The organism is Evansella cellulosilytica DSM 2522 (assembly GCF_000177235.2).
Taxonomy (GTDB): domain Bacteria; phylum Bacillota; class Bacilli; order Bacillales; family Salisediminibacteriaceae; genus Evansella; species Evansella cellulosilytica.
This window is the reverse complement of sequence record NC_014829.1, coordinates 2,768,236-2,998,921: the sequence shown is the minus strand read 5'-3', so window position 1 is coordinate 2,998,921 and position 230,686 is coordinate 2,768,236. Positions and strand designations below refer to the sequence as shown.

Here is a 230,686-nt window from a genome sequence, read left to right as displayed (position 1 = left end):
TACAGTCATATTAGCAGCTGGCCCTATTCCAGGTAACGAGCGGAATGTTACACGTATCGTCGATAACTTGTTTACGATAGGGGCCAACGTGATATATGGTTCAGGAAGTAGTTCAGGTATGCATGTTTCTGGTCACGGATATCAGGAAGATTTAAAGCTCATGCTTACGCTCATGAAACCTAAATATTTTATCCCGATACACGGAGAAATGAGAATGCTTCAAAAGCATCGACTATTAGCAGAGTCTATTGGTGTAGAAGAAGGAAACACTTTTATTATTAATAACGGCGATGTCGTTGATATCAAATCAGGCATAGCGAGGCATACACGGAAAGTGACTGCTGGTAATACGTATGTAGATGGTGTCGGGGTTGGAGATGTTGGAGATATCGTATTAAGAGACAGAAAACAACTCTCCGAGGACGGAATGCTAATCGTCGTTTTAACGATGAGTAAATCAGAGAAAAAACTCGTAACTAGTCCTGATACAATTTCTAGAGGGTTTGTGTATATGCGTGAATCAGAGGAACTGTTAAAGGACGTGAATAAGCTAATAGAAAAAACGGTCAATGAAGTTCCAGAATCAAATAAAAATGAGTGGGGAGTTATTAAACAGCACGTAAAAAAATCTATTGGTCAATATTTATTTTCGCATACGAGAAAGAAGCCGATGATTCTTCCAATTATCATTGAGATTTAATAATCAAGTACAAGTAGGGTGATGTAAAGGGGGATACTTTATGTCACCTTTTTGATTCCAGCTAACTTAAGTAAATAAAACTGAACGAGGTAATGTTGACATGATAGTAGAATGGGGCTTTATATTTATCATCATTTTAATCGGAGGATTTGTACAGGGGGCTAGTGGCTTTGGCTTTGGACTAGTAGCAATGGGCTTTTTGCCACTTATTCTTACGTTAAAGGATAGTACTTTAATAGTGATTACTCTCCTATTAATTTCTGCGTTAAGTATTATTTTTAAAATATATCAATATATTGATGGAAAAGGTTTACTCGTTATTTTGATACCGGCTATTTTCGGAAGAATCGCCGCTTTTTTTGTTTTAAGTACATATGGGGAAATGGATATATTAAAAACATATTTAGGGTTGTTTCTAATTGGAATGGTTTTTTATTTACTATTAAATAGCCGAAAAGCGGCACCTACTACTCCAATGAAGCCGTATGTTCCGGTAGTTTTAGGGTTGCTCGGTGGATTTATTGGAGGCGTTTTTGCTGTAGGAGGTCCTTTCTTTGTTTTTTATTTTTTACTACGCTATAAAGAAAAACACAAATATAATGCCAATATGCAAGCAACTGTCGTTGTAACGAGCCTTTTAACATTAGTATTACATGGCATGAATGGTGACTTTCATTCAGCGATGGCAATATACTTTTTTATTGGGACTATCGCAGTTTACATCGGTACAATGGTTGGGCTTAGGTGGTTCGAAAAACTTCCTAGCAGCTTAATTAAAAGATTTGCGATAGTGCTCGTCGCGATTGCGGCTATTAATTTGATTTTTTCTAGCTAATCTTACGAACATGATGAAAACTGGCAGAGGAAGTGATGCCACGCGTAGTAGCGAGAAGAGCAGAGGGTACTGAAAAAGTGAAAAACTTGCTGTTTCGTTGCATTAATATTCAATATACCTCATTATAGGGAAAGTTGATGAGACCGGAGCAAGCGAGGTTACTGTCTCTTCCTCTACGAGCATATGCTACGGAGCGTATCCGTCGAGACAACTCGAAGCATTAGCGAAGAAGAGTCGCTCGTTCCTGTGGGATCGAAGGCAGGGGTGAGACACCGCAGACCACAGGTCAAGGAGGCTCACCAGCCGCCCACGGAAAGCGAGTTTGCACAGGTCTCATCAACTTCTATATTCAAACAACCTTATATTTATTAGTCCACCCTTTGAATTTAAGTACTTTTTCAGCGGCCTCGTGTTCCTTCACTTTTTCAGTCCCTCGAAGCAATGAGCGTAGTCGTTGCAATCTTTTGAAACTCTACTATGAGTGGGTTTCTCATAGTAGTCGCGCAACGAACGAAGCTATTGCCAATACTTTCTACAATTTATGGGGACATGTGGCATCACTTCTTTACCGCTTCTAAGAAAACCTAAAAACGAGCTTCACTAAGCTCGTTTTTAGTCTATTCATAAGAAGTGCTAAAAAGGCGGTGGAAGTGATGCCACGCGTAGTAGAGAGAAGAGCACTCACTACTACTTTAAAGACATGTGGCACCACTTCTTCACCGCTTCTAAGAAAACCTAAAAACGAGCTTCACTAAGCTCGTTTTTAGTCTATTCATAAGAAGTGCTAAAAAGGCGGTGGAAGTGATGCCACGCGTAGTAGAGAGAAGAGCACTCACTACTACTTTAAAGACATGTGGCATCACTTCTTTACCGCTTCTAAGAAAACCTAAAAAGGAGCTTCACTAAGCTCGTTTTTAGTCTATTCATAAGAAGTGCTAAAAAGGCGGTGGAAGTGATGCCACGCGTAGTAGAGAGAAGAGCACTCACTACTACTTTAAAGACATGTGGCATCACTTCTTCACCGCTTCTAAGAAAACCTAAAAACGAGCTTCACTAAGCTCGTTTTTAGTCTATTCATAAGAAGTGCTAAAAAGGCGGTGGAAGTGATGCCACGCGTAGTAGAGAGAAGAGCACTCACTACTACTTTAAAGACATGTGGCATCACTTCTTCACCGCTTCTAAGAAAACCTAAAAACGAGCTTCACTAAGCTCGTTTTTAGGTTTTCTTATTTTAGTTTTAATTTTGCTAATGCATCTGCCAGTGCGGGGTTAAACGGCTCATCATCTTGTTGCTTATTTTGTTTCTTCATAAAGTTATTTACTTCTCGTTTTGATAGCTTCGTATTTTTTTCTTTTTTCTTCCGTTCATTAAATGTAGCAAGCTTTTCTTTATGACCACATTTACAAGCAAATACTTGCCCTTCCCCTTGACCACGAAGCTCTAATTTTTTCTTACATTTCGGACAACGGGCATTTGTCACTTTAGATATGTTTTTACGGTGACCACACTCACGGTCTTGACAGATGTGCATTTTTCCTTTTTTACTGTTCACCTCAAGCATATTCTTTCCGCACTCAGGACATTTCGTACCAGTCATGTTATTATGCTTGAACTTTTTATCACTATTTTTTATTTCATGAACTACAGTTTTAGCGTATTCTTTCATGTCATTAATAAAGTCGTTCTTTTTTAGATTACCTTTTGCAATGGCTTCTAGCTTTTGTTCCCATTCCCCTGTTAATGCAGGTGATTTCAAATCAGATGGCACTAAATCAAGCAATTGTTTCCCTTTAGAAGTGAGGTGGATATCTTTCTCTTTTTTTTCTATAAGAAAGCTATTAAACAGCTTTTCGATAATATCAGCACGTGTGGCTACTGTACCTAATCCTCCTGTTTTTTCTAACGTTTTTGCTAGTTCCTTCGTTTCACCAACGATATATTTCGCAGGATTTTCCATTGCTGAAAGCAAAGTTGCTTCATTAAAGCGGGCAGGTGGTTTCGTTTCGCCCTCTGTTTGGGAGACTTTTGTAATCGTAAGTGTATCGCCCTTTACAATCTGAGGTATCACCTGTTCTTTTACATCATCACTTTCCTCATCTTCAATCACATTTCCGTAAACTTCTTTCCAACCGAGTGAATTTACTTTTTTACCGCGGGCAATAAATGTTTCACTAGCAATTTCAGCAACTATCGTTGTTTGCTCGTACTCAAACGGAGGAGAGAGAACAGCTAAAAAGCGTTTCACAACTAAATCGTAAATTTTTCTTTCTTTATCTGAAAACATCGCGATGTTCGCGACTTCTTCAGTAGGGATAATCGCATGGTGATCGGATACTTTCGTGTTATCAACAAAAGACTTGTTCGCTTGCAATGGCTTTTGAACGATTTTATTTGCTAACTTTGAGTATTCACTATAGCTCTTGCCACAAGCAATTACTCTGTCTTTCAATGTGTCAACAATATCATCAGATATATATCGTGAATCGGTTCGTGGATATGTTAGCACCTTATGCTGCTCGTACAGCCTTTGCATAATCGATAACGTTTCCTTTGCAGAATAATGAAATGCTTTATTTGCATCGCGTTGTAATTCAGTAAGATCATATAGTTGCGGTGCGAAGTTTTTCTTATTTTTTTTCGATACTTCCACTACTGTTGCATTATTTCCCTTTATATTTGATAGTATGTTAGTGATATTGTCCTTTGAAAAAGAACGGAAGTCTTTCGAACGTTTATCTTGCCAAGAGAGACTTAAGTTTTCTTCAGTTTTTGCTGTTATTCCATAAAAAGCTTTTGGCCGAAAGCTTCTAATCTCCTCTTCACGTTGAGAAATTATGGCTAAAGTTGGTGTTTGAACACGTCCACTAGATAGCTGAGCATTATACTTACACGTCAATGCTCTCGTTGCATTCAATCCGATATACCAATCTGCCTCGGAACGAGCAACGGCAGATTCGTAAAGGTTTTCGTACGCCTTCGCATTTTTCAATTGTTGAAATCCTTCTTTAATCGCTTTATCTGTTACCGACGAAATCCAAAGACGTTTTGTCGGCTTACTAATCTTTGCCTTTTCGATAATCCATCTAGCAACTAACTCACCTTCACGCCCAGCGTCTGTAGCAATAATGATGTCACCAACATCTGAGCGGTGCAATTGACTCTTTACTGCATGGAATTGTTTGCTCGTTTTTTTTATAACGACTAGCTTTAAATGGTTCGGAATCATCGGTAAGTCTTCAATCTTCCATGACTTGTATTTTTGATCATACGCCTCTGGATCAGCTAATGTTACTAAATGTCCGAGTGCCCAAGTAATAATATATTTATCTCCTTCTATAAAACCATTTCCTTTTTTATTACACTTCAATACGCGTGCGATATCACGAGCAACAGAAGGCTTTTCAGCAATCACTACACTTTTTTTCATTAAAAAACATCCTTTCAGAACACAATTATATTAAATATATCATAATTGCTGTTAAACATCATTTAGGGCATGATAGTGAAATGAAAAATACGAACAAGTACTATGCTCGTACAGTTATCATTCGTTATAAGGCAAAGCAGGATAATTCATAAGTAATAAAAAATACTGAAGGGTGATTCCAAAGGTTGGAAGCAACCTTTAAAATCACCCTCATTTTTCTTTAATAAACTTTATCACCATTAAAGATAGAGTTTTTAACTATAACATAATCGACATTACGAATTGCATCTAATTTTCTTCCACCTGCATAAGAGATAGAGGATTGTAGGTCTTGCTTCATTTCTTCTAACGTATCTTTTAGTGAGCCTTTATGCTCAACATACATTTTTTTACCTTCTACATTTTTCTTCTCGCCTTTTTGAAACTCAGAGGCTGAGCCGAAATATTCTTTACAAAGCTTACCGTCTTTTTCGACGGTTTCACCTGGTGATTCTTCGTGACCAGCAAATAGAGAGCCAATCATAACCATCGATGCACCAAAACGAACGGACTTTGCAATATCACCGTGAGTACGAATACCGCCGTCAGCAATAATTGGCTTACTAGCAGCTTTTGCACACCAACGAAGGGCAGCTAATTGCCAGCCACCTGTTCCGAAACCAGTTTTAATTTTCGTAATACATACTTTACCTGGTCCAATTCCAACTTTAGTAGCATCAGCTCCAGCATTTTCTAATTCTCTTACAGCTTCTGGTGTACCGACGTTCCCAGCAATGACAAAGCTTTTAGGAATATGTTTTTTTATATGCTGAATCATCTCGATTACTGCATTAGAATGTCCGTGAGCAATATCAATAGTGATGAATTCAGGGATTAAATTTTCTGATGCTAATTGCGCAATGAAATCATATTCTTCTTCTTTTACTCCAACACTAATTGAAGCGATAAGGCCACGTTCTTTCATATCCTTAATAAAGGAAACACGTTTCTCAGGTTGAAAACGGTGCATGATATAAAAATAACCGTTTTCAGCAAGGTAAATTGCAATTTTTTCATCTATAATTGTCTGCATATTAGCAGGCACAACAGGCAATTGGAAAGTATGCCCTCCAAAAGTGACCGTTGTATCACACTCTGATCTACTATTTACAACACTTTTAGCAGGAATTAATTGAATATCTTCGTAATCGAACACGTTGTCCATAAATAACACTCCTAAATACGAATATTAAAGTTAATTGTGACGAATAACATTCGCCCTTGTGTATTGTACACTATTTTCATTAGTATGTTAAACATTTTTTAAATAATGTTCTTTTCTTGAAGTTTCGTAGAAAAAAGTTAAGTCAGCAGTAATCGAAGTTACATGTTCCACATCATCTACAAAGTTAACATAAAAGAAAAGTCTATAATATTAATTGCATTATTTACAGCTTAGATAAATACTGATAAAATTTGTTATAACAACAGACAAATTGTTATATTATTTTTATTACAAATATCTGTGTAGAAGGAGAAGAGTAATGATGTATGTAATGGGGATTGATGGTGGAGGCACGAAAACGTACGCGGTAATCACTGACCAATCTGGTACCTTCATAGCAGAAGGCATAGCTGGAGGTGGTAATCATCAAAGTGTTGGAATGGATAAAGCTTTAACAGAAATAAGAAAAGCTATTGAAATGGCCTTAAATAATGCAAAGCTTAAATACAGTGATATTACATTTGTCCAGTATGGATTATCTGGTGCTGATCGACAAAAGGATTTTGACATTATTCTCCCGGCTTTAAAGCGTCTTCCTTTTAAAGAGTGGGATGTTGTTTGTGACACGATGGAGGGACTTCGTATAGGAAGTGACGACTACACAGGTGTCGTTTTAGTATGTGGAACGGGGACAAATGCTGCAGGGAGAAATAAGAAGGGTGAGACTATTCAAACTGGAGGGTTTGGCTATTTTTTCGGAGACTTCTCTGGTGGTGGGCAAATTGCAACAGAAGCATTTAGAAGAACAATTCGTTCTTGGGAGCTTCGAGAGCAACCATCTGTGCTAACTAATAAAGTACCGCAATACTTGGGCTTTGAATCAGTGGAAGAGTTGTTTCACAGCTATTTAGACGATGACATATATCATGTCCCTGCTGGACTTGCAAAAATTGTCCATGAAGTTGCCGAAGAAGGAGACGCATTGGCAAATGATATTTTAGCCGAATCAGGAAAAGAATTAGGAATTGCCGCATTATCCGTAATAAAGCGATTACAAATGGTTAAAGAAAATGGTAATATCCCGATCGTGCTTGTAGGAAGTATTGTTCAAAAAGGGAGGAACAACACGCTATTACGTTCATTAAAAGAAACGTTAGAAACAGAACTTACTAATTACAATATTGTTATACCAAACATTGAGCCTGTATATGGAGCGATTATGCTTGCGATGGATCATTTACGTATTCCTGTTACTGAAGAAATGAAACAGAAATTTGAAAAATATGGGGGATATTCACATGAAGGGAAATAGTTTAAAGATTGCCGTTATAGGAGGAGGTTCTTCTTATACACCAGAGTTAATCGAAGGGTTTATAAAGAACTATAATGAGCTACCAGTGAAAGAATTGTACTTAGTAGACATTCCCGAAGGAGAAGAGAAATTAAACATCGTCGGCAGTTTAGCTAAAAGAATGCTGGAGGAAGCAGACGTACCGATTGAACTCCATTTAACTACAGATCGTAAAAAGGCAATAAAAGGTGCAGACTTCGTAACCACACAAATTCGTGTCGGTATGTTAGATGCTAGAGCACGTGATGAACAAATACCTTTAAAATACAACCGTATAGGACAAGAAACAACTGGTGCTGGTGGCTTCGCTAAAGCAATTAGAACGATTCCAGTAATATTAGACATTTGCAAGGAAATCGAGGAATTAGCACCTGATGCATTTTTGCTAAACTTTACGAATCCGGCTGGCATTGTTACGGAGGCAGTGTTAAAACACTCTAACGTAAAAACGATAGGGCTTTGCAACTTACCTATTGGCACTCAAATGCAAGTAGCAAGCTGGTTCGATGTAAAGCCATCAGACGTGTCATTAGAAATGGTAGGAATCAATCATCTAAATTGGACGACAAAGGTAGAAGTGAATGGTGTCAATGTCACGCATGATGTACTGACAAGAGCGAATAATAGTGGCCTTCATGTAAAGAATATTCCTGATTTAGGGTGGGAACCACAATTATTAAAGTCTATAAACGCTTTACCTTGTGCCTATCACCGCTATTATTACATGCCAGAGCAAATGTTAAAGGAGCAAATAGAAAAATCTAAAACAGAGGGCACGAGAGCAGACGTTGTAAAAGAGGTCGAGAATGATTTATTTGAAAAATATAAAGATCCAAATTTAAAAGTGAAACCAAAGGAATTGGAGAAACGAGGCGGAGCATATTACTCTGAGGCAGCAGTTCAGCTTATTTGCTCTATTTACAATAATAAAAAAGATACTCAAATAGTTAATGTTCGAAATAATGGATTGATCAAACAGTTGCCAGATGATGTTTCCATTGAAGTGAATTGTGTGATAGATCGTAACGGAGCACATCCTATCCAAATTGAAACCGAATTATCTCCGCATATACGAGGCTTATTACAAGTTGTGAAGGCTTATGAGGAATTAACGGTTACTGCTGCAGTTAAAGGAGATTATGGCATTGCCTTACAAGCTTTAATAACACACCCATTAGTAGCAGATTCAGACGTTGCTAAAAAAATACTAGATGACATTCTTCGTGAAAACCGTCATTATTTACCTCAATTTGTATAATAGCGTTATGGCGATGATAGGCTGAAATGTGGGCTTACCGGTCATGGGTAGTAAGGGGGCAGATGGCGAGTAGCCATTTGCCCTTGAGCAAAAGAAATAGCGTGTGAAGTACGTCTACTAGCACAATTTTAAAGAAATAAAAAAGTATCCAAATAGACAAACATAAAACTACTTTATCCCTTTTCAAAACCACTATTTAATTTTCGTTGTATAATCTCTCTATAACAAACTTTGAACGGTCCCCACGAAAGTATGCCTTAGAATATTCGATTACTTGCTGTTTCGTATTATATGTAGTTGTTTCTAATGAAAAAATTGGTGAACCCTCTTTAATATTTAAGTAGTTACTGATTTCTTTGTTGCTTAAAATTGGTTCTATTGCTTCTACAGTTCGTTCAATTTTTACATCGTATTTTTTTTCTAATAATTGAAAAAGGGAATTTTCGCATTCCTTTTTATCATGACTTAAACCAGGAGCTACCCCCCAAGGAATATAGGCTATTTCATATTGTAACGGATCTTCGTTAGCATAACGAATTCTTACAAGTTTTGTCACTGGATCGTTTTCTTTTATTTGTAGCGGACCTGCTACTGTTTCATCTGCAGGAATGACATCAAGTACAAGTACTTTAGTGCTTGGTTCGTATCCTTGCTCGATCATTTGTTTAGTAAATCCTTTTTTCGCAGTAGTAAGCGATTGATGTATTTTTGAGCTTGATACAAAAGTACCTTTTCCTTGAATTTTATAAATGCGACCTTCAGCTACTAATTGCTGTAAAGCAATCCTTACTGTTGTTCGACTAACATTATATTCGTTACACAGTTGCATTTCAGTAGGTAGTTTGTCCTCAGATTTATATGTTCCATTTTGGATGTTTTGAATGATTTGTTTCTTTAGTTTGTGATGTAAAGATTCCAACTTTTCTTTAGCCATTGTCCATCACCTCATTTGGATAGCGTTGAGAGATATTTCGTTGTAATTAATTAGAAGTTTACTAAAATACAATATAAAAGAAAAGCTAATTTGGTGAAAGTGCTTAATCGTTGTTATAACAAATATCAAACTGCTACTGATAAATTTGTAAAAGGATTGATACTTAGAAGAGCAAAGTTTATCATTATATTAAGTATTTAGAAAATTTCTATTTTATTATACGGAGGTATTAATATGGCGTTAAGACCTTGTCCTGAATGCGGACATAACGTTTCAACAAGAGCAGGAAGTTGTCCGAATTGTGGTTTTCCATTTGAAAGGTTAATCCAAGAACAACCACAACAAGGAGGGAATGGCTTATCTTTTTGGGGAGTAGTCGGTGCAATTATTGTAGCAGTACTTATTTTGTCTCTATTTTAAACGTAACGATTATTATTCTATGTGCTCTTATTTATGCTTTTAATACATATTATATTAAAAAGATGACAGATCACTTTTTCATCCATTCGTACTTTAATGATATCTTTGGCGGTGTAATGATAGTTGCTATTGCAAATACAATCATACTTATTGGAAAACAAAATCATTTATACATAAATAGCTTCTTAAAGGTGTCGTCGTTTACGTTCGTTGTAGGAATTTTTTGGGAGTACGTGACACCGATGTATCTATCTAATAGTGTCACTGACCCTTGGGATATCGTCGCTTATATGTTTGGTGGCTGCATTTATTGGTTAACTACTACCATATTAACGAAAAAGAAAAAGGAACTTCTAGAAGCGCTGAACTACTGAAAGGGTGACTCAAAATCACCCTTTGAATCACCCTTTTCTTATAATATTAAAATTTAGTTTGATAGTTTTCTAGTTCCCAACCATGAACAGTAGTACGGAAGCTATCTAGCTCTTCACGTTTTAAATCTATATATTCACTAAATACGTGGTCACCAAATGTTTTTCTACCAATTTCACCTTTTTCAAATTCAGCTACAGCAAATTCTAAGCTAGTTGGTAAATTGTCAATCTCTTGAAGGAATAACTCTTCTGCACTCATACTGAAAATATCTTCATCAAATGAGTCTGGAGCTTCTAATCCTTTTTCTACACCGTCTAATCCAGCGGATGCAATAATAGCAAATGCTAAATATGGATTAGCAGTAGGGTCTGGGCAACGAATTTCTACTCTCGTTGCAGGTCCACGCATAGCAGGGATACGAATAAGAGCTGAACGATTAGAAGCAGACCAAGCGATATAACAAGGTGCCTCGTATCCAGGAACTAAACGCTTATAAGAATTAACTAGGGGATTTGTTACAGCTGCAAATCCTTTCACGTTAGTTAATAATCCGGCAATAAATTGATAAGCTGTTGCTGAAAGCTCCTTTTCGTCATTCGTATCATAAAAGGCATTTTCCCCTTTTTTAATATCGAATAATGAAATGTTCGTATGCATCCCACTCCCATTTTCCCCTGCAATTGGTTTTGGCATAAATGTTGCGTGTAGTCCGAACTTTTTCGCAACTGTTTTTACTACCCATTTGTATGTGATTGCGTTATCTGCAGTAGTTAGCGCATCAGAGTATTTAAAGTTTATTTCGTGCTGGCCACGAGCTACCTCATGGTGAGAAGCTTCAATTGTAAAGCCCATTGCCTTTAATGCACGGTAAATCTCAAGTCTAACTTTTTCACCGTTATCGTGTGGTGATGGCTCGAAATAACCCGCGAAATCTTGTGTTTGCTGTGTTGGACGACCTGTTTCATCTGTTTCGAATAAGAAAAATTCAAGTTCAGGTCCGACATTAATGGCATAACCCTGTTCTTCGGCTCTTTCCACTGTTCTTTTCAGTACGTTACGAGGGTCACCATCAAAGTCCGTTCCGTCTGGATTTTTTACGCTACATATGAACCTAGCTTCAGAATAACCTTCTTCGACCGACCAAGGTAGTACCGCAAAGCTTCTTAAATCTGGCTGTAAATATAAATCAGATTTATTGATTGGTGAGAAGCCTTGAATAGAAGATCCGTCAAACATGATTTTACCATCTACAACGGAATCTAGCTGCTCAGCTGTTACAGTTACATGTTTTAAAATTCCCTCAATATCTACAAATTGTAAGTGTAAAAGCTCAACATTTTTCTCCTTAATTACTTCCTCAATCTCCGCGACACGATTAGCTTTTGTTAAAGAATTACCTGTTGCTACTGTCATTTTAAAAACATCCCCTTCTGTGTGAACGTAGTTAACATCCTTTGTTATGTTTATACTTTAAAATAACTTTGAAGGTTTGTAATGATATTCGTTAGAAAATCTAACATATTATTTTGAAAAGTTTGAATTTTGTATTTGAAAGCAAACTTTTATAACCAAATATTAGTACCTAGTGACAAATGTCAATTGTAAACGTATACCCCAATTGCTACGATATGTTTGGGTAGTTTTTCAAGTACAATATTAATGAAATGAGGGAGGAACGTAATGCGTATTCCACAATTAACAATCGGGCATATGAAGCCAAAGTTTCCGATCATTCAGGGGGGAATGGGAGTAGGTATATCTTTAAGTGGATTAGCCTCTGCCGTTGCGAATGCAGGAGGAATTGGTATCATTTCAGGAACTGGAATTTCTATTGCAGAATTAAGAGATCATATTAAAAAAGCGAGACAATTAACGAATGGAGCAGGGTATATTGGTGTCAACGTATTATATGCGATGACAGACTTTGCAGAAAAGATAAAGGTCGCTATGGAAGAAAAGGTTGATTTTATCATATCAGGTGCTGGTATTTCGAGAGATATGTATGCGTGGGGGAAGCAATACAACATACCAGTTATATCTATTGTTTCGTCAAGCAAGTTGGCAAAAATGTCGCAAAGGCTAGGAGCAGCAGCCGTTGTTGTTGAGGGGTGTGAAGCTGGCGGACATCTTGGAACTGATCGACCTTTATTTGATATATTACCGGAAGTCATCGAAGCAGTAGAGATTCCCGTCATTGCTGCTGGAGGTATAGTGAATGGGGAAGACGTGAGAAAGGCACTTGATATGGGAGCGGCAGCTGTCCAAATGGGGTCAAGGTTTGTTGCAAGTGTTGAATGTGATGCGCCTCTGTCGTTTAAGGAAAAATATATTAAAAGTCAAGACACTACGATTATTCAATCTGTAGTCGGATTACCGGGAAGAGCAATCAAAAATAATTTTACTGAAAAAATTAGTGACGATAAAAAAGTGAAAATTGAGAAGTGTGTATCTTGCTTAAAGAAATGCTCACATAGATTTTGTATTTATGATTCTCTTTTAAAGGCGAAAGACGGTGATGCGGAAGAAGGACTTGTTTTTAGTGGTTCTCGCGTTCATGAAATCAATGATATTTTACCAGTGAAGCAGATTATTGATCGTATTGTTCGTGAGTTACTTGAGACACAAATCGTTAATAGTTAAAGATAAATGATGTATGAGAGGGTGACGCAAAGTCATTCTCTTTTTTACTCATCGAACTTGATAAATAAGGGCACTTTAGGTGATATTAAGGTAAATAGAATGAACAACAAGGGGAGACTTTCTTTTGAATGTGAGGATAGAAGTTACATATAAAACTGTAAAAGGTCAAATAACAACATTTTCATCAGAAAACATGAATGTCGAACAAGCTATATTAATAGCAGAAGACTTACAAAACACAGGTAGGATAAAAAATTTACTTTTTATAGACAATGAAGAAAATTCATGGACGTTAAAAGAAGTAAAAAAGTATACGAAGGAAATTGAGACTGAACCACACAATGTAACCATTTACTTCGATGGTGGCTTTAATTTGGAAGAGAAGATTTCTGGGTTAGGATGTGCGATTTATTATGAAAAGAATAAAAAGACTTACCGACTAAGAAAAAATGAATTAGTAGATGTACTTGATTCAAATAATGAAGCTGAATATGCAGCACTTTACTTTTCTATCCAGCAGTTAGAAGAGTTAGGTGTTCATCACCTGCCAGTGACAATCATTGGAGATTCCCAAGTCGTCATTAATCAACTGATTGGGGAGTGGCCGTGTATGGAGGATGTATTAAATAATTGGGCCGACCGAATCGAAAGCAAGTTAAAGCAATTAGGTATTAGACCAACATTTACACTCGTTTCAAGAAAAGAGAACAAGGAAGCAGATCACCTCGCCACGCAGGCTTTAAGTGAAATAGAAATTGAGAGTACGATGGAGATCACTTGACGAGGGGCCACTAAAAGTGACTGTGGAGGCAACTCGTGTTGCTTAAATGATGACACAAAAGGAAAATAGTAACCTTTTGTGTCAACCGACTTTCTTAGATAAACAACATGATCTGATTGGTAACTATAATATATTGATAACCGTTCCACCAATTGCCCCAGCGAGCACGACGATCCAAGGCGGTAACTTCCAAAATACAAGCATACTAAACAGCACTGCTGCTAAAGCAAAATCAATAGGGGAGAGTATGGAACTCGTCCATATTGGATGATATAAAGCTGCAATTAAAATCCCGACTACAGCTGCATTTACACCAAAAAGTGCACCTTGAATTTTAGGATTATTTCTTAACATACCCCAAAATGGCAGCGTTCCTAAAATAAGCAGGAATGCAGGTAGAAAAATCGCTATAGTAGCAATGAACGCGCCAAACCAGCCGTCCATGATTGCTCCTAAATAAGCAGCAAATGTAAATAATGGGCCCGGAACAGCTTGGGTAGCACCATATCCAGCTAAAAATGCCTCCTCTGTTATCCAACCGACTGGGACTAGCTCTCGCTCAATAAGAGGTAAAACAACGTGACCACCACCAAACACGAGTGAACCGGCACGATAAAAGCTATCAAACATTGCAATCCAATGAATGGAAGTAATCTCTCTCAAAAAAGGGAGTAATATGAGAAGACCAAAAAATATAATTAAACATGAAGTTGCAAACTTTTTACTAATAGGAACTTCAAAACGTGATGTCGATGGAGCCTTTTGCTCTCGATAAAGCCAATAACCAATCAATGCTGCAACAACGATAATAACCACTTGTGTGACTACCGTTTGCCATAAAAGGGTGACAATAACAGCAAAGAGAGCAATTGTACGTCTTTTGACATCAGGAGTCAGCTTTTGTGCCATTCCAAGTATTGCATGAGCAACGACAGCGACAGCGACAATCTTTAGGCCTTGAATCCAACCTGCATTACTGATATCAAAGCCTTGTACAAATAATGCAAAGATGACGAGTGCAATGACTGATGGAAGTGTAAATCCAATAAAAGCCATCAGTCCACCTAATAACCCTTTTCTCATTACTCCTATGCCGATACCTACTTGGCTACTAGCAGGACCAGGTAAGAATTGACAGAGTGCAACTAAGTCAGCATACCCTTGCTCGTCTAACCATTTTCTACGACGAACATACTCATTATGAAAATATCCTAAGTGAGCGATAGGTCCTCCAAAGGAAGTTAAGCCTAAACGCAACGACACCCATAACACTTCTAATAAGGATGCTTTTTTATATCCTTTTTTTGTTTCCATTTATTTCACTCCAGTATCCTTTATTTGATTTCTTTGAATAACTCATACGCCTTTTCTCTTGCTTCTTGCAATATTTCATTACCTTTGACAGTGGTATGATAATACTTCCTAATTTTACCATCTACTAGTTTTTCTTCTTTTTCAAGTAATTGATCCTCTTCCATCTTGTGAAGAATGGGATATAAGCTCCCTGGGCTTAATTTATAGCCGTGTTCACGCAATTCTTCTAGCATCCATGAACCATAAATCGACTCTTGCTTTGCATGGTGTAAAATATGAATATGTATAAAACCGAGGAATAATTTACGCAGTATTTTATTATCCATCTTTTTCACCTCATCTTTCTTATTCTAATAAAAGAAAAGAGTTATTTTATTAATTTTATATTAAATGATATTAAATTTTTTTTTAAGATAAGAAAGATAAAACTTGGCAATGGAATTTTTCGCGGTACGTACTATCGTGAATCCCCCTCACTAGTAAATAAAGAGAAACATCGAAATTCCACCGCTTTAAAGAAAAGACGTTAATAACATTAAAGCTATTATTTTGTTATTCTTATTTCAAAAGAAATTGTGCTTTATTAGGAAAAAAAGTTTGATAACCTATTGAACAAACATGATTACAGTCAATGAAACTAGCATAATAGCAATTAAAATCATCTTCCGATATCGATTTTCGATATTAATGATAATATAAGCTACTTTAAAAAACAACGAATCACAGTATAATAAATCGTCAAATTTTTGTAACAAGTGAAAAATATAAAAGTAGAAAAATGTGGTAATATTTGCAGTATGATATTGAAAATCATTATCATTTGGGAGGGTTTACTTTGCAGCTTTACCAATGTAAAGGAAGTACAAAGTGTATTATAAAAAAGCTACCTAAAGCATGTATACTTCAGTCTCTTGGTATATGTGAAGGATTGAACATATCTGTTTACTCGAAGGCGCCATTTGGTGGACCAGTTCTTATACAAGCTGGTAGACGAAAGGTGGCTTTAGGGAAAGAAGTAGCGAATAATATTATGGTAGAGGTGGTTTAAGTTGGAGTGCTGTCATGAAGAATCATCACAGCATATTTGTCGTGATGAAAAAACTATTTTACTGATGGGGAACCCTAATGTAGGAAAAAGTGTTATTTTTTCTAAACTAACTGGAAGGCAAGTGCTTACGGCTAACTACGCGGGAACGACTGTATCGTTTACAAAAGGTGACTTAATTGAGACAAAAGAGAAAGTGAGTTTGATTGATGTTCCAGGAACGTATTCCCTAAATGCCACATCTGAGGCAGAAAATGTAGCGATTCAATTATTAAATGAACATGTTGATGCCATTATATGTGTGCTAGATGCTACAAATTTGGAACGGAATTTATTACTTTCTCTTGACTTGTTAAAAAAAGAAACTCCGATTATTTTCGCTTTAAACTTAATGGATGTAGCAGAGCGTCAAGGGATAACGATCGATGTACAACTACTTGAAGAAAAATTAGGTGCCCGAGTTATCCCAACGGTAGCAGTCCGTAATATCGGTTTATATAAGTTGATCGCTGCTTGTAAAGCGGAGATAAGTAATCCAACGTACGAAGGTTATAGGTTTATAGTGACGGAAGATAGTCACCAGCAGATCGCGCAGGATATTACGATGAAGGTTGAAAAGATAGAGAATAGAAAGCCAACTATGCTTGAAAAGCTTGGTGATTGGACGATGGTCCCTTTTCCAGGTATTCCAATAGCTTTATTAGTATTAATACTTTCTTTAGCAATCGTCGTAGGGGGAGGGAAAGCGTTAAGAGCAACGATCTTTTTACCATTTTTAAATGAAATTTATATTCCCATAATGGAATGGATCGTACAGAGATTTGTTTCAGAAGGAATTATATATAGCCTATTAGTTGGAGAATTTGGTGTGTTAATTAAAGCTTTTGAGTGGCCTATCGCACTCATTTTACCATACGTCTTCCTTTTCTATATTATTTTATCCACTTTAGAGGATAGCGGCTATTTACCGAGACTTGGCGTACTTATGGACGGATTGCTAAGAAAGATAGGTGTTCAAGGTGGCACAATTATTCCATTTATCATGGGGTATGGCTGTGCAGTCCCAGCAATTATCAGTACAAGGGCAGCTACAACGAAAAAGGAAAGATTAGTTGTTGCTACTCTAGTAACTTTAGCTATACCTTGTACAGCTCAGACGGGCGCTTTTATTGCTTTACTAGGAGACCACTCTATGATCCTACTATTACTAGTGTTCTTCGTTTCTTTCTTTGTCATTATAGTAGGAGGTTTTATCTTAAATAAGTGCATAAAAGGGCAAGTAGATCCACTTTTAATAGAAGTGCCAAATATACTTATTCCTAATGGTAAGTCATTATTTCGAAAAATTAGCTTAAGGACAAAGCATTTCATGATGGAAGCTGAGATACCAATGATTATCGGTATTGTTATTGCGGCTGTTGTTATTGAAACGGGATTGTTGAATGCTACAGGTGAATATGTAAAACCAATTGTCGTTGATTGGCTAGGGTTACCAGAAGAAGCAAGCATTGCACTCGTGCTTGGTATTATTCGTCGTGAATTAGGTGTTTTGCCTCTATTAGAGCTTGATTTAACTCTACTTCAAATGTTTGTTGGATCCGTAGTTGCCCTTCTCTACTTACCTTGTCTTTCCGTATTTGCAGTTCTCATGAAGGAGTTTAAAACGAAAGTGGCAATACTTGTCACGCTATCAACAATCTTTTTTGCCTTTATCATTGGTGGCCTTATTAATCAAGCAGCAAAAATGTTTGCTAGTTTACTATAGTGGAGAGTGAAATGAATGAAATTTATTCCATTGGTCACACGAATTTTCGAAAAAACGGTCACCTATTGCTTGCCGTTAGCTAAACTGTTAAGTCTATATTATAAGCCAATTGTTAAACGAGAGATAAGGCTAGGAAAGATAGAACAACACGACCGGGTTCTTTTTATAGGAGGAGGCGCACTTCCTTTTACAGCAATAGAAATTTATAAACAGACTGGTGCGAGTGTTCATGTGATTGACTGCGATATCAACGCTGTTTGGTTAGCAAAAAAAACTCTGAAATTATTACATATAGAAAAGAACGTTACAGTAAGTCATGCAGATGGCGTGAATACAACTCTTAAAAACTTTACTGTTGTTCATATTGCCCAGCAAGCATTTCCTAAAGAGAAAATACTTCGTCACTTAACTAACCATGGGCGATCAAATTTGCGAATACTTGTAAGATGTCCTAAAAAACTGCTTACATGTTTTTATAGTGCTAGCTGTTCCATAAACGATGAGTGCTTTTATCGTTCGTCACAAACATGCCGAACGGCAAACAAAACGTTACTTTACGTTAATCCACATAAAGAAAAAGCTGGTGAAATAATGTGAAAAGGCTAGTGCTCTATAGTATAGGTTTTCTTATTATAACGGTACTAGTATTAAAAAGTGATACGTCAATGATGTATGAAAGCTTTCTATTATTAGGGGCCAAACACTTTGTTTTCCTCATTATTTTACAGATTTTCACTATTTTGTTGATAAATTATCAATGGGTGGAATTGGCGAAGCGAGTTTTCCCTACAATTCGTTTTAAAGAAATGTTAACGATTCAAATGATCGGGACGTTTGCTGAAAGTATAACGCCAGCAGCCAAAACTGGCGGAGAAGCGGTGAAAGTGATATTACTTAGAAAGACATTTCGAAGTAATTATGGAGAGGCGATTGCTCTAGTATCAGTTCAAAAACTGATAAGTATGTTGGCGTTTTTCCCAATTGCAACAATCTCATTCATATTCATGTGGCGCAACATGAGCATAGCAACGATTAGTGTAAATCAGTTCCAATTTTATATTATTATCATTGTTACTACTAGCCTATTCATGTATATCGTATATAAGTTAAAAGATAGAGTAGCGAAAATAAAAGAACTAATGAGCGGTTTTAAAGAGCAAGTGAAGAAAATAACCAATCATAGAAGAAATTGTGCAAAACAGCTATTGCTTTCATTGATAGTATGGGCTTTATTTCCAGTGAAGGCCTATTTTATTAGCATGGCTTTGCAAATGAATGTGAATTTATTAACAATATCAGCAGTTACATTTGTAGCCTATTTAATTGCTTTATTGCCATTAACACCTGGGGGGATAGGGACGTTTGAAGGGGCAGTCATTGTACTGTTGCAAGAATTTCATATTGGAATAGAAGAGGCGCTTATTTTTGCTGTTATCTTAAGGTTTATTACTTATTGGTTTGTTATATTGATCAGCTTTATATATAGTTATCAACGAATCATCAATATGTTTAAACAACGTAAGCAATTTTTCATTTACGAACGAGTATGAAAATATCACTCTAGACGCAGTAATAATTATGGTATGTATCATTGAAAAAATAGTAGATCTATAAAAAATCTGAGAAAATAGTATAAACCTCTATGAAACTGGTAATTGCTTATGATTAAGCGATTACCTTTTGTGCGCTTGGCAGCGCATCGAACTAATGGGTGGAAGTCCCTAACACGCCGAAGTGGCGGAAGTGTATAGCTGACAGGTAGTGCATGTCCGCGAGGAAATGTGTGGAGGACCTGAAGGCGAATCTCGGAACAGACGACTAACCACCATGTTGGCTGACAGAATCGGATAACCTTGCGAAAGATGGGGAAGTCCAGTGCCACAAGAGGGTTCTGTAAGTTATGAGGACTGGGTTCGAGGGAAAGTTTGATGACGTGACCCAAGGAGATCTCATCATCTCCGCTATGCAGTGGTAACTCTCAAACAAGTCCGTGAGGGGCGAGTTGGGATTATGGGTGGTGAGAAGTCAGAGCAGGGGATATTAGTGAATAAGCTCGTCGGAAAAGTCGTAATGGCGAGTGACTTAGCATGGCGTTGCTAAGGCGAGCCCTTACCCAAAAGGAAGGGACTTGATGCGAAGCCCGTCTGTCCATGGAAGAAAAGCAATTCAATTTAGAAAGCCGTCATGTGCCAAGCAGAAGCCAGTGAGGTGGAGCCTAAGAACTGGGGTCGAATAGTAAGTAGACCGTTTGGGACGGAGTACTTTAGGTAAAACTCGGAAAATGCCGTGTGCTAGTCATCCGAGAGAGCCAAGGGAAGGATACGAACATGAGCGAGAGATTAAATCAGAAGAGTTTTCGTGATGGAGTAAAGTCTACACAAAAGAGAAAATGGTATAGCTTAATGGATAAGGTATGGGCTATGTCCAACATGGAGGAAGCATTCAAAGAGGTAAAACGAAATCGAGGGTCTGCAGGAGTAGATGGAGTTTCTATCCGTACTTTTGAACACGGGGTGGAGGACAATGTACAAGTTCTTCAACGTGAATTAAAAGAAAAGGCCTATAGACCGAGACCCGTGAAGCGTGTATTTATTCCAAAAACGGATGGGACGAAAAGACCTTTAGGAATTCCTACTGTGAGAGACCGTGTTGTTCAAGCGGCTGTACGTCGCATTATAGAGCCAATTTTCGAAGACAAATTTTTGGATTGTAGTTTCGGATTCAGACCGAATAAAAGTGCACATATGGCATTAGAGAAAATCCGAAAGGATTTAATGGATGGGTATGTGTACGTAATTGACGCTGATCTAAAAGCCTACTTTGATACAATCCCACAGGATAAACTCATTCAAGCTGTAAGGGAAGAAGTAGTAGACGGTAGTGTTATTCGGTTGATTCAGAGTTTTTTACAAGCAGGGGTTATGGATGGAGGAAGCTTCCACCTTACTGAAAAAGGAACACCTCAAGGTGGGGTTATTAGTCCATTACTTGCAAATATCTATTTACACCCACTCGATGAACTGATGACAAAACGGGGGCATCGAATCACAAGGTACGCTGATGACTTTGTTATATGTTGTAAATCACAAAAAGGGGCTGAAAGAGTCCTTAAATCAGTAACTCGCTTCTTAAACGAGGAACTAGGTTTAACGGTTCACCCTGAAAAGACTAAGGTTGTTAATAACCTAGAAGAACCATTTCTATTTTTGGGTCACGAATTCAAGGGTGGTTATTATGTTTCTGCATCTCCTAAAGCTTTAAAGAAATTTAAAGAAAAGGTTAAGGAGATCACTAGGCGAAACCAAACCGTAAACATCGAGACATTGATTAAAGAAAAACTTAATCCATACCTAAGAGGTTGGGGTAACTACTTTGGTCACTTTTATGGGAAGACTATATTCACTATATTTGATGGATGGATACGTAGAAGATTAAGATCAGTTCAATTAAGAAGTTGGAGAAATATTAGGAAATTGCACAGGGAACTGAGGAAAAGAAAATGGAAAGGAGATCTCCCTAGATTGCGTATGAATAGATGGAGAAGCTCTTTGTCTACCCCAGTACATACTGCTTTACCTAAAGAATGGTTCGTAGAAATCGGTCTTGTCTCACTTGTAAAACTTTACAATGATCATCATCCCCAACGGGGATAATCATGGAGGAGCCGTATGCGATGACCCGCACGTACGGATCTGTGAGAGGCGCATGAATAATTTCATGCGCCTACTCTATTTAAAATTTGCAGGTAGTTGCAAAGGAGGAATAAAAATGAGGATGAAAAGTATAGGGATTATTCTTTCATCTTTATTTATGATTGTAAGCATCATCATTATTATTAGTGTTGAGTTTAAGAAGATGAAAGATAGCATTGATTTGGCAGAAGCAGAAAATAGACTAATGAAAACAGAAAATGAAACGTTGCTGTCGCTGACAGAAGATTTAAATAGGAAGCGTGATACAGAGAAGGAGAAGTTTGAAGAAGCACTCCAACTAGAACGAATCATTGCATACGTTGAAAGTGAAGAAGGAAGTGAGTACGATGATGTTGCTCATTATATTTCTTGGGAAATGGCAAACGAATTTGCAGACTACTTTTATGAAGATAGTGGTGGCCTCTTTAAAAAAGATTGGGGAAAGTTTTTAGCACTTGCGGCATCAGAAAAGGATATTGATCCACTTATTATATACGAGCTCCTTCGGGTCGAGACTGGCGGTACGTTTAATCCAGAAACTATTGGACCACAAACGCGATATGGTAGGGCACATGGATTAGCACAGTTTATGAAAAATACAAGTCCATGGATAGCAGATATGGCTAACTTACCGTACAATCACGATATGCTATATGACCCATTATATTCAATTGAATTAGCAGTTACTTATTTAGATTTTCTATATAGCCAATATGGCGATTGGGATCATGCGCTCACTGCGTATCATAGAGGAATAGGAGGCATGCAAAATTATATTGAGCGAAATGGGCATGCTAGGAGCTGGTATGCTGTTGAGATCCAAGAGGCGGCAGCAGAAAGTAAAGCCGTTGCAATGAATATTGAATAATTTGAGGGAGACTTAAAAGGTTGATTTTTTACCTATTGAGTCTCCCTTAACAATATTTTTATAAAAAAAGAAACCACTGATTATAAGGGCACTGAAAAAGTCCTTAGATTGAAAGGGGTGGCTAATAAAGATAAGGTCACTTGAATATAGAAGTTGATGAGACCTGCGCAAACTCGCTTTCCATGGAGAGTCGGCAAGCCACTTTTAGCCTTGCTCTGCAGTGTCTCACCGTGACTTATTTTTCCACAGGAACGAGCGACGTTTCTTTGATGAAGCATCGAGTTGTCTCGACGCTGTTCTATCAGCACTTTTTCTCTTTTGGAATCTCTCTATATGCTCACGAAAACGCTCCAAAACATATGCTCGTAGCGGAAGAGAAAGTTACCTCGCTTGCTCCGGTCTCATCAACTTTTTCTATAATTAGGTATATTGAATATTAATGCAGCAAAATAGCAAGTTTTTCACTTTTTCACCTTCAAATTATGCGTCTCTCATTCGGTTCATTTCATCGATTAGTTGACGAGATCGTTTCGCATTTCCTTCTGCGAATTCGCGTAATCGTAGCTTGAGATCATCATTTCTATGGATTCGTTCCGCCTCAATTAAATATGTACGCATCATTTCTTCTTCATGGTCAATAGATGCTTGTAAAAACTGTTGTAAATCCTCTTCATTTTCCATAATATTCACCTCACATATACATTTACCAATTTAACAGCATTCCATTCATGTAATGTTAGTGATTAGCATCACAACGATTATTACATGAATTCGTTACAATGAAATAAATTTGAGAAATGAGGAGGCAATATACATGTTTGCAAATTCACCTTGTGCAAGTAACTTTGGAGATCCAAGAGATATTAATTTTTGTGCACCCTTAAAACAGTTGTTTGATGAGCATCCGTCGCTACTAGAAAAAATGGATGAGTTTAATAAAATGGTCATTTCCTTTGAAAATGGAGATACAAAAACGAATTGGGGAGAAGCAATCACGCTCCTGCATGAGAAGCTTACAGTTTTTGTTGCAGAACTAGAACCCCATTCTGATAGGGAAGAGGATATACTGTTCGAAATGATGGTGAAACATATTGGTAGAGAAGGCGGACCGATAGCAGTCATGGAGTATGAGCATGATACAGCAAAGAAAAATTTAAAGGAATTTTTTACAAAAGTCGTAAAAATAACGCAAGATCACGAATTAGTAACGAAGGAGAAGGCATTTGAGCTTTTTAATCATGCCAAAATAGTGTACACAACGTTAACGGATCATTTCATGAAGGAAGAGCAAATTTTGTTTCCAATGGCTGAGAAAATGCTTTCTAATGAAGAAAAGAAAGAATTGGCAGAGAAGTTTAGGCAAATGGCGTAAGTAAGAGAAATAGTAGAGGTTGACTAAAATATATGGAGTCAACCTCAAGCAATGTGCGGAATTTACCTACTAATATATTTTTTATAGTGTTTCTCGCGACAAATAGAGCACGAACACTGTTCTATTTAGCTGCTTTCTTTAATGGAGGATAGTCTAACAATAATCCTTCATAAACTAGTTTTGTTTTATCTGATCGTCTAAAATCATCTGGTGTTACGAGAGCTGGTATTTTATTCCACAGCTTTATTCCTGCACGCTCCAAAAGCTCAGACACAAATTGTGAACAAAAGTATGACCCCCTCGGCTCTAAAGGCTCTCTCAATGCTACTCCAATGACCCCAAAAATGTTATAAATCATTTGATCTTTTTTTCTCTCAAATAACCCTATCATTCTCTTCATTTTTTCAATTTGTCTATCAGTTACAATTATCTCGTATACAGAACATGTCGTTTGAGGATATAATTTATATGTGCCATTCAAAATATCTTCTTTAATAAAACCAGCATACAAAGGGTTCCGAGGGTTTTTTCTACCAAAGCTATATAACTCTAGTAGATGTTCATCAAAAGCTATTGAGGAGTGATTGTAAGGTGCCTTTGTATATTGTTTTATCGTTTTTGTAAAAACAGTACCGGTATCGGTTAATAAAATATATACTTTTTTATCCATTGACTACTTCTCCTTATCAAAATGTCTAAATCTACTAAAATAGTTGGGAGTATAACTAATGAGTCAAATTTATACATATTTATATATTATTTTTATCGTACTTATGGCAATAAGTATAGTAGTTTTGTTAATAAATTATTTTAAAAAGAAAAATGATTATGATGAGCTTGTGGTAAGAACCCGTTTATGGTGGGGTATGGCAATTATATTTAGTATATCATTAATTTTTAGCCCGACGGTTTCTTTAGTGTCATTAGCCTTCCTTTGTTTTTTAGCATTAAAAGAATACTTTTCAATGATAAAAACACGAAAACAAGATCGTAGAGTGTATAAATGGGCATATTTGGCGATACCATTACACTTTTATTGGATATACATTGGCTGGTATGGCATGTTTCTTATTTTTATTCCAATATATGTATTTTTGTTTTTGCCTGTTATTAGAATTGTAAAAAGCGGAAGCATTGGCTTTCTCAATTCAGTTGCCTCTACGCAATGGGGATTGATGCTGATGGTTTTTGGAATAAGTCATCTCGCTTTATTCCCAAAGCTAATTGTTATTACCGAAACTGAATATGAATTAGCGGTACAGTATGGTGGTTGGCTTGTTTTGTATTTAGTCGTCTTAACACAAGGAAATGATGTCATTCAATATTTAGTTTCAAAGAAACTAGGGAAAAGAAAAATAATACCGCATGCTAATCCTAACTTAACATGGGAAGGTTTGACTACGGGAATCATTCTAATTACATTATTATCTATTTTCCTTGCACGTTATTTAACACCAATGGATTTCATTCATTCTATATTTGCTGGTATTATAATTAGTGTAGGTGGATTTTTTGGAACAGCTGTTGTATCTGTGGTAAAGAGAAACTTAGTGATGAGCCAAGAAGTGCTATCGGAGATTAAACAAGATAGATATATTAATAAAATAGACAGTTTAACGTATACAGCTCCTCTCTTTTTCCATTATGTATATTATTTATATTATTAAATGCAGGTGACATATGTCATCTGCATTTTTTCAGTTAGAGTTAAAAGTTTTCCTACATAAAGAGCTCCAAGATAACAGTTTACTGATGGCATTACTTTTTTGTAAACGAATCTAAGAAGTGGCCCTATAGAATTAAAGAAAATCTATTACGGAAGTCAACGTCTACATTTAGGGTTTTAATATTTAGAAAATTTAAAATGTTGTGAGGAAAGCTAACATAAAAAGACAACTGAATGAATGTTTGATATATGATGGATATTGTCTTGTATTAATTGTAGTAACTATGGGGGATTTACTGCGTTTCTACAGTATGAAAGATAGTACAAGGCATTTGGTTAGGAAAGGGGTAGCATAATGTATAAAGACACAATTGACACATTAAGTGATGCAGCCAAATCGAAAGTTGAATTTTTGAACAACAGTCTTGGAAAATATTTAGTTTCAGCTAGTTTAGCGGGGGCATATATAGGGTTAGCTGTTGTACTAAGCTTTTCATTAGGAGCATCCTTTGCCGATGTTTCTTCTCCATTAGCTTCACTATTAGTTGGACTCTCCTTTGGGATTGCTTTAGTACTCATCATTTTTGCAGGTGCTGAATTGTTTACTGGGAACAATCTATTTTTTACGATGAGTAGTTTATCAGGTGCTACAAGTTGGGGAGATGCTGCTAAAAATTGGTTTTGGTGCTATATCGGAAACTTCATAGGAGCATCACTTTTCTGTGTCCTAATTTTATTTTCAGGAATATTTTCAAACATTTCTGGGGATCACTTTTTGATGCAAGTGGCAGCAAATAAGATGGGATTGAGTACATCGGAGCTTTTTTTTAGAGGAATATTATGTAACTGGTTAGTATGTCTCGCGATTTGGTGTACACTAAGGACAAAAAATGATGCAGCAAAGATATTAATGATTACATGGATTTTACTTACTTTTATTATATCAGGATATGAGCATAGTATAGCCAATATGGCGATTTTAGGATTAGCCCTCATTCATCCTAGTCCTGATACCATTACTTTAACTGGCTATTTTGCAAATTTGATTCCAGTTACGTTAGGAAATATAGTAGGCGGAACACTGTTTGTCGGGGGCTTGTACTGGATTATAAGTCCAGTACGCGAAAAAAAGGAAATAGCAGAAGAAAAATTGCTCGTAAGAAAATCAGTAACTTCTATAAAATAAACAAGAAGTTTACCATAAACGACTTTTTCGTGATAATCAACATTAGCCTTTAACAGAGCCAAAAAAATAAAGAAACGTAAATCATGATGATCATGGTTTGCGTTTTTTATCATATCCGACAGAAGACTCCCTCTTCAAGCCTGAAGTTTTTTATGTTCAAGGTAGTTATTTACTTGCTAGAATAAAATAAAAAAACTAGTTTTCATGTACAAGATAATGATCAACCATCTAGCTATGATAAAATGAGGAGAGATCGTTCTGAGGAGGCTGTTTTATATGTTTAATCGTTCGTTTAGTGTTAAGAGGAAAGCAAAAAAATATAGGTATTGGTTAGAAAAAGTATCTGTATATCCTTATCCCTTTGAGGTGTCTGGCCGTAATTACTATTTAGTTGACTATATTAAAATGCATCGACCAGTAGGGACAGCTGTATTTTCTGATGAAGAGGAAGTTGTCTCGGATGCTAAAAAAGCGCATCGTCAATTATTTTTGTTTTATCGACTATATGAAAAAATAAGAGATGAAGGAAAAATGAGAGCACAGGTGAACTTAGATTTCTTTAGAGTACCAATTGCTAAAATGGATGAACATCAGAACAAAAAATGGGGAGAAGGGTACTCATTTATTAAGAAACTATTAGGTTACCAGTTAACATATAAAAAGGCCTATGAAGATTTCTGGGCTAATATGAGAAAAATAAAGGATGAGAGTTCTTCCCTAAAAGAAGACGATCTCGAATTAGCAATAAATACTGCAGCAACTCTTGCAACAGTACAGCTACACGTAGTCCACGAATTGGTTCGTAACATGGATGTTTTAAAGAACTGGAAGAAAGCAATGGATAGTGCTGGTATTTGGACTCAATTAAAAAGGGAGCAACAAGTCTTTTATATTGAACTAATGAAAAAAAATGAATTAATGGAGGAAGAAGCAAAAAAAATAAAAAGTGAAAATTTTGATCGTGCGCTTAAGCTAAATAAAGAGGAAATGGCAAACTATATGAAGAAAGAGCAGAAATCGGATGAAGGAGTATTACGTTATCCATAAAATCTAATCAATAATTATTGGTACTGCCTCGAGGTTGTATCACAAGCTATATATAGTTGTTACAATGGCTCCAATTACCGAAAGCCCACTTTTAAGGTCGACTTAAAGTGGGCTTTTAATTGGCTATGCCTTAATTCCATTCCTTACAGATTGACTTAAAAGGTAAATATCAACGTTTTAACTCAACCGCTTCGAGTGATAAAATCAGAAAGTTTTACATAATAGGTTTTCACGAACCACCCCTGAAAGTATCATAAATAATAAAAAAATGTGATAAAAAATAACATACTATGTAATCCGTTACATATGTTTGAAATATATATTTAATTAAAATCGATGGAAAAAGGAGGTATAACTTATTTAAAATTTATAGTTGACAGAATTTTTAAAATTTTCTATACTTATTTTTGTAATCGATTACATAATACGTTACGATATTAAATCTTGCATTGAAAGAAGGATGTATCTTGGCAAATATACAAGAAGTTGCTGATAAAGCAGGTGTATCTGTTGCAACTGTTTCACGTGTATTAAATAAAAAATCTTCTGTCTCTCCTAAAACAAGGGTAAAGGTGGAAGCGGCGATTAAAGAACTTAATTATGAGCCTAGTATGCTAGGGCGAAACTTGCGAAACTCTGAAAGTAGAATCCTACTCGTATTAATACCTAGTATATCGAACCCATTTTATACGGAAATCATTAACGGAATTGAAGATACTGCTCTTAATAGTAACTACCATATTCTCCTATGCGATACTGATTCTAACCCTCTCCGAGAAAACATCTATTTGAACATGATTAAAAACAAACTAGCGGATGGTGTTATTTCAATGGATCCAGCCGTAAATAAGAAAAGACTGAATGATTTAGCAAAAAAATACCCGATTATTCAATGTAGTGAATATGACGATGCAGGCCATATTCCGCATGTCACGATAAATAATGAACTTGCTGCATATAGAGCCGTGAAGCATTTAATAATGCTTGGGCACAAGAGTATCGCGTTGATTAATTGTGATGAAAAGTTTCTGTATGCAAGACAGCGCCGTCAAGGGTATGAAAGGGCGTTAAATGAGTTTGACATTCCAGTAAGAAAAGAATGGATTTACAATACAGATGAGTTATTGTTCGAAAATGGAATTAGAGCGATGAGAAAATTACTCCAATTAGAAACAACTCCCACTGCTGTATTTGCAGTGTCTGATACGTTAGCTATCGGAGCATTAAAGGAAATAAACGAAAATGGGTTAAAAGTACCAGAACACATAGCGGTTGTAGGCTTTGACAAGATAAGTTTCTCTAATATGACTAACCCCACTTTAACAACGGTATCGCAGCCGATGTATCAAATGGGCTGTGTAGCAGTACAGATGCTCATCAACAAAATTAAAGGGGAAGATGTTGAAAGTATTATTTTAGATCATGAATTAATCATCCGAGAGTCGACAATGGGGTAATATCACCAAAGTTCCGTTTATTTTGAAAGCGTTTACTTTTGGTGAATTATAATACTATAAGGGGGATTTTTAGTATGAAGAAAGTGTTATTTTTGTTAGTCGCATCAATACTGTTGATTGTTGGTTGTTCGGAGGATACTTCAGGTGATGGAGAAACAGTCTTAGGTTTAGCAATGCCTTCAGCTACACATGGTTGGATGGGAGCACTTATTCAAAATGCAGAGGATCAGGCAAAAGCTCTTGTGGAAGATGGAACTATTGACGATTATATTTTTACTACTGCTGATAACCCTTCTGCACAAGTGAACAACGTTGAGGACTTAATAGCCCAAGGAGTAGATGCAATCGTCATGCTACCAATCGAATCAGATGCATTGTCTCCAATTGCATTACAAGTAGAAGAGGCCGGCATACCACTTGTTATTGTTGACCGCGAATTAACAAATGATGCAGCAACTGTAGTCGTTAAAGGCGATAATTACGGTGCAGGTGTCAACGCTGGAGAGTACTTTATGGAACAGCTTGGGGGCAATGGAAAGGTTGTTGAAATTGCCGGACCATCTAACTCTGTAACACAGCAACGAAGTGATGGTTTTCGCGAAGCTATAGAAGGATCAGACATTGAAATTGTTGCTTCTCAATCAGGAGAGTTTTCAACAGAAACGTCCTTACAAGTAATGGAAAACATATTAACGTCACAACCTGAAATAGATGCAGTTTACACACAAGATGACGGTATGGCATTAGGTGTTCTTCAAGCAATTAACGAAGCTAATCGTACCGATATTCAATTTATTACAGGGGTAGCTGGAAGTAAAGATGTATATGAAATAATTATGGATGATGGATTAATTACAGCTACATTCTTATACTCTCCTTTAATGGTGAAGGAAGGTGTCATTATTGGTGCTGATTTAGCAAACGGAGAAGATCCAGATAGCGCGGAAGTAGTCGTGCCAGCTACACCAGTTACAAAGGATAACGTAGATGATCACTATGATCCAGAAGCTGCATTCTAAAAGCTTTAGCCGATAAAAATAAGAAATACGATAGGTGCTACGCATTTATCGTATTTCCCATTTATCTTATGCGCTTATAATCCTAAAGGAGGATTCTTTCGTAATGGTAGAAGAGAGCTCTGTATTAGAAATGACTGGTATTTCAAAGTCGTTTAATCAAAATAAAGTGTTGCATGACGTTGATTTTATGCTTCATAAAGGTGAAATTCATGCATTATTAGGAGAGAATGGAGCTGGAAAGTCAACACTGATGAATATTCTTGGCGGAGTACACCAGTTAGATGAAGGCGAAATTAAGGTAAATAATCGCAGTGTAACAATGGATAATCCGCGAAAATCACAAGAACTTGGAGTTAGCTTTATCCACCAAGAATTAAATGTCGTTTCAGATTTAACTGTTTATGAAAACATGTTTCTTGGAAAAGAAATAAAAAATAATTGGGGATTACTAGATATAAAGAGAATGTGTGAGGAAACGACAGCTGTATTAAGTAAACTAGGGGTAAGCATTAATCCTAAATCTTATGTTAGAGATTTAGAAACCTCCTATAAACAGTTAATTGAAATAGCGAAAGCATTACTTAGTGATGCAAAAATTATAATTATGGATGAGCCAACAACTTCTCTAACAGATAATGAGGTTAATAAGCTTTTTGAGATGATGAAGCAATTAAAAAAATCGGGAGTAGCGATCATATATATTTCTCACAAATTAAAGGAAATTCAGGCGATATGTGATAGATACACAGTATTGCGTGACGGGCACCTTGTGGGCAGTGGGGAGATAAAGGATACGACACTGGAAGCTATCACAAAGCTAATGGTTGGAAAAGCAGTATCAACAGATGCTTATTACCATGATGTAAATAGCGCAGAGGAAGTATTAACTGTCAATAATTTATCAAGTAAGGGCCAATTTGAAAACATTAGTTTCTCAGTAAAAAAAGGGGAGATAGTAGGATTTACAGGGTTAGCAGGAGACGGAAGAACGGAATTATTTGAAAGTATATTCGGCTTTAGAAAAAAATATACAGGAGTAATCAAAGTACATGGTAAACAGGTAACAATTAAACACCCTAAAAAGGCACTACAAGTAGGGATTGGACTTGTGCCAAAAAATAGAAAGGAAAATGCAATTGTTAAGGATTTAAGTGTCATAGAAAATATGAGTTTATCTTCTATAGGAAACTTTGAGAAGGCTGGATTTATACAATTCAGTAGAGAAAAAGAGAAGTTCCAATATTACAAAGAAAAGTTAAATATTAAAGTTCATAATCCAAACGTAACGATAGATTCCTTGAGCGGAGGGAACCAACAAAAAGTAGTCATTGCAAAGTGGCTTGAGGTTGGAGGAGAAATTATCATTTTTGATAATCCAACACAAGGAATAGACGTTGGAGCTAAAAACGAAATCTATGAACATATTATAGGCTTGGCAGAACAAGGAAAAGCAATCATTATTTTGTCTTCTGAGGCGCCGGAAATACTAAGAATCTGTGACAGGGTTAACGTGATGTTCCAAGGAGAAATCACAGGGAGGTTTCTTCGTGATGAATTGACAGAGGAAATTGTGATGGAATTTGCAACAGGGGCAAAAAGGGAGGCGGAATAAATGGCTAACATCCAAATAAACAATAATGAACGATTTTCTAGATTGAATTGGATATGGAATGATTATAGTGTTGTCATTGCCTTTGTTGTCATCTATATTTTGGCAGCGATTATGAACGACAGATTTTTACTCATACAAAATCAACTGAATATTTTAATGCAAGTGTCCGTTATTGGTATTATCGCTTTAGGAATGACTCTTGTTATGCTATCAGGTGGTATCGACCTTTCTGTAGGATCGGTACTTGCAATGGTTGGTGTATTTACAGTGATAACTTTAAATGCATCTGAAAGTATTTTAATTGCTATTTTGGTTGCTTTAGCTGTAGGCTCATTAGCAGGCTTTTTAAATGGACTATTAGTCTCGAAGGCTAGAATAGCTGCATTTATTGCCACCCTTGGTATGATGGCAGGAGCTAGGTCAATTGCTTTGTATAGTGCTAACGGTGGAAGTATAGCGAGTCAAGTAGATGGCTTTACAAAAATAGCTAATACAAAGATTGGCATGATTTCTTTACCCATTATCTTTTTTCTTTTCATTACTCTCGTAGTGTATATGATCATGCAGAAAACAAGATTTGGCCGCTACGTTTATGCTTTAGGTAGTAATGAAAAGGCGGCGCTATTATCAGGTATTCGCGTTGATAGAATAAAGATTTTGGTGTATACGCTTTGCGGATTGTTAGTTAGTGTAGCTGCATTGATAGAAACATCCCGTCTTAATTCAATCTCTTCATCAAGCTCAGGTAATTTATATGAACTTGATGCCATTGCAGCCGTAATCATCGGGGGTACGAGAATGACAGGTGGGAAAGGAAAGGTAATTGGTACATTATTTGGCGTTTTATTACTAGGTGTTTTAAACAATATGATGAATTTAATGAATATATCTCCACATTTACAAGGGCTTGTCAAAGGATTGATTATCATTGTAGCTGTCATTTTTCAAAGAAGGGTATAAGGAGGGCGTGACGTGAAACAAATAAATGTTGGCATTATTGGTTGTGGATCAATTACTAGATTTCGCCATGCACCAGAATACAGAGCAAATCCTTACGTAAATGACATCTTTTTTTATGATAATAATACTTCACGAGCGACTGCACTAGCACAACAGTTTAACGGTAGAGTTGTAGACAAAGTGGAAGAGTTGTTTAATAATCCGAATATAGTAGCTATCAGTGATTGTTCATCAAATGAATCGCATCATATTAATTCTACAAAAGCATTATTACATGGAAAGCATGTACTTTGTGAAAAACCAATGGCAACAAGTGTTGAGAAAGCAAGGGTTATACTAGAAGCCCAGAAAAAGTCAGGGAAAAAGTTAATGATTGATCATAATCAACGGTTAACGAAAGTGCATCAGAGAGCGAAAAGTATCATTGAAAATAAGGAGTTAGGAAAAGCATTAACATTCAAAACGACTTTTGGGCACCAAGGTCCAGAAAAATGGAGTGTTGATGGTACGAATGCTACTTGGTTTTTTAAGAAAGAACGATCTCATTCTGGTGTAGCGGGAGACTTAGGGATTCATAAAATAGATTTAATTCATTACTTATTAGATGACGAAATTGATATTGTGCATAGTTTTACGGGCGCGTTAGATAAAGTAGATGAAAGTGGCACCCCCATTGAAGTATGTGATAATGTCGTGTGTGCGATGAAGACGAAGCGAGGGAGATTAGGAACTGCATCCTTTTCATGGACTTATTACGGTTCAGAAGATAATTCGACAACGATTTATTTTGAAAAAGGAATGATGAAAATATATCATCATGATCAATACCCTTTAATAATTGAAATGAAGGATGGATCAGTAGTTAAACATGAGCTTGAGCCGATGCAAACGAATGATAATCAAACAAATTCAGGTGTTATCGATGCGTTTGTTGATTGTATAATAAATGATAAAGTACCGTTAATTACTGGAGAAGATGCGTTAGCATCATTAATAGTAATTGAAAAAATATTAAATGATAAGTAAAAATGGTTGACTCAAAAGGTTAAAATTTACCGATTGAGTCAACCACTTATACTAGAATAGGAAGTCCGATGAAACACCCAATAGCATTGCTTTAAGTGTTTTCTTTTTCTCACTCGTAAGTAAGAAACAGACATTATATGCTTACTGTAAATGTTTAGGCGGCGTCACATTATGAGACTCTGAATCAACCTCTTCGAATATATTTTGATCTTCAACGTTTGCACTTTTCCCTAATTGAGCTTTTAAATCGGTGATCTCCTTTGATAATTTTTCAAGTGTTAAATTCTCTTGTGATTCATTATATCCCTTTAGTTGCTCAGCATCGGAAGGAGAAGGCTGTTTTAATAGTTCTTTTAGCTGAGTAAGTTCCTTTGCAATCTTATTCACATCCTGTTTTGTTGCAGGGCTAATGTCATCTTTTAGAACATATGCGATTTGTCCATTTGGTTCAATTGTTGCCCATTTTACATCTTTAATTTTCATTATATTATTAAGTCTCAATTGTGTTTCAAGCTGATCAACCGTAAGTCGGACACTTCTTAAATTGTGAAGCTTTAAATGCCCATCCTTTATTAACACTTTTGAATTTCCAGTAACGAGCTGCTCTATGAAATCAAACTTCAATTGTCCATATTCGACGATGATTAATGTGAGCACTAGTAAGAAACCAACATATAGTGTCGACCAAATGTTTTCCCCTGCTAATGGTTGTATAAGAAGGGAACCAATTCCAATCATAATTACGGTTTGAGCCAATGTCATTTGTGAAATAGACTTTCTTCCAGCTAGTCTTAGTAAAATAATACCGCCAATCACAATGAGTGCAGACTTCCAAATCCACTCGACTCCTACAAAATCCATCATAACCGCCACCAATTACAAAAATATTATTGATATCATATGTGCTTTATTCGAGGCTTTGACCATTTGAACCATTGTAAAAAAAGGATGAATATAATAGTAGCATCTATTATATCTCCACCGTAATACATGATTTGAGCACCAGCTTCTGCTTGTGCTTGTAATACACCATGTGGTGGTGAAGAGTATATCACTTTAGATAAGATGCCGTGAGCAGCTAAAGCAATGACTAACACGACCGAACGATATAAAAAGCTTACTTTGCTAATCATTACGCTTTTATCAATCATTGCAGCAGTAAATAAATAGCCGGCTATAAAAACGTGTAAATGAACGAGCATATATATAAGGGTGTTTTGATGCATCGCTACATAGAGATTAGTCTTATACAATATCCATAACCCACCTAAGTTTAAAATAGTTGCGACTGTCGGATCAAAATAAACTCTCACTACATTACCATGAATGACCTTTATTAGAGATAGTGAAATTGACCTATTTATTGAACGTAGAAAGAGTACCATCGGTGAACTAAGTACAATGAGTAATGGAGATAGCATCCCTAAAAATAAGTGCCCAATCATATGATACTTAAAATCATGATGCGCTTTTTCTGCTAATGGCCCCCACAGAGATATTACAGCAAAGGTGACCCCTAGAAAAAAGAATAACGTACGCTTTATAGGCCACTTGCTGTAATGACGATTTGATGAAAGAACACACATTACGTAAATAACGAGTGAAACGATAAAGGGAGAAGCAAGTAGGAACTGTGACATTACCCCAACTATATGATGGTGATGAATAGTATGTTGACTAATGTCCACTTGTAGCACCCTTTGATAGATTATCTTTTCTTCTAGATTTGGTATAAAGTATCAATCCAATTATGATCATTGCAACAGCTACAATGTTCCAGGTGAGGTCATATACAATGACATTTTCAACGTAGCGGATTTGGTGAATACGCATAAGCTTATGTTGGATTATACCATCGTATAATTGAAAAAAACCTGCTCCTATAAAAACGCCGCTCCACCATTTCAACATTTGAAATGCATTTCTTCTCCGCAAGTCAGCAAATAGAAATAAACCGCCAATAGTAGCAAACCAACTAAATGCATGAAAAAGACCATCTGAAATTAAGCCTAAGTCAGTTGTGCTTTGATCATAGAAATGATGCCAACGTAATAACTGGTGAAAGACGACTTCATCAAAGAAAGCGATTAATCCTAGTCCAAACAGAACGCCTGACCAAATATTACGAGTAGTATAGTTTTTCGTCATCGCCATGAATGTACCGTACCTACCTTTACTATATTTGCATATATTTTTTACTAAAAAGTAGTATATATGCAATATAAAGGGAATCCTCTCAAATCTATTTATGAGCAACGTTTTGGTGATGGTATAAATATTTAGCATAGCCTAGAAGATTTGAATATGATTGATCAATCGTATGCTTGTCATACGCATTCATAAATGAAACTTTCGCAGACTGAGAATTTGACTCGATATACCAAAGTTTTCCCGTTTTATCTAATGCCAAATCAATCCCCAACTCACCAATGGGGCCATACTTATCTTCTAGACATACATATATATTTTTCACGAGCTGCTCTATTCTATATTTAAGTTGAACAATTTGTTTATCAGAGTAATGAAGAAAATCTGTCATAAATTGCTCGAAAGGATAACTTTCAGCATGTGTTGTGATGGGAGAGTGAATGAGTGATTTCCGTACAGGAATGGCAATTAACTCTATCTTCCCTGTGTAGCTTCGTTGAACCTCTACCCTCAAATCAATGATTGATTGACCGATTTTATATAAAGGGATTGCCTCTTGTACAATAACGATCTTTTTTGCAAAAAATTCCTTTAATACTTTATATAAATGAGTGAGTCCCCTCACTTTATTTGTATACATTTGACGATAAAAGTAACTGTATTCAAATAAGCCATTTCTTAGTTTAGTTACTCGAATAACGTGCTTACCTTGACCACTTCTAGTCGCTTTTACATATACTGTTTTTGTTTTCTTAAACATTCTTTTTAATGTTTTTTCCGATCGTAATAACCTTGTAGCTGGTAAATGCTTTTTTACTTTCTCACACTTTTGCAAATGCTTATGATTTTCCCATTTATCAAAACCATTAGGGTAATTTAAATACAGACATTTTTTTTGTTTTAATTGTTCGAAAAAATGTTTGTTTGTTTCTTTTGTCGTTCCTCCACCGCGGTTATAAATAATAGTTGGATAAGAAATTATTTTCTCTTTATACTTCTTTATTGTTTTGTCAAAATGTAAGGCTGTTATTACTTTTTTCTTTAAGTCTATTTCTTCCGTAGAAAAAAAATAGAGTTCTATTTGCTTATCTTGGCTTGCTTCAGTAAGAGAAGCAAGTTTTTCATTTGGTTGTTGGTTGTACAATCTTTGTATATTTCTATTAGATACAAGAACACCGATGGCTATTTTTGAGTGTTTAGTTCTCATTTTTACACCTCGAATTTTTAAAGTCTCTATAATATATGTCTTTCATGAGCAGATGGAAGGGCACTATACCTGTCTCTCTGTGTAAATGTGAACACCTTAACTAATAAACAATTCATAAAGGACCATAATATTTCGACTTTCTAAACAAATAATGTGTTAAAATATTTATGAATATTCAAAAAAATAGCGAGGTAATAAATAATGAAAATACTAACTAAACAATTCTTTATTCTTTTAATCTATTTATTATTATTTATTTCGATCATCCTTCTAGCACTTCTACCACGTGGGGTGTATTTTGATGTGTTTGAGTACCACATAGAAAGAAGTTATTATATGGATTGGACCATATACTTTGATAATATAAAGACTTTCTTTTCTGGGGTGTTACACGGAGATTTAGGAACAACTTTATATGGCACATCTGTCGTTCATGACGTTTCCATCTATTTTTTTCAGAGGAGTCTTCCGATTATGTTAGGTGCTTTTTTACTGGCGCTTATTATCGGTGTATTACTCGGCGTAATTCTTTATTTCACACAAAACAAGCGCACTAAATACATAGCGTATCCCATCGTTTGGGGGATTCAATCATTACCAGATTTCTTTATTTACATCGTTATACAAGTAGGGTTATTTCATTTATTTCAGTGGGGATTACCTACATTCTCTGTCTATAGTTTTGATCATTGGTACAGTATTCCATTAGCTGTCTTCATTGTAGCCTTATATCCAAGTGCCTATTTAGCAATGATCGTTGTGACGTCACTAGACAGTGAGGCGAAAAAGAAATATGTGGATACAGCAAGAAGTAAGGGGGTTTCTCCTATAATCATTTTACTTAAGCACCAAGGGATGAATATCGCGAATAAGGTGTCTCAACATATTCATTCTATTATGATCATGATTATGGGTAACCTTCTATTGTTTGAGTATTTATTTTATATGCGAGGCGCTGCATATAGACTGTATTTAGCAATGGGATTTCATAATGCAGATATACGGGGGAGTTATCGGTCGATGGTATCGGACCATATGTTTGAACCAGAGTTAATCATTTCTCTCCTAGGGTGCTTTATACTAGTGAGCTATATTGTACATTGTTTACAGTCCCTCATTACGAGCTATTTAGACAGGAGGGGAATATAATGAAGAAGCTATATGTCACTACTGCAGTTTTAATAAGTATAGTGTTTACTTTTTGCTTCATATTACCGTTTTTTATGAGTGGGGTGATTGAAGAAGTAGTATTCGATTACGACCAAAATGGATCTCGCATTTTTCCACCATTTTCACCTTCCTCAAACTATTGGCTTGGTACAGATGAATTAGGACAAGATATTTTTCAACAGCTAGTCTTATATGGAAAAAATACGATATTCCTTGTAGTTCTAATTACTTTTTTACGCTTTTGCTTTGCTTTACCTTTAGGTTATCTTGCTAAAAAGAAAAAAGGATTCTATTATTCCACTCTAGAAAAATGCCATCACTATTTATCGGCATTGCCAGTATTGTTTCTAGTTATTTTATTCATAAACTTACCTATTATAGAGGCTGCATCATGGAGAACGATTTTAGTAGTTTTATTTATCGTCATCATGGAAGTAGGAAGACTAGCTTTTGTAATTAGTAATGAAGTAAATAGTTTTCACCGCGAGGCTTTTTATGAAGCTAGTACGATGACGGGGTCAAGCGTATTATATAAACTTAGAAAATATGATTTACGACACATAGGCCCAACGATAGCCGTTTTATTTATGCTAGAGCTTTCAAAGGTGATGCTCTTGCTAGGACAAATTGGCTTTTTGTCAATGTTTATATCTCAACAATGGTTTACAACTGATGGAGGTCCAATTGTTATTCAAAATCAATTTGGAACGTGGGCTTCAATGCTAGCTGATTCACGGGATCATTTACGCAATAGCTTTTGGATCCCATTAATGCCCGCACTAGCAATAACGATTACAATGGTGAGCTTTCAATTATGTGCCGAATCTCTTAAACGGTATTTTTCTAAAGATGTGTATTAAATTACGATGATAAGGAGAGAGTGCGTTTTATATATGAACAAAATAAAAAGAGAGCATGCTAGAAATTTTAATGTAGGTGAAAAAACAATTTAATAGTTGTCCCTAGAAAAAATGATAACTAGTATCGTAAGGAGGATGACTCAAAAGGTCGAATTTTCACCTTTTGAGTCATCCTCTAAACAATGTACGGAGCGGCCGCAATCTCTTATAAAGCCCATTGTAAGTGGGTTTCTTGTAGTTGGTGCGCGGCGAGTGGAGTCATTGCCAGAAATTTTATTTGCTTTTGGGACAGCCTCTTATCTTATAAATGTATTTGTCACTAAAATGTTAAAAAACTATTTTGTTACACGATTGCAATATTCCTTTTACATTTTTGTGATGTTTGTCTGATATTGTTGTTGAAGACGAGTTTTCGTAAATCGTAGTCTAAATTAGACACTAATCACTCTTAGGGGGAAGACGGTGTGCTAAAAAAAATAGTAGTACTGTTGATGATGATCATCGTTGCTCCTAGCTTTGTACAAGCTACAGAGGCACTTGAGAATGATCAGAATCGAATACAGCAAGAGCGTGAAGAAGTTCAAGAAGAACTTTCTTATGCTGAAAGTGAGCTTGTTCAATTAGCCCAAGAGCTAGAACAATTAAATCAAACGCTCACAGATCTTAATAATACAATAGAAGAAAATGAAAAATTGATAGAAGAGATTGAAGAAAAAATAGCAAAAAATGAAGCCGAGATTCAAGAACTCGATTTAGATGTCGAACTTCTACAAAATGATATAGATCAACGCGTTGATCTATTAAAAGAGCGTGCGAGATCGTACCAAAGACACGGAAATCAAAACATCTCTTATCTAGAGGTAGTTTTAGGAGCAGAGAGCTTCGGTGACTTTGTTAATCGTCTATTGTCTATAACAAAAATTGCACAAGCAGATAATCATTTTATTGACCAGCTTGAAAGTAATCAGCAGGAGCTTTTCGAGGTACAAGAGGAGTATGAGGAAACTTTATTTCAACTAGTCAATCAAGTGGTAGAATTAGAGCTTATCCACGAAGATATAGAACAACAAAAAGAGGAAACATTACAACTGAGAGACGAAATGAAAGCTAATGAAAGAGAACAAGAGGAATTAATTGCTCAATTAGTTACAGATGAACAACAACTTGCATCACAGGAGCAAGAAATTCGTGATCGCATAGAAGAAGAGGCACGTCGTCAAGAAGAAGCGCGTCTCGAAGAGGAAAGACAAAAGGAAATAGAAGCCCGTGCTCAAGCTGAAAGAGAAGCAGCAAATAATACTGTTAGTAGGTCTAACTCAAGTAATGAAGAAAGTTCAAATACTACCTCTAATGATGCAAATTGGAGAACATTTGAAGCTACAGCTTATACTGCTAACTGTGTAGGTTGCTCTGGGGTCACGAGTACTGGAATTGACTTAAGGGCAAATCCTAATGCAAAGGTTATTGCTGTTGACCCTAGCGTTATACCACTTGGTTCTAGAGTAGAGGTAAGAGGCTATGGGACTTTCTTAGCTGCTGACATCGGTGGCGCGATTGTAGGTAATAAAATTGATATCTTTATGCCAAATCGTTCTGATGCATTAAGATTTGGAAGACAAACAGTACAAATTAGGGTGCTAGATTAATGATGAAAGAAGGGGCAGAAAACTTGTCCCTCTTTTAATTTATTTTACTAAATCCGAAAATATGAATGATTTAATTAATCACGAAAAAAATAATATTGGTACATAACATAAATTACTTTATGAAAGGGAGTGTACACATGCACATTATACATGCACATATACATGTTAAAGAGGAAAAACGTGATGCTTTTCTAGAAGAAGTGAAACCATTAATAACAGGATCTCAGGCGGAAGAAGGAAACATTACTTACCGTTTATATGAGGATACAGAAGCACCAAATCAATTTGTCATGTTAGAAGAGTGGGTCGACCAAAAAGCGATAGATATTCATAATGAAACAGAACATTTTAAAAACTTCGGAAAAAAGGCGAAAGACTACTTTAAACAAGCACCAGAAGTAAAAGTGTTTGCAGTGACAGAACAATAGAGAGTACCGATCGATAAAAATACTTGCCAATCATTTGAAATGTGGCAGGTATTTTTTTTGGTGATAGTAAGCCCAGTAAAGTGTGATCGGAAGCGGTGAGTGCGAACCATTGATTGTAAATAATTTTAGGGCAGATAGCAAGGCTTGGAGTGTGAGTCATCTGCCCCAAAGCAGTTAAATTAAATACTGAAGGTAAGATTGGAAGCTACGCAATCTTAATTCATAAAATATGTGTAAACTAGGCATGATAATTTCTTAATAGGCTATGTATGTTTTGTCGAATGATAATGCTAAAAAACATGAAGTCCTTTTAAGGAGGTCTGTATGAAAAAATTAATGGTTATCATCCTGCTCATTTTATCTTCATGCCAAGTGAATCCTAACTATCAAGGTTTTGAGGAAGAAACGAAAAGTGATTTTCAAGATAAAAAAGTAGTGATGATCATCGTTGATACTATGATGGGATCTTTAATAAATAGTAGTGCAGAAAAAAATAATATTCCTGCACTTGAGTTTTTAATGAATGAGGGACAATATTATAACGATTTAGTTGCACCATTCCCAACGATGTCTGTAACGATTGAAAGCACATTACTGACTGGTGAAATGGCAGATGAGCACCATATTCCTGGATTATCTTGGTACAGTCAATCGGAAGACAGGATTATCAATTATGGAACATCTGTTCCAACACTGTTACGGTTAGGTCTATCGGAAAGTGTTTATGATGCACTGTATCATTTAAATAACACCCACTTAAATCCAAGTAGTAAAACAATTTTTGAGGAGTTAGATGAAGAAAACTTAACTTCTGGAGCAATCAATACGATTGTATATCGAGGGAACCATTTACGAGAGTTGGAACTCCCCTTTATTACAGATGATGTGCTAGGATTACCAGAAACGATCGAAACAAGAGCACCAGAAACATTTGCATTCGGAAAATTATCCATCCCTAATAGCATAGATGAAGGAAATTTTACAGATGATATTTTTCATCGTTACGGATTAAACGATGAGTTTTCTATGGAAATAATGAAAAAGCTTATAAAACAAGGAGATCAGCCTGATTTCACACTCATTTTTTTCCCTGACTTCGATAAAACTGCTCATAAGCACAGTCCACATTATCGAGTTGGATTCGAGGAAGTTGATAAGTATTTGCAAGGGATATTAAACGCATACGATAGCTGGGAAGATGCCCTAGAAGAGAATATATTTATCGTGCTAGGTGATCATGGTCAAGATAAACTATTAGAAGATGAAGAAAGTTTAACAATCAATTTACCTGAACTATACGGAAATTATGAAACAGTACCACTTGGTGAAGAAATGTCTCAAGGAGAGATTGCATTTGGAATAAATCAGCGTATGACCTATGTATATGATATTCATAATAATGGAATATTACGTGAGCTAGCTGAGCAAGCAGTTATGGATGAACGTATCGCTATGGCAGCATGGTTAGATGATGAAAATGACGATTGGGTATCTGTTAGTTCGTCTAATGATGGAAATGTTCTTTCCTTTAAACGTGGTGGTGAATGGTCCGATAGGTATGACCAGACATGGTCAATAATAGGTGACCCAGACGTAGTTTCAATAAATATGAATCATGAAAAAAACGAAATATCTTATATTAATTATCCTGATGTTTTTAACCAGCTTTACACATCACTAAAAAGTCATGAAACACCGAAGTTAATATTAGCTGCCGAACCAGGCTATTCATTTTGGGAAGAGGGTATTCCGACACACCCAGATGGTGGCGAGCATGGCGGTATCCATAAAAATGATACTTTAGCAGCGTTAATAATAGCAGGTACCGATAAAAAGCCTGAAAAATTTAGAATGATGGACTTAAAAAATTATGTACTAAACCTCCTTATTGAAGATCCGGAAAAAAAATCATTAAAAGGTACAGCCGTTAAACAAGGGGTGACGGATGAGCAAACTCATGACGAAGTACTTCGGCTTGTTGATTCAATAGAAGGTGTTACAGAGTCTGTAGCAATAGTTGTAGACGAGTATATTTATACTGCATTTAAAGTGAAACATTTTGATCGTCTTTGGTTAAAGGATCGTCGTCAACAAGCTCAAGAGTTGTTGGACAATAACTTTAACAATTACAACGTAAAAGTTTCTACAGACAGCAAAATATTTACTGAATTAGCTAATCTTGCTGAGAAGAGAAAAGACAATGGATTAACTAATGAAGATGTTAAAAAGGAAGTAAAAGAGATAGAAGCTAATATGTAGTTAAATACATGTTTAATGATCCTACTGACTATATCAGAAAAAGATATCTTGACTATTCACGTGGTTCCCTATTTTCTGGGGAGTCTTGCTAATAAACTACACTCAGGGGGAGACTCAATAGGTTGATTTTTACCTGTTGAGTCTCCCTCCTTATGTGCCCTCCACTTCTCAAGTGGAGGGCACTGTGGCGACCAGAAAATAGGAAATAGAAAATATAGAGGATTTAAGGTAAATAAGTGGAATATTTAGAGTATAGAAATAAATGATATAGAAAGAAGTGAGGTTCTTAATGGGGAAATTAAACTGGATTTCAAGTTTTGAAGATTTTGCGAATGGCATTTTTAGTAAATACAAAGTACCTGGAGCTGCAGTTGGTGTCGCTAAAGATGGAGAATTGATTTATGAACGTGGCTTCGGTCACCGAAACGTAGAAAAAAGTAAGGAAGTAACAAATGACACAATTTTTGGTATTGCTTCTATAACAAAGTCATTTACTGGAGTAGCGATTATGCAATTACAAGAGGCAGGAAAACTGGCGGTAGATGATAAAGTCATTACATACCTACCTAACCTCATTCTCGGTAATGAAAAGCATACAAGACAAATTACGATTCATCATCTTCTTACCCATACAGCAGGACTCCCACCGTTGCCAACGCTTTATCATGCAATGAGACGAACGATGGAGGAAGATTCATCTGTTTCAGAAAAACAACGTGACAGATTGTTACAGCATGATCCGATTGATAATAATGATCAATTGATTAAGTTTCTTTCTGAATTACAGATTGACTTGCTAGGAGATCCCGGGACACAATTTAGTTATTCCAATGATTCTTATGCATTATTGGGTGCTATTATTGAGCAAGTAAGTGGGCAACGTTATGACGAATACGTGACCGAAAATATTTTAAAACCAGTAGGAATGAAGAACAGTACATTCGACCTTAATATAGTGTTATCATCACCGAAAGCAACGACCATTTATGCAACTACTGACAGTGATGGAGAAAAAGAAGTATACGCTTCAGACACATGGTGGGATTCAAAGGCAATGTACGCAGGAGGATTTCTTCGATCTACTCTCGATGATATGATGCGCTACACGGAAATTTTCCGTAATAGTGGCCAGGTTGGTGATATACAAATTTTAAAAGCAGAAAGTGTAAAAACAATGATTCATCCACATGTACAGTTTCAAGAAAACAAATTTTATGGTTACGGTCTAATGATTACCCCAAATTACAATGGTGGTACCCTCGTTGAGCATGGTGGAAGTCTAAAAGGTGTATCTTCTAATTTTGGTGTCATCCCTGAAAAGGGCTTGGCAAGTGTTGTATTAACCAATTTAGTAGGAGTACCGGCATTTAAGTTAATGGTTGCTGCTTTTAATGCTATACAAGAGCTTGCCCCAGAGACTCCCCTTTCTACTTATGACGATTATGAATTGAGCAGTGAAGATTATAAAAAGTATGTTGCTAGCTTTGAGTCTGGTGAAGGTGCAGAAATGTCCGTAGTAAAAGAAGATCATCAACTCTATTTTCAAAGCGAAGGAAAATCGTATCAAATGCGTCCTGTTGGAGAGCACTTGTTTACAATAAACATGAATGAATCAGAAACCCCCATTCGCTTTTTATTTAACAATGAAGGTGATCTATCTGGATTGTTTTTAGGAGTGCGACAAATATTAAAGCAGAAATGATATCGTTTAATAATAATGCATGATGCACAATCAAGCATTAAATTTTATACTAATGAAAATACATCTTATAATAGACTAAGTTAAAAGGTTACCTTGATTATTGCGGAAGGTGCGATCCAGGTAGGCTTGAGTGTTGCCTATGGAAGGCGAGTGACCTGAAGTTAAAAATGAACAATGAATTATATTTATTTAGACATATGTGAGTACATAGTCACAACAAATGGGTAATGAAGGGAGATTATTATGAAAAATAAAAACTATCAGGAACTGCTTAAAGAGCGCATTTACATTGGTGGAGCTGACGATGTGGAAGAAATGCTAGAAAACGAAAAGGTGGACGTCGTTTATGATTTAAGAGCCGAATCTCTAGATAGTGACTCTCAATATAATCGCGTCCATTGTCCAATTGTCGATGATGCGGAAAATCAAGATGAGGCAATTAAAAAGTCAGTCGATAATATTGTAAAATCGTACCATGAAGGAAAAAATGTTTATGTCCATTGTCAAGGGGGAAGTAACCGCACTGGTTCCGTTGCAGTAGGTACACTTTTAGCATTAGGTAAGGCGAAAACAATTGAAGAAGCGGAAAAAATGGCAAAGGATGCAAGACCAAAAATAAACATTAAACCAGAAATGAAGGAAGCGTTAAAACGAGTATATAAAGATTAGTAAGGATAAGAGAGGGGGTACTCAAAAGGTGATTTTAGGGACCTCTGAATAAGGTAACTATTGAAGGGCTCTGAAAAAGTGGCGTTCTTTGAGGCCACTGAAAAAGTACAAAACAACTTTTTCAGTGCCTTTTATTTGTATTGCAATGGTTACGCTCGTCGCGCGCCTGATAGGATAAACCCACTCCTATCAGGCTTTTAAACGATTGTGACGGCTACGCACATTGCTTAGGGACACTGGAAAAGTGAAATAATGGATTTTTGGACTGGTGCAGAAGATCTACCAATCTCTGGATTTTTAATACGTGCTACGATTGTTTATGTTAATATTTTTATACTCATAAAAAAGATTTTTGTGAATGGGAAGTAATTTTAGTCGTATCATATTATAGTGAAATGTAGCAGCCATCGAGGACAATTAAAGTCATAGCAAGCAGAAATGAGGTGATTACAGGAGTCATCTCATTTTTATTTGAGATTCTAGTCAACAGGTGTGAATAATCGGTTAGAGTTAGGGGCATTTTCTGAAGACATTACAGTAAAAATAAATTTTAAAATCTACTAATTCTCAATATTATGGTAATATTTAACTATTTTATTATATTTTTACTAGTTAATAAGATATATTTTATTTGTTCTCTATTGTAAACGATTACATTTAGAGTTAACTTTTTAATATAAACTTTATTTCCGGTGACATGGAATGAATAGTATTAATACGTGGAATCAGCAAATCTAAAAATGATACTACTGTACTAACTGTTAACTTTACAAACTAGAATTACAAAGGAGGGTCACGTTAGTAGTGAGTATTTATGTTTTTTTTCAAGTATTCTTAATAGTTATATTTATTATTTCAGGTATTTCTAAGCTAATCTCTATAAGTAATTTTATAGATACAATCAAAGAGTTAGGTTTCTCAAAAAAATTTTCATCTGTAATTGCAATAATGTTATCGTTATTAGAAGTGGTTGTTGGAGTATCTTTGTTGTTTCCAGCTATATTTTTGTTATCATTTATCGGAATATTCACACTAATTATTTGCTTTTCGATTGCAACGTGGAAATCATTTCATATTGTAGATAAAGTCAATTGTAACTGTTTTGGAACATTAGCCGATGAATCGTTAGGCTTAGGAAGTGTTCTAAAAATATTAATATTATTTTTTATTACGGTGTGGTTGTTAATAAACTATAATCACATATCCATTTGGAGTCACTCTTCTCTTGAGATTATTACTTCTGTCATGATAACTATCTCAACTATTATTATATATAGCTTTTTACTCTTATTAAAAAAATTTAATAAAAACATGAAAGGTGAATACTTATGATAGATATATTTATAATCTCGCATTTCGTATTATGGACATTGTTGATTGTTGTTTCGATAGCTTTGATCATTTTATTTAAGACTGTGCAAAATCTTAAAATGGCGGAAAAAAGAAATCTTGTAAATGAAGAAGAGTTTCTACCACGAAGAGATTCTGGTTTACCAGTTGGTGATTTATTCCCAAAATTAGAAATACAAACTTTAGAAAATAAAACGATTAATATTAACCAGAAAGGAGTTTTGGGGTCTATTGTCATTTTTAGCTCAACAACATGTAGTGTATGTGATGAAGTGTACCCAGATTTGACATCGTTTTCAAAAATGAATCCAGAATTACCAGTTTTTCTCTTTTCGGAAGGTGAAAAAAATGAGCTTGATAAAAAAATAAAAGATTTTGAAATAGATGTTCCTATTCACTTAATAACGAACGATGACCTGATTAAAACTAAAACGAATGTGTTTCCATTTGCCTATTTTTTATCACCAGAGGGATACGTGTTATCAAAGGGTGTTATTAATAACGCACAAGGTGATTTGAATATCTTAATTAAAATGGCAGATGGAAATGAGGGTTTAGCAGTATAAAAGTTAGATTTTTGAAAGGAGGTGAGAATTATGTGCACACGTAGCAATTATTGCACTCGGGATATCTGTAACCCAGTAAGAGGAATTAAAATTCGCATTATAACTGAAAGATGTCCAGGTGAAAGATATGAGAGAATTATTCGAAGAGAATGTAATTGCTAATATTTATCAACCAAGGATATACAATTTTGTATATCCTTGGTAGTCTTATAGAAGGAGATAAAGATGGGTGATACTACTTTAAGTGGAAAAAGTAATAGTAGATTAGTATTTCAATATATACTAAAAATGATACCTATATTAATGAAAATTTCCCCCTCACTACTCCTATTAACAATTTGCTTAAGAGTGTTACAAATTGGAGTGCCATTGATTCAAGTATATTTAACAACAATATTAGTTGAGCAAGTAACTTTAGTAACACAATTTGGCGTAGGAGAAATGAGAAGGGCAATTATAATTTTACTAATACAATTTTTGTTTCTTTTTATTTCTACCTTACTAAAATCTTTTAATAGATATCTTATGTCAAAATTAAATTATAAAACCAAATATTATTTTGACCGTTTAGTAGCAGAAAAAGCTTCTAGACTTCCATTGGTGCTATATGAAAACGCTGATTACTATAATCAACTGGAGAGAGCCAGTGGTCAATCTGAGAGAGCAATGTCATTTGTTGACAACTGTTTTTCAATTATTCAGAACGCTGTTACTATAACTGGATTTTTGGTTATTTTATTTTCTTTTCATTGGGGACTAGCTCTTAGTCTCATAACAATTATTTTTCCTTCATTAATTGTAAATATTAAAACTGGAAAATGGAGATTTCAACAAATGCTCCAGCAAACCCCAGCGGAACGAAAATCTATGTATTTACTGGATTTATTAAGTACAAGGCAAGCTGCAAAGGAAATAAGAATTTTTGGATTGAAGGATTTTTTAACTACTCGTTGGAGTTATATATACTGGAAGAATGCTAGAGAAAAACTAAGTTTAGATAAAAAAACTGAAATTTATATCTCGTTTGTAGATCTTAGTGGAATAGTTGTTAATACTCTTGCTGCAGCATTTTTAATTTGGCTAGGTGCACTAGGGAGAGTGACGATCGGGCATTATGTAGCATTAACACAAGCACTAATACAAGTTCATACTATGTTGGATGAGATTGCACATAAAGTTGCTAATGTTTATGAGGATGCTCTTTATACTAGTACGTTATTTTCTTTTCTGTCTCTTCCAACAGAGAACTCCGAGGAAAAAAATAGTCTACCATTTCCTAATATTATCAATGCCATTTCGGTAAATGGTGTATCATTTTCTTATCCATCACATGAGAAAAACGTATTAGACAATGTATCATTTAGTATTAACCCTGGAGAAAAAATTGCTATTGTAGGTGAAAATGGCTCAGGTAAAACTACGTTGGCAAAATGTCTACTAGGTTTGTATAAACCGTTAAGAGGAGAAATTTTAATTAACGAATTAGACCTAGCAGATATAAATAAAGAAGAGCTAAGAAAATACATGACAGCAGTATTTCAAGACTTTGTTCAATACCAGTTTACGGCTAAAGATAATATAGCTGTAGGTAAACCTGAATTAGTTAATAACGTAGAAAGAATTAAAAGCGCTGCTCAGATATCAGGTGCGCATAAATTTATTACTCAACTGGACAAAGGCTATGATACAGAATTAGGACCTTATTTTTTTGGTGGCCAAGAAATATCTCTGGGCCAATGGCAAAAGGTTGCTATTAGTAGAGCATTTTTGAGGAATGCGGAAATTATTGTGTTAGATGAGCCAACAGCTTCTTTAGATCCTATTTCTGAGGCAGAAATTTTCAATGATTTTATGAGGCTATCTCAAGGTAAAACGGCCATTTTCATTACCCATCGCCTCGGAAGCTGTAAACTAGCAGATCGTATACTAGTATTAAAAGAGGGGAGATTAATAGAGGAAGGAAAACACGAGGAACTTATTGCAGTGAATGGAGAGTATCATAAAATGTTTTAAAAACAAGCAAAGTGGTACGAAGAGGATGAAATAGCTATGAGTAAATTGTAATTTAAGGAGCGATTAACATGAACTTTATTCGTAGAGCAATACAAAGTGTCATTGTAAGAAAGGGTAAAAACTTGTTATTGTTCCTTATTCTTTTCTTTATTTATAATCTTGTTTTAACTAGTTTAGCCATTCAATCTAGTGTTCAGCAAATAAATATGGATACGAGAGAAAGTATAGGGAATGAAGTCATTCTAGAGTTTAACAACGCAGCTAACACCGATGTTAATGAAGCACCGGTTAATGTGGAAGAGGCTACATCATTAAAAACAAACGACTTGGTCACTGCATACAACTATAAATCAGCCGTACCAAGTATTGCAGAAGGTTTCTCCCCCGTAAGTCATACAGAAAGTACGGAAAATGATGGGGATAGTATAGAGGAACATTTTGAACAACCTAATATATACATAGAAGCTCTATTATTTTCTGAATATGCACAAGGGTTTGAGAGGGAGCTGGAAACATTAATAGATGGGCGCCATATTACAGATGAAGATGAGAAAAATAATGTAGTGGTTATAGAAAAAAACCTTGCTATACATAATGATCTAGAAGTAGGAGATACACTATCATTAAAGCCACTTCATGAAAATACGAGTCATCCATTTGAGATTGTTGGAATTTATGAAACGAAACAAAGGCCGGACCCGAATCATCCTTTTTTTTCATTGGATATGTCAAGCCCTTATAATAAAATCTATATCCCTTATACAGAGGCTCGTTATTTTGATGATAGATTAACAGAAGGACTAGTGTGGGAGGTCGTTTTCTATTTAAAAAGTGGCAAATATATTGACCAATTTATTGAAGATGCTAGAGCTGAGAGTCCAGTAGATTTTGGTCTTTTTCATATGTATGCCAGTGATGATCTTTTTTCTTACATAACAGGTGCTATAGGGAATGTTGCCTCCTTCTCGACTATTATGTTGTATATTGTTACTGGTGCGGGAGCAATGATCATTTGCTTGATTATCATGATTTCTTTAAAAGAGAGAACAAAGGAGATTGGCATTTTATTTTCGTTAGGTGAAAGTCGATTGAAGATCATCGGTCAAATCCTCTCTGAAGTAATAATTATTGCTATTATCGCATTTAGCTTGTCGGTTGTTTCAGGTCAAGCAATATCCCAATCAATAGCCAACTATTTGCTTGATCGGGAGTTAACAGTAGAAGAGGAAGTACCATTAATGGAGCAAAACATGTTAATAACGGAATCGATTGAGAGGCACGATGAACTGAATGTTCAATTATCACTACCTATCATTATTACGTATGCATTCTCAAGTCTATTTATTATTTGCATCGCGATTATTATTCCAGCATTCATGCTATTAAGATATGAACCAAGATCAATACTAATAAAACATGATTGATAGGGGGAGAAGTGATGAACTTTTTTATGAGGGCTATTTGGAGCTTGTGGGGAAATAAAAGAAGAAGTCTCATACTTTTAATCACTTTATTTGTTCTTGGAAATCTCATTCTCGCAGGACTTTCTATACAAGCAGCGACGAAACAATCTAGTGAATGGGCGAAAGAAAAATTGGGGACAAACGTGACATTAAAATATGATTATGTAAAAGCCGTTCAATCTGCAGGGATGAACGATGCAATACCATATGAGCTCATTCCTATGGAAGAAATAGAATTATTAGGAAGCATAGATTACGTTACAGAATATCACTTTTTCGATACGATAGAATATGTCGCCAGTAATTTTGAACCAGTGGAAACAGAATCTGACCTAGACCAGTATGATTATCAACGAGCAGAAAATATTGGAGTGCAATTCGTAAATAAGACACAATTATCGCCTGAATTTTATAATGGAACAAATGTGCTGTTGGAAGGTAGACACTTATCAGAGGATGATATAGGAAAGAATCTGGCGTTGATAGAAAACACGATCGCAAACGAAAATGACATCAATATAGGAGATTCAATAGAATTAGCAAATAAATTTTTAGATGATTTATCTTTAGAAGTCGTCGGTATTTATGAAACCTCGGTAGTATTGGATAGCTCGGTTACCTATGTTCAGCATCGATTGCCGTGGAATCAAGTATATACACCATTCACAGAACCACTTACGAATGATAGCTTAATGGTGGAGGCAGTGTTTTATTTTGACAGCGTTTCGAATATGGCACCGTTCATCGAGAAGGCGAAACAAACAAGCTCATTGGACTTCGATCATTTCTCTCTTATGACGAGTACAGATTACTACGAAGAAATGGCGGGACCACTCGAAATGGTGAGTGATTTATCTAATACTATGGTGAATATTGTACTACTATCAAGTTTCGTCATATTAATATTATTGATGATGCTATTTGTGAAGGGACGTATTCATGAAATTGGCGTTCTCATTTCATTAGGAGAAAGTAAAAGGAAAATTTTGGGGCAGCTTTGGGTTGAAGTGGCATTCCTTGTAGCTATAGCTTTTGCTTTATCAAGTATTTCAGGAAGCTTAATAGGCGAATATGTTGGAACGCATTTACTTGAACAAGAAGTTAGCTTAGTAAGAGAACCAGTAGGAACAGAGGAAGACTTTTTAAGAACACTAGGAATAGGTGGAGCTGAACATATCGAAATCATTAGTGATATCGATATAAGTATATCAGGAAGTGTTCTTTTATTATTAGGCGGAATTGGAGTATTACTCTCCATCATTTCCACTACAATACCAGCATTTTTTGTACTTAGACTAAATCCTAGAGACATAATCATTAAAAATGATTAGGAGGATAAAGATGAACACTATATTGGAATTCAATAACGTATCTTATTTTTATAAAGATGGAGAAGAGATCATTCACATATTAAAGGACGCAAACTGTTACTTTGAAAAAGGTAAACTATATGCGATGTTAGGTCCTTCTGGATCTGGGAAAACAACAGCAATTGCCTTAGCAGGAGGGCTTGATAAACCTAAAACAGGTAGTGTCTTATATAATGATAAAAGTATTCGTGACATTGGATATACAAAGTATAGACGGGCTAACAGAGCTATCGTATTTCAATCCTATAATCTCATACCATATTTAACTGCATTACAAAATGTCATTACAGGTATGGAAATTTCAGGGTCTAAAGACATAGATAAGAAAAAAACAGCGATGGACTTTTTAAATAAAGTAGGGTTAACGAGTGATGAAGCAAATCGTAATGTATTAAAGCTATCCGGAGGTCAGCAGCAACGCGTGGCGATAGCTAGAGCTTTAGCTTGTGATGTAGAATTAATTCTAGCTGATGAGCCAACTGGAAACTTAGATCAAGAGACAGCAGAAGGAATCATAAAAATATTTAAGGACTTGGCTCATAATGAGGGGAAATGTGTCATTATCGTTACACATGCACAAAACGTTGCGGAATCAGCTGACGAAGTGATCCGACTTAATAAAGGCCAATTTTATAGGGATTAGAGTTTAGAGAATGAAATAATTTTAAATAATGGACTATTTGTTTATAATGATATGATGACCATATATTTCAGTCATAAAGTAACCTGAGGTGATTTCGTTGGGGATTGTTGTTGTTGAAGTATGTTCGAGTAATTTCATTCATTCCATAGATATTGAAGGTATAATTGAAAGTGAATACCCAGAAGTAGCAGTTATAGAAAACACCTGTCTTTCGTTTTGTGGCATGTGTGCAAAAAGTCCCTTTGCTATCGTAAATGGAAAAAGAATCTTTGCGAAAACACCCGAAGAATGCTTAGAAAAAATAAAAAAGCAGATTGAGGCAGAGCTTGAAGCCTATTCATTATAAGAATAGAGTAACAAACGATTTAAAACTATTTTATATAAATTCCTCCAATAATTAAATTGAGGGAGTTTGTTATATTCTACTTGATTTGCCTTTAGTTAATTTAAACCTCGCTTAACGGTCACAAAATGATCGGTTGAGTGAGGTTTATTTTTATATATATTATTTTCAGACTAGGACTAATTTTTTACCATTTGAGGATAGATATTTTATTTAAGACAAATACTACATTTTAGATTACATAACGGAGGTGTCGCCGCTAACAAATAGGGATGTGGAGAGTTTCGTAATAAAAACTAAATTTTATGTAAAAAAAAGGAGGATTTAAAAATGAAAAAGGGTTATGTTGTTTTTTTACTTGTTTTCATGATGGCGTTACCGTTTGTCACCGGAGCATTAGCCGAGGAAAATACAGAAACTAGAAAGGATATTGTAGATACAGCTGTTGAAGCTGGAAACTTTAAGACGTTAGCGGCTGCACTAGAAAAAGCAGATTTAGTAGATGCATTAAAAGGGGACGGACCATATACAGTCTTTGCGCCAACGGATGAAGCATTTGAAAAACTACTAAAGGAATTAAATATCACACCGGAAGAACTTCTAGCTCGAAAGGATTTAAAAGATATCCTGCAATATCATGTTGTTGCTGATAAAGTGATGGCAAAGGATTTAAAGGATAAAATGAAGGTGAAAACATTATCAAAGAAAAAACTAACCATTACGTTGGATCCAGTTCGTGTCAATAATGCAAATGTTGTAAAAGCCGACGTTGAAACATCAAATGGTGTAATCCATGTTATTGATACAGTGTTAATACCGTAAGTACTAAATTAGTACATATGTTTTTAGTATCAATTTTTTAGCATGAATAGTAGCTGCTCCTAAGAAGGAGTGGCTTTTTTCATTGGGATGATTCTATTTGTCTTTTAACCTAGTAACTAAAGTGACAATTCACATTAATAATGTGAAATACCTACTCCTAGCGATGAACGATTTATCTATAAATTAAATGTATAACTAAATCTACTTTTCCTAGTACAACTACCGTTTCTTACAATAACTCCCTTGAATAGATTGAAAGAGACTAACTGAAAAGGAGATGTTTTTTAATGGCTCCGTTACAACAATTGGTAGTTTGCTTTAAGCCTAGGACTAAAAGGTCAAGTTGTTTAAAAATGCATAAAGAAATGAAAGCAAAGCTAGTGAAGGAAATGAAAGAAATTGGGATGCATGTTGTTCGCGTTCCGAATAATGAGGCTTCATCGTGTCTAACGAAATATGCCTCTTCTCCATCTGTGAGGTTTGTGGAAGAAGACCAATTTATACAAGTGGAACCAATATCGACAAGTAGTGATCTAGCTTCTATTAATAATAATACGAGCACGACAACAAATGATCCTTTACTTCAAAAGCAATGGGGATTAGAAAATGTAAACGCACAAGAAGCATGGGAGCTAGCAAATGTTTCTCCTATTTCATCAACGATTGCCATCCTTGATACAGGTGTAAGTCGTCATCATGAAGACTTGAGAGGTAAGGTAATCCACCAAGCAATTTTTTCAAACTCGTCGACGGTGGATGATGTACACGGTCATGGCACTCATGTTGCGGGAATAGCGGCTGCAATCACAAACAACGGAAACGGTATTGCAGGGATTAGCTATAATTCCGCAGGTATTATGAATATAAAAGTGATGGGTGACACTGGTGGTGGCACGATGAGTAATGTAGCAGAAGGGATAATCTACGCTACAAATCAGGGAGCGGATGTCATTAACTTGAGCTTAGGCTCCACAATGATCAGCGAAACGTTAAGGAGTGCCGTTAACTACGCGCATAACAATGGAGTTTTACTCGTTGGTGCAGCTGGAAACAATGCAACGAATATGGAACATTATCCTGCTGCTTACAATCAAGTACTTGCAGTTGCCGCGACGAACGAAACCAATGAGCTTACCTCGTTCTCCAATTATGGAACATGGGTTGAAATAGCTGCACCAGGACAAGAGATTGTTTCAACTTATATAAATGAAGAATCAGGAAATTCTCTATCGGAGTATAGTGCTGCATCAGGAACGTCACAAGCGGCACCATTCATTAGTGGTCTCGCTGCTTTAATAAAATCAACAACCCCCACGCTAAATAACAGAGAAATGAGAGTAATCCTTCAGCGAGCTGCAAATCAGTCTGTTTCAGGAGGACCTATTCGTTTTGGCAGAATTGATGCAAGGAGAGCAATACAGCTTGCTCTGAACATAGCAAATAATAATCCCCAGCAAAGAACTAATATCCCAGGATTGTGGTTGAATCTTTAACTGATATAAAACGACAGGTTGTTGGTCCTACCATCGTTCTATGTTCAAAATATAAGAAAAGCCCTTGTTTATCAAGGGCTTTTTGGTAGGTTTATGTATGGTGACCCGTACTGGGTTCGAACCAGTGACCTCCACCCTGTCAAAGTGGAGGGTGCATTTCTATTGTAACAGGTTGAGTCTATAAAGTGTTGTTATTTAAGGGTTTGTTTGTTACTGGTTATATCCATTCTATTTAATTGGGGGCGGTTTTATGGAATCTGCCCCCAATCCGCCCCCAAGCTTGTCCAAAAAAAAAGCTATTTAGCATTTGTATTACCAAAAATCGAATTCAATTTATTAGCTGCCTTTTCATCGGCCTCTCTAAGATAATGACCATAAATATTCATTGTTGTTTTTATATCAGCATGACCTAAGCGAGCGCTGATTGTTTTTGCATGTTCACCTTCGTTTATTAAAAGTGTTGCAGCTGTATGGCGAAGATCATGGAAGCGTATGTATTTGAATCCTTTACGCTTGAGAAACCTTCTCCACCAAGTTCCTACGGCTGTTGGGTAGAAAGGTTTGCCATTCCAACTGGAGAAGACATAGAAGTACTTACCACCTTCCCATAATTCTGCAGCTTGAATTCGTTCTTTACTCTTCGTGCGTTTGTATTTTTTAAATTCTTCTACTAAATACATTGGAATTGATACTTTCCTTATGGATGAATTGTTTTTTGGAGGACCTAAAACATATCCTTTTTCTTTTGTATACTGAAGAGAATGGTTTATGCTTATTGTACCTGCATCTAAATCGATATCATCCCACTGTAGCCCTAATATCTCTCCACGCCTTAAACCGGCCATCAATGCAGCTGTTACCATCAACTTTTGATGAATAGGCTCGTTCTTAAGTAATTCTAATAACTCAATTACTTCATCTTTTGTATAAACAGATGTTTTTTCTTGAGTAACTTTAGGTGGTTTAACACTTTCAACAGGATTATTTTTTATTATTATCCACTCTTTAGCCCTACTAAAAATATTTCTTAAAACACGATAGTGATACTTTATTGAAGATGATGAAAGTCCACCTTCTTTACCATCCTTACGTGCATTATCTTCTCCCAAGCAATCAAGATAATTGATTATATTAATTGGTTTGAATTCATCTAATTTTTTGTTCCCGAAAGTGGGGATTAAGTAATTATTAATAATCGATTTGTAGGTTTCGAGTGTTTTAGCACCTAGATGTTTCATCCCGTACTTAGTCTCCCATTCTTTCACGAAATCTTTAAATTTCATTTTAGATGGGTCAATATATTCACCCGCTTCAATTTCGGTTACAAATTCAGCAAGACGTTTCTTCGCTTCTGTTTTATTTTTTGCAGTAATGGTTTTCCGCTTTTTGATTCGTTTGCCGTCCTGATCCACACCAAGAGAAACTTCTAACCTCCATCTGTTATTTCCTCGATTTTCGACGTTACCAGCCAATAATCCCACCTCCTACATTATTTATTGTTCTTCTTGAAATAAAGCATCTAAGTAGGCAATTAAGAGTTTTCGCCGTTGATCGTTAAAAGTATGTTTTTTGTAAGTTGTGTTTTCGAGCCCGATAATTTCATCTAAGTCATATGAAACTGAACTTAATAAATTGTGCTTCATTGCAACTTCTTCCAGTTTTTTAAGTATCTGTTCCTTGTATTCTTCACTTGCATATTTTATAAGATTAGTCTTAACAGACTTAACACTGAAATACTTATTAAACTCATCTAAAGCATCGTAATTAAAGTCTGGATCATTTGCCTTTTCTTCGAGGAAATAATCAAAGGTTTTATTAAAATTATCATGTTCTCTACCAGTAAAGAAATCATCATTAAAAATAGGAATTAGGTCTTCAATTAACACATAATAAAACTCTCCATTAGTAGATAAATCATCAAGAACATTTTCTAATTTAGTATCAAGCTCCTCAATTCTTGCCTCGTAATCATTAATCGAAGTATATTCATCTTCACTGAAATGCCCGGCTTTAATCATTAACTTCTGATAACGAACAGACAGAGGTTCCGCCAATTTCCTTAATATATCAGGTGATGGAATTCCTTTTTGACCACTCTCCATTTTCGAAATATAAGAATGAGATACACCGGATCTTTTATCAAGTTCTCTCATAGTCAAATTCTTCTCTATTCTTAATGATTTTAGGTATAATCCAAACTCTTTAGGTTCCAATAGTAACGCCTCCTTTCACTTTATTATACATACCAAAGTATACAATTGATATAAAATAAATTCAAAAAATGCTTGAAAAAGTTAAAATAATGTTTTAGAATGGTTCCATAAGGGATTGCACTATAAGGGACAGAAGGTAGGTGAAATATGGTGAAAATCAACGTAAAAAAACCGGAGCTTAAAGAATTAATGATAAAAAAAGGTTTTAATCAAGCGAAATTAGGGAGGGAAATTGGTATAACAAAGTCTTACGTATCACAACTTGTAAATGGTAATACTAATCCTAGTCCTGTTCTAGCAAAGAAAATAACTGATAAATTAAATGTCAATTTTGATGATATTTTTTTTATCGAAAGTGGTTCCTTTAGTGTTAACACAAAAAGAAACTAAAACTAAGTTTTATATTTAAATAAACAACCCAATAAGGAGGTTGCCAATTATGGGGAAATCGACATCTAATCAATTGCCTATTCAAAGAACAACTTTAACAGCTCAGGAAGTAGCAGAATATCTCGGCCTAAGCATTCAATTTGTATATGTATTAGTTCAAGAAAAAAAATTACCTTGCATTCGAATTGGTAGAAGAGTTCTTTTTAAAAGAGATAGTATACAGCGATGGTTAAATGAGCAGGAGCATGGTGGGAGTATCTCCTAAGAAATATGTGAGGAGCGGGTGTCTAATGAATCCAATACCAAAATTCACACATGAGGATATAGAAAAACGGTACCTTCAATTTGTTAAAGAAGAATTTTTGTCAGATGAAGAAGGGGTTAAGCGTACAGAATTATTGCCGCAGTTTTGGGTTGTTACAGTTCCTACAAAAGATTTTAAAGTGGCCATCACCTGTGAGTGCAATAATCATTTTCATGGCATAGAAAAATGGTGTGCTGTTGTTGAGGAACCGAATGGAGAAAAGTCTAATTTCATGTTGTTTGAGGAGGAAATTGAAGCCTGGGCACAACGCGAAAGAGAATTAAGGGGGATTGAGTAAAGTGGCAGAAGTACTTACAAGGGAAGAGTTGCAGGAAGTTTTTAATAATGAATCACCTAAGAAAATTGAACAGTTAATACCTATTGAAAACATAACTTTAATTGATTTACTGAACTGTAACGCCTTTAATGCTTTAGCACAGCAAGCATGGAAAGGGAATGGACCAGACCGTGCCTTCTTAGCCGGTAATTTTGTATGGTTTGCTAAAAGATTTTTAGGTGTCCAGTACAAACATTACTTAGCTTGGGAAAGTGAAGTGAGAAAAGAGCAACATTCTTTAGATAACATTCATTCGGTTAAATGGGTGAATGAGGAAAAATGTTTTCATGTTCATTACAAGAAAACAAAGCATTTTAACAAAGAGTGGTATCACTATGATCCTGCTGATGAAACATGGTGGTAAACGTGTTATAAAGTACTAATTAACAACAGAGATAGAGTGACTTCACAAAAGTTTCTTAATCCTACGCCGTTAGTGGATTTTAAGAGGATAATTTCATGGATAATGTATCGATAATAATTATCCATCTATTATCCAAGGTTTTATCCATAAGCTAGTCAAAATTACAACTAGTTAAAATTGTGGTTTTTGCTGAACAACGTCCCCAATTATTGATAAACATTAATAACAAATTAAAGGGAGTGTGGTAAATGGCTTTAGAATATACTCAAGTTCAAAGGATAGCTAAGCAAGGTGAGTTGGTTCAATGTAAGGAGACTGGAGATATATGGAGTGTTGCCTTAACGTTCGATAATGGAGCGTTAATAGTTGGTGACACCTACGATGTAGCAGGGGATTATGATGGGATAACTATGGCACCTCATAGTTATTGGGTACTGAAGAAAATAGATCGTGGAACAAGAAATATAAACATAGGAAAATGATAATGCAGTCTAAACTCCTTGTCTTCTTAAATTAAATAATGGACAAGTTATACAACTAAAAGGAGGTCTATTTTATGAATAAAGAAAAGATAATTCTTATGTTGATTACATTCTATGTAACTGCACATAAACAACAAATGAATTATGAGGGAGACCTACCTAAACACATGGATCCAGGGGATAATCCTTACTTTTTTCCGATTTATAATCTGGTAGAGAAAGAGATAAGAAAAATATGTGCTATGCCTAGTATTGAAGAAGAAATGATTGGAGAGTTTGAATTCGATATCTTCATGGATAAGCTTCATGATTGTGCGTATGGAGATTGCACAGAACAAGAAGTGTTAGAACTATTCTTAGCATATAACCCAGGAGGAAATCACATAAAAGAACGGGTGATGTAAATGGCAAGGCCCACGAAAGAAGGTTTAGATTATTTTCCACTTAATGTAGATATTGAACAGGATGAAAAAGTCGCATTGGTAGAAGCGGAACATGGATCACTAGGGTTTACAGTAATTATAAAACTTCTAATGAGGATTTATAAAAACAGTTACTTCTTTGAATGGGGAGAAAAGGAACAATTACTTTTCACAAAGGTAGTTAATGTTGACATTAACTCTGTTAATGCAATCATCAATGATTGTATAAAGTGGGGTTTTTTTAACAAAGAGTTGTATGCTGAGTATAAAATCCTTACTTCTCATGGTATTCAAATAAGGTATTTAGAAGCAACTCGTAGACGTAGCCAAGTAAAAGTGTTTAAAGAATATAACCTATTAAGTGAAAAAGAGGTTAATGATTACAATAACATAGTTTTTGTCGACATTAATTCAGATAATGCCAACAATAATCCCCAAAGTAAAGGAAAGGAAAGTAAAGGAAATAAGAGTAAAGAAAATGATAGTAAAGAAGCTAAAACAAGTGAGCTTATAACTGAAATTTTTAATTACTACTTTTCCAAAAATATTATTAAGCATTCAAAGCTAACTAACCAAATGAAATCGGCAATTACAGCAAGATTGAAGGATTATAGTTTTGAAGAATTGACTAAGGCTATCGATAATTACGCTTTTGTATTATCTAGTGCGAATCATTACTTTACTCACAGGTATCCATTAGCTGATTTCATGAGGGACAAAGATATTCGTAAGTTTGTTGATGAAGCGGATCCACTAAATAATTTTCTAGATAAAAAGTCTATTCCAAAAGGGGGAATAACAAATGCAGAAGGTCAGTCAAGTTATGAAGGATATGACTTCGAAAATCGAGAACCAGACTTCTAATGACCTGTTTTCAACTGTTGTTTTTGAAACGGATGTTTGTGAATGTGGAAACCCATACAACGCAGCTTATCTCCAGAAGTTTAGAGATTATAAAGCTCGAGGGTTTCTAGCATACAGATGTGAGGTGTGTCAGAAAAAAGTGAATGAGGAGGAGTGGAGAAAAAAGGTTGCTGAAGAAGAGAATGCTATAGCCCTTGAGAATTGCAGGAAGTTTTTTTTTGAAGAATCCATCCTTGATAAAAAGTTGAAGCTAGCTACCTTTGATAATTATCATCCTCGAAATGACGAGCAAAAAAAAGGAAAGGAAATCGCCATAAGATATGTTAATTCATTCGATCATGACAACCCGAGAGGACTATTATTGTTTGGGAATTATGGAACAGGCAAAAGTCATTTAAGTGTGTCGATCGCGAAGAAAATTGTAGATAAACGTAATTTTGTAGTTTTTTTACCGGTACCCGACTATCTTGCAAATCTAAAGGCTACTTATGGAAATAACAGCGATACGGAATTGAGAATTATAAATAAAATCGCTCGTGTTCCACTACTGATACTTGATGATATCGGAAGAGTCGATCCTTCTGGTTGGGTGGAAGAAAAACTCTTTCAAATTATTAACCGTCGTATTGGGATGCACACAATCTACACTTCAAACTTTGGTCCATCAGAATTACCACATCGCATTGGTGGTAGAAATTTTTCTAGAATGATGGAAGATGTTCATCCTTTACGTATTACTGGTGACGATCATAGGCTTAAACATTTTAAATAAAGTGGGGTTATTATGCGGAAATATACGGAAATTCCAAATGAAGTGTTAGATAAGCTGTTAATAACGAAAGTAAACGGTACTCAAAGAAAGATAATAGATTGCGTTATGCGCCATACGTATGGTGTGGAACGAAGTTATAACGAGATGTCTGATTCTTTTATTGCCAGTGAAATATTAACAGATCGGCACCATGTTAATGTAGAGCTTAATCGATTGATTAACAGAAACATAATAACAGTAGTGCATGCTCCTATTGGAAAAACAAGAACAATATGTGTCAATAAAAATGTTCATGAATGGAAACAACCTAAATAAGGTTATGAAACTTCGAATATTGACTTTGAAAAACGTTTAGTTGCTGGACAGACTTCACATTGTATTAGACAAATTAGTCTAAAAAGAGGGTAAAATACGAAGGGAGTGCATTTTAAATGTCAAAAATAAATATTACAACATGGCTACAGGTAATGGAAATACAAACTTCTGTTTTAAATTCTATCGATCTTTTAGTGGGAGACCCTGTAATGTCTAGGGAAGATATTGCTTTAAGGTTGTTAGACACTATGGAACATATTGAATCTATAAATGAAGTAGTAAGGGATGAGGTATTTAGTACGGAAGTTCCTAATTTGAGATCTCAAGTTGGGGGGAAATTGGATGATAATAAGGGATAGATAAGGTAATATTGTCGGGAAATTATGAATCAAATATGTGCCAATGACAAATATGAATGATAAAGTAGTATTATCGGGAGTTGATTGAGTGTGGAGACACTCGGTTGGTTCTGGTATCTGATTAAGTAACCTTTTCCTTGGACGGGCTGGTTACTTTTTTCTTTTGCAATCATCGATATTTGATACACTGTCCCTGGTTGCATGGTTTCCGCATACGCAACTATGTAGCTCATAACCTTCCTCCTGGGGAGCGTTGACCGCAGGCGTGCAAGGGATGGATCGCGGAGGCTTTCTTCCAGCCTTAGTAATGGGAGATAGAGATAGTAACTATCCTTTCATACGTTTGATGATTACTACATTGATTGTGGTAATCCGCTCAACTTTATGCGGGCGAATGTTCCAAGGCTGGCGAATTGGTCTCCAAAACCGATTGGATAGGTTCGATCCCTATCGCCCGTGCCACTTAAAAAGGAATTGTCTCTTTTCTGTCGAATATATTCGATATGAGAGGAGGGCATATTAATGAATTATTCACTATTAGAAAATGGAGCAGACTCTTTAAAAGGAGCACATGATAGTTTGCGTTCTTTTGATAATCAAATCGATGGTACAGATCATAATTTAAAAGATGCTGTAATTTTTTTGAACCATGGTATAGAGATACTATTTAAATTAATCTTAAAAGAACATAGTCCTGCCTTAATGTTTTCAAATTTGAAGGAATATCAAAACGCAAAGGTAAAAATGAAAAAGGGAGGAGAATCTGATGTTTTTGACGTTAATTCATCATTGAGAACTGTTTCTCTAGAAGAAGCTGTAAAAAGGGTTGAATTGCTTTGTGATATCGAAATAACTGATCAATTAAAAAGTTATATTTTATATATAAATAAAATTAGAAATAAAATAATGCATTATAGCATTTCACTAAGTGAACAACAGTTACATGAGTTAACTTCTAAATTGAAATTGTGTTATGAAGAATCGATAAAATTTCTTGAAATACATATTGATGGTTTGAAAGAAAAGATTGAAGACTCAAGATTTGAGATGACTTACGATGAATATCTAACAGAACAAGCTGAAATCATGGCTGAAATGCTTTATGAAGATGCAAGAATTGAAGAAATGGAAAGACAACAAGAGCTAATGCAAGAGGCAGAACAAGATAGTCTAGGAGATATGATGGACCAAATGGAAGATGAAACGAATCATTGATTAACTTCTCATATAGTTCAGCGCCTTAACGGGTGCTTTTTTTATGCCTAAATATCTTTCTGGGGAAGTTCCTGAATATAGGAGGACCATGTACACGGAGAGGATGGCGAGAGGTGCACGAAGTTTGTTTGAATTGTGATCCTAACAAATGCGCAGTTAGGGTTAAATTCTAGATATACAAGGAGAGCAGACTAAAACCCATAAGGCGATTTGTGGTTGAACCTAATAAATAAAAAACGCTGTAGTCATGCCACAACATGACTTAAACAATGGACCTAGCGAAGGGTCAGAAGGTCTTGTTTGTAATTTCTGGTCAGCACCATAGAAGACAGAATTTTATTGGTGAAAGGTGGTGTAACCACCTCCTATAGGTAGTAAAACGATGTCAAAGTGTTAGAAGTGTCCTTAAGTGCCGACTTGTTTCAAAAGAAAAATATTCTATGGTGCTGTGCAGAGACAACAAAATACATCAATAAAGAAGGTCAGAAATATGGATGAATGGAGAGAATTAGCTAAAAAAAACGGAATAAAATATAAAACATATTTTGCTAGAATCAACCAATATGGTTGGGACCCTAGACGTGCGGCAACTGAGCCAATTAGTAAAATTAAACTAAGAGCTGATTATGATTGGATTAAATTAGCAGAGAGTAATGGGATTTCTAGAAAAACTTATAAAGATAGAGTAATTAAATTAGGTTGGGATCCAGAAAAAGCATCAATAACACCAACTAAGACAATTAAACCGCGCAATGATAGATATTGGATAAATATCGCTAAACAAAATGGAATTGCTTATGACACATACTTGCGCCGTGTTCATGATAATTTTTGGGATCCAGAAGAAGCCGCAACGACACCACCTATGAGTCATAAAGAAATAGTGAAGCTTGCTCATGAACAAATTTCAACATATGCGAAAATAAACCAAGAGAAGATTAACAATAATCCAGATAATTTATTCAAATTAACTCCAAAACATATTGAAACAGCGGCAAATAACGGTATATGTAAAAGTACAGTTCATGGGCGGGTTTATAACAATGGTTGGACTGTACAAGAAGCAATCACTAAACCTGTACAAAAAGGATTTGATAAGCCATCAGGATATTATGAATACTTGAAGGTTGCTAAAAAAAATAAAATTAACACTGCAACATTTATGAGTAGAGTCAAAAGAGGTTGGTCTCTTGAAGAAGCCGCTACTCTTAAACCTATAAAACCAACAAGACGAAGAAGAAAAGATAATAAATGGATAGAGAAAGCGATTGAAAATGGTATAAGATATAAAACTTACTTAGGTCGGACTAGAAACGGGTGGACTCCGGAGGAAGCAACTACAACTCCATTGCTTGAAAAAGGCAAGGAGTTTTTAAATGAAGAAAGACAAGGTAAAGCCCGTAATGCATTTAAAGAATTCCGAAAAATCCGAAAGAGGTGATAGCTCTTATGCTCACAGATGAGGAGAAACATGACCTTGTTTTAAGATACCAATATATTGTTTATGACATTGCCTATCATTATCGATTCCTTGATAGGGATATTGAGGATATTAGAGGTTGGGGGTATGTTGGATTAGTTAATGCTATTAATGACTTCGAGAAGTGTTCTGATATAGATCTTAAAGTAATGGCATATCCTCGAATTAAACGTGAAATTCTTAAACAATACAGCAAAAGACCTTCGGAAAAAGAGATAAGCATACAAAAAGAAGTGTTTACTGGGAAAAATGGCTCAAGTAAAACACTAGAGGAATATTTAACTGATGAACACCAATCATATTATAACGAATCAGACATTTATTCTATGCTTGAACAGGCATTAATTACTGAAGAAGAGTTATTAAAGAAGGTTACCTTAGATTATTTACTTAGAGAAAAAGACATTGCTTCGCTTTCTAGTATATATGAAATACCAAAACAAAAAGTAACCCGATATTGTCGCAGAGGCAAAACGATTATCAAACAATTTTTGATTAACAATGGCATTATTAGATATCAAGCAAGAGAAATGAATGAAAATAAAATAAAAGAGAAAAAACAGAGAAGTTTAAAAAATATTAATAATTCGGATTACGGAAAGATTAAATACCTTCGTAAGTATTTTCCATACTTAAATTTCGATGACATAGCTTCATTAATTGGGACTTCATCATTTTGTGTAAGTGAAATAATCGATTACCCAACTGCCACTTATTTAAGAGCTACATTGGATGGGACTATAAAGGATCAGGCCTTGGAATATTGCAAAAAAAAATATCCAAATAGAATTCCTGGGGATGTGACAGTTTTTAAAGTAAGTATGTCTAACAACATAACTTGATTATTAAAGATGTTCCAAAAATAGGAGCGTCTTTTAATTATATACAAAACAAATAGGAGTTGATGATCATGGCTGACTATACTAAGTCGAGCGAAGGTAAGGTAACAACATTAGAATGTTTTGAATGTGGATTTAGAGAAGTATTTACTGAACGTCAAATCAAAACTACCGATGGAATGAAATGTTATGTGTGTAATGGTATTGTTACACCAACAATTACTAGATCAGGAGAAAAGATTAGAAATAGGAGAATGTTGAAAGGAGCACGTCCTCATACAGCGTTATTTGATGAAATGCATCAGCAAAACCTTAAACAAAGTATAGGGAAATTAACTGTTGATATAGATTGCTCTGATGCATTGAAAGGATTAAAAGCAATTCAACGTGAAGCAAAGAAGGCAACAGCTGCTTTAAAAGAATTAGAGGAACAACAAAAGAAATCTGCAAACATAAATGCTCAAATTGTACCATCGATTGATTTACCGAAAATTCCACATATAATTGATGATGTTCCTGATCACGTTAAGAATTATGGGAAATCAAAAACCTATGAACATAAAGGGCTTTCTGCAACAGCTTGGTTTAAGGGGAGTGATTCTAATGGTTGAGGTAGGCATTTTCTTGACGATGTTTGTTACGATCCCGATTGTTCTTTTCACTATCATTTTACTCTTAGGTAATAAACTTTCTAAGTTTACTAAGCGAAGAGTTGCAGAGGGTAAAGATATATTAGTTATTGGTGGGAACCTAAAACAAGCAAAGAACTACTGGAAAGATAATAAGCATAGATACGCTGGATATAACAATGTTTACTTTCCAAATGAAATTAGTTTAAAGGGATTTGACGGAAGAAGATTGGTAATTATTCTTTGTGGTAATTATCATGAAAATAAAATTACTGATAGTCCTGTTTTAAGTATATATAAACAATTCGGAGCGGTAGTGATCAAAGAATGAAGCGACCATTAAAACCATGCCATAATCCCAAATGTAGAGAGCTGACTAGGGAACGTTATTGTGAAAAACATAAGGCTGCATATGAAGAGAAACAAAAGCAAATACAAAAAGATTATGATAAGCAACGCGGATCTTCTACTGAAAGAGGTTATGATTACAGATGGCAAAAAGCTAGTCGTTCTTTTTTAAAGAGAAATCCTCTCTGTGTTTGTGAAGAATGCAAAAAGAAAATAGTACCGCTTCCTGCGAATGTAGTTGACCATATTACACCACATAAAGGAAATATGAAATTGTTTTGGGATAAAAATAACTGGCAATCTATGAACAAAAGGTGTCACGATAAGAAGACAGCTAAAGAGGACGGAGGATTTGGTCGTGATAGTAAAAGATGAAAGAGAACTCTGCTTCCTTTGCGATAACTTATCACGGAAGGGCTTATTATTATGCGCGAAATGTTATGAAAAACATAATAAAAACGATATTAGTATAACAAATAAAATTTCGAAAAAGGGGTAGGGGGGGTATATCCCTATCAGGAGCGCGCTCTAGACCTATCCGGCAGTTAAACGTGCACAAAATTCGATTTTTGGAGTAAGCCCTTTAGATACATAAAAATACGTTTTAGGAGGTGGGATTATGCAAGGTCGAAAAGCGAAACCAATTTCAGCAATTGAAGCAGAAGGAAACAAAGGAAGATATACCAAAGAAGAATTAGAGCGAAGACGAAATGCAGAAATCAAACCTCCTAACGATAATGTAGAATGCCCCAAGTGGCTTAAGGGTGAAGCTAGAAAAGAATGGAATAGAATTTCAGAAGAGCTCTTTGATCTTGGTTTATTAACTAACATCGATGTAGGGGCTCTTGCTATTTGCTGTGATGCTTATGGGAAGTATGTTCAGGCTTCGAGGAAAATAAAAGCTACAGAAATGTTGATAGAGCATAGCAATACTGCAAAAAAGACTAACTTAATCATTAATCCGTTAATACAAATAACAGCGAAGTATGCAGATATTTATAAAAAGTATATGACCGAGTTTGGGTTATCTCCAAGTGCAAGAGCGCGTTTAGCTGTAGCTAACAAAGATGGGGAAGATGAGGATGACGACAGCGACCTTGACTAAGCTACATCCTACAACGCAATATGCGGATGATGTAGTGAAGGGCAGGATTGTTGCAGGCAAATATGTAAGACTTTCCTGTAAACGCCACTTGAATGACTTGGAGAGACAGGGGACTAAAGACTTCCCTTATGTTTTTGATGAAGAAAAAGCAACGAAGGTATTTGAGTTCTCGGAGAAACGATGTAAACATATAGAGGATGGATTAACCGTAAAAAAGGGAGATCCAGTAATATTAGATGACTTCCTACAGTTTATAGTGGGGAGTGTTTTTGGTTGGGTTCATAAAGATACTGGTCTAAGGCGATTCAGAAAAGCATATGAACAAGTTGGCCGTAAAAATTCTAAATCCACAACATTAGGCGTAGTCGGATTAAAGATGTTTGCAGCGGATGGAGAAGGTGGACCTCAAGTTTATACTGCAGCTACCCAGAAAGACCAGGCGAAGATAACCTATGGTGTAGCTGAGAAAATGGCTGAGCTTGATAAAGCATTAAAAAAACGAATTAGATTCCAACGTAGTAGAAGTATAATGACCCATAAAAACAATGGTGGACGTATGATGCCACTGTCTCGTGAGACTAAGAGCATGGATGGTTTTAACCCTCATTGCGGTATTATTGATGAGTATCACGCTCATAAGACTACAGAGATGTACGATATTATTGTTTCCGGTATGGGAATGAGAAGTCAGCCTCTCATATTTATTATTACTACTGCTGGATTTGATATAAATAGTCCTTGTTACGATGAGTACAAGTACTGTAAAGAAATATTAGAGGGTAAGAAAACAAATGAAGAATATTTTATATACATTGCAGAAATGGATGAAGGAGACGACATTAATGATGATCGTAATTGGATAAAATGTAATCCTTTATTAGCTAAAACAAAAGCTGGAAGAGACTACTTAAAGCAAGAATTAAAGATCGCACAAGACCAGCCGTCTAAACGTAGAGGGGTTATGACCAAGAACTTTAATATATGGCTTGATCAAAAAGATGACGGCTATATGAAAATGGGTAAATGGGCTAAATGTGGGGAATCTGAAGATAATCCATTTCCTGATGTTAGAGGTCGTAAGTGCTTTGTAGGTTTAGATCTTTCTAAAAAAATCGATTTAACTAGTGTTTCTTTCGAATTTCCTTTAGATGACGGTAGATATGCAATCTTATCTCATTCCTTTATTCCAGAGGAAACATTAAAAGAAAAAATGCAAACTGATAGTGTCCCATATGATGAATGGGTTAGAGAAGGGTGGATCACGGAAACCAGAGGGGCCCGTGTTGATTATAAAAAAGTTCAAAAATATATTATCCAAGAAGCTAAGAAAAATAATTGGGAGATTGTTGAAGTAGCTTATGATGAATGGTCAGCTGGTCTAATTTCACAAGAGTTGGAAGAAAGTGGTTTCGATATGGTTGAGATACCTCAAAGGATTAATCATCTATCTGAACCCACAAAGAATTTCAGAGAGCTTGTATATGACGGATTAATAATCCATAACAATAACCCAGTTTTAACCTGGGCTTTTTCTAATGCAGTAGAAATGCAAGATCAAAATGAAAATATTAAGCTCGATAAGAAAAAATCAAAAGAGCGTATTGACCCGGCAGCAGCTACAATAAACGCACATGCAAGGGCATGGAATCCTGAAAAAGAAGCTGGCAGTGTTTACGAAAAAAGAGGGGTGAGGACTTTGTGATCAAATATAAAGACATTATACAAGATGCGCTATTAATAATAGGATTTTTGTTATTATGCTATGGATTATGGTTAATATACCCACCGATAATGTTCATTATTGGTGGTATTTTGTTACTAAAGGCAGGGCTACCACCTGTTGAGAGAAAGAAAGGTGGTGGTGATTAGTGGGTTTATTAGGGAGTATCATTACTAATTCCAAATCTTATTCGATGGATGACTTTGATAAAGAAGTCAGACAAAGGATAGAACACTCTCAATCAAAAACAAATACCAATGTGTCCGAAGATAAGTCGCTTAAACATTTAACTGTATATGCTTGTGCTAGAGTACTTGCAGAAGGATTAGCATCTTTACCCCTTCATGTCTATAAAAGAAGGGCAGATGGCGGAGCTGAGAAAGCTCGTGATCATCCCGTGTATGGACTATTACATGATTTACCTAACAACGAAATGACATCAATGACATGGCGTGAATCACAAATGGGCCATCACGTTCTAAGTGGCAACAATTACTCTCTTATTACTTTAGATGGATATGGAAGAGTAGTAGACATTTATCCGCTAGATTGGAACACAGTAACAGTAAGGCGACACGAAATCACTAACCGCATTGTGTATGATGTGAATGATCGTGGGAAAATTGAAACATTCCCTGCTGAAAAGATATTTCATGTACCGGGTTGGGGGTTTGATGGCCTAAAAGGTTACTCTCCTATTCGAATGGCAGCTAGCGCAATAGGGACAGGGTTATCTTCACAGGATTTTGTAAATCGTTTTTATTCTCAAGGGATGAATATAGGAGCGGTGTTAGAACACCCTCAAGCGCTTGGAGATAAAGCCTATGAAAGATTGTTAGAATGGATTCAATCAAAAGGTGCAGGGCTAGCAAACTCTTGGAAGCCGATGATCCTCGAGGAAGGAATGAAAATTAATCGAATACCAATGCATTTTGTTGATGCACAATTTATTGAAACCCAGGAACTCACGAGAGATGAGATTTGTGGGATATTTCGTGTGCCTCCACATATGGTTGCTAACCTTAAAAATGCAACTTTTTCGAATATAGAACATCAAGATTTAGCGTACGTAAAACATACGCTTCTTCCATATATTCAACGCTGGGAGCAAGCTATTAACTGGAAGTTATTCACTCCAAAAGAAAGAGCAGAAGGTTATTATGCTAAACATAACGTTGAAGGCCTATTGAGAGGCGATTATAAAACAAGGCAAGAAGGACTTGCAATACAACGTCAAAACGGTGCGCTTAATGCTAACGAGTGGCGCGCAGAGGAAGAAAGGAATCCGATAGAAGGTAGAGCTGGTGAAGCATACCTAGTCAACGGAAACATGACACCAACAGATATAGCTAATGGCAAACCAAGTCAGACTAGATCAACTGAAGGAGGTGAGGAATAAAATATGAAGATTCCTATAAAAGGGCCCATTGTATCAGATGATGATATTTGGATTTATGAATGGTTTGGCATAGGAGCTACAAGCCCAAAAACAGTTAGTAAGCTTATTGAAGAGGCAAATGGCGAGGATTTAGAAGTTGAAATCAATAGCGGTGGAGGTTCAGTTTGGGCTGGATCTGAAATATATACGCTATTAAAGAGTTGTAAACAAAATGTAGTTGTAAACATCATGGGGATTGCTGCTAGTGCAGCAAGTGTCGCAGCCATGGGTGGGAAATTAATAAGAATCGCACCAACTGGACAGATTATGATTCATAATTCGATGTCAGGAGCTAGTGGTGACCATAGAGAATTAGAGCATGCTGCTGAAATGTTAAAAGGAGTAGACAGATCAATCGCTAATGCTTATATCCTCAAAACAGGAAAGAACATGGAAGAGCTACTTAGCCTTATGGCCAAGGAAACATACATGGGTGCAAAAGAAGCAAAAGAATTAGGATTTGCTGATGAGATTATGTTTGATGAAGATGATCAGTTAGTAGTTGCAAGTTTTGATCAATCATCATTACTACCAAGAAATGTAATCAATAAAGTGAGAAATTTAATTGATAATCCTAATTCAATAACAGATACAACTGACAATAGTCAGCAAAACCATATAAATGAACCACCAAAGGAGGAACCAAAAAAGGTTGCTCCTATTTCTATGTTTGAAAAACAAATCAAAATGAATGAAAGAAGGGGAATAACTCAATGAAAACACTACAAGAATTGTTAAATGAACGCGCTGAAAAAATTCAAAATCAACGTACTCTGATTGATGCAGCGAAAGCAGAAAACCGTGATTTAACTGAAGTAGAAGCAAAGGATTTCGATGATCTTCAAGCTGAAATTGACGGACTTGAAAAAGATATTGAGGATAAGCATAAACAAGAGGAAAGAGAAAAGAATTTAGCTGCTCGTGAAAGAGAGATTAACAACCAAGTAAAACCTTTCCGTCCATCTATGCCATCAAATCACGAAACTCAACCAAGCCCTAAAGATGATAAAGGCTTCCAAAATTTCGGTGAATTCATATCCGCAGTACGTTTTGGTGATCCAAAAGGCAGATTGAGTGAGGTGCCAATTAATGAAGGTGAAGGTGGAGGATATGAGGTACCTGAAGCCTTTAGACAACTACTACTCAGAAATGAAGACAAAGGGATGTCAATGGGAGTTGGAGAAAAAGGAGGATTTGCAATTCCAGAACAGTTCCGTTCTGAAGTACTTCGAATGAACCCTGAAAGTATGATTGTTCGACCTCGTGCAAGTGTTATTCCAGCAGGAGATCCACCAGATTCTAAAATCACAATGCCAGCATTAGATCAAGGTTCGAATGGGGTTTTTGGTGGTGTTGAAGTTCAATGGATTGGTGAGGGTGATGATAAACCGGAGACTGATGCGAATTTAAAAGAAGTGTCACTTGAACCGAAGGAAGTTGCTGCAACTACTGTCGTAACTGACAAATTACTACGTAACTGGAAAGCTTCAAATACATTCCTTGGAGGGTTATTAAGAGGGGCAATGGATTCGGCTGAAGATGTTGCATTCTTAACTGGAAATGGTACAGCGAAGCCACTTGGCGTAACAAATGGAAATGGAGCATTGTCTATTAACAGAGGTGAATCAAATAAAATCAGCTACTTAGATGTAGTTTCTATGATTGCCAAATTGCATCCAGATTCGGTAAGCAATGCTCTATGGGTAATAAACCAAAGTGCCTTGCCACAAATTGTTACATTGAAAGATGAAGCGGGAAATTACATTTATATTCAAGGTGATGCATCACGTGGGATCCCCGCAACACTTTCAGGTATCCCTGTTCGATTCACTGGCAAAACAAAACCTCTTGGTACAAAAGGTGATATACAATTAATAGACTTTGGTTACTATCTCATCAAAGACGGTTCTGGACCTTATGTTGCAGCATCTGAGCATGTGTTATTCCGCCAAAACAAAACAGTTATCAAAGCGTTCTGGAATGTAGATGGGAAACCTTGGGTTGTTGAGCCGTTAACATTGGAAGATAAAAGTACTAAAGTCTCTCCTTACGTTGTCCTTGATGTGCCACAAGGCTAATAATAGTAAAGGTGGCCATTTGTATGGTCACCTTGCTTTATGAAAGTTAGGTGGTTTACTTGTTTATAAAAAATATTGAGGTTATCGGTGAGGAGCCGGTTACATTACCCGAGGCAAAAAATTACTGTCGAGTTGATATAAGTGAAGACGATGCATATATTCATAGCTTAATCACAGCTGCAAGGGATCACATAGAAACAATTGGGAGAATGACCCTAATTAAAAAGAATGTGACTTTGACAACTGGTAATAACAAGATTAAGTTGCCACTCGAACCATTTATTGAAATTGAGTCTGTAAAAGTGAATGGAGATATAACTAACCAGTATGATCACATGGCTAATTATGAGGGTGAATGTTGGTTTGTGAATCAATCTAATGCAACGGTTGAAATTAGTTATATATGCGGCTATGAAGAGATACCAAAACCTATTTGGCAATCTATTTTAATGTTAGTCGGTCATTGGTATGATAACCGATCTGTTGTCCAAGTAGGTAGAAACGTTACGGATATAGATTTTACATTAAAAGCATTAATTGCCCCTTACAAACGATGGGGAGCGAAATGAGGAGGAGTGTTGAAATGAAATATAGACGTAAAGTAAAGAAACTTTTTAAAGATAAATATGATCCAAAAAAGTACCACAAAAAGGATTCTGTTTTTGAATCGGAAGATCCAGAAAGAATTGAAGATCTGCAAAATAGAGATCTAATAAGTGAAGAGGAATATGAACCTGAACAACAAGATAATAAATCCGTATTAGATCAGAATGCTTCTGATGTAGTTGCAGCAATTAATTCAGATTTAAGTAAAGAGGAACTGCAAGCTCTGTTTACTAAAGAATCAGAAGGAAAAAATCGTTCAACTGTCTTAAAACATATCGAGTCTTTGGTTAAAGGTGAAGGTAATGAACCCGGGGCGAGCTAGACACCGAATCACTTTTTTATCTCCTCCTGAAAAAGGTGATTTTTCTTCTCATAACGACTTGGGAAATTGGCCAGAGTATACAACAGTTTGGGCTGAACTGGAGACGAAACCGGGACGATTTTTCTCAGGATCTGATCGCAATTTCTTACAAAGCATGAAAGTTTTTAAGATTAGGTACCGAAAAGATTTGGAAGATAATGAGTCTATGAGGGTTATGTATAAAGGTAAGCCATATGAGTTAGTTGAACCAATTTCTAATGTTGATGGAATGAATATTGATCTGCTAGTCGTTTTACAGGCGGTGAAATAAATGACCAATATATCTTTAGAAGGTCTTGAAAGCTTACAAAATGCATTAAACGAGCTTGGTGTTAAGGGAGAAAAGATATCTGATGACGCAGTAGAAAAAGGTGCTGAGTTCATCGAAAGGAAATTTGAGCAATCTGTTTATTCTTTTGGACTAAATAGACGAACTGGAACAGCTCAACGAGAGATCACTAAAGAAAGAATAAAAACTGGTGAGTACATTGTGGGAACTACAAGTGATGCCTTTTATCTGTATTTTTGGGAAATGGGCTTTTATCATGTTGGTACAGCCAAAAGGCGAAAAAGAAGAGCTCCTGGAAGGTACATGGCACCTCGTCCAATATTAACACCAGTGTTTGAACGTAATAAGTCAGGCATGATAAATGCAATGGCAGTTGAAGCTAGAAGGGGATTAGGATTATGAACATTGAAGATATCTTATCCCCTATAAATGCTCCAGTAGTTCCTATTTATTACACAGGAAATGAAAAAACTTATGTAACCTATTTGGAATACAACCAGCAAGGTGCTGCTTTTGCTGACGATAAAGAAAAACAAACAGCTTTCTCTTATCAAATAAATATTTACGCTCCTTATAAAGCCGATGATTTGGTTAATCAAGTAAAAGGGTTATTGATTAACGCGGGACTAACCAGAACATTTGAAGCTGAGGAGTACAGTGAACAAACGAATCTCTATCAAAAAGTGATTCGTTTTTCTTATTCTACGGAAAATGAGGGATGAAGAATGCCTACAGTTGGTTTAAAAGACTTACATTATGCAAAAATCACAAAAGATGATGGGGACAGTTTTGAATATGATCAGCCAAAATATATAGCGCCGGCTATATCTGCCAATATCGAACCACAAGTAAACAATGCAAATTTCCATGGTGACGATGCATTGTTAGAAACAATTGACGCTTTGGATAGTATCAACGTTGCCTTAAATTCTGATGATTTACCTCCTGAAGTACAGGAAGATTTGCTAGGAGCAAAAGTAAATAGTGATGGAGTAATTGAAAGTGCAATTAATGATCAGGCTCCATATGTTGCTTTAGGGTTCAAGGCTCAAAAAGCTAACGGTAAGTACCGTTTTGTTTGGCTTTTAAAAGGTAGATTTAGACCAGCATCACGAAACTATCAAACAAAAGAAGCAACTCCTGCTTTTCAAACTCCTACACACAATGCAACGTTTTTAGGGAGAAAGAAAGATGGAAAGTGGAAGTTTGAAGTTGAAGAAGATCAAGAAAATGTAGCACAAGAAGTAATTGATGATTGGTTTGATAGTGTATATCAACCGACACCACAAGGATAAAAGGGGCGAATTTCGTCCCTTTTTTTGTTATGAAAAAAACTTATTGGAGGTATTTAAAGTGAAAATTGATCTGAAGTTTTATGTACCAGGTAAGGACGGTAAAGAGGGGGAGTTTGTCACTAAAACATATACAACACCATTTGTGTCGATGTTGGCACGCAGAAAGTATTTAGAGATGGAAGTAGATAAAGGGTTTGACATGAATAATTTAAAACCTGAGCAAATGGATGAAGTGTATTCACTTTTACCGAACATCGTATTCCATAACCAATTTACATTGGAGGACCTTTATAAAGGTGCTGATCAAACTTATATTTTTGAAAAGCTATTTGAAATGCTTTATGGGATCAATCCAGAAGAGCAAAGAAAACTCGCTAAACAAAATACAGAAGAAGCGGTGGAGGACCCAAACTCACTAAAGAACAGCGAAGAGAAAAGTTAAAGCAACTCTACGCTGAATATTACACCACAATAAAAAACCACTATAGAGAACTCATGAAACTCGGTTATAAATTACACGAAATAGATCAAATGGATATAGATTTTTATTTTAGCCTCTACAACGAAACAGAAGTTGGGGGACAGGGGAATCAGAATATGAACAAAGGTTTTGGACAAGAGGTACCAATCGATTCAGTATGGTAAGGGGTGAGGGAAATGTCACAGGCAGAAGTTGGGGCTCTCCGGGTCAGGTTAAATCTAGATAATGCGGAATTTACACAATCACTATCTAATGTTAATGCTGGGCTTCGTGGTCTAAGATCTGAAATGAATGTTACAAGATCTGGAGGAAATGATTTCGGAAGAAGTTTAGAAGGTCTTCGTACGAGATCGGACATCCTCACCCGTACATTTGAGACTCAGAGAGCTAAAGTAGATGAGTTAAGACGAAGATACGAAGAGTCTGTAAGAGTTAAAGGTGAGGACCATGTAGAAACTCAAAAACTCTTAACTCAACATAACAATGCAGTTGCTGCAATGAATAGGACAGAGCAACAGCTCAATGATGTTACAGACGCTATAGAACGGCAAACAAACCCCTGGAGAAGGCTCGAGACCAACCTAAAGGATACGGGAGAGCGATTTAAGGAAATTGGCGGAAAGATGTCAGACATAGGTAAAGATTTATCTCTACGTGTCACTGCACCTATAGTTGGACTTGGCGGTGCGGCAGTAAAGATGGCAACGGATTTTAATGCCGGCATGGCTAACGTAGCCACATTAATTCCAGGTAATATCACAAGAGTCAACGATTTGAAGACTTCAGTACAAGAAATGGCAATTGAAGTCGGTAAGTCTACAGGCGATTTGACAGATGGTCTTTATCAAACTATATCAGCTTTTGGTGACACGGCTGATACAGTTGAAATATTAGAAATAAATGCAAAGGCAGCTGCAGCAGGATTAGCAACTACATCTAATGCAATTGATTTAACATCCGCAGTTACAAAAGGTTATGGTGACACATCAGCCGAAGCTGTTCAACACGCTTCAGATTTAGCGTTTACAACTGTTAGGCTAGGACAAACAAGCTTTCCTGAACTCGCAAGTTCTATGGGCCGGGTTATTCCCCTCGCGTCAGAGTTAGGTGTATCTCAGGAAGAACTGTTCGGCGTAATGGCTACTGGAACGGGTGTTACTGGATCTGCTTCAGAGGTCGTTACTCAGTTTAGAGGTATATTACAATCCCTTATGGCACCTACTGGAGAAATGACAAAGTTGTTTGAAGAATTAGGATATGCAAATGGAGAAGCAATGTATGAATCATTGGGTCTGCAAGGATCCTTAGAAGCTATTGTGTCAGCTGCAGAATCAAGCGGTATACCTCTACAAAAATATATAGGGTCTATAGAAGGTCAGACACTTGCATTAGCACTAAGTGGAGCTCAAGCCGATACTTTTAATGAAAAATTAGCTGAAATGCAAGAGGTATCGGGAGCAACTGATAAAGCATTCCAGGAGCAAACTGAAGGTATAAACAAAGCAGGTTTTACATGGGAGCAATTTAAACAAAGAATGGCAGTAATGGCTCAAAACCTTGGTGATACTCTTATACCATCACTCCTTACTTTAGCCGACTCTATCGAACCAGTAGTGATTTGGCTTAGTGATTTAATAACAAAATTTGCTGAAGCAGATCCAGAAACACAAAAATTTATAATTGGTTTAGCGGGAGCTGCAGCAGCTGCAGGTCCTGTTTTAGTTACATTAGGTGGTTTGACAACTACTGTTGGTGGTGTCATGGCTGGTGTATCTGGTTTAACAGGAGCAATTGCAGGAGCTGGTGGCCTCGGAGCGGCACTAACTACATTTGCAACAGGTCCTGTAGGACTCACAATTTTAACATTAGGAGCATTAACTGCTGGCGGTATCGCTTTATATAATCACCTAAAACAAGATGCTATACCAGAAGTAAATAGATTTAGTGATGAAGTCTCCGAGTCTACTCAGGAGGCTGTTGGTGCATTTTTAGACCTTAATGATGATGCAACATTTGCTTTACGTGAATTAGCGATGACCGGTAAAGAAGTCTCTGAAGAAACTAGGGATGCAATAGTCGGTAACTTTAGAGAAATGTCAGAGCGAGTAGCTGAAGCACTTGATGAACAAAAAGATAAATCTATAAGAAGTATGCAAGAGTTTTTCGCTAACGCGAATGGAATTTATGAGTTTAATTATGAAGATACGGTTAGGCTCACTGAAGATAATCAGATGGACATTTTATCCGCAATCGAAGAAGGCTATGACAATAGAATTGCTGAAACGGAAAGAGCGTTTGAACAAATTCAAAAAATAATTGAAACTGCAGAAGCAGAGAACAGAGAACTTACAGCCTATGAACATAGAAAAATTAATCAACTACAACGCGAAATGGTTGAAAATGGCATACAGGCAATGTCTGAAAACGAGTTGGAGCAAAAAATAATACTTGAAAGAATGCATGAGAATGCTAGTTTAATTACAGCAAGACAAGCAGCTGAAGTGGTGAAGAATTCAGTTGAACAAAAAGATGCAGTAGTGGCTGAGGCAGAGGAGCAGTATAACAGATCTATTGGTGAATTTATAAGGCTACGTGATGAAGCTGGCGATATAACCGAAGAACAAGCTAGTGCAATGATTCGAGAAGCTGAAAGACAGCGAGATGAAGTAGTTAGTCGTGCTGAAGAAATGCATCATTTAGTTGTAGAAGAAGCGAGAAAGCAGGCAGAAGAACATATCTTTTTGATCGATTGGGAAACGGGTGAGATCTTAACTAAATATGAGCAGTATAAAAAGCAAAAAGAAGCAATGACTACGATACTTACTACGTTCATCAAGAAAAAATGGAACGAGCAGTGGGACGAGGTAAGAGAGACAGCTAGAAAGATTAGAGATTATCCAACAGAAAAGATGGAAGAACTTAAATCGAATGTCTCAGGTACGTTGACCGCTATGGGAATCATAGTAAAAAGTCGATTTAATCAAGCAAAAGACGATATTTTGAGTCCTATAAACAGCGCTAAAGACTCTGTTATTGGAGCCATTAATGCTATAAAGGCAGTTTTTGATAACACAAAACTCGCTCTCCCAAGCATAGATGTTCCTAAACTACCTAGATTTAGTTTGGAAGGATCGTTTAGCATAAATCCGCCAAGTGTTCCAAGAATCGGTATTGATTGGTATGCAAGAGGTGCTGTCTTTACGCAACCAACAGTTCTAAACACTCCTGGGGGCATTAAAGGGTTTGGGGAAGCTGGCCCAGAAGTTGCAATGCCTTTAGCTGGTCAATATATGCAGCCATTTGCTGATGCAGTTTCTGCAAGAATTAGAAGCACTTCATCAGATCAAGAAAGACCTATTCACATCACTAATCACATCACTGTTGAAGGAAATATAGACAGAGATCTTTACGATCAAATAAATTCAGAACAACAAAACGAGGTTGAAAATCAGCTGCTGGTTATGGGGGTTAAGCAAACATGAGAAAATATGATCTATCTGTTATAAGAAAAGATACAGAGATAAATGTTTTAGATTATGGAATCACATGCCTAACCTTTTCAGCTCCATTGCCTATACCAAGAACAGCCAAAGAATATCCTGAAGGAAAGAACGGTTATGTAGACCTTGGTACAGTTTATGAGGGTAGGAGAATCTATGCAACCTTTTTGCTGAAGGGAGAAAATGTAGACGACTATTATCTCTTGATAAATGAGTTAAATAGAATATTCGATAGTAGAGAAGCTTTTTATGTTAGACATTTTAGGCAACCTTGGAAGAGATATAAAGTGAAATTGGAATCTCCTATAGAACCGCAACAAATAGATCGTTATGGGCGAATCAACCTAACATTTGAAAGTGAATCAGCTTTTGCAGAGAGCATAGGAACTTCACTTAGTCCCTTTACTTTTGATGTTGAGTTATGGGGGATCGGTCAAGGTCTTAGCGTAGACCAAAATGACTATACGTTTAATAGCACTTCCTTTGTATTTAATAATATAGGTGACGTTGCGCTAGATCCTCGCGAGTGGTATCAACAGTATAAAATCACTTTTAAAGGTATCTCAAATAATTTAAAAATACGTAATGAACGTAATGGTGATGAATGGCAATATTTTGGATCAACTACATCACAGCAAGAAATAGTAATCGAAGGTGTTAGAGCCAGAAAGAACGGTATATCAATTTTCAGCAATACATGCAAAAGGGTATTAACGTTAGAGCCAGGGGGAAACGAAATAACAATTAGTGGGACGAGTGGTCAAATCGAAATAATATTTGATACTCGTTTTTATTATTTGTAGGGGCGAAGAACATCAAATACAGAGAGTTAGGTGCTTTCTTTAATCGAGTTAGAAGCTTATGGAAGGTATATAAGAGACCACTGTCTATATAAATTAAACAGCAGCAGTTATGATTACAGGGGACACTAATAAGATAAAGATATGCACCACTTCACCTCTTATATTTGGTAGATTTTTGACTAAACATAGTAATAGCGTTATTGAGTTTGCTGAAAAATCAGGAGATAATAGAGAAACATTGATGGTGCAACAACCGATAAAAATTATTAGCTAAATGATATGGTTTTTGGAAATTACAAAGCACCATACCTTATAGGACACCTTTAATTTTTGGTTTAAAAATTAAATAAAAGGGCATAGTACTAATAATAATATTTCATGAAGTTATTGATAATTGTTGACACTTAATATTACCGATGCATATAATGAAACTAGCTCATCTACCAGGATGTAGAAGGAGTTCCTGAAAACGTCTCTCACCTAGAGGGGCGTTTTTTGCTTGTATTTATTGTATTTTTTTAGTTTTTTCTTCAATTCATGATCCCGGTCTAAATAGTAAGCAGTTATTAAAAGAAAGTAATTTTTTCTCTCTTCAATTACAAGTAAATATCTCTCCTCTTCAATAAGGAAATGCAATCGCTCATATGATTTATAAGGCTCTCTCCATATCTTTACAATTCCGCTTGGACAATTCCAATTGTGTATTAACGCTTTAATCCACCGTATCCTTTCACATCGCCTCAAATCTGGGATTCTATTACTTGGATCTTGTGTTTTATGATAATCAACTGAGGTTAGATGAAAAAAAGCTTGTTCTTTATCGCACTCATATGGATGTTTCCTATAATTAACAGGTTTATTATTAATAAGTTGCTGCGTGGCCACAAAATCTTGATAAAATATCGAGTACAGTATATCTTCGTATCTTGTCCAGTCGCCATAGTCATTGAAATCTACTAAATCCGGAAGCCATTCACAAGCGAATTTCATTTAATAATCACCACCTATCGGGTTCCCATAAGAATAAATTGAATTTTCTTTGATTCAATCGTGTTGAATTGCGTAAGTTTGTTCCAGAGTAATTTTTAATGTGTTGGACCAGTCTCAATTTTGCATCACTGGTGTCAATATCCCTATTTTCATAGCCTATGGCACCAATTAATAAATCCGCTAACTGAAGCAATTGACTCTCTTCAGATCGAATTAACTGTATTTTTTCAATAGTCCTATATTCAAAATCATGGAGGTAGTGACTTAAATATTTTCTAAGATTAATAACTTTTTCCGTACCATTTGTATCTTTAATATCCAAATATACGTTGTTTATGACTTCCGGGTCAATTATCCCTCTAAGCAATAGATAATACATCTTATAATACCAGTCATCATGGGTCTGTTGATAATCATCATGACGCAACCCATTTTTTTCTGCTATCAGAGCACGGAAACTTAAGTGTGCAGTTTTAAAAAAGTAATCAACCAAGCTTATAAAATAGTCTAAATTTGAATTAGATACCTTAGTCCATTTAATTTCCGCATACTTATTAATTCCATGTTGGAACTTAATTTGAAAAATATCCTGTGCTGTACTTCTAGTTAACCTTTTTGGACAACTAATTGAACCTAATATCATAACCTTTTCCCCATCATTTTCTAAATGGCAACTTTCATCACAATAGATATTTAACATATAATACCCCTCTTTAGTAACTCTCATTTTTTTACAATAACTTAATTATACAAAACCTAACTAATCTATTAAATAGTTTTATCAGTACTATAGTACTTTATAAAAAATAAAAACCCGACCAAGATAAACCACTCCTATTGAGGGGGCACTTGACCGGGTTGTTCCCGTATCATTTATTCAACTATAAATAACATACAATGTTATATAATACTTGTCAATACTATAAGGTACACCTAAATATGTTTCAGAGTATTGACATGGAGAACCTCCTATAATAACTTTTATGAGTACTGTCAAGAACTCTAGATTTTCAATTTAATCAACATCAGTCTTCATAACCCAATAAGTAGTTATAAGTAAAGGCACAATCAGTTTTGGGATGATTAAAAGAAGGTTATAAGATATGGAAACAAACAACAAATTTATGTACTGGTACCGCATAGTAACAGAAAAAGTCATCCAGCTGATGGACTTTACTAATGGTACAATAGTAAAAATACCGGAGAGTAAGATCGATGAAGTAGAGGCGTACGGAAAGTACAAAAGAGGGAATTGTTTAGATATTTAAACAGCATTAGTTACGAGGACAGAGGGCACAAATAATACATAAATCAGACACATTAATCATCCTCCCATTAAGTTATTATTAGCTTAGGAGGGGATAAAAATTGGAGAATACAGGTAATTTAGACACACTTATGAAATTATTGATAACCGCAGAAAGAACAGATTTTACAGAAAAAGAGATTGAAATAGCTAAGGAGTATTTTAAACAAGGTTTTTTGTTGGGGCGTGCTGATGGAAAAATATATGCCGAATAGGTCCAAAGAGCAGGAGAAATCCTGTTTTTTTATTTTTTTGCAGGAATTGACAATTAAATGCAGAATTATGTTTATATCGCATACACATACGTAATTTTTAGATAATAAATTATATAGAGGTGTTTTCAATGGAAAAGAAGTTTGAAACAACCAATATTAGAACTGGTTTTGATCAGGAAAAGTTCGATGATATGTTCAATAATCTTATCGATTATTTGAATACAAATAATAACCTACAAACAATTGAACAGATTACAACTAATTATTTATCTTCGAATAGTGATTTAGTAGTCGCAAATTTTATTGATTATCAGGTACATGGATTTGAACTGCTTGGAGAGCATATGAAAACATTTCAAGAATATGTTTCTAAACGAATTGTACCAAACTATAATGGAAAACACAGGGAAGTTTTTCGAAGGATTGAAATGTTAAAAAGAGCTTCTAGTTACCACTTCATGCAAATGGATAAAGTGCTAAATAGTCCAAATGGAATTAAAGGATCTGTTTTTGGTTTTCCTGAATCTTCTCCATTCGAATTTTCTATGACACTTGTTAAAAATAATAACACTATATTCCATGCAGCACTTAATTTTAATGATGGCATGGCACTAGCTAGTACACTTATTGATAACCTCATATTTAAATTTGACAAAGGCGCAAATAATATTAATGTCGATGAATACGATAAATTAAAAAAAGATTTTGACCGTTTCCACTCCTTAATGGAAAATTTTTTATATAAAGAAGAAGAGAGAAGTAAAAAATGACTTACACATTAACAGATATCATTTTATTATCTTTAATAAGTAATGAATTGATACCACAATTTTTTAGCGGTTTATTAGGAAGCTTATTGACGATTATAATTACATTCTTCATATACAGATCTAATAAGAAAGAAGTTAGAAAAGAATTTATTTATTCATTGATTATGAACGAATTGTATCCAAAAGTTTATAAACCGATAATAGAAGAATACCAATTGTATATTGACAAGTCTCATTCTGGAGTAGAATATACTATAAATATCTCGGCATTAGAAAAAACAATTTCATCTAATAAAGCAATTATAAAATTTTCTTCTGGTCTTATCGAAAGTAGAATTAACACTTTATACTCCTTATGTAAAACAATAGATGACAATTCAGATTATAATAAAAAAATGAAAAAGATACTATTCGAATTAAAATCAATACAAGAAGAAGTCACGAAGCAATTTAAGGAGTTATCGGTATGAATAATTATAGTTTTAGTGAAATATCAAAAGTGGTACAATACTTACATGGATATAATGAGAACCAACTAGCTGACCATATCACCGAACTAAAAATACGTATTGATACTATCGAACGAACAAATCGATTAGTTAAAACTGACCCAAATACCACCACAAGATTCGGTAGGGCTAAAACACAAGTTGAAACTTTAGAGGTTAAATATAATGAGCTTGGAAATACTATAGGTAATAGCGAAACAGCAAATTTAATGACAACACTATACAGCGTTGATAAGATATTAAATACTATAGAAGATTCCACAAAAACGGGGGATCAAGTATGAATGATAAAAAATTGGAAATAATCTTCAATTCCGATAACACTTATATTCTGGATAATTTAGATGAACTGCAAACCAAAATTAGTGAATTCACTGTTAATCATGGTGACATGCTCTTATATAAAACAGAAAAGTTAACCATAACAATTAATGATATTAGTTCAGTAATAGTTACAGCTTATTTTAGCGAGTACAATGATATTTTCCCGTTAATTCAAAATTCAATTAATGAATATTTAAAATTAACCGAATTAGATCGTCGGTTCCATAAAAACTCTGCTTTTAGATTATTCTTACCCTACGATATACCTTTAGACTTTACAAAATATATCTATGAGAAAAATAATTATGAAGTTAAACCACATTTATTAGATGAACGACAAGCAATAACTTTTGAATCTCCATTCCAAATACATTAGCCCTTATTGGGCTTTTTTATTTAGATTTATTTAAGTACATATGATACAGGGAAGGATTTTCCAAACAAATGAGGTTCAGACATTGTTTGTATGAAAAAGGAAGGAGCGATTAAACCCCTGCTTTTTTAATTACTTTATTGTTGCACTTGTAGAAGGTCCAGCGAATATCTTTGACATCCAAATTGTGATGTCTGAATCATGTATGTGTGTGGCTCTGGACCACCTTATAGCATCTCGTACGCTAAATCTTCGAACTTAGATGGAAGTATAAAAGATTGTTACCCCTTTTTTATTTTGAATAAAGGTATTTAGAGTAGTTTGTCTAATACTCCTATATACAATATTTGTGGGAGGACATCTTTATGAAAAGACACGAATTACCTGAAGCGTTGGATCCAAAGCATATACAAGCATTTTTGGGGATAGGAAGGAAACAAACTTACGAACTTTTACATAACCCACCATTTCACGTTATTAGGATAGGTCGAAACTATAAAGTGTCAAAGGAATCTTTCCTAAGCTGGTTTGATGGGAAGGAGCAGATTAAATGAAGAAAGGATTGCTTCCTGGGTGGCACCTTAAAATCAGTGTTATCCAAAGTGCATCATTTTTGATTTGGTATCATTTCTAATATTGGAGCTTGATATTTTCTATTGACATATTCAACAAAATGTTGGCAAATTAATTGTTCTGCAATTATCTTAAAAGCTTCTTCATCGATATTGATGTTGGTTTCAGATGTAACGAGTTTTTTTCTCTTGCTAATCTTAATTACCTCCTATTTGCAATCGTATCTTTATATATGACACATTGCCCTTAATTTCGTACAACTAGTCTAAATTAGACTAGTTTAAAGTAGACAAGTAAAAGTAATTTTAACAGAAATAAATTTGCGAACTAAAATGTGAAATCTCCACTCAAATATGCTTAGTTTAGATTGAACTTCTTCGTTTTACTTCCCTGTTGTATTTTAAGATCAGTTCTTGTATTTCTACACGATCAATTAATTTTACGTTATTAATACTAGCTAACCTTTTTGCCTGTTTTGTAAAAAACTGATTACTTACTACAATTGCATCATCTGCATTATAATATTTGATTGCAGCAACTATTTGTTGCACTGCAGTTACCCCAATATTTGATTTGTAGCATTTGGCTTGCACTACTGTCCTTTCCCCATTCTTAGAAAGTACTAAATCTGCTCCATAATCCCCAGATCCCTTTGTAATGTTCGCTTTATATCCTTGAGTTTCAAATAACGGTTTTAGGATATTCTCGAACTCATAACCGTTCATCTCATCAATATCTTCAATTGACAATTCATCAATATTTAATTGGAAATCTGGTTCTTTTAACAATTTATATGACCAAATTATAGGAATTGCTATCATCAATCCAATTATTAATCCAATCATAGTGTACATCACCTCAACTTCATTATTTCCAAGTTGAGACTATTTTAAATTTCCCCATAATTCCTCTACAGAAGTATTTAGTTTGTCGGCAATTCTCAAGGCTACAGGTAAGGTTGGGATACTTTCCCCTTTAATTATTTTTGTAAGTGTACCTGGAGCAATCCCGACCTCATTTGCTAACCATCCTTTTTTTATACCCATTTCAGTAATTTTTACTGCTATTTTAGTTGTCATGCAATCACCTCATTTAACTTATTCGTTAAAAAAATGGTTTGTCCTTTTGATTTTTTTAATGTGGACAGGCAAAATTTATATTTTTTCTCATACCATATATCAAGTTATTAACTAGTTAAAAACCAAGCGCTTTGGAACTTTGTCTAGTTATTAACCAGTTAATAAGGAGGTATTTTTATGATTGTTGGTTTTGATTGGGGTAATCGGTTCGCAAAAATTATGTGTGAGTTAGGGATTGCAAAATTTTCATCTGCTATTGGTGAGTATTGGGATCGAAACCTAGAAAACGTTCATGGTGAGGATGACATGATCTTTGAGTACCGAAATAGAAAAGGATTTGCTGGGTCATTAGCAGAGAATGAAAGTGATTTTGGTTCATCGATCATGGGTGATTCAAAGGCACATGAAGACGCCTTAATTAGGTTGCTGTTGGGGCTCCATCGATGCGGAGACAATTTGCACTTTAAGATTGTTGTTGGTCAGCCAATTAGCAAACATAATCCAGAAGAAAAAACAGCAATTAAACAAATGATTAAAGGTAAACATACCATCACTGTTAATGGAATAACTAAGACATTTTGGATTGATGAATGTGAGGTAGCTGCAGAAGGAGGGGCTGCGTTTTGGTCTGCTCCTGTGGATGGTAAATTGCGGATCATTGATGTAGGTAGCGGAACGGTTAACTGTGCTTCATTAAACAACAAGCGCTATATAAACAAAGATTCATTTACTTTACCATTCGGTATGGAGACTATTCGCACCAGCGACCTAAATGAACTGGCCAGAGGTATCTATTCCCACACATCAAAGAGATGGAACACCAGTGACCATGTACTATTAGTCGGTGGAGTTTCCAAAGAACTGCTGAGCCGGTAAGAAAGTATTATCCAAATGCAGAGATCATTAAACCGGTTGTTAATGGAGCTGTTGTAGATCCGGTTTTTGCGAATGCTATAGGTTTTTACCAGATCGGGAGGGCTCTCTATGATGAAAATAAAAAGCGTAGCTTTCAACGTTGAAGATCCAGACCAGGCTAAACTGTTTGAACATGCAGCAGAACGACCAAACTTCTCTTCTTATATTAAAAGACTAATCCAAAGAGATATGGAAGGTGGAAATAATATAGTACCTTCCACAGTGACAAAAGAAAGTACCAACGATAATGGTGACGACGATTTGATGGAGCTTTTGGTTTAGTACCAACGAGAAGTGCCAGGTGTTGTTACGTAGTGACAACCGACGTAGGTACTTTGAGGACATCAATATATTCATAGGTTTGAAATCTATTTTTCTAAGTACCAATGTAATTGGAACACCACTCTGTGGTTATGGATATTCGCTCCATCCTCGCTCTCTCCATTGTCCTCATCGTGGGCGGAGTCAACGTTCTGTTGACTAAAGAATTCTGTCAATTCCAATTGTCTGAAAATTGTAGAGGAGGATTGATCTACCATGATTGGAACAAAAATAATCTGTTCGATTTGTTGGGATAGAAAGATTACAGTGACCAAAAGAAATATTAATCAGCTTTGGAATGAGGACAATAAAGTTTTTTGGTACATCTGTAATGATTGTGAGAACCATGAATGGTTGGGTGATAGAAATGACTAAAGTAGAAACAATAAATTTTCGTGATTTTTTGAACTATGACTATATAAATAAAATTCCTAATTCAGCTTCTACTTCACTAATGTCTATAGGCTTAATACCCACTGGTTCTTTTTTTAATATGTCTCCAGTACTGTTAGGAGCTTATGGATTTATATTGACCGTTGGTTTTGGTAGCATACTTGTTAATTTCTTTAATGATGATGTACAAGAGATTTTTGAAACTTTATTAAAGGTTGTTAGTTCAATTGCTGCATTTGGATTCTTATTTTGGCTCATGTTTTCAGGGGGGGTAATTTAATGCTTAGTGTTTTGCTATCTACAGTTGGTGTAATGATCTTCGGTACAGCAAGTTATGGACTATATAAAAACAGAAAGACTTTTGATCCTGTTAAACACATGAAAGTATCTTTTATAAAAGCGGATATGGCGATAAAAAAGATAAGGAATAATGGTAAAACAGAATATATAACTCCTGATCTTGTTGATTTTGTTGAAGAAAATTGGGGTTATCGATTCGAGTATAAAATGAAAAACGGTATGAGCATAAAAGCGTTTGAAGCAAAGAAAAGTTTTATTGAAACAGCTTTTAATGGTGCTGCTGAAATTAGAGGGGAAGGAAACCGACTTTATATTGACGTGTTCACAGGGAAGGTACCAACAGAATGTAGTTTCAATCTTGATGAGATACGTGATAATACGTGGAGAATGATTCTTCCCTGTTTCCTTGGTATCTCGAGAAAAGGTAAAGAATATGTAGATTTAACTAAAGCACCTCACGGAATTGTTGGAGGGGAAACAGGCGGAGGTAAGTCAACTTTTATTCGACAGTTGTTAACAGCTATTGCAATACTGAGAGATCCACGGCAAGTGCGAATTCATCTCTTTGACTTGAAGTTTGGTTTAGAACTCTCAATGTTCGAAAACCTTCCACATGTAGAAACCTTTGTGGACGATGTGTATAAAGTAGAGGAGGCATTGAAAAATATTAATGGAGAGTTAGATAAACGTGGTCAATTGATTAAAGAAAAATCTCGGAAGAAAGATATTGAAGCTTATAACAACTCAGTACCTGAAGAAGGAAAATTACCGTATCATCTGATCATTGTGGATGAGTTAGCGGAAATAGAAGATACAGATTCGATTCAAAGAATTGCACGTCTTGGTCGCGCTCTAGGCTTTCACATGATACTCGCTACTCAGAGACCAGACGCAAAGGTGCTCGAAGGACAAATTAAAGCAAACTGTCCAATGAAAGTGGCTTTTAAAGTTATCAACTCAGTAAACTCAAAGATAATTTTGGATAATGTAAAAGCAGCGCAAATCCCAAAAGAATACCCAGGTCGTTCTATCGTGCAATTTAAAACGGAAAGGGAAGTACAAACGCCACTTCTGGAAGAAGAGATTGCAAACAAAATCATTTATAAGCGCATTAAAGAATTAGATGAGTTTTATATGCAGGAGGTGGATCCGGTTGTTGAAGGAAAGGGAACTCCAGATACTACAGAGTATTGCTAATTTAAGATTTATGAATAGCCAACAGATCCACACTTTACATGGATATAATGGAAAATACGGGGAACGTGTTACCAGAAGGAAACTAAACGAATTAGAAAAGAAGAAAATGCTTAAATCATTTCAACCATCAGCTTATGAGAAGAAAATTTATTACCTCACTAAGACAGCTGCAAAAGAATTATCGCACTTCACTGGTATTGAAGGAATAAAAACATTAAAAAAAAATGATAAATCAATGCACCAAGTTATGGTCTCGGAAATATACATTCAATTGCAAAAGTGCAGAATAGGGCAGGTAAAACGTTACAAGGTTGAAGATAAGATACATGAGGATTTATTAGTAGATGCATTTGTTGAGTATCGATTAAGAAGTACTGGAAAGAAAAAGCTTATATTTGTGGAAGCGGATCGAGGAACAGAGAGCGCTGTAATCATCGAAGAAAAATTTAAAAAATATGATTATCTATATAGGTCACACAAATTCCAAAACATGTATGGAATATTTCCAGACATACTTTTTATTACAAATAGCAATACCAGAAAAAGAGTGCTTTTAAATTTATCGAATCGTTTTAGTAACCTCAGAGTAATTACAGGGACTTTAGATGAGTTTATATCAAGTCCTCAAGAGTTTATTAGGGTGACAAATCCTAATCCAATAAAATTAAAAGTAAAATAAAAAAACGTGTATTTAATAATCCGCCCCCAAGTCGCCCCCAAACGTACTGTATTAATGAAAAAATGATAAAACTGTACTATAAGAAAAATCAATAAAACCCCTTTATTATCAAGGGGTTTATTATGTACTGTTATGGTGACCCGTACTGGGTTCGAACCAGTGACCTCCACCCTGTCAAGGTGGCGCTCTCCCAGCTGAGCTAACGGATCAAGCTTGTTTATTGTTGCAGTAATTAATAATATAATCGAAGACAAGAAAATAGTCAACATATTTAAGTGTTTTCTAAGTAAAATAATATTTCCAATTTTGGTTTTATAGGAGCTGAAGTGCATCACTATGAAAAATATATTTCAATAGTATTTATTCATCATACGTGTAACGAACAACGTAACGGTTATTTTTGAGTTTACGTATTTCTACCCAAGGCCCAATTTCATAGCCATTTACCCAATTGTCTTCAATTTTTGCCTTTAGACAGTTTGCTTGAAATTTCGAATCAAATACTTGTTTAAAATAAATCCAACGTATTTTTTTAGGTAATGGCTGTTCAGATGGATTCACTACGTTCACCTCATTTTTAAGCGCTGATGAAAATAATAGCATTAAATGGAAAAACAATCAAGAAATTGGACGAAAAATGGGCTGGACATAAAACAGATAATGATAAAAAAAGGTAACTGTTGCTAAACGAGTGTTTCTCAAAAGTAACATTGACCCTTTGATCCACACTCATTTATTACAACAGTATATGATATGCTCATGCCTTTCGATACAAGTTTTAATACGATGTTATCCTATTCTTTCTTCCTTGTCACGGTCTTCAATTTCTTCGTGTCGAAGGCGTTCTTCACGATCTCGGCTACGATGCGCTAGGCGACTTGCAGCATTTGCAGCGATACTACAGATGAGGTCATCAAGAAATGTATTGATAGAAGAATCATTCTTCGTGTCTAGCTCCTTTATAATTCCAATCTTTTGTTTATCTAAATAACCGAACGTCGTGACCGCAATACTTCCGTAACCAAAAACAGAACCGAATGCAATCGTTTCATCAACGCCAAATAACCCTTCATCTGTTTCTACAATAGACTGTAACGGCTCAGAGAGCTGCTTTTTTTCAGCTAATTTATCTAACTCAATGCCAACTAAAACGGCATGCTGGATTTCTCTTTTCTCTAACACTTTATCAACACTGTCAATGCAATCTGCCATTTCTAGGTCCTTATTATAAGCAACTTGCATTTCAAAGACGATTTTAGCAATATCCTCAATATTGACACCACGTTCCTTTAATAGCTCTCTTGCTGCTTTTTCTACCACTTTACTATGAACAGGCTGCTGCTTTGACATCATACCACTCCTCTTTTCTTCAAAATACACTTCTATTTTAACATATTTTAGATTAATAGATTCCTCTTCACATGTTATAGATTGAAAGGTAAGATGATAAAAATGGGAAATGATGTGATTATTGAGTCTGTAGTTAAATAAATGATAAGGGAGTGAAGTGAAAATGAACATATTGAAAAAGACAGTGTTAACGAAAGAGAGACCGAATGGAATTTCTTATACACATATTGAGGCGGGTGCTAGTAAAGTATGTTTTATGTTTTCTGGAGTGGGCTATAAATATGATCATCCCCTATTTTATTTTGCTACGATGACAATGCTTAATAATAAAATAGATGTCGTTCAAGTTCACTACAATTATGATGAAGATTTATTAAGGAAGCCAATATACAACATTGCAGAAGCGATGATCAGTGACATTGATCCAGTAATAAAGGATGTATTTCATACTAATAAATATGATCAGTCTATTTTTCTCGGCAAATCACTTGGGACAATTCCATTATCGACTCACATCATAAGAAGGAAAGCGTATTTAAATTCGAAGATGATTGTACTAACCCCTTTGATAAAGTCGGATGAAGTATTCACTGGGCTTCACGACAGTTCCCATTCTCATCTTCTCGTTATAGGAGATAATGATCCTCATTATTTACCGAATAAATTGAATGAGCTAGAGAGAGAAAATATGATTATTGAAGTTGTCAAAGGAGGGGATCACGCTTTGAATGTCGGAGAGTTTGATGTCCAACAATCCCTTTCATCATGCGCGGTTATAATGGAAAAAATAGATCGTTTTGTCAAATGATAGCCACATTTATTTTTCCTAACAAAATCTTTTCGTTATAATGATTCTATATGAAAAGGTAGGAAGGAAGATTTAGATGGACGTACGAGTTGTAGAAACAGAACAGGAAATGAAGGATGCGTATGCAGTTAGGCGCACCGTATTTATTGAAGAACAAGGAGTTCCTGAGGAAATGGAAATAGATGCACATGAGGATGAAGCGGTACACTTTGTCGCATACAATGATAAGGGTGCTCCTGTTGGGGCTGGTAGAATGCGCTTGTTTGATGATTACGGTAAAGCGGAACGCATTTGTGTCGTTCGATCGTACCGGAAAAAAGGTGTGGGAGACCACCTTATGAAAAAGTTAGAGGAAGTGGCTCTAGCAAAAGGTAAAAACGAGTTAAAGCTAAATGCACAAACGCATGCTGAACAGTTTTACGACAGAATCGGTTATGAAACAACGTCAGACACTTTTTATGAAGCTGGCATTCCGCATGTCACAATGAGAAAACAGTTAAGGTGATAAAAGAGCTAAGAAAAATTCATCCTTCTTACAAAAGAGGATGAATTTTTTTAGTTCCGTATCTAGTTTCTTTTGCTCCATTCATTTCTCTCAATTCCATACAATACCCAAGGAGAAGGTAATTCAAATGTGTGATTAGTAGGAAGAGCTTTGATTTCTTCTTTTTTCAAATCAATCCAGATATATGTGTCATCATCTGTTTGTTTTTTTAGTTCTCGATAATCGTTTGCAATGGTCTCCCACAAACCACTTTGTGTTGTCAAATCACTCCAAGGATAAACGACATGTAAATAGTGATTTCCTTTTTGATCTGGCTTCAAAATGACGACGCGTGTGGCCGCTTCGTTTTCATAGAAAGTCCAAGCTTCTACATCAGTATCTGTAAATAAGGCATCTGAAGCAGGAAAAGAATAGTATATTTCATATGGAAAGATAGATTCAGTGTCGATATAAAGAGACTTTAACCACTGTTTCTTTTTTTCGAGAGAGTGGACTTCATGCCAAATCTTTTCGCCACGTTCTAGAAAGGAAGTGTCATTTGTAGTAGCTCCATGCAGCATAGTAGAAGAGGTTAGACCTAACTTATCGACGACACGCCGAGCGGGCAAATTATCCTCCTGTGTATTGGCACCAACCCACTCGATCCCATCTAACTGAAACGCCGCATTCATGACATATGAAATGAGCGCTGTACCATAATTGTTTCCCCTAAAACGTCTGTCGCTACGCAAACGTCCTAGCATAGCGTACCTTCCAGCAAAAATAGTGTATCCACCCATACTAATAAGCTGATTATCAATAAATAACCCGTACAAACGGTTATTGCCAATTGTCAGCCTTTCAAAGATACGGAGTATGTAATCATCTTCTAGTCCAGTTTCCATTTTTTCAAAATGATGAAAATCATCATTTGAAAGTTCTCTAATTGTTTTTAACATGAAATCGCTCCTATACCTTTTAGCATCCAGTTTTAGGCTGGTTTCGTAAAATTTGTTGCTTTATTCAGCTTGGTGAAACGAAAGGTGGCGACTCCAGTGGGAATAGCAAGGGCTGAAGATCCATCGGGTGGTTTTCCCGATTAGCTGAAGCCTTGCCCACGGAAAGCGTCCGCCTTTAGTGCAGCCAAGCATATAAATATACTTAAAAACAACAATCTATGCGAAAAGAGCCTTATAGTAACATATATTTCTGAACACGAAACATTCTATGCTATTAAAAGAATTGTGTCAATTTTCATCTTTATCACGCTATTTATTATATAATTGAATCAATTTCATAATTATCGCCCCTTACAGGACAAGTGTTTAAAAGCACGAAAAAAGGAGTACCTCCCCAAATGTCGAATTTAGTATTCAGTAGCAGTATGATTTTGACGTTTTGTTCAAAGGTATGTTGATTGAAACGAAAGGATACGAGACGCCTGCGACGAGCGTTACATCACGATTAAGCTTCGAGTTGTCTCGACGGATACAACTCCAGAGCGTTGCATGTAGAGGAAGAGACAGGTTGTGAGCTGAAGATCCATCGGGGCGGGGTTCCCCCGATTAGCTGAAGCCTTGCCCGCGGCACCGAGCATTACTTCTTGAATACGCTCCGAGATGTCTCGACGGATGCAACTTCATAGCAAAACTGGAAGAGGAAGAGACAAGCGAGTAGACTGAAGTGAAAATCAACACCAAAGTTAAGTTAACAAGAATTTCTTTAATAAGATGATATTATTCTTAGACTATGATCTTTTTTAGAAAGTGAATTATGAAATTGATTCAATTAATTCATTATTAGACTATGGAGATAAAGTGTAGCAAGAGAGAAAGTAAACGTAATAATGATAAGTAACTAGGATAAAGTTTATCTAAAACTGGGGGAGGGTTCAAAATGACTGAATGGACAGTTGGCATTTTATTATTCAATGAAGTCGAAATACTAGATTTTGCAGGACCTTATGAAGTTTTCTCCATCACTACAATGCTTGATTCAAATGAACAACCATTTAAAGTCGTCACAATTTCTGAAACAAGTAACATGATTACTGCTAGAAATGGTCTGAAAGTTCTCCCTGATTATAGTTATCGTAATCATCCTCCATTAGATATAGTCATTGTTCCTGGTGGTTATGGCGCGGAGGAAATAGAAATAAAAAATCAAAACTTACTTGAATGGATAAATCAACAAAGCAAAACAGCAAGCTACATGTGTTCGGTTTGTACCGGAGCATTTCTATTAGCTGAAGCTGGTTTACTTAATGGCCGAAAAGCGACAACACATTGGATGGATATTGAAAGGTTGAAACGAGATTATACTGAAGTAAACGTTCAAACAGGTGTGAAGTTTATAGACGAAGGAGAAATTATCACCTCAGGAGGAATTTCAGCAGGAATAACGATGTCGTTTCATATCATATCGAAATTATTAGGTATACAAGTAGCAACATACACTGCAAAGAGAATGGAGTATGATGTTAAACTATAAATATAGAGTTATCAAATAAGTTGAGGTGTCTGCATGCTTAAATTTACAATATGCTTTTTAAAACGGGGTAATGAAATACTTATGTTAAATAGAGAGTTCCCAGAATGGATGGGAGTTTGGAATGGTGTCGGTGGTAAAATTGATGATGGGGAAACCCCATTGGAATGCATTTTGCGCGAAGTCAATGAAGAAACGGGAATTACACTAAAGGACAAACAAGTAACATATAAAGGGAATATTACATGGACAGATCCAGAAAATACTTATTATGGAGGCATGTATGCTTTTGTGGCAGAGCTTCCAAATAACTTTACATACGACACACCGATAAAAACGGAAGAAGGTATTTTAGATTGGAAGGATATCTCTTGGCTGCTTCATCCAGAAAACAGAGGTGTTGCTGACCTAAGCTATCATTTAGCTACGTTGCTTCATGATGAGTCTTGTTATGAACACCAGTTGACCTACGCAAACGATAAAGTTGTTCAATGTTCGAAGACACCATTAAAGCAATTTGTAGGGAAATAAAAATGTCGTAGTTCATTGGAGGTACTTATGGTAAAGAGTGTGTCATTATCACTACTGCTATTTGCAATAGTTTTGGTCGCTGCTTGTAATCAAGAGATTACTGAAAGAGAACTAGACCCGAGCGAGAGTAATATTCAAGAAGGGTATGTGATAGAGGTGAAAGGTTCCCAAATTTTAGTAGTAAGTGACATTTCACTTGAAGATGCTCATCGACTTGATGAAGCACTTTTACTAGAAGAGGGTGTTGGAGGATTAGCTGTTTGGTACACCGTTGAAGATGTCACCCGTTATGAAAAAGGTCAACGATTAAGAGTCCGATCAAAGTCAATGATGGAAAGCTATCCAGCGATATCAGAGGCAGTGAAAGTACAAATCGTCGAGGAATGAAAAAATCCCAACAGGATAAAATCCTGATTGGGATTTTTTACTTTTATTTTTAAATGATAGTGATGTATATACGATAATGTACGGTAGAGAAGCACGGAAAACAAAGCAGGAGCGTTCTGTGTAAAACTATGTATTTAGAAGAGGAAATCTAAAAATGATGTTATAATTGAAAAGTATTTTTATTGTTTACTGTTTTATGAAGCCATCTAAGTGGTGGTCGATGCAAGATGATTTTATGTTTTGGAGGAATGAAATGTCTTTAACGAAATTATTACATCATCAAATTTATTTTAATAAAAAAACGAACTCCGCGTCATGGGTCGTTCTTCTTCATGGTATCGGAGGTAATTCAAAAATATGGTTTAAGCAATTAAAGCAATTTAGAAAACATTATCATGTTATTGCTATAGATTTACCAGGTCACTATCCAAATTCGACAATGGAAGAATGGGAAAACGAATTTTCCATTGAAAAATGTACAGATATGATTATCGACGTTTTAAATGAGCACCAAATTGAAAAAGCACATTTTGTAGGTGTTTCCTTAGGTTCGGTTATCATTCATCAAATTGTGAAGCGACATAAAGATAGAGTGAATTCAGCAGTATTAGGCGGTATGATACTTCAGTTTAATCTATTTTCTAGATTTTTAATATTCGCTGGTCACTCCCTAAAAAAGATACTTCCTTATATGTGGCTTTATCAATTATTTGCTCATATTATGATGCCTAAAAATAATCATAAGCAATCACGGGCGATGTTTATTACTGAAGCGAAGAAAATGCATAGAGTTGAATTTTTAAGGTGGTTTAAGCTTACTAGACAAGTGCAAGAAACCTCTGAAAATATAGAAGAATATGATGTGCCGCGTCTATACATTTCTGGAAGTGAAGATCACCTATTTATTAATGAGTTGAAGAAAAACATGGTAAACGACCATTTTGGAGAGTTAATAGAAATTGATAACTGTGGTCATGTTTGTAATGTAGAAAAAAGTGAGGAATTTAACTTTCATGCACTATCCTTTTTAGGACAATTCTCAAATAAAAAAGGTGCATAACATATTTAGCAGGGGACACTCCTGCTCTATAAAAGACTTAAAACTAGCTCCACAAAGTTTTAAGTCTTTTATTATTTTGAATTGAAAATTTACAGCAGTTAATTCGATTATTTAACTAGCTATGTGTTATTGACATCTAGGTGTCACTCATATATAGTTAGGTTATGGATATTAAACATGATCAGTGGATTGTTCAGTTAAAAAAAGGTGTATATGAATTAGCCATTCTTTTACTCATTCGAAAGAAAGCGATGTATGGATATGAGTTGACCCAACGCTTAAATCAGGTTCCATTATTTACATTAGCGGAAGGATCTATTTATCCAATATTAAAAAGAATGGTTACAAAGCAATGGATTGAATCGTATTGGCAGGAATCTGCCGATGGACCGAGGAGAAAGTATTACGAGATCACAGAGGAAGGGAAAGTAGTCGTAGAGCTTCGAATGAATGATTATAAAGAGCTTTATAAAGCTTTGGAGCATTTAAAGGAGGGGAACGATGTCAAGGACAACTAATCCAACTATTCGGCAATACTTACATGATTTATCTAATGAACTTACATATTTATCAACAGAGGAAAGAAGGCAACAAGTGTTAGAGATTGAAGGACACCTACAATCATTAGTAGAAGAGAAAAAAGCGCAAGGTAAATCGGATATAGATGCTGCAGAGGAGGCATTAGAGGAATTTTTACCTGTTGATAGGTTAGCCGAACAAATTATTGATGAAGTGGAGATCTCTCAAGTTGTAAAAGAAAGAAATAACGGTGCTGTCGAAGAACGTACTTTAGATGACAAACAGAATGGAAAAGCAATTGCTGGGCTTGTACTAGGAATTTGCTCTATCGTTTTTATTATTTTTTGGTTATTTGGGATCATAATCGCTGTCGTCGGCTTAGTGTTTAGTTTATTAGGCTTGAGTGAGATTAAGCGTACGAAACAGAGAGGAAGGAAAATGGCGATAGCAGGGTTAGTTTGCAGCATTATTGGACTTCTTTTACCGATCCTACTTATAATTTTTTCTTTATCAGCGTATTCAAACTTAAGTATATGATAATAATGAAAAACTTTTAACTAGCTTCCCAAGCTAATTAAAAGTTTTTCTTATTTTTGTATGGATTGAGCAAAACTCTGTGATACTACTATTAGATCTAATATGGAGTGAGAAAAATGCCTAAACGAATGGTTATTTTTTCAATATCAGTGGGTCATGGCCATCATCAGGTGAGTCGTGCAATAAAGGAAGAATGGGAAGATAGAGGGTATGAAGCAGAAATTGTCGATATTTTTTCCTATATGAAAAATTCGCATGCATCATTAATAAGACAAGCTTATTTCAACTGTATTAACCGATTACCGAAGTTATGGGATTGGACGTACCACGTAACGAATTTATCATATACACCGATCATGTTAAGCGCCTGTTATTACTTTTTGTGGAAAAGTCTTTATCTTTACTGTAAAGAAAGAAAGTTTGATGTGATTGTAACGACACACCCATTAGCTACTCAAGTAGGTCTTTTTATTAAGAAAAAACAATTTAATCGTCCAAAAGTGTTTGCAGTGCTTACTGATTTTTCTACACATAAGATGTCAATAAGTAAAGGGTTAGATGCCATGTTTATTGCAGAGAAGAGTGAATTGTTGACGATAAAGAGAAATGGCATCCCTGTTTATTCTTACGGCATCCCATTAATTAAAAGGTGGGATGAATCTAGGCCAAGGGAAACGCTTCGAAGAGTGTTGAAGCTCCCCGATAATCAGTATGTCATAGTAGTATCAGGTGGTGGAGAAGGATATTATTGTAAGAAATTAATAATGGAGCTGTTGAACAATAATGACATTCCTGCCCACGTTATTTGGTTTATGGGTAAAAGTGTCAATAAGTGTCCCGAGCCGTTGACTTTGACTAATGGCACGACTATTCGTTTTTTACCGTTTTGTGAAAACTATAGTGAATATGTGAAAGCGGCTGATTTCTTTATTTCGAAACCAGGCGGAGTATCCATGGCCGAAGCGATTCGATGGAAAATTCCTACAGGAATCCTATCTCCATTACCTGGACAAGAAAAGGTTAACCAAACCGTTCTTGTAAAATATCCCAACATCGTTGTTTTAAATAGTAAAACGGTGCTTAGTAAAATCATCGAGGAATTAAATAGTGAAGAAACAAAAGCAACTTTTGTTGAACCGTCACGAACGAAAATTATCGATAAATTGATTGAACACATTCAACTAGCTGGTGAAGAATGCGAAAAAGAAGAGACTAAAAAGGGATTTAGTGCAATTTTTAGCAAAAAACAGTGGTCTTCCTAATAATTGTTGCAAAACAGAACAAACGTTCTTATAATATGGTTATAGAACGTTTGTTCTGTTTTCTTCAGTAGGAGGGAGGAATTTTTTTATGGATACGTTATTAGAAAAAGCAAAAAGTGCGGGAAAACCGATCATCATCATGTACTTATCAAAAAAAGGATTAGTAACAAAGAGGATGGTATCAATAGACCGTTTTGATAGTAAATGGCTAAGTGGTTTTTGTCATTTGAGGAAAAGCTATCGCAGTTTTCATCGTGAAAATATTCTTGCAATTATGCCTGTAACATATAGTGGTATTAGAAAAAATAAAATTGTATAAATAATACAAAAATCCCCTTCGCAAATTCGAGGGGATATATTTGTTGTACTCTCATAGATAAAATAACCTTTGAAAGTATGAACCGTAGAAAATGGAAAGCTAATATTAATGCCCGTTCAATAGCTTTGTATATACTTGAAGGTTATCACTCACCTATACTTCTTCAGAAAAAACTTGTGTCCATTCGTCTTTTTTAGCGAGCATTTTTTCCGCTATTTCTTTTGCCCCATCTAATGAGTGGGATGCAGCCCAACCGCATTGTACTTCATTACATGCTGGAACTTCAGTTGCTTCAAGTACATCGTTTAATGTTTTTTCTAGTAAGTTTAACACATTCTCATAGCTTTCATCATTAATAATAGATAGGTAGAAGCCAGTTTGGCACCCCATTGGACTAATGTCAACAATTTGAGAATGGTGATTTCGACTCAGTTCAGCCATTAAATGCTCTAAAGAGTGAAGACCTGGCATTTTCATATGCTCTTTATTCGGTTGACAGAAACGAATGTCATATTTAAAGATTTTATCTCCATTTACGCCTTCTGTCGTACCAGCTAAGCGCACATATGGTGCAACCACTTTTGTATGATCTAAGTTAAAGCTTTCTACGTTCATTTTCTTCGTCATTTTTTACTCCTCCTTGTGTGTTGGATCTTATTTGTAGCAATGATCATTTAACTAAATATGGCATATAATACTCTGTTTGAAATTTTACTTGCCAGCAAGTAGTACAAGTCATTCTTTCCTTCATCGATGATAGATTGTTTGCCTCCTACATCTATAAATATTGTATCAGTGAATACAACTTTTTCGCCACTGTTTAATAGTTTTCAATATATAGTCGTTGACTCACTTAGTCTTTTATAAATGGACTATTGCAAAAAAAAGTATTAATCTCTCATAAACCCTTTATTTTGAAGGAAGGTTTTCATATGCGTACGCTTTGCTTCCTTTAGCATGTCAGCCATTTGCTCTGTCCAACGGTCTGACCGTTTTCCTTTTGTACGTCTCTCATAATAAGCTGAAACTGTTTTATTATATTCGTCTAAATGATTGATGTACGTTGTTTCATCTTGAAGATACTCTTCTTCATGGTAAATATTATCAAAAGGTAATCGTGGTTTTTGTTCTGTATCTTTTTCTGGTACACCAACCGCTAATCCGAATAAAGGGATGACATAGGAAGGGAGCTTTAACAACTCGGCAACTTTGTCAATATTGTTTCTTATACCACCAATATAACAAATACCAAGTCCCATTGATTCTGCTGCTAATGTTGCATTTTGTGCAGCAAGAGATGCATCAACGATAGAAACGAGAAGCTTTTCAGTACTTTCTAAAGACTTAGAAACATTCACATTCTCTATTTTTCCTGAAACCTCATGGCGGTGTAAATCAGCACAAAAAAGAAAGAAATGTCCGTTTTTTTCTACATAAGGTTGGTTTCCAGCAAGTTCTGCAAGAGTTGCTTTAGTCGTTTTATTTTTCACACCAATAATGGTGTATGCTTGTATGTAGCTTGAAGTTGATGCCATTTGTGCAGCTCTTACTATTGTTTTAATTTGCTCGCTACATAGCGGCTCGTCTACGAAGCTACGAATGGAACGGTGATTAAGTATTGTTTCGATAACATCATTCATATAACATGCCTCCTTACGTTTTAATCTATTTTATCATAAGAAAAACTAAAACCGAGCTTGGTAAAACTCGGTTTTAGTCTTTTCTTAAATGTGGTAAAGAAATGATGCTAGATGTCTTTATAGTAGTAGTGAGTGATCTTCTCGCTACTACGCGTGGCATCATTTCCACCGCCAAATTTATACTCCCATTAAAAAAGGGCTTTAGCAAGGGCACTGAAAAAGTGATGTTCTTTCACTTTTTCAGTGTCCCTTGCAGTAGCCCGTTATTAGAGGTGTATTATTTTTTTGTACCAAATATGCTACCCACGGATTTAACAATAGGACTAATTTGGTTACCTACTTTCATCACTTGGTCAATCGTTGTGGATGTTTTTTCAAAATCAAATTTACCTTCTTCGTTTTTAAAGGCGTTCATGAAGCTTGACTTTGGCTTCGGTGGTTGTGGGGGTTGCGGTTGCTGAAACCCTTGAGCTTGAGCCAAATTACCTCCATTAAACCCTTGTTGTTGTGGTCGCTGTTGTAGAGGTGCTTGTGCCTGCTGCTGAATAGGTTGCTGCCAATACATCTGCTGTGGAGGATATTGTGGTGGGTACACGTTATGATTTGGTTGACGATAGTTTCTTACATGGTTAGGATGAAAAACCATCTCATATACCTCCTTAATCTATTTTGATTTTTTTACGCTTATTTGGAATGCGGATTTTTAGTAACCCATCTTGCAATTTTGCTTTCACTTCCGATTCGTTGACGGCAAAAGGTAATTCTACGACTCTTTCTGAGCGCTCAAATCGGCTGCTTTGTTTGACAATTTGTTCCTTATCGTTTTCTTCTCGAATAATTTCCTCTGATAAAATAGAGATTTTGATGTAATTATGATAAATATCGAGTGTTAATTGTTCTTTGTTTACACCAGGTAGCTCTGCTTCAACAATATACTCTTGTTCGGTTTCATATTGGTATATAGGTATGAACCGAGGAGCTTTTAGGTGCTTAACGGCATCTTGAAAAAAGGAATCAATGGATTGCAAAATATCACCAAATGGCCGCTCACGAAACGGTTGTAAGGAATTTTTCTTATTATCCTGATTCATCATATATCACCTCACATTTTGTTCCCAATAGTAGCGTATGAACAAACTAGTTATTAGGAATAGGCAGGTGTCATATGATAGTCAACTTTTTTACTTTAAAATTTACATAAAATACAATCGCACACCACCTCATTATTCTCATGGTGGAAATTATATAAAAAGGAAATAAAAATAGCTACAGGAGCTATGAGTCTCCAGTAGCTATTAAATAGTCATGACCATTATACTGCAGTATCTTTTTCTTGAAGTTGGCAGTTCTCAAGTTCAAACACACGATCAGCACTTTCCATAATACAAGGGTCGTTACTAGCAATAATGATAGTTGAACAATGTTTTTTTGCATAGCGCATGAGTTGATTTAAAACCTCTTGACCGTCATTGTCAGACAATTCGTTTGTAGGGTCATCAGCTAGGATGAGTTTTGGGTTTGTCATAAAAATACGTCCAATAGTAGTAATGATTTGCTCTTTTGAGCTTAACCCTTCAAAGGACTCATTCATTTTTTCATCTGATAAGCCTAAATGTCGCAAAATCTCGACAGCACGGGATTCGACTTCAACATATTTTGGGTCGTTGGGCGAGATACCTAATAACAAGTTTTGTTTTGCCGTTAAATATGGGATAAGACAACCTTCGTTCGTAATAAACCCAATGTTTTGTAGTCTCCATTCGGTACGTTGTTTAATGGATAATAAATTCTCACCAAATACAGTGACAGACCCTTTGTTTGGTGGTGTCATTGCCGCAATCATGCGTAGTAATGTTGATTTGCCAGATTGTTTTCCACCAGTAATAACTACAAGTTCCCCCTCAGATACGTGTAGATTCATATTGTTGAATAAAACAGTCATATCGGAACCGTTAGAAAATCTCTTTAACACGTTTTTTAGATCAACAGCATACATTGATCGGTCACCTCCGGGTATTTAAATACAAAATTAACTCCCTACTATATATTAAACCATGTTTGGTTGTATTTTGTAACCGTTTCCATTTAAAAAGTTTGATTATTTTATAAATTTAGAAAATTAAACAATTAACATATAGTGAAAACGTAAGTATTCCTGAATCCTTGGAAATAGATATTGATATGCCATCCATCTGTTCCTGCGGGTACTCTCATAATTAACATAGTATTTTATGTTTAATATAAGGATTGAATGGTGGAGTACAAATAATTTTCATCACGTATTTAGATTAATGTGAAATACATTACAAAACAAGGATATCATTATCATAGCCATTTAGAGACGTTATATTATTCGAGAGAGCAATAGTCATAAAAATGTCAAAGTCCTTTATTTAAATTTGTGGTCAAACAATATGTTTGTCTCTATATCGTTTACACTTCTCCTTTTTCAAGTTACTATGATAAAAGAATCCATTTATCTGTTACTTGCGGTACTGATAGAGTCGAATTGGACAAGGAGGAGCAACAATTGACAGAAATTGAAGAAACCGAAGAAATAACAGACCCTATAGAAATGTCAGATTTTTTATTTGATTGGACAGAAATAGGTATTGCGGTTGCAATTATTATCCTATTTTATGTCTTTAGGAAGCTGTTCACAAAATACATATTTAAACTTATTGTAAGAATGTTTAAAACAGTGAAAAGTGAAGTGATAACGAATGTGCTACTCGCGTATGAACAGCCACTAAGAGTGTTTTTTACGATGATTGGTTTTTTCGTAGCATTTAATTACTTACCTTTTCCTGAAGTTTTTGATGATCCTGTCAAAGCTATATTCATGTCATTTATCGTTGTTTTAGTTGCCTGGGGATTATTTAACTTGTCAGGTACAACGTCCCAGCTTTTCGTAAAAGTAGGGCAAAAACTTAATGTTGAAGAGGATGATATATTACTGCCATTTGTATCAAAACTGTTACGTTTCTTTATTTCAGCTATGGCAATTGCCATTATTGCTGACTTATTTGGATTTAATGTGAACGGTTTTGTAGCTGGGTTAGGACTCGGAGGCTTAGCCTTTGCATTGGCAGCACAAGATTCCATTAGCAACTTCTTCGGTGGCGTTGTCATTATAACTGAAAAACCATTTACGACAGGAGATTGGATTATCACTCCAAGTGTAGAAGGAACCGTTGAAGATATTTCTTTCAGAAGCACGAAGGTTCGTACTTTTGCACAAGCATTAGTGACAGTTCCTAATTCCACATTGGCTAACGAAGCAATAACTAACATGACACAAATGGGGAAACGACAAATAACTTTTAAGTTAGGTGTCACTTACAGTACGTCTAAAGAAAAAGTCGAACGCTGTGTGGAACGGATTGATGCGATGCTACGAAATCATGATGACGTTGATCAGGAAACGATCATGGTTCGTTTTACAGATTTTAATGAAAGTAGCTTAGATATCTTTCTTTACTTTTTTACGCGCACAACGGCTTGGGTTGAGCATCTAAAGGTTAAAGAAGATATTAACTTAAAAATTATGAATATTTTACAGGAGGAATCTGTTTCTGTCGCATTTCCAAGTAGGAGTATTTATATGGAAAATCAAAAAGACAATAAGTAATTGTTAAAAAGAGTTTAAAGTTTGTTAAAAAAAGCACAGATTTTTCTGAGATAATTATATATAATAGAATTTGGTTTTTCTTTGTTTAAATATTTATGAGGGGAAGAGAGAACAGATGGAAAATGTCATTGTCGTCTATACAAGCTCAGGATGCTCATACTGTGAGAAAGTAAAGAATTTACTAGAAGAACAAGAAGTAGACTTTGTGGAAAAAAATATTTCTGAGAGTGAGACATTCTTTAAAGAGTGGCGTACAAAAGAAGTATTAGGGACACCTTCAACATTTTTAAACGAGGAAGAAGTAGTTGGCTTTGATAAAAATAAGCTTATTCAATTAGTCGAAAAATATAAAGAGGTAGTAAAAAACTGAGAAGACATCCTTCTCAGTTTTTTTATTTATTTTCAGAAATAATATCCTTTTTTTCCTGAAACCTCAGTAGCGACTTAAACGTCTTATAATATAGATAATATTGTGGTGGGATGTTCAGGATTTTCACCTGTATAGGCTTGCATCGTATTGAGCATGACCTAATTTTGCTTTTGCAGCTACATCCCATGTACTGATAGCATGTCTCTTTTAGTGAATTTAATACATAAAAAATGTGTGAGTATAATCTAGTAAACTCTCTCATATAAATTTAAATGAGAGAAGGTTTAATATATATGAATCGGGTATAGAATAATAAGGAAAGGAGTTAAAATACATGAAAATTCCTAAAAAAATCACGGTACTAGTGATCGCAATAATACTATTTATATCTACTTACTTTTCATTAACATACGCTGCGGACAGTGATCAAACGACTGGAAAAGTAGAGAACAATGAATTGGTTGATAACTTAATAGAAGATAACATAGATCCCAACGAAGAAATCGTATCAAGCTACTTACATGCAATTTTTGTTGAGGAAGATATTCATATTGGAAGTACCAAATCGGATGTAGAGAGTACTTTTGGAATTGCAGATGACGAAGGGATGTATGAAGGCGGACACTTTTTAGACTATGGAAAGCGAACGTATTTCGTCAATCCCGAAACTAGTAATGTAAACGCAATAGCAATTACTGCTGAGCAAGTTGATGATGAGAAGTGGGAGCTTGTGGAAGAAGCACTAAAAAAAGATTTAAAACTAGAAGGTATGAACATGATGGAAGGTCTTTGGATGGAAATTTACGATTGGAAAAACTATGATATCATGATCGAACGTGAAGAAGAGGAAGCAGCGCCATTTTACATTTGGTTAACAGAGGATTCATTATTTACACAGTAAGAGGGTGACTCTAAAGGTTGATTTTTACCTTTCGAGTCACCCTTTAGAATGTCTATGGCTTATTTTGTTCTGCTTGTTGTTTTGAGGACGGAGAACAGGCCTGGAAATAATAAATTTAGAAAAAAATAAATAATGTATGATAATAAGTTAAAATAATATAAAAGTGGTTGGTTAGTGGATATTTTATTTATAATGGTGTAGTAAACGTTGATTGTCACGAAAGGTGCGAGACGCTTACAGGATAGCATTAGTTGAAGTTCCCACAGTGTGATGCCAATGGCTCATTTCGTTGCGCGATTACGATGAAAACCCATAGTAGTGTCGCAAAAAGTTGCAACGTCTAAGCGCCGAAGATGTCTCGACCGATGAAGCTTCACTGGAAGAGGAAGAGATAAGAGAGCGTCCTGAAACGAAAATCAACAGCAAAGTTTAACAAAGCGCCATAATAAATAAAACTAATGATACTAATTTTACGAAAATGGACAATCTTTGTCGCATTTTCATTGCAATTCTTTATATGAATGTCTATGATAAAATATGTATTTATAACAATGCTTAGGAGGAGTAAACAAATGAAAATGATGGATGCAAATGAAATTATTAGCTTTATCTCAAACAGTGAAAAATCAACGCCTGTAAAAGTACATATAAAAGGCCAACTAGAAGGGATTAATTTCGGTCAAAAAACGAAATCATTTATTACAGGAGACACTGGTGTTCTTTTTGGTGAGTGGAAGGAAATTCAACAAGCTATAAAAGAAAACGAAGCTAAAATCGAAGACTTTGTAGTAGAAAACGATCGTCGTAACTCTGCAATTCCTTTATTAGATATGAAAAATATTCATGCTCGTATTGAGCCTGGTGCCATTATTCGCGACCAAGTGGAAATTGGAGATTCTGCAGTCATTATGATGGGAGCTGCAATTAACATCGGTTCTGTTATCGGTGAAGGTACAATGATTGACATGAATGCTACTTTAGGAGGACGAGCAACAGTAGGGAAAAACTGTCACATCGGAGCTGGCGCTGTATTAGCAGGTGTTATTGAGCCACCTTCGGCTAAGCCAGTTGTAGTAGAAGATGGTGTAGTAGTTGGTGCTAATGCTGTCGTACTTGAAGGGGTAACAGTCGGTAAAGGAGCTGTTGTTGCTGCTGGTGCGATCGTTACTGAAGATGTTCCTCCAAACACAGTTGTTGCTGGAACTCCAGCTAAGGTAATTAAAGAAATTGATGAGAAAACTAAAGGGAAAACTGAAATTAAACTAGAGCTTCGCAAATTAAATGAGGATTAAAAAATGACTAACGATGCGTTATCGTATTCCGTTACTCCTTTTGTTCATATTAGGCGTGACCTCCATGAAATACCTGAGATAGGCTTTCAAGAAAATAAAACACAAGCGTATTTACTGGACTATATGAATAGTCTATCTGGAAAACATATTGAAGTGAAAACGTGGAAAACAGGGATTTTAGTGAGGGTTCAAGGTCTAGAGCCTAAAAAGACAATCGGGTATCGTACAGATATTGACGGCTTACCAGTAAGTGAAGAATCAGGTTTATCTTTTCCTTCGAAGCATGAAGGGATGATGCACGCATGTGGGCATGATTTTCATATGAGTATTGCTCTAGGAGTGCTCACATATTTTTCACAAAATCAGCCTCAGGATAACCTGCTGTTCGTGTTTCAGCCAGCGGAAGAAGGACCTGGTGGAGCAAAGCCAATGCTTGAATCCGAAGAGTTTTTAGCGTGGAAGCCTGATCAAATGATTGCGCTCCATATTGCGCCAGAACTTCCTGTCGGTACGATAGCCACGAAAACAGGATTATTGTTTGCAAATACGAGTGAATTATTTATTGACTTAAAGGGGAAAGGTGGTCATGCAGCTTATCCACATCAAGCTAATGATATGGTCGTAGCAGCTAGTCACTTTGTCACCCAGCTTCAGGCAATCGTTGCTAGAAATGTTTCACCATTAGATTCAGCAGTTGTTACTATTGGAAAAATCACTGGTGGAACGAAGCAAAATATTATTGCAGAAAATGCTCGTTTAGAAGGAACTATTCGTACTTTATCTATTGAGGCGATGGAACGAATTAAGTCACGAATTGAAAATATTGCTCGTGGCATTGAAGAGAGCTTTGAATGTAACACGTGGATTGACTATGGAGCCAACTATTGCCAAGTCTATAATTCAGAGGAGTTAACGGAATCGTTTATTCATTTTGCGAAAAATTCACCGCACGTTACATTTCAATCATGTGAAAAAGCGATGACTGGGGAGGACTTCGGTTACTTCTTAGAAGAGATTCCAGGTTTCATGTTCTGGCTTGGTGTAGAGAGTGAACACGGGCTTCATTCTTCTAAGCTTAACCCGAACGAAGAAGCGATAGGTTGTGCAATACGATTGTTGATTGACTATTTAAAAAGTGAATAATTTTGACGCGCTAAAGGATGTAATGCATCCTTTGCGCGTTTTTTTACTTTATTTTAGAATAAATGACAAAATTTTGGTGACCTTAAATGGTGTAACAATTAAAGGAGGTACATATAATGGCAAAAATTGGTGTAGAACAATCATTAACGGATGTACAACAAGCTTTACAAGAACGAGGATATGATGTTGTTCAGTTAAATCAAGAACAGGATGCTGCTGGCTGTGATTGCTGTGTAATTACTGGACAAGATAGAAATGTTATGGGTATGCAAGATACAACTACGCAAGCTTCAGTAATCGATGCACATGGACGAACTGCTGATGAGATTTGTCAGGAAGTTGAACAACGTATAAATCAACAACAATAATACTTTTAGTACCAAATATTGCTGTTTATTTGGCTAGAAACGCTAGGATAGTTAGTCTGTTTGGGGCTAACTATCTTTTTTTTCATTTGGTTTTGTGTGTCGGTTAGTTGATTAGCTGAATCTGTCTTAGAATACTGAAAGGTAGAGATGGCACGAACTACCGTTTTCCCTTGAGCAAATAAAAATAGTAGTGAGGTAAGATGGCGAGTCGACAACTGCCCTTGAGCAGAGAAAAAAGAGTGTGGAGGTAAGATGGGAAGCTGCCATCTGCCCTTGAGCAAAAGAAAAAGAGCGTGAAGGTAAGATGGGAAGCCGCCAACTGCCCTTGAGGCAAGGAAAAAGAGTGTGAAGGTAAGATGGGGCTCCGCCATCTGCCTTTGAGCGAAGAAAAACTATTGTGAAGGTAAGATAGCGAGCTGAAGACTTCACTTCACACTATACATTAGATTGTGGATGTAAATATACTCATTCACTAACAGCCTCTCGGTAAGTATAGTAGAACACCTTCATCATTTATTTATGGCCACCATAATAATGACACAGTTGCCTCAACTAAGGAGACCACTGTGTCACTAGAAAACTCAAACACCTCTTCGACATGGCTTTATTGTTTTTTTTCAATATAGACTTGATGAGGAAAAGGAATTTCAATATTATTTGCATCAAGTGATTCTTTAATTGCTTTTCTCAGTTTTCTTTCAACAGCCCACTGTTCCATATTCTCTGTTTTGGCAATGATACGTATAACGACATCACTATCTCCGAGAGATTGAACTCCGACTACATCAGGGCCTTCCTTGATGGTGCTTTCGTTTGCGGCAACAGTATCACATGCGTTTTGTATCACAGCAATGGCTTCATCAATATTTTCATCATATGCAATACTAATATCAACTAATGCTCTCATATTAGAGCGTGAGTGGTTACTGAGGCTACCAATTTCTCTGTTCGGTATAAAATGAACTGTACCATCAAATCCTCTAATTTTAGTAGTACGAAGTCCAACTTCCTCGACAATGCCATCAATACCTGCTACTGTTACGTATTCCTCCACTTCAAGTTGCTTTTCAAGAAGGATAAAGAATCCAGTGACGATATCGCTTACGAGACCTTGGGCACCAAAGCCGACTGCTAAACCAATAATACCAGCACCTGCTATTAATCCGGTAACATTAAATCCGAAAATTCCTACGATAAAGGTGAGAACGATAAAAATAAGTATGTAGGAAAAAATATTCAATGCTAACTTTTCTAATGTTTTCACACGTCCAACAGACATGTTCTTTTGGGAGCTCATACGTTCAAAGCTGTTTCTGATGAGCCTGGTTCCGATAGCTCGTACAGTAAAGAATACAGCCAATATAATTATTAATTGTATTGCACCAGTTAATAAATTTGTCAAAATTGAATCCCAATTAATGGACTGTAACCATTCGTTCATTTTATATCTCCTTTCACTTTCTATTAAATCAACGTTCATATATTCTAACATAAGATTAATTCCATAAAAAACAATATGGTCTACTGTATTAATACTATTTAACTGAGAGTGTCAATATATGTGGAGTACTTTTAAGAAATTAGACAATAATAATAAAGAATTTGTCAAACATGCACACATGCTAATTGACTCATAATAATGCCTATTTTATAATAACTGGTATAATTTAGTAGATCTCATAGGAGGGATACATAATGTCAGACAAGCGTATGGTCGCAAAGCAAGCTCCTCGTTTTGAAATGGACGCTGTTTTACCGAATAAGGAGTTCGGAAAGGTAAGCCTTGAAGAAAACATGAGTAATGACAAGTGGACAGTATTATTTTTTTATCCGATGGACTTTACTTACGTTTGCCCAACTGAAATTACATCATTAAGTGATCGTTACGATGAGTTTGAAGACTTAGATGCAGAAGTAATTGGTGTATCCACTGATACAATTCACACACATAAAGCATGGATTAATACGAGCCGTGATGAAAATGGATTAGGTGAATTAGCTTATCCGTTAGCTGCAGATACTAATCACTCTGTTTCGCGTGAATACGGTGTACTTATTGAAGATGAAGGAATCGCACTCCGAGGATTATTTATTATAAGTCCAGAGGGTGAATTAATGTATTCTGTCGTAAACCATAACAACATTGGTCGTGATGTGGATGAAACGTTAAGAGTATTGCAAGCACTACAAACTGGTGGCCTTTGTCCTGCAAATTGGAAGCCTGGTCAAGATACGCTCCATGTATAATGAAATAAAGAAAAGACGTTAAATGAGGCTGTCCTGAAAGCTAGAGGATGACTCAAAAGTAAAAAATAGACTTTTGAGTCATCCTCATTACGTTTTTCTTAATCATAATAAACCCTTATAATTGAAAGAAAAAGAGGTGGTAAACGATGAAATTAAGGACTCCAATGCCTGAACTAGACGGGGCTACAGATTGGTTAAATGGTGAAGTTACAAAAGAGGAGCTTGTAGGTAAGAAGGCAACACTTATTCATTTTTGGTCCATTAGTTGTGGTCTATGTAAAGATGCTATGCCAAATATAAATGAGTTTCGTGATAAATATAAAGATCGATTAAACGTAATCTCGGTACATATGCCTAGGTCTGAAAAAGATTTAGATTTAGAAGAAATAAAAAAAGTTGCTGCAGAGCATGATATTAATCAACCAATATATATAGACAATACCCATAAGTTAACAGACGCGTTTGAAAACCAATATGTTCCGAGCTATTATGTTTTTGATGAGGAAGGGCTATTACGTCACTTTCAAGCAGGCGGTGGCGGAGTAAAAATGCTAACAAAGCGAATAAACCGTGTTTTAGGGATAAAAGAAGAATAATAATTACTGGAGGTTGCAATGGCTTGTAAAAGTCTTTGGCAACCTCTTTATTTATTGTAAAAGAATATCGTAGATAATACGATTTCTTTATAGAAGTGAAATTAACATAATTTTAAGTCGGCCAACTTTTTAACCGCTTATAAGGCGAAACGTGTGACGATAAACTAACAATTGCTTATGGCTCAATTTAAACATATGACTGTGAAGCATAATCAATATTAATATAAAACGAATGAATCTTTCATCTTTTGTAAGTACTTGTCATTGCATGATCAGAAAATCCTTTGTATGATGAAAGAAAACGTTTGTCGCTGTATTGATAATGGAGGAAGAAGCCGCTATGAAAAAACAATTTGCAGTTATCGGTTTAGGGAGATTTGGTGGAAGTATATGTGAATCATTAAGTAAGCAAGGTATGGAAGTTTTGGCGATAGATACAAATGAAGATAAAGTGAACCGTTTTGCAAACGTAGCAACCCACGCTGTTGTGGCAGACTCTACAGATGAAAATACATTAAAAAGCTTAGGTATTCGTAATTTTGATCATGTTATCGTAGCTATTGGAGATAATATTCAATCTAGTATACTGACAACATTAATGCTCGTTGAACAAGGTGTTAAGCATATAACAGTAAAAGCGCAAAATGATTACCATGAGAAAGTTTTAAATAAAATAGGTGCACATAAAGTAGTTCACCCAGAGCGTGATATGGGGGTTAGGATAGCACACAACATTGTTTCAAAAAATGTTCTAGATTATCTTGAACTATCTGACGAATATAGCATTGTCGAGCTAATGGCCGGAACGACTGTGAATGGAAAAACGCTTATTGATCTAGATATTCGAGCTAAGTATGGATGTAACATAATGGCAATTAAACGAGGGGAAACAATTGATGTATCACCGAGTGCAGATGTCTCTTTATTAAAGGGCGATATACTCATTGTGATAGGTGCTGATTCTGATATAAATAGAATGGAGCACGCTTTATTTGATGATGAAGACTAAATAAATAGTTTAATAAAAACGGACATCTTTTTATGTTGATGTTCGTTTTTATTTTAAAGTTCATTTAGAATGGATTAAATACAGTTAAATTGATTACCACAACCGGTGCAAATGAAGAGAAACCGACTAAATTTAATGGATTGCTAATTTTTTATTGATTAAATGGTGTTACTCTTCTTACAATCTTACAAAATAACCCCTCTAGCGAACTCTGGAATCTCCTCTGAGGGGAGAGAGGAGACCATGTAGCCATCATTCTCGAACGGCTATTACGAGAACCAATACAGTTCATCTCCTTATGGACGGTAGTTTCGTAGAGAAAGGAGCGGAAATTATTTATTTTTATAGATCATAAATTTTGGGAATCAACAAACAAAACAATAAAACAAACTATAAAAGTCAAAAAATTTCAAGTTGTGTTATCTGAATATTCCGACCGATTATTCCAAAATGTTCCAAATGTGATAGAATTATATATAATATATATGTTTCGTTCTATCTGCAAGTAGCATATGTAAATAATATTTAAAGGAGTTTTTTTCGTTGAAGTGGTCATGGTGTTTTCTTTGTTTTGGTGTAATCTTAGTCTTTTTGCCAATTTTGTCCCTTTCCTCAAACTCTAATGATTCTTATGAGATCGAAGTAAAAGCGCCGGAGCATAGTTTATTGTTTGTATCTGAGGAAATAGAGCTGTCAAATGGGGGGGATATTCAAGAAAAACGAGGGATCGCAACGGATTCTTTAAAAGAGATAGATTTTCATATTACAAGAGGGGCTTTAGATTATAATGTTATTTCTGCAGATAAGGTTAACAGATCTGCTCTAAACCAACATAATAACATTGCAATCTCTGCAAAAGATATTAGTGAAGGTGGAAAAGCTAAGGATATTTTTAGTGAAGCGATCCAGGCTGACGCTACAATTCACTTATATGGGGAAGTAACTCCTAGGGTATTTGCTGAGTATTTAGGACAAGAGTATTTGTACGTCAATACTTACCCTATCGATGTAGAAACTAACAGAGAAAATATAGATCTCCCTATAAAGCATTACTTTACTCAAGAGCTAGACGCAGAGTATGCTTTGAAAGGAGAAGAATTTATTGTTGAAGAAGATAAAGAATTTAATGTAATATCAGTAGAGTTTGAAAATGGTGAGCCTGTTAGTATTCTCTTTTCCGAATCAAATAAAAATAACCTTGCTACTGAAGAATATTTAGAAACTATTCTCTTTTCCTTAAGTACAGATATAGAAAAAGAGGGTGATGTGTCATTCAACGACTACAATGACACTACTTCGTGGATATCTAACTCAAAAGTAACTGGAGATCATAGCAGGACACCTATCGACTCAAGGTATAGCTTAACCAGAAGTATATATTGTGACCGTGAAGGGATTTTATCAGGAAGGACGATTACAGATTGGTGGTTATTCTCTATTGATAACAATGATGCTAACTACGACTACTTCAATCTGGAGTCAGCAACACAATATAGAGAATTTAATGGAGCTAGATTAGTTCGAACTGAAAGCTGGTATAGAATGGTGTATGATAACGATGAGTTAAGAGATTCAGATCCTGCAAGTACTAATTGGGGTTCCAATTCCTTTTCTGTATCTATTCCTTGGGGTTTTAATTACAATTGGGATACAAATAATAGCGCTTCTGTAAGTCATATACAGGACAGAGCAGCTGATTATGCGGTATGGACAGTTTCAGGATTACGTAATTACGATGAGTTTAAACCGGGACTCGCTGCGGCTACTATTGAGAGCAGAAGATATGTGGCGATAAATTATCAGGTTCACAGCACATGGGAGATTCCATGGGGACCATTAGGTGGTGTTTATCAAAAAACTGATAGACCAGGATCTATGTGGGCCAGATATTCTTACTAGTGTATGGATTGAGGTTAAACAAACCACACTGAATACAAAGAGTATTCAGTGTGGTTTTTTAGGTATCAAGCTTACCTATTTAAGGTAATAATTAGTCACATATAAAGGGACAGAGGGTGAGTCCTTTAGCGAAAACAGGAACAATCGTTTTTCAATTAATAACAAACCCATTAAACCAAGTACTTATCAAAAATAACTTCATAAAATTTCTACGGCGGAAGTTTTTAAAACAGAGAAGAGGTGCACTTACCATATGCAGAATAGAAAGGAAACTGAAAAAGTGGTGTTTACTTTTTCAGTTTCCTCCTTGAAGCTCGTTTTTAGTCTTTACTTAGAAGCAGTGGAATTTCGCCGTAGCTCTTAAAGTACTAGTGAGTGTTTTTTCGCTAGGGCTACGCTCGTCGCTCGCCTGATAGGAAAAACCCACTCCTATCAGGCTTTTAAACGATTGCGACGGCTACGCACATTTACGTATGGCGATAAAATACCACTGCCAAATTTATACATATCTTTTCAAAAAACAGGCTGTCCCAAAAGCTATTATATTTTCTGGCAATGCTCCACTCGCCCATTATAAGAAATTCACTTATAATGGGCTTTAAGAGATTGCGGAGGCTCCGCAGAATGCTTAGAGGATGACTCATAAGGTGAAATTCGACCTTTTGAGTCATCCTCAACTAATTATATCTCCATAATGATCGGTAAAATCATAGGCTTACGTTTTGTTTTCTCGTACAAGAAAGGTCCAAGCATGTCTGTTATTTCATTTTTAATTTCAGACCACTGTGTCGTTTTTCTTTCCATTAATTCATTTAAATGTTCTGCTAGCTTTGCTTGTGCCTCATTAATCAAGTCGCCAGATTCTCGCATATAGACAAAACCACGTGAGATAATATCAGGGCCTGCGGAAACTTTAAATTCTTTCATGTTTAAGCTTACAACGACAACTACTAAGCCTTCCTCTGAAAGGATACGACGATCACGAAGTACGATATTCCCGATATCACCTATACCATTTCCATCAACGTAAACGGAACCAGATGGTATTTTTCCAGCCAGACTGCCCTCACTCTTATCAAGAGCTAGTACATCTCCATTGTCCATTAGGAAGCAATTCTCTTCAGGCACTCCACAATCGACTGCGAGCTTGGTATGCATTTTTTGCATCCTGAATTCTCCATGAATCGGCATAAAGTATTTAGGCTTCATTAATCGAAGCATAAGCTTTTGTTCCTCTTGGCCACCGTGCCCTGAAGTATGAATATCATTTAATGATCCGTGAATGACTTCAGCACCAGCGCGATATAGTTGGTTAATGATTTTACTAACGCTTAATGTATTACCTGGAATTGGTGAAGATGAAAATACGACAGTATCGCCAGGTATAATTTGAATTTGCCTATGAGTACCATGAGCAATGCGTGAAAGTGCAGCCATTGGTTCCCCTTGGCTTCCAGTACACAATATAGTCACTTGGTCAGCTGGCAGTTTATTAAGCTGTGAAGCATCAATGAAGGTGCTTTTTGGTGCTTTGATATAGCCGAGCTCTAACCCAATATTAATAGCAGATTCCATACTTCTTCCAAAAACAGCAATTTTACGTCGGTATTTTACTGCTGCTTCTACTGCTTGCTGTAAACGGTAAATATTTGAAGCAAAGGTTGCAAATATAATTCTACCTTCAACCGATCGGTAAATTTGGTCAATACTTTCACCAACTTTACGCTCTGACATTGTAAAACCAGGAATTTCACTGTTTGTACTATCTGACAGTAAGCAGAGCACACCTTCTTCACCGATACGGGCCATTTTTGTTAAATTCGCTGGGTCTCCTACTGGGGTAAAATCAAATTTGAAATCACCTGTGTGGACGATATTTCCTGCTGGAGTCTTAACTACAATGCCGTAAGAATCCGGAATACTATGTGTTGTTTTATAAAATGAGACCGATGTTTTTTGGAATTTAACAATTTCATCTTCATGAATCTCACGTAGTTGTGCACCACGCATTAAACCGTGTTCTTCAAGTTTATTACGAATTAAAGCTAAAGCCAATTTTCCTCCATAAATAGGAATATTAATTTCACGCAATAAGTACGGAACGCCACCGATGTGGTCCTCATGACCGTGTGTAATAAATAACCCTTTTATCTTGTCCTGATTTTTAACTAAGTACGTATAATCAGGTATGACGTAGTCTATTCCAAGAAGTTCATCTTCTGGAAATTTAATCCCTGCATCGATGATGATAATTTCATCTTGAAACTGGACTCCGTACATGTTTTTTCCGATCTCGCCTAAACCCCCTAGCGCAAAGACCGCAGCTTGATGATTTTTCGCCTTCATATTACACATTCTCCAATTTAAAATCTTCACTTTGTTGTTCATAGTCTAACGAATCACCTTGTAGGGGGGTTATAAATTCAATGTTGTATTTGCGATCCGCTAACTTCTTTCTTACTTCCTCTTCACTTTCTGCTTCGATGTACAAAGCTTCCGTTTTTTCACGAACTGGTGCCTCATACGTGTCTTGTTGATAGAAAATCTTAAAAATCATAATAATCCTCTCCTTGCTTTATTTATAATGTATTAAATACGATAGGATCATTTATCAATTGATACTTCCAATGTTCAAATTATTTCTCCTATGTATGTTATCCCCAAGTTATTCAATTGTATAAACAACGATATTATTATACAAAATTTATAAGATAAAGGATAATCCTTCTTTCCCCTTTGAGAAAGAAGGATTTAGCCAATTATGCATATAAATTTTTTGGGAGTAAATCCCGACAACGTTTCAATATTCGTTCTCTCCACCTTTTCAACATTTTAAACCCTCCTTCCTCGCAATTCAAGAATAACGATTCTTTTTTTTTATTGTTTGTCACTTTTCTAAAATCTTGTCCGGCAAAGTATGGAAATTCCTTTGACAAAAAAGCGTTCGAAATGTAGATTTAAGTAATATAAAATTTATTTTTCAATAAAGGATTGTTGGTAAAATGGATAAAAAAGTTGTTTTTTTTGATATTGATGGAACGTTACTAAATGAAAATAACGTAATACCCGAGTCAACTAAAAATGCGATTAAAGAGCTTCAAAAAAAAGATAATATATTTGTAGCTATTGCAACAGGAAGAGCTCCTCTACATTTGAGAGAGATATCCTCACAATTGGGAATTGACTCGTACGTAAGCTTTAATGGTTCTTATGTAGTGTTTAACGGAGAAGTATTGTCTAGTAACCCTTTAGCAAAAAAAGAAATGTTAGAGCTTGAGGCGAGGGCGAGAGAAAATGGTCATCCAATGGTCTTTTTAAACGAGTCTGATATATATGCTAATGTGTCCGACCATCCTGCTATTTTATCAAGCATGGGATCACTGAACTTGCCTCATCCTGATAAGCATGAATCGTTTCACCATGACAACAGTATTTACCAAGCTTTATTATTTGTGGATAAAAATGAAGAAAGCTTCTATTCTACAAATCATGCATTTTTTGATTATGTACGTTGGCATGAACGTGCCATTGATGTTTTACCTTCTGGCGGCTCTAAAGCGAAAGGTATTGAAAACATGTTGAAGGAATTAAATATTGATAAAAAGGATGCTTTTGCATTTGGTGATGGATTAAACGATCTAGAAATGCTTCAATATGTAGGTTGCGGTATAGCGATGGGGAATGCAGTAGAGGAAGCGAAAAAGGCAGCTGATATCGTTACAGATCACGTAAATGATGATGGCATTTACAAAGGATTAGTTAAAGTTGGATTATTATAAGAGGGAAAACGCCGATAATCCATAGGATTTCGGCGTTTTTTTATGTTAATGGCTCTTCATAGTCATTTCGCTTTATGATTTCATTAGGGGGGAGTGGTTCTTTAAATGGATCACTGCCTTCTATACGGTCGTAAAACATAATGCCATTTAAATGATCAATTTCATGTTGAAAAACAATGGCAGGTAACCCTTTTAGCTTTAAAGTAATTTTTTCTCCGTCGATCGAAGTACCCTCCACTTTAATTCGGGCATATCGAGGGACGATACCTGGAACTTCTCTATCAACTGACAGACAGCCCTCTCCATTTTCTAAATGAGTCGTTTCAATTGAATGACTAATAATCTTAGGATTAAATAATCCAACTTCAATGAGGTTTTCATTATGGTCGTCAACCCTTACAGCAATCATGCGTTTACTAACATTGATTTGTGGAGCCGCTATCCCAACTCCGGGACGTAGATCATATTTTTCCGCAATTTCCGGGTCTTGACTATGTATGAGAAAGTCAATCATATTTTGCAAAATGGCTGTATCTTCTTCGTTTGCTGGAAGGTTCACTTCTTCAGCGCGTTTACGAAGTGTTGGATGTCCTTCTCTAATTACATCTTTCATTGTCAGCATCATCATTCTCCTTTCAGAAAAACAAAAACAAAGTGTTATTTTCTTTATCTAGTCATACTATATATTATTATAGAGAAAATAAAAAGTATAAGAAAAAACGAGAGTAATAATACTCCCGTTTCTTAAATAGTGCTATGCGTAATATCTATAAGCACCGGCACCAATGATAATGATCAAGATTAAAAGAACGACTATTAACGCAATCCCGATGCCCGCTCCACTGTGCCCATAAGTAGGAGCAGCAGGAGCTACATATACAGGTGCACCATAGCCATAGGAGCATGGACCATAAACATTTCCACCACCATATCCGTACATGGCAATGCCTCCTTTAATTTAGATGATATCCTAACTCGCCCTCTAAGCGCGGTATAGTACTATGCTATGCGTTAATCACAACTTTGAATGGATGCTTGCCTATATTTAGTAAAAATGTAAACGGAAATAAAGATATTTTTGTAAAAGATTGTTTTTTTATTATATAATTAATGAAGGGTAAAAAATATTACTACAGGATTTTAGGGGGAAAAAATATGAACAAAATATACACAGTAATCATCTTTATGTTAGCAATATTTTTAACTGGTTGTTTTAACGAAAGTGAAAACCCAGCGCAATTTATGTACGAGCACCTTGAAGAGGCTGTGGCAATTGAGGTGGAATTAGGTGAAAAACAGGCCCCTTTAACCGAAGCTGAGAACATGGAATATGAACTATATGAAGAAATGCTAACTTTATCTGAATTATCTGAAATAGAAGAATTAGCTCAGCAAGCGATTGAGTCTGCTGAAAGTCGTCGAGAATTAATGGTAGAAGAGAAAGAAATTATAGATGCAGCTTATGAGGAATTTGCATTAGCCAAAGCATTTATCGATGATATTGAAGATGAAGAGATAAAACAGCAAGCTGATGAAATGGTTAGTGCGATGGAAAATCGATATGAGGCATATAACGAATTATATAATAAATATGTAGAAACTATCGACATTGATATTGAATTGTATTCGATGGTATTTCAAGAGGAATTAACTGTTGATGAGTTACAAGCACAGCACGACATCGTGAACGAAGCATATAACGAAATAAATGAGTTCAATGATATGTTTAACCAATATACTACCGCTTTCAATGATGCAAAAAGGGATTTTTATGAAGCGGCGGAATTAGATGTTGTTTTTGATGCTAACTAGATGTTATTTTATGTTTTCCAGGGGTGACTCAAAGGGGATTTATCACTTTGAGCCACCTCTTTTTGTAGTGTTACTAGTTTTTGTAAATTCGTCACACGTTGAATTGAGCGCAACGTTCACGCTGAGTGCTTAAACGTACGATGTTTACTGTCTAATTATTTTTTTATATGTAACATTCATTGACAACAATACAGTTGACGAAACAAAAATAATATAAGATAGATTGTTTAGTATTTATATATAACAGTTCTTATTATTATATATAACAGTTTGTGAATGAGTTTTTTTTAGTTTTTATATAACTTCAGTAAAAACTTTAAAAATAAGGGGCAAAACCGTTGACGGTTAGTAAAACTTTCATGTAAACTAATCAACGTAAAGAAAATTGTATTAGTCTTTATTTTTAAATTATAAGACAGAACAACAAAATGTTAGCCTGATTAAAAAACATGCGAGAGGGTATATGTCATTTTAGAAACTGAAACAGCATATTTTCACATTGTTTTATACATGATGGGTTATCCTAAACAATGGCGAAAAAAATTGGGAACAGTTTTTTTAAATAAATTTTTTATAACACTCATCGCGATAAGAAAGGAAGAGGTGAATTGATTCATGGAAAAAACAAAGGAATTACAAAAAATTGAAAGTCAATTCGAAACGTTTCAAATACTGAACGAGGATGGAGAAGTTGTTAACAAGAAAGCAATGCCAGATCTTTCTGATGAGCAACTTAAAGAACTAATGAAGCGTATGGTTTACACAAGAATTTGGGACCAACGTGCAATTTCATTAAACCGTCAAGGTCGTTTAGGATTCTATGCTCCTGTAGCTGGACAAGAAGCATCAATGATAGGTTCACAATTTGCACTGGAGAAACAAGATTGGATTTTACCAGGTTACCGTGATATCCCACAAATCGTTTTTCAAGGTGTACCGTTAGAACAAGCTTTCCTTTGGTCTAGAGGACACTTAGCTGGTGGTCAAATGCCGGAGGGCGTAAATGTAATGATGCCACAAATCATTATTGGTGCACAAATCACACAAACTGCTGGTGTAGCAATGGGTCTTAAGCGTAAGCAAAAAGATGCAGTAGCAATTACATATACTGGTGACGGTGGTGCATCTCAAGGTGATTTCTATGAGGGAATGAACTTCGCTGGTGCATATAATGTTCCTGCAGTATTTGTAGTTCAAAATAACCGCTTCGCTATTTCTGTTCCTGTTGAAAAGCAATCAGCTGCAAAAACAATTGCTCAAAAAGCAGTTGCTGCTGGTATTCACGGTGTTCAAGTGGATGGAATGGATATTCTAGCTGTTTATGCAGCAACACAAGAAGCGCGTAAACGCGGATTAGATGGAAATGGTCCAACATTAATTGAAACGTTAACATATCGTTATGGTCCACACACAATGGCTGGTGACGACCCTACTAGATACCGTACTTCTGATCTTGATGACGAGTGGGAAAAGAAAGATCCACTAGTTCGTTTTAGAAAATTCCTAGAAGCTAAAAAGCTTTGGACGGAAGAAGAAGAGAACGAAGTAGTAGAACAAGCGAAAGAAGATATCAAAGAAGCAATCAAAAAAGCAGATAATGCTCCTAAACAAAAAGTAACGGATCTCATCGATTTAATGCATGAGGAACTTCCATACAACTTAAAGGAGCAAAAGGAAGAATATACAGCAAAGGAGTCGAAATAAGCTATGGCGCAAATGACAATGATCCAAGCGATAACTGATGCAATGCGTGTCGAATTAAAGAACAATGAAGATGTTCTTGTATTCGGTGAAGACGTAGGTAACAATGGTGGTGTATTCCGTGCAACTGAAGGGTTGCAAAAAGAATTTGGGGAAGATCGTGTATTTGATACCCCTTTAGCTGAGTCTGGTATTGGCGGTTTAGCAGTTGGTTTAAGTGTGACTGGTTTCCGCCCAGTAATGGAAATTCAGTTCTTTGGATTCGTATTTGAAACATTTGATGCAATCGCTGCGCAAATGGCTCGTATGCGCTATCGTTCTGGAGGAGTTTACAGCTCACCAGTGACTATTCGTTCTCCTTTTGGTGGAGGAGTAAAAACTCCTGAACTTCATGCTGACAGCTTAGAAGGATTAATGGCTCAAACGCCAGGCGTAAAAGTAGTAATCCCTTCTACTCCTTATGATGCAAAAGGTTTACTTATTTCTGCAATTAGAGATAACGACCCAGTTGTATATTTAGAGCATATGAAATTATACCGCTCTTTCCGTGGAGAAGTACCTGAAGGCGAATATACTATCCCATTAGGAAAAGCAGACATAAAACGTGAAGGAAAAGACGTTACAATCATCACATATGGTGCAATGGTTCACTCTTCGTTAAAAGCTGCAGAGGAGCTTGAAAAAGAAGGGTATGAAGCTGAAGTTATCGATTTAATGACAATTTCTCCGTTAGATATTGATACGATTATTGCTTCAGTTGAAAAAACAAACCGTGCTATCGTAGTACAAGAAGCACAAAAGCAAGCCGGAATTGCAGCGAATGTTGTTGCAGAAATAAATGAGCGTGCAATTTTAAGTCTAGAAGCTCCTGTTTTAAGGGTGACTGCTCCTGATACAATCTTCCCATTTGCATCTGCGGAAGATGCTTGGTTACCAAGCTACAAGGACATTGTAGAAAAAGCAAAGCATGTCATTGAATTTTAATAATTGACTTAAATAGGCTGAAAAGGGGTTTACCTTTTCAGTCCTCCTTACATTATTTTTCGAGAACTGAAACGAAACGGAGGCGTTATTAGTGGCGTACGAATTTAAAATGCCTGATATTGGTGAAGGAATCCATGAGGGTGAAATAGTGAAGTGGGAAGTAAAAGAAGGACAAGAAGTGAAGGAAGACGATGTACTTTGTGAAGTACAAAATGATAAAGCTGTAGTAGAAATTCCATCTCCTGTTGATGGTAAAGTACAAAAAATTCATGTTGAGGAAGGTGTCGTAACAACTGTTGGATCAGTAATTATTACTTTCGAAACAGATGCAGTTCAACCGCCTTCAGCTCATGGAGATCATGAGGAAGAAGCTCCTAAAGAAGAAGCGAAAGCTGAAACTACAGATCAAGCGAAGGCAGAAGAGGCTTCCGAACCTGCAGCACACGTTGAAGTAGATGAAAATCGTCGTGTAATTGCGATGCCTTCTGTTCGTAAATATGCACGTGAGAAAGGCGTTACTATTCAACAAGTTAATGGTAGTGGCAAAAATGGGCGTATCGTTAAAGAGGATATCGATTCCTTCTTATCGGGTGGTCAACCAACTGCTGAAGCAGCACAGGAAGCACCATCAGCACCAGAAGCTACTGCAGAGAAAAAGCCAGTTGCGCCTTATAAGCCAGCTAATGCAGAACTTGAAACTCGTGAAAAAATGTCTGGTATTCGTAAAGCGATCTCTAAAGCGATGGTTAATTCCAAGCATACAGCTCCACACGTTACATTAATGGATGAAATTGAAGTAACAGATTTAGTAGCACACCGTAAGAAGTTTAAAGAAGTGGGTGCAGAAAAAGGAATTAAGCTAACTTATTTACCATATGTAGTAAAAGCATTAACATCGGCACTACGTGAATACCCAATGCTAAATACATCTTTAGACGATTCTACAGATGAAATTGTTCATAAACATTACTACAACATCGGTATCGCAGCAGACACAGAAAAAGGTCTCCTTGTGCCAGTTGTAAAAGATACAGATAGAAAGTCTATTTTTGCAATCTCTGATGAAATTAATCAGCTTGCATCAAAAGCGCGTGAAGGTACGTTAGCTCCAGATGAAATGAAAGGTGCTTCTTGTACAATCACAAATATCGGGTCAGCTGGAGGGCAATGGTTCACACCGGTAATTAACCATCCAGAAGTTGCTATTTTAGGTTTAGGACGTATTGCTGAAAAAGCAGTTGTACGTGATGGGGAAGTAGTTGTTGCACCAGTATTAGCATTATCGTTAAGCTTCGACCACCGTATCATTGATGGGGCAACAGCTCAGCATGCGTTAAATCACATTAAGCGATTATTGAACGACCCACAATTAATTGTAATGGAGGGCTAATAATATGGTAGTAGGAGATTTTCCAGTTGAAGTAGATACGCTAGTCATTGGTTCTGGTCCTGGCGGATATGTTGCTGCAATTAGAGCAGCGCAGTTAGGGCAAAAAGTAACAATTGTTGAACGTGAAAACCTTGGAGGAGTTTGCTTAAACGTAGGTTGTATTCCATCTAAGGCACTTATCGAGGCAGGACACCGTTATCACAGAGCGAACAATTCAGAAGATATGGGGATTTCTGTTGGTGATGTGAAATTAGATTTCTCTAAAGTTCAAAAGTGGAAAGCATCTGTTGTTGACAAACTTACAGGTGGGGTAGAAGGACTACTAAAAGGAAATAAAGTGGATATTGTAAGAGGGGAAGCTTATTTTGTTGATGATACAACAGTTAGAATTATGGATGAAAAATCTTCTCAAACTTACAAGTTTAATAATGCAATTGTAGCAACAGGATCTCGTCCGATTGAACTACCTAAATTCAAATTTAGCGAAAAAGTTGTTTCTTCTACTGGCGCATTAGCGCTAAAAGAAGTACCTAAGAAGCTAGTCGTTATCGGTGGCGGCTATATCGGGGTTGAGTTAGGCTCTGCTTATGCTGACTTAGGATCTGAAGTAACGATCTTAGAAGGTACTAAATCGATTTTACCTGGTTTTGAAAAGCAAATGAGTCAGTTAGTTGCTAAACGTTTAAAAAATAACGGCGTAACAATTAAAACGGAAGCATTTGCTCAAGAAATGGAAGAAACTGCAGATGGCGTAAAAGTAACTGCAGAGGTAAAAGGAAAAGTTGAAGAGTTCGAAGGCAATATTCTCTTAGTAACTGTTGGACGTCGACCAAATACAGAAGAATTAGGCCTAGAGCAAGCTGGAGTTGAAATAGATGACAGAGGTATCGTCAAAGTTGATGAACAATGTCGTACATCTGTAAAAAATATTTTTGCTATCGGTGATATTGCACCAGGTCCTCAATTAGCTCATAAAGCATCTTATGAAGCTAAAGTAGCAGCTGAGGCGATTGCTGGTCATCCATCTGTTATTGATTATACAGCGATTCCTGCTGTAGTATTCTCTGGTCCAGAGCTTGCAACAGTTGGATTAACAGAAAAAGAAGCAAAAGATGAAGGCTATGACGTAGTCGTTGCTAAATTCCCATTCGCAGCAAATGGCCGTGCATTATCGTTAAATGAGACTGACGGGTTCATGAAAATGGTAACTCGTAAAGAAGATGGTCTCGTTCTTGGTGTTCAAATTGCTGGTGCTAATGCTTCAGATATGATTTCTGAAGCGTGTGTAGCAATTGAAGCTGGAATGACTGCTGAAGACTTAGCATTAACGATTCATGCTCATCCTTCACTTGGTGAAATTACGATGGAAACTGCTGAAGTTGCATTAGGTATGCCAATACACATCGTAAAATAAAAATATAAAGCCGCTTAGTACATTTGCTAAGCGGCTTTATTTATGTAGGTTTATTGATTATGTTACTTTCTAATCGTCTTAAAGCAATAACGAAGGGAACCGAGTATTCTTACAAGGGCATGGGGGATATAGAGCTTCTACTTCAAAAATTAAAAGACCTTGACAACGTTTTTCCACTGTCAGGGTCTTTAAGTTTCTTGTTCTTGAATAAGTCTAGTCTCAAGCTCTGTGAGAATTTCAATTGCTTCTTTATAGCCTTCTATTCTTACCTTAATATCATCATCCTGGATAATGATTAAAGTAGGATGTGTTTCGATATGGAAATGTTCTACTAACGATTCGTCATGGATAGAGACGATTTGTATTTGATGAATTCGATTAGGGTGCTCTCTTTTAAAGTCTAATAGAGCATCGTAATAACTAACTTCTTCATCAAGTCGATTGTCATCAGAAAATAGAAATGTTATAGGCATATTTTCTTGCGTTTCATATAATTGAAAAGGATTACTAGTACTATCAGCTTCCTGTGAAAAGCAACTACTTAACAATAAACTAGAGAATATTAATAAGCAAAATTTTAATGCCATACTAGCCACCTCTATTAATATAATTACCTTCATATTAGCATTTTTTTAAATCAAAAAGCTGTTCGTAACATAACTGTTATATAAATGAAAGCTTATGATATAAAAGAGGTGTTAGCTTTGTATTAGTAATAATTAATAATGAATGGGGAAATTATTGAAATTTTTTGTGATATTTCAAAGTTATATAGAGGTGGGGCAGATGGCGAGGTCCCAATCTGCCCTTAAACTAAGAAAAACATTAACGAAGGTAAGATAAAGTAAACCTGTATAATCAAGATTAAAGAAAAACAAAATCCCTCGTTCTAACAGAAACCATTCAAACAAAAAAGAGGGAATCCTATCTGCAACATGTAGGATACCCTCTTGATATATAATTTTATTTAGTCATATTTTCTAACTTGTCTCGGGGGAATTTTTTCTGCGCGTAGTGCTTTCACTAAGCTTACAATCATAAATATCATAATGATCGTAAACGGAAAGGCAGCGATGATGGATGCAGTTTGTAAAGCATCTAGCCCGCCAGACCATAGTAATACCGCAGCAGTTAGTGATTGAATTGCACCCCAGATGAACTTCACTTTATTTGATGGATTCATGCTACCGTTCGTCGTTTGCATTCCTAATACAAAGGTTGCTGAATCGGCAGATGTGATAAAGAATGAAGCGATTAGTAGTATCGCTATTCCAGACATAATGACACCAAAGTTAAATTCCTGCAGTACTGCAAATAATGCGATTTCTGTACCATACTCTTCAATAACACCCATGATATCTACACCATCGAATAGTTCTAAATGAATCGCTGTACCGCCAAAAACAGAGAACCAAAGTGCGCCAAAAATAGTTGGAACTGCAATAACACCGAGAACAAATTCTCGAATTGTCCTGCCTTTCGATACTCTAGCGATAAATGTTCCTACAAATGGAGCCCAAGCAATCCACCAAGCCCAATAGAAAATAGTCCAACCTTCCACCCAACTTGATTCCGGGTTAAAAGTATCGAGCTGGAAACTCATTCTTACTAAGTTTTGAATATATCCACCTAGTGTCTGGGTGAATGAGTTCATGATGAAATTAGACGGACCTGAAAATAGTAGGAAGAGCATAAGGAACAAAGCTAAGTAAATATTTGTTTTACTTAATATACGAATACCACGGTCTAAGCCAGTTAAAGATGACGCCATATACAAAATAGTAATCACCAAAATGACGAGCATGGAGAGCATAGGTGTGTTTTCTATCGTAAATAAATTTGATATTCCTCCGCTAATTTGTGCAGTTCCAAAGCCAAGTGATGTGGCAACACCGAATATCGTCGCAAAAACAACGATAACATTAATGGTTGTCCCAATTGCACCGTTTATTTTATCACCTAGTATTGGTTCAAAAGCGGCACTTAAAACTCCAGCAGACCCTTTTCGGAATTTAAAATAAGCTAATGCTAACGCGACTACAGAATATATCGCCCATGGGTGTAAGCCCCAGTGGAAAAAGGAATAACGAAGGGCAATTGCCGCAGCTCTTTCTGGGCTTTCTATCACTTCCGCTGTTGGTGGGTCATAGAAATGGTATATAGGCTCTGATACGCCCCAAAATACCAGCCCAATCCCCATACCAGCAGTAAAAAGGAAAGAAAACCAAGTTAAATAATTATATTCTGGTTCATCATTATCTTTACCTAGTTTTATTCTCCCAACAGGGCTAGCTATTAATATGAGTGCAAATACTAAAAAGCTTGTTGCTGCAAGCAGGTAAAACCAGCCGAATTGATTTGTAATAAAACCTTGTATGTGGCCCGTTACTGAATCTAAGTTTTCTGGTGCAATGACACCCCACAGTATAAATGCGGAGGCAATGACAACAGAGATATAGAAAACAGGCGTTAATTTTTTCATCATATGTCCACCCTTCGTTTATTACTTAAAGTTATTTAATTACTAGCCCAAGTACATTATGTGTAAATTACGTTGTTATATACAAAACTGACTTAGTATAAAATGATTATTTTAACCCATTCTACTGTATGGTAGAATTCTACGTATACATAACGATGAAAGGGGTAATGAAATGAATAAATATAAAATAAGTATCCTTGCTGGTGCCATCGTCATTTTAACTATGGGATGTTCAGAAAATGAAGATAATACAATAGATAATGATATTGATGAACATATAGAGGAGACGGATGATATGTTTGAAGACGAGGTTGAAGAAGATGAGGTTGATGATGAAAATTTAGATGAACCGATAGAAACTGATGATGAAATAGTTGATGAGGTGGAAGAAGAGGAAATAGAAGAAATTGAACCTCAATATGAAATGACATCTCATTTTTCTGTTGTACCTATTGAAGGCACCGACGCGCCTGAGAATGTCGTGCTATTGACGATTGATGATTCATTTCTAAATATGGATAGCGATACGACGTACGCTTTAGAAATGGCAGAAATATTGTATGAGCAGAATGCTAATGCTATCTTTTTTATTAATGGTCAAGGAATTCAATCGGAGGAAGATGAAGAAAAGTTGAGAACGATCCATGAAATGGGATTTGAAATTGGTAATCATACGATGAACCACGAAAATTTGAACGATTTATCTGAAGAAGAACAGAGAAGTGAGATTATCGAATTAAATGACCTTATTGAAGAGATTACAGGGGAGAGACCTCGATTTTTCCGTGCACCGTTCGGAGCAAATACAGATATTTCCAAACAAGTGATGGAAGAAGAAGGAATGCAGTGGATGAACTGGACGTATGGATACGATTGGGAATCAGAGTATAGAGAAGCTGAAGCATTAGCAGAGATTATGGTGGAAACAAAATATTTACGCGATGGTGCGAACCTCCTCATGCACGATAGAGACTTCACAAGAGACGCCCTTGTTGATATAGTAGAAGGATTACGGGAAAAAGGGTATGAGATCGTTGATCCAAAGTTAATTAAGTAAAATAACAACCTATTTGTAAGCGGCGGATGTTATTAAAGGGGATAGTGTCCTTTGTAACATCCTTTTTAAAATCTAATGCAGAAATATTATTTAGCATATGTGAGGGAATCGATAATGAAAAAATTGATGTTAGTTTTCTTTAGTTTATTAGTATTTGCATGTTCAGAAAATGAAAATGTTAAAGAGGATATTGAAGAAGAAACAGATAATGAAGTGGAAGAGGAAACAGAAATTGATGAAGGAAGAGAAGCAGAAGAAGAAATCACAATTAATGAGTTAAACATCGACTTTTTCCAAGTTGATGGGAATGATGTAGTACTAGCTAGTGAACTGATGGAAGCTATTGGTGGTCACTATGATTACGATGAAACGCACCGAACAATCCATATTGAAGTGGAAGGTAGAGAGTTTTATTTAATATATGATGTACCAGTTTTAGAGGTAGATGGAGAGTACTTAGCAACGGATGAAGTATCACTCGTTGTAGAAGATGACCTACCATATTTAACGTTAGCATTTATTGAGGAAGGGTTAGAAACTTCATTTCAAATCGAAGAAGACAGTGAGTTAACGTTTCAATGGGAGGAATCTGTCATACAAGCATGGAGTCCACGCGGTGAAGAAGCATTCGATTTATATGCATTGAGTGTTGAAGAGATGATAGATTATCTTTCTTTTTTACAATTACCGATTGAGGGTGCGCAAGTGAGTACAATAGAAAGTCACTTACCTGGTGCGCCTAGATCATATAGAAATGGTTATCATGAAGGTATTGATTGGTATGACTATGCATCTGGGACTGCAATCACAACTGATACACCAATATACGCTATGGCAAAAGGGACAGTTGTCCGTGTTGACCATGACTTTGAGGAGTATCCTTCACCACTCATTAGAAATAAAGACCTCTCTGTAGCAGCGGAGATAGGGACGACACCAGAATTTATATTAGATCGTTTAAGAGGTATGCAAGTGTGGGTTCAATATGAAAATGGTGTAATGAATCGATTTGCACATCTGGATAGTATCCCTGAAGGACTAGCAGTAGGGGATGAAGTAGATGCTTCTACAATCATTGGCTATGTAGGGAATACTGGTACGAGTCATTCAGTAAACGAGGATGGAGGAGGGTTACACCTTCATCAAGATCTCCTCATTTACGGACAGTTTTTCTGGAAGCCATACTCTCCCGAAGAAGTAAGAGAGATATTACTAAGCATTTGGGGATAAAATGGTGTCCTAGTGAGTCAATCTCCTTTTTCAGTCTTACCGGTTTTACTTGATCAATTCGGCTCAAAAGGCATAACCTTTTGAGCCACTTTATTTAATACTCTTTTCGCAGCCCTTGCTATTCCTGATGGAGTCACTACCTTTCGTTTTACCAAGTTAAAAGTATCAACAAATTTTACGAAATCAGCCTTATTTGATAAGAAAGAAATTTTCCAATGAGAATTTAAAATCTATCAATTAATTCTACGTTTCGACATTTCTTTGTTATAAATTATGACACCGAGAATGGGGCGTCGTGTGTTAAAATAAAAAAACAGATTGCAGGAATAACAGCTAGGTGGTGCGGGCGATGAAAAAATCTGATTTTTTGGATGAGCTACGCTTGGAAGTAGGGTTAGCCTATGACTATGCACAAAATAGTAAGGATTTCCTTTTAAAAGTTATTGATACTTTATACGATTTTCATCTTGATAAAAGATGTGTGTTCACTATTTTTTATACTAATTGTAATGATGACTATGTCCCGCTATATATATTAGGTGAAAAAAACTATAATAGTAAAGTTAATATGGGGATCGGCTTTATATCATTATGTGCTAGGAATATAGCTGTCTTTGTGAAAAAGGACAATGAACAGACAATTTTGGCTCCAATTTATATTGATGACGAGTTGAAGTATGTCATTTCAGTAACAATGTGAATAAAATCCTATGTATTTACGCAAGAAGATATTGTTTTTACGAATGAATTAGTAAGATTTATAGAAGCAAAGCATAACCAATTTTACAAAGGTGGCAAAAGAAAATAATAATCATTCATAAAACAGCAATGATGTTTTTCTGATATAATATAATTCATACCATAAAATTGTAAATAAGTGTTAATTGTTGCAAAATCGCATCAATTATCATATAATTAAGAAAATTCAGAAAGGAGGGATTTCCTAGTGGAACTTTACGAACGGTTGTATGATGAGACGGAACGTGTTAACGTTCGATTTGTTGGAGTAACTACCGATAAGTCAAGGTATGATTTTGGAATGATGTACACAAACATGTTTTTTGGGAAACCTTTAGTAACTTGTATGCAAACTGGGCGATCCTTCCTCATGTGTGCTGAAGATGCTAAAGATGTGGAGCAATTGCAGAGGGTATTCAAGATTTCTGATCATCAGGAGGCTGAATCTTTATCAGAGTTTTTTATGGAGACGCTTCCACATATGTCTGTTGAACCTCAATATTAAGTATAATCAAAAAATAAAAGTGTCTCAAAAAGAGGGTCAGCTTCTTTTGAGACACTTTTTTATAAAATAACGATAGGTAAAAAAACAGTGGCCACTGAAAAAATACAGAACAACTTATCTTGTGGCTATAAATTCAATTTAACCTATTGAGCCTTACTATTTAAAGAAAAGCTTTTCTTTCTTGGATTACTCGAATCGTTTTTAAAGAAGGATCTTCAGGCCCTTGCACAGGCAAGCCTACTTCGATATTTTTTGCAATGTATTGAAGGTTGTCTTCGTCGATAATTTCACCTGGGATTAAGATTGGTATTCCAGGTGGGTATACCATAACGAATTCCGCAATAATCCTTCCTGCAGACATCTCTAAAGGGACAGCCTCTGTTTCTGCGTAAAAGGCATCCCTTGGTGAGAGTGAGAGCGTTGGAATATTTGGTACATACACATTCACCTTATGATCTTCTTGATCTTTAAGGTATGAATAATGTTCATCTGCTAAATGTTGTAATGCTTCAATTAATAGTTCTGTTTCCTCAACTGTATCTCCAAAAGTAATAATACACAAAATATTGTATAGATCCGATAACTCAACCTCAATTTTATAATTTTCCCTAAGCCACAGTTCAACATCATGTCCAGTGATTCCTAATTGTTTTACAGATATAATGATTTTTGTTGGATCCATATCAAATATAGCTCGATCGTTAAGGAGCTCTTTTCCTGGACAAAATATACCTGGAATCTCATTTAACCGTTTACGAGTATTATCAGCTAACGTAATTGCTCTTGAAATTTCATCATAACCTTTTGTAAATAAACGTCTTCTAGCAGTATCTAAAGATGCTAGTAATAAATAAGACGTTGATGTAGTAGTAAGCATGCTTATAATGCTTTGAATTCTATTAGGCGAGATTCGATCGCCTTGTACGTTTAATACTGAGCTTTGGGTTAGAGAACCTCCCAATTTATGCACACTTGTAGCTGCTAAGTCTGCTCCTGCTTGCATTGCTGATAGAGGAAGCTCATCATGAAAATGAATGTGTACGCCATGGGCCTCATCTACTAACACTGGAATATCATAGGAATGTGCGATTTCGACTATCGTTTGCAAGTTAGCTGCAACACCAAAATATGTTGGGTTAATAACAAGCAACCCCTTTGCGTCTGGGTGTGCTTCTATTGCTTTCGTTACAGCGTCTGTTGTAATCCCGTGAGAGATGCCTAAAGTTGCATCGATATCGGGGTGAATAAATATCGGTGTTGCACCTGAAAAGACGATAGCAGACATAATTGATTTATGTACATTCCTTGGAACGATTATCTTTTCACCTGGTCCACATACACTCATAATCATTGTCATGATAGCGCCACTAGTTCCTTGGACAGAAAAAAATGTATAATCAGCTCCAAAAGCTTCAGCAGCTAACTGTTGTGCTTCTTGAATCATTCCAGCTGGATGATGGAGGTCATCTAATGGTGCTATATTGATTAAGTCTAAAGATAAGGCGTTCTCTCCAATAAAGTTTCGAAACTCCTTGTCCATTCCTTTTCCACCTTTATGCCCAGGTATGTGGAATTGGATTGGTTTCGTGTTAATATGCTTTAAAAGGCCATCAAATAATGGCGTTGTTTCCTGTTTGTTGTTCATTATTAGCTCACCTCTACATGAAGAAAAAAGTTTCATCATTTACTCATATTTGTTATCCTTCTTATAAAACAAAAAGAGTATACCAAAATGAATGAAACTTGGAAAGTATAGTTTTATATGAAGGAGTGTTTTGTTATGAAAGATGATGTAATAATTCCTATATCTATGGATTGGAGTAAAGAAGAAATCATTGATGTTGTTAACTTTTATGAAGGAGTAGATAAGGCTTATAAAAAAGGGATAGATAGAGAATTAATGCTTGTTTTATATCATCATTTTAAGAAAGTAGTACGTAGTAAAGGTGAAGAAAAGGGTTATTTTAAAGATTATGAAGAACAGACAGATCAATCACCATATCACGTGATGAAATTGGCAAGAGAAGCAAAAGATCAAAAGGTAATAAAGATGTAAAGAAAAAATGACGAAAGCGACGACAAGCTGTCACTTACGCCAGAATAAAATTGCATTGTGATGGCTTGTACATCGCTTACTAGTAAAGTAATAAAGTTACCTCATCGATATTTTGTAAATAGGTGTTAAAGTTTGAAAAGTATCTCGGATGTATGCAATAAGTTTATCTCCATCCTGCAACAAGGGATCATTCGCTGAAATATGTCTACCAATTAGAAATTCTCCTTTTTTTACATCTCTAAACCGTTCAAGAGCCCCTGTTAAGTCAATTGTTTGAAGAGACTCTGCTTTTTTTTCCATATGATCTAAAGATAGCACATAATCATTTGGAATGTTTTCTATAATCGAGTCGATGTTATCTAATAAAGCAGTAGCTATTTCCGCTTTATTTGGTAATTCATAAATATAAGCTAGCCATATAAACATGTGATCATCAAATACTCCAATTTGGAAGTGTGGATGTTTTTTATAGCCTCTCTTGTTGTGACAGTATGCTGACCATGTATCTTTAGGTGGATTTACTTTTCTTCTTGCATGCTTAGCTACGTGTAAAAACATCTCATGACCTACCATGTCAGATAAATCGTTAATAATTTCTTCAGAAATGGCCTTAAATTTCGGTTGAATTCTCTCTTGTATTGCACTCATGCGTTCATCAAGACCGTCTATTTGGAAAGTGTCAAAGTCTTTTTGAGAAAAACCTGTAAAACTCATATAAATCCCCCTCATTCAATGAAGTAATTGTCCATAGTTTATCATAAATTGTCGAGAAATTGAAAAACAATGCATTGTTGCCTAGTTTAGCACATTCATTTTTGTGGAAAAGACTCATATAAAGAAATTGAAGGTTCCAAATTATAGCTTTGCATCATATGCTATAGTAATTTAACAGGTGAAAAAGACAGGCGTTTGCTTACAGAATTTGAATGTTGCTATGTTTCAGAAGCATGTAAATTTATACGGATGGGAGTGTATGTCATGGAGAAGGTCATTCAAACGTTAAAAAGAGAAGACGGAGAGAAAAGAATCCCCGTTTTAAAAATGGAGATTGACTATGAGCTCCTAACATTGTATGACGCACTTCAAAATGGTGATGAAGAACAGATAAAAAGTTGTAAGAAAAAATTAGAGTTATTAAGAAATGAATGGATTCTCTTAGAAGTGTAATAAATGACACGTAGGGGTGAGGGTGATTCAAAGGTTGATTTTTCCTTTGAATCACCCTCTTTGAAACTAGCAAACTATAACAGGCTTTTTTATTGTTCTAAAATATTCAACATTTAACGTACTTCTTTACGAGTGTCTACTATCTTCACGGCGGTATTTCTAAGTTTTCCTAGTTAGGCAACACTCCTTTGTCGTTTACTGTAATTAAGTGACACATATTTGCGATCATAGGTTGTAATATGATATAAGTATACTTAATTGTGAATGAAGAGGTTGGTGATCATCATTGTCTGAAGTAAAATGGGAAGAAATATTTGAAACAGCTAAAAATTGGACAAGAGAAGCTGGAGAATTTATAAAAGAAAAAATGAGTGAATCATTTGATGTGTCTACAAAAGCGAATGAAAATGATTTAGTGACAGATGTAGATAAAGGTGTTGAGGAATTTTTTAAAAGTAAAATAAGTACCCACTATACTAACCATCGTTTATTAGGTGAAGAAGGCTCTTATAAAGCGATTAAGGATTTATCTGGTGTTGTTTGGATTATTGATCCGATTGATGGGACAGTCAATTTCGTACATCAACAAACATTTTTTGCTATTTCTGTAGGTGTCTATATTGAAGGCGAAGGTATGATAGGTATCATATATGATGTCATGAATGGAGAAATGTTTTCTGCCCTTAAAGGGGAAGGAGCATTTTTAAATGGAACAAAACTGGATAAATTAAAAGAAGTTCCTTTACAGGAATCTATATTAAGCTTTAATGCCGGATGGATTTTGAAGGATCGTCGACTAGAAGAACTTGTAAAAGCATGCAGAGCGACAAGGTCATATGGTTCTGCTGCACTAGATATTGCATATGTCGCATCAGGGAGATTAGATGGTTATATAAGCTTTATTCTAGCACCTTGGGATATTGCTGCTGGTATGGTTATATTAAAGGAAGTTGGAGGAGTAGCCTCTAGGTATAATGGTGATGCACTAGATTTCTTAGAAAGTGGAACCTTTATGGCTGCAACACCATCCATTTATAATGAATTTTTGGAGCTTGTAAAAAAATAAATGTCAGTACAAAGATACTAAAAGAGCCCTTAGGTAAAACCTTCGGGCTCATTTTTTTCCTAATCATATAAAAAGGAAGTGTTTAGCTGTTGGATTTAGACAATCCCTCTTCTTTATTGTACATTTTCCGTTTTAAGGAGAAACCAGTCACAACGGAAAGAATAGTCAAAATAATCGAACAAATAATGACTATAGTATTAGGCATGGCGATGCCAAAACCGATCCCTAGTAAACCTGTAGTCCCTAATATGGCTAAAGAAAACAATACCCAGTTAAATGTTTGCATGTAATTGCCCCCTATTTTTGAATAAGCATAGTATAATTGTAACGGATACTTGTAATTTTCGAAAGTACTATACGAATCGCTATCATGTATTTCCGACAAGCTTTTATATGATTTAATATGCTATAATGTAGTTGCAATTTTACCTTTGACTAAATTAGGAGTGAAAATATGTATTTGGCAACATTGCAAGAGAGAGAACCCAATCCAAATTTAACACCAATCGCAGAGTGGCTAGGAGCAGGAGATCCTGAAAACTTCTTCTTTGCTTTCACCGTGATATATCTCATTACTACAGCATTAACGGTTTTAGTTTTTAACTTAGGTTTTGCTAAAAAGCTACCAATTCTTAAGATGGCTATCGTTTATATTGTCATGCTTATCGGTAATATTCTTATTACTTTTTTAGCATTTGCTTTACCAATAGTTGAATCACTATTTGTTGCTGCACTTGTACTTAGTGTATATAAGGTCCAACTTAAGCGTCATAAAAAGGCAGAATTAGTTGAACAAGAAGCTGACCATGATAAGCCCTAGCAAAGTGATAAGGCGTCCCCGAGCGTATTGTTTACATTCGAGAACGCCTATCATTTGTTAATGGATATATTGATCTTCTTTTTGTTTGCTAGTGTATTTCTTAAAGTTTCCCGTTTCTTTTCGTTCGTTTGTCCTATCTTCTATTCTAGAGTAGCATGTTTGGCACATATAGGTGTGAATAGGTCGGTTTCTTAACTTTTTTGCTGTTACAGAATAATCATCAATATTTTCAATAGTGTCACATAAAACGCACTTTACTCTCATACTACACCTCGAATTCTTTGGTATCATTTTAGTAATAATAGTAATAAAGTTATTTAGTAAACAGTTCATATTAGCTTTAAAAAAATTGGCTTTGTTAAAGGCTCATGTTGATTTTCACGAAAGGTGCTACACGCCAGCGAGAATAGCATTAGCTGAAGAAGATTCCTGAAGCGAAAATCCACAATAAAGTTTAAGCTAGCTAAAATTAATACATATTATCTCTTTCATTATTGACAACCATTATAACATGCTTTTACACTAAGGCGAAACAAGTCTTCTTATATCATTTATAGAAATAGAAATGATTGTAACGATGATCAAGTTTTATCTTTAATGAAATACAGGTATAGTATTAATTGAACATAAAAATTGAAGGGGAGGATTACTTCGTGGCAAATCGTGTTGAAGCAACATTAACGGATGAATTATTACCGATTTTAAGGAAAGAGCAATATGTGACGCTTGGAACGACTGATCATGAAAATGGTGGCCCTAATATTAATGCAATATCGTGGGTTTACGCACAAGATAAAAAGAGTATTCGCTTTGCTGTAGATAACCGATCCCGTATTGTAGAAAACATTCGAAAATCGCCTATCGTTACTGTAACATTAATAGGTGCAGGTTCTACATATGCAATAACAGGTAACGCGCATATACTGTTAGAAAAAATTGAAGGAGTTCCACTTAAGTTAGCGCTTATTGAAATTAAAATTACTGAGGTTCGAGACGTTATGTTTTATGGCGCTAGAATCACTGAAGGTCCAAAATATGAAAAAATATATGATAAAGAAGCTGCTGAAAAATTAGATACACAAGTCATGGAAGCAATGAAAAATGCATAGTAATAAAATACAAGCCAATTCCATAGTGGAGTTGGCTTGTATTCGTCAAATTGTTAATTATTTTGATTCATTCTCCCTTTACTCTGTTCATCTTGAATGTTTTCTAGTTCGTTTTGTCTTCCAGATGGAAGGCGTTCGTCGTTAACATCTGTAGGATCTTCACTCATCCTATGTTCTTGACCAGGCACAATAGGCATCAATCTGCCAATGATTCCTGCTAGTTCTTCCATGATGGCATTGATTGGCCTTCCTTGTCCAATCTCAACACGCATTTCATCTATTCTTGCTAAATAATCAGGATCAGCTGTTACTGCAGCTTGTGCACCATATGGGTCATCAGCTAATGCTTCAGCTACTTGGTATTTTACAGCACCGACATCTGATTGGTCTAACCTACCATCTACATCTATACCTACTAATGCATATGGTCCGATGACGATTGCTGTAGCATGATTCACTTCAGGTACTTGTAAGCTTAACTCAGCTAAGTGGTTAGCAGTCGCTGTCATTGTAGTATCCATTTCAGAGTAACCTCTACCTTGCCCTTCAATGGTTGGATCGTTATTGACATCATCCTGAGCCTGACAAGCAGTTAGTAAAAGAATGAAACATGTGGACAAAATGCATAAACTTTTTTTCATAGAAAAATCCCTCACTTTTTGATGTTCTTGTATGTATTGTTGGTTTAAAAGTCTATCTTTATTCGAGAGTACATACATTAATATTAAATACTTGTATCATTATTAAGGTTGTAGGAGGCGAGAGATTGAGTACACGACGATATATTCTAGATACGAACGTCCTACTACAAGATCCGTTAGCGATCTATGCTTTTGATGAAAATGAAGTAGTTATTCCAGCTGTTGTACTGGAGGAAGTAGACTCAAAAAAGAGAAATATGGATGAAATAGGGAGGAATGCTCGTTATGTTGCTCGGTTAATTGATGAGCTAAGGGAGGAAGGGAAGTTACATCTTGGTGTCAAATTAACTAATGGTGGGACTTTTCGAGTGGAATTAAATCATCGATCTTTTGGGAAGATGAAAGAGCATTTTTTAGAAAGAACGAATGATAACCGCATTTTAGCTGTTGCATTAAATATGAGGATTGAAGAAGAAGAAAAACAGTCGGGAATTACAGTAACTTTAGTAAGTAAGGATGCACTATTAAGAGTAAAGGCAGATGCACTAGGTATTCATGTAGAAGATTTTTTAAGTGATCGTGTTGTACAATATGATCGAATGTATACAGGCTATAAGGAGTTAAGTTCAGAATCAAAACAAATTGATGAATTATTTGAAAATAAAAAACTACTAATTAAGGATTCTCCTATAAGTAATAGCTATCCCAATCAATTTTTTATATTGAAGGATGAAGTGAATCCATCTCGGTCAGCATTGGGGATGACAAGCAAGGATGGGAATTACCTGGAATCTTTCGTTTCAAGTGAGGAACCAATATGGGGTATCCGCGCAAGAAATGTACAACAAAGAATGGCGTTTGAATTGTTAACGAGAGATGATATTCCACTAGTAACGTTAGCAGGTAAAGCTGGTACAGGAAAAACATTATTGTCTTTAGCTGCTGGGCTGTACCAAACAGAAGACCTTCAAAAGTATAAAAAGTTACTAGTTGCCCGACCTGTAGTTCCGGTTGGGAAGGACATTGGGTATCTGCCTGGTGAGAAGGAAGAAAAGCTTCGTCCGTGGATGCAGCCAATTTTTGATAATTTAGAATATTTATTTAATACGAAAAAGCCAGGTGAACTAGAGCAAATATTAGCTGGTATGGGGTCAATTCAAGTGGAAGCATTGACCTATATTCGTGGAAGAAGTATCCCGGAACAGTTTATTATCATTGATGAAGCCCAAAATTTAACGAAACATGAGGTGAAAACAATTCTTACGAGGGTAGGGGAAGGAAGTAAAATTGTTTTAATGGGTGATCCAAAGCAAATTGACCATCCATATTTGGATGAATATACGAACGGGCTAACTTATGTGACAGAAAGGCTAAAACATTTATCTGAGACTGGACATGTAAAGCTTCAAAAAGGTGAAAGGTCTGGATTAGCACAAATGGCAGCGGACTTACTGTAATAAAAATAGTCGTTTCATAAGCAAGTAAAAGTCATAAGGGAGACTCAGTAGGTAAAAATCAACCTTTTGAGTCTCCCTCTATCCTTATGGAGTATCTTTTACTTATACAACTTCAATAGTATAAATATCGGTAATTGGATTGTCTTTATTAGTACCATCACCATAGTAAAAATGTACTGGACCATTTTCCTTTAATGGCTGTCCATGAGAAGAAAAGCCAAGGATAGCTGTTTCTGCTTCTTTCATTGAACATATAAAGTCTTCCTTATCAGCCCTCTTGAAAATTACTTTCTCCGCATTACCGTTTGGAATTGCGTTCGATAAAAAAGGAAGAATTGGAATTCCGAAAGACTTTTCTGTTAAGTCTTTTTTACTCACTGTTATAGCATTTCCATTTCCCTTTTGAAGGGCATTGGCACCTTCCTTACGATGCATATCCCAAGTTTTTCCTAGAGCCATTAATTCTTGCTCTTGTGTGCTAATTTGGTCCTCAGAAAAGTATGTAGCCAAATCAACCTTTCTTTCGTCAAAAATCCAAACGCCCGGGTCAATTGTAATTGTATGTTTGACGTTTCCTGTTATTAGAAATACCATTGGACAACTCCTTACTCATATAGAATGTATCAATTTTTACTAAGTTTGGAAAAAATCTACCGTAAAGAAATATTGAGGGCACTGAAAAAGTGAAAGAACACCACTTTTTCAGTGCCCTTAAATATTCCCCTTTTCATTCGGAAACAATGATAAAGAGTAAAATTATACTTGTTTATAGTATAAAGGTGATTTTTTTCTTTGTCACTTTTAAACAATAGGAAGGTGGAATATGTGTTGATCTGTGACGATCAAGCTGTACTTGATTCATTAATAAAAGATGCAAAACAATTAAGTGAAAAGGGGAAGGTTGCCAACTACATCCCAGCATTAGAGAAGGCGAATCCAAATGCCCTATCATTAGCAATTTATACCGGTAATACGACATGTATGACAGCAGGAAACACTGACGAAACGTTTACATTACAAAGTATATCAAAAGTCATCGCCCTTGCATTAGCTTTGATGGACCGAAGTGAGGAAGAGGTTTTTTCAAAAGTAGGAATGGAACCAACTGGTGATCCTTATAATTCCATGATTAAGCTAGAAACACACTCCCCATCAAAACCATTAAATCCAATGATTAATGCTGGCGCCTTAGCAGTGACTTCGATGATAAAAGGAAAAACAGTTGCAGATAAACTAGACAGATTATTATCTTTTATACAGACGATTACTGGTGACGGTTCTATTACGTATAATGAAGAGGTAGCAAGGTCAGAATTTAATACTGCATATTTAAATCGTTCACTTTGTTATTTTATGAAACAGCATGGAGTTATTGATGATTCTGTTGAACAGTTATTAGAGCTTTACACGAAGCAATGTGCAATAGAAGTGAATTGTAGTCAGCTTGCAAAAATTGGTTATGTTATAGCAAATAATGGTATTTGCGTTGATAAAGGTGAACCGATTATTCCAAAGAATATTTGTCAGATATTAAAAACTTTTATGATTGAATCAATTTCATAATTATTGGCCCTTATGGGCCAAGGGTTTCAGAACATGAAAAAAGGAGTACCTCCCCAAATGTCGAATTTAGTAAGTGACGAACAAACCAATTCGAATGGGAGGAAGCCCCTTATGTCTATTGTACGACAAGAGAGCCTTTTTAGCATGCAAATTTTATTTGACTTAGAACCTACCCAACGTTATGATGAGATTTTTTCAGCGATTGATATTCATCCCATCCTCACTATCGTAGTGAAAAGATCTAATTTAGGTAGACCTGTAGAATTAAACTATCCTGCAATGATTCAAGCACTCGTGGTGAGGCTTGTTGAGAGAATTCCCGAGATGCAACTCCTAGTTGAACGTTTAAACACCGACCTTAAGTTTAAGCTGGACTGTGGCTTTTTGATATCTGATCCAGTCCCTTCTGAAGCTTCATTTTCAAGGATGATTACAAAAATTAAAGATACAGACATTCTTGAAGAGGTAAACTCTCAAATAATAACTGATGCAATCAACGAAGAATATATTACAGATCCTAATATTGCGATTGACTCTGGTCACTTCGAGGCGAGAGATCAGGCTCCTTCAAAAAAAGAAGAGAAACCAAAGTCTGAGCCAAAGAAACGTGGGCGTAAATCAAAGGCCGAACATGAACAATGGTTAAAAGAGAAAGAAGCTAAGGAAGCACCCTTGTCTATTTTTGAAAAGAAAATTGAAGATCAACTAGACGTTTCTTACGATGAACTTCATGATCAAATGCCACTTCATCCTACATGGGGCGTGAAGAAAAATAGTGAAGGGAAAAATGTGTTTTGGTTTGGTTATAAAGGTCATTTAGCTGTTGATACCAAAACTCAGTTTATTCTTCATTCAATGATTTCCTCAGGTAGGCTAAACGATGGTAAAGCTGCTATACCTTTATTAAAAGGAATAGAGAGAAACTTTTCGGAACTTAGGATGATCTATGCACTAATGGATGCAGGATATGATTACGATGCAATCTATGAACAAGTCCATCGAATGAAAGGATATTCCATCATTGCTTATAACAAAAAAATGAATCAGAGCCAATTGGGTTTGATGAAAATTTCGCTCCAACGTGTGTAAGGGAACATTCCTATCGATACGATAGCTTTGATAAAAATACCAAACCTTAAAATACACACGTCCAAAAGAGTGTAGGGATTGTCCTCTAGCTGAAGATACATTATGCCAAAAGGTCTACAAGATAAAAATAGAGTCGGATTTACGCCGGTACAGTGCACCCGCACGCGGTTCAGTTGCCTGGAAAGATAGATTTAAGGAACGGAGTTCCGTTGAAAGGGTCATTGGATACCTAAAAGAATTCTTTCAGTTGAACAATGTAAGATATCGAACAGGAAAACGAGCTAAAGTCCATTTTGATTTGGTTACCATGGTGTACAATGGAATGAAATTAGCTAGCATGAGACTTGCTCAAAAACAATATTCAATGAATTCAGTAGCAGCTTAATCCTTTTGTAAAAGGACCAATGTTATTTTAAAACAGCGTTGATTGGAGCTGAAGGTACGAGACGCCTGCGGGAAAAGCAACAGCTGAAGATCCCGCAGGGTGGGTTTCCCGAGGAAGCTGAAGCGTTGCCCGCGGCAAGCGAGTATCCTTAAGAGGAAATCAACACAAATTTAAAGTAACTGATTTAAAAAACGATATAACTATTAATTCTGAAAGTGTTGGCTTTTTTATAAAAGTGAATTATGAAATTGATTCGATTACTTGTGGAATGTATAATGCATCAGGAGAATTTGCTATTCGTGTTGGTTTCCCGGCAAAAAGTGGAGTTTCAGGAGGGATAATGGCATCAATACCAAATGGTTTAGGTATTGGAATATATGGACCTGCCCTTGATGAAAAAGGAAATAGTATTGCGGGAATGCGTATACTTGAATCGGTTTCAAAACGTTATCATTTAAGTATTTTTTGAATAGATAAAAAACATATATTAAACGTAATAGCAGCTTCGAGAAGCTTTTATTACGTTTTCTTGTTGTTAAACATTGTATGGATTAGTAGTGTTATATATATTGCATTTTTGGAGGGGAAAAGATAAGATAAGAAGTAAGAGTCTTTACAAAACAGGAGGAGGGATTCCGTTGTCAGTTGAAACCCTATCCGGACAGAGCGAAAAAGCATATGCCCTTCTTAAGGAAGATGCTCAAAAAATACTAAAACTTATTGAAGTGCAGATGGCTAATTTAACGATGCCGCAATGTCCTCTATATGAGGAAGTTTTAGATACACAAATGTTCGGTTTATCACGCGAGATTGATTTTGCTATTCGGCTAAACTTAGTACAAGAGGAAGAAGGGAAAGAGCTGTTAGATCAATTAGAGAGACAATTAACAGCCCTCCACGATGCTTCTACTAAAAAATAAAATATCTTTTACGGAAACCAAACGTCAAACGGTTTGGTTTTTTGTATACCAAAAAACCAATATGTTAACAAGAGACAAAGTTAAAATAAAATTATTGAAAATGGAGAACATAATCGGGTAATATCTCTTTTTAGTTTGTAACAGTTTTGTGTCTAAATAAGGTTTAATGTTGTTTATTTTTTTGCTTAACTTATAATAGGCAGAAGAAAGTTTGTTTATTAAACAGCTTTTTAGGGGATATAAGACTATACAAAAATTATCTTGGGAGTTGATCTACATGGCACACGAAAAAACAGCAGAAATTCTAAATCGACAAGTAGCAAACTGGAACGTTTTATTTGTAAAGCTACACAATTATCACTGGTATGTAAAAGGCGTTAACTTCTTTAAACTCCATGAAAAATTCGAGGAACTATATAATGAAGCAGCTGAGCACATTGATGAGTTAGCTGAGCGCTTATTAACACTAAATGGGGAACCAGTTGCAACGATGAAAGAATATTTAGAAGTAGCAACTGTTAATGAAGCTCAAGGGGAAAGAGCTTCAGAGGACATGGTGAAGACTTTAGCAAATGATTTTGAAGCACTTGCAAAGGAGCTTTCTTCAGATATTGAAGTTTTAGATGGTGAATTAGAAGATGAAGGTACAGCAGACATGTTAATTGGAATTAGACAATCAGTTGAAAAACATTTATGGATGCTCCGCTCTTTCTTAGGAGAGTAAAATAGAATCCAGAAATATTGATTTTACACAAAAAGGATGATGCAAAGGTATATATTTTACCTTCTGCATCATCCTTTATCCTTTTTCATTGATTATACTTTAATCTTTTATTTTGGCTCTATTTGCTAGCAAGGCAGTGTAGCTCACTACTGCAAAAAGTAAACTAATAAAAAATGCGTGGAAAATAGTAGATCCTAAAGTAAACCCTGTAAAAACGACAATGGCGCCACTTATTACTTGTACTAAAACAAAGAGGAGACTTACGATTCCACTTAAATACAATGTTTTTTCGTTACGATAATCACGATGAAGCTTGTAAGCCATAATTAAAATAACAAAAAATAACAGACCGGCAAATAATCGGTGAAAGAACTGAATAGCTACTAAATCATTCCCTAAGTCTGGAATTACTTGACCGTTACATAATGGCCACCCATCACAAGCAGCGCTTGATCCAGTATGTTTTACGAAAGCTCCAGTGTATACAACGATATAAAGGTAAGTTAAAACGAAATATATATAATTTCTAACACCAGCTGTGATTACTGGTTGTGTATATGATTTAGGGTAATTATTTTCAAATGCTAAAACAGTTAATAGAAGCACACTTGCGAATGAAATTAACGAGAAACCAAAGTGTAATGCCATCACCGCATTTGATTGTCCCCATACAACCGCTGCAGCCCCTAGTAGCCCTTGAAAAACGATAAATGTTACTGCCATAATCGCAAAAAACTTCGTCTCTCTTAAATGATGTAACTTTTTCCAACTCCAAATAGATAAAATGATAACCATGATTCCGAGTAAACCAGAAACTACGCGATGAGTATATTCAATTAACGTTTGCACTGTGGGTGACTCGGGAAAAACTTGTCCGAGGCACAATGGCCACTCAGCGCCACAGGCGTCCCCAGAACCTGTTTGCGTTACTAAAACACCTTGAATGAGTACAATAATCATTCCAAGGGTAGTAATAATTCCAAATATTTTCAAACCGATATTTTTCACTACTTCACCGACTTTCTAAAATAAAAAATATATAATGTTTTATCGAGATAATAATTGATTTTGTGAACACGTAAACATAAATGAGCAAAAATAAATATATTAAAATGCTCAGATATCATTGTAATTGAACTTGCCAAACCCGTCAATTTATCTGTTCTTATTTACTTCTAGGATAGATAAGAAAAAATTGTAAATATAAAAATTGTGTATGTTTGTATATTTTTCTTGAAAAGATTATTAATATTGGTATAGTGATTATGGTAAAATGAATTTGTGAATAGTATTTTACTATTTATCATGATTATTATTGTAATGTAAAACACAATAGTAATTTCTTTTATATAAGTTGATAATTTTGTATAAAGCATGCTCTATAAAGTGATTATATTAATTAAAAATTAATTAGTACATATTTTATAGAAAGATATGCTCGTTTTTCTTATGCAGATTGTTAGACTTATACATCGATTCATGATTTGATATGAGTAAGGTAATAGGGGGGTGAACAAGTGAACAAGTCAAGTACACTGGCGTCAACAGAAATGATGGAGCGAGAAGCTAATTCTAATGTTGAGAAAAAAGAGAATAAAGTAACGTGGAGAACTTATTTGGGAGTTTCTAAAACGGGGATTGTAAAATCAAATTTAATCACGACATTTACTGGTTTATTTTTAGCAGCGTCTTATACAGGAACAACTATTTTTCATCAGCCGTTAACAACGCTACTCGTATTGGCTGGATCAGCCTTTGTGATGGCTGGAGCGTGTGCATTAAATAATTATATTGATAGAGATATTGACCATTTAATGGAACGCACAAAAGATCGACCTTCAGTAAATGGGGAGTTATCAGGGAAGCAAACCTTGACTTATGGACTTGTTGTTTCAGCTTTAGGGATGCTAATGCTACTAATGACCACGCTTGAAGCGGCGGTTATCGGTTTAATAGGTCTTGTAACCTATGTTGTGTTATATAGTATGTGGACGAAACGCACGACTACATTAAACACAATTGTTGGAAGTATACCAGGTGCCGTACCACCTTTAATAGGTTGGGCAGCTATTCAACCAGAATTAAGTCCAGTTGCATGGTCTTTATTCTTAATCATGTTTATTTGGCAGCCGCCACATTTTCTTGCGCTAGCAATGAAAAGAGTGGATGAGTATAAAAGGGCAGGTATACCAATGCTACCAGTTGTTGCTGGATTTAAAGTAACAAAAAGGCAAATCAATTGGTATGTTGCGGCTTTAATTCCTGTCTCCCTCACAGTTGCACACTTTGGCACTGTATATACAATTATAGCTGTAATACTAGGGGGTGGCTGGTTAGCTTTAGGCTTAGCTAGCTATAAGTACAAAGATGACTTGAAATGGGCAAAGCATATGTTTATTTACTCTTTATATTATTTAACTGTGCTTTTTGTGCTTATGGTCATCGTCCATTTGTTTTAACTTAAAATGATAGAAAGAGGGGTTTGTAACGAGATGAAATTTTTATGGCGACTACTTCCATTCACTTTCATCTTGCTGATGGCTGGTTGTGGTAAACAAAATCTTTCTGCTTTAGATCCACAAGGACCTGTTGCAGAAGCACAATTTTCATTAATTAGTCTCAGCTTGTATATTATGATTTTTGTTATCGTAGTTGTCTTTGCTATCTATGTGTTTGTTCTGATTCGTTTCCGAGAACGACCAGGTGATACACATATTCCGAAGCAAGTTCACGGTAACAAAACGCTAGAAGTGATTTGGACTACGATTCCGATTATTTTATTACTTATTTTAGCTATTCCAAACGTAATGGAAACCTTTACGTTAGCTGATACAGAAGAGACGGAAGAATCAATGATGATTCGGGTACACGCTCATCAATTTTGGTGGGAGTTTGAATATCCTGACTATGACATCGTTGCTGGTCAAGACATGTACATTCCTACTGATACAAAAATAATCATTGAATTAGAAGCTAGCGATGTTATCCACTCATTCTGGGTGCCTGCGCTTGCTGGTAAGCAGGATAATGTACCGGGTATTACGAATGATATGTGGATACAAGCTGACAAAGAAGGCGTTTATGCCGGGAAATGTACTGAGCTATGTGGTCCTGCCCATTGGTTAATGGAATTCAAAGTAATTGCGGTTGATCCGGATACATTTGAAGAATGGGCTAATAACATGGCAGAGCCACCATATGTAGAGGAAGAACTAACTGAAGTAGCTGCAAATGGTCGTGAAGTTTTCGAACAAAGCTGTATTAGCTGTCACGCTGTAGCTGGAGAAGGCGGTAACCCTGCTGGTGGGCCAGTATTAACAAACTTTGGTGAACGCTCTAATATCGCTGGATACTTAGCTTATGATGATGTAGATGGTCATCAAAATTTATACGATTGGATTAGAGATCCTGGTCCTTTAAAACCTGGTAATGCAATGCCTGGGTTTTCTGAAGATATCATTTCAGACGAAGAAATGGATGCACTTATTGAATACTTAAACACATTAAAAGTACTAGACTAAAAGTAGGTTAAGGAGGTAAAGCAACGTGTCAAATGCTCAGGCTCAATCTAAAAGTGTACTTTGGGATTGGCTGACAACTGTTGACCATAAAAAGATCGGTATTATGTATTTGGTCGCAGGTGCATTTTTCTTCGCTCTCGGTGGTTTAGAGGCGATATTAATGCGTATTCAGTTGATGTTTCCAGAGTTTACCTTTCTACCGGCACAAACATTTAACGAATTGTTAACGATGCACGGTACAACGATGATATTCTTGGCAGCGATGCCGCTATTATTTGGTTTTATGAATTATATCATTCCACTACAAATAGGAGCTCGTGATGTCGCATTTCCATTCCTAAACTCATTAGGGTTTTGGTTGTTTCTATTTGGGGGTATTATATTAAATGTAAGTTGGTTTGTAGGTGGAGCACCTGATGCTGGATGGACAGCATATGTGCCATTATCAAGTGAATCACCAGGAACTGGATTAGACTATTACGTGTTAGGACTTCAAGTGAGTGGTGCAGGTACTTTAATCGGGGGGATAAATTTCCTAGTTACGATTATAAACATGCGTGCACCTGGTATGAGTATGATGAGAATGCCACTATTTACTTGGAGCTCATTTGTAGCTTCCATGCTCATTCTTTTCGCATTCCCTGCATTAACTGTAGGTTTACTCCTATTGATGCTTGAAAGAGTTTTTGGGGGACAATTTTTCTCCGTTGATTTCGGTGGAAACGTTGTTATTTGGCAACATTTATTCTGGATATTTGGGCATCCAGAAGTATATATTTTAATCTTACCAGCATTTGGTATTTTCTCGGAGGTTATCGCAACCTTCTCGAAAAAAAGATTGTTTGGTTATTCAGCAATGGTATTTGCAACATTAATTATAGGGTTTTTAGGTTTTATGGTATGGGCTCACCATATGTTTACAGTGGGAATGGGGCCAGTAGCTAACTCGATCTTCGCAGTAGCGACTATGGCAATTGCCGTACCAACGGGTATTAAAATATTCAACTGGCTATTAACTCTATGGGGTGGCCGTATACAGTTTACAACCGCTAATCTTTTCGCTTTAGCATTCATTCCTTCCTTCGTAATGGGTGGGGTAACGGGTGTTATGCTAGCGACGAGTGCAGCAAACTATCAATTCCATGATACTTACTTTGTTGTAGCCCACTTCCATTACGTTATTATTGGTGGTGTAGTATTAGGGCTATTTGCGGGTGCTTATTACTGGTGGCCAAGAATGTTTGGATACAAGCTTGATGAAAAAATGGGGAAAATATTTTTCTGGATGTTCTTAATAGGCTTCCACTTAACGTTCTTTGTGCAGCATTTCCTGGGATTAATTGGAATGCAAAGACGTGTAGCATCATACCTACCTGGTCAAGGGTTTGATCAGATGAATTTCATTAGTACTATTGGTGCATTTTTAATGGGAATTGCTTTCATTATTTTCGTAATAAGTATCTTTACTTCTAGAAAAAATAAAGTTACTGTTGCTGACCCATGGGACGGTCGTACCCTTGAGTGGACAATGCCAACCCCTACACCAGAATACAATTTTGCACAAACACCACTTGTTCGTGATGTAGATGCATTGTGGTATGAAAAGTATGAAGGTGATGGGAAGATGAAAGCTGCTGAACCATTAGGAGATATCCATATGCCAAACGGTTCAATCTTACCTATTTTTATATCATTAGGATTGACAATAGCTAGCTTTGGTGTTATTTATCTTGATTCTGTTTGGTGGCTCATTGTAGTCGGTCTTGGTGTTACATTTGGTGCGATGTTTGTTCGTTCCATTAAGGAAGATCATGGCTATCATATTCCAAAAGATGAAGTGTTAAACCACAATAAGGAGGATAGGTAAAATGGCAGAAAAAACTGTTGATCAACACACCTTACCTCCAAATCCTGAAAAAGCAACACTAGAAGGTCGTAATAAATTTATGGGTTTCTGGTTCTTCCTTGGAGGCGAAACCGTCTTATTTGCTAGTCTCTTCGGAACTTATTTAGGGTTACGTGGAGGAACAATGAATGGACCAGGACCTAGTGACTTGTTCCATTTAGATCTTGTATTTATTATGACAATGATCCTTTTAACAAGTAGTTTGACTAGTGTATTTGCTGTTATCTCGATGAAAAAAGGAAATTTCAAAGGACTACTTGCTTGGATGTCAGTGACAGTTTTATTAGGTCTTGCATTCTTAGGTATGGAGATCTATGAGTTTTATGATTACTATCACAAAGGCTTAGGATATTCAACTAGTGCCTTTGCATCTTCGTTCTATACTTTAGTTGGAACACATGGTGCGCACGTTGCCTTTGGTATTGGTTGGATTACAACGCTCATTATTCGCTACCGTAAGTCAGGCTTAACGTTAACAAATGCTCCTAAGTTTTATACTGCGGTTTTATATTGGCACTTTATTGATGTTGTTTGGGTGTTTATCTTCTCCGTAGTATATCTTATGGGAATAGGAGGTTGATCGTATGGGACAACATGGTATGGACCCAAGCGCACCGTTAACAGGTACTCCTTCGAAAAAAACGAAGCGTAAACTAAAATATGAAATGAGAAAGCAACTAATATCTTTCGTATTTATGATCTTTTTAACGTCAATGGCGTTTATATCTATTGCAAGTGATGCAATTCCCGCTACGTTTGCAATACCATTCATATTATTGCTAGCAGTAATCCAAGTCGTTCTTCAGTTATATGTTTTTATGCACTTAAATGAACGCGGGAACGGCTGGACAAATATTATGATATGGACTGGAGTATTAATTGCTATATTAACTGTAGCTACGTTAATGCTTCTAATAGGAGTAAGAAAATGGTAGTATAATGTAGGCTTTATCGAAAGATACCCTCGTCTGGCGAAATGCCACGAGGGTATTTTTTGGTTAAATCTTTTATCACTAATACATGAAAATATTCATTTGTAGACAGTAAATTTTTGATTTCTTCTTCTTATTCCATATATAATTGGATAAGACCTAAAGGAAAGGATAGATTGACTTGGCAACTTTCTTACCATTTATTAGTACTGTATTCATTGCTTTAAGCGCCATTGCAGTAGCCATTGGCTGGTATCTTATCGCAAAGCGCAAAGTGGATGCTCATAAAAAAGCAATGTTTTGGGCTGCGGTTTTAGCAACAGTGTTTTTTATTACTTATTTAAGTAAAACGTTTTTTATTGGTAGTACATCATTTGGCGGACCGGAAAATGTCGCACTATTTTATACTATTTTTCTTATTATTCATATCATCCTAGCGACACTTGCAGCAGTTCTAGGAATTGTAACATTAATAACAGGGTATAAAAATAATTTGAAACGACACCGAAAGTTAGGCCCATTGACATCAGTTATTTGGTTTATTTCCGCCGGAACTGGTATCGCAGTATATTTTATGCTATATATTATTTATCCATCAGGTGAAACGACTAATTTATTTCGGGCAATCATTGGTGGGTAACAAATGAAGGAGACTCAAAAGGTTGATTTTACCTATTGAGTCTCTTTTTTTATGCAATTACAAAATCATGGTTCACTCTTTTTTTTGAGCCATGGCGTATGAAAATTACTGACAAATATGTTGAGAGGAAAAAAGTTTAAGAAAAATATACTAACTGCATTGCCAATGTTATTGATTTATTATATACTACATTACAACAGTAATGCACTATTTAAGTGTTGCTCGGTGGAGGTGAAGGGATGAAGATCCAAAACGATAGTAATAAGCCAATTTATATTCAAATTGCTGAATGGCTAGAGGCGGAAATATTGGCAGGGAGCTTTAAAGTGGATGATAAAGTTTATTCACAATATCAACTTGCAGAGATGTTCACTATTAATCCAGCAACTGCAGCAAAGGGGTTAACTATGCTAGTTGATGAACGTATTTTATACAAGAGGCGGGGATTAGGAATGTTTGTTTCTTCTGAAGCAAAAGAAATGATTTTAAATAAACGCAAAAGTAACACTTTAGTAAAATTAGTGAAAGATCTTGTCCAGGAGGCAAATCGTCTTGATGTGAAGGAAGAGGAGTTAATACTTATGATTAAAAGGGAGAAGGAGGAGTAAAAATGGCTATCATTCAGTTAAAAGAGGTTACAAAACAGTACCGTAGTAAAAACGCATTACGTGGTATCTCTTTTGATATAGAAGAAAATACGATAACTGGATTAATTGGACGAAATGGCGCGGGTAAAACAACATTGTTAAAAATAATAACTGGTCATATTAAAGCGACATCTGGTGAAGCGAAAGTCTTCGGAAAGCAGCCTTTTGATCAGTTAACAATTTCAGCAAATTCAATTTTTGTTGATGACCAAATGAGTTTTCCTGAATCACTTACTTTGTATGAAATATTAGAAAAAGCTGAAAGCTTTTATAAAAATTGGGATAACGAATTAGCTCTCCGGTTATTTGAGTATTTTTCATTTCATAAGAAGCAATATCATAGTGAACTTTCAAAAGGAATGAAAAGCACCTTTCATTCGATCATAGGAATTGCCTCAAGGTGTCCATTAACGATATTTGATGAGCCAACAACGGGGATGGATTCATCTGTAAGAAAAGACTTTTATCGTGCTCTGTTGAAAGATTATATTGCCCATCCTAGAACGATTATTTTATCTAGCCATCTTCTTGGAGAGATAGAAGAGTTGTTGGAGAATATTTTGCTTTTAAAAGAAGGAGAGGTTGTTTTACATCAATCTATTGATGACATGAAGGAATTAGCAATAGCTTTGAGAGGAAATAAAAATACAATTAAACAATTTATACCTAGTCTGGATGTGTATCATGAGCATCGTATATCCGAAGATTTTACTTATATCGTAGTAGAAAACCGCTTCAATAAGACAGAACTACAAAAAATAAAAGAGGCAAATATTGAGGTTAACCGTGTACCAACAGATGACTTATGTGTGTTCTTAACGAGTAAAACAAAGGGAGGGATAGATGATGTCTTTCAGCGAAGTTAATACGGTAGAAATAGTGAAAACACAGTTTAAGTATAAGGTAAGTTCATATATAAATGTGTATGGCACATTAATTGGTGTACAAATATTTGCACTTGCATTATCTTTTTTAGGTGGAAGTTCGTTTATGAGTAGTAACCAGGCAGTCGCTTTAGGTGCAACTACTTATACAGATTCATTGATTGTCGGGTTTTCGGTTTTCTGGGCATTTATTACATCCATATTGTTAACGACGAAGCAAATGAGAAGTTATGATTATACTTTTGTTTCCAATCGATTGACGAGTCATATATCAAACATTGTTTTTTTAATTATCATGAGTGTAATAGGCGCAATTTCAGCAAAGTTAGTCGGTTTACTTATGAAAGTCATTATTATGTTGACTTATTCTGACCCGGTTTATGGCGCATTAACGAGTTTTCCTGAATTATTAGTTGGTATGGCTGTGGCTGCTTTTTATTTAATTTTATTCGCAGCTTTAGGTTACGCAATCGGATTGGTAGCGCAGATGAATAAAATATTTATATTCCTCATTCCTTCGCTTTTTATTGCGTCATTACTATTTGATTCTGGTGAAAATGGGATTATAACAAACATCCTTAAGTTTTTCATTGGTGAAACATCACTATCAGTTTTTTTTATTAAAGTATTAGTTACAATCACGCTACTATTTCTTTTATCATTTCAAGCTTTAAAAAGATTGGAGGTAAGAGGTTAATGGGTATTATTATGAGTATAATTATCCTGTTTCTTATCGTCACACTGAGTATTTCTCACTTGCGAAAACAAAATACTACAATTGAAAAATTGATCAATTCTAATCTAAAAAAGTTTCTAGCCTTTTACTGCTTAATATTAACAATAGGTGGTGCACTTTATTTTGGTCTTCAAGTGCAGGGGAAAATAGTAGAATATGACCTTAAATATACAAACTGGGAAAATGAAGATGTTCTCGTCCAAAGGTATTATGATGCTGTTTATGATGGGACTTTAAGCGAGGAAATGGATGGTGTTGAAAAGCTTGGAGAATGGAGATTTGAGCTTTCAGATGAAGTTCTTGAAGTAGGTGCAATTGATGATTATTATTATACGATAGTCATTGATCAAAGTGAAACGCTCGGAAATGAAATAGAGGTAGAAATGTATAGTAAAAATCTATATTTAAATGGGATAGAAGTTTCCGCTAAAAAGTTAGAATTACCTGAATTAAAGATGGATGGTGACATGCTACAATTTACACCACCCAACTTTTATGAAATAAATATTGCAATATTTGATAAAGGGTTTACAATTAATCAATTTTCAGAGAATAGAAACGTTTATAACCATGATAACTACTTTCCATACTCAACTGGGTTAGTTGATACAGTAATCATGTTGCGAGTCCCAATGAATATAGAGATAATCAACCATAACTTCTACGATTTATGGTATGTTGGGGAATAAAGAACATGAATAAAAGGTGACTCAAATATCGTTCTCCTTGAGTCACCTATTACGGGGCACCAAATGATGATATTATCTAGTGAGAAATAACATTTGACGCTTACTTACATCTTTATTTTGTATATCGATTCGCATAAGCACTTGCTACAAAAGATTCAGGTTTTATTTTTGGCTCTATACCCATTGATTCGATTCGAGAAACCATTTCTCTGACTAAAAATCTCGTTTTATTTTGCCTTCTCGAGCCAATATCGATATGACCTTCTATTGTAAAAGTTGCACCTTTATAAACGTGAGGAAGTACGATGTTAATTAATTTTTCTTTTCGTTCATCAGTAAACATGGAGACAACTTCTTCAGTTAACGAGGTTTCTAAAGAAATTTTCTCTTGTAGGCTATTAATTTGTCTTGGAATAACAACCTTTCTAATACATGCCCATGCACCTTTTCCCTCACGTTGTATCACTATTCCTGTTACAAATTTTGTATCATTAGCATGGACTTGTGAATCTGTACCAAACATTAGTCGGTAATTGCCATTTCTATCTTTTTTCATAAATTGAACAATGCGTTCGAATACTTGTTCAAATGTCATATTTTTTTCTTGTAAATTGTTAAATGAATAATTCAAAGCTCTTAATTTGCTCGTCATCTTTTTAACTCGCTCCTCTTCGTTAGGTGCTCACTCGTCACCAAGTCACGACGGCTAGTAAGAATAGTATTTTTATACAATTGTTGTATTATAATTATTTACAATTAATGTTTTAAAATACGAAACTTTTATAATATTATTACGCTACTTATTACATGTCTATTCTTATACAATCATTTATGTGTAAAAAAAGATGCTTCAAATGTCTAGTATTAGACATTGAAACATCCTTGTTTAATGCAGTATTTTCTATTTTTAGATGATGTTATATACATAAAGAGGCCAATTCTATTTTTTACTACTGACGGACATTATGATGTGGCACCTTTCTTCTTTAATTGATCTGTGACATTTTCTTGACCCTTTTCTGATACAAGATCAAGTGCGAACCGTCCTTGCTCCACTTTAGGCTTAACGAATGCACCGTGCTTGGAAAGGGTGTCCGACATTTCTGAAAGCTTATCATTTCTGGCACCACTATGTAGCGATGTATCACCTGTGTGGTCGAATATATTTTCACGACCGTTGTGGTGAATATGAAGTTCAATATTTTGTTTATTTCTTTCTCCCATTAACACTGCATGGAGTTCTGTATCAGAAGGTATGGCGTCTAATTTTGAGTTAGATACAGCGTTTATGTTAGCACCATATTCGAGTAATAATTTTACTGCTTCTGTATTCTCGACATGTGCTGCAATGCCTAAAGGTGTATATCCGTCTTGATTTTCACAATTAACTAATGAGGGGTTTTCATCTAATATTCTTTTCAACTTTTTACTATCACCAGATTCGGCAGCTAAAAATAGATCGCTAACCGTTTGAGTATTATTCATAATAAACGTATCCTCCATAATTTTTATTTTGGATTTTTTACTCTTTACTATTATAACGTTCTTCATAAAAAAGTTCATGTATTACGACCAATTAATTTATTATTTACAAATTTTTAAGCGGTTTTACTTATTAAGTTATGCGAGAATTTCTTTTTCATGATGAATAAATAGGATTAGGATTATAAAATTAATTACCGAAAGCTGAAACTATATTTCATTAAAAACGTCTAATATAATGAATTGTTTGATAATTTTAAGAACAGTAGGAAGCGTATACATTTTTATATGTAATGGGAGGCTTTCAAATGGGATTTTTAAATTTATTTTATAAAAGATCGAAAAGAACCGAAAACATTACAGATTTTTCTAATAATCCAGTTACTAAGCTTGAGTTTGTATCCGTTGACCCAAAGTCGGAATATGAGAATGGTAGGATAGAAGAAGCGAAGTTTTTATTGGAGGATTACGTTTTTAATTTAAAAAGTGATTGTATCGAACATTACGAGTTACTTCTAGAAATTTATGAAGACGAAGAAAATGGGGAGGGAATGACAAAATTACAAAAGTTTCTTGAAGAACAAGTCTTATCAAATAGTAAAATGAAACATTTATTTGCACAACTTGTAATAGACATCGACTTTAAAAAAGCATTGCGAAAGTATGCTTTAAAAGTCCAATTTATATTAGAAGAGCATGGAGGGATAAGTAAAACTCAATTAGTTGAACTTATTCGTATCACGGAAGGGTTAGATAATTGTAAAGCAAATCAAGTGTATAAATATGCCGTTAACAACCATTATATTCTAAGAAAAAAAATAAATAGTACTTATTTACATTTTAAAACGAAAGATGTTAGAAAAGAAGCAGAGGTTGGCACAAAAGGTTGATTAATTCTTTTGCGTCAACCTTTAATTATTGCTCAAAACTACCATACTCACTTATTTGAGCTTTGTTAAAGGCTAATGTTTATTTTCACGAAAGGTGGGTGACGCCTGAGGGAATAGCATTAGTTAAAGATCCGACAGAGTGGGATTGCAACGACTACGCTCCGAGATGCCTCGACTGCAACTTCAGAACGAAACTGGAATAGGAAGAAACAAGCGAGTGTCCTGAAGCGATAATCAACAATAAAGTTTAACAAAGCCTATGATAAAAGAAATGATAAAATTAAGCGTTGAAAATTTCATTCAACCTACTAGCGAATAGAGCATTCACTACTATAAAGATTATTTTGTCATTATACTATTGTGATTCGTAGGTAGTGTAATTGCTTATTGAGCGAAGTGTGTAACGGATAGAAGGGATTCATTACTCGCTATAAAAGTATGGAACATCTCCTACGATAAAAATATTGGCTATAGGAAGTGATGTTTTTACAGGATTGGTGTCTGTAGCAAATGGGATAACGACTTTAACATCAACTTCTACATCTACTGTGAGTGTTATTTTCGTGTTATTTATACCTAAGCTTTGATAGTCTTGATTAATGTTTGATTGCACTTCTCCGATTGTAGAAAAACGAACAGGGATGTTTGGCCCAATATGTGCAAGTAATGCATTCCCGGTAGCTTGGCCTAATGGTATTGTGTGGACAATGCCATTATCAGAAAATGTTAAGTCATCGTATTCTATTTCTATATCTCTCGGTAAAGATAAATCAGTGATTCGTCCTTGCTCTATATCTAATAAGTATGACTGTACACTATTTGTAACTTCGTATAAAAATTTGTTTTGAATGGCTGTATCTAATTCAATTGCGACAATTTTTCCGTTATCATCTTGAATGTATGTGACCATTTCTTCTAGATTAATATCATCGTGAAGCTCATTCGTTATCGCTTGATTAATAGCTAATGTCCCAATTCTTTGTGTTTCAGTATTCGCTATTTCAATCAAGGTGGGACGTATTCCTTTTTCTATAATAATGAGTCCTTGTATTATTAATATTATAAAGATTAAAAAGGAGAATAAAATGACGTATTTAAATGGTAGTGGAGAACGTCTTCTCTTTTTAGACATACTATTTAAGAATTTCTTAATAGTATGTTTTTTCTTTTTTCGTATCACTCTCATTTAACTTCCCCTCCTATTTAAAGATATGCGTGAAAGAGGACAAAGTTAACTTGTAAATATGATTGTTGCAAGTCAAGACCATTTTAATTCAATCATTATATTTTCTTGATTATACGTAAAAGCTAGTACTACTACTTTTTAGGAGTGTTGTTTTATGAAAGTAAGACTGCCACAAGTATCTCACTCGTGTATTTATGCTTTATGTATATTACTATCTTTTATTTTACTTAGTAACAGTACCTATGCGGTACAAAGCCAGGAAGAATCCAATATATTAGAAGTTGCAACGAAAGTGCACTTTCCGATTGCTATACCTGTGGATTTGCCCGAACATTGGGGTTTAGAAGTAAACACATTACCATTTTATGATCAAAGTAGAGTTGATGAATTAAAGCTACTGTATCATGATGAAAGAAGTGGTGGTTTAATTGTTGCCATTGATCAGAAGCCATATGTAGGAATTGATGTTTCAGAAGTATTTGCTTATAAGCGAGTATCTATTAATGGAAATATAGGATTTTTTCAAACGACAAAAGAGAAGATGAGAGATGGGGGAGATACATCCACCAGGAAGTTAACATGGGTAGAAGATAATACGAAAATACAAATGACTAGTGCTGTATTAACGGAAGAACAGATGCTAAAATTAGCAAGAAAGACAATATTGTATGATGGATAGTTTTAATTATCATCTTGTTAATGGAAGTCTAATGTACTTAATGAGCTAAATGGCTGTGCCAATAGGGAGAAGTCCCTTTGACACAGCCATTTTTAATTATTTTTGAGAAACAAATTTTTAAATTATATTTTAAAGTTAAACTTTATAATTCCAGCTTCCTTTGCACTAGTAAATAGAATGACAACAAGTGGACCTAAAATAAATCCTAGCACCCCTAATAACTGAAGACCGATGAACAAAGAGATAAGTGTAGCTAATGGTGATAAACCTATATGATGTCCCATTACCTTAGGCTCAACTGTACGTCTTATTGTTAATAAGATAGCTGCTAGAACAAGTAATTGAACAGCTAATGCGGTGTTACCAGCAATGATGTGGTATAGGGCCCAAGGTGCTAGTACTGCAATCGATCCAATAATTGGTATAAAGTCGATTACCCAAATGACTATGGACATAATGATGGCAACTTCAGGAGCAATAATCCATAACCCTATAAGAGTAACAACAAAAATAATTATACTGACTAAAAACTGTGCTTTAAAAAATCCAAATACAACATATGAAAGTCTCGATGCCATAAAGGTTACTTTTTCTGCAGTTTTATCTGTCATATAGCTCATTGCCTTCTCTTTTAACCTAGGAAGGTCCATTAAGAATAGGTAAAGAGCAATTAAATATACTAACAACGAAACAATATATGAAGGAATTTTAATTAAAATACTAGTTACATGACCAACAAGGTCAATTTCTTGCAGGTTCATTCTTGTTTCTATTAAAAAGCCCATAACAACATCGTCAATTTCTTGTCTTAAATCAGGTGAATATTGTCCGAATTGACTTTCTATATTGTTAAGAAAAGTTGTCCATGCGTAGGCGATCTCATTAATGGTATAAGGTAAATTTTCGATAAAAGAGTTTAATTGCGTTATCGCTCTAGTTAGTAAAAAGTAGACGATAAGTGAAATAACTAACACAAAAGAAATAAACACGATAAATACTGCAAGGCTTCTTGATAGCTTTGCACGTCTAATTAAGACATTTACTATAGGAGCCAGGAAGAGCGCTGTAATTAAAGCAACAATTATGGGAACTGATACTGGAAGAACAAAATATAATAACAGGGCAGCTACAATAATCCCTAGTACAATATAAATATACTTTTTAATAGATGCTGATGTTGCCAATTGTAATGCCCCTTCCTTATTTTATAAGTGATAGAAATACACTTCATAATTATAGTATGAAAATGAAACGAAGAACAGGGTTAACTTTACCTTTCATTCATTTTCCTAAATTACGTATTGCTTACACGTAATAACAAGTATAACAGTTTTTTTTTATAAAAAAAATCAAAAAGAAATGCTTTCGCTAGGATTGAATGCTCGATTCATATCCTATTCGAAAGCACTGAAATGGTAAATTTATGTAATTATTTCGCTTCACTTAGTATCGAATCTTTAACTGATTCTAACTTTTTATTACATTTATCCGTAATCTGTTTAGAGAATTCCTCATCATATTCCACACCGTGAGGATAATAATGCTTTCCTAGCAATACATTAGTAATTTTTACGATGCCATGGGGTGATGGGACTTCGCCTTCAACTGCATGAGCTTGAACACGTAAGTAATAAATATCACCTTGAATTACTATTTTATAGTCGAAGGTTACTCTTTCATAATCGTATACATAATGAAAACCTGCACCCTCCATAATATCCTCTATAGCTTGAAATTCTATCTCTACACCTTCAAGTCCTGTGTTCTCAATTTTCATTTCATTTACCTCCAATCGATCAATCTACTACTAATAATATTATGAATTTGCAATAGATGCAAAGGAAAGTATGGAATAAAATAATATTTTGTATTTATTAACTATTATAATACGTTTTAAAGTATGGATGAAAGAGGAATGGGTACAGTATAAATGTAAAATCGTTAATAATTAGGAGGATTATCATGAAAAAACTACGTGATATAATGACAGGTGATGTAGAGATTTGTAACCCTGACGATAACGTGTACGAAGCTGCTTTAAAAATGAAGCAGTTTGACGTTGGTGCTATTCCAATATGTGAAGGACGCCAATTACTAGGTATGATCACTGATAGAGATATTGTAGTTAGAGGAGTTGCAGAGAAACGCCCTAACTCCACTCAAGTAACGGATGTGATGACAGAGCAGTTATTAACTGCAGAGCCTGATATGACTGTTGACGATGCAGCGAAAATGATGGCAGAGAAACAAATACGCCGTTTACCAATTGTAGAAAATAGTCAATTAGTCGGTATTGTCGCATTAGGTGATTTAGCAATTCATACAACGACAGCAGATGAAGCTGGATATGCTCTTTCTGAAATATCTGAATCAGAACATTATCATCATTAAGATGTTATTTGTAGGGAGACTCAAAAGGTTAATTTTTATCTTTTGAGTCTCCCTTTCTTTCGTTATGGGCACAAGCTTTTTTATTTTTACAAGAATAAAGTAAAACAAACAGTGTTGACCCTGGAAGCATATGCTTCGTATGCTGCCCTTATCTGCTCGATTTCATATTTTCGGGAAGCATAGGCATCGTATGCTGCCCTTCATCTGCTCGATTTGATTTTTTCGGGAGGCATAGGCATCGTATGCTGCCCTTCATCTGCTCGATTTCATATTTTCGGGAAGCATATGCTTCGTATGCTGCCCTTCATCTGCTCGATTTCGTTTTTTCGGGTGGCATAGGCTTCGTATGCTGCCCTTCATCTGCTCGCTTTCATATTTTCGGGTGGCATAGGCTTCGTATGGTGACCTTTATCTGCTCGCTTTCGTTTTTTCGGGTGGCATATGCTTCGTATGATGACCATGATCTGCTCAACTTCGTTTTTTCGGGCAGCATATGCTTCGTATGCTGCCCTTCATCTGCTCAATTTCTTTTAGTGTTTAAAGAAGAGCACTGAAAAAGTGAAAGACACGAGGGCACTGAAAAAGTACAAAACAACTTTTTCAGTGCCCTGAAAGACCCCACTTTTTCAGTGCCCTCTGTTTAAAGAGATGTAGGCTCGTTATTTAGCTTAGGTAGTTTTGGAATGGTATTAGACTTTAACTACTATTTTCAATTGCTTTAAGTCAGGTGGGGACGACGCCATCTGACCATGAGCAGCAATTCAAATGGGTAAATGTCAGAAGGGAAGCAGCTAAATAACCTTTACGACAATTTTTATATTATCAAGGTCAGATAGTTAGCTTTTCACACGACACACTTTAAATAAATGTTGAAAAATTGCTTATTTCTTCGATTTTTTAGATTGATTGTAGGAAAGAAGGAACGCCTTTAACACATATAGAAAATAAGTAAGGCAACCTATGATGAGAGGAGAACATAATGAAATATATCATAACAATTTTTATTGGGTGTATCATACTCGTCGGTGTGATTGTATATGTTGAAAATGGTGAAGTAACAATGGAAGAAGGGAACAATAGCGAAACATCTTCAGAGGTTAAGGAACAAGTGAAGGAAGAGGATTCATCATCGGCTGAAGAAGAATTAAATGAAGGTCAACATCAACTAAAGGCTAATGAAATATACAGTTGGATTGGTGAGAATGCTTTAAAGCTTAAAGGTGAGTTTGGAGAACCGAATAGAGTTGATATAACGCCATATAACTATGAATGGTGGGTGTATGACATGGAAGAAATATATATACAATTTGGTGTGCGAGAGGATGCGATTGTAACTGTCTTTACAAATCATGAAGCAGCTAACATTGGTCCTATTCAATTAGGTGAATCATATGAATATGTTCAAGAATACTATGATTTTAATGAAAAAGTATCTCTCCATGGGCAATATCGATCATTTCAATTTGAATTAAATGAAGAAGAGTTACTATCGCGCCCAATGGCAGCTATAAATAATGAGGTGTGGGCCCAGTTTTATTTTGATGTTTATCATAACGAGTTATCATCTATAAGGTATGTTGATCAGGAAACTCTATTGCTACAACAACCATATGATATTGTTTTCCGAGGTGACATGCCAGAAAGTAAAGAACTAACTGATGATGAATGGAAAAAGGTTGAGGAAGGGCAAGCGAAACAAGTCTTAGCTCTGACTAATAAAATAAGGGAAAGACATGGACTTCAACCATTAGAATGGGATGATTCAACTGCATATGTAGCGTACTTACATAGCTATGATATGTATCAAGAAGGGTATTTTTCACATACCTCCCCGAATTATGGAGAATTAAAGGATCGTTTAGAAGGAGAAGATGTGCTTTTCCAGTTAGCTGCTGAAAACATTGCTGCATACTATGTAGATGCAATAGGCGCAGTAGAAGGGTGGTTAAATAGCGAAGGACATCGTATCAATTTATTACATGAAGATTTTACTCACTTAGGGGTAGGAGTATACCGAGATTACTATACACAAAATTTTTTGACTCCAAGATAAAATGGGCGAACTTTTGACAACTATTTTCGGTATGATGTAGTAACGAATAATCTAGTCTTCTGACTAGGAGGTGTTTTAGTCGTGGGAAAACTACATCCAGATGTGAAAAAATTTAAGGTGTTTGTTAAAAAAAATCCATATGTATTAAAAGAAGTAAAAAAAGGAGAAAAGACGCTTCAGGATTTGTTTGAAGAATGGCTTTTATTTGGAGAAGACGATGATATATGGGAAACATATAAGGAGGATGTGGGTGAAGAGGAAGAAGAATTAGAAGAGGAAGAAGACGGAGAAGAAGATAATGAAGATGAGGAAGATTCAAAGAGTGATAAAAAGAAAAAGTCGGAGAAAAATTCAATAAATACGCAAGATTTACTGGCAATGCTTAAAAAAATGAACTTTAATGACTTGCAAAATCATTTGACGCAGTTTAGTGGTGTATTAGCTTCCGTACAGGAGTTGTTAGGACAGTTTAAGCCAACTCAACAGCAATCTTCTGGTGAATCAACAAATACAGATCGGCAACAGCAAAACGCTCCTTTTTCATTCCGTGATGACTAAAAGGGAGGGTCAATAATGCGAACAGAAGTTTACGAATACATTCTTCAGCAACCAGAACTTCATCAATTTTTACGTTATCACCCAGCTTGGTATCGAAAGTTGTCTCGAGAACCTGGAGCAATTTATGAAATGGAGAAGGATGCAAAAGTATTCTATGGAAAAACATTCCCACAACGGATGGATAAATTACAAAGTAACATGAATATGGCAATGATGATGCTTGAAATGATGAAAAATTTTAATACAAAAAGCTAAAGGTGTTTCAATGAGTGGTTATTGAAACACTTTTTTCTATTATAGTTGGATGTATATCTATTGGAGTAAAAGTAGACATTAATGGATAAAAGAGGAAGGGAGGAACTAACATGCCGTTGACGATCCAAAATGATGGCACTATTTTTTTTCAAACGGATCATCCAGAAGCAAAAATCGTTCAACCTTTTTTAAGTAAGTTTGCACAACTGATACAAACGCCGGCTACTATTCATATATACAAATTAAACGCTTTTTCTATATGGTATGCGTTAGAGGAAGGTATAACTTTAAAGGAAATATTACATTTTTTAGTTAGTTTTTCAGGGAAAGAATTACCGAAGGAAGTAGAGGAGCAATTACTTGAGTGGGAAAAGCGAAATGGTAAGCTTTATTTGCTGCCAACAGAGTCTGATGGACCTTGTCTCGTTAGTGAGGAAAAAAACTTATTAAAGAAAATTTTAAATAGAAATAAAGTACATAACGTCATTCATTTGCAAGGAAAAGAAGCATTACCTATTTCGATGAAAGACCGTGGTTTGATTAAACAGGAAATGATCGATAAAGGATACCCTGTGACAGATAAACTTGGTGTAGAAAGCGGAAGATCATTAGCTTTCTCAATTGAATCACATGTAAAGCTAAGACCTTACCAAAAAGAGGCAGTCGATTCCTTTATTAATGCAAATGGTGGAGTAGAAGGTAATGGTTTTATTATTTTGCCATGTGGATCAGGGAAAACAATCGTTGGACTTGGGGTCATGGATAAAATTAAAGAAGATACATTAATATTAGTTCCAAACGATACTTCCTTACAACAGTGGTATAACGAACTATTAGATAAAACTTCATTACAGAAATCACAAATAGGACTTTATACGAGTGAGAAGAAAGAAGTGAAGGAAGTAACTATAACAACATATCAAATGTTAACGTATCATCACTCTAACAATAAAAGCAAAGGTGATTTTCCTCATTTCTCTTTATTTCATCAACGATCTTGGGGATTAGTTATTTATGATGAGGTACATTTATTACCCGCACCATTATTTAGAATTACATCAAATCTGCAGGGGAAAAGAAGGTTAGGACTTACTGCTACCTTTGTTCGTGAAGATAAGAAAGAAAGTGATATATATAGCTTAATAGGTCCAAAAAGATATGAGGTAGGGATTAAGGCCTTAGAAGAAAATGGATGGATTGCCAAACCTATTTGTATGGAATATAAAATTCCATTTACTGAGAAGCAATGGGAAAAATATTTCACATTATCGAAGAGGGAAAGGTATCGTTTTGCTAGTGAAAATGAACAAAAGCTATCATTGTTAAAGCGTATAGTGGAAAAGCACCATGATGTGCCAATAATTATTATTGGACAATATTTAGATCAGCTGCATCGTATTGCTCGAGAGCTACAGCTACCGCTTATTACAGGTGAAACGAAAAAATCGGAAAGACAAAAGATATATGATGATTTTAAAAAAGGAAACATACAGACACTCGTTTTAAGTCGAGTAGCCAATATGGCTGTTGATTTACCAGATGCACAAGTAGCTATCCAAATTTCAGGTACTTATGGGTCACGTCAAGAGGAAGCACAGCGCATAGGAAGGCTATTACGTCCTAAAAAGAGTGGGGAACCTGTCTATTTTTATACACTCATTACTCCGATGACTCAGGAAGAAGAAGTAGCAAGCAACCGGCAGTTATTCATGCACGAGCAAGGATATTCATACAAATGGGAAGAGTGGTCAATATGTTCGGAAAGTATATAGAAGATAGGGTAGCATTTAATGAAGAGAAAAATCCGGATACTTGGAATAATCTAACAAAAGAAGAGGGGGAATTGTTATCTTGGTTCATGCTAGAAATGGATAAAAGAAAAAATGTGATAGATAAACATGGAACAGAGAGTTTCGGCCCATTTTATTATTACTTTTATATGAATAAGCTTTATGAAAAAAAACTGCTATTTCAAATAGAAATTGGAAATGAATTATTTTATACGATCCCTAGAGAAATGGATGAATACTTCACGACAAAACGATATAAAAAAATTACTGGTAATACTTACAGCTTCGATATGCGTGTGTTCTTAGTACATTTATTGAAACATTTTAATGAAGTCATTCACCAAAACGGAGACAATCGAGAAGGGAACGATCCGTATCATCTCCATACTGTAGTTCATTTTCTGAAAAAACATGACTTAGCGGTGCTATCCGAGTGGGTACGTTTAAATCCAGATGACTTTTTTGAATCGATAACAATACACTATTTGTCACACTTATTTAATCGTGACGATAAAGATGCAATTTTGCTTTTTAAAGAGATGTTATATGGTCATTCCTTTTCTTTCTATGATGCTATCAATACAATGGATGATCAAAACGACATTGTCGAATATCCTTTCTTTATTAATGGAAAACCCAGTAGTTGTATTGATAGTTTAATGGAAAAACGTAAAGACTACGATGGTATTGTGAGACTTAATGAAAGTGAGTTTTTAATTCCTAGTGATGCCCCGATTAGCTTATTGTGGAGTATTACATTATTTGCCCAAATAAAGTCCATTGGGCAAATGCTGCATGTATCTTTTTCAAATGATTCTGTTCAACAAGCGAAAAAGCATAGAGTACCTTATTCCTTATGGGATGATTGTCTAGATAGCTTAAAGTTGGAGTCAACTAGTGAAAAACAATCAATGAAGCAATACTGGGAGATGGCGCATCCAATAGTAAAAAGAGATGTGTACATCTTTTATGAAATAAGCACAAAAGCATTATTACATCAGTTAAAAAAGGAAGTTGTTAATGAGTTTGGTGCTCACTGTGTGGTTGAGCATGAGGAAGGATTGTTTATTTTAGAAAGTATAAGTGAAAAATGGGAAAGACTTTTAAAAAAATCTTCCTTAACGTTTAAAGAAAGGCTAACAGAAGAAAAAGATAATTCTGACAATAAGGTCTTCAGGAAAGTAGACATTGAGCCAGATGAATGGCAGGAAGTTGATCGACTTTCAGCTGTTTCTTTTCAGTTAATGTCTTATAAGGAGAATATGATGGCTAGACTTATAAGACAAAGCCAAGCGTTAAAATTGCCAATACTTATTGAAACATCAAATAAAGAGAAGTTTATCGTGGAGGTGAAGACGTTAAATTTCCAGGCGAATAATGCTAATATTTTAACGTATAAAGGGTATGAAATGTCAATACAGCAAATTCACCGATTAGCTATCGTTCACCCACATAATCAAGATAGTACTACAAATATAGTAAAAAAATAAAAACACTGTTATAATGGGGAAACGGAGGTGAAAGTATGTATTCAACGATGACTAATGTTGACATACTCCAAGAAGTTTACGATTTTAGTGATTTTATTACATCATCTGAAGTATTTCTTCATTATATAGAAACAAAAAGGGCACTTGAGAAAAACCGAGATGCTCAAAGAATGATAACACATTTCCAAGCACTGAAAGAAAAGTATGAGGAAGTGCAACGCTTTGGGAAATATCATCCTGATTTTGATAAAGTAACGAAAGAGGTACGTGAGTGGAAAAGGAAAGTAGATACAAACCTTTTCGTTTCAGAATTTAAAAAAGCAGAGGAAGAACTAAATCAACTTCTCGTCGAAATAAGCCAAATAGTTGCTAATGCTGTTTCAACGCATATAAAAGTACCAACCGGAAATCCTTTCTTTGATCAAGGTGGATGTGGTACTGGTGGATGCGGAAGTGGTGGCGGATGCGGTTGTAGTACAAAAAAGAAGTAGTGAATCTTGCAAAAATACATGCATCATGCTAGACTAATGGAAAATTGGCGGAAAAAAGGAGTAACAATATGGTAGGAAATCGAGTTGGACTAGCTGTCTGGATCCAATCTCTTAAGCAAGTGAAGCAACTCCGGAGATTTGGTAATATTCATTATGTATCTAGGAAAATGAAGTATGTAGTTATGTACTGTGACGAAGCTGACGTGCAAGCAACAATGGAAAGACTTCGTTCGTTTTCTTTCGTTAAAGATGTTTCCATGTCTATGAGACCGTGGATTAAGACAGAATATCAAAGTGCAGTTCCTGAAAAAGAAAAAGAATTTGATTATAAAATGGGAATATAATGTCATTTTTGCGTTTTCTACTTCACTTGTAACCTCAGCTTCCAACTAAAGTTGGAAGCTTTTTTATTGCAATAGAGTGACTCCCAATCCTTCTAATAATATCCAATGAAACACTGGAAATTTCGGTTTACGAAATATATAATGGATGGTGACTCTAAAGGATGTGAACGTATGGAAAAAACAAGTTGGAAACGAAATTTATATATATTAATGGTATGTCAATTTTTTGTTATGGCGGCAATGACAATGATTATCCCCTTTTTACCCCTCTATTTACAAGAACTTGGCGTGACAGATTCGCAATCTGTTAGTAGATGGTCCGGCATTATATTTGGAGCTAATTTCTTAACCGCTTTTCTTTTTTCACCTTTATGGGGAAAGTTAGCGGATAAGCATGGAAGAAAAATGATGCTTTTAAGATCAGGATTTGGAATGGCAATTGTTATTACCTTAACTGGTTTTGCAACAGGGCCGTGGTCATTATTACTACTAAGGCTATTAAATGGTATGATCTCAGGATTTATTCCTGCAGCTGTTGCTTTGATCTCTATGAGCACACCTAAAAGACAGGTCGGTTATGCATTAGGGTTATTACAAGCTGGTGCTGTAGCTGGAGGGATTTGTGGTCCGTTATTTGGCGGTGTAATGGCCGATTTTATGGGCTTTAGAATGATCTTTTATATAACTGGTATCACAATACTGGTAGCAGCATTTGTTGTGCTATTTTTTGTTAAAGAGAATTTTGAGAAAAAAGAAACACGTGTAAAAACGAACACGATGCAAGATTTTAAAAAAATCGCATCAACTTCGCCTTTAATGGCATTATTTCTTGTATTCTTTGTCGTTCAATGTGCCCTAATCGGTATAAATCCATTACTTTCTCTTTATGTTCAGGAGCTCACACAAGCACAAAATTTAGCCTTTTATGCTGGGTTGGCAATGTCGGTAATGGGGTTAGCTAATATGTCGGCAAGTCCATTACTTGGGAGGGTAAGTGACAAAAAAGGTGCACATTATGTTTTATTAGGTGCCCTCATTTTTGCAGCTGTTATTACACTTCCTCAAGCTTTTGTTCAAAGCTATTGGCAATTGATTGCATTTCGTTTTTTATTAGGGCTTTGTTTAGGAGGTTTACTTCCGTCCATTAATTCGCTTATTCGACATTTAGCCCCTGAAGGTATGGAAAGTAGAACTTTTGGCTTCTCTAATTCTTTTATGTATTTAGGAACGATGCTTGGTCCTATATTAGGAGGCTGGTTAGCTTCCTTTGCAGGAATTAGGAGCTTATTTATAGCATCTGCTATATTATTATTATTGAACGTTATGATAGTAAAAATAAAAGTAGTACCAGTAATGAAGAGGAAGATGAGCGAAAATGTTAATAGTTAACGAAGTAAAAAAAAACCCGCAGATTACTCTGCGGGCTGCCTCATAACTTCAATAAAAAGTGAGTATATCACCTAGTATGAAGTTAAGGCTATGGGAGAGGAGAAACCGGAGGAAGAACTTATGGGGAAACGTAAGCCTTCTCCGCGGTTGTCAGCAACATCACTGTTGCTATTCTTAGTATGGACGATGAGACAGAGAATATACGTATAAAGAAAGAGAAAGATTTTTTTGACATTTGCAAAGCTTTATTACGTAGCGTTATTTTCTCTTTTTCTCTTCATATGGTACGATGATTTTATTATAAGGATCTGTTAAAGGCTAATGTTGATTTTCACGAAAGGACCGAGACGCCTGTGGGAAAAGCATTAGCTGAAGATCCTGCAGGGTGGGTTGCCCGAGGAAGCTGAAGCAATGCCCTAGGCAAGCGAGCGTCCTGAAGCGAAAATCAACAACAAAGTTTAACATAGCCTAATATAAAAAAATTGATAGGTGAGGAAAATGCGCGTAATAAGTGGCAAGTTTAAAGGATTACATATGAAAGCTGTTCCTGGTCAATCGACACGTCCGACAACGGATAAAGTGAAAGAATCAATCTTCAATATGGTAGGGCCATATTTTGATGGGGGTAGCATGTTAGATTTATATGGAGGTAGTGGAGCTATTGCAATTGAAGCATTAAGTAGAGGGATCGAAAAAGCAGTCATCATTGACCGAGATCGCAAGGCAATCGAAACGATATATATGAATATCAAAAGCTGTAAGATTGAAGATGAAGTGGAAGTTTACAGAACAGAAGCCTCAAGAGCCTTAAACGCTTTAAGAAAGAAAGGAAGTACTTTTGATCTCATTTTTTTAGACCCTCCTTATTTAAAACAGAGGCTAGAGGAAGAGCTTCTATTTATCGCCGAACATAGATTATTGGACAAATTAGGAAAAATTGTTGTTGAACATGCAGCAACAGTCGAATTAAATGAGTCATATAGCGATTTAACAAAAATTAGAGAAGAACGTTACGGTGATACAATAATTAGTATTTATTCTATTTAATCTATACATAGGAGGGATTAGAATGGCGACAATTGCTGTTTACCCAGGCAGTTTTGATCCTGTAACTAATGGCCATTTGGATATTATTTCAAGAGGTGCAAATGTATTTGAAAAAGTTATTGTTGCGGTGCTTCATAATCGAAGCAAACAACCGTTATTTTCAATTGAAGAACGAGTAGCGTTATTACGAGAAACTACAAAACATATTGAAAATGTAGAGGTAGACTTCTTTGATGGTCTTTTAATTAACTATGTAAAAAACAAACAAGCGACAACAATTATTAAAGGTCTTCGTGCTATTTCAGATTTTGAATATGAACTGCAAATGGCTTCTATTAATCGAAAACTTGATGAGAAAGTAGAAACTTTTTTTATGATGAGTAATAATCAATATTCTTACTTAAGCTCAAGTATCGTTAAAGAATTAGCAAAGTATGAAGCACCAATCGAAGACTTAGTCCCACCTAGCGTGGAAAAAGCAATAAGAAACAAGTTTAAGTAAATAATGGATTATTGTTATAGGAAAAGAGCCACATAAGTATACTCCAATACATAAGGCTGGCTAAAAGGATAAAGATGCACCTTAAGAGCCAGCCTCTTTCATTCTTGCGCAGCTGCTGGACCTGCGTAGCAAACTATACATTTCAATAGTAGTCAAACTTGCTCTCTCTATTCCTAAATAATAAAATGGTAAGCCAAACTATGAGTGTCGTCATTGTTATGAGGCTTCCCCATTGAAGTAACCAAGTATAATGGGTATAAAATATGTTAGAAACATTCTCAGATTGCTGAAAAACTGGTAATGCATCACCTTTATATTCTGATGAAGTTTCAACGTAAAGCCAATCAAATATCAAATAAGCAAGCAGTGCAGAAATAAATCCATGAAGACATCTAGCTAAGAAAAACGGTTTAAAGCGAATATCCGTATCAGCTAATATACTTGCCACTTGTGCCTGCACACTTAATCCATTAAAAGCAAGTATAAAACTAACAACGACAGCTTGTTGAAGTAGTGTAGTTTGTACTGTCTCACTTACAAGCTGACTACCTAACGTGATCTCAAAAATACCTTGAATGATTCCTGGGCTTAATTCACCCGGCATTTGTAAAATGCCAAGCACGATTGTAATTATTAAGCTTAAAATTAGTGAAATATTAATGATCTCTAAAATACGAGTTAACACGGAAAATAGAATAATAAATCCGCCTATCATTAATAATGTTTGAATAGCAGATTGTACTGCATCACCCATCATTTTTCCGAAAGGGCGGTTATCCTTTAAACGTTCTTGATGCATCGATTTGATGGCATAGCTTAAAGAAAAATTCTTTTTTGCTCGACTTCTATTTAAATTTTCACGCTCAATATCGTTTCCATAATAGCGCATGGTTAATCCTACGATTAAATTACCTCCATAGTGAGCGGCTGCAAGTACAACACCGAGAGCAGGGTTATGGAAAAATCCTACAGCTATTGCACCAAATATAAATAATGGGTTTGATGCATTGGAAAAGGAGACTAATCGTTCTCCTTCAATGGCTGTAATTTCTCCTTTTTGGCGTAATCTCGCTGTCAATTTAGCGCCAGCTGGAAACCCGGAAGCTAACCCCATTGCCCAAACGAAGCCACCTGATCCTGGCACTCTAAATAACGGTCTCATGATCGGCTCAAAGAGTGCACCGATAAAAGATACTACCCCAAATCGAATAAGGAATTCTGACATAATAAAAAAGGGAAGTAATGATGGAAATACAACATCCCACCACATCGTGAGCCCTCTAATGGATGCATCGTAAGCTTCTTTTGGAAAGATCATAAAAGAAATAGCTAGAAAACTTGTTGTGCTGCCATATAAAATGGTTTTCAATAATGAGGCGTTCATATGCATGCAAAGAGCTCCTTTTCAAAACGTAATTCATAAACTTGTCCTCTTTCAAATATACGTTAGGAAAGAGAGATTAGACCATTTTCATGATAATGAGAATGAAGGAGTGTGTGGAAATGAAACCTAAAATTGGTTTAGCATTAGGTTCTGGTGGTGTAAGAGGATTTGCTCATATTGGCGTGCTTAAAGTTTTAAAAGAAGAAGGTATTCATGTTGATTATATTGCAGGTAGTAGCATGGGGGCATTAGTTGGTGTTTTATTTGGATCTGGTTATGATGCAGGAATGATGGAAAAAATGGCTTTACAATTTCGCAGGAAATATTTACTTGATTTTACAGTTCCGAAAATGGGGTTTATTAAAGGGGAAAAAGCGAAACAAATCGTTCAAATGTTAGTACATAATAAAAAACTCGAGCAGCTAGATCCAAAGGTGCATGTAGTTGCAACAGATTTAAAAAAAGGGGAAAGGATTATTTTTAAAGAAGGCGATATAGCATCAGCAGTTCGGGCTAGCATTGCCATCCCTGGGATTGTAGTACCCGAAACAATTGATGGTAGAATGTATGTCGATGGTGGTGTGATTGATCGTGTCCCTGTTTCAGTAGTCAAGGAAATGGGAGCTGATATCATTATTGCAGTAGATGTTTCTTTTCTTGATAGAGAGCCGGAAATTGCTTCAGTATATGATGTCATTATGCAAAGTATGGACATTATGGAAAGAGAAATGGTAAGATATCGAGAAATTGAATCAGATATTATGATTAAGCCAATTTTATCGCATATTAGGTCAACTCAGTTTACAAATGTACAGGAAATCATTCAAAATGGAGAAGAAGAGACTAAAAAGTTAATCACGCAGCTAAAGGAAAAGATACAAAGGTGGAAGGAGAAACAGCATGACTAAAGAAATGCATCCTAATAATCGCGGGTTAATAAAGTGGATTATAATAATAGTTCTATTATTATTTATTAATTTTTATCAATTACCGTACTATTTTACTATTCCAGGTGATGCGAAAATATTAACTGAATTTATAGAGGTTGAAGATGGAAATAAACATGAAGGAACCTTTATGCTAACGACAGTGAGAATTGGGAGAGCCAATGTTGTCAATTATGTGTGGGCCCTTTTTAGTGATGAGCGCGAATTAGTGCCAGAAGATCAAATTAGAAGAGAAGGAGAAACAGATGAAGAATATCAGCATCGGCAGTTGATGATGATGACAAGCTCGCAAGATTTAGCTGTTTTTGTAGCCTATAATCATGCAGGGGAAACAGCGTATTTCGAAAATAAAGGAGTTTACGTTACAGCTGTTGTTCCTGATATGGATGCTGAAGGAAAACTAGAGATGGGTGATCGGATCGTAGCAGTAGATGGGGAAGAGGTATTTGAAGCTAGTAAATTATTAGATTTATTAGCAGATTATTCAGTTGGGGAGAACGTTACTTTAACGATCGAGAGAGAAGAGGAAATTTCTGATGTTTCAATAGAACTGATGTATTTCCCGTCTGATTTAGACCCGAGTGGGGAACGTGGCGGTATCGGCATAGCACAACCAGTTACAGACAGGACGCTTATTCATGAACCACATATAAGCATTGATACAAATCAAATTGGTGGTCCTTCAGCAGGATTGATGTTTACACTGGAAATATACAATCAACTAACTGAGGAAGATATTACTGAAGGATACCATATTGCAGGTACAGGAACGATTGATGAAGATGGGATAGTCGGAAGGATAGGCGGAGTAAAACAAAAGGTCATTGCATCACATCATGCTGGCGCAGACTTCTTTTTTGCTCCGAATGAAAGAGGTAGTGACATTTCAAATTATGCTGTCGCACTTGAAACAGCTGAATCAATTAATACAGATATGGAAATTGTTCCAATTGATTCATTCGAAGAAGCCTTAGAATTTCTAAACAATTTAAAGTAGCTATAAAAAAACTTAAAACTAGCGAAGTGAAGCTAGTTTTAAGTTTTTTTCTTACTAAACGATTTATAAACTACTCTGAGTCTTCAAAGTAAAACACTTCTCCTCGTTTTCAGCTAAATTACATCAAGACAAAATCACCCTTATTAAGTCGTGCTATTTAATCATATTGAATGGGTACGGATTTAAATTCTTGCTGTAAAGTTTCATCCTCATAAGGAAGGGTGTGTAATTGACTAACTTGTATATCTTTTTGCAAAACTTCATGTTGAAATTCACTAGCTCGGGAAACTAATGGAACTCTCAAGTCTTTTTTAATAGATGATAAGTAATTTCTTCCTTTATTTGTCATTCCAAGTAACCTAATATATTGTGGTGAAAGTGGGTGACAATGCTGCTCCATAAATCCCTTGCTAGTGTTAGTTAAAATATGTAGTATAAGTCGCTGAATTCTTGTCCATGTATACCTTTTCGTCTTGACTGCTTCCATAAAAGATTGAAAGGAATTTACATCTTTCATCATTTTTATTAGACGATGTTCAATTCCTTCTTCGCATTCATACATCGCACGAAGTTCTGAAGTTGGTGTAGTTAATAGCTTATAACGAATAAAAGGAAAATAATGCTCCCAGTGCAAAAAGTGGGTTCCAGTATGTATTTCATCTCGTAATAAAGTCAGTGTACTCGGTGGAACATATTGCTCCACTGCTTCAATGGAAAAATTGTTTTCTATTAAAAGTTTTCTGATGGCAGTAGCACTTGCAATTTTTTGATGTTTAGTTACTTCCGTATCGTGATAATTTGCTTGCTCTCTCGTTATCGTACAAGGAGTCATTTTGCTACCCCTTTTTTTAATTGATTTTACATAGTGGTACCCAAGAATGTTATTAGGTTTTCCTAAATCAAGAATAGATTCATTAGTATTGTCAAAGACTTCTCTATAGGCTATTGAAAATGCTCTTGGATAACTAACACCTGTTTTCACTACATCCCTCACTCGCTCATCTATCTCGTTATTTCTAGAGGATACAACATCTACTGTATGTATAAAATGATCAATATTCCCTGATTCACTACCAAAACATAACTGGTTAACTTTTAATTCGTCTAATAAGCTTACTGCAGCATCAGAAAAAATTTCTGCTTTTTGTGTTGAATAAATATAAGGAAGTTCTATTACAAGATCAACACCACCTTTTAAAGCCATCTTCGTCCGCGTCCACTTGCTTGTTATAGCTGGCTCACCACGTTGAAGGAAAGAACCGCTCATTACAGCAACAGTAACATCTGCATTTGTCTTCTTCTTTGCTGCATCTAAATGATATAAATGGCCATAGTGAAATGGGTTATATTCTACTATCACACCAAGCACGTTCATAAATGTGCCACCTTCCGTATAAATTTTTCATGATATGTATATTCTAAACAGAAGTAGTGTTTTTTTAAACTCTTTATTACACAAAAGAATTGAAATGGGAATACTAAAAATGTTATTCTATTTCCTAGAATAAATTTTTCGTCTACATCTTTACGATTTCAAGTAAGCGGGCACTTTTCATATATCAGAACATTTTTATTCGCTGATACGCAAGCGTCCTTCGCTTTTCTAATTGTAAAGAATTTATCTTGACAAAAGATTTTTGGAAAGATATAATTACATTTGTTGTCTTGAGGTGAAAACCTATGAAATGGTCGGTTCCACAATTGTTGGCCTTAAAAGAAAAAGGCTTGCATATCGATGAGTCGGTTAATGTAAATGAATTAAAAGAATTAGACCGTGAAATTCGTGATATAACACCAGTACGAATTTTAGGGGATGCTCATATAACTAATCGGGCTGCTACCTTTGAATTGCAGCTATCAGGTACGATGACATTACCATGTGCTCGGACTTTGAACGATGTGAAGTATCCTTTTAAGATACGAGCTACTGAAATTTTTCAGTTAGATCAATGGGCAACCTTTGATGAGGAAGATGATGTTCACGAAGTAGAAGCTAACACGGTTGATTTACTGCCTTATGTAAAAGAACAAATTTTATTAGAAAAACCGCTCCGAGTCATTAGTGATGAGGAGGAGGGAGATGCTCCAGCCTCCGGAAAAGGATGGGAGCTTCAAACAAAGGAAGAGGAGCAAGAAAAAAAGATTGATCCTCGACTAAAAGAGCTTGAAAAATTTTTTGATAACCAAAAATAGCATCTGTTTACTTACAGCATGTTGATTGAATATCTCCAAGGAGGTGGGACTCATGGCAGTACCTTTTAGAAGAACTAGTAAAACAAAGAAGAGAATGCGTCGTACACACATTAAACTTCGCGTACCTGGTATGGTGAAATGTCCTGAATGTGGTGAAATGAAACTTTCACACCGCGTTTGTAAAGAATGTGGAACATACAAAGGGCAAGATGTTGTAAACAAATAATGACGTTAGCAGAAGGGGTGCTCCCCTTCTGTTTTTTCTTTTTATTTTAAAGCCGTCTACGTTAAACTTTCCTCCATTCTTCCCCGATAAGTAATATTGAAATGTATGGTAATGTTATTCATATAAGATAAAGTATAAAATTAGGAGAAAATTCATCTATAGCTTTTCTAACAAAGAACTCATTTTGAGGCAACTGAAAAAGTGAAAAACTTGCTGTTTCGTTGCATTAATATTCAATATACCTCATCAACTCCTATATTCAAACAACCTTATACTTATTAGTCTACCCTTTGAATTTAAGTACTTTTTCAGTACCCTAGAAGAACGCCACTTTTTCAGTGCCCTTCTCATTTTCGTTTTATATGTTTTAGTAGAGCTTGTGCTAGTCTTTTATTTTATAGCGATTGATATAACAGAAATTTTAATACACGTTATTATATTCCCCTCTGAAAACACAGAAATGCAATAATAAGAATGATCACATTAAGAAAGGTTCATACTATTTCTAGAACTTTAGTCTATCTTTTCTACTAATTGCATACATATAATGTGTGAATAATGAAGAGGGAGGGATAAATTCCTTGGTTAGACAGGATGCTTGGAATCAAGATGAAGATCTATTATTAGCGGAAGTTGTACTGCGACATATTAGAGAAGGTGGTACACAATTATCCGCATTTGAGGAAGTGGGAGAAAAATTATCACGAACACCTGCTGCTTGCGGTTTTCGCTGGAACTCTTCAATAAGAAAGAAATATGAATCAGCAATACAACTTGCAAAAAAACAAAGAAAGCAACTGAAAAAAGGGAATGAAACTAAACAAGTTGAGGATAGTGTTGTTTCTCAATTAGTTTCCCAAGAGAAAAAAGAAGACAAAACTGTTTTGCAAACGATTGAAGAGATGGTGCAATTCCTTTTAGAGAAAAAGGGAGAGCTATTAGAAAAAGAAAAAAGTATTACTCTTGAAGAAAAATCGTCGACTAGGTTAAAAGTTTTATTAGAAGAGAATCAAGCTTTGGAAAAAGAATTAACGAAGTTAAAGCATGAGTATGAAATTATAAAGAACGATTATCAACTCATGATAAATGTAATGGAAAGAGCAACGAAAAGAACACAAAGTCAAATTTAAAGATTTACTTAGACTGTGGAAATTTACCGATACGTAGTAGTGCTCACAAGTACTATAAAAGATACGGTGAATCTTTCCACTTCTTTAAAGAAGATGGTGACTCAAACTTTCATGGCTTAATAGCCACCACTATGAATGAAAATGACTTGCGACCTGTGCTTGCTAATTTTTATAATAAGATTAGCAGGTCACAGGTCGTCCCTTTATTGGTGGAATTTTTACCCCGCGACTCAAACCGACCGAATACACCTACGAGCACCGCTAATTGTCGTTAAGAACACGTGTATAAAAATACCATGCTTACAGGTGTATGACCTGCATCATTTCTATTTTTATTAAGGAGTGATGAGTTATGGATGCAGTATTGGAAAGATGTGCTGGACTAGATGTTCATCAGGAAGAGATTGTAGCTTGTGTTATGTATGGTCCATTGGAAAAACGACCAAAAAAAGAGACACAAACTTTTCTTACAACGACGAAAGGCTTACTTGCACTTCATGATTGGCTAGAAAGCTTTAAATGTACCCATGTCGCAATGGAAAGTACTGGTGTTTATTGGAAACCAGTGTGGAATATTCTAGAGGGGAGCTTCGAATTAATTCTTGCCAATGCAAAGCGCATTAAGAATGTTCCTGGTCGTAAGACCGATGTCAGTGATGCAGCCTGGATTACCCAGTTATTGAGATGTGGGTTGATCACACCAAGTTTTGTTCCACCTGAAAACTTCCGAGATCTACGGGATTATACTCGTTACCGTAGAAAGCTTGTTGGCAATGCATCTTCAGAAAAAAATCGTATCCATAAGATCTTACAAGATGCAAACGTCAAGTTAACCACTTTTGTTAGTGATTTATTTGGTGTATCTGGACGAGCTCTTTTAGAGTCAATCATTAATGGTGAGGTGTTAACGGAGGAGCAGGTAAGAAGCTTGGTGAAAACTTCTTTAAAGAGAAAAGTACCTCAATTAGTTGATGCTTTAAATGGACGAGTACGCCAGCATCATCGAAAAATTATTCGCATGCATTATGATCATTTAATTTATCTTGAGAAACAAATTTCAGAATTGGAGGGCGAAATCGACCGTCTAATAACCCCCTATGACGAATATGTTGAATTACTCGATACAATCCCTGGTGTAAGTTTTAATGCTATAGCGGTGATTATTGCAGAGATTGGCGTAGATATGTCTTGTTTCCCATCTGATAAGCACTTAGCTTCATGGGGTGGATTATGTCCTGGTAATAATGAGAGTGCTGGAAAGAAAAAAAACTCCCGGACCCAAAAAGGGAACAGGAGTTTAAAGGGTGTCCTTTGTCAAGCAGCATGGTCCGCATCCAAATCCAAAGGAACCCGCCTCTCCTCATTCTTCCATCGTGTGCAGAAGAGAAGAGGTCAATATAAAGCATCGATGGCTACAGCACATCTTATTTTAAGGATAATATATCATATTATTAAAGACAAGATCCCCTATGAAGAATTAGGGTGGGATTATGCAGAAAAAGATACGGAAAGGAAGATCAACTACTGGATTAAGAATATTGAGTCAAAAGGCTTTAAAGTGACGGTAGAACAACCTACAGCCTAAAAGTAAAAAAATGGAAAAGAGTACCCGTAAGGATACCCTCCCCCTTTTTTTGTTTTTTTGACCTACAAGGTATTCATTTTCGTATAAAAAGGTAAAAATTCGACCTTTGAGTCACCATCTTCATTTTTGTTCAGAAACGCCTTTAGGAAACCAAACGTATGGGTTTTCACCACGATCACGATCAGATTGATAAGTAAGCGCCTCAAAGCCGAGTTTTTTCCAATAATCGTCAGATCGTTGTCGAGCATTTGTTTTTATCGGTAAACCAAAATTTTTTGCGTAATCTACTAAGCTTCTTCCAATACCCTTTCCTTGATAGCCAGGTAACACTTCTAATTTCCATAATTCATAGTAATCTTGTGGAGGTTCAAAATATCTGTCAAACTTTTTGTCTATTTTATATAAGCTCATTCTGCCAACGAGTTTTTTTCCGAAGTAAACACCATAAAACGGAGACTCGCTATCATTTTCAATAATGTTTGCTTCTAAATCTTCCTTCATCGATAACTCTTGTAGTCCGTATTCTCGAAAATTCTCAAATTCTTCTAGTGTTTTAAAGTTTATGTGCAACCTTACTACTTCGTGTGTATCCATTATAGATTCCCCCTTGAAGTTATAAGCGTTTTCAATAACTCATACTCAATTATAATTTATAAGTTATTGAAAATAAAAGATTTTTATTCAAAATAAAGCAAATCTTCCACTATATGCTAAAATAAAGAAGACTATAGTCCTGAATGGAGGCAATAACATGAAAGTGGTTGTGTTTGGTGGTGGTGCAATTGGACTATTATGTGCTGTCTACTTTTCTAAAAGTGGATATGATGTCACATTAGTTACTAGATCAGAAAAACAGAGAAAGATAATAATGGAAAATGGTATCACTTTAAATGAACCACCTTCTTATAAAGTGCGAGTCAATGTTGAATGTTTCGAAGAATACACAAATGTAGATCCTAACGACTTGTGGATTGTTGCGACGAAACAAAGTGGTATTCCTATTTTTCTGAAGAAATGGCAAGGTGTTAAAAGGTTACCTCCTATTATATTTCTGCAAAACGGGATGGGTCACCTCGACATGGCAAAAGAGAATTTGTCAACAGACATCTATGCTGGTGTAGTAACTCATGGTGCAATGAAGATAAATTCATATACTGTATCTCATACTGGAGTAGGTAAAATATCGATAGGAAGTATTACTGGAGGTTCATCTCCTTTTTGTGTTCTAAAAAGTGAAAAACAATTTCCAATCATCTATGTAGATAATATAATGTACTTAATAAAACAAAAGCTTTTAATCAACCTAGTCATTAACCCCCTTACTGCTATGTATAGTGTGAAAAATGGGGAGTTATTACAAGACAATTTCTCTCATAATGTAAAAAAGTTGTTTGACGAAGGAAGAACAATTCTTCAATTATGTGAAAATGAGTGGGAAACGGTTTTAGAGGTTATTAAAAATACTGCAAAAAATGAATCGTCGATGTATCGTGACATAAGAAATAATACTAAAACAGAAATTGAGTCGATTACAGGTTACTTATTAAAAGAGGCAGAAAAGTCAGGTGTACAAGTACCAATCATATCATTTGTTCATCATTCAATACTCGGTCTTGAGAGGAGGAGGTAAGGTGGGGGTTTTTAGTGATACACTAATATATGTTATCGCAACGCTTGTGACTGTACCGTTAATAGGTTTATATCTTGTATACATTGTAGCCGTAAAGTCGACACATAATAAACTTTTTGCAATAAAGCTAGCAGTAGATTGTACAGCACTGTTATTTATGATAGCTGTATACTTTATCATATTACAAATATGGGGTTTTGAACTTATTTGGTTATTCATTTTATTTGTGTTATTAACAGCAACATTTTTTACATATTTACATTGGAAGATGTACGAGGATATTCATATTGGAAAAATTATTAAAGGTGTGTGGCGTTTTCAATTTTTTGTGTTTTTCTTTTTATATTTTATATTGATGATATATGGGCTCATATCTGAAATAGTCACGAAAATTATTGTACAAGGAAATTGATGGAGCAAGTTTATTGGTGAGGGTATATATATCTGTTATAATGAAACGGAAATTATTTGAACATTGAACTCACCAAGCAGATGTGAAAGGTTGTATAAAAAATGAAAGTGGTTTGTGAAGAGCATGTAGAGCCTAAAACCTTTTTACAAAAATACATGAATGAAGATGCGACTATTATGGAGTACTTTGAGTATCCTTTGAACACAGATGGACTAATCGAAAGATACGAAGATGTTAATAAAAGATCATATGACCGCAGTGGATTAATAGAAGCACTTAAAAATTTTAACGCTCAATTTACGGATGATAAAGACACTTTTTCACAAATTGACCGGATCAAAATGGACAATTCTGTCGTTGTTGTCGGTGGTCAACAAGCTGGATTGCTTACTGGACCTATATATACAATCAATAAAATTATATCAATCATACATGAAGCTTCCGTGATCGAGAGGGAATTAAATGTCCCTGTTGTGCCAATCTTTTGGATTGCTGGAGAAGATCATGACATTGACGAAGTCAACCATACATATTTCCATCAAAGGTCAACAACGAGGAAGCTAGTACTAAAAGAACGTAATGATTTGAAAATACCAGTATCTAATAGACAAATTCGAATGGAAGAAGGAAAGCAATTAATAAACGAAGGGTTAAAATTCTTAAAAGAAACTCCCTATATTAAGAAATTATACGAATCATTAATGAATGACCTTAAAGAAGATGTCACTTACGTTGATTGGTTTGCTAAAATTATACACCGTATCTTTAAAGGTACAGGGCTAGTATTAATGGATGCAGCTGATATTAATATTAGAAAATTAGAGAAGCCGTATTTTAAGGAAATGTTAGAAAATAACGATGAGATTCGTTCATCCTTTTATGAAGTCGCTAAAAAGTTTAAAGATAGTGGATTCGGAGAACCGATTGAAATTGATAAAAGCAATGCCCATTTATTCGTTCACGATCAAGGTCAGCGTTTCTTGTTGGAAAAAGACGGCGCACATTTTCGGGAAAAAAACAGTGGGAGAAAGTGGATAATATCGGAATTGCTCGAAAAATTAGAGGGAAATCCGGACCACTTTAGTAATAATGTTGTTACACGGCCTGTCATGCAAGACAAATTATTACCAGTAATCTCGTTTGTTGCAGGACCTGGAGAACTAAAATATTGGGCGACATTAAAAAAAGTGTTTCATTCAAGTGGAATCACAATGCCTCTCGTTTATCCACGAGTACAAATCGCCTTTCTATCAAGGAGAACAGAGAAAAATTTAGCATGGATGAATAAGTCTCCTCATGATGTGACGATGAATGGTGTTGAGAGCGAGAAGATCGCTTGGAGAAAAGAGAATACCCCAATTGAAATATCGGATCCTTTTGATAAACTAAAAAAAGAAATGGAAAAAAGCTTAGACAATTTAGCTACAGAACTACAACCACTTGGTGATCTACAGTTTATTCATGAACGTCAAAGAGAGATCATTGCAAATGACCTTATACTTTATGAAAAAAGAATAAATAAGTATGTTGAAAATCATCAGATGTTTGCTTTAAAGAAGTTTGATGAAGTGGCGGTAGAAATAAAACCCGAAGGGAATTTACAAGAGCGATATTTGAATATTCTCCCTTTTTTAAATCAATACGGCCCAGATGCTATACTGGGGTTACTTAAAGATTTACATAAGGAAAAAACTTTAGTAGGAAAATTTCTATACGTATATTTATAAATGTATTGCGCTCCGACATTTTTTGTCGGAGCGTTTTTTGTTAATTAATCACGAAAGCAATAAAAACAATAGATAGACAAAAAATAACGTATTATAACGTGAAAATAGGTCATTATTGATGATAATCAGCATTAATCCCCTTTAAAAATCGAATAACAACTAAATAAGCCAATTTAACTCGATAGTTCTTTTTCATAAAAATTTAAATATAGAGTGGTGTAAAGTGGGGGAGTGTGGTAAATTAGTGTTAGAAAGTGGGGAGGGGGTGGATTTTAATGTTCATGGGTGAGTTTCATCATTCTATAGATGAAAAGGGTAGAATGATTGTTCCAGCTAAATTTCGTGAATCATTAGGATCCTCCTTCGTCGTCACCAGAGGAATGGATAAATGTTTATTTGTTTATCCAGAGGATGAATGGAAACAATTAGAACAGAAATTAAAAACACTCCCCTTTACTAAAAAAGATGCACGTGCATTTACACGTTTTTTCTTTTCTGGTGCAACTGAATGTGAATTGGACAAGCAGGGACGGGTGAATATAGCTTCCACACTGAGAAATTATGCTCAATTAACAAAAGAGTGTGTAGTGATTGGTGTATCCAATCGTGTGGAGATTTGGAGTAAAGCAATTTGGGAAGAATATTTTGCAGAGTCCGAAGAATCTTTTGCTGAAATAGCAGAAGGAATTGTTGATTTTGATTTATAAAAGTAATACCGCTTTCGTTTCTTCGGAAAAAAGGAGGATAACATCGATGTTTGAGCATGAGACCGTTTTGAAAGAAGAAACAGTAAAAGGATTAAATATCCATGAAGATGGTGTATATGTCGATTGTACTTTAGGAGGGGGAGGGCATAGTGAGAGAATCGCTTCTATGCTTGGCGCTAATGGAAAGCTTATTTCTTTTGACCAAGATGAAGTAGCCTTGTCTCATGCAAAAGAAAGATTAGCCCCTTTTCGGGATAAAATTATCTTTGTACATAGTAACTTTCAATACTTAAAGCAAGAGCTTACTCATTTAGGATATAGCTCTGTAGATGGGTTCGTTTTTGATTTAGGTGTTTCCTCACCACAATTTGATGAACCCGAGCGTGGCTTTAGTTATCGTTTTGATGCCCCACTTGATATGAGAATGGACCGAGGACAGTCATTAACTGCTTATGAAGTAGTTAATAATTGGCCATTTGAAGACATTATGAAAGTGATATCAAGGTATGGGGAGGAAAGGTTTGCTAAGCATATTGCTAGGAAAATTGAAAAGGCAAGGGAAGTTAGCCCTATTAAAACAACATTCGAATTAGTTGACATTATAAAAGATGCCATACCTGCTCCAGCAAGAAGAAAAGGTGGACATCCTGCTAAAAGAACTTTTCAGGCAATTAGAATAGCAGTTAATGATGAATTAAATGTGTTTGAGCAAGCTTTATACGATGCGATAGATATGACTACTGAAAAGGGGAGAATTGCAGTTATTACATTTCATTCCCTCGAAGATCGAATTTGTAAACATGTATTTAAAAATAAAAGTACACCTAAAGATTTACCGAGAGGTTTACCGGTAATACCCGAATCTCACAAACCAGAATTAATGCTCGTCAATAAAAAACCAATACTTGCTAGTGAAGAAGAGTTAGAAAACAATTCGAGAGCGCAATCTGCAAAGCTAAGAATTGCAGAAAAACAGTAAAAGGAGGAGAAAAAATGAGTCCACTCGTTCAGAGACAAACAGAGCCATTAACACACCCATCAATAAAACAACAACCAAGTAAACAAAAAGTTTTTAAAGGCGGTATTACAAAAGGGGAAAAGGTAATATTTTCCGCTGCAATTATTGCAGTCGTAATGGTGCTTTTTATGGTAATATCAAATTATGCTTCTATTTACATAACAAACCATCAAATACAGCAAACAGAACGAGGGATTCAACAGCAGGTGAATGCAAATGAAGCGCTAAATTTGCAAGTGATGGAATTGTCTGATCCAGAACGTATCTTATCCGAAGCGAAAGAGATGGGGATGGTTTTAGATCCAAATAATGTTAGGTACACGCATTCAAATAATCACTAAAAAATGATTGATATAGAATAGCAGATACTACAATTATGTTCTTCTTAAATACTGATGTTACCTCTATTCATCAGGTTTTTAAGAGAGGGTAAAATCAGCTATTAACTAATTGGGTGACTAAAAAGGTCAATTTTTACCTTTTTAGTCACCCTTTAAAATCTTGTGTGGAGTAGGGGGCATTGGTAGCGTGGAGCAAAAAAAGAACAACATTGTTACTAAGCGTGCAATTTTTATCCTGTTCCTCATTTTATTTGGTGCAGGTGTGATGTTTTCGAGGTTTGTATATATACAAGCTGCAAAGGAAGTTCAAGGATATGATATTGAAGAATTATTAGAGCAAAGGTGGAGCCAATCAAGAATAATAGAGGGAAAAAGAGGAGCTATCCTTGATAGAAATGGCGAAGTACTTGCAGAGGAAATACCTTCATATACTATTGAAGCTGTCATTCATGAACGTTATGAAAATAGAGTAACCGATGTTGAAAATACAGCGCTACAATTAAGTAACGTACTTGACATTGATGCGACAGTAATTGAGGATATACTAAATAGAGGGATTGAAAATGATCGTGTACAAGTGGAGCTTGGACCGCAAGCGAAGTTTTTAAGCTTTGAAAAAATGAGTGAAGTTGAAGCGTTACAATTACCTGGTATTCATTTTCGGGAGGAACCACGGCGCTACTATCCAAAGCAGACATTTGCTTCACATGTAATAGGATATACAGAAAGAGATATGTCCACTGCAAGGATGGGGTTAGAAAGTAGTTTACAAGATTACTTACAAGAAGAACATGGGCGAATTACTTACCAAAAAGACGGTAAAAACCGAAGATTAGTGAATACTAATGATGTGATAGAACCTCCAAAGAACGGAGACAACGTTTATCTAACAATAGACACAAAAATACAAATGGCCATTGAGCAGACGATGAACCAAGTAGATGAAGAATATAAACCGGAACGAATGATGGCAATCGTTGCCAATGCAAAAACGGGCGAAATATTAGGGATGTCTAATCGACCAAGCTTTAATCCGAACCAATATGAATCTATTACGAATTATACTAACTTTAATATTGCTTCTCGGTTTGAACCAGGTTCAACGATGAAAATCTTTACACTAGCTGCTTCAATCGAGGAAGGCGTGTATAACGGGGAAGAGTATTTCCAATCTGGTTCCTATCAAATAGGACCAGATAGAATCCATGATCATCAACGAAGTGGTTGGGGACAAATTACATTTGACGAAGGGTTTCAAAGGTCATCCAATGTAGCCTTTTCTATACTAGCGTTAGAAAAGCTTCAACCAGAAAGAGTGTATCATTATTTAGATGCTTTCGGTTTTTATGAGCCAACAGGCATTGATTTACCAGGAGAAATCTCAAGTGCAATTGCAAGAAACCAGCGGATAGATGCTGCTACTTCAGCATTTGGACAGGCAAGTGCGGTAACGCCAATACAGCAAGTACAAGCGGCGACTGCAATTGCAAATCATGGAGAGATGTTACAGCCTTATATTATCGATAAAATCGTATCTGCTGATGATGGTGCCATTATCGAAGAGTTTGAACCTGAAGTAATTGGTCAACCAATTTCAAGTGAAACAGCACAGGAAGTAATCAAGCATATGGAGGCAGTAGTTACTTCTGAAGTTGGTACTGGGAGACCATATGCAATTGAAGGATTTAGAGTTGCAGGAAAAACAGGGACTGCACAAATACTCCAGGATGATGGCGCGTATATGGACGGGCATGGAAATTTTATTTACTCCTTTTTAGGAATGGCACCAGCTGAAGACCCTGAAATCATCGTTTACGTAGCTGTAGAACGTCCAAAGATTGAAGAATATGAATCTGGTAGTTTACCTGTATCAACAATATTTAAGTCTGTTATGAACCAAAGTCTTCAATATATGAACATTGCCCCTTCAGAGCCGATAGGTAATGGGGACCACGATAATGAAGTAATATTGCATGATGTAGAAGGTATGTCTACATCTGAGGCACTATCGTTACTGGAGGATGAAGGATTTCAAGTTCAAATCATTGGAGATGGTAGTGAAGTCGTTAAGCAATACCCGACGGCAGGGCAAGAAATTTTAAGTGGAGAAAAAGTGTTACTATTGACAGATGGTGACTCCATTGTGATGCCAAATATGTCTCGATGGTCTATTAGGCACGTTTATGCGTTTTTACAAATGGCAGAGGTAGAAGCAGATATTGAAGGTCATGGTTTTGTCGAGGTTCAGTCACCGACACCTGGAACGGCGTTGTCAGATGTTAACAGCATTACCTTAAGCTTATATCCACCTGGGCAATATCAAGAAGAGGAAATAGAGTATGATGAAGAGGTAGAGGAACATTTAGAAGAGTCAGTTGATGTGGAAGAGAATTCTTCAGATTAAGGGATGCGGGTCAAGTTTCATAGAAAAATTGATGGACAGGGTTCTAACCTGTCCATTTTTTTCATATGTCTGAACCAAGCCATAGTGTTTAATCATGGGAGGTTCACGATGAAAAGAGTATCTAATGTTACAGTAAGAAAAAGACTTATTTTAGCTTTAAGTATCGGTTTAGTTGTATTTACAGTAATGATTATTCGACTAGGTTATGTTCAACTAGTAATGGGGAATGAAATATCTGATCGTGCAGAAGATTTGTGGAGCAGAAATATTCCGTTTGAAGCTAATCGTGGAGAAATATTAGATCGCCACGGCATTGCGCTCGCCACAAATATAAGCGCACCATCTGTTCTCGTTGTCCCACGTCAAGTATCAGATCCCGCAAATGTAGCTACACAATTATCAACCGTGTTGTCTATGGATCAACAAAAGGCATATGAGTTAGTAACGCAAAACTCATCCATTGTAAGGATAAATCCTGAAGGGAGAAAAATGAGCAACGAATTAGCGCAAGAGGTTAGAGATTTGAAGCTAGATGGTGTATATATTGCAGAAGATAATAAACGCCACTATCCTTTCGGCAAATACTTATCACACGTATTAGGTTTTGCTGGGATTGATAACCAAGGATTAACAGGGCTAGAAGCATATTATGATGAACAACTATCAGGTGAACAAGGACATGTTTCTTTTTATTCAGATGCGAAAGGGAGAAGAATGCCAAATTTAGCGGATGAGTATACACCTCCAATAGATGGCCAAGACTTAAAGTTAACAATAGATTCTAATATTCAAACGATAATCGAAAGAGAGTTAGATATCGCAGAAGCAACATATAATCCAGACGGTGCCATTGCAATTGCAATGGATCCAAATACCGGAGAGATTTTAGGCATGTCATCAAGACCTGACTATGACCCAGAACGCTTTAGAGAAGTACCACCAGAAATATATAACCAAAATAAGCCAGTATGGAGTCAATATGAGCCAGGTTCGACATTTAAGATTATTACGCTAGCTGCAGCTCTAGAAGAAGGAATAGTGGATTTAGATGAGGATGAATTTTTTGACCCGGGCTATGTTGAAGTGGCAGGTCAAAACATTCGTTGTTGGAAAAAAGGTGGTCATGGTTCACAAACATATTTAGAGGTAGTACAAAATTCTTGTAACCCTGGTTTTGTCGCTTTAGGTGAAGAGTTAGGGAAGGAAACGTTGTTTAAATATATCCATAGCTTTGGCTTTGGATCTGAGACTGGTATAGATCTACAAGGGGAAGGTACTGGAATATTGTTTGATATAGATGCTGTCGGTCCGCTTGAATTAGCTACTACTTCTTTTGGTCAAGGTGTCTCCGTTACACCTATTCAACAAGTTGCTGCTGTAGCGGCGGCCGTAAATGGAGGTAAGCTATTTCAGCCGTACTTAGCGAAAGAATGGCTAGACCATGAGACAGGAGAGGTCATTTCTAGGACTACACCAACAGTGAAGGAGAATATTATTTCTGAAGAAACTTCTGCTGAAATTCGTCGTGCTCTAGAGCACGTTGTTGCAAAAGGTTCTGGGCGAGGTGCTTATGTCGATGGGTATCGTGTCGGCGGGAAAACTGGAACAGCACAAAAGGCTCAAGGTGGAAGATATTTAGAGAATAATCATATTGTATCCTTTATTGGCTTTGCACCAGCGGATGATCCACAGATCGTTGTATATGTCGCCATTGATAACCCTAAAGAAGTGATGCAGTTTGGTGGAGTTGTTGCTGCACCAATTGTTGGCAATATTATGGAGGACGGTTTAAGAGCATTAGGTGTTGAAAAGAGAGATGGTCAAATCGAAAAAGAACTAAATTGGAACGATGAACCAATAGTAGAAGTTCCAGATCTCGTAGGACTATCGATGAGGGAAATCAATGAGGCGTATTATGAATTTCAACTCGATATTTCTGGAGAAGGTAAAGAAGTTGTAACACAATCTCCTCTGCCAGGAGAAAGAGTACGAGAAGGATCAAAAATTCGTATACTAATGGGTGACAAACAGGAAGAGGAACAGTAAAATGTAATTTGTATTGTAAAGTAATTGTGAAGTGAAAGAGGGATGTAAATGGTACAACTAAGATCTTTACTGAATAAGCTACCTTCTTACGAGATGGTAGGGGATAATAATATAGATCAATCGATTACTGATCTTCATATGGATTCAAGAGAAGTAACGCAAGGCAGTCTTTTCTTTTGTATTAGTGGCTATACCGTGGACGGACACGATTTTGCTACGCAAGCAATAGAAAAAGGGACCGTAGCTATCGTTGCTGAGAAGGATTTGAATGTAGCTGTTCCAGTAATAAAAGTGACTAGCTCTAAAAGAGCAATGGCAATAATCTCTTCCGCTTTTTACGATTATCCTTCATCAAAGTTACATTTAATAGGTGTTACAGGAACAAATGGAAAAACGACGACCACACATTTGATAGAAAAGATTCTTCGTGATGCTGAAAAAAATACTGGTATTATCGGAACAATGTATATGAAATATAAGGATAAGGAAGTTGCGGTAAACAATACGACACCGGAGTCTTTAGTGCTTCAAAAAGGTTTTTCGACTATGGTTCAAGAAGGTGTTAATGTTGTAACGATGGAGGTTTCTTCCCATGCACTTGAACTAGGGCGTGTTCATGGAACACATTTCAACGTTGCGGTTTTTACTAACCTATCTCAAGACCATCTAGATTTTCATGAGACGATGGAAAACTATGCGAGGGCAAAAGGATTACTATTTGCTCAACTCGGCAATCAATTTTCTGATAAATCACAACCAGTTGCGGTGTTAAACCGAGATGACGACACTTTTGACCTACTTGAAACGATGACAGCAGCACCGATCATATCTTATGGGATAAAAGGAAATGCAGACTTAAAAGCATCTAAAATACAGTTACATGAAGAAGGTACGAGTTTTAACATGTCCATTTCAAACGAATCATGTTCTGTTTCGATGAAAATGGCCGGCACTTTTTCTGTATATAATGCGCTTGCAGCAGCGGCAGCAGCCTATGTTAGTGGGATACCTTTACAAGCTATAGGTGAAAGCTTATCAAATATGGATGGTGTAGCTGGAAGATTTGAACGTGTAGAGCTTGAGGAAGATTTTCACGTGATTGTAGATTATGCGCATACCCCTGATAGCTTAAAAAACGTTTTAGAAACCATAAAAGAATTTGCCAAAGGAAAAGTAAGTGTTGTCGTTGGCTGTGGTGGGGACCGCGATAAAACTAAACGTCCTAAAATGGCGGCTATTGCTGAAGAATTATCGGATTTTGTTTATCTTACTTCCGATAATCCTAGATCCGAGGATCCTGTATCTATCTTAAAGGATATGGAATCTGGTATGAAGGGATCTAGCTATAAAGTCATTGTAGAGAGACGAGATGCAATTTATGAAGCTATTCGTCAGGCGAAGAAAGATGAAGTTATCTTAATTGCTGGAAAAGGACACGAAACATACCAGACGATTGGGAAGGAAAATCATTTTTTTGACGACAGGCTCGTTGCTAAAGAAGCTGTAGAGGAGTGTCAGAAGTGACAACAGCACAATTAGATTTTCACCTACTTAAAACGATAAGTAGTCATATTCATGGGGAGATTCCATTATCATTTGTAGCAAAGGGAATTGCGACAAATATCAATGATGTGAAGGAAGGTTTCATCTACCTTCCATTAGATTTAGAAAACGAAAACAATGGAATTACTGATCATCTTATGAAGGCTAAAGAACACGGGGCAGTAGCTTCTTTTATAAAAAAAGATCTAATAACCTCTAGCTTATCTCATAATCTTCCACTATTTGAAGTGGAAGATTATACATCTACAATAGAACAGCTTGCAAAGGAATATGTAGATGAAATTGACCCGACGGTTGTCGCGATTGTTGGAAAAAACAGTTCTTTTACTAAAGATCTTCTGGCCCATATTTTGAAAACGAACTACGCCGTTCACAAATCAGATCATTTAAGTAAGTATGAGGATCTTCACGTTTGTTTATCTGCATTGAAGATGGAACGCCATGCCAATGTTTTTATCTCTGAATACGATCTAAACAGTATTCATCACATAACTAAGCTTAGTCACCTTTTCCCACCAAACTATGGGATCATTACGGAGATTGGAAAAAGAGAGAAACTATCGGAAGAGGAAGTAAGAGCAGCATATATTTCGTTAGAAAGTGGAATGAGAGCGACTGCTAGTTTAGTGTTAGATGCCGATGATGAATTCCTTGTCCATCATCATGAATGGAAGGTAGATGTCGTTACTAGCGGCAGCACAAAGCACTGTCTTTTTCAAATAGACACATTAAAGGAAAATGGAGAGGAACTACATTTTTCATTAAAAGGAGTGTACATGCCTTTTGAAGTGCCAATCACGTGGAAACCATACTTAAAGTGTGTAATACATGCGATAGCAATTTCTGTACACTTAGGCTTATTAGCCGAGGAGATATATGATTCACTAAAATCTTTTCAATTTAAATAAAGAATTCGCACTCATTCAGTAAATATAATTTTAAATTTTTCTATCGTTTTATGAGGGTAATTTTATAGAAGTGGCATGAAAATATATGTTGGACGATAAAATGTATAACAGACTACTTTCGAAATGTTATCTTCATTACCTTAGAATGAGCCGTACATAGAAAGGAGTTCCGTAAAAAATGCTGGAACAAGGCCTATTATTCACTCTGATTTTATCGTTTCTTATCACTGTACTACTTTCCCCAATCTTCATTCCATTTTTAAGAAGGTTGAAATTTGGGCAAAGTATTCGTGATGAAGGACCACAATCACATCAAAAGAAAAGTGGTACACCAACAATGGGTGGGCTAATGATTTTATTAGCACTAATTGCTTCTTCCTTCATTATGGCTGGCCAGTTCCATTCCATTGATGTAGAAATTTGGTTGTTAATTTTTGTAACTTTTGGATTTGGGTTACTTGGCTTTTTAGACGATTTTATAAAGGTTGTTAAAAAAAGAAACTTAGGACTTACTTCAAAGCAAAAGTTTTTAGGTCAGGTTTTGATCTCGGCCATTGTCTATTTTGTATTAGTCCAAACGGGGTTGTCCACAGACATTGTTTTACCTGGCACAAATGTTGCATTTGATATCGGTTGGTTATATTTCCCATTAATTATTGTGATGCTAGTAGGTACATCGAATGCTGTTAACTTAACTGATGGACTTGATGGTTTAGTAGCCGGTACTACTGCAATAGCGTTTGGTGCTTTTGCCATTATCGCTTATTCACTATCTTTGTATACCGTTTCTTTATTCGCAGTGGCTGTCGTAGGGGCAGTATTAGGATTTTTAGTTTTTAACGCTCATCCAGCGAAAGTATTTATGGGAGACACAGGTTCGCTAGCTTTAGGTGGCGCTTTAGCGATGGTGGCTATCCTCACTAAAATGGAAATATTATTAGTTATAATTGGTGGAGTTTTTGTTATTGAGACACTGTCTGTCATTATCCAAGTTGCTGTTTTCAAAGTGACTCGGAAGCGAGTTTTTAAAATGAGTCCACTTCACCACCATTATGAACTCTCAGGCTGGAGCGAATGGCGGGTTGTGGTTACGTTTTGGTTAGTAGGCTTATTACTAGCAATTATAGGTGTTTATTTAGAGGTGTGGATGTAAATGAAAATGACAGCGAAATACAAAAACAAAAAGGTATTAGTATTAGGATTGGCTAAAAGTGGAACTGCAGCTGCAAAGCTTTTATTAGAACTTGAGGCTAATGTAATAGTAAATGACCAAAAACCACTGGAAGAAAATATCGCAGCACAAAGCTTACAGGATCTTGGAGCTGAGGTTGTTTGTGGATCACATCCACTAACGCTCATATCTGATGATCTTGATTATGTAGTTAAAAACCCAGGAATTCCATATACAAACCCATTAGTATCAGCTGCAATGGAAAAAGCAATACCAGTATTAACGGAAGTTGAACTTGCATATCATATTTGCGAAGCTGATATTATAGGAATTACTGGTTCTAACGGAAAAACGACGACAACAACTTATATATATGAAATGTTAAAAGGAAGCGAAAAAGATCCTTTACTCGCAGGTAATATCGGAGAAGTAGCCTGTGAGGTTGCTCAAAAAGCTACGGAGAAAAATGTTTTAGTAACAGAACTCTCGAGTTTTCAGTTGATGGGAATCGATGAGTTCAAGCCTAAGATATCATTATTGTTAAATTTAGTAGAAGCACATATAGATTACCACGGTACGATGGATGCATATGTACATGCAAAGGGGAATATTTTTAAGAATCAAACGAGTAATGATTATATTATTTATAACGCTGATGATAAAAAGGTAAGTAAGCTTGTGGAATTAGGACAAGCTACACTTATCCCTTTTTCAACGAAGGGCGAAATGAAACATGGTGCTTGTATTGAGAATGGCTATTTAACCGTATTTGGTAAACGTCTGTTACCGGTGGAGGAGATGTCTCTACCAGGTGAACATAATGTAGCTAATGGTCTCGCTGCAGCTGCAGCTGCGCATTTAGCTGGAGCTAGTGAAGAAAAAATTCGTCAAGTATTAAAATCGTTCTCAGGCGTCGCTCACCGTCTTCAATATGTAGACAAAATAAACGGTCGTACTTTTTATAATAATTCAAAAGCAACCAATGTACCAGCGACAATTACTGCTTTAAAAGCTTTTGAACAGCCTATCGTGTTAATTGCAGGAGGTTTAGATAGGGGCTTAAGCTTTGACGATCTCATTCCCTACTTTAAGAAAAAAGTGAAGTGTGTTGTCTCATATGGAGAAACTGCTCAGAAGCTAGTAGAAACGGCAAAAAAGGCAAATATTGAGCTCGTGCATTGTGAGAAAACGTTAGAAAATGCAGTAAAGAAGGCATATGTAAATTCTGAAGAAGGAGATATCATTTTACTCTCTCCTGCTTGTGCATCATGGGATCAATATCGAACGTTCGAAGAAAGAGGCGAACATTTTGTAAATGAGGTAAAAAAGTTTAGCTAATAGAGTCATGTTTGTCCAAAAAGTTAATAAACATAGGTAATAGAGAAATAAGATGTCATGTACGATGAAACCGAGGTGTTCTCTATTGCCGAAAAAAAAATTAGCTCCAGATATTTTATTAATTGCTGCAACCCTTAGCTTATTAGTCATTGGATTAATTATGGTTTATAGCGCTAGCGCCGTGATGGCCGAGCAAAACTTTAACGACTCGTTTTTCTTTTTAAAACGCCAGTTATTTTTTGCGATTTTAGGTGTCGTGGCAATGCTTTTTATGATGAACGTTGATTATTGGTCTTGGCGTAGCTTAACTAAAGTGATAATCATCGTCTGCTTTATTTTGCTCATCGTCGTCCTCATACCAGGTGTTGGACTCGTCCGTGGTGGTGCGAGGAGCTGGCTAGGAGTCGGTGCATTTTCCATTCAACCTTCCGAGTTTATGAAAATAGCGATGATCTTCTTTTTAGCGAAGTACTTATCGGAAAACCAAAAGTATGTCACAACGATTAAGCAAGGACTAGTTCCAACTCTAGGTTTAGTCATGGTTGCATTTGCTTTGATCATGCTTCAACCAGATTTAGGAACAGGTGCAGTTATGGTGCTTACAAGTGTCGTTATTATCTTTGTAGCTGGTGCCCAAATTAAGCATTTTGCTTTTCTTGGTATTCTAGGTTTGGTAGGTTTTGTTGGACTAATTATATCCGCACCTTACCGCTTACAAAGAATCACTTCCTTTTTAGATCCGTGGCAAGACCCATTAGGAAGTGGTTTTCAAATTATCCAATCACTTTATGCGATTGGACCTGGTGGATTTTTAGGCTTAGGATTAGGAGAGAGTAGACAGAAATATTTTTACTTACCAGAACCTCAAACTGATTTTATTTTTGCTATAGTTTCTGAAGAATTAGGTTTTGTTGGTGGAGCGTTCGTCTTGTGTTGCTTTGCTGTTTTACTATGGAGAGGCTTAAGGATTGCCTTATATGCACCCGATCTTTATGGAAGTCTCCTGGCAACTGGAATAATTGGTATGATAGCGATTCAAGTAATGATAAACATTGGTGTAGTCATTGGGTTAATGCCAGTTACTGGAATAACACTTCCGTTACTTAGTTATGGGGGGTCGTCCCTCACACTTATGCTAACGAGTATAGGGGTATTATTAAATATAAGTCGACATATGCGATAATAACTAAAAAAAGCGTTCAAAGGCGAGAGTGATCCTTTGAACGCTTTTTTGTGAAGGGTATTGTCGAGTTTCTGAAGTGGGAGATGATTAGGTTTAGTTCTTATTGCCCTTAAGTCATTTTAAAGTGGTGAAGGTAGATGGGCTGTCCGGATCTGCCCTTGAGGAAAGAAAAGAAGTAAAGGTAAGATGGCGAGCTGCCAGCCCAACTACCCTTAGCAAATTATAGAGTAACACAGTCAACCGAAATACTAATTTTTATGTCCTACTGAAAATGGTAACACAGTTTAAAATTTTTTTAATATAATACTATCATCGTGACATTAAGTATTTTTTACAACATTTTTTTCTTCATTTTTTTTCTATTCCTTGCTATTCTAGTGATTAAGACAACTTTTTTAAGTTATAATGAAGAAGTAATAAATAGTACTGTTTATTACTTTGTGAATTCATGTCAATCATAGTTAATGTGTGATGAACACTTCATCTGTTTCGAGTGAATATTATCTCAAAATGCTTATATAGTGTATGTAAATGAACTAATTTAATTTTACTATGGAGGTTTAACATGCAGCTTTTAAAGGAAAAACTAGAAGCTCTTCAAGTGGGGAAAATATTAATAAATGAACCACTAAAAAAACATACAACATGGAAAATAGGTGGGCCAGCTAGTATATTTATTGAGCCCTCATCAGTTGAAGCTCTTCAAATCGCGATAGAAGAGATTAAGAAGCAAGAAATACCTTGGTTTGTAATCGGGAGAGGGTCTAACTTGTTAGTTTCTGACGAAGGTATTACTGGTGTCGTCATTAAACTTGGAGAAGACTTAGCGAAGTTTCAGCAAAAGGATGATCGCATTAAAGTAGGAGCTGGATATTCATTAATAAAGCTATCAACTATGATGAGTAAAAAAGGTTATTCGGGATTAGAGTTTGCGAGTGGTATTCCAGGTAGTGTAGGTGGGGCAGTTTTTATGAATGCTGGCGCACATGGTTCTGATATATCAAATATATTAATAAAAGCACATGTTTTATTTTCTGATGGCACTTTTAAATGGCTAGAGAATAAAGAGATGGATTTTTCTTATCGTACCTCACGCCTTCAAAGCGATGAAGCAATTTGTGTTGAAGCAGAATTTCAATTAAAAGAAGGAGATAAAAAAGAAATTACGGCTGAGATGCAAAAAAATAAAGATTATCGTAGAGATACACAGCCTTGGAATTATCCTTGCTGCGGAAGTGTCTTTAGAAATCCATTACCACACCATGCAGGAAAGCTTATTGAAGAAGCTGGTTTAAAAGGATATTCTATAGGTGGCGCACAAATTTCAGAAATGCATGCTAACTTTATTGTAAATAAAGGTGATGCTACAGCGAATGATGTGTTAGAATTAATACAGTTTGCAAAAAATACCATTTATAATAAATTTGGTGTTAAAATGGAAACGGAAGTAGAGTTAGTTGGTAAGCGTTAAGATTAAATTCGATAGTTTTTGTTTTCTACCTAATGAAAAGAGGGGATATTAAGTTTTCTCTCATTCAAGGATGTTTCAAAAGGTAAAAAGCGACCTTTTGAAGCATCCTCTTTTGTCATAACGATGTCGATATTTGTAAAGGTGATACACCTTTATAAGTCTTTTATAGGGGGTAATTAGAACTATAAAACGGAACGGATAAACAGGCATTTTGTCTCTATTTGACGATTGTTATGAAATGTTATTTTATCTGTCGAATCCTTGCTATACAATGGAGGAAAGGAACAATGAGTAAAAAAAATGTCATTGAAATTGAAGAAAGAATTCCAACTTTAAAGGACCGTCGTAAGCAACGAGCAAATCGTAGAGTTATTTTCTATATTTCTTTGTTTTTTTTGCTAATGACAATTGTTGCATATTTTCAAACATCATATAGTCATGTAAAATCAGTAAATGTTGTTGGAAATGAAAATGTCTCAGAAGAATGGATCATACAACAATCTCGGCTATTAGAAGAAGTAAGTATGTGGAGGATAAATGCTCAATCAGTAGAAGAAACTATTCTTGAAAGACCTGAAATCGCGAAAGTTGAACTAAATAGAGAGTGGCCTAACAGTATTGCTATTGCAGTAGAAGAATACAATCGGGTTGGGTACGTAGCGTATGATGGATTGTATTATCCCTTGCTTGAAACGGGACAAGTATTAAATAATGATGGCACACAAAATCCAATAGACGGACCGATTTTAACTGGTATGAACAGTGAAGAGCATACTATGGAACTTGCAGAGGAGCTAGTAAATATTTCTCAATCGTTAAGGCTTAGAATATCTGAAATTCTACTTTCTCCTACAGAACAAGACCCATTGCGCTTAATTATTTATATGAATGATGGGTTTGAAGTTCACTCAACTATTAGGCGTTTTGCAGAGAGAATTAGTCCTTATCCTTCTGTTGTTGAGCAATTAGATCCAAACGTAGAAGGCATTGTTCATATGCGAGTTAACCCGTATTTTGAACGGTTTGATATGGAGGAGGAAGAAGAAGTTGAGAGTGAAGGGTAGCCACGTTATTTTTTCTCTAGTCCTATTAGTTACAGGTTTTATTTTGGCGATAAGTTATCAGTTTACGAGTGAACAAGGCAGATCTCCTGATCAAATAACGAACTCACAGTGGCGAGTAGAAGACGACCTTCGGAATGAAGTATTAATGGAACAAACGATAAATCGAAACTTGGCTGAAGAACTTCGAGATGTTCAAAATCAAATTAATGAAGTAGAAGAGGAAATAGCCAATCAACAAAGACGTTATTTTAACTTAGTAGAAGACCTAGAGAAATTGCGTTTAGTTACTGGTGCAGTCCAAGTGCAAGGCGAGGGAATAAGCGTTACGCTAACAGATGCTGATTATGTGACTGAAGGAGAAAATCCAAACAATTATATTGTACATGAGCAGCATATTCAAAAGCTGATTGATGAGCTCTTAGTTACTGGTGCTGAAGCTATCGCTATTAATGGTCATCGTATTAATCACCGTTCATATATACAGTGTATTGGACCTGTGATTGAAATTGATGGACAAGTATCCTATGCACCATTTGAGATTACAGCCATTGGAAATAGTAATACATTAAATAGTGCTATTAATATGGTTGGTGGAGTTGTAGATCAATTATTAAGTGATAACATAGAGGTTCGTATCGAAAAAAGAAATGACATTGTACTAGACCCTTATTTTTCAGAAAGAGGGTGATGTATCTTGAAAGATAAAATGATTATATTCACATGTGTTACAATCATTATTGGTTTTATGGTTGCTATACAATTTCAGACTACGAAAGAGCCTGAAGTCAGGGATACAAGAAGTACGCTAGAGCTTCGACAAGCCTTAACGGTTGAAAAAGAGAGGCAAAAAGAGTTAAATGAAGCATTAGAAAGTCAACTCGAATTATTATACCAACTACAGCAAACGGAAGATGTTGAACCTGTAATGGTCGAAGCTATAGAAGAACTGAGGGAACGTGCTGGCCTAACGAAAGTCAGTGGGCAAGGGGTTATTATAGATGTAACACCATATTTTGATGAGTTTTATGAAGGTGGACCTATACGTTCTGTTCCCCCATATTTATTGCGTATGCTCGTCAATGAATTAAATATAAATGGGGCGAAGGAAATTGCAATATCTAATGAAAGAATTGTTTCTACTACCGCTATCCGTGAAGCTAATGGCGTAACGCTAATAAATAGTAGTAGGGTAACAGAGTTCCCTTTAAAAGTTCGAGTTCTTACCGATGATCCAGAAGGTTTGCATCATGCAATTATGTCATCGCAATCTAGAGAATTTTTCTCTTATGAAAATCTATCAATTGCTTCTACACCAATTAATTTCGTTGAACTCCCAGCTTATGATAGGTCACTGAGGGTAAGACATATGGAAGCTGTAAAGGAGGATTAATAGGCATGTGGTTACCTATTTTAGGGCTTCTTATTGGTATCCTTTTAGGGCTTTATACGGAGTTCCGCATCCCTGATGAATATTCAAGTTACCTCTCTATAGCTATATTAGCAGCTCTTGATACATTATTTGGTGGTATAAGAGCACATTTGGAGAGGGTCTTTGAAGAAAAGGTATTTTTAACGGGATTTTTTACCAATATCATTTTAGCAGCGGGTTTAGCTTTTCTAGGCGTCCATCTTGGTGTAGACTTATACTTAGCTGCAGTTTTTGCTTTTGGTGTGAGGTTATTTCATAATATCGCCATGATAAGACGAATTTTATTAGAAAAGTGGATGAAAAAAAGAAAAGAAAAGAATTGATGTTTTCATTTATTGATTTTCTACTTTTTACAGTAAAATCCATGATAAAAAAGAGGGAATGAACTGTTTTTGTTGAATACAATTCATAAACTCAATAATGATAATAAAAATAGAAATGAATGTAGGTTTAAGGAGGTGCCAACGAATGAACAACCAAGACATATACGTCACACTAGATATCGGCACATCATGCGTTCGTGTAGTAATTGGTGAAATGGCAAACGGAACGTTGAATGTAATAGGTGTTGGGGAGACTCAATCAGAAGGTATTAAAAAGGGATCTATCGTTGATATAGATGAAACTGTACAATCAATTCGTACTGCTGTTGATAAAGCTGAGAGAATGATTGGACTATCAATACAAGGTGTAATTGTAGGAATAACAGGTAATCATATTCAACTTCAGCCGTGTCACGGTGTTGTTGCGGTTTCCAGTGACGATCGAGAAATTGGAGATGAAGATATTGAACGAGTTATTGATGCAGCCCAAGTAGTCTCAATCCCACCTGAAAGAGAAATTATTGATGTTATCCCTAAACAATTTATTGTTGATGGATTGGATGAAATCAATGATCCTCGCGGTATGATTGGTGTGCGTCTTGAAATGGAAGGGATTATTATCACTGGAGCAAGATCTATGTTACATAATATTTTAAGATGTGTTGAAAAAGCAGGGCTGCAAGTAGCAGGCATTGCTTTACAACCAATTGCAGCTGGGACGATAGCTTTGTCAAAGGATGAGAAAAATTTAGGTGTGGCTTTAATTGATATGGGTGGTGGTTCTACAACCGTATCTGTGTTTGAGAATGGAACTCTCCAAGGGACTAAACAAATCCCGGTTGGAGGAGACCATATAACAAATGATATATCCGTTGGATTTAGAACTTCCACGGAAGAGGCAGAAAAGGTGAAAATTGACTTTGGACATGCTTATGTAGATCTTGCCTCCGATGATGAGACTTTCGAAGTTTCGGAGATTGGTAGTGATCAAAAACAAGAGTTTAGCCAATGGCAATTAGCAAATATAATTGAGCCACGTTTAGAGGAAATGTTATTACTAGCTTTAAAAGAAATTCAAAGGTTAGGTTATCATGACTTGTCCGGAGGGTTTGTATTAACTGGTGGTACAGTGAAAATTCCAGGTGTATTAGAATTGGCAAGAGATGTTCTTCAGAAGAATGTTCGCATTGCTATTCCAGATTATATAGGAGTTCGCGAACCTCAATATACGAATGCTGTTGGCCTCATAACATTCGCTCATAAAAATATGCGTATCCAAGGAAAAGAAGTTGCTGCAAGTGTAGGAGCTTTTGCTGAGGATACACATGAAAGGAAAGAGCGTAAGGAAAAACTACCTAAGAAGAAAACAACAAAAGAGGGAACAGGTGTTAAGAACAAAGTATCGAAATATTTTAAAATGTTCTTCGAATAGTAAAATTTAATTTAAGAAGAAAGTGTGTGAACCATGATGGATTGGGGGATCAATAATGTTAGAATTTGAAATGGACATGGATCAGTTAGCTACGATAAAAGTAATAGGTGTCGGTGGAGGCGGAAGTAACGCAGTAAACCGAATGATTGAAAATGGTTTACAAGGTGTAGACTTTATCGCTGTAAATACAGATGCACAAGCTTTACATTTATCGAAAGCCGAAACTAAATTACAGTTAGGCGGTAAGCTAACTAGAGGACTAGGAGCAGGCGCAAACCCTGAAGTAGGAAAGAAAGCAGCTGAAGAAAGTCGTGAACAATTAGAAGAAGTGTTACACGGTGCAGATATGGTCTTTATCACTGCTGGAATGGGAGGAGGCACTGGTACTGGTGCAGCACCAGTAATTGCTGAAATTGCAAAAGAATTGGGCGCATTGACTGTCGGTGTAGTAACTCGTCCTTTTACTTTTGAAGGTCGCAAGAGAATGAATCAAGCTGGTGGTGGGATAGGCTCACTAAAAGAAAAAGTTGATACTTTAATTGTGATTCCAAACGATCGGCTATTAGAAATAGTCGATAAAAATACGCCAATGCTTGAGGCTTTCCGTGAAGCTGATAATGTTTTACGTCAAGGTGTTCAAGGTATTTCAGACTTAATAGCTGTGCCAGGACTAATTAACTTAGATTTTGCGGATGTCAAAACAATTATGAGTGAAAAAGGATCTGCTTTAATGGGAATTGGTGTAGCAACAGGTGAAAATAGAGCGGCAGAAGCCGCTAAAAAAGCAATCTCTTCACCGTTGCTTGAAACATCTATTGATGGTGCACAGGGCGTACTTATGAACATTACAGGTGGAGCTAACTTAAGTCTGTTTGAAGTTCATGAAGCTGCCGAGATTGTTTCTTCTGCTTCTGATAGTGAAGTGAATATGATTTTTGGATCTGTTATTAATGAGGACTTAAAGGATGAAATTGTTGTAACAGTAATTGCGACTGGATTTGATGAGCAGCAAAATGAAAAAATTGTTACAGGTGGAAACAGAACGTCAACATTACAGCAACGTCCTAAATCTACAAATAGAGTAGAACCGCAAAAAGAGAATTCAAATGTACAAGTTCAAAAACAAGCACAAGAAGAGGAATTAGATACTTTAGATATTCCTACTTTTTTAAGAAATCGTAAGAAAAGATCATAGTTGAATAACAAGAAGACCAAGCGTAAATGCTTGGTTTTTTTCTTGTAGATAAGAAAACTCTGCAGTGCAATTTTCCCTTAGGGTTTTACTAACGAGAGCAGCACTCACTAGTACTTTTGAGATGCTGTCAAACTTCCATTGCTTTAAAGAATAACGTTATACCATTTTTTTTAGACATAAAAGAATATTTTACTTTGATAGCTTCCTAGATTCATCCCAGAAATTTCCTTCCCTCTTTTACGAACAGTCAAAAGAAAATATCAAATCTATAACGAATTATTACTAAAAAACTAGCATATAAATTTCAATGACAAGAATAATGAAAAACTGCCAAAATAAGTCCCTTTCTATTAGCAAAAAGTGACAGACTTAAAAAGCTACATCAGTTATACTTAGTTCAAATTACGATTTGGATGGTGGCTGATTGACTTGGAAATCTATCTTGACATTGTTTGGCTATTAAACTTTTTAGTTGATACTTTACTTTTACTGTTGACCTCCATAGTCATAAAAAGAAATATTAAAAAAAGTAGATTAATATTTGGAGGTTTTATTGCCTCTTTGTATATCTTTTTTTTATTTACCCCATTCGATGTCATAGCCATGAATCCACTCGTGAAAAGTGTTTATTCTATCTTGATAATTTTAGCTACATTTGGATTTAGGCGATTTCGATTATTTATCCAAGCGTGGCTCACTTTCTTTTTCGTTAATTTCGCCGTTGGGGGTGGTCTTTTAGGTTTACATTATTTTCTTGAAACAGATACAAGCTTTATCAACGGAACCTTTGCAACACAAACAAGTGGTTTTGGAAGCCCTATTAGCTGGTTGTTCGTATTAATAGGCTTTCCCATCATGTATGTGTATTCTAAACAACGTTTTGAAAATATGGAAACGGAAAAAATTCGATATGACCAAATTTATGAAGTCCTAGTTAAAGCTGCAGGAATACAATTACATTTAAAGGGATTTGTTGATAGTGGAAATCGTCTAGAGGACCCTTTTACAAGGCGTTCCGTCATAATTATAGATATGACGGAAGTAGGGAATCAATTCCCAGAATCCGTTGTCCAATTTACCAAAAAACAAACATTCTCGCATGAAAATATTCCAGAACGATTTGAAGGGAAGTTGACTTTAATTCCATTTCGAACGGTAGGAGAAAAACAGCAGTTTTTGTGGGCTCTAAAGCCTGATGAAGTCATCGTTTTAGACGATAATCAATCGTATAAATGTAATCAAGTACTACTAGGTTTAAGCCATATCCCGTTATCGGATCGAAATGACTATAATTGCTTACTACATCCTAAAATGATGCAACAAAAGAAGCAGACATCGTAAATCTGTTCAAATTCTAAAGGGGGAGCTAGCATGATGAAGGTAAGAATTAAATTGAAGCTATGGTGGTATAAAATACTTAAAAAATTGGGATTAAAGCCTGATGAGGTATATTACATAGGTGGTAGTGAAGCACTGCCTCCACCCCTTTCGAAAGAAGAGGAAGCGTATTTATTAAAGAAACTACCATCAGGGGATGATTCTGTTCGTTCTGTTTTAATTGAGCGAAATTTACGCTTAGTCGTATATATTGCGAGAAAGTTTGAAAACACGGGGATAAATATTGAAGACCTTATTAGTATAGGCACAATAGGACTAATTAAAGCAGTAAGTACATTTGATCCAGAAAAGAAAATTAAGCTTGCTACCTATGCATCACGGTGTATTGAAAATGAAATCTTAATGTACTTAAGAAGAAATAATAAAATACGATCTGAAGTTTCATTTGACGAACCTTTAAATATTGATTGGGATGGTAATGAACTTCTTTTATCTGATGTATTAGGTACAGAAGAAGATATCATTACTAAAGGTATTGAGGATAAAGTTGACCGTAAACTCCTTGTAAAAGCATTGGAAGCGCTAAATGACAGGGAAAAACAAATCATGGAACTGAGATTTGGTTTAGCTGGGGATGAAGAAAAAACACAAAAAGATGTTGCTGATATGTTAGGAATATCTCAATCATACATTTCTCGGTTAGAGAAAAGGATTATAAAAAGGTTACAAAAGGAATTTAATAAAATGTTATAAATTTTTTTTAGCATGATGCGACAAGGCTTGGACACGTTTCAGGCCTTTTTTCGTTTGGAAGCTCTGCATAAATTTCCCTCTCAAGGAGATACTGAATTTTGTACATCAGCTCCTGTTGGGAGGGAAGACATTGACTCGCAATAAAGTAGAAATTTGTGGTGTAGACACATCTAAGTTACCAGTGCTAAAAAACAAAGAAATGAGAGTCCTCTTTGAAAAAATGCAAAATGGGGACGAATTTGCAAGAGAAGAACTAGTAAATGGAAATTTACGACTCGTTCTTAGTGTTATTCAGCGATTCAATAATCGTGGTGAATATGTAGATGACTTATTTCAAGTAGGGTGTATAGGCTTAATGAAATCAATTGATAATTTCGACCTAAGCCAAAACGTAAAGTTTTCCACATATGCAGTTCCCATGATTATTGGGGAGATTAGAAGGTACTTGCGCGATAATAACCCAATCCGTGTTTCAAGGTCTTTACGAGACATAGCCTACAAAGCACTACAAGTAAGAGACAATATGATGAATGAGAAAAAACGTGAGCGGGAGCCAACTGTTCAAGAAATTGCAAAAGTATTAGATGTACCAAAAGAAGATATTGTATTTGCTTTAGACGCAATTCAAGATCCAGTATCATTGTTTGAGCCAATCTATAATGATGGAGGAGATCCAATTTATGTGATGGATCAAATTAGTGATGATAAACAAAAGGACATTCAATGGATTGAAGAGATTGCGTTAAAAGAAGCAATGATTCGCTTAAATGACAGGGAAAAAATGATACTTGATATGCGCTTTTTCCAAGGGAAAACGCAAATGGAGGTTGCCGATGAAATCGGTATTTCCCAAGCACAAGTTTCCAGACTAGAAAAGGCTGCCATTCAACAAATGAATAAACATGCTAAAGAATAAAACGCACGGGTGTCCTAAAAGATAAGTAGTTCTGGCAATGACCTACATAAGCCAGGAATTGCAGAGGTCACTCGTATAGAGGGGGACTTAAAAGGTATAATCAACCTTTTGAGTCCCCCTCCTTTTTACGTATAAAAAGACAATTTTCCTACCGAAGATAGCTAGTTAAAAGATTTTATTATTAGTGATATAAGTTGAACAAGTTATGCATACAATGTATCGAATAAAGGGGAGGGGTCTAGTATGTTAAAAATATCTGATATTCAAGCGAAGGATATTGTCAATCTCGCAGATGGCCGTTTACTAGGACATATTACTGACTTGGATATTAATTTAGAATCTGGGAAAGTAGATGCTTTAATTATTGGTGGAGGTAAGATGATGGGGTTATTTAATCGTGGAGATCAAGAGATCATTGTTCCTTGGAAAAATGTCGTTAAAATAGGTTCTGATGTTGTTCTTGTACGGCATCATCCTGGTGGCGCGAGCGATTCAGATGATGATTAGAAACCTCCTTCATATGCGGAGGTTTTGTTTTTTTACCCAAAATACGACGTTATTCTAAAAAAAATGATAATGTCTCACTGATTAATCATTGCTTGATGAGCAAAGATTCTTTATGATATTAGTATGAAATAAATGTTTAGTTTGGAAGGAGTCTCGCTCGTGTCAGTACAAGAGAATCTAAATAGAATTCATCAAGTTGTGAAAGATGCTTGTAAAAAGGAGAATAGAGACTATAACTGTGTTAACATAATAGCAGTTACAAAGTACGTATCTATTGAACGAGCAAAAGATGCTTTAGCTTCTGGTATTCAGCATATAGGTGAAAATCGTGTAGAAGAAGCTCTTAAGAAATGGGAAGTGCTTGGAGAAAAAGGGACATGGCATTTTATTGGGAGTTTACAATCAAAAAAAGTAAAGAAAATGATTCATCAATTTGATTATATCCATTCATTAGATCGTTTATCTCTTGCGAAAGAAATAGACAAGCGTACACCTGAAGGGGAAACGATGAAGTGCTTCGTTCAAGTAAATGTATCAGGAGAGGAAACGAAATCAGGAATTAAACCTGAAGAAACAATTTCTTTTATTCATGATTTATCAAAGTATAAAGCAATTGAGGTTGTAGGTTTAATGACTATGGCCCCAATTGTAGAGAATGCAGAAGAAGTTCGACCATATTTTCGACAATTGAGAGAATTGAAGGAAAAGATAGAGAAGTTGAAATTATCTCATGCACCGTGTCATGAGTTATCGATGGGAATGTCTAATGATTTTGCCATTGCAGTTGAAGAGGGAGCAACCTTTATTCGTATAGGAACTGCTTTAGTAGGGAAGGAAGAGTAAAGAATAGAGAGGTGAAATACTGTGAGTTTAAAGCAGACTTTTAAGAAGTTCTTTGAGCTTGAAGATGAATATGAGGATACCGTCGAGCATAGTGGAGATATTGAGCCTACATACCCTCAACGGCACGAGAAAGAAAAAAAGAATGTAGTGAGTTTAACGAGCATACAAAACCAAGCAAAAGTAATGCTTATTGAACCTCATAGCTATGACGAGGTTCAAGAAATTGCGGACCATTTAAAAAATAGAAAATCAGTTGTTATTAATTTACAACGATTACCGCACGAACAAGGAAAACGAGTAGTCGATTTCATTAGTGGCACAGTATATGCTATTGGTGGCGATATTCAGAAGCTCGGGTCTAACATATTTCTTTGTACACCTGATAACGTAGACGTATCTGGATCTATATCAGAGATGCTTCAAGATTAGTACAGAAAGGTGGATTTAATTTTATGATAGTTTTACTTCACGATGTAATACAGCGTATATTTACGATTTACTTTTTCCTATGTATTATTTATGTGTTTATGTCTTGGGTTCCAAATGCTAGGGAGTCATCGATAGGAAGAATTATTGGGAAATTGGTGGAGCCATATTTTGCTCCATTTAGAAAAATCATTCCCCCGATTGGTATGATTGATATTTCTCCACTTATTGCAATTTTTGCATTGAATTTCGCTAGAGATGGCGTTACGTTCTTATTTAGTCTATTTGTTTAAAAAAGAGATTGTGTATAGAGATTGTGTAAAATTTTTAATGGAGTTGTTTATTGCATGAGTGTTTATCAACACTTTCGAAAGGACGAACACGCCTTTGTAGACCAAGTAATGGAGTGGAAGGAGACAGCAATTGAACAATACCGTTCAAAGTTGACCGACTTTCTTGATCCACGTCAACAATACATTGTTCAATCCTTGGTAGGCCAAAATGATGAGGTTGCAGTATCCTTCTACGGAGGTTATAAGGAAGCAGAGAGAAAAAGGTGCCTAATATATCCGCACTATGTGGAGCCAGTAACAGAGGATTACGACATTGCTCTATACGAGCTCTTATATCCAACAAAGTTTGTTCAAATAGAGCATAGGGAAATATTAGGTGCCTTAATGAATGTTGGTTTAAAGCGAGAGAAATTTGGCGACATTCTTAATTCTGCTGAACGGTTTCAAATTGTACTAGCAAAGGAAGTAGCTGAATTTGTTAGTTGGAATTTAAAATCTGTAGGAAAGGCGAGAGTAAGCTTACAAGTGGTTCCTATCGAGGAAAGTATTAGTGTAACGAAGGAATATTCTTATTTGCACATCACTGCATCATCCCTGAGACTCGATACAATTGTGGCTGAAGTATACAAACTGTCTAGGTCAAAGGTTAAACCTATGATAGAAAATGGATACATAAAGGTTAATTGGAAGGTAATAGAGGATCCGAGCTTTTCACTTCAAATAAAAGATGTATTATCTGTAAGAGGGAAAGGCCGATGTGAAATAGTCTCGAATGAAGGACAGACAAAGAAAAATAAGTTTCGTCTATCTGTTGCATTCCCAAAATGATTTGTCGTGATTAAAGGAATTAGAGTACTGTTTGTCGAAAATATGTATTATAATAGAAGAAACGTTGTAATTAAAACATAATTGGAGGTGGCCTGTTATGCCGTTAACGCCGCTAGATATTCATAATAAGGAATTTTCTCGAGGATTTCGTGGCTATGATGAGGATGAAGTAAACGAGTTTTTAGACCAAGTGATCAAAGACTATGAGATTGTTATACGAGAGAAAAAGGAACTATTTGATAGAGTTTCTGAGTTAGAGGATAAGCTTAGTCATTTTTCTAATATTGAAAGTACGTTAAATAGATCCATTTTAATTGCCCAGGAAACAGCTGAGGAAGTAAAACGTAATGCTGAAAAAGAGGCAAAATTAATCATTAAAGAATCTGAGAAAAATGCAGATAGAATTGTAAATGAAGCATTAAGTAAATCAAGAAAAGTAGCATTGGAAATTGAAGAGTTGAAAAAACAAGCTTCGGTTTACCGAACACGGTTTAAAATGCTACTTGAAGCCCAACTTGAAATGCTCAGCACAGAGGATTGGGATGATATTAGTAAGTTAGATGCGGAATTTGAATTAAATAAAGAATCATAACTTGACGCTTGAATTGAACTTATCATATACTTTAATAAGATTTTATGAGTAAAAAACTCAAATATGATTGAATCATTATTTTTTTGGAGAAGATAATAATAAGTGATAACGAAGATAGGGACAGTACATATGAAGTACTAGGCAAAGCGAGTCAGGGTTGGTGGGAGCCTGACACTAGATTCATTTGGAAGATCACCCTTGAGTTGCATACCGAACGGAATAATGTTCTTAGTAGACTATGCCGGCTAATGACCGTTAAACGATTACTAAGTGAATATAACAGTGTTATATTTATTAGGGTGGTAACGCGGGTATCCTTCTCGTCCCTTTGTGGATGAGGAGGTTTTTTATTTGCTAAAAAACGTAAGCAACCGTTGCTCATAGAAATGAAAGTTTTATAAGAATGAAAGGCTGTTTTGTTTTCAGCTTGGTGAAACGAAAGGTGGCGACTTCAGCGGGAGTAGCAAGTGCTGAAGAACCTTCGGTGTGGGGCTGCTCATTGTATTGAGTGATTGGAAAAGGTAATTATCGACCTTTTCGAGTCTCTCTAGAAGCCTTGCCCGCGGAAAGCGCCGCCTGTAGTGCAGTCAAGCATATGAATATACTTAAAAACAACAATCTATGCGAAAAGAGCTAAATGAAAATAGGAGGATTAGCATGATGGATTATAAAGATACCTTACTAATGCCGAAAACAGATTTCCCTATGCGTGGAAATCTCCCAAATCGAGAGCCACAAATGCAGGAAGATTGGGATAGTAATAAGTTATACGAGAAAGTTCAAAAACGTACGGAAGGAAGACCGCTTTTTATATTACATGACGGCCCCCCTTATGCAAACGGAGATATTCATATGGGGCATGCATTAAATAAAATTTTAAAAGATTTTATCGTAAGGTATAAGTCAATGACAGGCTTTCATGCTCCATATGTTCCAGGTTGGGATACTCACGGTTTGCCAATTGAGACCGCTCTAACAAAAAAAGGGAAAGTTGACCGTAAAAAATTAACAATTGCTGAATTTCGTGAAAAATGTGAAGAGTATGCTTTGAAGCAAATCGATAATCAGCGTGAACAATTTAAAAGATTAGGTGTACGAGGTGATTGGGAAAATCCGTATGTAACACTTGATCATGGCTATGAAGCGCAACAAATTAAAGTTTTCGGTGAAATGGCTAAAAAAGGATATATTTACAAAGGGAAAAAACCAGTATATTGGTCACCGTCTTCTGAATCAGCTTTAGCAGAAGCGGAAATTGAATATCACGATAAACGCTCTCCATCTATTTATGTTGCTTTTGATGTTGTGGATGGGAAAGATGTTCTAGATGGAGATGAAAAATATGTAATCTGGACAACAACACCTTGGACTATCCCTGCAAACTTAGGTATTTCCGTTCATCCTGATTTAGATTATGTTGTTGTAAAAGTCGATGGGAATAAGTTTATCGTTGCTCAAGGACTTTTAGAACAGTTAGAGACAGAGCTTGAATGGCAAGACTATGAAATTTTAAAAACAGTTAAGGGAATAAAATTAGAAAATACAGTTGCTAAACATCCTTTTTATGATCGTTCATCTCTAGTGATGGTTGGAGAACATGTAACATTAGAAGCCGGTACCGGATGTGTTCATACCGCTCCAGGACACGGGGAAGATGACTTTATTGTTGGTCAAAAGTATGGTCTTGATGTACTATGCCCAGTAGATGATAAAGGGGTTATGACAGAGGAAGCACCGATGTTTGAAGGTTTATTTTATGATGAAGCTAATAAACCGATTACAGAAAAACTAAAAGAAGTAGGTGCGTTACTACATTTGTCATTTATGACACACTCTTATCCACATGATTGGAGAACAAAAAAACCAGTAATGTATAGAGCTACTGCACAATGGTTTGCATCTATTAAAGATTTCCGTGAAGATTTATTAAAGGAAATCAATGAAGTAAATTGGGTACCTCACTGGGGGGAAACGAGACTATATAACATGGTAAGAGATCGTGGAGATTGGTGTATCTCACGCCAAAGAGCTTGGGGCGTTCCTATTCCGGTATTCTACGGTGAAAATAATGAGCCTATCATTACAGATGAGACAATTGAACATGTTTCTAATTTATTCCGTAAACACGGGTCTAATATATGGTTTGAATGGGATACGATTGACTTACTACCCGAAGGCTTTAAATCCGAACATAGTCCGAATGGTACTTTTACAAAAGAAACAGATATTATGGACGTATGGTTTGACTCTGGATCATCTCATCAATCAGTACTAGAAGAGAGAGCAGAATTACAACGACCAGCAGACATGTATTTAGAAGGGTCAGACCAGTATCGTGGATGGTTTAACTCATCATTATCTACTGCAGTCGCTGTAACAGGAAAAGCGCCATATAAAACTGTTTTAAGTCACGGCTTTACGCTAGACGGTGAAGGGCGTAAAATGAGTAAGTCAGTTGGTAATGTTGTTGTCCCAGATAAAGTAATGAAGCAATTAGGTGCAGACATATTACGTCTTTGGGTATCTTCTGTTGATTATCAAGCCGACGTAAGAGTATCTGATAATATTTTAAAACAAGTTGCTGAAGTGTATAGAAAGATTCGTAATACGTTCCGATTTATGCTCGGTAATATCCACGACTTTAATCCAGAAACGGATAAAGTTAATTTTGAAGATATGTCTGAGCTTGATCAATATATGATCGTGAAGCTAAACCAATTAGTAAAAGATGTTAGAAATAGTTACGAAGAATTTCAATTTGGATCAGTTTATAATAAAGTGCACAATTTTTGTACGATTGAGCTTAGCTCATTTTATATGGACCTTGCAAAAGATACACTATATATTCAACATGCCAGTCATCCAGACAGACGTGGTATACAAACGGTTATGTATGAGACGCTAGTAGCTTTAACAAAGCTAATGTCACCAATCTTATCCCATACGACAGATGAGGTTTGGAAGCATATCCCTGGCGTGACTACTGAGAGTGTACAATTAACGGATATTCCTGAAGTGAAGGAATATCATGTTTCTGACCATTTAGTAGAAAAATGGGACCACTTCATGGAATTACGTGATGATGTACTAAAAGCACTAGAAGAAGCTCGTAATGAAAAAGGTATAAAAAAGAGTCTGGAAGCTGCATTAGCCATTTATGCAGATGAAAAGGATCAAGAATTATTAGCTAATATTCCATCGTTGAATAAATTATTTATCACTTCTACAGCTACTGTGTCTCAAAAAAGTGATGCCCCATCAGAAGCGAAGGAATACAATTACTTGAAAATCGTAGTTGATTTTGCTGAAGGGGAAAAATGTGAACGGTGCTGGGTAGTAACACCATCAAGAGGAAAGCATGAAGATCACCCGGGCCTTTGTGATAGCTGCACAGATATTGTATTAAACCACTACACATAATCAATCGTGTAGAGACTATTATAATTTTTTTGTTTCCAGTGTGGATAGTGGGAGAGATCACTGCATGTCGAAGATGGTAGTGTGCTCTCCAACTCTGCATAAAGTTGGGCGTTTAAAACAATGCCTTCGCTGGGCACATAAAGTCATTCTCAAAAGAGAGTGGCTTTTTTATTTGTTATGGTTGGACTTTTTGTTAGATTCGGTTGCACCAATGAGATAATGTCATAGGAGTAATAATAGGGGCGATAAGATCTTAGCTGTCAAAATTAAGATGTGTCGTACGAAGGCAATGACACACGAAAGAGAAGAAGAATGAAAATAAGGTGTATCATACGAAGGCAATGACACACGAAAGAGAAGAAGAATGAAAATAAGATGTGTCGTACAAAGGCAATGACACACGAGAAAGAAGAAGAATGAAAATAAGATGTGTCATACAAAGGCAATGACACACGAGAGAGAAGAAGAATGAAAATAATATGCATCATAGAAAGGCAATGACACACGAGAAAGAAGAAGAATAAAAATAAGATGTATCATACGAAGGCAATGACACACGAGAAAGAAGAAGAATGAAAATAAGATGTATCATACAAAGGCAATGACACACGAGAAAGAAGAAGAATGAAAATAAGATGTGTCGTACAAAGGCAATGACACACGAGAAAGAAGAAAAATGAAAATAAGATGATTGCACCACCAAAAATAGATACGAAATTTTAACGATAACCCGATTATAGGAAAGCAATACGAAATGTTCCTCATAATGTTGTTAATAAATAAATTGTTTGTAGCATATCACTATGCTAAAATGCATGAGTACGATTAAATTAGTTATAGTATAATTCTCTTGGAGGAACAGATGGTATATTACTTAATTGCAATCATTATCATTATTGTCGATCAATTAACAAAGTTGCTTGTTATTTCTAATATGGAATTAAGGCAAAGTATTCCTATTATTGAAGGTTTTTTATATTTGACATCTCATCGAAATCCAGGGGCTGCATTCGGTATATTACCTGGACAAATGTGGTTATTCTATATTGTAACTGCCATAGTAGTAGGTTTTATCATTTATTACATACAAACAAAGGTCGAAAATAATAAATGGCTTGGTATATCGTTAGGGCTCATATTAGGAGGGGCTATAGGAAACTTTATAGATAGGGTAATATATGGTGAAGTAGTAGATTTTATAGATGTTTTTATTTTTTCTTACAATTATCCAATTTTTAATGTTGCTGATTGTGCATTAGTAATTGGCTTTATATTCGTTATTTTTATTATTTATTTAGAAGATAAAAAGCAAGGGAAGGTAAATTAAACATGGAACTATATGAAATAACATCAGAGGAAAATGGAGTAAGAATAGACAAATTTATTTCCGATCATTTTCCACAGTGGTCAAGAACAATTATTCAACAGTGGATTGTCGATAATCATATTCAAGTAAATGGGACTCCTATTAAAAGTAAATACAAGGTCAAGGCTGGGGATCATATTGAGATCCGTGAACCAGATCCAATCCCGCTAGAAATACCAGCAGAAAACCTTAACCTGGATATAATTTATGAAGACGGAGATGTACTCGTAGTAAATAAACCGAGAGGGATGGTTGTTCATCCAGCCCCAGGTCACTACACAGGGACTTTAGTAAATGGTTTGATGTATCATTGTCATGATTTATCAGGCATAAATGGGGTAATGCGACCAGGGATAGTGCATAGAATTGACAAAGACACTTCTGGATTATTAATGGTAGCTAAAAATGATCGTGCCCATGAATCTCTTGTGAACCAACTGAAAAACAAAGAAACAAAGCGACGCTATTATGCAATAGTATCTGGAATTATTCCGCATGATAAAGGAACGATTGACGCACCTATCGGAAGAAATCCTGAAGATCGTCAAAGTATGATGGTTACCGAAAAAAATAGTCGTGATGCAGTTACCCATTTTCAAGTAGTTGAAAGGTTTTATAGACATACACTAGTCTCTTGTGAACTTGAAACAGGGCGAACACATCAAATTAGAGTCCACTTGAAGTATATCGGGTTCCCAATCGTCGGAGATCCGAAGTATGGTCCAAGAAAAAAACAAAAATTCCCGATAGAAGGACAAGCGTTACATGCTGAGCTACTAGGTTTTCAACATCCATCAACTAACGAATTAAAAACATTTCAAGTACCAATGCCACATGACATGGAAACGGTTTTAACGGAAATTAAAAAAATTGAGCGTTGACAAACTACGACATGAATGACATAATTACAGAAGAATTTAATAACGGATTACCTTTAATAGCAGTCCAGTGAGGCTGAAAAGGGACAGACATTTCCTAGGGGAAGTGTACCTAATTTACGTATGTCTACGTATTTTTACCCTCTTACTGCTAAGTAAGAGGGTTTTTTATGCCATAAATACATAAGGAATCCTTGTTAATAAAATGATGCCACTTTGAAAAGAGGGATTTAAATGACGAAGAGAATTATGGATGAGCAAGCAGTAAGAAGAGCATTAACAAGAATTGCACACGAAATTATTGAACGGAACAAAGGCATTCAACACTGTTTAATAGTAGGTATTAAAACAAGAGGAATATACTTAGCAGAGCGTCTGGCTAAAAGAATTGAAGAAATTGAAGGTGAACCAATTGGTGTTGGTGAAGTTGATATCACACTATACCGAGATGATTTAACAAAGAAAACAATAAATGAAGATCCAGAGTTAAAAGGGACAAATATTTCAGTTGATATAACGAATAAGACAGTTATTCTTGTAGATGATGTTTTATACACTGGTAGAACTGTAAGAGCGGCTCTCGATGCTTTAATCGATTTAGGAAGGCCATCTCAAATTCAACTAGCTGTTCTTATTGATAGAGGACACCGAGAGCTACCTATTCGTCCAGATTTTGTTGGGAAGAATGTACCGACATCAAACTCTGAAGTAGTAGAAGCAAACTTACATGAAGTAGATGGTAAAGACGAAGTAATGATAAAACAAAAGGCTTCCCATTAAAGTAGTCCTGCGAGACTAAGAAGGGGTATTCTCTTCTCCTATATGTGAATACTATTACACCTAGTACTCATACTAGATATAGCGAATTACCTCATTAAGGAGTTTTTTGAATGATCAACTCTATTAGAGGAGGAACAGAAAATGAATGAACAAAGAACCGTAGGAATAAAAGAAGTACCGCGTTTTGATCGTTGGTTAATATTAAGTATTCAGCACTTGTTTGCGATGTTTGGTGCAACTATTCTTGTACCAACCATTGTTGAAATTAGCCCAGCTGTTGCTCTTGTATCAAGTGGTTTAGGAACTTTAGCCTACTTGATTGTAACGAGAGGACAAATACCAGCTTATTTAGGATCGTCCTTTGCTTTTATTAACCCAATGATAGCTGCGATTACCATTGGTGGAATTGAAGGCATGCTAGTAGGAAGTTTTGTAGCTGGTCTCGTATATGGGGTAGTAGCATTAGTTATAAAAGCAGGTGGCGTCCGGTGGCTGATGAACTTATTGCCACCAATCGTAGTAGGACCTGTCATTATGGTTATCGGACTAGGCTTAGCCCCTGTAGCGCTTGAAATGGCAATGTATCTTCCAGAAACAATTGGAACGCCTGAACCAATATGGGATGGAACGTTATTTACGATAGCATTGTTGACCCTTTTAATTACAGTAGTAGGAGCAATATTTTTTAGAGGGTTCTTTGGACTAATTCCAATTCTAATCGGGATTGTTGGTGGATATATCATTTCTCTCTTTTTTGGAATGATAGATACTTCTCCTATTAGAGACGCAGCGTGGTTTGCAGTACCAGAATTTTATATTCCATTTGTGACATTTACACCTAGCTTTTCATGGGCAATCATTGCAATTATGGTTCCAGTTGCAGTAGTAACACTATCTGAGCATATCGGAGACCAAATGGTACTAAGTAAAGTTGTTGGTAAAAATTTTGTTGAGAAGCCAGGTTTACATCGTTCTATATTCGGGGATGGAGTAGCAACAATCATTAGCTCGTTCTTAGGAGGACCACCGAATACAACATACGGAGAAAATATAGGTGTTGTAGCAATTACGAGAGTTTTTAGTGTTTTTGTCATAGGTGGCGCAGCAGTCATTGCAATCGCTTTTGGTTTTATCGGTAAAGTTTCTGCAATCATACAAACAATTCCATCGGCAGTGATGGGTGGGGTATCCATTTTATTATTCGGTATTATCGCATCAAGCGGGTTAAGAATGCTAATTGATAATAAGATCAATATTGGTGAAAAAAGAAATTTGATTATATCATCGGTTATTTTAGTCCTTGGTATCGGTGGTGGTGTTATTCACATTACCGACGAGATTGAGATCCCAGGTATGGCGTTAGCAGCTATTGTCGGAATCATTTTGAATTTAGTTATTCCAGGAAGACCACACATAAAAAAATCTGAGGAAATGTTTCAAAGCTTAAATGTAAAAATGGATAAAGAAAAACAATAGCATCATCCTTTAAAAAAGTCCTGTGAGGCTTTCAAGGGTGGCACATAAGAAGTTCTTAAAAAAGGACCTCTTACACTGTGTGTTAAGCACAGTGGTTTGTGAGCACCCACGATTAACGTTAGGGTGCTTTCAATTTACCCTAACACTCCAAAACAGTTAACTATTCTTATAAGGAGAGGGTACCATGAAACAATTACGAACTTTAGAAGACCTATCTTTAGAGCAGTTAGAAGCAATTTTGTATAAAGCAAATCAAATGGAGACTGCGTTATTTAAGCAAGGGGATACACCAATATCTGTCGCAAACTTATTTTTTGAACCTAGTACTCGTACAAAATGTAGTTTTGAAATGGCTCAAAAAGAATTAGGACTACATTCACTTCAGTTTGATGTTGGATCATCTAGTGTTCAAAAAGGAGAGACACTATACGATACGATTAAAACGCTCGAAACAATTGGTTGTAAAGCAGTCGTTGTTAGACATCCAGAAAAAGCTTACTATGACGAATTAGACAACATCTCGATTCCGATTATTAACGCTGGAGACGGAGCTGGTGATCATCCAACCCAGTCATTATTAGACTTATTAACGATTCAACAAGAGTTTGTTATTTTTCAAGGTGTTCATGTCGTTATATGTGGAGATATTCGTCATAGTAGAGTGGCAAGAACGAATGCAAATATTCTTCGAAAGCTTGGAGCAAAAGTTTCATTTGCAGGTCCTGAGGATTGGATGGATGAAAGCATTACTCAAGGAAATGTCATTTCTATGGATGATGCGGTAAAATCAGCTGATGTCATGATGATGTTACGTATTCAAACAGAAAGACATGGAGATGCAGGCGGTTGGTCGAAAAAGGATTATCATGATCAATTTGGACTAACAGTGGATAGAGAAAAAATGATGAGAAATCATGCAATTATTATGCACCCTGCACCAGTGAACAGAGATGTAGAGTTAGCTAGTGAGCTCGTTGAATGTACTAGATCTAGAATTTTCAAGCAAATGAGAAATGGTGTCCTTGTTAGAAAAGCAGTTTTAGCTTACGTCTTAGATTTAATGGAGGTAAAAACATATGAACGTGCTATATAAAAATGGGTATACATTTAATGATAAAGGAGAGAGAGAAAACCTCTCCTTACATATCAACACAGAAACTGGAAAGATTGAAAAGATTTTTCATGAAGAAGTAAACGTATCGGGATTTGATGATGTAATAGATGTTAATGGCATGCTTATCACACCAGGGTTCGTTGACTTACACGTCCACTTAAGAGAGCCAGGTGGTGAAAAAAAAGAAACAATTGAAACAGGAACGATGGCAGCTGCAAGAGGTGGATTTACTACAATAGCAGCGATGCCAAATACACGACCTGTTCCAGACACACCTGAACATTTTCGAGATATTCATCAAGCAATGAAAGATAAAGGCCACGTCCGTGTATTACCTTATGCTTCCATTACAGAACGACAATTGGGTAAGACGCTTACGGATATGAAAACATTAACAGATCTTGGCGCTTTCGCTTTCACAGATGACGGTGTTGGTGTACAAGAAGCTGGGAAAATGTATGAAGCGATGGTGTTAGCTGCAAAAGTAAACAAAGCGATTGTTGCTCACTGTGAGGATAATAGTCTTTTATATGGTGGAGCAGTCCATGAAGGTGAATTTTCAAAGGAGCATGGGGTTCCAGGCATATTATCAGCAGCAGAATCCGTACATATTGCTCGAGATGTCCTGTTAGCAGAAGCTGCAGGTGCTCATTATCACGTTTGTCATGTAAGTACGAAGGAATCTGTACGAGTAATTAGAGATGCAAAACGTGCAGGTATTAAAGTAACGGCTGAAGTCACGCCACACCATTTGATTTTGTGTGAAGATGATATTCCTAGTAAAGATACAAATTATAAAATGAATCCCCCACTACGTAGTAAGCAAGATAAAGAAGCACTAATAGAAGGACTACTAGATGGCACAATTGATTTTATTGCAACCGATCACGCACCTCATACCGCAGAGGAAAAAGCACTGGCTATTGAGGAAGCACCTTTTGGAATTGTCGGTTTAGAAATAGCATTTCCACTTTTATATACGAAACTAGTTAAAACAGGTATTTGCCAATTACATGAACTCATTCAATGGTTGACAGAAAAGCCTGCAGATGCATTTAATTTACCGTATGGGCGATTACAAGAAGGGAACGTCGCGGACTTTACAATTATTAATGTGGATCTGACAGATAAGGTAAATGTAGATCAGTTTTTATCGAAAGGGAAAAATACACCATTTGCAAATGAGGTGTTAACAGCCTGGCCGATTCAAACAGTAGTATCAGGAAAGACAGCATGGAAAAACGAGGAGGTCACGTCATGAAGAGATTATTAGTATTAGAAAATGGAGAAGTCCTTGAAGGAAATGGGATTGGCAGTGATAAAGAAAAAGATGGAGAAGTTGTTTTCAATACAGGGATGACTGGCTATCAAGAAGTAATGTCTGATCCTTCTTACTGTGGCCAAATTGTAACAATGACGTATCCACTTATTGGGAACTATGGAATAAACCGCGACGACTTTGAAAGCATCATTCCAAATATACACGGGTTAATTGTAAAAGAAGCTTCAGCGTATCCTAGTCATTTTCGTTCAAATCTTTCTCTAGATGAATGGTTAAAGCACTTTGATATTCCTGGTATTGAAGGGATTGATACACGGAAGCTAACGAGAATGATTCGAGAAAATGGTACGTTGAAAGGGCGGATTTGTGCTGCCGATGTCAATGTTGAGGAAGTCGTTTCTCATTTAAAAGAGATCCCATTTCCAACAGATCAAGTTTCTCGGGTATCAACAAAAACTAGGTTCGTTAACCCTGGAACAAAAGAGCGTGTAGTCCTCATCGATTATGGAGTAAAAAAAGGAATTGTTAAAAACCTTGTAGCGGAAGGTTATGAAGTAATGGTAGTGCCTCATAATACAACCGCGGAAGAAATTAGACTTTTTCAACCGGATGGTATTGTGTTAAGTAACGGCCCTGGCGATCCAAAGGACGTAAAAGAATGTATTGAAACAGTGAGACAATTAATTGGAGAAGTACCAATTTTCGGTATTTGCCTAGGACACCAGTTATTGGCGCTAGCTTGTGGAGCTGAAACAGTAAAAATGAAGTTCGGACATCGTGGAAGCAATCATCCAGTAAAAGATCTACGAACAGGTCAAATTGCAATTACAGCTCAAAACCATGGGTATACTGTTCATCCTGACAGCTTATCGGGGACAAAGTTAGAAGTAACTCATGTTAACGTTAATGACGGTTCAATCGAAGGGATTCGCCATACGGAAGAGTTAGCATTTAGTGTGCAATATCATCCAGAGGCTTCACCAGGTCCTGAAGATGCACAGGATTTATTTAAAGAATTTCGAGAGATGCTTGATTCATCTAGAAAGGGGATTACCCATGCCTAAACGTACTGACATAAAAAAAATATTAGTTATAGGATCAGGTCCAATTATTATTGGACAAGCAGCGGAGTTTGATTATGCAGGAACACAAGCTTGTCAAGCATTAATGGAAGAAGGTTATGAAGTTATTTTAATTAACTCAAACCCTGCTACTATCATGACGGATGAATCTGTTGCAGATCGTGTGTATATTGAGCCATTAACTGTAGATTTTGTAAGCCGTGTTATTCGCCAAGAGCAGCCTGATGGTATTTTAGCGACATTAGGTGGTCAGACAGGCCTTAACCTCGCAGTCGAGTTATCTGAATCGGGCATTCTTGATGAGTATGGGGTTGAGCTGTTAGGAACAAACTTAGAAGCGATTCAAAAGGCAGAAGATCGTGAAATGTTCAGGTCTCTAATGAATGAACTAAATGAACCTGTACCACCAAGTGATATTGTTCAATCATTAGATGGAGCAATGAAATTTGTTGAAGAAATCGGCTATCCTGTTATCGTTCGCCCTGCGTACACGCTAGGTGGAACTGGTGGTGGGCTCGTTTATAATGAGGAACAGTTAAGAGAGATCGTATTAGGTGGCTTACATCAGAGTCCAGTTAATCAATGTTTAATAGAGAAGAGTATTGCAGGATTTAAAGAAATTGAATATGAAGTTATGCGTGATGCAAATAACCAAGCAATCGTTGTATGTAACATGGAGAATATAGATCCTGTTGGTATTCATACTGGTGATTCAATCGTTGTTGCACCAAGCCAAACGATGACAGATAGAGAATATCAAATTTTAAGAAATTCCTCTTTAAAAATTATAAGAGCATTAGGCATTCAAGGTGGGTGTAACGTTCAGTTTGCGCTAGATCCTGACAGTGAAAATTACTTCATCATTGAGGTGAACCCTAGGGTAAGTAGGTCATCAGCATTAGCATCTAAAGCAACAGGATATCCGATTGCAAAATTGTCAGCAAAAATTGCAGTTGGTTACCATTTAGATGAGTGTGAAAATCCAATTACACATACAACCTATGCTAGCTTTGAACCTGCATTAGACTATGTTGTCACAAAAATTCCTAGATGGCCTTTTGATAAATTTGATGCTGCAAATCGAAAACTAGGGACACAAATGAAAGCAACGGGAGAAGTAATGGCAATCGGGAGAAACATTCCTGAATCGTTATTAAAAGCAATTAGGTCAACGGAAGTTGATTTAAATCATATTCGCTTTAATAAACAATTAGATATCTCGCATGAGGAATTACGTACACGTCTCGTTAACGCTGACGATGAACGCCTTATTTTAGTCGCTGAAGCATTCCGTTTAGGCTATGATATGGAAGAGTTATTTGATATGACGAAAATTGATCGTTTCTTCCTTTACCAAATAAGACGAATTATATTAATGGAAAAAACATTAACAGCAGCTGGCTTCGATGCTACCGCAATAAGAGAGGCAAAGGAACTAGGTTTTTCAGATGTAGAGATTGCGCATTTGTTGAAAAGCAGTGTAGAAGAGATCGAAGCGTATAGAAAAGAACAGCAAATCCTTCCAGTATATAAAATGGTAGATACGTGTGCTGCTGAATTTGCATCAGAAACACCATACTATTATGGTACGTACGAAGATGAGAACGAATCGAAGCAAACGGAAAAGCAATCTGTTCTTGTTCTAGGATCAGGACCAATTAGAATCGGGCAAGGTATTGAGTTTGATTATGCTACTGTGCATACAGTTAAAGCAATTCAAGAAGCAGGATATGAAGCAATCATTATTAACAATAACCCTGAAACGGTATCAACGGACTTTCAAATATCGGATAAGCTATATTTCGAGCCACTGACTGTTGAAGATGTGATGCACGTTATACTTCAAGAAAATCCAATTGGTGTAATTGTTCAGTTCGGTGGACAAACTGCTTTAAACCTTGCTGCAGATCTTGAAGCTAGAGGTGTAAAGTTATTAGGAACATCGCTAGAAAATATGGATCGTGCTGAGAACAGAGACAAGTTTGAACAAACTTTAATGCAGCTTGAAATCCCTCAGCCAGAAGGAAAAACAGCAACCTCAGTTAACGAGGCTGTGACAATCGCAAATGGTATTGGATACCCAGTTTTAGTTCGCCCTTCCTACGTACTTGGAGGAAGAGCAATGGAGATTGTTTATAATGAGCAGGATTTATTAAAATATATGGATCGTGCAGTAAAAGTAAATGAAAAGCACCCAGTATTGATAGACCGATACTTAACAGGAAAAGAAATAGAGGTAGACGCTATTTCTGATGGAGAAACTGTCGTAATTCCAGGGGTAATGGAGCATATTGAACGAGCAGGTGTTCACTCTGGTGACTCAATTGCAGTATATCCATCACAAAATATTAGTCATCAATTAAAGCAGCAATTAATCGATTACACGATACGATTGGCTCGCGGATTTAACATTATTGGACTATTGAACATCCAGTTTGTTATCCATCGCGACGAAATATACGTATTAGAGGTTAACCCTAGATCGAGCCGAACTGTACCGTTTTTAAGTAAAATTACTGGTGTAAATATGGCTAACATCGCGACGAAAGCGATATTAGGTCAAAGTTTACCATCACAAGGCTTTGAAACAGGATGTTTACCAGAACCAGAGCTTGTATCAGTAAAGGTTCCTGTATTCTCCTTTGCCAAATTAAGAAGTGTTGATATTACACTAGGACCAGAGATGAAGTCTACAGGTGAAGTAATGGGTCGTGACTACACATTAGAAAAAGCATTGTATAAAGGGCTAATTGCATCAGGTATGAAGATTCCAACACACGGTTCTGTCTTATTTACAATTGCTGACAAGGATAAAGACGAAGCAATGCAGCTTGCAAAAAGATTCCACCGAATCGGTTATCATTTATTAGCGACAGAAGGGACAGCAAAAAGTATTCAAGAAGAAAACATTCCAGTCACTGTCGTCTCGAAAATAGGTGGAGAGACTCCAGACATGTTAGATGTCATTGAAGGAGGACAAGTACAATATATTATCAACACGTTAACTAAAGGGAAGCAAGTAGCGAGAGACGGATTCCGAATTCGTAGAGAAGCAGTAGAGCATGGCATTGTTTGCTTAACGTCTATTGATACAGCTGAAGCACTTCTTCGTGTAATGGAAATGATCACTTTTTCTGCTGAAGCAATGGGACAGGAAGATTCAATGAAAAAGAGGGTTAATGTATGATCGTTGATGATATGAGAATAAACGAACAAATAGAAATAGCACCTAAAATATTCAAAATAGAATTAACGGGTCCATTAAGTAAATTATTGAAAAATCCAGGACAGTTCGTCAATGTACGAGTAGGAAAAGGGATTGATCCAACACTTAGAAGACCAATAAGTATATGTGATGTTGATGTAGATAACGAACGATTAACGATGATCTACAGAGTCGAAGGAAAAGGAACAAAGATGTTATCTGAAATGCTTGTCGGTGATACGGTAAATATACTCGGTCCATTAGGTCAAGGATTCCCAGTTGACGCGGCTACAAAAGAGAATACATGTGTATTAGTAGGAGGTGGAGTGGGAATTCCCCCACTCTACTACTTAGCTAAACAATTAACTGCTAATGGAGTTAAGGTCATTACGATTCTTGGATTTCGTAGTGATAAGGATATTTTTCTAGAAAAAGAATTTGCAGAGCTTGGAGAATTAAAGATCACGACAGAAGACGGTTCTAAAGGTATTAAAGGTTTTGTAACAGATGCTTTAGAAACATTAAGTGATTATGAATTGTTTTATACTTGTGGGCCAAAACCAATGCTTCGTGCGGTTGAGTCTATAGCAAGCTCTCCGGGCTTTATTTCATTAGAGGAAAGAATGGGCTGCGGTGTAGGTGCTTGTTTAGCATGTGTGTGTGATTTAAATGAACGGAATAAGGATACTGGAAAATCTTATGCAAAGATTTGTAGTGATGGTCCTGTATTTGAGGCTGGCGAGGTGATTTTATGAGTAGAATAGCAGTAAGTTTACCAGGCTTAAATATGAAAAACCCAGTCATGCCGGCTTCTGGATGTTTTGCGTTTGGCCAAGAATATGCGAATTTTTATGATTTAAACCGTTTAGGTGCTATATGTGTAAAAGCAGTTACAGTAGAAGAACGTAAAGGGAATGCAACACCACGAGTAGCAGAAACACCAGGCGGTATGCTTAATGCAATAGGATTACAAAACCCAGGGTTAGCTCATGTGTTAGAGCATGAACTTCCTTGGCTTGAGCAATATGATACACCGATAGTAGTAAATATTGCTGGCTATCAAGTTGAAGATTATATGGAAGTAACGAAAGCAATCTCGAAAGTTAAAAATGTAAATGCCATTGAACTAAACATCTCCTGCCCTAATGTAAAAGAGGGGGGAATTACGTTTGGTACTGATGCTAGCACAGCAGCCAACCTAACAGAAAAGGTGAAAGCAGTATCGCAAGTTCCCGTATACGTAAAACTATCACCAAATGTTACTGATATCGTAGAAATAGCCAAAGCTGTTGAACAAGCTGGTGCTGATGGATTAAGTATGATTAATACATTATTAGGGATGAGAATTGATTTAAAGACAGGACAACCTATATTAGCAAACAAAACCGGGGGTCTATCTGGTGCAGCGATTAAACCTGTGGCAATAAGAATGATCCATGACGTAAGTCAACAAGTGTCAATTCCAATTATTGGTATGGGTGGAATCTATGAAGTAGATGATATTTTAGAGTTTATGATGGCAGGTGCTAGTGCAGTTGCAGTTGGTACTGCGAACTTTATCGACCCTTTTGCTTGTCCAAACCTTATTGATCAATTAGAGAATCGTATGGATGAGCTAGGGATTGATACATTAGCCTCGATAGTAGGAAGGAGCTCTCTATGCAACAATATCCGTTAATTGTAGCACTAGACTTTCCAACGAAGGAAGAAGTAAATCAATTTTTAGAGCCGTTTCAAAACCAACAGCTTTTTGTAAAAGTCGGAATGGAATTATTTTATCGTGAAGGTATTCCATTTATAAATGAATTAAAAGAGAAGGGTCACCAAATTTTCTTAGATTTAAAGCTTCATGATATTCCTACAACAGTGAAACGTGCGATGAAGCAATTAGCACAATTAGAGGTTGACATAGTCAATGTACATGCAATGGGTGGCATTGAAATGATGAGAGCTGCTAAGGAAGGCTTAATAGCAGGTACAAAAGCAAATGGCTCTGTGCCTCTATGTATAGCCGTTACGCAACTTACAAGTACATCAGAAGCAGTCATGCAAAATGAGATGAAAATACCATTCACTATTAATGACCACGTTCTTCATTTATGTCACTGTGTAAAAGAAGCAGAACTTGATGGTGTTGTATGTTCTGCTCAAGAGGTAAGGATAATTAGAGAAAATATCCCTTCCCCTTTCTATACATTAACACCTGGCATTAGGAGACTATCAGACAGTGCTCATGATCAACAACGGATAGTAACACCTCAATTAGCTGCACAATACGGCTCTAGTGCAATCGTAGTGGGGAGAGGAATAACACGGTCTGATAACCCGGTAGAAGCGTATCAACTATACTTTAACGAATGGAGTCAAAGATAATGAACGGAAATATTGCAAAAGCTTTACTGACGATTGGTGCAGTTTCTTTAAAACCGAATGCCCCTTTTACTTGGAGTTCAGGCTTAAAGTCACCAATTTATTGTGACAATAGATTAACGATGTCTTACCCAGAAGTTAGAGATAGCATTGCGAACCAATTTGCCAATGAAATTAAAGAGCGCTATTCAGAAGCGGAAGTAATTGCTGGTACAGCAACTGCAGGAATACCACACGCAGCTTGGGTAGCAGACAAACTCGGATTACCAATGATATATATCCGCTCAAAAGCAAAAGGGCATGGAAAGCAAAATATGATCGAGGGTGTATTAGAATCAGGTAAAAAGGTAGTTGTTATTGAAGACTTAATATCAACTGGAGGATCTTCCATTCAAGCAGCTAATGCAGTTAGAGAAGCTGGTGGAGACGTCATTGGAGTTACTTCTATATTTACGTATGAGTTTGAAATTGCGAAGGAAGCGTTCAAAGATGCAAACCTACGTGTATCTTCTTTAACTACATATTCTGCATTACTAGGAGAAGCGGTTCAAATGGGAAAGGTTGAAGAGAGTGATGTTCCTCTCCTCGAAAAGTGGAGTAAAGATCCTCAAGCATGGAGTGACATGCAGCAATAATAGTACTGCTACAAAAAGTAGAGATTAATTTTTAATGATGATTATTAAAGCGGCTCAAATGGTGAAAATCAACCTTTTGAGTTGTTTTTTTTTCTGTTGTATTTTATGTTAGAGGTTATTAGTGGGCTACTATTAATAAAAGGAGGTGGACCTGGTGCACTACCTGACCTTGAAGAAGGAACAACTGGGATGAAGGTAAGATGGGAAGCCTGCAAACACTCCAGAGAAAACAGCACGACTACTTGTAAAAATGTTATTGATTTTGGCATTCTTTTAGGATCTTCCAAATATATGTAATAAATGAGTCTTATGTACTCTTTTGTCTGCTGTAATCGATAAAGTAAATAAACAAAAGGAAATAACAGTAAATATCGGTTTTTGTTAAGTAATTTAACCTTCAATAGCTATATAGGCAATATATGACGAAATGTAAAGATTTAATGACTAGCAAATTATTTCGGAAATCGATATATTATATAGTGTTCCCTTTTTAAACTATTTTGTGAACAATTAATACTCAGAATTTTTTGAAGGGAAAAATATTCAATCGTTTTTTTTTGACAATAGGGAGGTGCGTCGATTGAATACGTTTAAACGTTTAAAGGAATTTTATTGGCCGTATAAGCGGTATTTTTTCATTTCTGTATTTTTATTACTTTTTGTAACTGGGTTTACTTTAGTTTATCCTATCATTTTACAAGTAACGATTGACCATATTGTACTTGGAGGTAATTTTGATCTCGTTCCTTACGTAGCGATCGGATTTTTATTAATAACCGCTTTAAAAGGGGTAGCCGTTTATTTCCATCAGTATTTAGGGGAACTTTTCGGTATTCAATCCGTTTATAAGTTGCGTAATGCGCTATATCGTAAACTGCAATTTTTACCATTTAGGTATTACGATAATGCACGAACGGGGGACCTTATGTCGCGCTTAACTGCAGACGTGGAGGGATTCCGTTTCTTTTTGTCTAATGGATTTGCACAATTGATTAATTTAGTCCTAATAGTTAGTATGAGCATGGGGATTATGCTTTACTATAGCCCTAGCCTTGCATTATTTACATTAGCAGCTATGCCATTTTTAGTTGTCACTGTTTATAGATTTGATAAAAAGGTGCATCCTGCTTTTCGTAGTATTAGAAAGTCCCTTGCAAATATGAATACGAAAGTGCAAGAAAACATTAGCGGTATGAACACTGTTAAATCGTTATCTAAAGAAGAATTTGAAATTGGTCGCTTCGATGACAAAAATAATGACTATAAAGACAAGTTTATTTATACTTCAAGCATTTGGGCTAAATATTTCCCAGTCATGGAGTTAATCGGTAATATTTGTGTCGTAGTTTTAATAGGGTATGGGGGCTGGCTTGTTATAGATGGTCAAATAACCCCTGGTGTCCTCGGACTTTTTGTTAGTTCCATTTGGTATATTATTGGGCCACTGATGAACCTTGGGTTTATTGTAAATATGTTTTCCCAGTCAAAGGCTTCTGGTGAACGACTATTACAAGTATTGGATGAGAAAGAAGATATTTTTGACGAGCCTGGTGTTATTGAAGTAAATCGTTTGACAGGTCATGTTCAATTCAAAAATGTTACCCACCGTTATGATAGTGAAGATGACTTAGCTCTAAAAAATATTACCTTTGATGCTCCACCAGGTAAAACGATTGGTTTAATAGGCGCAACTGGATCGGGTAAAACGTCTATTACACAACTAATTTCTCGTTTTTATGAACCTAGTCGTGGTGAAATATTGATTGATGGTCATCCCTTACATGATTATTCTTTAAAATCAGTAAGACATAATATCGGTGTTGTTTTACAAGAATCATTTTTGTTTTCTTCCTCGATAAAGGATAATATTTCTTATGGTTCTCCTGATGCTTCAATGAATAGAATTATAGATGCTGCTAAAAGGGCACAAGCACATGACTTTATTATGGAGTTACCAAACGGATACGATACTGTACTCGGAGAAAGAGGGATGGGTCTTTCAGGTGGTCAAAAACAAAGAATTGCGATTGCAAGAGCAATTTGTATAGACCCTAGTATTCTCATATTAGATGACGCGACAAGTGCTGTAGATATGGAAACAGAAGCAAAAATTCAGGCAGCATTTAAAGAGGTAATGAAAGGGAGGACAACATTTATTATCGCACACCGTATTTCCTCTCTTATGCATGCTGATGAAATTCTCGTACTAGATAACGGAGAAATTGTAGAAAGAGGCTTACATGATGAACTTCTCATGAATGATGGTC

Annotated in this window: 244 protein-coding genes, 2 tRNA genes, 2 pseudogenes and 1 other annotated feature (2 of these 249 running past the window's edge); of the genes and pseudogenes, 198 read left to right on the top strand and 50 right to left on the bottom strand. The window is 35.9% G+C overall.

All coding sequences use genetic code 11. From position 1 onward, the window contains the following. A protein-coding gene (locus BCELL_RS13915; protein WP_013489390.1) for a ribonuclease J crosses the window boundary here: on the top strand, window positions 1–700 show its 3' end. It extends 974 nt beyond the left edge of the window; only the last 700 of its 1,674 coding nucleotides appear in the window; the start codon falls outside the window, past its left edge; it ends in the stop codon at window positions 698–700. 100 nt (window positions 701–800) lie between these two features. Then, window positions 801–1,535, top strand: a complete 735-nt coding sequence (locus tag BCELL_RS13910) for a sulfite exporter TauE/SafE family protein (protein WP_013489389.1) — start codon at window positions 801–803, stop codon at window positions 1,533–1,535. A 1,226-nt stretch (window positions 1,536–2,761) separates the two neighbouring features. Here the strand turns inward: BCELL_RS13910 and BCELL_RS13905 are convergent. Both BCELL_RS13905 and guaC read right to left on the bottom strand, forming a co-directional pair. Beyond that, the gene (locus BCELL_RS13905) at window positions 2,762–4,963 is read right to left on the bottom strand and encodes a DNA topoisomerase III (protein ID WP_013489388.1); all 2,202 of its coding nucleotides are present in this window, start codon (window positions 4,961–4,963) and stop codon (window positions 2,762–2,764) included. Between the two features lie 220 nt (window positions 4,964–5,183). Further along, a complete protein-coding gene (guaC, locus tag BCELL_RS13900; RefSeq protein WP_013489387.1) occupies window positions 5,184–6,167 on the bottom strand; it encodes a GMP reductase in 984 nt (327 codons plus the stop codon). 319 nt (window positions 6,168–6,486) lie between these two features. On the opposite strand from guaC, the gene BCELL_RS13895 reads away from it, so the two are divergent. After that, the gene (locus BCELL_RS13895; protein WP_013489386.1) at window positions 6,487–7,479 is read left to right on the top strand and encodes an N-acetylglucosamine kinase; all 993 of its coding nucleotides are present in this window, start codon (window positions 6,487–6,489) and stop codon (window positions 7,477–7,479) included. Further along, a complete protein-coding gene (locus BCELL_RS13890) occupies window positions 7,466–8,776 on the top strand; it encodes a 6-phospho-beta-glucosidase (protein ID WP_013489385.1) in 1,311 nt (436 codons plus the stop codon). Before BCELL_RS13895 ends, BCELL_RS13890 begins: the two co-directional genes overlap by 14 nt. A 196-nt stretch (window positions 8,777–8,972) precedes the next feature. Here the strand turns inward: BCELL_RS13890 and BCELL_RS13885 are convergent, their stop codons facing one another. Beyond that, window positions 8,973–9,710, bottom strand: a complete 738-nt coding sequence (locus BCELL_RS13885) for a GntR family transcriptional regulator (RefSeq protein ID WP_013489384.1) — start codon at window positions 9,708–9,710, stop codon at window positions 8,973–8,975. Between the two features lie 234 nt (window positions 9,711–9,944). Between BCELL_RS13885 and BCELL_RS13880 the strand changes: the two genes are divergently transcribed. Then, window positions 9,945–10,130, top strand: a complete 186-nt coding sequence (locus tag BCELL_RS13880; RefSeq protein ID WP_041808279.1) for a zinc ribbon domain-containing protein — start codon at window positions 9,945–9,947, stop codon at window positions 10,128–10,130. 116 nt (window positions 10,131–10,246) lie between these two features. After that, window positions 10,247–10,504 (top strand): hypothetical protein, encoded by a 258-nt coding sequence (locus tag BCELL_RS13875; protein ID WP_013489383.1) that lies wholly within the window; start codon window positions 10,247–10,249, stop codon window positions 10,502–10,504. A gap of 46 nt (window positions 10,505–10,550) precedes the next feature. Here BCELL_RS13875 and glnA read toward each other — a convergent pair whose 3' ends face one another. Beyond that, a complete protein-coding gene (gene glnA / locus BCELL_RS13870) occupies window positions 10,551–11,918 on the bottom strand; it encodes a type I glutamate--ammonia ligase (protein WP_013489382.1) in 1,368 nt (455 codons plus the stop codon). A 267-nt stretch (window positions 11,919–12,185) separates the two neighbouring features. Between glnA and BCELL_RS13865 the strand changes: the two genes are divergently transcribed. Both BCELL_RS13865 and BCELL_RS13860 read left to right on the top strand, forming a co-directional pair. Continuing rightward, window positions 12,186–13,145: an NAD(P)H-dependent flavin oxidoreductase gene (locus BCELL_RS13865; protein ID WP_013489381.1), complete on the top strand. Its 960-nt coding sequence runs from the start codon at window positions 12,186–12,188 to the stop codon at window positions 13,143–13,145. A gap of 124 nt (window positions 13,146–13,269) precedes the next feature. Beyond that, complete coding sequence (locus tag BCELL_RS13860) at window positions 13,270–13,926, top strand: ribonuclease H family protein (RefSeq protein WP_013489380.1); 657 nt, start codon at window positions 13,270–13,272, stop codon at window positions 13,924–13,926. Window positions 13,927–14,049: 123 nt separating this feature from the next. On the opposite strand, the gene BCELL_RS13855 is transcribed toward BCELL_RS13860, so the two are convergent. After that, entirely contained in the window at window positions 14,050–15,240 is a 1,191-nt protein-coding gene (locus BCELL_RS13855; protein ID WP_013489379.1) for a chromate transporter, read from the bottom strand. Between the two features lie 20 nt (window positions 15,241–15,260). Next, window positions 15,261–15,566: a PadR family transcriptional regulator gene (locus BCELL_RS13850; protein WP_013489378.1), complete on the bottom strand. Its 306-nt coding sequence runs from the start codon at window positions 15,564–15,566 to the stop codon at window positions 15,261–15,263. A gap of 509 nt (window positions 15,567–16,075) precedes the next feature. On the opposite strand from BCELL_RS13850, the gene BCELL_RS13845 reads away from it, so the two are divergent. The 6 genes from BCELL_RS13845 to BCELL_RS13820 all read left to right on the top strand — a co-directional run bounded on the left by BCELL_RS13845 (window position 16,076) and on the right by BCELL_RS13820 (window position 22,610). Beyond that, window positions 16,076–16,288, top strand: coding sequence for a FeoA family protein (locus BCELL_RS13845; protein WP_013489377.1), 213 nt, complete (start codon window positions 16,076–16,078; stop codon window positions 16,286–16,288). A gap of 1 nt (window position 16,289) precedes the next feature. Continuing rightward, on the top strand, window positions 16,290–18,050 hold the full coding sequence (locus BCELL_RS13840; RefSeq protein ID WP_013489376.1) for a ferrous iron transporter B: 1,761 nt from the start codon (window positions 16,290–16,292) through the stop codon (window positions 18,048–18,050). Window positions 18,051–18,065: 15 nt separating this feature from the next. Then, window positions 18,066–18,647 (top strand): nicotianamine synthase family protein, encoded by a 582-nt coding sequence (locus BCELL_RS21695; RefSeq protein ID WP_013489375.1) that lies wholly within the window; start codon window positions 18,066–18,068, stop codon window positions 18,645–18,647. Further along, entirely contained in the window at window positions 18,644–19,600 is a 957-nt protein-coding gene (locus BCELL_RS13830; protein WP_013489374.1) for a lysylphosphatidylglycerol synthase transmembrane domain-containing protein, read from the top strand. The genes BCELL_RS21695 and BCELL_RS13830 overlap by 4 nt, the downstream gene beginning before the upstream one ends. A 777-nt stretch (window positions 19,601–20,377) precedes the next feature. Further along, the gene (ltrA, locus tag BCELL_RS13825; RefSeq protein WP_013488213.1) at window positions 20,378–21,703 is read left to right on the top strand and encodes a group II intron reverse transcriptase/maturase; all 1,326 of its coding nucleotides are present in this window, start codon (window positions 20,378–20,380) and stop codon (window positions 21,701–21,703) included. 115 nt (window positions 21,704–21,818) lie between these two features. Further along, the gene (locus tag BCELL_RS13820) at window positions 21,819–22,610 is read left to right on the top strand and encodes a lytic transglycosylase domain-containing protein (RefSeq protein WP_013489373.1); all 792 of its coding nucleotides are present in this window, start codon (window positions 21,819–21,821) and stop codon (window positions 22,608–22,610) included. 480 nt (window positions 22,611–23,090) lie between these two features. On the opposite strand, the gene BCELL_RS13815 is transcribed toward BCELL_RS13820, so the two are convergent. Further along, window positions 23,091–23,291 (bottom strand): hypothetical protein, encoded by a 201-nt coding sequence (locus tag BCELL_RS13815; RefSeq protein ID WP_013489372.1) that lies wholly within the window; start codon window positions 23,289–23,291, stop codon window positions 23,091–23,093. A 133-nt stretch (window positions 23,292–23,424) separates the two neighbouring features. Here BCELL_RS13815 and BCELL_RS13810 point away from each other — a divergent pair, with 133 nt between their 5' ends. Next, window positions 23,425–23,982 carry a hemerythrin domain-containing protein gene (locus tag BCELL_RS13810; RefSeq protein ID WP_013489371.1) on the top strand — a complete coding sequence of 186 codons (558 nt, stop codon included), beginning with the start codon at window positions 23,425–23,427 and terminating at the stop codon, window positions 23,980–23,982. Window positions 23,983–24,103: 121 nt separating this feature from the next. Here the strand turns inward: BCELL_RS13810 and BCELL_RS13805 are convergent, their stop codons facing one another. Beyond that, window positions 24,104–24,652 carry a C40 family peptidase gene (locus BCELL_RS13805; RefSeq protein WP_013489370.1) on the bottom strand — a complete coding sequence of 183 codons (549 nt, stop codon included), beginning with the start codon at window positions 24,650–24,652 and terminating at the stop codon, window positions 24,104–24,106. Window positions 24,653–24,710: 58 nt separating this feature from the next. On the opposite strand from BCELL_RS13805, the gene BCELL_RS13800 reads away from it, so the two are divergent. The 8 genes from BCELL_RS13800 (at window position 24,711) to BCELL_RS13765 (ending at window position 33,955) form a co-directional block, all read left to right on the top strand. Beyond that, on the top strand, window positions 24,711–25,649 hold the full coding sequence (locus tag BCELL_RS13800; RefSeq protein ID WP_013489369.1) for a phosphatidate cytidylyltransferase: 939 nt from the start codon (window positions 24,711–24,713) through the stop codon (window positions 25,647–25,649). Between the two features lie 354 nt (window positions 25,650–26,003). Then, a complete protein-coding gene (locus tag BCELL_RS13795; protein ID WP_013489368.1) occupies window positions 26,004–26,834 on the top strand; it encodes a formate/nitrite transporter family protein in 831 nt (276 codons plus the stop codon). Between the two features lie 276 nt (window positions 26,835–27,110). Continuing rightward, entirely contained in the window at window positions 27,111–27,881 is a 771-nt protein-coding gene (locus tag BCELL_RS13790) for a hypothetical protein (RefSeq protein ID WP_013489367.1), read from the top strand. A gap of 467 nt (window positions 27,882–28,348) precedes the next feature. After that, a complete protein-coding gene (locus BCELL_RS13785) occupies window positions 28,349–29,338 on the top strand; it encodes a LacI family DNA-binding transcriptional regulator (RefSeq protein WP_013489366.1) in 990 nt (329 codons plus the stop codon). Between the two features lie 74 nt (window positions 29,339–29,412). Further along, window positions 29,413–30,357: a substrate-binding domain-containing protein gene (locus tag BCELL_RS13780; protein WP_013489365.1), complete on the top strand. Its 945-nt coding sequence runs from the start codon at window positions 29,413–29,415 to the stop codon at window positions 30,355–30,357. A gap of 103 nt (window positions 30,358–30,460) precedes the next feature. Continuing rightward, the gene (locus BCELL_RS13775; protein ID WP_013489364.1) at window positions 30,461–31,969 is read left to right on the top strand and encodes a sugar ABC transporter ATP-binding protein; all 1,509 of its coding nucleotides are present in this window, start codon (window positions 30,461–30,463) and stop codon (window positions 31,967–31,969) included. Further along, window positions 31,970–32,929, top strand: coding sequence for an ABC transporter permease (locus BCELL_RS13770; protein ID WP_013489363.1), 960 nt, complete (start codon window positions 31,970–31,972; stop codon window positions 32,927–32,929). A 12-nt stretch (window positions 32,930–32,941) separates the two neighbouring features. Then, window positions 32,942–33,955, top strand: coding sequence for a Gfo/Idh/MocA family protein (locus tag BCELL_RS13765; RefSeq protein ID WP_013489362.1), 1,014 nt, complete (start codon window positions 32,942–32,944; stop codon window positions 33,953–33,955). Window positions 33,956–34,096: 141 nt separating this feature from the next. Here the strand turns inward: BCELL_RS13765 and BCELL_RS13760 are convergent, their stop codons facing one another. The 4 genes from BCELL_RS13760 to BCELL_RS13745 form a co-directional block, all read right to left on the bottom strand. Further along, on the bottom strand, window positions 34,097–34,819 hold the full coding sequence (locus BCELL_RS13760) for a DUF421 domain-containing protein (RefSeq protein ID WP_013489361.1): 723 nt from the start codon (window positions 34,817–34,819) through the stop codon (window positions 34,097–34,099). 32 nt (window positions 34,820–34,851) lie between these two features. Then, a complete protein-coding gene (locus BCELL_RS13755) occupies window positions 34,852–35,643 on the bottom strand; it encodes a cytochrome c oxidase assembly protein (RefSeq protein WP_013489360.1) in 792 nt (263 codons plus the stop codon). Further along, the gene (locus BCELL_RS13750; RefSeq protein ID WP_013489359.1) at window positions 35,633–36,109 is read right to left on the bottom strand and encodes a DUF2243 domain-containing protein; all 477 of its coding nucleotides are present in this window, start codon (window positions 36,107–36,109) and stop codon (window positions 35,633–35,635) included. The genes BCELL_RS13755 and BCELL_RS13750 overlap by 11 nt, the downstream gene beginning before the upstream one ends. An 88-nt stretch (window positions 36,110–36,197) precedes the next feature. Beyond that, on the bottom strand, window positions 36,198–37,310 hold the full coding sequence (locus tag BCELL_RS13745) for a YheC/YheD family protein (RefSeq protein WP_013489358.1): 1,113 nt from the start codon (window positions 37,308–37,310) through the stop codon (window positions 36,198–36,200). Window positions 37,311–37,511: 201 nt separating this feature from the next. Between BCELL_RS13745 and BCELL_RS13740 the strand changes: the two genes are divergently transcribed. The 16 genes from BCELL_RS13740 to BCELL_RS13660 all read left to right on the top strand — a co-directional run bounded on the left by BCELL_RS13740 (window position 37,512) and on the right by BCELL_RS13660 (window position 56,107). Beyond that, on the top strand, window positions 37,512–38,459 hold the full coding sequence (locus BCELL_RS13740) for an ABC transporter permease subunit (RefSeq protein ID WP_013489357.1): 948 nt from the start codon (window positions 37,512–37,514) through the stop codon (window positions 38,457–38,459). Next, the gene (locus BCELL_RS13735; protein WP_013489356.1) at window positions 38,459–39,340 is read left to right on the top strand and encodes an ABC transporter permease subunit; all 882 of its coding nucleotides are present in this window, start codon (window positions 38,459–38,461) and stop codon (window positions 39,338–39,340) included. The genes BCELL_RS13740 and BCELL_RS13735 overlap by 1 nt, the downstream gene beginning before the upstream one ends. Window positions 39,341–39,804: 464 nt before the next feature. Next, entirely contained in the window at window positions 39,805–40,986 is a 1,182-nt protein-coding gene (locus BCELL_RS21690) for a 3D domain-containing protein (protein WP_013489355.1), read from the top strand. Between the two features lie 137 nt (window positions 40,987–41,123). Next, window positions 41,124–41,414 carry a putative quinol monooxygenase gene (locus BCELL_RS13720; RefSeq protein ID WP_013489354.1) on the top strand — a complete coding sequence of 97 codons (291 nt, stop codon included), beginning with the start codon at window positions 41,124–41,126 and terminating at the stop codon, window positions 41,412–41,414. Between the two features lie 324 nt (window positions 41,415–41,738). Further along, window positions 41,739–43,673 carry an alkaline phosphatase family protein gene (locus BCELL_RS13715; protein ID WP_013489353.1) on the top strand — a complete coding sequence of 645 codons (1,935 nt, stop codon included), beginning with the start codon at window positions 41,739–41,741 and terminating at the stop codon, window positions 43,671–43,673. Between the two features lie 289 nt (window positions 43,674–43,962). Further along, on the top strand, window positions 43,963–45,375 hold the full coding sequence (locus BCELL_RS13710) for a serine hydrolase domain-containing protein (RefSeq protein WP_013489352.1): 1,413 nt from the start codon (window positions 43,963–43,965) through the stop codon (window positions 45,373–45,375). 243 nt (window positions 45,376–45,618) lie between these two features. Continuing rightward, on the top strand, window positions 45,619–46,044 hold the full coding sequence (locus BCELL_RS13705) for a protein-tyrosine phosphatase family protein (RefSeq protein ID WP_013489351.1): 426 nt from the start codon (window positions 45,619–45,621) through the stop codon (window positions 46,042–46,044). An 804-nt stretch (window positions 46,045–46,848) separates the two neighbouring features. After that, a complete protein-coding gene (locus tag BCELL_RS13700; RefSeq protein ID WP_013489350.1) occupies window positions 46,849–47,376 on the top strand; it encodes a MauE/DoxX family redox-associated membrane protein in 528 nt (175 codons plus the stop codon). Further along, on the top strand, window positions 47,373–47,960 hold the full coding sequence (locus tag BCELL_RS13695; protein WP_013489349.1) for a TlpA family protein disulfide reductase: 588 nt from the start codon (window positions 47,373–47,375) through the stop codon (window positions 47,958–47,960). Before BCELL_RS13700 ends, BCELL_RS13695 begins: the two co-directional genes overlap by 4 nt. A 225-nt stretch (window positions 47,961–48,185) precedes the next feature. Continuing rightward, complete coding sequence (locus tag BCELL_RS13690; RefSeq protein WP_013489348.1) at window positions 48,186–49,973, top strand: ABC transporter ATP-binding protein; 1,788 nt, start codon at window positions 48,186–48,188, stop codon at window positions 49,971–49,973. A 68-nt stretch (window positions 49,974–50,041) separates the two neighbouring features. Then, window positions 50,042–51,397 carry an ABC transporter permease gene (locus BCELL_RS13685; protein ID WP_013489347.1) on the top strand — a complete coding sequence of 452 codons (1,356 nt, stop codon included), beginning with the start codon at window positions 50,042–50,044 and terminating at the stop codon, window positions 51,395–51,397. A gap of 14 nt (window positions 51,398–51,411) precedes the next feature. Beyond that, window positions 51,412–52,767 carry an ABC transporter permease gene (locus BCELL_RS13680; protein ID WP_013489346.1) on the top strand — a complete coding sequence of 452 codons (1,356 nt, stop codon included), beginning with the start codon at window positions 51,412–51,414 and terminating at the stop codon, window positions 52,765–52,767. A gap of 10 nt (window positions 52,768–52,777) precedes the next feature. After that, on the top strand, window positions 52,778–53,449 hold the full coding sequence (locus tag BCELL_RS13675) for an ABC transporter ATP-binding protein (RefSeq protein WP_013489345.1): 672 nt from the start codon (window positions 52,778–52,780) through the stop codon (window positions 53,447–53,449). Between the two features lie 97 nt (window positions 53,450–53,546). Continuing rightward, window positions 53,547–53,795: a YuzB family protein gene (locus BCELL_RS13670; RefSeq protein WP_013489344.1), complete on the top strand. Its 249-nt coding sequence runs from the start codon at window positions 53,547–53,549 to the stop codon at window positions 53,793–53,795. Between the two features lie 327 nt (window positions 53,796–54,122). Next, a complete protein-coding gene (locus BCELL_RS13665; protein WP_013489343.1) occupies window positions 54,123–54,614 on the top strand; it encodes a fasciclin domain-containing protein in 492 nt (163 codons plus the stop codon). A gap of 287 nt (window positions 54,615–54,901) precedes the next feature. Beyond that, window positions 54,902–56,107 carry a S8 family peptidase gene (locus tag BCELL_RS13660; RefSeq protein ID WP_013489342.1) on the top strand — a complete coding sequence of 402 codons (1,206 nt, stop codon included), beginning with the start codon at window positions 54,902–54,904 and terminating at the stop codon, window positions 56,105–56,107. Between the two features lie 296 nt (window positions 56,108–56,403). On the opposite strand, the gene BCELL_RS13655 is transcribed toward BCELL_RS13660, so the two are convergent. Beyond that, window positions 56,404–57,579 (bottom strand): tyrosine-type recombinase/integrase, encoded by a 1,176-nt coding sequence (locus BCELL_RS13655; protein ID WP_013489341.1) that lies wholly within the window; start codon window positions 57,577–57,579, stop codon window positions 56,404–56,406. A gap of 21 nt (window positions 57,580–57,600) precedes the next feature. Next, window positions 57,601–58,320: a helix-turn-helix domain-containing protein gene (locus BCELL_RS21685; protein ID WP_013489340.1), complete on the bottom strand. Its 720-nt coding sequence runs from the start codon at window positions 58,318–58,320 to the stop codon at window positions 57,601–57,603. 147 nt (window positions 58,321–58,467) lie between these two features. Here BCELL_RS21685 and BCELL_RS13645 point away from each other — a divergent pair, with 147 nt between their 5' ends. The 10 genes from BCELL_RS13645 to BCELL_RS13600 all read left to right on the top strand — a co-directional run bounded on the left by BCELL_RS13645 (window position 58,468) and on the right by BCELL_RS13600 (window position 62,929). Then, complete coding sequence (locus BCELL_RS13645; protein WP_013489339.1) at window positions 58,468–58,710, top strand: helix-turn-helix transcriptional regulator; 243 nt, start codon at window positions 58,468–58,470, stop codon at window positions 58,708–58,710. A 49-nt stretch (window positions 58,711–58,759) separates the two neighbouring features. Further along, entirely contained in the window at window positions 58,760–58,975 is a 216-nt protein-coding gene (locus BCELL_RS13640; protein WP_013489338.1) for a helix-turn-helix domain-containing protein, read from the top strand. Between the two features lie 25 nt (window positions 58,976–59,000). After that, window positions 59,001–59,312 carry a hypothetical protein gene (locus tag BCELL_RS13635; RefSeq protein WP_013489337.1) on the top strand — a complete coding sequence of 104 codons (312 nt, stop codon included), beginning with the start codon at window positions 59,001–59,003 and terminating at the stop codon, window positions 59,310–59,312. A gap of 1 nt (window position 59,313) precedes the next feature. Then, window positions 59,314–59,715 carry a hypothetical protein gene (locus tag BCELL_RS13630; protein ID WP_013489336.1) on the top strand — a complete coding sequence of 134 codons (402 nt, stop codon included), beginning with the start codon at window positions 59,314–59,316 and terminating at the stop codon, window positions 59,713–59,715. Window positions 59,716–59,963: 248 nt separating this feature from the next. Further along, window positions 59,964–60,197: a hypothetical protein gene (locus BCELL_RS13625; protein ID WP_013489335.1), complete on the top strand. Its 234-nt coding sequence runs from the start codon at window positions 59,964–59,966 to the stop codon at window positions 60,195–60,197. Window positions 60,198–60,271: 74 nt separating this feature from the next. Further along, on the top strand, window positions 60,272–60,601 hold the full coding sequence (locus BCELL_RS13620; RefSeq protein ID WP_013489334.1) for a hypothetical protein: 330 nt from the start codon (window positions 60,272–60,274) through the stop codon (window positions 60,599–60,601). Then, window positions 60,602–61,483 carry a DUF4373 domain-containing protein gene (locus BCELL_RS21680; RefSeq protein WP_013489333.1) on the top strand — a complete coding sequence of 294 codons (882 nt, stop codon included), beginning with the start codon at window positions 60,602–60,604 and terminating at the stop codon, window positions 61,481–61,483. It begins immediately after the preceding gene. After that, a complete protein-coding gene (locus BCELL_RS13610; protein WP_049786645.1) occupies window positions 61,422–62,255 on the top strand; it encodes an ATP-binding protein in 834 nt (277 codons plus the stop codon). Before BCELL_RS21680 ends, BCELL_RS13610 begins: the two co-directional genes overlap by 62 nt. Before the next feature lie 12 nt (window positions 62,256–62,267). Next, window positions 62,268–62,570, top strand: a complete 303-nt coding sequence (locus BCELL_RS13605; protein ID WP_013489331.1) for a replication protein — start codon at window positions 62,268–62,270, stop codon at window positions 62,568–62,570. 116 nt (window positions 62,571–62,686) lie between these two features. Next, window positions 62,687–62,929 carry a hypothetical protein gene (locus BCELL_RS13600; protein ID WP_013489330.1) on the top strand — a complete coding sequence of 81 codons (243 nt, stop codon included), beginning with the start codon at window positions 62,687–62,689 and terminating at the stop codon, window positions 62,927–62,929. A 29-nt stretch (window positions 62,930–62,958) separates the two neighbouring features. On the opposite strand, the gene BCELL_RS13595 is transcribed toward BCELL_RS13600, so the two are convergent. Next, entirely contained in the window at window positions 62,959–63,162 is a 204-nt protein-coding gene (locus BCELL_RS13595) for a hypothetical protein (RefSeq protein WP_041808268.1), read from the bottom strand. A gap of 153 nt (window positions 63,163–63,315) precedes the next feature. Between BCELL_RS13595 and BCELL_RS13590 the strand changes: the two genes are divergently transcribed. The 23 genes from BCELL_RS13590 (at window position 63,316) to BCELL_RS13485 (ending at window position 81,116) form a co-directional block, all read left to right on the top strand. Next, window positions 63,316–63,391 (top strand) — tRNA-OTHER (locus BCELL_RS13590). A gap of 60 nt (window positions 63,392–63,451) precedes the next feature. After that, window positions 63,452–64,144, top strand: coding sequence for a hypothetical protein (locus BCELL_RS13585; protein WP_013489329.1), 693 nt, complete (start codon window positions 63,452–63,454; stop codon window positions 64,142–64,144). Between the two features lie 490 nt (window positions 64,145–64,634). Continuing rightward, complete coding sequence (locus BCELL_RS21675; protein ID WP_013489328.1) at window positions 64,635–65,585, top strand: hypothetical protein; 951 nt, start codon at window positions 64,635–64,637, stop codon at window positions 65,583–65,585. Window positions 65,586–65,593: 8 nt separating this feature from the next. Further along, window positions 65,594–66,466, top strand: coding sequence for a sigma-70 RNA polymerase sigma factor region 4 domain-containing protein (locus BCELL_RS13570; protein ID WP_013489327.1), 873 nt, complete (start codon window positions 65,594–65,596; stop codon window positions 66,464–66,466). Between the two features lie 68 nt (window positions 66,467–66,534). Continuing rightward, entirely contained in the window at window positions 66,535–67,074 is a 540-nt protein-coding gene (locus BCELL_RS13565) for a hypothetical protein (RefSeq protein WP_013489326.1), read from the top strand. Beyond that, window positions 67,067–67,423 carry a hypothetical protein gene (locus BCELL_RS21670; RefSeq protein WP_013489325.1) on the top strand — a complete coding sequence of 119 codons (357 nt, stop codon included), beginning with the start codon at window positions 67,067–67,069 and terminating at the stop codon, window positions 67,421–67,423. Before BCELL_RS13565 ends, BCELL_RS21670 begins: the two co-directional genes overlap by 8 nt. Further along, window positions 67,420–67,815, top strand: coding sequence for an HNH endonuclease signature motif containing protein (locus tag BCELL_RS13555; protein WP_013489324.1), 396 nt, complete (start codon window positions 67,420–67,422; stop codon window positions 67,813–67,815). Before BCELL_RS21670 ends, BCELL_RS13555 begins: the two co-directional genes overlap by 4 nt. A gap of 244 nt (window positions 67,816–68,059) precedes the next feature. Beyond that, on the top strand, window positions 68,060–68,545 hold the full coding sequence (locus BCELL_RS13550) for a phage terminase small subunit P27 family (protein ID WP_013489323.1): 486 nt from the start codon (window positions 68,060–68,062) through the stop codon (window positions 68,543–68,545). Continuing rightward, window positions 68,523–70,247, top strand: coding sequence for a terminase large subunit (locus BCELL_RS13545; RefSeq protein WP_013489322.1), 1,725 nt, complete (start codon window positions 68,523–68,525; stop codon window positions 70,245–70,247). The genes BCELL_RS13550 and BCELL_RS13545 overlap by 23 nt, the downstream gene beginning before the upstream one ends. After that, on the top strand, window positions 70,244–70,414 hold the full coding sequence (locus BCELL_RS22915; protein WP_013489321.1) for a hypothetical protein: 171 nt from the start codon (window positions 70,244–70,246) through the stop codon (window positions 70,412–70,414). Before BCELL_RS13545 ends, BCELL_RS22915 begins: the two co-directional genes overlap by 4 nt. Beyond that, window positions 70,414–71,664, top strand: coding sequence for a phage portal protein (locus BCELL_RS13540; RefSeq protein ID WP_013489320.1), 1,251 nt, complete (start codon window positions 70,414–70,416; stop codon window positions 71,662–71,664). The genes BCELL_RS22915 and BCELL_RS13540 overlap by 1 nt, the downstream gene beginning before the upstream one ends. A 3-nt stretch (window positions 71,665–71,667) precedes the next feature. Then, window positions 71,668–72,420, top strand: coding sequence for a head maturation protease, ClpP-related (locus BCELL_RS13535; protein ID WP_013489319.1), 753 nt, complete (start codon window positions 71,668–71,670; stop codon window positions 72,418–72,420). After that, window positions 72,417–73,781 carry a phage major capsid protein gene (locus BCELL_RS13530; protein ID WP_013489318.1) on the top strand — a complete coding sequence of 455 codons (1,365 nt, stop codon included), beginning with the start codon at window positions 72,417–72,419 and terminating at the stop codon, window positions 73,779–73,781. Before BCELL_RS13535 ends, BCELL_RS13530 begins: the two co-directional genes overlap by 4 nt. A 59-nt stretch (window positions 73,782–73,840) precedes the next feature. Then, entirely contained in the window at window positions 73,841–74,350 is a 510-nt protein-coding gene (locus tag BCELL_RS13525) for a head-tail connector protein (RefSeq protein WP_013489317.1), read from the top strand. Between the two features lie 14 nt (window positions 74,351–74,364). Continuing rightward, on the top strand, window positions 74,365–74,709 hold the full coding sequence (locus tag BCELL_RS13520; protein ID WP_013489316.1) for a hypothetical protein: 345 nt from the start codon (window positions 74,365–74,367) through the stop codon (window positions 74,707–74,709). Then, complete coding sequence (locus tag BCELL_RS13515; protein WP_013489315.1) at window positions 74,690–75,019, top strand: phage head closure protein; 330 nt, start codon at window positions 74,690–74,692, stop codon at window positions 75,017–75,019. Before BCELL_RS13520 ends, BCELL_RS13515 begins: the two co-directional genes overlap by 20 nt. Continuing rightward, window positions 75,020–75,439 (top strand): HK97-gp10 family putative phage morphogenesis protein, encoded by a 420-nt coding sequence (locus BCELL_RS13510; RefSeq protein WP_013489314.1) that lies wholly within the window; start codon window positions 75,020–75,022, stop codon window positions 75,437–75,439. It begins immediately after the preceding gene. Beyond that, window positions 75,436–75,759 (top strand): hypothetical protein, encoded by a 324-nt coding sequence (locus BCELL_RS13505; RefSeq protein WP_013489313.1) that lies wholly within the window; start codon window positions 75,436–75,438, stop codon window positions 75,757–75,759. The genes BCELL_RS13510 and BCELL_RS13505 overlap by 4 nt, the downstream gene beginning before the upstream one ends. A 3-nt stretch (window positions 75,760–75,762) precedes the next feature. Further along, window positions 75,763–76,332, top strand: coding sequence for a major tail protein (locus BCELL_RS13500; protein WP_013489312.1), 570 nt, complete (start codon window positions 75,763–75,765; stop codon window positions 76,330–76,332). Between the two features lie 58 nt (window positions 76,333–76,390). Beyond that, on the top strand, window positions 76,391–76,774 hold the full coding sequence (gene gpG, locus BCELL_RS13495; RefSeq protein ID WP_013489311.1) for a phage tail assembly chaperone G: 384 nt from the start codon (window positions 76,391–76,393) through the stop codon (window positions 76,772–76,774). 53 nt (window positions 76,775–76,827) lie between these two features. After that, on the top strand, window positions 76,828–76,977 hold the full coding sequence (locus BCELL_RS22645) for a hypothetical protein (protein WP_013489310.1): 150 nt from the start codon (window positions 76,828–76,830) through the stop codon (window positions 76,975–76,977). Between the two features lie 12 nt (window positions 76,978–76,989). Then, window positions 76,990–80,295, top strand: coding sequence for a phage tail tape measure protein (locus tag BCELL_RS13490; RefSeq protein ID WP_013489309.1), 3,306 nt, complete (start codon window positions 76,990–76,992; stop codon window positions 80,293–80,295). Then, window positions 80,292–81,116, top strand: coding sequence for a phage tail family protein (locus BCELL_RS13485; protein WP_013489308.1), 825 nt, complete (start codon window positions 80,292–80,294; stop codon window positions 81,114–81,116). The genes BCELL_RS13490 and BCELL_RS13485 overlap by 4 nt, the downstream gene beginning before the upstream one ends. A gap of 480 nt (window positions 81,117–81,596) precedes the next feature. Here BCELL_RS13485 and BCELL_RS13480 read toward each other — a convergent pair whose 3' ends face one another. Continuing rightward, window positions 81,597–82,106 carry a hypothetical protein gene (locus BCELL_RS13480; protein WP_013489307.1) on the bottom strand — a complete coding sequence of 170 codons (510 nt, stop codon included), beginning with the start codon at window positions 82,104–82,106 and terminating at the stop codon, window positions 81,597–81,599. Window positions 82,107–82,113: 7 nt separating this feature from the next. Continuing rightward, complete coding sequence (locus BCELL_RS13475; RefSeq protein ID WP_013489306.1) at window positions 82,114–82,806, bottom strand: DUF3800 domain-containing protein; 693 nt, start codon at window positions 82,804–82,806, stop codon at window positions 82,114–82,116. A gap of 403 nt (window positions 82,807–83,209) precedes the next feature. Here BCELL_RS13475 and BCELL_RS22640 point away from each other — a divergent pair, with 403 nt between their 5' ends. From BCELL_RS22640 to BCELL_RS13450, 7 genes are all read left to right on the top strand, one after another. After that, complete coding sequence (locus tag BCELL_RS22640; RefSeq protein WP_013489305.1) at window positions 83,210–83,374, top strand: hypothetical protein; 165 nt, start codon at window positions 83,210–83,212, stop codon at window positions 83,372–83,374. 100 nt (window positions 83,375–83,474) lie between these two features. Further along, the gene (locus BCELL_RS22635; protein WP_013489304.1) at window positions 83,475–83,627 is read left to right on the top strand and encodes a hypothetical protein; all 153 of its coding nucleotides are present in this window, start codon (window positions 83,475–83,477) and stop codon (window positions 83,625–83,627) included. 128 nt (window positions 83,628–83,755) lie between these two features. Next, complete coding sequence (locus BCELL_RS13470; RefSeq protein ID WP_013489303.1) at window positions 83,756–84,397, top strand: hypothetical protein; 642 nt, start codon at window positions 83,756–83,758, stop codon at window positions 84,395–84,397. 215 nt (window positions 84,398–84,612) lie between these two features. Beyond that, window positions 84,613–84,867 carry a hypothetical protein gene (locus tag BCELL_RS22630; protein WP_157184201.1) on the top strand — a complete coding sequence of 85 codons (255 nt, stop codon included), beginning with the start codon at window positions 84,613–84,615 and terminating at the stop codon, window positions 84,865–84,867. Further along, the gene (locus tag BCELL_RS13460) at window positions 84,864–85,190 is read left to right on the top strand and encodes a hypothetical protein (protein WP_013489301.1); all 327 of its coding nucleotides are present in this window, start codon (window positions 84,864–84,866) and stop codon (window positions 85,188–85,190) included. Before BCELL_RS22630 ends, BCELL_RS13460 begins: the two co-directional genes overlap by 4 nt. Further along, the gene (locus tag BCELL_RS13455) at window positions 85,187–85,606 is read left to right on the top strand and encodes a hypothetical protein (RefSeq protein ID WP_013489300.1); all 420 of its coding nucleotides are present in this window, start codon (window positions 85,187–85,189) and stop codon (window positions 85,604–85,606) included. The genes BCELL_RS13460 and BCELL_RS13455 overlap by 4 nt, the downstream gene beginning before the upstream one ends. 362 nt (window positions 85,607–85,968) lie before the next feature. After that, a complete protein-coding gene (locus BCELL_RS13450; RefSeq protein ID WP_013489299.1) occupies window positions 85,969–86,157 on the top strand; it encodes a MerR family transcriptional regulator in 189 nt (62 codons plus the stop codon). Between the two features lie 381 nt (window positions 86,158–86,538). Here the strand turns inward: BCELL_RS13450 and BCELL_RS13445 are convergent, their stop codons facing one another. After that, entirely contained in the window at window positions 86,539–87,021 is a 483-nt protein-coding gene (locus tag BCELL_RS13445) for a restriction endonuclease (protein WP_013489298.1), read from the bottom strand. Between the two features lie 39 nt (window positions 87,022–87,060). After that, window positions 87,061–87,255 carry a helix-turn-helix transcriptional regulator gene (locus BCELL_RS13440; protein WP_013489297.1) on the bottom strand — a complete coding sequence of 65 codons (195 nt, stop codon included), beginning with the start codon at window positions 87,253–87,255 and terminating at the stop codon, window positions 87,061–87,063. A 177-nt stretch (window positions 87,256–87,432) separates the two neighbouring features. Between BCELL_RS13440 and BCELL_RS13435 the strand changes: the two genes are divergently transcribed. From BCELL_RS13435 to BCELL_RS13415, 5 genes are all read left to right on the top strand, one after another. Beyond that, window positions 87,433–88,131: a ParM/StbA family protein gene (locus BCELL_RS13435; protein WP_013489296.1), complete on the top strand. Its 699-nt coding sequence runs from the start codon at window positions 87,433–87,435 to the stop codon at window positions 88,129–88,131. 111 nt (window positions 88,132–88,242) lie between these two features. Next, window positions 88,243–88,452 carry a hypothetical protein gene (locus tag BCELL_RS13430; protein ID WP_198284027.1) on the top strand — a complete coding sequence of 70 codons (210 nt, stop codon included), beginning with the start codon at window positions 88,243–88,245 and terminating at the stop codon, window positions 88,450–88,452. A 406-nt stretch (window positions 88,453–88,858) separates the two neighbouring features. Next, entirely contained in the window at window positions 88,859–89,164 is a 306-nt protein-coding gene (locus BCELL_RS13425; RefSeq protein ID WP_041808266.1) for a hypothetical protein, read from the top strand. After that, window positions 89,164–90,381 carry an FtsK/SpoIIIE domain-containing protein gene (locus tag BCELL_RS13420; protein WP_013489293.1) on the top strand — a complete coding sequence of 406 codons (1,218 nt, stop codon included), beginning with the start codon at window positions 89,164–89,166 and terminating at the stop codon, window positions 90,379–90,381. The genes BCELL_RS13425 and BCELL_RS13420 overlap by 1 nt, the downstream gene beginning before the upstream one ends. After that, the gene (locus BCELL_RS13415) at window positions 90,338–91,060 is read left to right on the top strand and encodes a replication-relaxation family protein (RefSeq protein WP_013489292.1); all 723 of its coding nucleotides are present in this window, start codon (window positions 90,338–90,340) and stop codon (window positions 91,058–91,060) included. Before BCELL_RS13420 ends, BCELL_RS13415 begins: the two co-directional genes overlap by 44 nt. Window positions 91,061–91,193: 133 nt before the next feature. Here BCELL_RS13415 and BCELL_RS13410 read toward each other — a convergent pair. From BCELL_RS13410 to BCELL_RS13400, 3 genes are all read right to left on the bottom strand, one after another. After that, a tRNA-Val gene (locus BCELL_RS13410) sits at window positions 91,194–91,269 on the bottom strand. 151 nt (window positions 91,270–91,420) lie between these two features. After that, entirely contained in the window at window positions 91,421–91,621 is a 201-nt protein-coding gene (locus BCELL_RS13405; protein WP_013489291.1) for a hypothetical protein, read from the bottom strand. A gap of 228 nt (window positions 91,622–91,849) precedes the next feature. Further along, window positions 91,850–92,410 carry a phosphatidylglycerophosphatase A family protein gene (locus BCELL_RS13400; protein ID WP_013489290.1) on the bottom strand — a complete coding sequence of 187 codons (561 nt, stop codon included), beginning with the start codon at window positions 92,408–92,410 and terminating at the stop codon, window positions 91,850–91,852. Window positions 92,411–92,573: 163 nt separating this feature from the next. Between BCELL_RS13400 and BCELL_RS13395 the strand changes: the two genes are divergently transcribed. Both BCELL_RS13395 and BCELL_RS13390 read left to right on the top strand, forming a co-directional pair. Further along, window positions 92,574–93,218 (top strand): hypothetical protein, encoded by a 645-nt coding sequence (locus BCELL_RS13395; RefSeq protein ID WP_013489289.1) that lies wholly within the window; start codon window positions 92,574–92,576, stop codon window positions 93,216–93,218. 76 nt (window positions 93,219–93,294) lie between these two features. After that, window positions 93,295–93,723, top strand: coding sequence for a GNAT family N-acetyltransferase (locus tag BCELL_RS13390; protein ID WP_013489288.1), 429 nt, complete (start codon window positions 93,295–93,297; stop codon window positions 93,721–93,723). 62 nt (window positions 93,724–93,785) lie between these two features. Here BCELL_RS13390 and BCELL_RS13385 read toward each other — a convergent pair whose 3' ends face one another. After that, a complete protein-coding gene (locus BCELL_RS13385) occupies window positions 93,786–94,661 on the bottom strand; it encodes a GNAT family N-acetyltransferase (protein ID WP_013489287.1) in 876 nt (291 codons plus the stop codon). Between the two features lie 937 nt (window positions 94,662–95,598). Between BCELL_RS13385 and BCELL_RS13380 the strand changes: the two genes are divergently transcribed. The 8 genes from BCELL_RS13380 to BCELL_RS13345 all read left to right on the top strand — a co-directional run bounded on the left by BCELL_RS13380 (window position 95,599) and on the right by BCELL_RS13345 (window position 100,804). After that, window positions 95,599–96,192 (top strand): DJ-1/PfpI family protein, encoded by a 594-nt coding sequence (locus BCELL_RS13380; RefSeq protein ID WP_013489286.1) that lies wholly within the window; start codon window positions 95,599–95,601, stop codon window positions 96,190–96,192. A 33-nt stretch (window positions 96,193–96,225) separates the two neighbouring features. Next, a complete protein-coding gene (locus tag BCELL_RS13375) occupies window positions 96,226–96,720 on the top strand; it encodes an NUDIX hydrolase (protein ID WP_013489285.1) in 495 nt (164 codons plus the stop codon). 27 nt (window positions 96,721–96,747) lie between these two features. Next, window positions 96,748–97,107, top strand: a complete 360-nt coding sequence (locus BCELL_RS13370; RefSeq protein WP_013489284.1) for a YobA family protein — start codon at window positions 96,748–96,750, stop codon at window positions 97,105–97,107. A 253-nt stretch (window positions 97,108–97,360) separates the two neighbouring features. Continuing rightward, complete coding sequence (locus tag BCELL_RS13365; RefSeq protein WP_013489283.1) at window positions 97,361–98,167, top strand: alpha/beta fold hydrolase; 807 nt, start codon at window positions 97,361–97,363, stop codon at window positions 98,165–98,167. A 164-nt stretch (window positions 98,168–98,331) separates the two neighbouring features. Further along, window positions 98,332–98,685 carry a PadR family transcriptional regulator gene (locus tag BCELL_RS13360; RefSeq protein ID WP_013489282.1) on the top strand — a complete coding sequence of 118 codons (354 nt, stop codon included), beginning with the start codon at window positions 98,332–98,334 and terminating at the stop codon, window positions 98,683–98,685. Next, window positions 98,669–99,223 carry a DUF4190 domain-containing protein gene (locus BCELL_RS21665; RefSeq protein WP_013489281.1) on the top strand — a complete coding sequence of 185 codons (555 nt, stop codon included), beginning with the start codon at window positions 98,669–98,671 and terminating at the stop codon, window positions 99,221–99,223. The genes BCELL_RS13360 and BCELL_RS21665 overlap by 17 nt, the downstream gene beginning before the upstream one ends. Window positions 99,224–99,339: 116 nt before the next feature. Next, a complete protein-coding gene (locus tag BCELL_RS13350; protein WP_013489280.1) occupies window positions 99,340–100,485 on the top strand; it encodes an MGDG synthase family glycosyltransferase in 1,146 nt (381 codons plus the stop codon). A gap of 88 nt (window positions 100,486–100,573) precedes the next feature. Continuing rightward, window positions 100,574–100,804, top strand: a complete 231-nt coding sequence (locus tag BCELL_RS13345) for a hypothetical protein (protein WP_013489279.1) — start codon at window positions 100,574–100,576, stop codon at window positions 100,802–100,804. Between the two features lie 153 nt (window positions 100,805–100,957). Here BCELL_RS13345 and BCELL_RS13340 read toward each other — a convergent pair whose 3' ends face one another. The 5 genes from BCELL_RS13340 to BCELL_RS13320 form a co-directional block, all read right to left on the bottom strand. Continuing rightward, entirely contained in the window at window positions 100,958–101,431 is a 474-nt protein-coding gene (locus BCELL_RS13340; protein WP_013489278.1) for an S-ribosylhomocysteine lyase, read from the bottom strand. Window positions 101,432–101,694: 263 nt separating this feature from the next. After that, entirely contained in the window at window positions 101,695–102,444 is a 750-nt protein-coding gene (nfsA, locus tag BCELL_RS13335) for an oxygen-insensitive NADPH nitroreductase (RefSeq protein WP_013489277.1), read from the bottom strand. 277 nt (window positions 102,445–102,721) lie between these two features. Next, the gene (locus BCELL_RS13330) at window positions 102,722–103,090 is read right to left on the bottom strand and encodes a YppG family protein (RefSeq protein WP_013489276.1); all 369 of its coding nucleotides are present in this window, start codon (window positions 103,088–103,090) and stop codon (window positions 102,722–102,724) included. 13 nt (window positions 103,091–103,103) lie between these two features. After that, window positions 103,104–103,538: an Hsp20/alpha crystallin family protein gene (locus tag BCELL_RS13325; protein ID WP_013489275.1), complete on the bottom strand. Its 435-nt coding sequence runs from the start codon at window positions 103,536–103,538 to the stop codon at window positions 103,104–103,106. 218 nt (window positions 103,539–103,756) lie between these two features. Further along, window positions 103,757–104,440, bottom strand: a complete 684-nt coding sequence (locus BCELL_RS13320) for an ABC transporter ATP-binding protein (protein WP_013489274.1) — start codon at window positions 104,438–104,440, stop codon at window positions 103,757–103,759. A 534-nt stretch (window positions 104,441–104,974) separates the two neighbouring features. On the opposite strand from BCELL_RS13320, the gene BCELL_RS13315 reads away from it, so the two are divergent. The 6 genes from BCELL_RS13315 (at window position 104,975) to BCELL_RS13290 (ending at window position 110,149) form a co-directional block, all read left to right on the top strand. Beyond that, window positions 104,975–106,075, top strand: coding sequence for a mechanosensitive ion channel family protein (locus BCELL_RS13315; RefSeq protein WP_013489273.1), 1,101 nt, complete (start codon window positions 104,975–104,977; stop codon window positions 106,073–106,075). 115 nt (window positions 106,076–106,190) lie between these two features. Beyond that, entirely contained in the window at window positions 106,191–106,445 is a 255-nt protein-coding gene (locus tag BCELL_RS13310) for a glutaredoxin family protein (protein WP_013489272.1), read from the top strand. 334 nt (window positions 106,446–106,779) lie between these two features. Beyond that, complete coding sequence (locus tag BCELL_RS13305) at window positions 106,780–107,346, top strand: hypothetical protein (protein ID WP_013489271.1); 567 nt, start codon at window positions 106,780–106,782, stop codon at window positions 107,344–107,346. 572 nt (window positions 107,347–107,918) lie between these two features. Next, the gene (dapD, locus tag BCELL_RS13300) at window positions 107,919–108,638 is read left to right on the top strand and encodes a 2,3,4,5-tetrahydropyridine-2,6-dicarboxylate N-acetyltransferase (protein ID WP_013489270.1); all 720 of its coding nucleotides are present in this window, start codon (window positions 107,919–107,921) and stop codon (window positions 108,636–108,638) included. A 3-nt stretch (window positions 108,639–108,641) separates the two neighbouring features. Next, window positions 108,642–109,781: an N-acetyldiaminopimelate deacetylase gene (locus BCELL_RS13295; RefSeq protein ID WP_013489269.1), complete on the top strand. Its 1,140-nt coding sequence runs from the start codon at window positions 108,642–108,644 to the stop codon at window positions 109,779–109,781. A 116-nt stretch (window positions 109,782–109,897) separates the two neighbouring features. Beyond that, window positions 109,898–110,149, top strand: a complete 252-nt coding sequence (locus BCELL_RS13290) for a YkuS family protein (protein WP_013489268.1) — start codon at window positions 109,898–109,900, stop codon at window positions 110,147–110,149. A 604-nt stretch (window positions 110,150–110,753) separates the two neighbouring features. Here the strand turns inward: BCELL_RS13290 and BCELL_RS13285 are convergent. Then, entirely contained in the window at window positions 110,754–111,590 is an 837-nt protein-coding gene (locus tag BCELL_RS13285) for a mechanosensitive ion channel family protein (RefSeq protein ID WP_013489267.1), read from the bottom strand. A gap of 254 nt (window positions 111,591–111,844) precedes the next feature. Here BCELL_RS13285 and BCELL_RS13280 point away from each other — a divergent pair, with 254 nt between their 5' ends. The 4 genes from BCELL_RS13280 to BCELL_RS13265 all read left to right on the top strand — a co-directional run bounded on the left by BCELL_RS13280 (window position 111,845) and on the right by BCELL_RS13265 (window position 115,900). Next, window positions 111,845–112,396 carry a peroxiredoxin gene (locus tag BCELL_RS13280; RefSeq protein WP_013489266.1) on the top strand — a complete coding sequence of 184 codons (552 nt, stop codon included), beginning with the start codon at window positions 111,845–111,847 and terminating at the stop codon, window positions 112,394–112,396. Window positions 112,397–112,542: 146 nt separating this feature from the next. After that, complete coding sequence (locus BCELL_RS13275; RefSeq protein ID WP_013489265.1) at window positions 112,543–112,992, top strand: redoxin domain-containing protein; 450 nt, start codon at window positions 112,543–112,545, stop codon at window positions 112,990–112,992. Window positions 112,993–113,332: 340 nt separating this feature from the next. Further along, window positions 113,333–114,001, top strand: a complete 669-nt coding sequence (locus tag BCELL_RS13270) for a potassium channel family protein (RefSeq protein ID WP_013489264.1) — start codon at window positions 113,333–113,335, stop codon at window positions 113,999–114,001. Between the two features lie 543 nt (window positions 114,002–114,544). Then, window positions 114,545–115,900, top strand: coding sequence for a hypothetical protein (locus BCELL_RS13265; protein WP_013489263.1), 1,356 nt, complete (start codon window positions 114,545–114,547; stop codon window positions 115,898–115,900). Between the two features lie 681 nt (window positions 115,901–116,581). On the opposite strand, the gene rnjA is transcribed toward BCELL_RS13265, so the two are convergent. Together rnjA and BCELL_RS13255 are read right to left on the bottom strand one after the other, a co-directional pair. After that, window positions 116,582–118,246: a ribonuclease J1 gene (gene rnjA / locus BCELL_RS13260; RefSeq protein ID WP_013489262.1), complete on the bottom strand. Its 1,665-nt coding sequence runs from the start codon at window positions 118,244–118,246 to the stop codon at window positions 116,582–116,584. A gap of 1 nt (window position 118,247) precedes the next feature. Then, the gene (locus BCELL_RS13255; protein ID WP_013489261.1) at window positions 118,248–118,457 is read right to left on the bottom strand and encodes a DNA-dependent RNA polymerase subunit epsilon; all 210 of its coding nucleotides are present in this window, start codon (window positions 118,455–118,457) and stop codon (window positions 118,248–118,250) included. Between the two features lie 445 nt (window positions 118,458–118,902). Between BCELL_RS13255 and BCELL_RS13250 the strand changes: the two genes are divergently transcribed. Then, the gene (locus tag BCELL_RS13250; protein ID WP_013489260.1) at window positions 118,903–119,679 is read left to right on the top strand and encodes a Cof-type HAD-IIB family hydrolase; all 777 of its coding nucleotides are present in this window, start codon (window positions 118,903–118,905) and stop codon (window positions 119,677–119,679) included. Between the two features lie 40 nt (window positions 119,680–119,719). Here the strand turns inward: BCELL_RS13250 and def are convergent, their stop codons facing one another. Continuing rightward, on the bottom strand, window positions 119,720–120,301 hold the full coding sequence (gene def, locus BCELL_RS13245) for a peptide deformylase (protein WP_013489259.1): 582 nt from the start codon (window positions 120,299–120,301) through the stop codon (window positions 119,720–119,722). 132 nt (window positions 120,302–120,433) lie between these two features. Beyond that, window positions 120,434–120,619, bottom strand: a complete 186-nt coding sequence (locus BCELL_RS13240) for a YjcZ family sporulation protein (protein ID WP_013489258.1) — start codon at window positions 120,617–120,619, stop codon at window positions 120,434–120,436. A gap of 215 nt (window positions 120,620–120,834) precedes the next feature. Here BCELL_RS13240 and BCELL_RS13235 point away from each other — a divergent pair, with 215 nt between their 5' ends. The 5 genes from BCELL_RS13235 to lpdA all read left to right on the top strand — a co-directional run bounded on the left by BCELL_RS13235 (window position 120,835) and on the right by lpdA (window position 126,980). Continuing rightward, window positions 120,835–121,491: a YkyA family protein gene (locus BCELL_RS13235; RefSeq protein ID WP_013489257.1), complete on the top strand. Its 657-nt coding sequence runs from the start codon at window positions 120,835–120,837 to the stop codon at window positions 121,489–121,491. A 615-nt stretch (window positions 121,492–122,106) separates the two neighbouring features. Further along, window positions 122,107–123,195 carry a pyruvate dehydrogenase (acetyl-transferring) E1 component subunit alpha gene (pdhA, locus tag BCELL_RS13230; protein WP_013489256.1) on the top strand — a complete coding sequence of 363 codons (1,089 nt, stop codon included), beginning with the start codon at window positions 122,107–122,109 and terminating at the stop codon, window positions 123,193–123,195. 3 nt (window positions 123,196–123,198) lie between these two features. Next, window positions 123,199–124,176 (top strand): alpha-ketoacid dehydrogenase subunit beta, encoded by a 978-nt coding sequence (locus tag BCELL_RS13225; RefSeq protein ID WP_013489255.1) that lies wholly within the window; start codon window positions 123,199–123,201, stop codon window positions 124,174–124,176. Between the two features lie 91 nt (window positions 124,177–124,267). Beyond that, complete coding sequence (locus tag BCELL_RS13220; protein WP_013489254.1) at window positions 124,268–125,566, top strand: dihydrolipoamide acetyltransferase family protein; 1,299 nt, start codon at window positions 124,268–124,270, stop codon at window positions 125,564–125,566. A 4-nt stretch (window positions 125,567–125,570) separates the two neighbouring features. After that, on the top strand, window positions 125,571–126,980 hold the full coding sequence (gene lpdA / locus BCELL_RS13215; protein ID WP_013489253.1) for a dihydrolipoyl dehydrogenase: 1,410 nt from the start codon (window positions 125,571–125,573) through the stop codon (window positions 126,978–126,980). A gap of 188 nt (window positions 126,981–127,168) precedes the next feature. Here the strand turns inward: lpdA and BCELL_RS13210 are convergent, their stop codons facing one another. Both BCELL_RS13210 and BCELL_RS13205 read right to left on the bottom strand, forming a co-directional pair. Next, window positions 127,169–127,567, bottom strand: a complete 399-nt coding sequence (locus tag BCELL_RS13210) for a hypothetical protein (RefSeq protein ID WP_013489252.1) — start codon at window positions 127,565–127,567, stop codon at window positions 127,169–127,171. 380 nt (window positions 127,568–127,947) lie between these two features. Beyond that, window positions 127,948–129,462 (bottom strand): glycine betaine uptake BCCT transporter, encoded by a 1,515-nt coding sequence (locus BCELL_RS13205; RefSeq protein WP_013489251.1) that lies wholly within the window; start codon window positions 129,460–129,462, stop codon window positions 127,948–127,950. A gap of 172 nt (window positions 129,463–129,634) precedes the next feature. On the opposite strand from BCELL_RS13205, the gene BCELL_RS13200 reads away from it, so the two are divergent. From BCELL_RS13200 to BCELL_RS13185, 4 genes are all read left to right on the top strand, one after another. Then, complete coding sequence (locus BCELL_RS13200) at window positions 129,635–130,519, top strand: polysaccharide deacetylase family protein (protein ID WP_013489250.1); 885 nt, start codon at window positions 129,635–129,637, stop codon at window positions 130,517–130,519. A gap of 114 nt (window positions 130,520–130,633) precedes the next feature. After that, window positions 130,634–131,749, top strand: a complete 1,116-nt coding sequence (locus BCELL_RS13195; RefSeq protein WP_013489249.1) for a M23 family metallopeptidase — start codon at window positions 130,634–130,636, stop codon at window positions 131,747–131,749. A gap of 349 nt (window positions 131,750–132,098) precedes the next feature. Next, window positions 132,099–132,449, top strand: coding sequence for a hypothetical protein (locus tag BCELL_RS13190; RefSeq protein ID WP_013489248.1), 351 nt, complete (start codon window positions 132,099–132,101; stop codon window positions 132,447–132,449). Between the two features lie 246 nt (window positions 132,450–132,695). After that, window positions 132,696–132,992: a DUF3055 domain-containing protein gene (locus BCELL_RS13185; RefSeq protein ID WP_013489247.1), complete on the top strand. Its 297-nt coding sequence runs from the start codon at window positions 132,696–132,698 to the stop codon at window positions 132,990–132,992. A 160-nt stretch (window positions 132,993–133,152) separates the two neighbouring features. On the opposite strand, the gene BCELL_RS13180 is transcribed toward BCELL_RS13185, so the two are convergent. Beyond that, entirely contained in the window at window positions 133,153–134,637 is a 1,485-nt protein-coding gene (locus BCELL_RS13180) for an aminotransferase class I/II-fold pyridoxal phosphate-dependent enzyme (protein ID WP_013489246.1), read from the bottom strand. 135 nt (window positions 134,638–134,772) lie between these two features. On the opposite strand from BCELL_RS13180, the gene BCELL_RS13175 reads away from it, so the two are divergent. Then, window positions 134,773–135,048, top strand: a complete 276-nt coding sequence (locus BCELL_RS13175) for a UPF0223 family protein (RefSeq protein ID WP_013489245.1) — start codon at window positions 134,773–134,775, stop codon at window positions 135,046–135,048. A gap of 96 nt (window positions 135,049–135,144) precedes the next feature. Here BCELL_RS13175 and BCELL_RS13170 read toward each other — a convergent pair whose 3' ends face one another. Continuing rightward, window positions 135,145–135,762 (bottom strand): DUF1054 domain-containing protein, encoded by a 618-nt coding sequence (locus BCELL_RS13170; protein WP_013489244.1) that lies wholly within the window; start codon window positions 135,760–135,762, stop codon window positions 135,145–135,147. Between the two features lie 264 nt (window positions 135,763–136,026). On the opposite strand from BCELL_RS13170, the gene BCELL_RS13165 reads away from it, so the two are divergent. Both BCELL_RS13165 and BCELL_RS13160 read left to right on the top strand, forming a co-directional pair. Continuing rightward, window positions 136,027–136,215 (top strand): hypothetical protein, encoded by a 189-nt coding sequence (locus BCELL_RS13165; protein ID WP_013489243.1) that lies wholly within the window; start codon window positions 136,027–136,029, stop codon window positions 136,213–136,215. 286 nt (window positions 136,216–136,501) lie between these two features. Then, entirely contained in the window at window positions 136,502–137,281 is a 780-nt protein-coding gene (locus BCELL_RS13160) for an inositol monophosphatase family protein (protein ID WP_013489242.1), read from the top strand. An 82-nt stretch (window positions 137,282–137,363) separates the two neighbouring features. Here BCELL_RS13160 and BCELL_RS13155 read toward each other — a convergent pair whose 3' ends face one another. Continuing rightward, complete coding sequence (locus BCELL_RS13155; protein ID WP_013489241.1) at window positions 137,364–137,567, bottom strand: DUF5325 family protein; 204 nt, start codon at window positions 137,565–137,567, stop codon at window positions 137,364–137,366. 168 nt (window positions 137,568–137,735) lie between these two features. Here BCELL_RS13155 and BCELL_RS13150 point away from each other — a divergent pair, with 168 nt between their 5' ends. Next, window positions 137,736–138,101 carry a YlaH-like family protein gene (locus tag BCELL_RS13150; RefSeq protein WP_013489240.1) on the top strand — a complete coding sequence of 122 codons (366 nt, stop codon included), beginning with the start codon at window positions 137,736–137,738 and terminating at the stop codon, window positions 138,099–138,101. A gap of 57 nt (window positions 138,102–138,158) precedes the next feature. Here BCELL_RS13150 and BCELL_RS22165 read toward each other — a convergent pair whose 3' ends face one another. After that, a complete protein-coding gene (locus tag BCELL_RS22165) occupies window positions 138,159–138,365 on the bottom strand; it encodes a YlaI family protein (RefSeq protein WP_013489239.1) in 207 nt (68 codons plus the stop codon). A 389-nt stretch (window positions 138,366–138,754) separates the two neighbouring features. Here BCELL_RS22165 and BCELL_RS13145 point away from each other — a divergent pair, with 389 nt between their 5' ends. Further along, window positions 138,755–139,210, top strand: coding sequence for a pyridoxamine 5'-phosphate oxidase family protein (locus BCELL_RS13145; RefSeq protein WP_013489238.1), 456 nt, complete (start codon window positions 138,755–138,757; stop codon window positions 139,208–139,210). Window positions 139,211–139,263: 53 nt separating this feature from the next. Here the strand turns inward: BCELL_RS13145 and BCELL_RS13140 are convergent, their stop codons facing one another. Then, on the bottom strand, window positions 139,264–139,851 hold the full coding sequence (locus BCELL_RS13140) for a YhcN/YlaJ family sporulation lipoprotein (protein ID WP_013489237.1): 588 nt from the start codon (window positions 139,849–139,851) through the stop codon (window positions 139,264–139,266). A gap of 125 nt (window positions 139,852–139,976) precedes the next feature. On the opposite strand from BCELL_RS13140, the gene BCELL_RS13135 reads away from it, so the two are divergent. Further along, window positions 139,977–141,308, top strand: a complete 1,332-nt coding sequence (locus BCELL_RS13135) for a PhoH family protein (RefSeq protein ID WP_013489236.1) — start codon at window positions 139,977–139,979, stop codon at window positions 141,306–141,308. A gap of 102 nt (window positions 141,309–141,410) precedes the next feature. On the opposite strand, the gene BCELL_RS13130 is transcribed toward BCELL_RS13135, so the two are convergent. Further along, window positions 141,411–141,902 (bottom strand): hypothetical protein, encoded by a 492-nt coding sequence (locus BCELL_RS13130; protein WP_013489235.1) that lies wholly within the window; start codon window positions 141,900–141,902, stop codon window positions 141,411–141,413. A 234-nt stretch (window positions 141,903–142,136) separates the two neighbouring features. Here BCELL_RS13130 and glsA point away from each other — a divergent pair, with 234 nt between their 5' ends. From glsA to BCELL_RS13105, 5 genes and pseudogenes are all read left to right on the top strand, one after another. Beyond that, window positions 142,137–142,871, top strand: a complete 735-nt coding sequence (gene glsA, locus BCELL_RS13125; RefSeq protein ID WP_049786642.1) for a glutaminase A — start codon at window positions 142,137–142,139, stop codon at window positions 142,869–142,871. A 111-nt stretch (window positions 142,872–142,982) separates the two neighbouring features. Next, window positions 142,983–144,345: pseudogene (locus BCELL_RS13120) on the top strand (transposase). A gap of 256 nt (window positions 144,346–144,601) precedes the next feature. Next, window positions 144,602–144,814 (top strand): annotated as a pseudogene (locus BCELL_RS13115) (glutaminase); the annotation flags it as partial. 169 nt (window positions 144,815–144,983) lie between these two features. Continuing rightward, window positions 144,984–145,265: an Fpa/YlaN family protein gene (locus BCELL_RS13110; RefSeq protein ID WP_013489234.1), complete on the top strand. Its 282-nt coding sequence runs from the start codon at window positions 144,984–144,986 to the stop codon at window positions 145,263–145,265. A 277-nt stretch (window positions 145,266–145,542) separates the two neighbouring features. Beyond that, window positions 145,543–145,989: a Dps family protein gene (locus tag BCELL_RS13105; protein ID WP_013489233.1), complete on the top strand. Its 447-nt coding sequence runs from the start codon at window positions 145,543–145,545 to the stop codon at window positions 145,987–145,989. Between the two features lie 99 nt (window positions 145,990–146,088). On the opposite strand, the gene BCELL_RS13100 is transcribed toward BCELL_RS13105, so the two are convergent. Next, window positions 146,089–146,997 (bottom strand): COX15/CtaA family protein, encoded by a 909-nt coding sequence (locus tag BCELL_RS13100; protein ID WP_013489232.1) that lies wholly within the window; start codon window positions 146,995–146,997, stop codon window positions 146,089–146,091. Window positions 146,998–147,506: 509 nt separating this feature from the next. Here BCELL_RS13100 and cyoE point away from each other — a divergent pair. The 10 genes from cyoE (at window position 147,507) to BCELL_RS13050 (ending at window position 155,944) form a co-directional block, all read left to right on the top strand. After that, entirely contained in the window at window positions 147,507–148,448 is a 942-nt protein-coding gene (gene cyoE / locus BCELL_RS13095; protein WP_013489231.1) for a heme o synthase, read from the top strand. Between the two features lie 33 nt (window positions 148,449–148,481). Continuing rightward, window positions 148,482–149,510, top strand: coding sequence for a cytochrome c oxidase subunit II (gene coxB / locus BCELL_RS13090; protein WP_013489230.1), 1,029 nt, complete (start codon window positions 148,482–148,484; stop codon window positions 149,508–149,510). A gap of 25 nt (window positions 149,511–149,535) precedes the next feature. Next, window positions 149,536–151,377, top strand: a complete 1,842-nt coding sequence (gene ctaD, locus BCELL_RS13085) for a cytochrome c oxidase subunit I (protein ID WP_013489229.1) — start codon at window positions 149,536–149,538, stop codon at window positions 151,375–151,377. A gap of 1 nt (window position 151,378) precedes the next feature. Beyond that, window positions 151,379–151,996, top strand: coding sequence for a cytochrome (ubi)quinol oxidase subunit III (locus BCELL_RS13080; protein WP_013489228.1), 618 nt, complete (start codon window positions 151,379–151,381; stop codon window positions 151,994–151,996). 4 nt (window positions 151,997–152,000) lie between these two features. Beyond that, window positions 152,001–152,351, top strand: coding sequence for a cytochrome C oxidase subunit IV family protein (locus BCELL_RS13075; protein WP_013489227.1), 351 nt, complete (start codon window positions 152,001–152,003; stop codon window positions 152,349–152,351). A 178-nt stretch (window positions 152,352–152,529) separates the two neighbouring features. Beyond that, window positions 152,530–152,988 (top strand): DUF420 domain-containing protein, encoded by a 459-nt coding sequence (locus BCELL_RS13070; protein ID WP_013489226.1) that lies wholly within the window; start codon window positions 152,530–152,532, stop codon window positions 152,986–152,988. 239 nt (window positions 152,989–153,227) lie between these two features. Then, a complete protein-coding gene (locus BCELL_RS13065; RefSeq protein WP_013489225.1) occupies window positions 153,228–153,596 on the top strand; it encodes a GntR family transcriptional regulator in 369 nt (122 codons plus the stop codon). A gap of 2 nt (window positions 153,597–153,598) precedes the next feature. After that, window positions 153,599–154,501: an ATP-binding cassette domain-containing protein gene (locus BCELL_RS13060; protein ID WP_013489224.1), complete on the top strand. Its 903-nt coding sequence runs from the start codon at window positions 153,599–153,601 to the stop codon at window positions 154,499–154,501. Further along, the gene (locus BCELL_RS13055; RefSeq protein ID WP_157184199.1) at window positions 154,479–155,216 is read left to right on the top strand and encodes a hypothetical protein; all 738 of its coding nucleotides are present in this window, start codon (window positions 154,479–154,481) and stop codon (window positions 155,214–155,216) included. Before BCELL_RS13060 ends, BCELL_RS13055 begins: the two co-directional genes overlap by 23 nt. After that, window positions 155,216–155,944, top strand: a complete 729-nt coding sequence (locus BCELL_RS13050) for a hypothetical protein (RefSeq protein ID WP_013489222.1) — start codon at window positions 155,216–155,218, stop codon at window positions 155,942–155,944. The genes BCELL_RS13055 and BCELL_RS13050 overlap by 1 nt, the downstream gene beginning before the upstream one ends. Window positions 155,945–156,056: 112 nt before the next feature. Here the strand turns inward: BCELL_RS13050 and BCELL_RS13045 are convergent, their stop codons facing one another. Further along, a complete protein-coding gene (locus BCELL_RS13045) occupies window positions 156,057–156,596 on the bottom strand; it encodes a ribonuclease H-like YkuK family protein (protein WP_013489221.1) in 540 nt (179 codons plus the stop codon). Window positions 156,597–156,907: 311 nt separating this feature from the next. After that, window positions 156,908–157,429: an ankyrin repeat domain-containing protein gene (locus BCELL_RS13040; protein ID WP_013489220.1), complete on the bottom strand. Its 522-nt coding sequence runs from the start codon at window positions 157,427–157,429 to the stop codon at window positions 156,908–156,910. Window positions 157,430–157,734: 305 nt separating this feature from the next. Here BCELL_RS13040 and BCELL_RS13035 point away from each other — a divergent pair, with 305 nt between their 5' ends. Further along, entirely contained in the window at window positions 157,735–158,316 is a 582-nt protein-coding gene (locus tag BCELL_RS13035; RefSeq protein WP_013489219.1) for a hypothetical protein, read from the top strand. A 421-nt stretch (window positions 158,317–158,737) separates the two neighbouring features. On the opposite strand, the gene yunB is transcribed toward BCELL_RS13035, so the two are convergent. Continuing rightward, window positions 158,738–159,502 carry a sporulation protein YunB gene (gene yunB, locus BCELL_RS13030; protein ID WP_013489218.1) on the bottom strand — a complete coding sequence of 255 codons (765 nt, stop codon included), beginning with the start codon at window positions 159,500–159,502 and terminating at the stop codon, window positions 158,738–158,740. Window positions 159,503–159,656: 154 nt separating this feature from the next. Between yunB and BCELL_RS13025 the strand changes: the two genes are divergently transcribed. After that, on the top strand, window positions 159,657–160,181 hold the full coding sequence (locus BCELL_RS13025; RefSeq protein WP_013489217.1) for a hypothetical protein: 525 nt from the start codon (window positions 159,657–159,659) through the stop codon (window positions 160,179–160,181). Window positions 160,182–160,303: 122 nt separating this feature from the next. On the opposite strand, the gene ytvI is transcribed toward BCELL_RS13025, so the two are convergent. Together ytvI and BCELL_RS13015 are read right to left on the bottom strand one after the other, a co-directional pair. Then, on the bottom strand, window positions 160,304–161,365 hold the full coding sequence (gene ytvI / locus BCELL_RS13020) for a sporulation integral membrane protein YtvI (protein WP_013489216.1): 1,062 nt from the start codon (window positions 161,363–161,365) through the stop codon (window positions 160,304–160,306). A gap of 245 nt (window positions 161,366–161,610) precedes the next feature. Next, the gene (locus tag BCELL_RS13015) at window positions 161,611–161,958 is read right to left on the bottom strand and encodes a YugN family protein (RefSeq protein ID WP_013489215.1); all 348 of its coding nucleotides are present in this window, start codon (window positions 161,956–161,958) and stop codon (window positions 161,611–161,613) included. Between the two features lie 185 nt (window positions 161,959–162,143). Here BCELL_RS13015 and BCELL_RS13010 point away from each other — a divergent pair, with 185 nt between their 5' ends. The 11 genes from BCELL_RS13010 (at window position 162,144) to coaD (ending at window position 172,491) form a co-directional block, all read left to right on the top strand. Continuing rightward, the gene (locus BCELL_RS13010) at window positions 162,144–162,572 is read left to right on the top strand and encodes a CBS domain-containing protein (protein ID WP_013489214.1); all 429 of its coding nucleotides are present in this window, start codon (window positions 162,144–162,146) and stop codon (window positions 162,570–162,572) included. 979 nt (window positions 162,573–163,551) lie between these two features. Next, complete coding sequence (locus tag BCELL_RS13005; RefSeq protein ID WP_013489213.1) at window positions 163,552–164,625, top strand: CAP domain-containing protein; 1,074 nt, start codon at window positions 163,552–163,554, stop codon at window positions 164,623–164,625. A gap of 81 nt (window positions 164,626–164,706) precedes the next feature. Continuing rightward, complete coding sequence (locus BCELL_RS21660) at window positions 164,707–165,183, top strand: YlbD family protein (RefSeq protein ID WP_013489212.1); 477 nt, start codon at window positions 164,707–164,709, stop codon at window positions 165,181–165,183. A 15-nt stretch (window positions 165,184–165,198) separates the two neighbouring features. Then, window positions 165,199–165,438, top strand: coding sequence for a YlbE-like family protein (locus tag BCELL_RS12995; RefSeq protein WP_013489211.1), 240 nt, complete (start codon window positions 165,199–165,201; stop codon window positions 165,436–165,438). Between the two features lie 110 nt (window positions 165,439–165,548). Continuing rightward, window positions 165,549–167,210 carry a DNA repair helicase XPB gene (locus tag BCELL_RS12990; protein ID WP_013489210.1) on the top strand — a complete coding sequence of 554 codons (1,662 nt, stop codon included), beginning with the start codon at window positions 165,549–165,551 and terminating at the stop codon, window positions 167,208–167,210. Further along, entirely contained in the window at window positions 167,192–168,718 is a 1,527-nt protein-coding gene (locus BCELL_RS12985) for a hypothetical protein (protein ID WP_041808258.1), read from the top strand. The genes BCELL_RS12990 and BCELL_RS12985 overlap by 19 nt, the downstream gene beginning before the upstream one ends. A gap of 35 nt (window positions 168,719–168,753) precedes the next feature. Beyond that, window positions 168,754–169,209, top strand: coding sequence for a YlbF/YmcA family competence regulator (locus tag BCELL_RS12980; protein WP_013489208.1), 456 nt, complete (start codon window positions 168,754–168,756; stop codon window positions 169,207–169,209). A gap of 68 nt (window positions 169,210–169,277) precedes the next feature. After that, window positions 169,278–169,553, top strand: coding sequence for a YlbG family protein (locus BCELL_RS12975; protein ID WP_013489207.1), 276 nt, complete (start codon window positions 169,278–169,280; stop codon window positions 169,551–169,553). 171 nt (window positions 169,554–169,724) lie between these two features. Beyond that, on the top strand, window positions 169,725–170,942 hold the full coding sequence (locus BCELL_RS12970) for an MFS transporter (RefSeq protein ID WP_013489206.1): 1,218 nt from the start codon (window positions 169,725–169,727) through the stop codon (window positions 170,940–170,942). Window positions 170,943–171,440: 498 nt separating this feature from the next. Next, window positions 171,441–171,989 carry a 16S rRNA (guanine(966)-N(2))-methyltransferase RsmD gene (gene rsmD, locus BCELL_RS12965; protein WP_013489205.1) on the top strand — a complete coding sequence of 183 codons (549 nt, stop codon included), beginning with the start codon at window positions 171,441–171,443 and terminating at the stop codon, window positions 171,987–171,989. A 22-nt stretch (window positions 171,990–172,011) separates the two neighbouring features. Then, on the top strand, window positions 172,012–172,491 hold the full coding sequence (coaD, locus tag BCELL_RS12960; RefSeq protein ID WP_013489204.1) for a pantetheine-phosphate adenylyltransferase: 480 nt from the start codon (window positions 172,012–172,014) through the stop codon (window positions 172,489–172,491). A 142-nt stretch (window positions 172,492–172,633) separates the two neighbouring features. Here coaD and ylbJ read toward each other — a convergent pair whose 3' ends face one another. Next, complete coding sequence (gene ylbJ / locus BCELL_RS12955) at window positions 172,634–173,881, bottom strand: sporulation integral membrane protein YlbJ (protein WP_013489203.1); 1,248 nt, start codon at window positions 173,879–173,881, stop codon at window positions 172,634–172,636. A gap of 113 nt (window positions 173,882–173,994) precedes the next feature. Between ylbJ and BCELL_RS12950 the strand changes: the two genes are divergently transcribed. Both BCELL_RS12950 and BCELL_RS12945 read left to right on the top strand, forming a co-directional pair. Next, a complete protein-coding gene (locus BCELL_RS12950) occupies window positions 173,995–174,783 on the top strand; it encodes a patatin-like phospholipase family protein (protein ID WP_013489202.1) in 789 nt (262 codons plus the stop codon). Further along, window positions 174,776–175,819, top strand: a complete 1,044-nt coding sequence (locus tag BCELL_RS12945; protein ID WP_013489201.1) for a SepM family pheromone-processing serine protease — start codon at window positions 174,776–174,778, stop codon at window positions 175,817–175,819. Before BCELL_RS12950 ends, BCELL_RS12945 begins: the two co-directional genes overlap by 8 nt. A gap of 157 nt (window positions 175,820–175,976) precedes the next feature. On the opposite strand, the gene BCELL_RS12940 is transcribed toward BCELL_RS12945, so the two are convergent. Then, window positions 175,977–177,194 (bottom strand): nucleotidyltransferase, encoded by a 1,218-nt coding sequence (locus BCELL_RS12940; protein WP_013489200.1) that lies wholly within the window; start codon window positions 177,192–177,194, stop codon window positions 175,977–175,979. A gap of 305 nt (window positions 177,195–177,499) precedes the next feature. Here BCELL_RS12940 and BCELL_RS12935 point away from each other — a divergent pair, with 305 nt between their 5' ends. The 4 genes from BCELL_RS12935 to BCELL_RS12920 all read left to right on the top strand — a co-directional run bounded on the left by BCELL_RS12935 (window position 177,500) and on the right by BCELL_RS12920 (window position 180,953). After that, window positions 177,500–178,012 carry a YceD family protein gene (locus BCELL_RS12935; protein ID WP_013489199.1) on the top strand — a complete coding sequence of 171 codons (513 nt, stop codon included), beginning with the start codon at window positions 177,500–177,502 and terminating at the stop codon, window positions 178,010–178,012. A 52-nt stretch (window positions 178,013–178,064) separates the two neighbouring features. After that, the gene (gene rpmF / locus BCELL_RS12930; RefSeq protein ID WP_013489198.1) at window positions 178,065–178,238 is read left to right on the top strand and encodes a 50S ribosomal protein L32; all 174 of its coding nucleotides are present in this window, start codon (window positions 178,065–178,067) and stop codon (window positions 178,236–178,238) included. A 572-nt stretch (window positions 178,239–178,810) separates the two neighbouring features. Beyond that, window positions 178,811–179,368 carry an RsfA family transcriptional regulator gene (locus tag BCELL_RS12925; protein ID WP_041808982.1) on the top strand — a complete coding sequence of 186 codons (558 nt, stop codon included), beginning with the start codon at window positions 178,811–178,813 and terminating at the stop codon, window positions 179,366–179,368. A 352-nt stretch (window positions 179,369–179,720) separates the two neighbouring features. After that, a complete protein-coding gene (locus tag BCELL_RS12920; protein WP_013488793.1) occupies window positions 179,721–180,953 on the top strand; it encodes an IS110 family RNA-guided transposase in 1,233 nt (410 codons plus the stop codon). 120 nt (window positions 180,954–181,073) lie between these two features. On the opposite strand, the gene BCELL_RS12915 is transcribed toward BCELL_RS12920, so the two are convergent. Continuing rightward, entirely contained in the window at window positions 181,074–181,547 is a 474-nt protein-coding gene (locus BCELL_RS12915) for an N-acetyltransferase (RefSeq protein WP_013489196.1), read from the bottom strand. A gap of 157 nt (window positions 181,548–181,704) precedes the next feature. On the opposite strand from BCELL_RS12915, the gene BCELL_RS12910 reads away from it, so the two are divergent. The 44 genes from BCELL_RS12910 to BCELL_RS12695 form a co-directional block, all read left to right on the top strand. Further along, window positions 181,705–182,583, top strand: a complete 879-nt coding sequence (locus BCELL_RS12910) for a 2-dehydropantoate 2-reductase (protein WP_013489195.1) — start codon at window positions 181,705–181,707, stop codon at window positions 182,581–182,583. A gap of 1 nt (window position 182,584) precedes the next feature. Then, window positions 182,585–182,995: a DUF3397 domain-containing protein gene (locus BCELL_RS12905; RefSeq protein ID WP_013489194.1), complete on the top strand. Its 411-nt coding sequence runs from the start codon at window positions 182,585–182,587 to the stop codon at window positions 182,993–182,995. Window positions 182,996–183,096: 101 nt separating this feature from the next. After that, window positions 183,097–184,722 carry a bacillithiol biosynthesis cysteine-adding enzyme BshC gene (bshC, locus tag BCELL_RS12900; RefSeq protein ID WP_013489193.1) on the top strand — a complete coding sequence of 542 codons (1,626 nt, stop codon included), beginning with the start codon at window positions 183,097–183,099 and terminating at the stop codon, window positions 184,720–184,722. A gap of 275 nt (window positions 184,723–184,997) precedes the next feature. Continuing rightward, entirely contained in the window at window positions 184,998–185,429 is a 432-nt protein-coding gene (gene mraZ / locus BCELL_RS12895; RefSeq protein WP_013489192.1) for a division/cell wall cluster transcriptional repressor MraZ, read from the top strand. 46 nt (window positions 185,430–185,475) lie between these two features. Then, window positions 185,476–186,408: a 16S rRNA (cytosine(1402)-N(4))-methyltransferase RsmH gene (rsmH, locus tag BCELL_RS12890; protein ID WP_013489191.1), complete on the top strand. Its 933-nt coding sequence runs from the start codon at window positions 185,476–185,478 to the stop codon at window positions 186,406–186,408. A 14-nt stretch (window positions 186,409–186,422) separates the two neighbouring features. Beyond that, a complete protein-coding gene (gene ftsL / locus BCELL_RS12885) occupies window positions 186,423–186,788 on the top strand; it encodes a cell division protein FtsL (RefSeq protein WP_013489190.1) in 366 nt (121 codons plus the stop codon). 187 nt (window positions 186,789–186,975) lie between these two features. Then, window positions 186,976–189,192, top strand: coding sequence for a penicillin-binding protein (locus BCELL_RS12880; RefSeq protein ID WP_013489189.1), 2,217 nt, complete (start codon window positions 186,976–186,978; stop codon window positions 189,190–189,192). A gap of 108 nt (window positions 189,193–189,300) precedes the next feature. Further along, the gene (locus BCELL_RS12875) at window positions 189,301–191,238 is read left to right on the top strand and encodes a stage V sporulation protein D (protein ID WP_013489188.1); all 1,938 of its coding nucleotides are present in this window, start codon (window positions 189,301–189,303) and stop codon (window positions 191,236–191,238) included. A gap of 48 nt (window positions 191,239–191,286) precedes the next feature. Next, on the top strand, window positions 191,287–192,762 hold the full coding sequence (locus BCELL_RS12870; RefSeq protein WP_013489187.1) for a UDP-N-acetylmuramoyl-L-alanyl-D-glutamate--2,6-diaminopimelate ligase: 1,476 nt from the start codon (window positions 191,287–191,289) through the stop codon (window positions 192,760–192,762). Continuing rightward, the gene (locus BCELL_RS12865) at window positions 192,759–193,709 is read left to right on the top strand and encodes a Mur ligase family protein (protein ID WP_013489186.1); all 951 of its coding nucleotides are present in this window, start codon (window positions 192,759–192,761) and stop codon (window positions 193,707–193,709) included. The genes BCELL_RS12870 and BCELL_RS12865 overlap by 4 nt, the downstream gene beginning before the upstream one ends. Window positions 193,710–193,887: 178 nt before the next feature. After that, a complete protein-coding gene (mraY, locus tag BCELL_RS12860; RefSeq protein WP_013489185.1) occupies window positions 193,888–194,862 on the top strand; it encodes a phospho-N-acetylmuramoyl-pentapeptide-transferase in 975 nt (324 codons plus the stop codon). Continuing rightward, window positions 194,863–196,218, top strand: a complete 1,356-nt coding sequence (murD, locus tag BCELL_RS12855) for a UDP-N-acetylmuramoyl-L-alanine--D-glutamate ligase (RefSeq protein WP_013489184.1) — start codon at window positions 194,863–194,865, stop codon at window positions 196,216–196,218. Window positions 196,219–196,303: 85 nt separating this feature from the next. Next, on the top strand, window positions 196,304–197,401 hold the full coding sequence (gene spoVE, locus BCELL_RS12850; protein ID WP_013489183.1) for a stage V sporulation protein E: 1,098 nt from the start codon (window positions 196,304–196,306) through the stop codon (window positions 197,399–197,401). A gap of 565 nt (window positions 197,402–197,966) precedes the next feature. Continuing rightward, entirely contained in the window at window positions 197,967–198,872 is a 906-nt protein-coding gene (gene murB / locus BCELL_RS12845) for a UDP-N-acetylmuramate dehydrogenase (protein ID WP_013489182.1), read from the top strand. Window positions 198,873–199,159: 287 nt separating this feature from the next. After that, window positions 199,160–199,936 (top strand): cell division protein FtsQ/DivIB, encoded by a 777-nt coding sequence (locus tag BCELL_RS12840; protein ID WP_013489181.1) that lies wholly within the window; start codon window positions 199,160–199,162, stop codon window positions 199,934–199,936. Beyond that, window positions 199,926–200,624, top strand: a complete 699-nt coding sequence (locus BCELL_RS12835) for a DUF881 domain-containing protein (protein WP_245547025.1) — start codon at window positions 199,926–199,928, stop codon at window positions 200,622–200,624. The genes BCELL_RS12840 and BCELL_RS12835 overlap by 11 nt, the downstream gene beginning before the upstream one ends. Window positions 200,625–200,630: 6 nt before the next feature. Beyond that, the gene (locus tag BCELL_RS12830) at window positions 200,631–201,326 is read left to right on the top strand and encodes a DUF881 domain-containing protein (protein WP_013489179.1); all 696 of its coding nucleotides are present in this window, start codon (window positions 200,631–200,633) and stop codon (window positions 201,324–201,326) included. A 5-nt stretch (window positions 201,327–201,331) separates the two neighbouring features. Then, complete coding sequence (locus tag BCELL_RS12825; RefSeq protein ID WP_013489178.1) at window positions 201,332–201,688, top strand: small basic family protein; 357 nt, start codon at window positions 201,332–201,334, stop codon at window positions 201,686–201,688. A gap of 145 nt (window positions 201,689–201,833) precedes the next feature. Further along, on the top strand, window positions 201,834–203,120 hold the full coding sequence (ftsA, locus tag BCELL_RS12820; RefSeq protein ID WP_013489177.1) for a cell division protein FtsA: 1,287 nt from the start codon (window positions 201,834–201,836) through the stop codon (window positions 203,118–203,120). A 55-nt stretch (window positions 203,121–203,175) separates the two neighbouring features. Continuing rightward, window positions 203,176–204,315: a cell division protein FtsZ gene (gene ftsZ / locus BCELL_RS12815; RefSeq protein WP_013489176.1), complete on the top strand. Its 1,140-nt coding sequence runs from the start codon at window positions 203,176–203,178 to the stop codon at window positions 204,313–204,315. Between the two features lie 429 nt (window positions 204,316–204,744). Further along, window positions 204,745–205,656, top strand: coding sequence for a sigma-E processing peptidase SpoIIGA (spoIIGA, locus tag BCELL_RS12810; protein ID WP_013489175.1), 912 nt, complete (start codon window positions 204,745–204,747; stop codon window positions 205,654–205,656). 30 nt (window positions 205,657–205,686) lie between these two features. After that, complete coding sequence (sigE, locus tag BCELL_RS12805) at window positions 205,687–206,406, top strand: RNA polymerase sporulation sigma factor SigE (protein ID WP_041808253.1); 720 nt, start codon at window positions 205,687–205,689, stop codon at window positions 206,404–206,406. A gap of 88 nt (window positions 206,407–206,494) precedes the next feature. Further along, window positions 206,495–207,322, top strand: coding sequence for an RNA polymerase sporulation sigma factor SigG (gene sigG / locus BCELL_RS12800; RefSeq protein WP_087942425.1), 828 nt, complete (start codon window positions 206,495–206,497; stop codon window positions 207,320–207,322). Window positions 207,323–207,565: 243 nt separating this feature from the next. Next, the gene (locus tag BCELL_RS12795; protein ID WP_013489172.1) at window positions 207,566–207,829 is read left to right on the top strand and encodes a YlmC/YmxH family sporulation protein; all 264 of its coding nucleotides are present in this window, start codon (window positions 207,566–207,568) and stop codon (window positions 207,827–207,829) included. A gap of 159 nt (window positions 207,830–207,988) precedes the next feature. Then, complete coding sequence (locus BCELL_RS12790) at window positions 207,989–208,672, top strand: YggS family pyridoxal phosphate-dependent enzyme (RefSeq protein WP_013489171.1); 684 nt, start codon at window positions 207,989–207,991, stop codon at window positions 208,670–208,672. Between the two features lie 21 nt (window positions 208,673–208,693). Next, window positions 208,694–209,101, top strand: coding sequence for a cell division protein SepF (locus tag BCELL_RS12785; RefSeq protein ID WP_013489170.1), 408 nt, complete (start codon window positions 208,694–208,696; stop codon window positions 209,099–209,101). 23 nt (window positions 209,102–209,124) lie between these two features. Next, window positions 209,125–209,391, top strand: coding sequence for a YggT family protein (locus BCELL_RS12780; protein ID WP_013489169.1), 267 nt, complete (start codon window positions 209,125–209,127; stop codon window positions 209,389–209,391). 54 nt (window positions 209,392–209,445) lie between these two features. Continuing rightward, window positions 209,446–210,219, top strand: a complete 774-nt coding sequence (locus BCELL_RS12775) for a YlmH family RNA-binding protein (protein ID WP_013489168.1) — start codon at window positions 209,446–209,448, stop codon at window positions 210,217–210,219. Window positions 210,220–210,316: 97 nt separating this feature from the next. Further along, the gene (locus tag BCELL_RS12770; protein WP_013489167.1) at window positions 210,317–210,811 is read left to right on the top strand and encodes a DivIVA domain-containing protein; all 495 of its coding nucleotides are present in this window, start codon (window positions 210,317–210,319) and stop codon (window positions 210,809–210,811) included. A gap of 102 nt (window positions 210,812–210,913) precedes the next feature. Beyond that, window positions 210,914–211,142: a binding site (T-box leader), on the top strand. Between the two features lie 329 nt (window positions 211,143–211,471). Further along, entirely contained in the window at window positions 211,472–214,231 is a 2,760-nt protein-coding gene (ileS, locus tag BCELL_RS12765) for an isoleucine--tRNA ligase (protein WP_041808973.1), read from the top strand. An 862-nt stretch (window positions 214,232–215,093) separates the two neighbouring features. Continuing rightward, on the top strand, window positions 215,094–215,558 hold the full coding sequence (lspA, locus tag BCELL_RS12760) for a signal peptidase II (protein ID WP_013489165.1): 465 nt from the start codon (window positions 215,094–215,096) through the stop codon (window positions 215,556–215,558). 2 nt (window positions 215,559–215,560) lie between these two features. Next, the gene (locus BCELL_RS12755; RefSeq protein ID WP_013489164.1) at window positions 215,561–216,478 is read left to right on the top strand and encodes an RluA family pseudouridine synthase; all 918 of its coding nucleotides are present in this window, start codon (window positions 215,561–215,563) and stop codon (window positions 216,476–216,478) included. Between the two features lie 231 nt (window positions 216,479–216,709). Further along, on the top strand, window positions 216,710–217,255 hold the full coding sequence (pyrR, locus tag BCELL_RS12750; protein ID WP_013489163.1) for a bifunctional pyr operon transcriptional regulator/uracil phosphoribosyltransferase PyrR: 546 nt from the start codon (window positions 216,710–216,712) through the stop codon (window positions 217,253–217,255). 141 nt (window positions 217,256–217,396) lie between these two features. Then, complete coding sequence (locus tag BCELL_RS12745; protein WP_013489162.1) at window positions 217,397–218,731, top strand: solute carrier family 23 protein; 1,335 nt, start codon at window positions 217,397–217,399, stop codon at window positions 218,729–218,731. 184 nt (window positions 218,732–218,915) lie between these two features. Then, window positions 218,916–219,824, top strand: coding sequence for an aspartate carbamoyltransferase catalytic subunit (locus tag BCELL_RS12740; protein ID WP_013489161.1), 909 nt, complete (start codon window positions 218,916–218,918; stop codon window positions 219,822–219,824). Continuing rightward, window positions 219,808–221,106, top strand: coding sequence for a dihydroorotase (locus BCELL_RS12735; RefSeq protein ID WP_013489160.1), 1,299 nt, complete (start codon window positions 219,808–219,810; stop codon window positions 221,104–221,106). The genes BCELL_RS12740 and BCELL_RS12735 overlap by 17 nt, the downstream gene beginning before the upstream one ends. Next, entirely contained in the window at window positions 221,103–222,191 is a 1,089-nt protein-coding gene (gene carA, locus BCELL_RS12730) for a glutamine-hydrolyzing carbamoyl-phosphate synthase small subunit (RefSeq protein WP_013489159.1), read from the top strand. The genes BCELL_RS12735 and carA overlap by 4 nt, the downstream gene beginning before the upstream one ends. Continuing rightward, a complete protein-coding gene (gene carB, locus BCELL_RS12725; RefSeq protein WP_013489158.1) occupies window positions 222,184–225,396 on the top strand; it encodes a carbamoyl-phosphate synthase large subunit in 3,213 nt (1,070 codons plus the stop codon). Before carA ends, carB begins: the two co-directional genes overlap by 8 nt. Then, window positions 225,393–226,169 carry a dihydroorotate dehydrogenase electron transfer subunit gene (locus BCELL_RS12720; RefSeq protein ID WP_013489157.1) on the top strand — a complete coding sequence of 259 codons (777 nt, stop codon included), beginning with the start codon at window positions 225,393–225,395 and terminating at the stop codon, window positions 226,167–226,169. The genes carB and BCELL_RS12720 overlap by 4 nt, the downstream gene beginning before the upstream one ends. Next, window positions 226,166–227,092, top strand: coding sequence for a dihydroorotate dehydrogenase (locus BCELL_RS12715; protein ID WP_013489156.1), 927 nt, complete (start codon window positions 226,166–226,168; stop codon window positions 227,090–227,092). Before BCELL_RS12720 ends, BCELL_RS12715 begins: the two co-directional genes overlap by 4 nt. After that, a complete protein-coding gene (gene pyrF / locus BCELL_RS12710; protein WP_013489155.1) occupies window positions 227,074–227,787 on the top strand; it encodes an orotidine-5'-phosphate decarboxylase in 714 nt (237 codons plus the stop codon). Before BCELL_RS12715 ends, pyrF begins: the two co-directional genes overlap by 19 nt. After that, window positions 227,787–228,419, top strand: coding sequence for an orotate phosphoribosyltransferase (gene pyrE, locus BCELL_RS12705; protein WP_013489154.1), 633 nt, complete (start codon window positions 227,787–227,789; stop codon window positions 228,417–228,419). The genes pyrF and pyrE overlap by 1 nt, the downstream gene beginning before the upstream one ends. Before the next feature lie 105 nt (window positions 228,420–228,524). Then, window positions 228,525–228,716, top strand: coding sequence for a hypothetical protein (locus BCELL_RS12700; RefSeq protein ID WP_157184197.1), 192 nt, complete (start codon window positions 228,525–228,527; stop codon window positions 228,714–228,716). A 283-nt stretch (window positions 228,717–228,999) separates the two neighbouring features. Next, on the top strand, window positions 229,000–230,686 hold the 5' portion of the coding sequence (locus BCELL_RS12695) for an ABC transporter ATP-binding protein (protein ID WP_013489153.1). 65 nt of this gene lie beyond the right edge of the window; only the first 1,687 of its 1,752 coding nucleotides appear in the window; its start codon is at window positions 229,000–229,002; the stop codon falls past the right edge of the window.

Bases quoted from the DNA above. Each gene is read 5' to 3' on its own strand.
- glnA (WP_013489382.1), bottom strand. From the start codon at position 11,918: ATGACAGTAGCAACAGGTAATTCTTTAACAAAAGCTAATCGTGTCGCG.
- BCELL_RS13570 (WP_013489327.1), top strand. From the start codon at position 65,594: ATGCTCACAGATGAGGAGAAACATGACCTTGTTTTAAGATACCAATAT.
- mraY (WP_013489185.1), top strand. From the start codon at position 193,888: ATGCTGGAACAAGGCCTATTATTCACTCTGATTTTATCGTTTCTTATC.
- BCELL_RS13735 (WP_013489356.1), top strand. From the start codon at position 38,459: ATGAAGAAGCTATATGTCACTACTGCAGTTTTAATAAGTATAGTGTTT.
- BCELL_RS13370 (WP_013489284.1), top strand. From the start codon at position 96,748: ATGGTAAAGAGTGTGTCATTATCACTACTGCTATTTGCAATAGTTTTG.
- BCELL_RS13420 (WP_013489293.1), top strand. From the start codon at position 89,164: ATGCTTAGTGTTTTGCTATCTACAGTTGGTGTAATGATCTTCGGTACA.
- carB (WP_013489158.1), top strand. From the start codon at position 222,184: ATGCCTAAACGTACTGACATAAAAAAAATATTAGTTATAGGATCAGGT.
- BCELL_RS12735 (WP_013489160.1), top strand. From the start codon at position 219,808: ATGAACGTGCTATATAAAAATGGGTATACATTTAATGATAAAGGAGAG.
- BCELL_RS13130 (WP_013489235.1), bottom strand. From the start codon at position 141,902: ATGGTATTTCTAATAACAGGAAACGTCAAACATACAATTACAATTGAC.
- bshC (WP_013489193.1), top strand. From the start codon at position 183,097: ATGAAAGTGGTTTGTGAAGAGCATGTAGAGCCTAAAACCTTTTTACAA.
- pyrR (WP_013489163.1), top strand. From the start codon at position 216,710: ATGACGAAGAGAATTATGGATGAGCAAGCAGTAAGAAGAGCATTAACA.
- ltrA (WP_013488213.1), top strand. From the start codon at position 20,378: ATGAGCGAGAGATTAAATCAGAAGAGTTTTCGTGATGGAGTAAAGTCT.
- BCELL_RS22640 (WP_013489305.1), top strand. From the start codon at position 83,210: ATGGAAACAAACAACAAATTTATGTACTGGTACCGCATAGTAACAGAA.
- BCELL_RS13620 (WP_013489334.1), top strand. From the start codon at position 60,272: ATGAATAAAGAAAAGATAATTCTTATGTTGATTACATTCTATGTAACT.
- BCELL_RS12870 (WP_013489187.1), top strand. From the start codon at position 191,287: ATGGTACAACTAAGATCTTTACTGAATAAGCTACCTTCTTACGAGATG.
- BCELL_RS13510 (WP_013489314.1), top strand. From the start codon at position 75,020: ATGACCAATATATCTTTAGAAGGTCTTGAAAGCTTACAAAATGCATTA.
- BCELL_RS13905 (WP_013489388.1), bottom strand. From the start codon at position 4,963: ATGAAAAAAAGTGTAGTGATTGCTGAAAAGCCTTCTGTTGCTCGTGAT.
- BCELL_RS13600 (WP_013489330.1), top strand. From the start codon at position 62,687: ATGTCAAAAATAAATATTACAACATGGCTACAGGTAATGGAAATACAA.
- BCELL_RS13695 (WP_013489349.1), top strand. From the start codon at position 47,373: ATGATAGATATATTTATAATCTCGCATTTCGTATTATGGACATTGTTG.
- BCELL_RS13890 (WP_013489385.1), top strand. From the start codon at position 7,466: ATGAAGGGAAATAGTTTAAAGATTGCCGTTATAGGAGGAGGTTCTTCT.
- BCELL_RS12990 (WP_013489210.1), top strand. From the start codon at position 165,549: ATGCCGTTGACGATCCAAAATGATGGCACTATTTTTTTTCAAACGGAT.
- BCELL_RS13295 (WP_013489269.1), top strand. From the start codon at position 108,642: ATGACTAACGATGCGTTATCGTATTCCGTTACTCCTTTTGTTCATATT.
- BCELL_RS13850 (WP_013489378.1), bottom strand. From the start codon at position 15,566: ATGGATAATAAAATACTGCGTAAATTATTCCTCGGTTTTATACATATT.
- BCELL_RS13625 (WP_013489335.1), top strand. From the start codon at position 59,964: ATGGCTTTAGAATATACTCAAGTTCAAAGGATAGCTAAGCAAGGTGAG.
- BCELL_RS13325 (WP_013489275.1), bottom strand. From the start codon at position 103,538: ATGATGAATCAGGATAATAAGAAAAATTCCTTACAACCGTTTCGTGAG.
- BCELL_RS12755 (WP_013489164.1), top strand. From the start codon at position 215,561: ATGGAACTATATGAAATAACATCAGAGGAAAATGGAGTAAGAATAGAC.
- BCELL_RS13150 (WP_013489240.1), top strand. From the start codon at position 137,736: ATGTATTTGGCAACATTGCAAGAGAGAGAACCCAATCCAAATTTAACA.
- BCELL_RS22645 (WP_013489310.1), top strand. From the start codon at position 76,828: ATGAAACTCGGTTATAAATTACACGAAATAGATCAAATGGATATAGAT.
- coaD (WP_013489204.1), top strand. From the start codon at position 172,012: ATGGCGACAATTGCTGTTTACCCAGGCAGTTTTGATCCTGTAACTAAT.
- mraZ (WP_013489192.1), top strand. From the start codon at position 184,998: ATGTTCATGGGTGAGTTTCATCATTCTATAGATGAAAAGGGTAGAATG.
- BCELL_RS13445 (WP_013489298.1), bottom strand. From the start codon at position 87,021: ATGATTGGATTAATAATTGGATTGATGATAGCAATTCCTATAATTTGG.
- BCELL_RS13025 (WP_013489217.1), top strand. From the start codon at position 159,657: ATGAAAGTAAGACTGCCACAAGTATCTCACTCGTGTATTTATGCTTTA.
- BCELL_RS13565 (WP_013489326.1), top strand. From the start codon at position 66,535: ATGGCTGACTATACTAAGTCGAGCGAAGGTAAGGTAACAACATTAGAA.
- BCELL_RS12770 (WP_013489167.1), top strand. From the start codon at position 210,317: ATGCCGTTAACGCCGCTAGATATTCATAATAAGGAATTTTCTCGAGGA.
- BCELL_RS13530 (WP_013489318.1), top strand. From the start codon at position 72,417: ATGAAAACACTACAAGAATTGTTAAATGAACGCGCTGAAAAAATTCAA.
- BCELL_RS13485 (WP_013489308.1), top strand. From the start codon at position 80,292: ATGAGAAAATATGATCTATCTGTTATAAGAAAAGATACAGAGATAAAT.
- BCELL_RS13060 (WP_013489224.1), top strand. From the start codon at position 153,599: ATGGCTATCATTCAGTTAAAAGAGGTTACAAAACAGTACCGTAGTAAA.
- BCELL_RS13470 (WP_013489303.1), top strand. From the start codon at position 83,756: ATGGAAAAGAAGTTTGAAACAACCAATATTAGAACTGGTTTTGATCAG.
- BCELL_RS13675 (WP_013489345.1), top strand. From the start codon at position 52,778: ATGAACACTATATTGGAATTCAATAACGTATCTTATTTTTATAAAGAT.
- ylbJ (WP_013489203.1), bottom strand. From the start codon at position 173,881: ATGCATATGAACGCCTCATTATTGAAAACCATTTTATATGGCAGCACA.
- BCELL_RS13365 (WP_013489283.1), top strand. From the start codon at position 97,361: ATGTCTTTAACGAAATTATTACATCATCAAATTTATTTTAATAAAAAA.
- BCELL_RS13310 (WP_013489272.1), top strand. From the start codon at position 106,191: ATGGAAAATGTCATTGTCGTCTATACAAGCTCAGGATGCTCATACTGT.
- BCELL_RS13380 (WP_013489286.1), top strand. From the start codon at position 95,599: ATGACTGAATGGACAGTTGGCATTTTATTATTCAATGAAGTCGAAATA.
- carA (WP_013489159.1), top strand. From the start codon at position 221,103: ATGAAGAGATTATTAGTATTAGAAAATGGAGAAGTCCTTGAAGGAAAT.
- BCELL_RS12745 (WP_013489162.1), top strand. From the start codon at position 217,397: ATGAATGAACAAAGAACCGTAGGAATAAAAGAAGTACCGCGTTTTGAT.
- BCELL_RS13035 (WP_013489219.1), top strand. From the start codon at position 157,735: ATGGGATTTTTAAATTTATTTTATAAAAGATCGAAAAGAACCGAAAAC.
- BCELL_RS13715 (WP_013489353.1), top strand. From the start codon at position 41,739: ATGAAAAAATTAATGGTTATCATCCTGCTCATTTTATCTTCATGCCAA.
- ftsL (WP_013489190.1), top strand. From the start codon at position 186,423: ATGAGTCCACTCGTTCAGAGACAAACAGAGCCATTAACACACCCATCA.
- BCELL_RS13010 (WP_013489214.1), top strand. From the start codon at position 162,144: ATGAAAAAACTACGTGATATAATGACAGGTGATGTAGAGATTTGTAAC.
- BCELL_RS12985 (WP_041808258.1), top strand. From the start codon at position 167,192: ATGTTCGGAAAGTATATAGAAGATAGGGTAGCATTTAATGAAGAGAAA.
- BCELL_RS13195 (WP_013489249.1), top strand. From the start codon at position 130,634: ATGAAAAAATTGATGTTAGTTTTCTTTAGTTTATTAGTATTTGCATGT.
- BCELL_RS13515 (WP_013489315.1), top strand. From the start codon at position 74,690: ATGAACCCGGGGCGAGCTAGACACCGAATCACTTTTTTATCTCCTCCT.
- guaC (WP_013489387.1), bottom strand. From the start codon at position 6,167: ATGGACAACGTGTTCGATTACGAAGATATTCAATTAATTCCTGCTAAA.
- BCELL_RS13375 (WP_013489285.1), top strand. From the start codon at position 96,226: ATGCTTAAATTTACAATATGCTTTTTAAAACGGGGTAATGAAATACTT.
- BCELL_RS12950 (WP_013489202.1), top strand. From the start codon at position 173,995: ATGAAACCTAAAATTGGTTTAGCATTAGGTTCTGGTGGTGTAAGAGGA.
- BCELL_RS13505 (WP_013489313.1), top strand. From the start codon at position 75,436: ATGAACATTGAAGATATCTTATCCCCTATAAATGCTCCAGTAGTTCCT.
- BCELL_RS12700 (WP_157184197.1), top strand. From the start codon at position 228,525: ATGTTAGAGGTTATTAGTGGGCTACTATTAATAAAAGGAGGTGGACCT.
- BCELL_RS13045 (WP_013489221.1), bottom strand. From the start codon at position 156,596: ATGACGAGCAAATTAAGAGCTTTGAATTATTCATTTAACAATTTACAA.
- BCELL_RS13080 (WP_013489228.1), top strand. From the start codon at position 151,379: ATGGCAGAAAAAACTGTTGATCAACACACCTTACCTCCAAATCCTGAA.
- BCELL_RS12740 (WP_013489161.1), top strand. From the start codon at position 218,916: ATGAAACAATTACGAACTTTAGAAGACCTATCTTTAGAGCAGTTAGAA.
- BCELL_RS21680 (WP_013489333.1), top strand. From the start codon at position 60,602: ATGGCAAGGCCCACGAAAGAAGGTTTAGATTATTTTCCACTTAATGTA.
- BCELL_RS12915 (WP_013489196.1), bottom strand. From the start codon at position 181,547: ATGGATACACACGAAGTAGTAAGGTTGCACATAAACTTTAAAACACTA.
- BCELL_RS12910 (WP_013489195.1), top strand. From the start codon at position 181,705: ATGAAAGTGGTTGTGTTTGGTGGTGGTGCAATTGGACTATTATGTGCT.
- BCELL_RS12970 (WP_013489206.1), top strand. From the start codon at position 169,725: ATGGAAAAAACAAGTTGGAAACGAAATTTATATATATTAATGGTATGT.
- BCELL_RS13385 (WP_013489287.1), bottom strand. From the start codon at position 94,661: ATGTTAAAAACAATTAGAGAACTTTCAAATGATGATTTTCATCATTTT.
- coxB (WP_013489230.1), top strand. From the start codon at position 148,482: ATGAAATTTTTATGGCGACTACTTCCATTCACTTTCATCTTGCTGATG.
- BCELL_RS12715 (WP_013489156.1), top strand. From the start codon at position 226,166: ATGAGTAGAATAGCAGTAAGTTTACCAGGCTTAAATATGAAAAACCCA.
- BCELL_RS13740 (WP_013489357.1), top strand. From the start codon at position 37,512: ATGAAAATACTAACTAAACAATTCTTTATTCTTTTAATCTATTTATTA.
- lspA (WP_013489165.1), top strand. From the start codon at position 215,094: ATGGTATATTACTTAATTGCAATCATTATCATTATTGTCGATCAATTA.
- BCELL_RS13800 (WP_013489369.1), top strand. From the start codon at position 24,711: ATGAGTCAAATTTATACATATTTATATATTATTTTTATCGTACTTATG.
- def (WP_013489259.1), bottom strand. From the start codon at position 120,301: ATGCTGACAATGAAAGATGTAATTAGAGAAGGACATCCAACACTTCGT.
- BCELL_RS13255 (WP_013489261.1), bottom strand. From the start codon at position 118,457: ATGATTTTTAAGATTTTCTATCAACAAGACACGTATGAGGCACCAGTT.
- BCELL_RS13585 (WP_013489329.1), top strand. From the start codon at position 63,452: ATGAATTATTCACTATTAGAAAATGGAGCAGACTCTTTAAAAGGAGCA.
- BCELL_RS13400 (WP_013489290.1), bottom strand. From the start codon at position 92,410: ATGTCAAAGCAGCAGCCTGTTCATAGTAAAGTGGTAGAAAAAGCAGCA.
- BCELL_RS21675 (WP_013489328.1), top strand. From the start codon at position 64,635: ATGGATGAATGGAGAGAATTAGCTAAAAAAAACGGAATAAAATATAAA.
- lpdA (WP_013489253.1), top strand. From the start codon at position 125,571: ATGGTAGTAGGAGATTTTCCAGTTGAAGTAGATACGCTAGTCATTGGT.
- BCELL_RS13520 (WP_013489316.1), top strand. From the start codon at position 74,365: ATGAAATATAGACGTAAAGTAAAGAAACTTTTTAAAGATAAATATGAT.
- BCELL_RS13040 (WP_013489220.1), bottom strand. From the start codon at position 157,429: ATGAATAATACTCAAACGGTTAGCGATCTATTTTTAGCTGCCGAATCT.
- BCELL_RS13175 (WP_013489245.1), top strand. From the start codon at position 134,773: ATGAAAGATGATGTAATAATTCCTATATCTATGGATTGGAGTAAAGAA.
- BCELL_RS13050 (WP_013489222.1), top strand. From the start codon at position 155,216: ATGGGTATTATTATGAGTATAATTATCCTGTTTCTTATCGTCACACTG.
- BCELL_RS13660 (WP_013489342.1), top strand. From the start codon at position 54,902: ATGGCTCCGTTACAACAATTGGTAGTTTGCTTTAAGCCTAGGACTAAA.
- BCELL_RS13475 (WP_013489306.1), bottom strand. From the start codon at position 82,806: ATGTTAAATATCTATTGTGATGAAAGTTGCCATTTAGAAAATGATGGG.
- BCELL_RS13455 (WP_013489300.1), top strand. From the start codon at position 85,187: ATGAATGATAAAAAATTGGAAATAATCTTCAATTCCGATAACACTTAT.
- BCELL_RS13015 (WP_013489215.1), bottom strand. From the start codon at position 161,958: ATGAAAATTGAGAACACAGGACTTGAAGGTGTAGAGATAGAATTTCAA.
- BCELL_RS13595 (WP_041808268.1), bottom strand. From the start codon at position 63,162: ATGAGCTACATAGTTGCGTATGCGGAAACCATGCAACCAGGGACAGTG.
- rpmF (WP_013489198.1), top strand. From the start codon at position 178,065: ATGGCAGTACCTTTTAGAAGAACTAGTAAAACAAAGAAGAGAATGCGT.
- BCELL_RS12775 (WP_013489168.1), top strand. From the start codon at position 209,446: ATGAGTGTTTATCAACACTTTCGAAAGGACGAACACGCCTTTGTAGAC.
- BCELL_RS13205 (WP_013489251.1), bottom strand. From the start codon at position 129,462: ATGAAAAAATTAACGCCTGTTTTCTATATCTCTGTTGTCATTGCCTCC.
- BCELL_RS13710 (WP_013489352.1), top strand. From the start codon at position 43,963: ATGGGGAAATTAAACTGGATTTCAAGTTTTGAAGATTTTGCGAATGGC.
- BCELL_RS13305 (WP_013489271.1), top strand. From the start codon at position 106,780: ATGAAAATTCCTAAAAAAATCACGGTACTAGTGATCGCAATAATACTA.
- BCELL_RS13345 (WP_013489279.1), top strand. From the start codon at position 100,574: ATGGATACGTTATTAGAAAAAGCAAAAAGTGCGGGAAAACCGATCATC.
- BCELL_RS13690 (WP_013489348.1), top strand. From the start codon at position 48,186: ATGGGTGATACTACTTTAAGTGGAAAAAGTAATAGTAGATTAGTATTT.
- BCELL_RS13545 (WP_013489322.1), top strand. From the start codon at position 68,523: ATGACGACAGCGACCTTGACTAAGCTACATCCTACAACGCAATATGCG.
- BCELL_RS13210 (WP_013489252.1), bottom strand. From the start codon at position 127,567: ATGGCATTAAAATTTTGCTTATTAATATTCTCTAGTTTATTGTTAAGT.
- BCELL_RS13635 (WP_013489337.1), top strand. From the start codon at position 59,001: ATGAATCCAATACCAAAATTCACACATGAGGATATAGAAAAACGGTAC.
- BCELL_RS13720 (WP_013489354.1), top strand. From the start codon at position 41,124: ATGCACATTATACATGCACATATACATGTTAAAGAGGAAAAACGTGAT.
- BCELL_RS13340 (WP_013489278.1), bottom strand. From the start codon at position 101,431: ATGACGAAGAAAATGAACGTAGAAAGCTTTAACTTAGATCATACAAAA.
- BCELL_RS13770 (WP_013489363.1), top strand. From the start codon at position 31,970: ATGGCTAACATCCAAATAAACAATAATGAACGATTTTCTAGATTGAAT.
- BCELL_RS13795 (WP_013489368.1), top strand. From the start codon at position 26,004: ATGTATAAAGACACAATTGACACATTAAGTGATGCAGCCAAATCGAAA.
- BCELL_RS13200 (WP_013489250.1), top strand. From the start codon at position 129,635: ATGAATAAATATAAAATAAGTATCCTTGCTGGTGCCATCGTCATTTTA.
- BCELL_RS21695 (WP_013489375.1), top strand. From the start codon at position 18,066: ATGAAATTTATTCCATTGGTCACACGAATTTTCGAAAAAACGGTCACC.
- BCELL_RS13235 (WP_013489257.1), top strand. From the start codon at position 120,835: ATGAACAAAATATACACAGTAATCATCTTTATGTTAGCAATATTTTTA.
- BCELL_RS13555 (WP_013489324.1), top strand. From the start codon at position 67,420: ATGAAGCGACCATTAAAACCATGCCATAATCCCAAATGTAGAGAGCTG.
- BCELL_RS13390 (WP_013489288.1), top strand. From the start codon at position 93,295: ATGGACGTACGAGTTGTAGAAACAGAACAGGAAATGAAGGATGCGTAT.
- murB (WP_013489182.1), top strand. From the start codon at position 197,967: ATGCAGCTTTTAAAGGAAAAACTAGAAGCTCTTCAAGTGGGGAAAATA.
- BCELL_RS13490 (WP_013489309.1), top strand. From the start codon at position 76,990: ATGTCACAGGCAGAAGTTGGGGCTCTCCGGGTCAGGTTAAATCTAGAT.
- ftsA (WP_013489177.1), top strand. From the start codon at position 201,834: ATGAACAACCAAGACATATACGTCACACTAGATATCGGCACATCATGC.
- BCELL_RS13750 (WP_013489359.1), bottom strand. From the start codon at position 36,109: ATGGCGATGACGAAAAACTATACTACTCGTAATATTTGGTCAGGCGTT.
- BCELL_RS13680 (WP_013489346.1), top strand. From the start codon at position 51,412: ATGAACTTTTTTATGAGGGCTATTTGGAGCTTGTGGGGAAATAAAAGA.
- BCELL_RS13430 (WP_198284027.1), top strand. From the start codon at position 88,243: ATGAAAATAAAAAGCGTAGCTTTCAACGTTGAAGATCCAGACCAGGCT.
- BCELL_RS13270 (WP_013489264.1), top strand. From the start codon at position 113,333: ATGAAAAAACAATTTGCAGTTATCGGTTTAGGGAGATTTGGTGGAAGT.
- BCELL_RS13815 (WP_013489372.1), bottom strand. From the start codon at position 23,291: ATGGAAAATGAAGAGGATTTACAACAGTTTTTACAAGCATCTATTGAC.
- BCELL_RS13395 (WP_013489289.1), top strand. From the start codon at position 92,574: ATGAACATATTGAAAAAGACAGTGTTAACGAAAGAGAGACCGAATGGA.
- BCELL_RS13760 (WP_013489361.1), bottom strand. From the start codon at position 34,819: ATGATGGATTTTGTAGGAGTCGAGTGGATTTGGAAGTCTGCACTCATT.
- BCELL_RS12875 (WP_013489188.1), top strand. From the start codon at position 189,301: ATGAAAAGAGTATCTAATGTTACAGTAAGAAAAAGACTTATTTTAGCT.
- yunB (WP_013489218.1), bottom strand. From the start codon at position 159,502: ATGAGAGTGATACGAAAAAAGAAAAAACATACTATTAAGAAATTCTTA.
- nfsA (WP_013489277.1), bottom strand. From the start codon at position 102,444: ATGAATGATGTTATCGAAACAATACTTAATCACCGTTCCATTCGTAGC.
- BCELL_RS13640 (WP_013489338.1), top strand. From the start codon at position 58,760: ATGGGGAAATCGACATCTAATCAATTGCCTATTCAAAGAACAACTTTA.
- BCELL_RS12945 (WP_013489201.1), top strand. From the start codon at position 174,776: ATGACTAAAGAAATGCATCCTAATAATCGCGGGTTAATAAAGTGGATT.
- BCELL_RS13425 (WP_041808266.1), top strand. From the start codon at position 88,859: ATGACTAAAGTAGAAACAATAAATTTTCGTGATTTTTTGAACTATGAC.
- BCELL_RS13275 (WP_013489265.1), top strand. From the start codon at position 112,543: ATGAAATTAAGGACTCCAATGCCTGAACTAGACGGGGCTACAGATTGG.
- BCELL_RS13055 (WP_157184199.1), top strand. From the start codon at position 154,479: ATGATGTCTTTCAGCGAAGTTAATACGGTAGAAATAGTGAAAACACAG.
- BCELL_RS13165 (WP_013489243.1), top strand. From the start codon at position 136,027: ATGGAGAAGGTCATTCAAACGTTAAAAAGAGAAGACGGAGAGAAAAGA.
- pdhA (WP_013489256.1), top strand. From the start codon at position 122,107: ATGGAAAAAACAAAGGAATTACAAAAAATTGAAAGTCAATTCGAAACG.
- BCELL_RS21670 (WP_013489325.1), top strand. From the start codon at position 67,067: ATGGTTGAGGTAGGCATTTTCTTGACGATGTTTGTTACGATCCCGATT.
- BCELL_RS13910 (WP_013489389.1), top strand. From the start codon at position 801: ATGATAGTAGAATGGGGCTTTATATTTATCATCATTTTAATCGGAGGA.
- BCELL_RS13745 (WP_013489358.1), bottom strand. From the start codon at position 37,310: ATGAGAACTAAACACTCAAAAATAGCCATCGGTGTTCTTGTATCTAAT.
- BCELL_RS13550 (WP_013489323.1), top strand. From the start codon at position 68,060: ATGCAAGGTCGAAAAGCGAAACCAATTTCAGCAATTGAAGCAGAAGGA.
- BCELL_RS13140 (WP_013489237.1), bottom strand. From the start codon at position 139,851: ATGAAAAAAAGTTTATGCATTTTGTCCACATGTTTCATTCTTTTACTA.
- BCELL_RS12825 (WP_013489178.1), top strand. From the start codon at position 201,332: ATGTGGTTACCTATTTTAGGGCTTCTTATTGGTATCCTTTTAGGGCTT.
- BCELL_RS13810 (WP_013489371.1), top strand. From the start codon at position 23,425: ATGTTTGCAAATTCACCTTGTGCAAGTAACTTTGGAGATCCAAGAGAT.
- BCELL_RS13645 (WP_013489339.1), top strand. From the start codon at position 58,468: ATGGTGAAAATCAACGTAAAAAAACCGGAGCTTAAAGAATTAATGATA.
- ileS (WP_041808973.1), top strand. From the start codon at position 211,472: ATGGATTATAAAGATACCTTACTAATGCCGAAAACAGATTTCCCTATG.
- BCELL_RS13075 (WP_013489227.1), top strand. From the start codon at position 152,001: ATGGGACAACATGGTATGGACCCAAGCGCACCGTTAACAGGTACTCCT.
- BCELL_RS13790 (WP_013489367.1), top strand. From the start codon at position 27,111: ATGTTTAATCGTTCGTTTAGTGTTAAGAGGAAAGCAAAAAAATATAGG.
- BCELL_RS13460 (WP_013489301.1), top strand. From the start codon at position 84,864: ATGAATAATTATAGTTTTAGTGAAATATCAAAAGTGGTACAATACTTA.
- BCELL_RS13480 (WP_013489307.1), bottom strand. From the start codon at position 82,106: ATGAAATTCGCTTGTGAATGGCTTCCGGATTTAGTAGATTTCAATGAC.
- BCELL_RS13500 (WP_013489312.1), top strand. From the start codon at position 75,763: ATGCCTACAGTTGGTTTAAAAGACTTACATTATGCAAAAATCACAAAA.
- BCELL_RS13535 (WP_013489319.1), top strand. From the start codon at position 71,668: ATGAAGATTCCTATAAAAGGGCCCATTGTATCAGATGATGATATTTGG.
- BCELL_RS13320 (WP_013489274.1), bottom strand. From the start codon at position 104,440: ATGTATGCTGTTGATCTAAAAAACGTGTTAAAGAGATTTTCTAACGGT.
- BCELL_RS13865 (WP_013489381.1), top strand. From the start codon at position 12,186: ATGCGTATTCCACAATTAACAATCGGGCATATGAAGCCAAAGTTTCCG.
- BCELL_RS12920 (WP_013488793.1), top strand. From the start codon at position 179,721: ATGGATGCAGTATTGGAAAGATGTGCTGGACTAGATGTTCATCAGGAA.
- murD (WP_013489184.1), top strand. From the start codon at position 194,863: ATGAAAATGACAGCGAAATACAAAAACAAAAAGGTATTAGTATTAGGA.
- BCELL_RS13605 (WP_013489331.1), top strand. From the start codon at position 62,268: ATGCGGAAATATACGGAAATTCCAAATGAAGTGTTAGATAAGCTGTTA.
- BCELL_RS13435 (WP_013489296.1), top strand. From the start codon at position 87,433: ATGATTGTTGGTTTTGATTGGGGTAATCGGTTCGCAAAAATTATGTGT.
- BCELL_RS13225 (WP_013489255.1), top strand. From the start codon at position 123,199: ATGGCGCAAATGACAATGATCCAAGCGATAACTGATGCAATGCGTGTC.
- dapD (WP_013489270.1), top strand. From the start codon at position 107,919: ATGAAAATGATGGATGCAAATGAAATTATTAGCTTTATCTCAAACAGT.
- BCELL_RS12720 (WP_013489157.1), top strand. From the start codon at position 225,393: ATGATCGTTGATGATATGAGAATAAACGAACAAATAGAAATAGCACCT.
- BCELL_RS13180 (WP_013489246.1), bottom strand. From the start codon at position 134,637: ATGAACAACAAACAGGAAACAACGCCATTATTTGATGGCCTTTTAAAG.
- BCELL_RS13285 (WP_013489267.1), bottom strand. From the start codon at position 111,590: ATGAACGAATGGTTACAGTCCATTAATTGGGATTCAATTTTGACAAAT.
- BCELL_RS13885 (WP_013489384.1), bottom strand. From the start codon at position 9,710: ATGGCTAAAGAAAAGTTGGAATCTTTACATCACAAACTAAAGAAACAA.
- BCELL_RS13155 (WP_013489241.1), bottom strand. From the start codon at position 137,567: ATGCAAACATTTAACTGGGTATTGTTTTCTTTAGCCATATTAGGGACT.
- BCELL_RS13775 (WP_013489364.1), top strand. From the start codon at position 30,461: ATGGTAGAAGAGAGCTCTGTATTAGAAATGACTGGTATTTCAAAGTCG.
- BCELL_RS13440 (WP_013489297.1), bottom strand. From the start codon at position 87,255: ATGACAACTAAAATAGCAGTAAAAATTACTGAAATGGGTATAAAAAAA.
- BCELL_RS12935 (WP_013489199.1), top strand. From the start codon at position 177,500: ATGAAATGGTCGGTTCCACAATTGTTGGCCTTAAAAGAAAAAGGCTTG.
- BCELL_RS13450 (WP_013489299.1), top strand. From the start codon at position 85,969: ATGAAAAGACACGAATTACCTGAAGCGTTGGATCCAAAGCATATACAA.
- BCELL_RS12780 (WP_013489169.1), top strand. From the start codon at position 209,125: ATGATAGTTTTACTTCACGATGTAATACAGCGTATATTTACGATTTAC.
- BCELL_RS12840 (WP_013489181.1), top strand. From the start codon at position 199,160: ATGAGTAAAAAAAATGTCATTGAAATTGAAGAAAGAATTCCAACTTTA.
- BCELL_RS12940 (WP_013489200.1), bottom strand. From the start codon at position 177,194: ATGAACGTGCTTGGTGTGATAGTAGAATATAACCCATTTCACTATGGC.
- BCELL_RS13330 (WP_013489276.1), bottom strand. From the start codon at position 103,090: ATGGTTTTTCATCCTAACCATGTAAGAAACTATCGTCAACCAAATCAT.
- BCELL_RS13250 (WP_013489260.1), top strand. From the start codon at position 118,903: ATGGATAAAAAAGTTGTTTTTTTTGATATTGATGGAACGTTACTAAAT.
- BCELL_RS13875 (WP_013489383.1), top strand. From the start codon at position 10,247: ATGATAGTTGCTATTGCAAATACAATCATACTTATTGGAAAACAAAAT.
- BCELL_RS13780 (WP_013489365.1), top strand. From the start codon at position 29,413: ATGAAGAAAGTGTTATTTTTGTTAGTCGCATCAATACTGTTGATTGTT.
- BCELL_RS13880 (WP_041808279.1), top strand. From the start codon at position 9,945: ATGGCGTTAAGACCTTGTCCTGAATGCGGACATAACGTTTCAACAAGA.
- rnjA (WP_013489262.1), bottom strand. From the start codon at position 118,246: ATGAAGGCGAAAAATCATCAAGCTGCGGTCTTTGCGCTAGGGGGTTTA.
- BCELL_RS13705 (WP_013489351.1), top strand. From the start codon at position 45,619: ATGAAAAATAAAAACTATCAGGAACTGCTTAAAGAGCGCATTTACATT.
- BCELL_RS13065 (WP_013489225.1), top strand. From the start codon at position 153,228: ATGAAGATCCAAAACGATAGTAATAAGCCAATTTATATTCAAATTGCT.
- BCELL_RS12980 (WP_013489208.1), top strand. From the start codon at position 168,754: ATGTATTCAACGATGACTAATGTTGACATACTCCAAGAAGTTTACGAT.
- BCELL_RS21665 (WP_013489281.1), top strand. From the start codon at position 98,669: ATGTCAAGGACAACTAATCCAACTATTCGGCAATACTTACATGATTTA.
- BCELL_RS13855 (WP_013489379.1), bottom strand. From the start codon at position 15,240: ATGGAAACAAAAAAAGGATATAAAAAAGCATCCTTATTAGAAGTGTTA.
- BCELL_RS13170 (WP_013489244.1), bottom strand. From the start codon at position 135,762: ATGAGTTTTACAGGTTTTTCTCAAAAAGACTTTGACACTTTCCAAATA.
- BCELL_RS13290 (WP_013489268.1), top strand. From the start codon at position 109,898: ATGGCAAAAATTGGTGTAGAACAATCATTAACGGATGTACAACAAGCT.
- rsmH (WP_013489191.1), top strand. From the start codon at position 185,476: ATGTTTGAGCATGAGACCGTTTTGAAAGAAGAAACAGTAAAAGGATTA.
- BCELL_RS22165 (WP_013489239.1), bottom strand. From the start codon at position 138,365: ATGAGAGTAAAGTGCGTTTTATGTGACACTATTGAAAATATTGATGAT.
- BCELL_RS13665 (WP_013489343.1), top strand. From the start codon at position 54,123: ATGAAAAAGGGTTATGTTGTTTTTTTACTTGTTTTCATGATGGCGTTA.
- BCELL_RS13360 (WP_013489282.1), top strand. From the start codon at position 98,332: ATGGATATTAAACATGATCAGTGGATTGTTCAGTTAAAAAAAGGTGTA.
- BCELL_RS13610 (WP_049786645.1), top strand. From the start codon at position 61,422: ATGCAGAAGGTCAGTCAAGTTATGAAGGATATGACTTCGAAAATCGAG.
- BCELL_RS13820 (WP_013489373.1), top strand. From the start codon at position 21,819: ATGAGGATGAAAAGTATAGGGATTATTCTTTCATCTTTATTTATGATT.
- BCELL_RS12795 (WP_013489172.1), top strand. From the start codon at position 207,566: ATGTTAAAAATATCTGATATTCAAGCGAAGGATATTGTCAATCTCGCA.
- BCELL_RS13105 (WP_013489233.1), top strand. From the start codon at position 145,543: ATGGCACACGAAAAAACAGCAGAAATTCTAAATCGACAAGTAGCAAAC.
- BCELL_RS12995 (WP_013489211.1), top strand. From the start codon at position 165,199: ATGCGAACAGAAGTTTACGAATACATTCTTCAGCAACCAGAACTTCAT.
- sigE (WP_041808253.1), top strand. From the start codon at position 205,687: ATGATGAAGGTAAGAATTAAATTGAAGCTATGGTGGTATAAAATACTT.
- pyrF (WP_013489155.1), top strand. From the start codon at position 227,074: ATGCAACAATATCCGTTAATTGTAGCACTAGACTTTCCAACGAAGGAA.
- BCELL_RS13350 (WP_013489280.1), top strand. From the start codon at position 99,340: ATGCCTAAACGAATGGTTATTTTTTCAATATCAGTGGGTCATGGCCAT.
- BCELL_RS13240 (WP_013489258.1), bottom strand. From the start codon at position 120,619: ATGTACGGATATGGTGGTGGAAATGTTTATGGTCCATGCTCCTATGGC.
- BCELL_RS13895 (WP_013489386.1), top strand. From the start codon at position 6,487: ATGATGTATGTAATGGGGATTGATGGTGGAGGCACGAAAACGTACGCG.
- BCELL_RS13805 (WP_013489370.1), bottom strand. From the start codon at position 24,652: ATGGATAAAAAAGTATATATTTTATTAACCGATACCGGTACTGTTTTT.
- BCELL_RS12975 (WP_013489207.1), top strand. From the start codon at position 169,278: ATGGTAGGAAATCGAGTTGGACTAGCTGTCTGGATCCAATCTCTTAAG.
- BCELL_RS13190 (WP_013489248.1), top strand. From the start codon at position 132,099: ATGAAAAAATCTGATTTTTTGGATGAGCTACGCTTGGAAGTAGGGTTA.
- rsmD (WP_013489205.1), top strand. From the start codon at position 171,441: ATGCGCGTAATAAGTGGCAAGTTTAAAGGATTACATATGAAAGCTGTT.
- pyrE (WP_013489154.1), top strand. From the start codon at position 227,787: ATGAACGGAAATATTGCAAAAGCTTTACTGACGATTGGTGCAGTTTCT.
- ftsZ (WP_013489176.1), top strand. From the start codon at position 203,176: ATGTTAGAATTTGAAATGGACATGGATCAGTTAGCTACGATAAAAGTA.
- BCELL_RS13005 (WP_013489213.1), top strand. From the start codon at position 163,552: ATGAAATATATCATAACAATTTTTATTGGGTGTATCATACTCGTCGGT.
- BCELL_RS13280 (WP_013489266.1), top strand. From the start codon at position 111,845: ATGTCAGACAAGCGTATGGTCGCAAAGCAAGCTCCTCGTTTTGAAATG.
- BCELL_RS13685 (WP_013489347.1), top strand. From the start codon at position 50,042: ATGAACTTTATTCGTAGAGCAATACAAAGTGTCATTGTAAGAAAGGGT.